The organism is Curtobacterium sp. MCPF17_003 (assembly GCF_003224385.1).
Lineage (GTDB): Bacteria > Actinomycetota > Actinomycetes > Actinomycetales > Microbacteriaceae > Curtobacterium > Curtobacterium flaccumfaciens.
On record NZ_QKLC01000004.1, the window covers coordinates 55,251 to 250,053 of the forward strand.

Consider the following 194,803-nt stretch of genomic DNA (forward strand, 5'->3'; position numbering starts at 1 on the left):
CGCCCTCCGGTGCGGCGACGTCACCGCGCGCGGCGCTGATCGGATCGTCGGACAACAGCGCCATGAGTGCGTCGAGGTCCGCTTCCGTGGCGTTCCGCAGCGTCACCTCGCCGGAACGCGTGGTCAGGCTGACGGGCAAGGCGAGGTCGCGGAGCACGACCCCACCCTGCCCGACCCCAACCGGGCCGTTCCTGCTCAGGGAACGGTGTGTCCGGCCGCGGTGAAGATCCGGTACCACTCCTCGCGCGACAGCTCGACGTCCGAGCCGGCGGCCGAGTCCCGCACGCGCTGCGGGTTCGTCGTGCCGAGGACGACCTGGAAGTGCGCGGGGTGGCGGGTGATCCACGCGACCGCGATGCCGGTCGGGGTGACCCCGTGTGCGGCGGCGACCTCCTCGAGCACGTCGTTCAGCTCGGCGTACTGCTCGCGGTCGCCCAGGAAGACGCCGTCGAAGAAGCCCTTCTGGAACGGCGACCAGGCCTGGAGCGTGATGTCGTTGATCCGCGAGTAGTTGAGGATGTCGTTGTCGCGGTCGACCGACTGGTCGAGGCCACCCATGTTCGCGGTGAGGCCCTGCGAGATGACGTTGGCGTGGGTGATGCTCAGCTGCACCTGGTTGAACGCGAGCGGCTGGCGGACGTGCTTCTTGAGCAGGTCGACCTGGCCGGGGGTGTGGTTCGAGACGCCGAAGTGGTGGACCTTGCCGGAGGCGTGCAGCTCGTCGAAGGCCTTCGCGACCTCTTCCGGCTCGACCAGGGCGTCGGGGCGGTGCAGCAGCAGGACGTCGACGTACTCGGTCTGCAGCGCCTCGAGCGACTCGTGCACGGACTCGAGGATGTGCTCGTAGGAGAAGTCGAAGTAGGCGCCCTTCGGCGTCGGTCGGATGCCGACCTTGGTCTGCAGCACGATCTCGGCACGTTCCGCGGGCGACAGCGTGACCGCCGCGCCGAACCGCTGCTCGCAGCCGTGCCATTCGCCGTACACCGCGGCGTGGTCGAACATGTTCACGCCCGCGTCGCGCGAGGCGCTGTAGAGCGAACGGATGTCCTCGTCGCTCATGTCGTTGATCCGCATCAGTCCGACGACGACGTCGGAGGCGGTGAGGTCTGTCTGTGGCAACTCCAGTGTCTTCACGCCCTCGATCCTGCCAGCCGGACCCCGGTGCAGGCAGGCCCTGCCAGTGCCACGTCGCTCAGTGGACGGAAAACCCGCCGTCGACCGCGATCGACTGCCCGGTGACGTAGGCCGACCCGGGTCCGGCGAGGAACACCGCCGCCGCGGCGAAGTCCGACGCGACCCCGTTCCGGCCGACCAGCGTCCGCGCGGCGAGGGCCGCCACCGTCGCCGGGTCGGACCCGAGTCGCTCGTTGAGCGGGGTGCGCACGAAACCGGGGACGAGGACGTTGGAGGTGACCCCCTGCGCGGACCAGGCCTCTGCCTGGGACCGGGCCAGTGCCTCCAGGCCGGCCTTGGAGACCCCGTACGCGCCGCTGGCGGCGAAGGGGCGGTGGGCCTGCTGCGAACTGATCGACACGATCCGCCCGTACCCACGGGCCGCCATGCCGGGTGCGAGCCGCTGCCCGAGCACGAACGGCGCGTCGAGGTTGACGGCCATCGTGGCGTCCCAGGTGGCTTCGTCGAGTTCCGGCATCGGCGGGCGCAGGTTGATCCCGGCGGAGTTCACCAGGACGTCGACGTCTCCGGCGGTGTCTGCGAGTGCGTGTGCTCCAGCGCGGGAGGACAGGTCCGCGACGATGCCGTCGGCCGAGCGGCCCGCCTGGCGGATGCCGGCGACGGTGGCGTCGATGGTCGCGGACGTCCGGGCGGCGACGAGGACGTGGGCACCCGCGTCGGCGAGTGCGGTGGCGATCGCTCGGCCGATGCCGGAGCTGCCTCCCGTCACGAGTGCGGTGCGGCCGTCGAGGCCGAAGAGCTGCTGCAGCGACATCCGGTCAGGCTACCGAGGCCCGTACGCTGGGCCGGTGCGTGACGACCTGCTGCCGATGCTCGCCTGCCCCGTGTGCACCGAGCCGCTCGGCCGTGTCGACGGCGGCCAGGTCGGCTGCCCGAACGGTCACCGGTTCGACGAGGCGAAGCAGGGCCACCTGACGCTCCTGCCCGCGAAGCGGCGCGCGCTCACCGCGGACACCCCGGAGATGGTGGACGCGCGGCTGCGGTTCCTGGGGCGCGGGCACTACGCGCCCGTCGAGCGGGCGCTCGCCGCGATCGTCGCGGACGCCACCGCGCCCGGCATCGTGCTGGACGTCGGTTCGGGCCCGGGGACCTACCTGGCGCATGCGCTGCGCGCGGCGGACGGGAGGTTCGGGGTCGCGCCGGACACGCTTGCACCTGTCGGCCGTCAGCCGACTCGACGACTGGGGGTCGCCTTGGACCTGTCGGCCGTCGCGATCCGGCGTGCGGCACGCGCCCACGAGCGCGCGGGGGCCGTCGTCGGGGACGTGACCGAGCGCCTCCCGGTCGTCGACGGCGCTGCCGCCGTCGTGCTCGACGTCTTCGCACCCCGCAACCAGAGCGAGTACGCCCGCGTGCTGCACCCGGACGGCGTACTCGCGGTGGTGACCCCGCGGACCGGGCACCTTGCGGAGCTCGCCGAGGCGACGATCAGCGTGGACCCGGAGAAGGAACGGCGGCTGCACGACTCCTTGACGCCGTCGTTCGTGCTGCGGTCCTCCGAAGACCTGACGTGGACGATGGAGCTGTCGGCGGAGGACGTCCACGACGTCGTGCACATGGGGCCGAGCCACCACCACGTCGCGGCGGACACTGTGTTCGAGCCGGCGACGGTGACGGCCGCGGTCACCGTGTCGACGTGGACGCCGACGCGCTGACCGCGACCGTCAGGACCGACTAGTCGCCAGCCGGGGCGACGTCGAGCTGCCAGACCACGCCGAAGCGGTCACGCAGCTGCCCGGCCAACGGAGCCCAGGCCGAGGGTTCCAGGGGCTGCCGGATCTCGGCGCCCTCGGACAGTGCGGCCCAGTACCGCTCGATCTCGGCCGTGTCGTCACCGTGCACGAACACGTAGAAGGCGTTCGATCCCTGGTCGTAGGGCTGCCCGGGCCAGACGTCGAAGGCCATGACGCGGAAGCCGGCGGCCGTGGAGACCTGACCGAACACGATCCGGTCCGCCCAGGCCGGATCGTCCAGGGCGCCCATCTGGCCGTAGGTGGCGGCGGTGACCTCGCCGCCGAAGACCGATGCGTAGAAGTCGAGCGCCGCGCGGGCGTCGCCGTCGAAGTTGAGGTGGGTTGTCGTTTCGATGCTCATGGGACGAGGATGTCGGTCAATGCGGTCAGATCGTGTCCGCTTCTCGAACGAAGATGGACGCCATGGCCGGACCCTCCGTACGGATGCTCGCGCTGCTCTCCCTGCTCCAGGTGCACCGCGACTGGCCGGGCGACGAGCTCGCCGGGCGGCTCGAGGTCAGTCCCCGCACCGTCCGCCGCGACGTGGATCGGCTGCGCGGCCTCGGGTACCGGGTCGAGGCGCTCCGTGGGCCGGCCGGGGGCTACCGGCTCGAGGCGGGCTCCGACCTGCCCCCGCTGCTCTTCGACGACGACCAGGCGGTCGCGATCGCCCTGGCACTCGCCGTGGCCCCGGCGTCGGGGGCGGACGTCGCCGAGTCGGCGGCCCGTGCCCTCGCGACCGTTCGGCAGGTGATGCCCGCGCGGCTACGGTCCCGCGTCGACGCGGTGCAGGCCGTGACCGCGACGAGCCGGACCACCACCGACCCGGACGTCCTGGTGGCGGTGAGCGAGGCCGTCCACCTGCAGGAGGTGTTCCGTTTCGGGTACGGCGACGACGAGACTCCGCACCGGGTGGAACCGCACGCCGTCGTCGCCCGGAACGGTCGCTGGTACCTGCTCGACCGGGACCTCGACCGCGACGACTGGCGGACGCACCGCATCGACCGGATCACGCCGCGGATGCGGACCCGTGTCCCGTTCACGCCGACCCCGATCCCCGGTGGCGATGCCGCCGCGTTCGTCTCTGCGCGGTTCAAGGGGTCGGTGGTCGACGACGTGTGGCCGTGCACCGGTTCGGTGACCACGACGGCGGGCGATGCGCGGCGGATCACGCCGTACCTGCCCGAGGACGCTGTGGTCGAGCAGCTCGAGGACGGCCGGGCCCGCGTCACCCTCGGATCGTGGTCGTGGGACGGGCTCGCTGGCGTGGTGTCAGGACTTGCGGTCGACTTCGTCGTCGCGGGTCCGGAGGAACTCGTCGAGGCCGTGGCAGACCTCGCTGACCGGTTGCGCGCGGCCGGCACGCGTAGCCCACCGTGATCAGTGGCGACCTGTCCAGAGCGCGTGGTCCAGCCAACCGGCGCCAACTCCCATCGACGCGCGATCGAGGTGTTCGTTGCTTGGGAAGGACTCGAGGAGAGCGGCCACGCGCTCGGCCCAGTCGTGGTCGGACGGGATCGACCTGAGCAGGTAGGCCATCACCGCCAAGGTGTTGTAGACACCGAACTGCTTCGGCGCATCGGTTCCCGAAAGATGTGCGAGGAGCGGTACCGCACCGGACCTCGGGCGTTTCGGGACCACGACCAACTTCCGGTTGAACAGACGCGCATGGTGTGCTGCGACGTTCCGGACGTAGTTGACCGAGGCGAGCCAGCTCAGCATCGTCTTCTTGGTCGGGACGCCGAACTCTCGGGCGATCCGGGTGGCGACGTCGTTCCGGAGACCGCCGTACAGCCGAGCCAGGTGTCCCAGCTCGAGGATTTCGGTGAGTGCCCAGATGGGCATCCGGTCGTCGTACTTGGTGCGGAAGTGGGCAACGAACGATTCATCCGAGGAAGCCTGCCGTTCGCGGACGCGCTGCAGCCAAGCAGTGTGCGGGCTGGAGCCATCGGATGCATCTGCTCGGTGTGCGGTGAACGCCTCGGTGAAGAGTGATCCGTCTTCGTGAGCGAAGGGGGCATGCTCTCCGAGGACGTGGCCGACCTGGGTCCGAACGGCCACCTCGATCCGCTCGACACCTTCGATCACCAGGAGCCGGAGACTCCGATCGAAGGCGATGAGTGCTTCGGCTGCGGCGAGTTCCGTCCCTGCTCGGTACCGGTCCTGGACCTCTACGTGCCGACGGCCGTCGTCGTCGATCTCGAACGAGGATTCACGGAAGGGATAGAGGTATCCGGTGAGGCGGTAGTAACCGACTTCGCGCAGCACCGAGCCCGCGACGCCCCGATCACCGATGCGGACTCCCTTGGAAGCCAGCTTCTCGATCTGCTCACCGATCGAGAGCCACGGCTTCACGTACTCCATGCGCCCCCCCCCCGAGACAAGAAAATCGGCCCGAGCCGTGAGGCGAGCGGGCCGATCGTGATGCCGAAACCCTACCAGGATCCGCGTCACGGGATCGAGCGCTCTCCACAGGCGTTAGGAGCGTGCATGCGTCCACCAGGGCGGCGTCAGGGATCCGTTAGGAGCGGACTGGAGGCGCGGCGCAGGACCCAGCATCGGTTCGGCACCACAAGTGGTGCCGGTCCGCGTCACCCGGCGCGGACACCGCAGACCTTCTGGAGTCCCTCGTGTTCGACGTGTTCGTCGTCGCCGGTGTCCTCGCCGTGTTCGGCGTGGTGGCACTGATCGCCAAGGGGGTGGAACGGCTGTGATCGGCATCACCATCGCGGCCGCCGTCCTCGGCATCGCCGCAGTCGTGTACCTCGTCTGGGCGCTCGTGCGTCCGGAGCGGTTCTAGTGGGCGCCGCGGACGTCTGGGCGGGCATCGCCCAGGTCGCCACCCTCGTCCTGCTGCTCGTCGTCGCGCACCGCCCGCTCGGTGACTGGATGGCGAAGGTCTTCACGCCCGTCCGGCACAACCGGGTCGAGCGCGGGGTCTACCGGCTGATCGGGGTCGACCCGGACGCCGAGCAGTCCTGGCCCGTGTACCTGCGCGGTGTGCTGCTGTTCAGCGTCGCCGGGCTCTTGCTCGTCTACCTGCTGCAGCGCATCCAGGTCATCCTGCCCGGCGACCTCGGGCTGCCCGCCGTCGGACCCTCGCTCGCGTTCAACACCGCGGCGTCGTTCGTCGCGAACACGAACTGGCAGTCGTACTCGCCCGAGGTCACCGTCGGCTACACGGTGCAGATGGCCGGCCTGGCGGTGCAGAACTTCCTGTCCGCGGCCGTCGGTCTCTCGGTCGCCGTGGCCCTGGTGCGCGGGTTCGCCCGTCGCAAGTCCGGCACGCTCGGCAACGTGTGGGTGGACATCGTCCGCGGTCTCGGCCGACTGCTCCTGCCCGGGGCGTTCGTCTTCGCGATCGTGCTCGTCGCCGGCGGGGTCGTCCAGTCGTGGGGAAGCGGTACCGACGTCACCACGCTCATCGGTGGCACGCAGCACATCCCCGACGGGTTCGTCGCCTCGCAGGAGGCGATCAAGGAACTCGGCACGAACGGTGGCGGCTACTTCAACGCCAACTCGGCGCACCCGTTCGAGAACCCGCAGGCGTGGACGAACCTCGTCGAGATCTTCCTGATGCTCGTCATCCCGTTCTCGCTGCCGCGCACGTTCGGGCGGCTGGTCGGCGACGACCGCCAGGGCTACGCGATCCTCGCCGTGATGGGCGCGATCTTCCTCGTGTCCCTGTCGGTCATGTCGATCGCCGAGCTCGGCGGCGGCGGTGTCGCCACACACGCCGCCGGGGCCGCGATGGAGGGCAAGGAGAGCCGCTTCGGCATCCTCGGTTCCACGCTCTTCTCGACCGCGACCACCTCGACGTCCACCGGTGCCGTCAACGCGATGCACGACAGCTACACCCCGATCGGCGGGATGATGGCGCTCGTCAACATGATGCTGGGCGAGGTCACCCCCGGCGGCGTCGGCTCCGGCCTGTACGGCATGCTCGTGCTCGCCGTCATCACGGTGTTCATCGGCGGCCTGCTCGTCGGTCGCACCCCGGAGTACCTCGGCAAGAAGATCCGCGCCAAGGAGATGACCTTCGCAGCGCTGTACATCCTCGTCACGCCGACGCTCGTGCTCCTGGCCACCGGGCTCTCGCTCGTGATCCCCGGGGTCCGCGAGCAGGTGCTCGGGACGTCGATCTTCAACCCCGGCAACCACGGGCTGACCGAGCTGCTCTACGCCTTCACCTCGGGTGCGAACAACAACGGCTCGGCCTTCGGCGGGCTCACCGCGAACACCACGTGGATGAACTCCTCGCTCGGAGTCGTGATGCTGCTCGGCCGCTTCGTGCCGATGGTGTTCGTCCTGGCGCTCGCCGGGTCCCTCGCCGCGCAGGACCGGGTGCCGGAGACCGCCGGCACGCTGCCCACCCACCGCCCGCTGTTCATCGGGCTGCTCGGCGGCGTCGCCGTCATCGTCACCGCACTCACCTACTTCCCGGTGCTCGCACTGGGTCCGCTCGCAGAAGGACTGTCATGACCACCCCCGTGACCACGGAGTCGGAACCGCGCACCGCCGTGGAACCGGCCACCCGCTCGTCCGCATTCGGACCCCGCCAACTGGTGGCGGGCCTCCCGGGCGCCCTGCGGAAACTCGATCCGCGACTCATGTGGCGGAACCCCGTCATGTTCATCGTCGAGGTCGGCGCAGCGCTGACGACGGCGGCCGCCGTCGTCGAGCCGTCCGCGTTCACGATCGCCATCGCCGTCTGGCTCTGGCTCACCGTCGTCTTCGCCAACCTGGCGGAGTCGGTGGCCGAGGGCCGCGGCAAGGCGCAGGCCGACACCCTGCGGAAGACCCGCTCGACCACGAGCGCCCGCCGGGTCCTCGGGTACGCGACGACCGACGCGGCCGCGACCGGCAACGAGACCGAGGAGGTCGCGTCCGTCGACCTGGCCAAGGGCGACGTGGTCGTGGTCGTCGCCGGCGAGGTCATCCCGGGCGACGGCGACGTCGTCGACGGCATCGCGTCGGTCGACGAGTCGGCCGTCACGGGTGAGTCCGCACCGGTCATCCGCGAGTCCGGCGGTGACCGCAGTGCCGTCACCGGCGGCACACGGGTGCTGTCGGACCGGATCGTGGTGCGCATCACCTCGACGCCGGGTGAGACCTTCATCGACCGGATGATCCGCCTGGTCGAGGGTGCGGCACGGCAGAAGACGCCGAACGAGATCGCGCTGAACATCCTGCTCGCCTCGTTGTCGATCGTCTTCGTGATCGTCTGCCTGACGATGCAGCCCATCGCGGGACTCGTCGGTGCGACGGTCAGCGTGCCGGTGCTCATCGCCCTGCTCGTCTGCCTCATCCCGACCACCATCGGAGCCTTGCTCTCCGCGATCGGCATCGCCGGCATGGACCGGCTCGTGCAGCACAACGTGCTGGCGATGTCGGGCCGCGCGGTCGAGGCCGCCGGCGACATCACGACGCTGCTGCTCGACAAGACCGGCACGATCACGTACGGCAACCGCCGGGCGTCCCGCGTGGTGCCGGTGCCGGGCGTGACGACAGCCGAACTGCTGGAGGCGGCGGCACTGTCGAGTGCCGCCGACAGCACGCCGGAAGGACGCTCGATCGTCGACCTGGCGCGTGCAGACGGAGCCGCCGTCGGTCTGCCCGACGGTGCCGTCGAGGTGCCGTTCACGGCGCAGACACGCATGTCCGGTCTCGACCTGTCGGATGGGTCGCAGATCCGGAAGGGCGCTGCCGCGGCAGTGCTCGCCTGGGCGGACACCACCGAAGCCAGTTTGGTGTCCGCCATCGACGCGACCGTCGCGGACATCTCCGACCAGGGCGGCACCCCGCTCGTCGTCGGGCGTCGCTCGTCGACCGGTGCGGTCACGCTGCTCGGTGTCGTGCACCTGAAGGACGTCGTGAAGGACGGCATGGCGTCGCGGTTCGCCGAGCTCCGGTCGATGGGCATCCGCACGGTGATGATCACGGGCGACAACCCCCGCACCGCGGCTGCCATCGCCCACGAGGCCGGCGTCGACGACTTCCTCGCCGAGGCCACCCCGGAGGACAAGCTCGCGTACATCAAGCGCGAGCAGGAGGGCGGCAACCTCGTCGCCATGACCGGTGACGGCACCAACGACGCCCCGGCCCTGGCGCAGGCGGACGTCGGCGTCGCGATGAACACCGGCACGACGGCGGCGAAGGAGGCTGGCAACATGGTCGACCTCGACTCCGACCCGACCAAGCTCATCGACGTCGTCCGCATCGGCAAGCAGCTGCTCATCACCCGCGGCGCCCTGACCACCTTCTCCATCGCCAACGACGTCGCGAAGTACTTCGCGATCATCCCGGCGATGTTCCAGCTCGCGTTCCCGGGGCTCGCGGCGCTCAACATCATGGCGCTGCACAGCCCCTCGTCCGCGATCCTGTCGGCGGTCGTCTTCAACGCGCTCGTCATCGTCGCGCTCATCCCGCTGTCCCTGCGTGGCGTCAAGTACCGCGCGGCCGCAGCGTCGTCGATCCTCGGCCGCAACCTGCTCGTCTACGGGCTGGGCGGCGTGGTCGTCCCCTTCATCGGCATCAAACTGATCGACCTCGTGGTCGGTCTCATCCCGGGGTTCTAGTCATGGCATCTGCACGTTCCACCTTCCGTTCCGCCGGTGTGGCCATCCGCCTCACCCTCGTCGCCACCGTCGTCCTCGGCGTCGGCTACCCGCTCGCCGTCTGGGGCGTCGGCCAGGCGGCGTTCCACGACCAGGCCAACGGCTCGATGGTCACGGACTCGTCCGGCGCCGTCGTCGGTTCCTCGTTGATCGGGCAGTCGTTCACGGGCAAGCAGGCCGATCGCTGGTTCCAGTCGCGGCCGTCCGCCGCCGGGGACGGCTACGACGCGGGAGCGTCCTCCGGCTCGAACCTCGGGCCGAACAACGCCGACCTGCTCAAGGCCGTCGAGGAGCGTCGTGCGGCGCTGGCGAAGGCCGACGGGGTCTCCGCCGCGCAGGTGCCCGCCGACGCCGTGACCGCTTCCGGTTCGGGGCTCGACCCGGACATCAGTCCGGCCTACGCGTCCCAGCAGGTGGCCCGTGTGGCCTCGGCGCGCGGCCTGTCAGCGGACACCGTGCGGCAGCTGGTGGCGTCGCACACCGAGTCCCGGCAGCTCGGGTTCCTCGGTGAGCCCGTGGTGAACGTGCTCGCGCTGAACCTGGCGCTGGCGAAGGCGTCCTGAGCGTGGGTGACCCCTCCGCAGAACACCGGTGCTCGCGCGTCGAACACCCGCAGACCGCGGTGCGACAGGTGAACACCGGTGTCTTGCGGAGACCGACCCCCGCACGCGAGAGGATGAGCACGTGAAGCGCGGGAAGCTGCGGGTCCTGCTCGGTGCGGCGCCCGGTGTCGGCAAGACCTACACGATGCTCGAAGAGGGGCGTCGGTTGCTCGACGAGGGTCGCGACGTGGTCGTCGCCGTCGTCGAGACGCACGAGCGCGCCGCCACCGCAGCACTGGTGAACGGGCTCGAGGTCGTGCCCCGCCGCACCGTCTCGCACCGGGGTGTCGACCTCGACGACCTCGACCTCGACGCCGTCATCGCCCGGGCACCCGAGGTCGCGCTGGTCGACGAACTCGCGCACACGAACGCCCCGGGGAGCCCGAACGAGAAGCGCTGGCAGGACGTCGAAGCGCTGCGGGACGCCGGCATCGACGTCATCTCGACCGTCAACGTGCAGCACATGCAGTCCCTCGGCGACGTGGTCCGCGAGATCACCGGCACCGTGCAGCGCGAGACCGTCCCCGACGCCGTGGTGCGTGCGGCCGACCAGATCGAGGTCGTCGACCTGGCCCCGGCAGCGCTGCGCGAACGGCTCTCCGACGGGCTCGTCTACCCGGCGGCCCGGATCGACGCCGCGCTGTCGAACTACTTCCGCCTCGGCAACCTCACCGCACTGCGCGAGATCGCCCTGCTCTGGCTCGCCGACGAGGTCGACGACGCGCTCAAGGCCTACCGCGCCGAGCACGGTATCGAGCACCGGTGGGAGACCCGGGAGCGCGTGCTCGTCGCCCTGACCGGTGGCCCCGAGGGCGAGACCCTGCTGCGCCGCGGCGCCCGCATCGCCGCCCGCAGCGCCGGTGGTGAACTCGCCGCCGTGCACGTGACGACGAACGACGGCCTGCGCGTCCGGCACCCCGGCGCGCTCGGCAAGCAGCGGACCCTGCTCGAGCAACTCGGTGGGACGTACCACCAGGTCGTCGGCGACGACGTGCCGAGCACGCTGGTGCGGTTCGCGCGGTCGATCGACGCCACCCAGATCGTGATCGGGGTCAGTCGCCGCAGTCGGCTCGCGGCCGCCATGACCGGTCCGGGGATCGGCAACACCGTGATCCGCGAGTCCGGCGACATCGACGTGCACGTCGTCACGCACGAGCGCGCCGGCGGCGGGATCACCCTGCCCAAGCTCGGCGGCAGCCTGTCCCGCGGCCGGGTGGTCGCCGCGTTCGTGCTGTCGGTCCTGGTCGGGCCGCTGCTCACCTGGGTGCTGTCGATCGGCAGCGACCCGGACGCCATCACGGTGGACGTGCTGGCGTACCAACTACTCGTCCTGGTCGTGGCGCTCGTGGGCGGGATGTGGCCGGCGGTGTTCACGGCCGTGCTGTCCGGGCTGAGCCTCGACTACTTCTTCGTGCAACCCCTCTACATGGTCACCGTCCAGCAGCCGTGGCACCTGTTCGCCCTGGTCATGTACGTGATCAGTGCGGTGCTGGTCAGCTTCGTGGTCGACCGGTCCGCTCGGCGGTCACGCGCTGCCCGTCGGGCCTCGGCCGAGTCCGGGCTCCTGATGGGCATCGCCGGCAGCGTGCTCCGCGGCGACGACGCCCTGCAGGCCCTGCTCGACCGCACACGAGAGGCCTTCGGCTTCGCCGGGGTCCGGATCCGCCAGGGCGACGAGGTGCCGGCGACCTCGGGCGAGTTCGGTGCGACGCCGGACGCGTCGACGACGCTGGCGTCCGGGGCCGTGCTCGAGTTCGCCGGTGCGCCCGACGACCCGACCCAGCGCCGGCTGCTGCGGGTCGTCGAGCAGCAGCTCGACGCCGCCGTCGAGCACCGCGAGCTGACGCGCACCGCCGTGGGCGCCGAGCGCATCGCCGCCGCCGACCGGGTCCGGAGCGCGCTGCTCGCGGCGGTCGGCCACGACGTGCGCCGCCCCATCGCAGCGGCCTCCGCCGCCGTGCAGACGCTGCGTGCGCCCGACATCGACCTGTCCGGGGCCGACCGGGAGGCGCTGCTCGCGACCGCCGACGAGAGCCTCGGTCAGCTGGCGGTGCTGTTGGCAGACCTGTTGGACGTCAGCCGCGTGCAGGCCGGTGTCCTCGCGGTCACCCCGGCGGCGATGGCGCTCGAGACGGTGGTCGCCCCCGCACTCGACGAGCTGGAGCTCGGCCCCGACGACGTCGACCTCGACCTGCCCGCGGACCTGCCACCGGTGCTCGCCGACCCGGTCCTGCTGCAGCGCGTCGTCGTGAACCTGCTCGCCAACGCGGCGCGGTACGCCCCGGACGGCACCCACGTGCGGATCGCTGCGAGCGCGTTCGCCGGCGGGGTGGAACTCCGCGTCGCCGACCACGGCCCCGGCATCCCCGAGGATCGCCGCGACGAGGTGTTCCAGCCGTTCCAGCGACTCGGCGACACCGACAACGAGACCGGCCTCGGGCTCGGCCTGGCCCTGGCGCGCGGGTTCACCGAGGGCATGGGCGGCACGATCGAGGTCGACGACACCCCTGGCGGCGGGCTCACCGTGGTGGTGCGGCTGCCGATCGCCGGACACGTGGGAGTGGAGATCCGATGAAGGTCCTGATCGCTGACGACGATGCGCAGCTCGTCCGCGCGCTCTCGGTGACGCTCTCGGCGCGCGGGTACGACGTCGTCACGGCTCGGGACGGGCGCGAGGCGATCGACGCCGTCATCACCGAGCGGCCCGACCTGGTGCTGCTCGACCTCGGCATGCCCCGGCTCGACGGCATCGGTGTGCTCGAGGGCGTCCGGGCCTGGTCGCAGGTGCCGGTCCTCGTGCTCTCCGGGCGCACCGACTCGTCCGACAAGGTCGACGCGCTCGACGCCGGTGCCGACGACTACGTGACGAAGCCGTTCCAGATGGACGAGCTCCTCGCCCGGCTGCGGGCACTCGGACGGCGACGGGTGGTGGCGTCGGAGGAGACCCCGACGATCGCGATCGGACCGCTGCTCGTGGACCTCGTCGCGAAGCAGGTCACCCCGGCCGAGGGTCCCGCGATCCGCCTGACCCCCACCGAGTGGCGCCTGCTCGAGGTCCTGGTCACGAACCCCGACCGCCTGATGACCCGCGAGATGCTGTTGACCGAGGTCTGGGGGCCGACGCATGGCAACGACTCCGGGTACCTGCGGCTGTACATGGCGCAGCTGCGGCGGAAGCTCGAGCCCGATCCCGCGCACCCGCGCTACCTGGTGACGGAGTCCGGCATGGGGTACCGCTTCGCCCCCGGAGCGTAGGGGACCGCCGCTGTCGGGGCGTGGACGAGATGCGGATCGGTGAACTCCGATGACGTCGTCGGTACCCGTCGTCGCGGTCTCGTCGGGACGCCTCGTCGTGGTCCCGTCGGTTCACGCCCGGGAGCTGAACGCCGCGAGCTCGGCCCGGGTCCGGGCGCCGTGCTTCCGGAGCAGGTTCGCCACGTGGTACTTCACGGTGTTGACGCTGATGCCGAGCCCCTCCGCGATCTCCCGGTTGCCCACTCCCGTCGCCACGAGCCGCAGCACGTCGCGCTCACGCGGGGTCAGGTCACCGTCGTCGACCGCGTCCACCTCGGTCGGCCGCGGGTCGAGCGGCAGCGAGATGTCGAGCACGGACCCCCAGCCGGGCGTGCTCGCGACCTGCACCCGCCCGTCGAGCGTGACGACCCGCTCCGCGATCGGCCGCATGGCGTCGTCGTGCACGTCGAGGGTGCCGGAGCCGTCGTCGCGGAGCTGCATGAGCAGGTTCCGGCCGTCGCAGTCCCACTGGATGCGCACCCGCTTCGCCGCACCGTCGTCGACCAGGGCGAGCACCGCAGTCCGGACGATCGCCCGGGCCGCGTGGGCGACGTCGCCCGGGAGCGCACGGCCGGTGGCCGGCGGCTCGACGAACTGCACGTCGAGGTCCCCGAAGCGCACGAGCGGCCGCAGGTCGGCGCGCAACCGCGAGAACGCGCCGGTGACGGGTTCGAGCAGGGTGCTCCGCTGCTGATCGGTCACGGTGCGCAGGTCGACGAGGGCGGCCGAGGCGATCTCGACGGCCTCGGCCCTGGCGGCCGCGTCGGTGACCCGCGACGACCGGAGCACCGCGAGGACGGACTCCAGGGTGAGGGCGTGCCGGTCCGCCTGTTCGGCGACCGTGCGGGCGTGCTCGGCGGCCGCGAGCCGGATGGCGGAGCCGCCCCGGGCCTCCAGGGTGTCCACCGATGCGTCCATGGACGTGACCGTACCCGTCCCACCCGAGCGGACGGGCCCACCCGATGGGATGGGGTCCCTGCCGGGGCGGGTAGCGGCGTGCCGAGGCGCGCGACGGAAGGATCGAGGGCATGGCAGCAACCACCGTCTCCGCAGCGCTCGACCTGGTCGTCCGCGAGGTCGGCAACCTGGCGGCCCGCCTCGACGATGCCCCGGCCCAGCGCGCACTCGACCTGATCGAGGGCGCCGACCGGGTGTTCGTCCACGGCGCCGGTCGCTCCGGACTCGCCCTCCGCATGACCGCGATGCGCCTCATGCACCTCGGCCTCGACGCGCACGTCGTCGGCGAGGTCACCACCCCGGCCATCCGTCCGGGTGACCTGCTCCTCGTCGCGAGCGGCTCCGGTACGACCACCGGCATCGTGCAGGCCGCGCGCACCGCGCACGAGGTCGGCGCATCCGTCGTGGCGCTCTCGACCACCGACGACTCCCCGCTCTCCGAGCTGGCGGACGTCACGATCGTGCTGCCCGCCGCGACGAAGACCGACCGCTCCGGCACCGCCTCGGCCCAGTACGCCGGTGGCCTCTTCGAACAGGCGGTCGCCCTGGTGGGCGACGCCGTGTTCCACGCCCTGTGGACCCGAGGCGGGCAGTCCGCCGACGACCTCTGGCCCCGTCACGCCAACCTCGAATGAAAGGCACACCCATGCAGCTCCAGTTCGCCATGGACACCCTGACCACCGAAGCCGCCCTCGAGCTCGCCGCCGCGGCCGCGCCGCACGTCGACGTCCTCGAGCTCGGCACGCCCCTGATCAAGAGCGCCGGCCTGTCCGCCGTCACCGCGATCAAGGAAGCACACCCCGACAAGATCGTGTTCGCCGACCTCAAGACCATGGACGCCGGTGAGCTCGAAGCCGACATCGCCTTCTCGGCCGGTGCCGACCTGGTCACCGTCCTCGGTGTCGCCGGCGACTCGACGATCGTCGGTGCCGTCAAGGCCGCGAAGAAGCACGGCAAGGGCATCGTCGTCGACCTGATCGGCGTCTCCGACAAGGCCGCCCGTGCCCGCGAGGTCGTCGCACTCGGCGCCGAGTTCGTCGAGGTCCACGCCGGGCTCGACGAGCAGGCGGAAGAGGGCTTCACGTTCGGGGCCCTGCTCGACGCCGGCAAGGAGTCGGGCGTCCCGTTCTCGATCGCGGGCGGCGTGAACGCGTCCTCGGTCGCCTCGGTGCAGGAGGCCGGCGCCCGCATCGCCGTTGCCGGCAGCGCGATCTACAGTGCGTCGGACGTCGGCGCAGCAGCCGCCGAGATCCGCGCCGCCATCAAGTAGCGGGTCACGGTCGCCCTTCCCGGGCGACATCGTGAGCAGGAACGGTCGGGTGTGCACGTCGCACCCGACCATTCCTGCTCACGAAGCGAACGACGCCGGCCCGGATGCGCCGTACGGTGGCCCCATGAACCGAGCGCTGCGCTGGACCACCTGGATCGTCGCCGTCGTCGTGCTGATCGCGGTGGTGTTCCTCGTCTGGGCGCACATCGTCATGCAGGGCACCCGCAGCGCCGCCCTGCAGGTCTGGCGCGACGACCGGATCGCGGTCCGTGACGCCGGTGACTCGGTGGTGATGGCCCCGACCGGCCAGGCCGACGGGGTCGGGATCGTCTTCATCCCCGGCGCGAAGGTGGATCCGTACGCCTACATGGCCACGTTCCGGCAGATGGTCGCCAACGGCACGACGGTGGTCATCACGAAGCCGACGCTGAACCTCGCGTTCTTCGACACGCGGCCCCTCGCGACGTTCGAGGCCCACGCACCCTCCGTCACCCGCTGGGCGGTCGGCGGGCACTCCCTCGGCGGGGTCCGCGCGTGCCAGCTCGCCCAGGACGCCGACGGCCTGCTGCTGCTCGGCAGCTACTGCGCGAACGACATCAGCCGCTCCTACATCGACGTGCTGAGCGTCTCCGGTTCGCGTGACGGTCTGTCGACCCCGGCCAAGGTCGACGCCGCGCGGGACAAGCTGCCGTCGACCGCCACCATGACCGAGATCCAGGGCTCGAACCACGCCGACTTCGGCGCCTACGGCGACCAGCCGGGCGACCGCACGGCGACCATCAGCCGTGCTGATGCCCGCCAGCAGATCTCGGACGCGATCGAGGCCTGGGTGCGCGACCTGCGCTGATCACGCGGGCGGACCGGCGGACGCACCACGGGCCTCCAGACGGTCTGCCTGGAGGCCCGTGGGACGTGACGTCAGTGGATCACGCCCGCCTCGTGGTCGCGTCCGGAACGGCGCCCGGTGAACCGGGCGACGAAGTACAGGACCACGCCGACGGCGAGCAGGATCGCGGCGTAGAGCCAGACCTGTCCGCTCTGCTGCGTGAGCAGCAGGATGCACGACAGCACCCCGAGCACCGGGACGAACGTCCAGACCCGGAAGTGGTCGTGCTCGACGTGGTCGCGGCGGAGCACCAGGACGGCGACGTTCGTGCTGATGAACACGAAGAGCAGCAGGAGCACGACGGTCTCGGCCAGCACGCCCACGTCGCCCACCAGGGTCAGGAGCATCGCGACGATCGTGGTGGCGACGATCGCGGTCCACGGGGTCTTCCGGTTCGGCAGGACCTTCGCGAGCACGGCGGGCAGGAGCCGCTGTTCGGCCATGCCGTAGGTCACGCGGCTCGACATGATCATCGTGAGCAGCGCGCCGTTCGCGACGGCGACCAGGGCGATGAGGCTGAAGACCCAGTCGGGGATCGGGACCCCGGTGGCGGAGACGACCGCGAGCAGGGGGCCGCTGGACTCGGACAACTCCGAGGCGGGGAGGGCGATGGAACTCGCGAGTGCGACGAGGACGTAGACGACGCCGGCCGTGGCGAGGGCGCCGAACAGGGCCTTCGGGTACACGCGGCGGGGTTCGCGGACCTCTTCCGCGATGTTCGCAGAGGTCTCGAAGCCGACGAACGAGTAGTAGGCGACGATCGCTGCGCTCAGGGTCGCGAGCGCCGGGTTCGCATCGGCAGGGAACTCCCCGATGCGCGAGACCTCACCGCCGCCACCGCCGAGCATCACCGCGACGACGACGATCACGATGACGAGGCCGGACACCTCGATGATCGTCATCACGACGTTGCTCTTGAGCGAGTCGGAGATGCCCCGGGCGTTCAGACACGCGATCAGGGCGAGGAAGACGATGGCGGTGGGGACCGGCGGCAAGTCGACGAAGGTGCCGAGGTAGTCGCCGGCGAAGGCGAGCGACAGTCCGGCGGCGCTCGTGACACCGGCCGCGAGCATGCTGAAGCCGACCAGGAACGAGACGATCGGCGACTTGTACGCGCGCTCGGCGAAGACCGCGGCGCCACCGGCCTTCGGGTACTTCGTGACGAGCTCTGCGTAGGAACCCGCGGTGAGCAGGGCCAGCAGCAGCGCGAGGACGAGCGGTGCCCAGAGCGCGCCGCCGACGTCCTTCGACAGGGTCCCCATCAGGGCGTAGATGCCGGCGCCGAGCACGTCGCCGAGGATGAAGAGGTACAGCAGCGGGCCGGTGATCGCCTGGCGGAGCTTCGACTGCGTACCGTCGTGGGGTGCGGCCGTGGTGTCGCTGGTCATGGTGGTGCCTTTCGTCCGGGTCAGCGTGCCGGTGCGTGTCTCCGAGCACTCACAGGTGGATCGTGGTCACCGTGCTCCTCCACACCGAGGTGCGGGTGAACACCCTCCACAGGGCGCAGCGCCTCCGGACGTGCCGACTGGAGCGGTCCTAGACTCGTCGGGAGCCACACGTCCACCACCAGTCCCCGGAGGACCGCAGATGACGACGCAGGACCAGCGCACGCCCGCGCGACTCAGTGACCAGCGCGCACTCCTGTTCGACCTCGACGGCGTGCTCACCCCGACCGCCGACGTCCACATGCGGGCCTGGAGCCGGCTGTTCACGCCGTACCTCGAAGCGCACGGAGTCGCGCCGTACACCGAGCAGGACTACTTCACCTACATCGACGGCAAACCCCGGTACGACGGCGTGCGTTCGCTGCTCGAGTCGCGCGGCATCGACCTGCCGCAGGGCACCCCCGACGACGCGCCCGACACCGACACGGTGTGCGGGCTCGGCAACCGGAAGAACGCCGAGTTCACCGCCGAGCTCGACGAGCACGGCGTTGAGCCCTACCCGGGTTCGCTGCGGTTCCTGACCGCCGCGATCGCCGCCGGCATGTCCGTCGCCGTCGTCTCGAGCTCGGCGAACGCCACCTCGGTGCTCCGGACCGCGGGCATCCTCGACCGGTTCCCGGTCGTCGTCGACGGGCTCGTCGCGCGCCAGGACGGCCTGACCGGCAAGCCCGCGCCCGACACCTACCTCGACGCCGCCACCCGGTTCGGACTCACCGCCGCCGAGTGCGTCGTGGTCGAGGACGCCACGAGCGGGGTCGAAGCCGGCCGCAACGGTTCGTTCGGTCTCGTCGTCGGGGTCGACCGTGGTGCCGGGGCGGATGCCCTGCGCGAGCACGGTGCCGACGTCGTCGTGTCCGACCTCGCCGAACTCATCGACGACCTGCCCGCACCGGCCGCCAGCACCGACTAGACACGCACCGGCCGGAGCCGTTCAGCGCCTGCCGGTCGCACCGACGCACCCACCTCCCTCCCTTCCCACGGAGCAGCATGAACCCCATCACCTCGGACCCCCTCGACCGCGTCCGCTACCCGATCGACGAGTGGGCACTCGTCGAGACCGAGTACACCCCCGACGAGCAGGGCGTCGCCGAGACGAACTTCGCCGTCGGCAACGGGTACCTCGGCCTGCGCGGCAACCTGGACGAAGGCCGTGGCGGCGTGCAGTACGGCACGTACATCAACGGGTTCCACGAGACCTGGCCGATCCGGCACGCGGAAGACGCCTTCGGCTTCGCGAAGACCGGGCAGACGATCATCAACGCGCCCGACGCCAAGGTCATCCGCCTCTACGTCGACGACGAGCCGCTCGTGCTGGCCGAGGCCGACATCCTCCGGCACACGCGCAGGCTGGAGTTCCGCGGCGGCTACCTCTTCCGTGAGACCGAGTGGTCGACGCCGTCCGGCAAGCGGGTGCTCATCCGGGCGCGTCGGCTCGTGTCGTTCACCGACCGGCACCTCGCCGTCATCGACTACGAGGTCACCGTGCTCGACGCGGACGCCTCGATCCTGCTGTCCAGTCAGATCCTCAACCGCCAGGACGTGCAGGACGAGTACCACGCCGGCATGCGGGCCGCGGCGAACGCCTTCGACCCCCGCAAGGCCGAGGCGTTCACCGAGCGGGTGCTCGTGCCGAAGCTCAAGCGCAGCACCGGCGGCCGTTCGGTCCTCGGGTACCAGGCGTCCAGCTCCGGCATGACGATCTGCGTCGGCGTCGAGCACCACATCGAGACCGAGAACAGCTGGGACGAGTCGTCGTCGATCGAGGACGACCTGGCGAAGCACGTCTACCGGGTGCAGGCCCGCGCGGGGCAGCCCATCCGGCTCGTGAAGCACGTGGTCTACCACACCTCTCGCGGGGTGCCCGTGCGCGAGCTCGCCGACCGCTGCGACCGCACGCTCGACCGCGCGCACGCCGAGAACGTCGACGAGACCTTCGCGAAGCAGCGCGAGTGGCTCGACGACTACTGGGCCCGCAGCGACGTCGAGATCGCCGGCCAGCCCGCGATCCAGCAGGCCGTCCGCTGGAACCTGTTCCAGCTCGCGCAGGCCACCGCCCGCACCGACGGCCACGGCATCGCCGCGAAGGGCGTCACCGGGTCCGGCTACGGCGGCCACTACTTCTGGGACATGGAGATCTACGTCCTGCCGTTCCTGTCGTACACGGCGCCGATCGTCGCCCGGAACGCCCTGCGCTTCCGCTACAACATGCTCGACGCGGCGCGGGCTCGGGCCCGCGAGCTGAACCAGCGCGGCGCCCTGTTCCCGTGGCGGACGATCAACGGCGAAGAGTCCAGCGCCTACTACGCCGCCGGCACCGCGCAGTACCACATCGACGCCGACATCTCGCATGCGCTCATGCAGTACGTGCGGGCCTCGGGCGACCGCGAGTTCCTGAAGCGCGGAGCCATCGACGTGCTCGTCGAGACCGCCCGGCTCTGGGCCGACCTCGGCTTCTGGCGCTCGAACGGCGACAAGAAGTTCCACATCGACGGCGTCACCGGGCCGGACGAGTACACGACCGTCGTCGACGACAACCTCTACACGAACGTGATGGCGCGGGCGAACCTGTGGTTCGCCGTCAACGCCTGTCGCGAGCTCGCTGCCGACGACGCCGAAGAGTACGACCGCATGGTGCGCCGGACCGGTCTGCAGCCCGACGAGCTCGTCGAGTGGGAGCACGCCGCCGAGTCGATGGAGATCCCCTTCGACCCGCACCGCGGCATCCACCCGCAGGACGCCCAGTTCCTCGACAAGGAACTCTGGGACCTCGAGAACACCCCGGAGTCCAAGCGCCCGCTGCTGCTCCACTACCACCCGCTGGTGATCTACCGGTTCCAGGTGCTCAAGCAGGCCGACGTCGTGCTCGCGCTGTTCCTGCAGGGGCACGAGTTCACGGCGGCCGAGAAACGTCGCGACTTCGACTACTACGACGCGCTCACCACCGGTGACTCCACGCTGTCCGCGGTCGTGCAGTCCATCATGGCGGCCGAGGTCGGGTACCACGACCTCGCCGACCAGTACTTCCAGACCGCGCTCTACGTCGACCTGGCGGACCTGCACGGCAACACCTCGGACGGCGTGCACATCGCGTCGACCGGTGGCATCTGGGGTGCGCTCGTCAACGGCTTCGGTGGCATGCGCGACCACGGAGGTCGGATGACCTTCAACCCGCGGCTGCCGAAGCACTGGGACCGTCTGTCCTACCGGCTGACGGTGCGCGGATCGCGGGTCCGGGTGGACCTGGAGCAGGAAGCCATGACGCTCACGGTCGAGACCGGTTCGGGCTTCACGGTGTGGGTGCACAACCAGCAGTGGGACATCGAGGCGGGGGAGCCCACCGTGGTGCCGCTGCCGCACCACGGGCCGCGGATGTCCGGGCACGCCCCGACCACGAGCGACATCCAGGGCACGCTGCGGGCCGACGGCTCGGTCATCACCGCCTCGATCCCGACGATCTCCCTGGAGCGCGACTTCGACCTCGACGACACGACGGCCTGACGAGCCGCGCGCTTCGCTGCGATCGCACTCCGCCCCGGATCCGCCTCGCGGTACCGGGGCGGAGTGCGCTCACGCGCGTTCCCGGCGCCTCCGAACGCGTCCAGTCGGCCCCGGGCACCGTGGTCTGCCGTGCCCCTCGGGTCGATGGCGTCTCCCCGGGCACGCTTCGTGCAACGAGAGGAGACATCATGGGCAACCGGTTCGAGGGCAAGGTCGCGATCGTCACGGGCGCGGGGTCCGGCATCGGTGAGGCGACCGCGCGGGCGTTCATCGACGAGGGCGCGTCGGTCGTGCTGACCGACAGCGTCGACGAGAAGGTGCGCGCGGTCGGGGACTCGCTGCCCACCCACCGGGTGGTGGCGCTGCACGCCGATGTAGCGAGCCCCGACGACTGGCAGACCGTCGTCGACGCGGCGATCGACCGGTTCGACCGGGTCGACGTCCTGGTGAACAACGCCGGGACCTTCAGCTCGGGCGACATCACCGACATCAGCACGGACGAGTGGCGCCGGGTCATCGAGACCGACCTGTCCGGTGTGTTCTACGGCACCCGCGCGGCGCTGCCGTTCCTCCGTGAGACGAAGGGCTCGATCGTCAACACGTCGTCGGTCTCCGGCGAGGATGCCGACTGGCGGATGAGCCCGTACAACGCGGCGAAGGGTGGCGTGACGAACTTCACCAAGGCCGCTGCACTCGACAACGGGCAGTTCGGCGTGCGCGTGAACGCCGTCGCTCCGGGACTCATCTGGACCGACCTGACCCAGGAGCAGGCGGAGGACGAGGCCCTGCAGTCGAAGTTCACCGAGCGCATCGCCCTCGGCCGCGGGGGTCGCTCTGCCGAGGTCGCCGAGGCGATCCTGTTCCTGGCAAGCGACGCGGCCTCGTTCATCACGGGTGCGGTCCTGCCCGTGGACGGCGGCACCATGGCGAGCAACGGGCAGCCGCCGCAGGCCTGAGCCACCCCGGCGTCGGCGGAGACTCGGCCCAGCGGACACTTCGGGCGGTCAGGGACGTCCGGATCGTCCGTGGGCGTGAGTCTCGGCTCGCTTCGAGTGCACGAGCGTCACAGGAGCTTCCGCAGGGTGTTCGTGTTGCGGGTCGTCGTCGTGCGCTTGAAGCGTGCGGCGCCGGCCCGCTTCGCGAACACGGTGTCGGTGCTCGAGCCCTTCGGGCAGGACCAGTAGACGACGCCGGCTCCGCGTGCGATCCGTTCGACCGAGTCATCGAGTTCGAGATCCTCGATCAAGGCGTCGAGCGCACCGTCGTCGGACCCGAACACGACGTAGTCGTGCCGTTCGTCGGCATGCTCGAAGGGAAAGTCGTCGACCACGGCCGCGAGGGCGTCGTGCCGGACGAGCACGATCCAGGCGTCGTACCCGAACCGGTCGCGCAGCCCCTGCTCGATCGACGTCTTCAGCGGCTCGGCGGGCGCGTCGGCGCTGAACACGACGTTGCCCGAGGCGAGCACGGTCCGGACATCGTCGAACCCGAGCTCCCGGAAGAGCTCCGCCAGGTCCGCGCTCCTGATCGTGATGCCGTTCACGTTGACCCCGCGCAGCAGCGCGACCCACCTGTCCATGTCCGGACGGTAGCGGTCCGCGGCGATCACGTCCACGTCCGGGCCACGCCCCAGCCGGAGCCCTGCGGCACGATGTCGACCACCAGCGACTCGCCGTCGAGGTCGCTGGTCGCCTGGAATCGCCATCCCACGGTCCGTTCCGGCGCGTGGGTGATGGCGGTGGGCAGTTCGGCCCGTGTGACGGTCAGTCGGGTCGGGGTGTCGCTCACCCGCCACCGCTGCCCTGCCCACACCAGGCGGGTCGGTGTGCCTCCGGACCACCACACCGTGGCAGCCGTGTCGGTGATCATCATCGGGTCTCCTCGTTCGAACGTGTGTTCGAATGGTAGGTGTCGACCTCCGACGTCGCAACCGACGGTTGTCGACCACGGCGGGTCGCGGACGAACCCTCGAACGACGCAGCAGCCGTCGTGTAGACGGGACCCATGACGAACGACGCACAGGGCCCCGACGCGCAGCACCAGGTTCCCGAGGGGGTGTCCGAGGCCACGGTCGAGGCGCTCGGCAGCCTGTCCGCCGCGGTCGAGGTCATCGAGCACGCGCGCGGCCTGCTCTACGGGTTCCACCGCCTGACCGGCACCGCTGATCTGAACCTCGGTGAGGCGGTCGAGCAGCTGCGGAAGGCCGGGCACACCGAACTCGCCGAGCGCATCGACACCGAGCTCGTGGGCCGCAACGTCATCGCGGGCCGCTGGACGTTCCAGATCGTCGAGGACTACGACGACGGCTACTACGCCCTCGCCAAGGAGCTCGAGCGCACCGCGCGCGACGAGCTCGTGCAGGGCCGCCGCCACCTGTTCGAGGCGGGCATGAAGGAAGACCGTCGCACCCAGGACCAGCGCCACCACGAGGCCACGCCGAGCGACCTGCCGGACTGACCACGGGCCTCCAGGCCGACGCGGCCGACGCGGCCGACGCGGCCGACGCGGCCGACGCGGCCGACGCGGCCGACGCGGCCGACGCGGCCGACGCGGCCGACGCGGCCGACGCGGCCGACGCGGCCGACGCGGCTGACGCCAGCCGGCGAAGACGCCGGCGTCCTGCGGAAGACGCCCCGGAAACGTCGAGACGCCGCCGGATTCGGCGGCGTCTCGATGACACGACGGCGTCTTGCGCCAGGCCCGAGCGAACCGGCCCAGCAAGGCCCGAACGAATGGCTCAGCCGACGCCGAGCAGCGCCTCCAGCGGCCCCCGCGCGAAGTACAGCAGGAAGCCCGCGGCGACGACGTAGAGCAGCCACGAGACCTCGCGGCCACGGCCGGACAGCAGCTTGATGAGCACCCAGCTGATGAAGCCGGCGCCGATGCCGTTCGCGATCGAGTAGGTCAGCGGCATGACGACGATCGTCAGGAAGGCCGGCAGGGCCGAGCCGAAGTCCGACCACGAGATGTCCGCGACCTGCGCGACCATGAGCGCCCCGACGACGACGAGCCCGGCGGCGGCGACCTCGAGCGGGACGACCTGGGTGAGCGGCGTGAGGAACATCGACGCCAGGAACAGCAGGCCGGTGACGACCGAGGCCATGCCCGTGCGGGCGCCCTCGCCGATGCCGGAGGCCGAGTCGATGAAGACGGTGTTCGACGACACCGACGCGCCACCACCGGCGATCGCGCCGACGCCCTCGACGACGAGCGCCGACTTCAGGCGGGGGAACGTGCCGTCCGGCTTCGCGACACCGGCGGCCTTGGCCAGACCGGTCATGGTGCCCATGGCGTCGAAGAAGTTCGTGAAGACGAGGGTGAAAACGAGCATCGACGCGGCGAGCGGGCCGATGCGGGTGAAGGCGCCGAAGACGTCGGCGTGACCGACGAGCGACAGGTCCGGCACGGCGAACAGTGCGCTCGGCAGGCCGGGGGCGTTGAGGTTCCAGCCGGTCTTCGAGTCGACCGAGGTCGGCACCTGGAAGATCGCCTGCAGGATGATCGCGATGATCGTGGTCGCGACGATGCCGATGAGCAGCGCACCCTTGACCCGGCGGGCCATGAGCGTGCCGATGATGATCAGGCCGATCAGGAAGACGATGGTCGGCAGGGCGCCGACGGAGCCGTCCTCGCCGAGCTGCAGCGGCGGCGACGCGAGCCCGGAGGACCGCACGAAGCCGGAGTCGACGAGCCCGATGAACGCGATGAACAGGCCGATGCCGACGGTGATGGCCGCCTTGAGCTGGGCCGGGACGGCGGTGAAGATCATCGTCCGGATGCCGGTCAACGCGAGGATCACGATGATCAGACCGTTGATGACGACCAGGCCCATCGCCTCGGCCCAGGTGACCTGCTGCACGACACTGACGGCGAGGAACGAGTTGATCCCGAGCCCTGCGGCGATGCCGAACGGCAGGTTCGCGATGATGCCCATCGCGATGGTCATGACGCCGGCGACGAGGCCGGTCGCCGCGGCCACCTGAGCGTTCTCGAGCCATCCGCCCGAGACGTCCTTGGCGGCCTGGTCGGCGCTGAACCCACCGAGGATGAGGGGGTTCAGGATCACGATGTACGCCATCGTCACGAACGAGACGAGGCCACCGCGGACCTCGCGGGGGATCGACGATCCGCGTTGCGTGATGGAGAAGAATCGATCGAGGCCGGTCGCGAAGCGGTTCCGGGGCGTGGTGTCGGTCTGCGGGGCGCTCACCACGAGAGTTTAAAGGACGCTGGGTTTCGGGCGTGTCACACCGGTCTCACAGGTTGTGACCGCCGGGAGGCCCGTTCCACGCGGATCGCGCACCTCGCGCTGGGCGTCTGCCCGCGTTCTCCGGCCATGGCTGGTGTTGGATGAGCGGGTGACGTCACCCATGGACCGCGCCCGTGTGGAGGCCGCCGTCCGCGAGCTGCTGCTCGCCATCGGCGAGGATCCCGACCGCCCGGAACTCACCCGCACCCCCGCCCGTGTCGCCGACTCGTACGCCGAGTTCTTCTCCGGGATCGGCACCGACGCGGTCGCCATCGCCCGGGACGGCACGGTGCACGCCGAGGACGGTGAGCGCGGTCGGCTCGTCATCGTCCGGGACGTGAAGTTCCGCTCCGTCTGCGAGCACCACCTGCTGCCGTTCCTCGGGGTCGCGCACCTGGCGTACGCGCCGGGCGACCGGCTCATCGGGCTCGGCACGCTGGCACGGGTGCTCGACGCGGTGGCCTCCCGCCCGCAGCTGCAGGAGCGGCTCGGCGAACAGGTCGCCGCGACCATCGCCGAGGGGCTCGGCGCCGAGGGCGTCCTGGTGGTCCTCGACGCGCAGCACCAGTGCGTCACGACACGTGGGGAGCGCCAGACCGGTTCGACGACCGTGACGGTGGCGGCGACCGGTTCGCTGGCCGACGCCGCGGGACGGGCCGAGGCGATCGCGCTCATCGGCGCGGGGCGTGCGACCGACGCCGGGCAGGATGCGAGTGCCGGGGCGGACGCATGACGGGCCTCCAGGCGGCCGGACCCGGCTGGGTCGTGCCGGACCTGCGCCACCCGGTCCGGACGTTCGGCCGCCGCACCATCGACTTCGACCACCGCATCGCCGTCATGGCGATCGTGAACCGCACGCCCGACTCGTTCCACGACCGCGGCGCCACCTTCGAGCTCGACCGGGCCGTCGCCGCCTCGGTGCGCGCCGCCGAGCAGGGTGCCGACTGGGTCGACATCGGCGGCGTGAAGTTCGCCCCCGGTCCGGAACTGCCCGCGTCCGACGAGATCGACCGCGTCGTGCCCGTCGTCGAGCAGCTCGCCCAGCAGTCCGACGTCGTCATCAGCGTCGACACCTTCCGTCCCGAGGTCGCCGCGGCGGCGATCGCAGCCGGGGCGAGGGTCGTCAACGACACCACCGGTCTGTCCGACCCGCGGATGGCCGCCGTGGTCGCCGACTCCGACGCCACCGTCGTCATCACGCACTCGCTCGCCGAACCCCGACGGCCCCTGCCAGCACCACCGCAGTACGGCGACATCGCGGGCGAGGTCGTCGCGTTCCTGCGCGAACGGGTCGACCGGGCGCTCGCCGCGGGCATCCCCGAGTCGCGGATCATCGTCGACCCCGGCCACGACCTGCACAAGAACACCGTGCACACCCTCGAGCTCACCCGTCGGCTGCCCGAGGTCGTCGCGCTCGGCTACCCGGTCCTCGCCGCGGTGTCCAACAAGGACTTCGTGGGGGAGTCGCTCGGCCGCCCCCGCGGTGAACGGCTCTCCGGATCGCTCGCCGTGGCGACCGTGAGCGCGATGCTCGGCGCCCGGATCGTCCGCATGCACGACGTCGCCGAGAGCGTCGACGCGATTCGCATGGTCGAGGCCACCCTCGGGTGGCGCACCCCGGTGGAATCGAGGCACAACACGTGAACGTCCTGCCCCCGTCGATCGCGGACCTGTCCGACGACGACCTGCTCGAGCGCTACACCGCCGACGCCGGGGCCCCCTGGCTCCGCGTGAACTTCGTCGCCACGCTGGACGGTTCGGCCTCGGCCGCCGGGGTGTCCGGGTCGCTCGGCGGCGACGACGACCTGCGGGTCTTCGACCTGCTCCGGCGGGTGGCCGACGTCGTGCTCGTCGCCGCCGGCACGGTCCGCGACGAGGGCTACGGGCCGATGGTCCTGCACGACGCCGACGTCGCCTGGCGGCGGGCCCACGGCAAGCCGGACCACCCCGTGTTCGCGATCGTCACCGGGTCGCTGTCGCTCGACCCGACGTCGCGGGTGTTCACCGAGGCGCCGGTGCGCCCGATCGTCCTGACGTCGGCGACGGCGGCTGCGTCGTCGAAGGCCCGGGCGCTCGCCGAGGTCGCGGACGTCGTGGCGTGCAGCGCGGACGACGACCCGGACTCGGTGGACGCCGGACGGATCCGTGGGCTGTTGGCGGGCCGTGGCCTCGGGACGATCCACTGCGAGGGCGGGCCGTCGTTCCTCGGGGCACTCATCGCCGCGGGCGCCGTCGACGAGCTGACCCTAACGATCGACCCGTCGCTCGAGGGCGGGGAGGGGCCGCGCATCGCCCGGGGGTCGTCGCCGGAACTCCGGCGGATGCGACCGGCCCACGTGCTGCTCGGCGCCGGCGGCGTGCTGCTCACCCGGTACGTCCGGGCGCGCTGACCCCGCTCGCGCTGACACCGCCTGCGCTGGCGCCGCGGGCGCGCTGACCCCGCTCGCGCGCGGACCGCGGGACGGTCGGGCCCGTGGGCTAGGGTCGGGCGCGTGATCGACATCGTGGCGTCCGGGGTCCTCTTCGACATGGACGGGACCCTCGTCGACTCGACCGCGGTGGTCGAGGCGACCTGGACCCGGTTCGGGAACGCGAACGGCATCGACCCCGACGAGATCCTCGCGTTCTCGCACGGGCGGCAGGCGATCGACACGCTGCGGCGCTTCCTGCCCGACCTGCCCCTCGCCGAGCAGCAGCGGATCGCGGCGGAGCTCGTCGCCGAGGAGACCGCGAGCACCGAGGGCATCCTCGAGATCCCCGGTGCCGTCGCCTTCGTCCAGCGACTCGTCGAGCTCGGTGTCCCGGTGGCGCTGGTCACCAGCGCCCCGCGCGACCTCGCCGCGGGTCGGATGGCGGCCGCCGGGTTCGCCGTGCCCGCGGCCTTCGTGCCCTCGGAGGACGTCGAGCACGGCAAGCCCCACCCCGACGGCTACCTGCGCGGTGCCGCTCTGCTCGGCGTCGACCCGGCCGACTGCGTGGCGTTCGAGGACGCCCCCGCCGGACTCGAGTCCGCCATCGCCTCCGGCGCGACCACGGTCGTCGTGGGTCCCCTCGATCACCCGGTGACGGCCGGCTTGCACCGGGTCCACGGGTACGACGGCCTGACCGTCGAGCGCGACGGCGACGCCTTCCGCATCCACGGCTGAGCGCGGCGCCCGTCCTGCCCGCCCGCGTCCGCCGGCCGGCCGGTCCGGACACCCCGCTCGGCCCGCGCCGAGTGGTCGGGAACCGTCGGCTGCGCCGCCGCCAGCCGACGCTTTGCGACCGCCCGGCGGACGTGAGCGGGGAGTTGCGACCGGCCGGATGGCGGCCTGGAGGCCCGTGGCGGGCCCGCACCGTGCCTCCAGGCCGACGGCGGGCGCGTCCACGACGCCTCGCCCGTCGGTCCGGACACCCCGCCCGGCCTGCGCCGAGTGGTCGGGAACCGTCGGCTGCGCCGCCGCCAGCCGACGGTTTGCGACCGCCCGGCGGACGTGAGCGGGGAGTTGCGACCACCCGACCGGACCCCGAGCCGCCCCTGCGCGCCTACCCAGCCGACGCCGACGACCCTCGGGTGTGCGGCCGGAACGACCGGGCCGCGGAAGGAGCGATCATGGCAACCCTCGACGGCAAGAAGGTCCTCGTCATCACGACGAACTACGGCGTGGAGCAGGATGAGATCGTCGTCCCCACCGAACAGCTGCGTGAGCGCGGTGCCTCGGTGACCGTGGCGGCGAAGGAGACCGGCACGATCCAGACGCTGGTCGGCGACAAGGACCCGGGGCAGACGCTCGAGCCGGACACCACCATCGCCGGTGTCGACGCGAAGGACTTCGATGCCCTCGTGATCCCCGGCGGCACGATCAACGCCGACACCCTGCGCCAGGAGTCCCGTGCAGCGACGCTCGTGCAGGCCTTCGCCGAGGCGAGCAAGCCGGTCGCGGCGATCTGCCACGGCCCGTGGACCCTCGTCGAGGCGGGCGTGCTGTCCGGCAAGACCGTCACGTCGTTCCCGTCGCTGCAGACCGACCTGCGCAACGCCGGAGCCGAGTGGGTCGACCAGGAGGTCCAGGTCGACGGCGGCTTCATCACCTCCCGCACCCCGGACGACCTGCCGGCGTTCGTCGACGCGATCGAGAGCGCCCTCACCGCCTGAGCACCGCGCCGCCGAGCGTCTCGACGCCGAGCCGGGTCTCGGCCTGCCGGACACGATGCGCCCCCGGACGCCGACGGTGTGTCCGCCGAGCCGAGTCTCGGCCGGCGCAGGACGCTCGTCCTGTCGCGGCGCGACCGCGTCAGGCGAGCGCCACGGGGCGGGCCGTGCGGAGCACCGCAGGTCCGAGGGTGAGTACACCGTCGGACTCCGGGTCGCACCGCACGCCGCCCCGGCCGCGCATCGCCCGGAACGCCCCGGGGGCCACCTCGTGGTCCATCCAGGCGCAGGGGTTCGCCGCACGGTAGCCACGGAACCGGACCGGCCCGCTACCGGCGTCCGGGGTCACGCTCTCCAACGAGAACGACTCGCCCCGCAGGGCCTCGACGTCGGCACCCCGCAGGAACACGTTCCGCCGGGTCGCAGCGGGGTCGACGGTGGCACCGATCGCCTGGCCGACGGCTTCGAGCCCCTCCAGCCCGATCAGGGTGACGGACGCGTGCACGTGCGCGCGGGCCGCGAAGTACCGGTCGCCGACGATGCCCAGCCCGGCCCGCAGCTCGATCCGGTCGCGTGATTCGTCCGGATCGTCCGCGCCCACCGGCCGTGCACCGTCGGCCGGGCGCCCCTCGTACCGGTGCCGCGGCGAGACGAGCAGCAGCGCGACCTCGACCTCGGTGCGGAACGGCAGGTCGTCGAGACCGGCCCGGTCGCCGAGACCGGCCACGTCGTCTGCGGGAGTCACGCGGCCAACGCTAGCCGGGCCTCCCGGCCCCGTACTGCTCCGTCCACCTGCGGTGACACGCCGTCGTGTTGCCGGGACGCCGTGTTCCCGGCGGAACGCCGCGGAATCGGGCGGCGTCTCGCGCGCGTGGCGGCGTCTCGACGAGACGCCGGCGTCGTTGCCCGCCCGGCCGTGCACTGCTCCGTCCGATTCCCGCCAGTCGGCGTCGGCGGCGCATGTCAGGCTGAGCCCATGACCAGCCCGGACTCCGACGCGCAGCCCGACGCGCTGCACGCCGAACGGCACCGCGCCGTCGCCTCGCGCGACGCGCGCTTCGACGGCCAGTTCGTCACCGCCGTGCACTCCACCGGCATCTACTGCCGGCCCAGCTGCCCGGCCCGCACGCCGAAGGCCTCGGGCGTCACCTTCTACCGCACGAGCGCCGCAGCGCACCTGGCCGGCTTCCGCGCCTGCAAGCGCTGCCTGCCCGAGGCGACCCCCGGCAGCCCCGAGTGGGACCTGCGCGAGGACGTCGCCGGCCGGGCGATGCGACTCGTCCTCGACGGTGTCGTCGAGCGCGACGGTGTCCCCGGGCTCGCCGCACGCGTGGGCTACTCGGAGCGGCAGCTCAACCGCATCATGACGGCCGAGCTGGGTGCCGGGCCGAAGGCGCTCAGCCGGGCGCACCGGGCGCAGACCGCGCGGACCCTCCTCACCTCGTCCGACCTGCCCGTGGCCGATGTCGCGTTCGCCGCGGGGTTCGCCAGCGTCCGACAGTTCAACGACACCGTGCGCGAGGTCTTCGCCGTCACCCCGACCGAACTCCGCGGACGCCGGTCCGGGCGAGGCGACGTCGCCACCGGCGGCTCCGGCGGCTCCGTCGGTGACGGCGCACTGCACGTCCACCTGCCGGCCCGGGCACCCTTCGACGCGCAGGGCCTGCTCGACTGGCACGCGCTGCACGCCCTGCCGGGCACGGAGCAGGTGGACGCCGACCCCGCCGGCCGGGTCACGTCGTACGGGCGGCTGGTCGACCTGCCAGGAGGCCCGGGCTGGTTCAGCGCATCGGCCGCCGTCCCCGACGTGGCCGGGCGGGGCACCGGGATCGACCTGCGCGTGCGGGTCTCCGACCTCTCCGACCTGCCGTCCCTCGTGGCGCGGGTCCGGGCGCTGTTCGACCTCGACGCCGACCCGGTCGCCGTCGACGCCGTCCTCGGAGCCGTGCCCGAGCTCGCCGGACCCGTCGCGCGGGTGCCCGGTCTCCGGCTCCCCGGCGCGGTGGACGCGCACGAGATCGTCTTCCGTACCCTGATCGGGCAGCAGGTCTCGGTGGCCGCGGCGCGCACCGCGCAGACCCGGCTCGTGGCCGCACTCGGAGCGACGGTGCCGGACGCCATCCGGCCCGGCGGGCTGCTGTTCCCGTCGGCGGTGGTGATCGCCGAACGCGGGCACGAGGTCCTGCGCGGGCCGGCCGCTCGCGTCGACACGATCCTGCGGGTGGCTGCTGCGCTCGCCGACGGGTCCCTGGTGGTGGACGGTGGGCAGTCCCTCGGTGACCTGCGCGACGGACTCCTCGCCGTGAAGGGCATCGGGCCGTGGACCGCCGACTACGTCGCGCTCCGGGTCCGGCACCACCCCGACATCTTCCTCCACAGCGATCTCGCGGTGCGGAACGGTGCACAGGAACTCGGGCTGCCCGGTACGGCGCGTGAGCTCTCCCTATGGTCGGAGCAGGTGGCCCCCTGGCGGAGCTACCTCACGATGCACTGCTGGCGACCGATCATCGACCGCGCGATGACCGCGACCGCCGGCGCCCGTGCAACCCGTGCCCCCGAGGACCCCCGGAAGGACGACCGATGACCGACGCAACCATCCAGACCCTGGACACCCCCGACGGGCCGTTCACCGTGCTCGAGGACGCCGAGGGCAGGGTCCTCGCCTCCGGGTGGACCGACTCCGTCGAGTGGATCCTCGCCCGCCTGGCCGACCGCCACCGCCCCGACCGAGTGCTCGACGGCGTGGTCGCCTCGGCCGAGGCCGTCGACGCCTTCTACTCGGGCGAGGTCGAGCACGCCATGCAGGTACCGGTCCGGCAGTTCGGCACCGAGCTCTTCACCGAGGGGTGGCGCCAGCTCCGCCGGATCCCCGCCGGCGGCACCCTGACCTACACCGGGTTCGCGGCGGCGATGGGCCGGCCCGACGCCGTGCGGGCGGCGGCGAGCGTGTGCGCCCGGAACGCCCCGGCGCTCTTCGTCCCGTGCCACCGCGTGCTGCGCTCGGACGGCACGCTCGGGGGCTTCGCGTGGGGGCTCGACGTCAAGCGGTCCCTGCTCGAACGAGAGTCGGTCGGCACCACGGCACTCGTCTGACTTGTACAAAACGCTCTAGAATGTACAGGTGAGCGAAGTGTCGATCTCCGAAGCCCGTGGCCGTCTGGCGTCGATCATCGACGACGCCCGACACGAACCCGTGTACCTGACCCGGCGCAACAAGCGCGTCGCCGCCGTGGTCGATGCGGCCGTCCTCGACCGGTTGCTCGAGGCGGCAGAGGACCTGGACGACCTGGTCGCCTACGACGAAGCCGTCGCCGAGAGCGCCCGCATCGGTGGCGAGAACGTCAGGTGGGACGACCTCAAGCGCGAACTCGGCCTCGGGTGACGTACTCGGTCGAGGTCATCCCGGCCGCGCAACGCGTCATCCGCAAGCTCCCGCTCGACGGGCGGCGGCGGATCGAGGGGCTCCTCGCCATCCTCGCCGAGCACCCCCGGCCGCCCGCCGCACGCAAGCTCGTGAACCGGCCCGGGTGGCGAGTCCGCTCGGGGGACTACCGACTGATCTACCGGATCGACGACGGCAAGCTCGTCGTGGTGGTCGTCGACGCCGGGCACCGGCGCGAGGTCTACCGGGATCGCTGAGCTGGCAGGCGGCAGGCGGCAGCCAGCAGTCGGCAGCGTGCAGCCGTCAGGCGATCGCGCCGCGCAGGCTGTCCACGTGCAGTTCGACGAGCGCCAGGACCCGCTCCGGCGCACGTGCCGTCGGGTCCCACGTGTGCTCGATCGCCAGCCCGTCGATCAGCGCGTGCAGCCGGTCCGCCTCGTCGGTCAGGTCGCGATCGGCGCCGAAGCTGCCGTCCTCACGCAGGATCTCCAGCGCCCGGGTGCACACCCGGCTGACCCCGTCGTTCAGGCGTCGGGCGCTCGCGGCCAGGTGTTCGTCGGTGCGCGCGAGCACGCCGAGCTGCACCTGAGCCAGGATCTCGGTCGTGCGCTCGGCGTCGAGCGGCAGCACCTGGGCGAGGACGTCCAGTGCGAGCGCCCGACCCGTCGAACGCAGGGCGGCGAGCCGAGCGGTGACCCGTTCCTCGATGATCATCAGGCAGTGCTCGCGCAGGGCGTCCTGCGTCGGGAACACACGGCGGAGTGATGCGGGAGCGATGCCGGCCTCGTCCGCGACGTTCCGCACCGACAGCGCGCTCAGGCCGTCCCGCTCCAGGATCCGCAGGCAGGCCGCGGCCACCAGGGATCCCCGTTCCTCGAGGTCGACACGGCGGGACACCGGGTCAGCCTACGGCCGGCTCGCTGCTCCGGCCGGGCCCGCGGCTGCGGAGGTGGCCCGGCGTGGCCAGATCGTGTAGCTGATCGCCCACAGCAGTTCGACGCCCAGCACCACCCCGAGCAGCGCGACCGTGCCCTGCAGTTCGTTCGTGCGCTCCGGGTCCCCGACGACGAGGACGAGTCCGCCGATGATCCCGCCGGCGATCAGCACGGCGAGCGCGGTCCGCAGCACGTCGCCCCAGCACCGGACCGTGTACCGCCGTCCGCTCAGGCGTTCCGGTGCCGGACCGCCGGCGAACCGGTGCGTGAACCGGACGTCCGCCCACGCGATCATCCGGTGCCCGTACGCGACCGAGAAGCCGATGTAGATCGCCGCGAGTCCGTGGTGCCACGACGCGGTCCCACCGCCGAGCAGGTCGACCGTGACGACCGCGAGCAGCACGACATCGATCACGGGCGCTGCGACGAGCATCGCCGCTCCCGACCGCGGCCGTCGCAGCAGGTACCGGGTGGTCAGGCCGCCGAGGATCGCGACCCAGAAGGCGATCTCGCAGGCGACGATGGCGATGAGTGTCATGGTTCCCCGTTGCAGCGGCGGTGAGTGTTGAGTACAGGTGTACTCAAACAGCATGACACGGCGACCACCACGGTGTCGAGCGTGCGGTTCTGCCCCTGGAAGCGGGGGGAGACACGGACTCGCACGCCTGCGACACTCGGAGGACCGGTAATCCGCACGGTGCCCTCCGAGGCCCGACGCATCGCCGTCGACAGCTCGCAAAGGACCCCATGCTCCCTCCAGTCGACCGAACGGTCGTCTCCTCCGACGGCACCACCATCGCCGTCTCCGAGGCAGGGGACGGGCCGGCGGTCGTCGTCGTGGGCGGTGCCTTCGACCACCGGGGGACCCCGTACCTCGACCGCGTGGTCGCCGAGCTCGGCTCGACGCACCGCGTGGTGACCTACGACCGCCGTGGCCGCGGTGCCAGCGGTGACTCCGCGACGTGGGCCATCGAGCGCGAGGTCGACGACCTGCGCGCCGTCGTCGAGAGCATCGGCGCACCGACCACCGCCGTCGGCATCTGCGTCGGCGCCGGTGTCGTCCTGCACGGGCTCGCCACCGGACTGCCCGTCGACGGCGCCGTCCTGTGGGAACCGCCGTACCGCGCCTCGGTCGACCCGCACGCCGACGACGTGGTGTTCGCCGACCTGCTCGACGAACACGTCGGTGCCGGCCGGCGGGCCCAGGCCGTCCGCGGCTTCCTGACCCAGGTGCTCGGGGTCCCGATGGGCCAGGTCACGGCACTGCGGCTCAAGGGGTCGCTCTGGCGCTCCCTGGTCGTCGACGCCCACGTGCTCAGCCGCGAGGTCCGGGTGCTGAACGGCCTCGCCGTGCCCGAGCGGGTCGCTGCCGCCGTGGGTGTGCCGGTGCTCGTCGGTGCCGGTGGCGACGGACTCGAGTGGATGCGTCGTGCGGCCCGCGCCCTCGTCGACGCGGTGCCCGGTTCGGAGTACGCCGAGGTGCCCGGGCAGGGACACGTCCCCGCCCCGGCGGCCCTCGGAGCCCTGATCGACCGCGTCCGGAGCCGGATCGCCTCGCCCAGCAGCTGACTGCGAGAGGATGAGCGGGTGAACGCACCCCGCCTCGGTCTCCTGCTCGACGTCGACGGACCCATCGCCAGCCCGGTCTCCCGCACCATCGCGATCCCGAGCATCGTCGCGGACCTCGTCGCGCTCGCCGCCGAGGGCATCCCGATCGTGTTCAACACCGGGCGCAGCGACGCGTTCATCCGCTCCGAGGTCGTCGGCCCGCTGCTCGCCGGTGGCCTCGCCGAGGGCGGGCGGGTCCATGCGGTCTGCGAGAAGGGCGCCGTGTGGTGCTCGATCGGTCCGCAGTACGACGGCGGCATGGGTGAACTGACGGTCGCCGAGGACCTCGCGCTGCCGCGGGACTACGCCGACGAGATGCGCGAGCTGGTCCGCGACGAGTACGCCGACCTGGTGTTCTTCGACGAGACGAAGCGCGCCATGGTGTCGATCGAGCAGCGCGTCGAGGTGCCGAACGCCACCTACCTGGCCCGCCAACCGGAGTTCGACGCGAAGGCCATGGCCGCGCTCGAGCGTCGCGGGCTCGGTGTCCGCCGACTCGACGACGTCCGACCCGACGCCGACGGTGCCGTGCAGTGGCGCATCGACCCCACGATCATCTCGACCGACGTCGAGTCCGACCGCAGCGGCAAGGACCTCGGGGCCGAGCGCTCGCTCGAGCTCCTCGGGCAGGACGGCGAGCTCCCGGTCACCTGGCGCACCGTGGGGGACTCCCGCAGCGACTACGCCATGGCGGACTGGCTGCACGCCCACGGCCACGAGGTCGCGCACGTCGACGTCCGTCCCGCCGACGGGGTGCCGGCCACGCCGTACCCGGTGCTCACCGCGCCCGACGGCGTGATCCACGACGAGGCCGGCGCCCGGTTCCTGGCGGACTGGCGCGCCGGCCGCTGACGCGACCGCGGCACTGGACGCACCCGTCAGCCGACCGAGCGGTGGCTGCCGGGCCGGTGCCGCGCCTCCTGGCCGTCGCCGGACCGGGCCACCGTCCGGGCGGACGCTTTGCGTGACACAGTGGTACACCAGTACCCTTCCGAGGTCCGCCGCCAGCCGATGACGGGATCCACCCCATGGCAACGAAGCTCCGCATCAAGTCGATCGAGGCCTCCCTGGCCGACTCCGAGGAGCAGGGCAGGTCCCTGAAACGCTCCCTGAAGACGTTCGACATCGCCGCGATGGGGATCGCGGTCGCCGTCGGCGCCGGCATCTTCTCGGTCGGCGCGAACGCCGCCGCGAACTTCGCAGGGCCCGGCGTCATCATCTCCTTCCTGCTCGCCGCCGTCACCTGCGGCCTGGCGATCATGTGCTACGCCGAGTTCGCGTCGACGATCCCCGTCGCCGGCTCCGCGTACACGTTCACGTACGCCACGATGGGTGAGCTGCTCGCCTGGATCGTGGGCTGGGACCTCATCCTCGAGACCCTCACCGCCAGTGCCGTCATCGCGAAGTACTGGGGCATCTACCTCAGCACCGCTTTCGACGTCTTCGGCATCACCCTGCCGAGCACGATCCAGCTCGGCCCGATCCCCTTCACCTGGGGTCCGGTGCTCATCGTCGGGATCTTCACGGTGCTCCTCGCCTTCGGCACCCGCCTGTCGTCGCGGGTGTCGGCGGTCATCACCGTCATCAAGGTCGCGATCGTCGTGTTCGTCATCGTCGCCGGCGCGTTCTTCGTCAAGGCCGCGAACTTCACGCCGTTCATCCCGCCGGCCGAGCCGGCCAAGGGTGCCGAGGGCAGCGTCTGGACCCAGTCGCTCGTGTCCTGGTTCACCGGTGCCGAGCCCGCCCAGTACGGGGTCTTCGGCCTGCTCGCCGCGGCGTCCCTGGTGTTCTTCGCCTTCATCGGCTTCGACGTCGTCGCCACCAGCGCGGAGGAGACCGAGAACCCGCAGAAGACCCTGCCCCGCGGCATCTTCATCGGCCTCGGCATCGTGACCCTGCTCTACGTCGGCGTCAGCATCGTCATCACCGGCATGGTCTCGTACCAGCGCCTGGCAGAGGAGAAAGCGCCGTCCCTGGCGTCGGCGTTCGACATCGTCGGGCTGCCGTGGGCCGCCGGCATCATCGCCATCGGGTCCCTGATCGGTCTGACCACCGTCGTCATGGTGCTGCTGCTCGGCCTGTCCCGCATCGTCTTCTCGATGAGTCGTGACGGCCTGCTGCCCCGCTGGTTCTCGAAGACCAACCCGAAAACGCAGACCCCGGTGCGCGTGCAGGTCGTCGCCGGTGTCGTCGTGGCGCTGCTGGCCGGGTTCACCGCGGTCGACAAGCTCGAGGGCATGATCAACATCGGCACGCTGTCCGCGTTCGTCCTGGTGTCGATCGGCATCGTCGTGCTGCGTCGTTCGCGGCCCGACGCCCCGCGGGCCTTCCGGGTGCCGTGGTCGCCGGTGCTGCCGATCATCTCGGCGGTGCTGTGCTTCTGGCTGATGCTGAACCTCGAGGTCGAGACCTGGCTCCGGTTCGTCGTCTGGCTGGCCATCGGCTTCGTCATCTACTTCGGCTACAGCCGTCGCCACAGCCGCGTCGGCCAGCGCATGCAGTAGGGCGGTTCCGCAAGACACCGGTGTTCGCACGTTGCACACCCGCACAACGCGGTTCGACGTGTGGACACCGGTGTTTTGCTGCCCGCCTGTCCGCCGCGCCGCCGCCGCGCCGCGCCGCCGCCGCGCGGCTCCGCGTCGCTACGCGCCGACGAGCAGGAGCACGCCGAACGCGAGCATCACGACGGCGACCAGCCCGTCGAACACCCGCCAGGTCACCGGCTTCTCGAACAGCGGCCGCAGCAGGCGTCCGCCGAACCCGAGCGCACCGAACCACAGGCAGCTCGCCGTGACGGCACCGATCGTCCAGAGCCACCGGTCGTCCGCACCCTGCTGGTTCGCCACCGACCCGAGGAACACCAGCGTGTCCAGGTAGACGTGCGGGTTCGCCCACGTGAAGACGAGCATGGTCAGCACCGCCGTCCGCATGGTCACCCCCTGGCCGGGAGGCGCGGTGCGCGTCCGCCCCGCCGCCACCGTCCCGCCGGTGGTCGCGCCGACCCCCGCGCTCGCGCCGGCGCCCACCACTCCGTCGTCGGCGGCCTCGTCGGCCACCCGCATCGCGTCCCCCGAGGGCCGCAGCGCACGCCGCGCCGCGAGCACCCCGTACGTGAGCAGGAATGCGGCACCCACGAACCGGACCACCAGGAGCGCCACGGGGAACCGTTCGACCACGGCGCCGACCCCGAGCACCCCGGCGACGATGAGCAGCGCATCCGAAACGGCGCACACCACGACGGCAGCGGCCACCACCCGGAGCCCGGCGCTCACGGCGAGGCGCAACAGGTAGGTGTTCTGCACACCGATCGCGACGATCAGTGCGAGGCCGGTGCCGAGGCCGGAGAGCAGGGGCAGGAGCGTGGTCACGGTCCGACGCTAGGGCCCGGCTCCGGTGTAGTACAGCTCACGTTCCTGCAGCGCCGTAAGCTCAACTGCATGACCCGGTTCCAGCGCGAGCACCTCGAGACGCTGCTCGCCGCCGTCGACCACGGCACGCTCGACGCGGCGGCCCGCGCGCTGGCGATCACCCCGTCGGCGGTCTCGCAGCGGATCAAGTCCATGGAGCAGCAGGTCGGCCGGGTCCTGCTCCAGCGCACCACCCCGGTGCGCCCGACCGCGGACGGCGCAGTGGTGCTCCGGCACGCACGGCAGGTCCGGCTGCTCGACGAGGAGACCTCCCGAGCGCTCGGCGGTGGATCATCGGTGGTGCCGTCGATCCCGCTGGCCGTGAACGCCGACTCGCTCGGCACCTGGTTCCTCGACGCCCTCGCCCTCGTCCGAGCCGACACCGAGGTGGTCTTCGACCTGCACCGCGAGGACCAGGACCGCACCGCCGAACTGCTCCGCGCCGGCACGGTGATGGGTGCCGTGACGGCCGAGGCGGATCCGGTGCAGGGCTGCTCGTCGGTGCCGCTCGGCATCGACCGGTACCGGGCGGTGGCGTCCCCGGCGTTCGTCGCCCGTTACCTCGGCGACACCGGCACCGAGCGGCGGATGCTCCGGCGGCTCGACGAGGTCCCGCTCGTCGACTACGACCGCGACGACGACCTGCAGCAGGGGTACCTGCGGCAGGTCCTCGGACACGCTCCCGGAGGCCCGCGCCACTTCGTCCCGACCTCTGCCGACTTCGCCCGTGCGGTCACGCTCGGGTTCGGGTGGGGGCTGCTGCCCGAGGCGCAGTGCCTCGAGGCGATCGACCGCGGTGTCCTGGTCGAGCTGGCCCCGGGCCGGCACGCGGACGTGGCGCTGTGGTGGCAGCGCTGGAACCTGGCGTCACCGCTCCTCGAACGGGTCACCGACGCCGTCCGTGCGACCGCCTCGTCGCGCCTGCACCCCGCGCGTCAGGTCTGACAGCGCGGACACCAGTACGTGTCGCGCAGGGTGAGTTCCGAGTCGCCGAGTTCGCCGTGCCGGATCGGGGTCCCGCACCGCAGACACGGTTTGCCGGCACGGCCGTAGACCCAGAACCGTCGCCCCGGACGGTCGACGCCGGTGGTGACGCGGGCACTGCGGTCGCGGTTCGCCAGGATCAGTCGGCTGGCGAGCGTGATCGTCCGCGCCGGGTCCGGCACCTGCCCGACCGGACGCGTCGGCAGCACACCGCGCAGGAAGCAGAGTTCGTTCCGGTACACGTTGCCGAGCCCGGCGAGCACCCGCTGGTCGAGCAGCGCCAGCCCGACCGGGCGCTCCGGGTCCTCGGTCAGGTTGGCGAGCGCCAGGTCGGCGTCCCAGTCGGGGCCGAGCAGGTCGGGCCCCAGGTGTCCGACGACCTCGGACTCCTGGTCGCGGGGGACGACCTCGAGCACCCCGAGCGCGAAGCCGACGGTGGAGACCCCCTCGGCGTCCAGGATCGCCCGGGCCTGGTGGGCCGGCCGTCGCCAGCGGTCACCGGGCGCGTAGACGTCCCACCGACCCTCCATCTTCAGGTGCGAGTGCACGGTCAGGTCGCCGATCCGGTGCAGCAGGTGCTTGCCGCGGGGGACGACCTCGTCGACGGTGCGGCCGACCAGGTCGAGCGTCGCGAACGCGGGGACCCGGAAGTCGCTCTTCGTCAGGACCTTGCCCGCCAGCGCCGTGTGCAGGCGGCGAGCCGCCCGGTAGACGGTGTCGCCTTCAGGCACGGGTCACCTCCGACGGGCGCCCGCAACTCGTCCGGACGGCACGGGGCACTTCCGGCACGTGGTCGCTGCGCTGCCGGGAGGCGCGGCTCGCCTCACACACGGAGCCGCAGCCCCTGCGGGGTCGCCGTGAACCCCGCGGCCCGGAGTGCGCCGCCGAGCGGCGTCTCGAGCACGAAGTCCCCGTCGACCCGTTCGACCGAGAGCTTGCGCAGCCCGGTCCGGACGATGCCGGCGATGGAGGCGGCCGCGGCAGCGAGGTCGGCGGCGTCGTCGGTGAAGGTCAGCACCGACTTGCCACCGCGCTCGACGTACACGGTGAGCTTGCCGTCGACGGTCGTCACGAGGGCGCCCGCCTTCCGCCCCGGCCGGTGGCCCCGAGTGGTCTTCGCGCCGCTCGCCGCACCGCTGCCGAGGGTGCTCTCGGCCCCGGCGGCATCGTCAGCCCCGACGCCTGGATCGGCGTCGCCCGTCGGCCACGGCAACGAGGCCCCGAACGGGTTCGCCGGGTCCGTCGCGGCGAGCGTGAGCGCCTCGCGCTTCCGGTCCGGATCGTCGCGCTCGTCGTCGCCGAGTTCGCGGGCGTAGGTGCGCAGCCGGTCGACGGTCGGGCCGGTGGCGAACTGAGCGGCACCGAGCCCCTCGACGAAGTACCCGCGACGAGCCCGGCCGGACTCCTCGAAGCGCGAGAGCACCCGGTACACCCCGGCGAAACCACCCCGGACGCCCTCGACCTGCACGGCACCGCGGGTGACGACGCCGTAGCGTTCGAGCAGCTGTTCGGCGGTCGCGGCCGCCCGCACGGTCGAGTCGGACTCGGCCAGCGGCAGCAAGGACCACCGGCCCCCGACCGACGGCGGCCCGGACTGTGTCGGCATCGTCGGACGCCGACGGCCGCGGTAGGCCCGAGCACGCGGAGCACTCGAGCTCTTCGCCTTGCCGCCGAGCATCGAGCGCAGCGGGGCGAACGTGTCGTTCGTGATCTGCCCCGCCCAGACCAGGTCCCACAGCGCGGTGGTGAGCGCCTGGTCGTCACTGCTGCCCACGGCCTGGCCCAACTGCCGGAAGAAGTACGCGCCACCGCCCGCCAAGGCCCCGAGCACGTCCCGCTGCAGCTCGGTCGTCTCGTCGCCGGAGGGCTCGGCGAGCGTCGTCGCCGCGGTGTCGGCCAGGTGCAGGCGAACCCAGCCGTCATTGCCCGGCAGGGTGCCACCGCCGGACCACAGGACCTCGCCGGTGGCGGTGAGTTCGTCGAGCATGCTCGTCGAGTAGTCGGTCACGCGCGACGGCAGCACCAGGGTCTCCCAGGCGCTGGCGGGCAGGGCGACCCCGGCGAGCTGGTCGATCACCCGCAGGACGCCGTCGACGCCGCGGAGCCCACCGCGGGTCCCGGGGGTCTGCACGTGCTGCCACGCGGGCAGGAACCGGGCGAGGGTGTCCGGCGAGACCGGTTCGACCTCGTGCCGCAGCGCTGCGAGGGACTTCGTGCGGATCCGGCGCAGGACCTCGGCGTCGCACCACTCGGCACCCTGGCGGTCGGGGCGGAACTCGCCCTCTACCACCCGGCGGTCGGCGACGAGTCGGCGCAGGGTGTCCTGCACGACGGCGATGCCCAGACCGAGTCGCCCGGCGGCTTCGTGCGCGGAGAACGGCCCGTGCGATCGGGCGTAGCGGCCGATCAGGTCACCGAGGGGGTCGGCCACGGGCTCGACGAACGCCGTGGGCACACCGATCGGCAGCGGGACCCCGAGGGCGTCCCGCAGACGGGCGGCGTCCTCGATCACGGCCCAGCGCGTCGCCCCGGCGTGCGAGAACGAGAGCACCCGGCGGTCACGCTCGAGGACCTGCAGCGTGCTGCGCAGTTCGGCGGTGGCCGCTGGACGGTCGGCGGTGTCGGCGAGCCAGCTCCGGTCGACCGCTTCGTCGAGGTCGAGCGCGCCGACGAGCCGCAGCACGTCCACGAGCCCCTCGGCGTCACGGGCACGGCGGTCCGGCGAGAGCCGCTGCAGGTCGCGCTCCACCGAGGCGATGACCGCCGGGTCGAGCAGCTCGCGCAGCTCCGCACGTCCGAGCAGCTCGCCGAGCAGCGTCGAGTCGAGCGACAGGGCCGCTGCCCGGCGTTCGGCGAGCGGGGTGTCGCCCTCGTACATGAAGGCCGCGACGTACCCGAACAGGATCGAGCGGGCGAACGGCGACGGCTGCTCGGTCTCCGTCTCGACCAGGCGGATCCGGCGTCCGGCGATGTCGTCGGCGATCCCGAGCAGCGCGGGCACGTCGTAGACGTCCTGCAGCACCTCGCGCACGGTCTCGAGCACGATCGGGAACGTCGGGTACTTCTGCGCGACCTCGAGCAGCTGCGAGGCCCGCTGCCGCTGCTGCCAGAGCGGCGACCGCTGCCCGGGGTTCCGTCGGGGCAGCAGCAGGGCGCGCGCCGCGCACTCGCGGAACCGCGCGGCGAACAGTGCCGAGCCGCCGACCTCGTCCGTGACCAGGGCTTCGAGGTCGTCGCGCTCGAACACGAACAGGTCGGCACCTGGCGGCTCGGCATCGGTCTCCGGGATGCGGACGACGATGCCGTCGTCGGCCGCCATCGCGTCACCGTCGATGCCGTGCCGTTCGCGCAGCCGTGCGGCGACGGCCAGGGCCCACGGCGCGTGCACCTGCATGCCGTAGGGCGAGTGCAGGATGAGCCGCCAGTCCCCGAGCTCGTCACGGAACCGCTCGATGACGAGCGTGGTGTCGTTCGGCACGTGACCGGTGGCCGCGCGCTGGTCGCGCAGGAAGGTCAGCAGGTTGGTGACGGCGCGCTCGTCCAGTCCACCGGCGGCGACGCGGGCGCGGGCGTCCTCGTCCGAGGCGCCCTCGACCTCGCGTACGAACGCACCGGTCGCCCGGCCGAGCTCGGCGGGCCGGCCGATGCCGTCGCCCTTCCAGAACGGCACGCGTCCGGGCTGCCCGAACGCCGGGCTCACGACGACGCGGTCGTGGGTGATCTCCTCGATCCGCCAGCTCGTCGCACCGAGGGCGAAGACGTCGCCCACGCGCGACTCGTAGACCATCTCCTCGTCGAGCTCGCCGACGCGGGACGCCTTCTCGCCGACCATGAAGACGCCGAACATGCCGCGGTCGGGGATCGTCCCGCCGCTCGTCACGGCGAGTCGCTGCGCACCGGGGCGCCCGGTCAGGGTGCCGTGCACGCGGTCCCAGACCAGCCGTGGCCGGAGTTCGGCGAACTCGTCGCTCGGGTACCGGCCCGTGACCAGGTCGAGCGTCGCCTCGAACGCCGATCGGGGCAGACCGCTGAACGGGGCGCTCCGCCGCACGAGCTCGAACCAGTGCTCGACGTCGAGGGTGTCGATCGCCCCGGCGGCCACGGTGTGCTGCGCCAGGACGTCGAGCGGGTTCGCCGGCACCGAGATCGACTCGATCTGGCCCGTGACCATCCGCTCGACCGTGACCGCGCTGTTGACCAGGTCGGCCCGGTGCTTCGGGAACAGGACGCCGCGGGAGATCTCACCCACCTGGTGGCCGGCGCGACCGACGCGCTGCAGGCCGCTCGCGACCGAGGGCGGCGCCTCGACCTGGACGACCAGGTCGACCTCGCCCATGTCGATGCCGAGCTCGAGTGAACTCGTCGCGACGACGCACCGCAGCCGACCGGACTTCAGGTCGTCCTCGATGATCGCGCGCTGGTCCTTCGACACCGAGCCGTGGTGTGCACGCGCGAGCACCGGGACGGATGCGTCCGAGCCACCGCCACCCGTCTGTCCGGACCCGCCGATCAGCTGCGCCGGCGGTCGCTTGGCGCCCTGGGGGGCGACGGCGTGCGCCGAGGTGCGGGCCGGTGACTGTGGTCGGCCCCGCGCCACGGGGAGGCCGTCGTCGTCCGGGGACGCCCCCGCCGGCACCAGCACGCCGTCGCCGGCGGCGGCGAGCACGCGTTCCTCGTGGATCTCGTTGAGCCGGGCCGTGAGTCGTTCGGCCAGCCGCCGCGAGTTCGCGAACACGATGGTCGAGCGGTGTTCCTCGATCAGGTCGACGACACGTTCTTCGACGTGCGGCCAGATCGATCCGTTCGTCGGTGACTCGGACGCGTCCGCACCGACCGGCGGTGCCCCGAGCTCGGTCATGTCGTCGACGGGGACGACGACCCGCAGGTCGAAGGTCTTCTGCGCGGGCGGCGCGATGATCGTCACCGGTGCACGACCGCCGAGGAACCGCGCGACCGCTTCCGGCGGGCGGACGGTCGCCGACAACCCGATGCGCTGCACGGGCTTGTCGAGCAGGTCGTCGAGGCGCTCGAGCGACACGGCCAGGTGCGCGCCGCGCTTGGTCGAGGCGACCGCGTGGACCTCGTCCACGATGACCGTGTCGACGTTGACCAGGGTCTCGCGCGCCTGAGAGGTGAGCATCAGGTAGAGCGACTCGGGCGTGGTGATGAGGATGTCCGGCGGCTGGCGCAGGAGCTTCTGGCGGTCGGACGACGGGGTGTCGCCGCTGCGCACCCCGACCGTGACGTCCGGCGGTTCGGTGCCGAGGCGCCGAGCGGTCTGGGTGATGCCGACGAGCGGGCTCCGCAGGTTGCGCTCGACGTCGACGCCGAGGGCCTTGAGCGGCGAGACGTAGAGCACCCGCGTGCGCTGCTTCGCCGGCGGACGGTCCGTCGCGCTGATGAGTCGGTCGATCGACCACAGGAACGACGCCAGGGTCTTGCCGGAGCCGGTCGGGGCGATCACGAGTGCGTGCTGCCCGGTCGAGATGGCGTCCCACGCCCCGGCCTGCGCCGGCGTCGGTGCGTCGAAGGCGCCGCGGAACCACTCGGTGGTCGCGGGGGAGAAGCGCTCGAAGACGTCCGTCATGGTCCGTCCCATCCTGCCCCCCACCACCGACAGCAGGCCGGGCGCGCGTACCCCTTGACGGAACGATAGTTAACGATCTATCGTGAACACATCGCGATACGACGAAGACGATCAGGTCAGACCGATCGCGAGCCGACTCAGCACGATGAAAGGACTCCTCATGCGCCCCTCGTATGACGACGACAGCAACACGTCCCCCCGCGACCAGCGCGGGTTCGGCCCGCGCGGCCCCCGCTTCGGCGGCGCGCGGCAGCACCACGGCGCCGGCTTCCCCGGCCGTGACCGCGGTGACCACGACCACGGCGGCCGCGGCTTCGGTGGCCGCGGGTTCGGCCCCGGCTTCGGTCCGGGCATGGGCTTCGGCCCCGGTTTCGGCGGGCCCGGTTTCGGCCGCGAACGCCGTCGCCGCGGTGACGTCCGCCTCGCGATCCTCGGTCTGCTGGCCGAGGGCCCGCAGAACGGGTACGCCGTGATCAAGACCATCGCCGAGCGCACCGGCGGCGCCTGGAAGCCGAGCCCCGGCTCGGTCTACCCGACGCTCCAGCAGCTCGTCGACGAAGACCTCGTGGTCTCGTCGGGCGACGGCCGCAAGACGCTCTTCGAGCTCACCGACGCCGGCAAGGCCGAGACCGAGGTCAAGGCCGACGAGATCGCTGCGGCACTCGACGGGGCCCCGGGTATCCCGGACGCCCAGCGCGAGTTCTTCGAGGCGCTCCGGAAGACCATGGGCGTCCTGCAGATGTACCGCAGCACCGCGACCGAGGAACAGGCCAAGGCCGCCACGGCCAAGGTGGACCAGCTCCGCAAGGACCTGCTCCAGATCCTCGCCGACTGACGGACGTCACCGCGTAACGGACAGGAGGCCCGGTGCCAGCTGGCACCGGGCCTCCGGTCCGTCGTCGTGCGCCTACCCGGCGTCGACGAAGGCCGCCACGTCGGCCAGTTCCGCCGTCGACACGGCGTGCGGCAGGCCCGCGTAGGTGCGGTCGGTCACGTCGGTGTGGGCTGCGGCCCACGCCTGCGTCCGGGCGGTGGCCTCGGGCGGGATCACCGGGTCGATGTCGCCGTGCCCGAGGAACACCCGCGGCCGCACGGCCGACACGGCCTCGTCCCGCGAGTCCGAGACGCCCGGCACGACGAACCCCGACAGCGACACCGCGAACGCGAACGCCGCGGGCCGGGCGCGCAGGAGCTGGAGCGCCATCGAGCCGCCCTGCGAGAACCCGAGCAGGCCGATCCGCGGGTGGTCGGCGGCGACGGAGTCGATCCAGTCGAGCACCTCGGCGGCGACGGCGTCGACCGCCTCCGGCGCTAGGGAGCCGGGCGTGCCGAGTGGGTACCAGCTGAAGCCGGGCCCCCACGCCGTCGGCGCCCGGAGCGACGCGACGGTCCACGCAGGCGGCAGCGCGGGGGCGAGCCCGAGCAGGTCGTGCTCGTTCGACCCCACCCCGTGCATCGCCACGAGCAGGGGTGTCCCCCGCCGGTCCGGGGCACTCCGTGTCCACTGCACCAGGTCCGCATCGATCATGTGGACAACGGTAACCATCCCCAACCCCCGCGCCTTCCGCCGAACTCGCCGCCGTGCCTGGTAGACACGGTGCATGTCCTCGCTGCGCACCCCCGATCCCGACTCCGGCTGGCTGTCCGACGAGGAGCTCGCGAACGTCCGCCGTCGTCTGCCGATCTGCTACGTCGAGGCGGTCCCCGTCCGCACCGACGGCCTCGGCGTCGTGACCGAGGTCGGCGTGCTGCTGCGTGTCTCCCCGAGCGGTTCGATCGCCCGCACCCTGGTGTCCGGTCGCGTGATGTTCGGCGAGTCGATCCGCACCGCACTGTTCCGCCACCTGGAGAAGGACCTCGGGCCGATGGCGTTCCCGCAGCTGCCCTCGAGCCCCACGCCGTTCACCGTGGCCGAGTACTTCCCGCTGCCCGGCGCCTCGGTGTACACCGACGAGCGGCAGCACGCGATCTCGCTGGCGTACGTCGTTCCCGTCACGGGGACGTGCGAACCCCGGCAGGACGCCCTCGAGCTCACGTGGATGAGCCCGATGGAAGCCGCGTCCGACGCCGTCGCCGACGAGATGGAAGGCGGCCGCGGCGCACTGCTCCGTGCCGGCCTGGCATCGGTCGGCGCCCTGCACTAACCCGACCGGGGTGTCCACGCCGTGCGCACGACGAAGCCCCCGGATCCGATCGGATCCGGGGGCTTCGCAGCGCGGTCGCGAACCGGCTTAGTGCTTGTCGTCCTTGAAGCTGTCGGCGACGCCGTGCGCGGCGTCCTTGACGTCGGTGACGCCCTGCTTCGCCGAGGCCTTGCCCTGGTCGGTCTGGCCTTCGGCCTTCAGCCGGTCGTTACCGGTCGCATTGCCGGTGGCTTCCTTGACCTTGCCTGACGCCTTCTCAGCGGCGTTCTTGATGTCATCGATGCCAGCCATAGGCACTCCTTCCAGAAGCGGACGTGTTCCCCGTCAGCCGCTTGCGCGGCATCCGAAAGTGAGACCGTACGCCCGTCGGAGTCCCTCACCCCCAGCCCCCGCCAAGGTTCGCCCGAGCCCCGACGCGGAACACCGGTGTTCACGGAACACACCCCGGGATGCGGGGGTTCGAAACGTGAACACCGGTGTCTTGCGGACTCAGACCGCGCAGGTCAGTGGCGGTCGGCAGCGCCGGCCGGACGGGAGGCGCGGCGCGAGCCACCACGACGGTTGCCGCCCGACTCGTTGCCGGACCGACCCGCGGCGTAGCCGCCCTCGGACGACCACACGGCCGACGAGCCGCCGCGCACGACGTCGCTGCTGCCCGAGCGACGGTTGCCGCCGCTGCGGCGACCACCGGTCGAACCGGCGGCCGCGGCACCGGAGCGCCCGGCACCCTCGGTCCGCGCGCCACGGGCCGGACGGCCCTGACGGCCCCCGGCCGAACCGGCGGACTCGCCAGCCGAGCCGGAGCGCGCGGGCTGCGCCGCGCCTCCAGACCGACCGCCGCGACCACGGCGACGACCGCCGCCGTCACCGGCGGACTCGGCCGAGCGCTGCTTGGGCTGACGCTGCTGGGTGGGCTGCTCCTCGGCGACGTGGCGGATCGGAGCGACCTCGCCGACGAGCGCGGTGACGGCCGGGGAGGTCGCCGTGACGTGCTGCGGGGTGACCTTGATCGCGGCAGCACGCATCATCTGCGCGACGTCGCGACGCTCGGCGGGCATCGTCACCGTGACGACGTCACCGGACGAACCGGCACGCGCCGTGCGGCCCGAGCGGTGCAGGTACGCCTTGTGCTCGGTGGGCGGGTCGACGTGCACGACGAGCTCGACGTTGTCGACGTGCACACCGCGGGCGGCGACGTCGGTGGCGACGAGCACCAGGGCCTCGCCGGAGGAGAACTTCGCGAGGTTGCGCTCACGGGCACCCTGCGACAGGTTGCCCTGCAGGTCGACGGCCGGGATCCCCTGGCTGCTGAGCTGCTTGGCCAGGCGCTTGGCGTGGTGCTTCGTGCGCATGAAGAGGATGCGGCGACCGTTGCCCGAGGCGAGGGCGCTCACGAGGTGCTTCTTCGCGTCGGCGTCGGCGACCTCGAACAGGTGGTGGGTCATCGCCTCGACGGGGCTGTTCGCCTCGTCGACGGAATGCATCACCGGGTTGTGCAGGAACTTCTTGACGAGCTTGTCCACGCCGTTGTCGAGCGTGGCGGAGAACAGCAGTCGCTGCCCGTTCTCGGGCGTCGCCTGCATGATCTTGGTCACGCCGGGCAGGAAGCCCATGTCGGCCATGTGGTCGGCCTCGTCGAGGACGGTGACCTCGATGTCGCCCAGGTTCACGTGGCCCTGCTGCATGAGGTCGGCGAGGCGACCCGGGCAGGCGACCACGACGTCGACGCCGCCGCGCAGGGCGTCGACCTGGCGACCCTGACCGACGCCACCGAAGATGGTCGTGGTGTTGAGGCCCATGGCCTTGGCGAGCGGGGCGAGGGCGACGTCGATCTGCGTCGCGAGCTCACGGGTCGGCGCGAGCACCAGGGCGCGGGGGCGGCCGGCGCGGCGCTTGCGGCCGCTGGCGGCGAGGCGGGCGACGAGCGGGATCGCGAAGGCGATGGTCTTGCCGGAGCCGGTGCGGCCGCGGCCGAGGACGTCCTTGCCCTGCAGGGAGTCCGGGAGGGTGTCCGCCTGGATGGGGAACGCCATGTCCTTGCCCTGGTCGGCGAGGACGGAGACCATCGGCGTGGGGACGCCGAGGTCGGAGAAACGGATGTCTTCGGTGGTCATGGTGACCTTTCGAGCCGGAGCAGTCCGGCTGTGGGCGCGCTCTGAGGCAGCGCGCGGGCGGGATGCGCGCCAACGGATGTGGCTGGCGCAGTCGCCGCAGCAGAGAAGCCTGGGCACCTTCGTGAGGTGCTCGATCATCGACCGGAGTCTGGAGACAGCTGGTCGGGAGTTCGGGGCGTCCGTACGACGCACGAGGCGATCGGCGCCTCGAGTACGACCAGCATAGCGTGCACATCCCCGGAACGGCGAGGGCAGGGTCGTTCGCCCGTGGCGTGCGAGGATTCCGGGGTGCGCACGCGATCCGTCCTGTTGACCACCGCGATGGCCCTGGTGGCCGTCCTCGGCACCGCCGGCTGCGCCGAGGCCGCCACGCCCAACGCGGCCGGGAGCTACCGCAACCTGCCGACCTCCGGCCGCGTGGACTACCAGCTCGGCGGCGGGTACGCCCCGCCCTCCGGCGTGACGATCGTCGAGCGCGACAGCACCGACCGCCCGGCGAAGGGCAAGTACAACATCTGCTACGTCAACGGGTTCCAGACGCAGCCCGAGGCCGCCAGCACGTGGAAGAAGTCGTACCCGTCGGCGATCCTCCGCGACCGTGCGGGAAAGCCGGTCTCGGACCCGGGTTGGCCGGACGAGATGCTCCTCGACACCCGGACCGCGGCCGAGCGTGCCCTGATCACGAAGGTGCTCGCGAAGACCGTCGCCCGCTGCGGTGACCGCGGGTTCGACGCGGTGGAGTTCGACAACCTCGACTCGTGGACCCGGAGCGGCAAGCGGCTCACCCGTGCCGGCAACCTGGCGCTCGCGAAGTCGCTCGTCGCCGAGGGACACCGGCACGGGCTGGCCGTCGGGCAGAAGAACACGCCGCAGCTCGGGGCGTCCGGGCGCGAGCAGACCGGGTTCGACTTCGTCGTCGCCGAGGAGTGCGTGCAGTACCGGGAGTGCTCCGCCTACACGAAGGCCTACGGCGGACGGGTCATCGACGTCGAGTACTCGGACATCCTCGAGGGCTCGTGGGCGTCGGTCTGCGGGCTGGAGAGCCGTCCGGCCATGACGATCCTGCGCGACCGCGACCTGGTGACCCCGGAGGACGACGCGTACGTGTACGAGCACTGCTGAGCGCTCGGAACGGTTCTTCCCAGAACGCCTGCGATGCCTGGTCGAATCGGGCGTACCGGGTCAGAACTTCCGACCGGGTACGCCCGGAACGACCGGGTACGCCCGGAACGACCGGGTACGCCCGGAACGACCGGGTACGCCAGGAAGCGCCAGCCAGCGCTACGCCGGCCAGGCCTCCCGCAACGCGGTGGCGGCCTGGTCGGCCGACAGCCCCGCCGAGCGTGCTGCGGCGGCCAGGGCGCGAGCGGCCTCGGCCACGGCTTCCGGTACCGCTGCCGGTCGCACCACCCGGGTGCCGGCGCCCCGCGCGGTGTGCACGAGCCCGGCCTCCTCGAGCAGCTGGTAGGCCTTCGCGACGGTGCCGGCGGCGAGTCCGAGCTCGTCCGCCAGCCCACGCACGCTCGGCAGTCGTTCGCCGTCCACCAGGTACCCGGCGGTGATCTGCGCGGCGATCTGCGATCGGACCTGCTCGAACGGCGGCACGCGGCCACCGACGTCGAGGGCGACGAGTCCTGTCATGCGTTCCACCCTAGAAGTCGTACTGCTCGCCGACGGGGATCGGGACCGGCACGGTGTTGCCCGGAGGTGCGAGCGGGCACGCCCACGCGGGGTCGTACGCGCACGACGGGTTGTAGGCGAAGTTGAAGTCGAGCACGAGCGACCCGAGGTCGTCGCCGCCCAGGTCCGAGCCCTTGATGGTGTCGAGCAGGTAGCGTCCGCCCCCGTAGGTGCCGCGGGCCTTGCCGGCGCTGGCGTCCTTGACCGGGACGAACACCCCGCCCGCGTAGCCGCCGTGCTTCCAGACGTCGAGCGTGCCGACACCGGGGACCCGCACGAGGCCGAGCCGGTCGAAGTGGACGACGCCGTCGGTGCCGGTCTCGAAGTCGAACTCGGCGGGCTCCGTGGCCTCGACGCGCACCTGGAACCGCCACGCGGGGTCGTAGTCCGGCACCGGCAGGGACTCGAAGTCGCGGGCGTCCTCGTCGAGCAGCGGCGATGCGGGGTGCTCCGCGAACATCGCGTCCCGGGTCTCACGCCAGAGGGCGTGCGCCGTCTGGGGGTCCGAGGTGGCGCGGACGCGGCGGTACAGGTCGAACGTCATCCGCCGCCAATCCGTCGTCGCGAGCGTGCTGCGCACGCGGTCGTCGGTCGTCGGCTCCTGGGGGCGCGTCTGGCTCACGTGGTCGAGGCTACGCCCGCTCCGCGGTGGACGGGAGGCCCGACCCACGTCACGTCACTCGCCGTCGGTCCGCCAGGTGGGTGCGAGGGCGCGCATCCGGAACGCCCGCCACTGCCAGATGACCCACATGCCGGGCCACAGGGCGAGCCCGAGGACGGCCGGTCGCATCCGGTAGGTCAGACGGTCGAGCAGCAGGGTGCGGCCACCCGGTGCGGGGACGACGGCCATCCGGTGCGACATCGTCATCCGCCCGAACAACCCGGACGTGCCGCCGCCGTTGTCGCGCTGCACGGGGACCCCCTGTACCTCGTACAGGTCGAGGTCGACGTGCGTGTCGCCGCTCGGCACCAGCCCGAAGGCGTCCGCGGTGATCGGGTGCGGGTGCCCGGGCTCCCAGCGCTCCGGGAACCCCCGGGGGTCGCGCGAGCGGTACGCCAGGAACGGCTTCGTCACCGCCACCATCACGGACGGGGACAGCAGGGCATCGCGCACGGCGTCGACCGGCGCATCGAGGACGATCCGGAGGCCGACGTGCATGGCGGTGACGCTACGCCCGCGGGCTGGACGGCGCGCCGTGGCCCACTGCGCGACGGCGCCCGGTCAGGCGAGACGACGCAGGCGAGACGACGCAGGCGAGACGACGCAGGCGAGACGACGCAGGCGAGACGACTCAGGCGTGCCGGGCCGACCGACGGCGGGACCCCTCGGCGCGGTCGTGCCGCCGGAGCCGCTCGGCCAGCGAGAGGCGGACCGCCGGCCACTCCGACGCGATCACCGAGAACACCACGGTGTCGCGCAGGGTGCCGTCGCGGCCGATCGCGTGGTTCCGGAGCACACCGTCCTGCTTGGCGCCGAGGCCCGCGATGGCCGCCCGGGACTGCAGGTTGTGCCAGTGCGTGCGGAACTCGACCGCGATGCACTGCCACGCCTCGAACGCGTGCGACAGCATGAGCAGCTTCGACTCGGTGTTGATCCCCGAACGCTGCGCGGACCTGGCCAGGAAGGTGCTGCCGATCTCGACACGGCGGTTGCCCGAGTCGATGTTCATGAAGGTCGTCGCACCCACCACCCGGCCGGTCGGGCGGTCCCGCACGGCGAAGGGCACCATGCGGCCGGCCTCGTGCTCGGCGAGCCGCCGGTCGATCTCGGCCTCGACCTGTGCCGGGGCGGGCACCGAGGTGTACCAGGTGCGCCACAGATCGCCGTCCGCGACCGCCGCCCGCAGGTCTTCCGCGTGCTCCTGCCCGAGGGGCTCGAGCGTCACACGGTCGCCGGTCAGGGTGGGCACGGGGGCGATCTCCATGACCATGCATCCTAGGGTCGCCGACCCTGGCGGAACCCGGTCGGACGCCGACCCTGTGGAGAGGGACAGCATCGCCCGGGCGGCTATCGTGACGGACGTGGCAGAACGCACCCAGGAGAAGTACCAGGTCCGGTTCGCGTGGGGTCCCGGAGGTGCGGCGCGGATCGCCCACGGCGCCCACTTGCTCGTCTGGGTCGACGCCCTGCCGGCGACCTCCGACGCCGCAGCACAGCGGCGCGCGCTGCGGAACGTGACCGCCCAGCTGCCGCAGGGTCCGGAGGTCGTGCTCGGCCACCTCGGCAACGCGGCGGTGGTCGCGGAACGGGTGACGGGCCTCCAGGCCGCACGCGGTGACCGGTGCGTCGTCGCGATCGTTGCCGCCGGGCTGCACCACACCGCAGCCCTCGACGACGCGGCCGAGGCGGCGGGTGAGTCCGTCGACGTCGCCGACGCACCCGACTTCGCCGTCGAGGACCTGCTCGCCGCCGGAGCCGTCGTCGACGCGCTCGCCGAGGTCGGCATCGACCACACCTCACCCGAGGCCGCCGCGGCCTGCGCGGCGTACACGGGGCTGCGCCGCGCAGTGCGGCACCTGGTCAGCGCGTCCGAGGGAGCCGCCGTCCTGAGCCGTGACGAGGTGCACGCGGCGCTCGCCGCGGGCGCCGACCTGACCGTCCTGCGGGAATCGGGGGAGCGCGCGTAGCGTTCGCCCCGTCACGGAACCAGCGAGCGAAGGAGCAACGCCATGAAGGCAGTCGTCGGCGACACGGTGATCGCGGAGGCCCCCGAAGAGGACCTCATCAAGATCGAGGGCAACTGGTACTTCCCGCCGTCGAGCGTGAAGACCGAGCTCTTCACCGAGAGCCCCACCCAGTACCACTGCCCGTGGAAGGGCGACACCCAGTACTTCACGGTGAACGTCGACGGACAGGCGCTGCAGGACCGCGCGTGGTCGTACCCGACGCCGATCCCGTCGTCGTTCGACCGCGTCGGCAAGGACTACTCGGGCTACGTCGCGTTCTGGAAGGACGTCCAGGTCGTCGACTGACGACCGCCCGTCCCTGACCGGCTGCGCCTCAGCCGGTCAGGGTGAGCACGACCAGTGCGACGTTGAGCGCCACGATGACCGCCGCGATCACCCACGCCACCACGCGGGTGGTCGCGGCGTTCACGTCGGTCCCCATCACGCTCCGTCGCGACGTGTAGACCACCAGGGGCACGATCGCGAAGGCGATCCCGAAGCTCAGCACCACCTGGCTGACGACGAGCAGCATCGTCGCGTCGGCGTTCAGCGCGAGCAGCACGATCGCGGGCACCAGGGTGATCGCGCGCCGGGCCACGAGCGGGATCCGCACGTGCAGCAGGCCCTTCATGATCTCCGCGCCGGCCATGCAGCCCACCGAGGTCGAGGCCAGGCCGGACGCGAGCAGGCCCACGGCGAAGAGCACTCCGACGACCGGGCCGACGTTCTCGGCGATGGCGCGCTGCGCACCAGGGATGGAGTCGGTGCCCTCGACGCCCGGCAGGGTGGCCGCGGCGAGGACGAGCATCGCGATGTTCACCCCGCCCGCGACGATCAGCGCGAGCCCGACGTCCCACCGGGTCGCGACGAGCACCCGGCGACGCTCCGGCCCGGCGGGGACGTCCCCGTGGCGGTCCCGGGCGAGCGCCGAGTGCAGGTACACCGCGTGCGGCATCACGGTCGCACCGAGCATCGAGGCCGCGAGCAGCACCGACCCGGCGCCCTCGAACCGCGGCACGAGCCCGGCGACCAGGTCGGCCGGTGCGACCCGGGCGAACAGCAGCCCGGCGCAGAAGCCCACCGTCAGGATCGCGAGCATCGCCGTCACCACGGTCTCGAACAGGCGCGTGCCCCGGCGGCTGTGCAGGGTCAGCAGGAGCATCGAGACGAGCCCGGTGATGATCCCGCCGACCACGAGCGGCAGGTCGAAGAGCAGGTAGAGCGCCAGCGCGCCGCCGATGACCTCGGCGATGTCGGTCGCGGCGGCGACGATCTCCGCCTGGCCCCAGAACAGCAGGCGCGGGGTGCGCCGCATCCGCAGGCCGAGGTGTTCGGGCAGTGACTTGCCCGTCACCACCCCGAGCTTGGCGGACAGGTACTGCACCACCACGGCGCTGGCGTTCGCGGCCACGAGCACCCAGAGCAGCAGGTACCCGTACTCGGCGCCGGCGGTCAGGTTGGCGGCGACGTTGCCCGGGTCGACGTAGGCGATGGCCGCGACGAAGGCCGGTCCGAGCAGGGTGAGCCCGGCTGCGCGACGACGCGGGGCACCGGATGGGTGCTCGTCGAGCCGGGGGCTGGCAGTGTCGGTCATGCACCGATACTGCCAGAGGATTTGGCGGTCCGAATCTTTATCTTCGTCGTGTCGTGGTGCTGGCCGGTCGACACGCGTGCGTGCGTGTGTCGGGTGGTCACGGCCCGTCGGTTGCGAGGCCGTTGGCGGACGGTTGGTGACCGCTCGGCGAAGGTGAGCGGGGTGTCCTGACCGCTCGCGGAAGGCGGACGGGAGGCCCGTGGCGGCGCCTCCACGCGCCTCCTGTGCGGTCGGGTGGTCGCGACTCGTCGCTTGCTTTGCGTCGGGTGGTCGCGACCTGTCGGTTGCGAGGCCGCCAGCAGACGGTTGGTGACCGCTCCGCGAAGGTGAGCGGGGTGTCCTGACCGCTCGCGTGTGGCGGACGGGAGGCCCGTGGCGGCGCCGCCACGCGCCTCCTGTGCGGTCGGGTGGTCGCGACTCGTCGCTTGCTACGCGTCGGATGGTCGCAACCTGACGGTTGCGACGCCGTCGGGCGACGGTTGGTGACCGCTCGGCGAAGGTGAGCGGGGTGTCGCGACCGCCCCCGGACCCCACACCGTCCGGATCACGCGACGGACGTGGTCGCCCAGTGCTCAGGTCGTGCTCACTCCGCGGCGCGGCGGGCGCGGTGCGCCCGGACCTTCGCCCGGTTGCCGCACCGCTGCATCGAGCACCAGCGCCGGGTCCCACCGCGCGACGAGTCGTAGAACACGAGGCCGCAGTCCTCGGCCGAGCACCGGCTCAGCCGCGTCGGCCGGCCGTCGGCCTCGACGTCGTCGAAGCCGACCTCGGTGAAGAGCGCGACGGCGTCGCGCGCGACGCTCGACAGGGCCTGCGCCAGGCGGACCCGGTTCGCTCCGGCGCGGCGTCGGCCACCCGGGAGGCTCGGGGGCACGTCCGGCAGGGCGGCGAACAGGTTGACGGTGTCGATGTCGTCGGGCGCGGGGCGCGTGCGGCCGGCTCCGGCACGCAGGCCCGCCGCCACGGCGGTGCGTTCCGCGGCGGTGCTCGCCGGCGCGGGGGCGGCGGCCACGGCGAGCCGGGCGATCGCGGCACGCAGGGCACGGGCGTCCTGCAGCTCGCGGGCACTGGCACCGACGTCGATCGGCTCGGTGTGCTCGCTGAGCCACTCGTCCAGGTCGGCCGGACTCGCGAGCAGTTCCCCGAGCTGCGACCGCGGTCGGCGTCCGGCGGGGTCGTCGGCGAAGCCACCCGTGTGCGCGAAGTCGAGAGCGATCCGTCCGGCGTCGAAGAACCAGGAGGAACCGGCGTCCGTGCGGATGTGCTGCCCCGTGTGCATCCGCCCAGGCTAACGGGTTACCGGCGCGCCTCCGTGCGTCGGGCCCCTCATGCGGTAGTCGACGCCATCGTGGCCGCGTCGTCGTCCGCGGTCCGGCGCCGCCACGTGATGACGTTCCGGGCATCGAACCGCCGGGAACAGCGGGCGCAGGCCAGGGGACGGGTGGGCGTGCGGTACCGGAAGTGCTCGTGCCCCGCGGGGCAGGTGCCGATCCAGGGGGCGAGCTCGCTGGCGATCGGCCCGTCGTGCAGCCGGGAGCCGGTGTACCCGATCGACGCGGCGGTGCGCTTCCACTTCGGTCCGTGTGCCGCCCGGGCGCCGGCGAGTGCGTGCGCGACCTCGTGCAGCAGGACCTGTTCGACGTCGTCGTCGGAGAACCGGGTGGCCAGGTGGCGGCTCACCGTGATCCGCTTCCGCGCGAAGTCGCACTGGCCGGCGCGGGTCTTGGCGTGGTCGAACCCGAACGCCCAGGTCCCGGCGCCGAGGTGTTCGGCGATGAGCGCCTCCGCGCGGACACGGACGGTCTCGAGCGCCGTCACTGCTCGGCGCGCGGGTCGGCCTGGCCCTTCTTCGCTGCCCGGGCCGCGATCCGGCCCCAGATGTCGTCGGCCTCGGTCCGGGCGGCGTCGGGTGCACCGAGCACGCGGCGGCGGATCGGCGGGACCTGCTTCACCGGCTCGGCGACACGGGTGGTGGGTTCGTCGTCCTCGGCGCGGCGGGCGGCGACTTCGCGGGCCGTCCGGGGCCGGTCGGACGGTTCCGCCGGGTTCGTGATCGATGCCCGCATGGCGGCCTCGACCGCGGTGCGCAAGGCGTCGGTGCGCTCGGACGGCGCCCCCGCCTGCCGGAAGGCCTGGTACGCCCGCGAGAGTGCGGCGCGGGCCTCGTCGAAGCGGTCGTTCTCGAACAGCGACCAGCCCTCGATCTCGGCCGCGGCGCCCTCGAGTTCCGGCCACTCTTCGGTCGCGGCGGTGTCGCGGGCCATGGCGGCCTCGGCGGCGGCGCGGTCGTGCCGCCCGAGGTCGTGCAGGACGTGCGCACGGCGGATCCGCGCAGCGACCTTGTCCTGGCGCTCCCCGGTGAACATCGCCAGGCGGAACACCTCTTCGGCGATGACGAGCGACTCGTCCAGACGACCGAGCAGGCGGAGGAGCTCGGCCCGTTCGGCGAGGGCGTCGGTGCTGCGGCTCTGGCCGAGGTCACGGAGCCGCTGGTGCACGGCGTCGACGTCGACCGCGGGTCGCAGGCTGATGGGCGCGAAGGTGCTGCCCGGGCTGACTCCGGCCGTCACGGGAGCCGCGTGGCGCGGTTCACGGGAACGGTCGGACGGGTCGGGCTGCTGGCGGTCGTCGGGCGGGAGGGACATCGGTTCGAGGGTAGCCGCGGTCTCCCGGGAGCGGTCGGTGCGACGCGCTCAGGTTGCGCGGGTGCCGCCGTCCGCGCCTGCCCCCGGGACGACGAACGGCCCGCCGTGCCGGAGCGCGACGGGCCGTTCGGAGTGGTCGATCAGGAGTTGGCGCCCACCGCGGCGGCAGCGGCCACGCCGACGTAGGTGACGAGCGTCGCGATCGTGGCGACGACGGCCAGGATGATCGCGAAGATGCCCCAGCCGCGACCACGCTTGGTCACCGCGGCGATGATGCCCTGCACGAGCGCCCAGAGCCCGAGGATCGCTGCGACGCCGGCGATCACCGCACCGACACCGATCTGCGAGATGACGGCCGGGTCGTTCATGAGCTGACGCTGCAGCTCCTGCTGGTCAGGGGTGGCACCACTGCTCGGCACGAGGTTGTTGATCGCGTCGCTGTTGGCGAGCGCCGATCCCATCACGTACCCGCCGATGACCCCGATGACGAGCGCGGCGAGTCCGAGGACGAACGCCACCACACCGAGGGTCTTCTTCTTGGGCTTCGGCTCGTCGTGGCTCTGCCAGGCCGGGGCACCGGAGTGCGCGGGCGCGGCGGCGTACGGCTGCTGGTCGTGGTGCTGGCCCTGGTCGTGGCGCTGCTGGTCGTTCCAGCTCGGCGTGCTCGACGGCTGGCCGTACTGCTGCTGGCCCTGCCCGTACTGCTCGCCGTACTGCGGGGTCGAGGTCGGCGCCGGGTCCACCCGCTCGCCGTACCGCGGGGCACCGGCGTCGGGCTGCTGCTGCGGGGCGTCGCCCCAGCGCGGCGCCTGGCCGTCGCCCGTCCGGTCCTGGTCGTTCCGGTCGTCGTTCGTCATCAGGGTTCCCATCGCTCGGTCGCGCACCTGCGCGGTCGTTCAGACCATCCTGACAGCCGGACCCGCCGAGTGCCCGAAGTCCGTCCCCGGCGACGCCCTCGGGCGGGCGTCAGCCCCCGAACACGCTCCGGTTCGGCTCGGGCGACGCGACCGCCGTCTGGTCGGTGACGATCGGCGCCCCGGCGATGAACGACCGGAGCTCCGCACCGTGCACGACCTTGGCCGGCATCGGGTCGGACGAGTACCGCCTGGGCATGTCCGCCGCCGGCAGGTCGGTCGGCGACCCGAGCAGCACGATGTTGCCGAACCGCCGGCCCTTGAGCATGCCGGTGTCCGCGACCGCGGCGACCGACGGCAGCACCGACTGCAGCGTCGACGCCTGCCCGCGGGCGAAGGCCAACCCGGCGCCGTCGGCCACGTTCACCGCGACGATGCCCGTCGGCGACAGGAACGCGGCGACCTCGCGGTAGAACTCGACGCTCGTCACGTGGGCGGGGATCTGCGAACCGCCGAAGACGTCCACCACCGCCAGGTCCACGGTGCCGCGAAGTCCGGCGGGCAGCTTGCCGAGGACCTCCCGGGCGTCGCCGTACCGCACCCGGATCGACGCGCCGCGGGGGAACGGCAGGGCCTCGCGCACGTGCTCGACCAGGTCGCGCTCGAGCTCGATCACCTGCTGCCGCGAACCCGGGCGGGTCACCGCGACGTACCGGGGCAGGGTGAGGGCGCCGGCGCCCAGGTGCAGTGCCGTGATCGGGCCGTCCGGCAGCAGGTCGATCGCGTGCCCGATCCGCCGGATGTACTCGAACGCCAGGTGCGTCGGGTCCTCGAGGTCCACGTGCGACTGCGGTGTGCCGTCCACCACCAGGGTGAAGGACCCCGGTCGGTGCCGGTCCGGCTCCACCACCGAGTACCCCGCACCGATCCGGAACCCGTCGAACGCATCAGCCATGCCGTCAATGGAACACCACCGCGATCACCACCCGCGCCCCCACCCGTGGTTGGTGTGCCAGCGGAGCGCCCGGAACGAGGCTGATCTCACCGGTCGCGGAACGCCGCCGGACCACCTCGAAAGGCACACCATGTCGGTCCAACTCCTCGCGAACGTGCTCATCGGCCTCGCCCTCGTCGGCTTCCTGGCGTACCGACAGGCGACCTGGCGGTCCCTCGACCCGGCGCGGATCTGGCGGGGCCCCCTCGTCATGGCGGTCGTCGGCGCGGTCGTCCTCGCACAGACCACGACGACCGTCACCACCACCGACGTCGTGTTCCTCGGCCTCGAGGCCCTGCTCACCGTCGGCGTCGGCCTCGCGATGGGGGCCATGACCCGGTTCCGCACCGTCACGACGCCGGACGACGAGGGGCGCACCCTGCAGTCCCGCACGGGCTGGCTCGGCGCCGGCCTCTGGATCGTCCTCATCGCCGCCCGCATCGGGCTCGACGTGCTCGGCGGCCACCTCGGTGCGCACTTGCTCACCTCGACCGGCACGGTCCTGCTCGTGCTCGCCCTGAACCGCGCCGCCCGCGCCCTGGTCGTCGACCAGCGCATCCCCCGGGGAGGCGCGGACACCGGCGGCGACCGTCGCCAGGGCGCCGGCCGCGGCATGATGGTGCGGTGAGCCTGCCGACCGACCCGGACCGGACCGATCCCGCCGGGGTCCGGTCCCGCTCGGTCGTCTCCTGGGGGCTCAACGCCGTCGGGATCGCCGTGGTCGCCTTCTGGTTCGTGCGGAACGGCCTCCTGCTCCACCACCCCGCGTGGGTCTGGGTCCTCGGGGCCGTGGCGCTCGCCGCCTGGGCCGTCCGCGAAGGGGCACGCACGCCCCGTGTGCTCGTCGCCGCAGCCGGCGTGATGATCGCCGCCGGATCCTGCACCGTGGTGCCGACCGACTCGCTCCTGGTCGTCCCGGTGATCGTCGGGCTCGTCGTCCTCGCCGCCGACCTCCGCCTGCCGGTCTGGACGGCTGCGGTCGCCGCGCTCGCCGCCGTCGTGGTGGTCGCCGTCACCGCGACGCTCGAGCAGACGTCGGTGCAGTTCGTCCTCGGGGTGAGCGGCGGGCTGCTGCTCGGCGTGCTCGTCGGCTTCGGTCGTCGGCAGGTCCGGATCACGACGGCGCAGGCTCGCGAGACCGAGCGGCAGCAGCAGCGCGCACGGCTCCTCGCCGACCGGTCGCGGGCGTCCCGGGACATCCACGACGTCCTCGCCCACTCGCTCGGCGGCCTGGTGCTGCAGCTCGACGCGGTCGAGGCCCTGCTCGAGGCCGGCCGCGTCGACGAGGCCACCCGCCGAGCCGGCGAGGCCCGCGCGCTGGCCGCGGACGGCCTGGCCGAGGCGCGGCGTGCGGTGCACGCGCTCCGTGACCAACCGCAGCCCGACCAGCCGGAGCGGACCCGTGCCTCCAGTCCGTCCGCCGACCACGCGTCGGGCCTGACGGCCCTGCTCGACGCGCACCGCTCGTTCGGCGGCGAGGTCGTCGTGCAGGGCGACGCGACCCTGGCGGTCCTCGATGACGACCACCGGGCCGCCGTGGTCCAGGTCGTCCGGGAGGCCCTCAGCAACGCCCGCAGGCACGCTCCCGGCCGCCCCGTGTCCCTGTCCGTGATCCGGGACGGCGAGGCCGTGGACGTCGTCGTGGCCAACCCGCTGCCGAGCGGTGGACAGGGGGTGCTCGGGATGCGCGAGCGGTTCGCGGAACTCGGCAGCGAGGCCACGGTGGAGGCCGAGCGTTCCGACGACGAGTTCGTCGTCGCCATGCACCTGCCCGTCGACGGTTCGGTCGATGCGGAGACCGCGGACGCTGCGGTCGTCGCCGAGGACGACCGCTCGTGACGATCCGGGTGCTCGTGGTCGACGACCAGGCCATCGTCCGCGACGGCCTGGTCACGGTGCTGTCACTCGTGCCCGACCTGCAGGTCGTCGGGCAGGCGACGGACGGTGCCGAGGCGATCGCCGCCGTCGACCGGCACGTACCCGACGTCGTCCTGATGGACCTGCGGATGCCGGGGGGTCGACGGGCCGACCGCCACCGAGCGGATCGTCGCCGAGCACCCCGGGGTGGCGGTCCTGGTGCTGACGACCTACGCCGACGACGACTCCATCGTCACCGCGCTGCGGGCGGGAGCACGCGGCTACCTGACGAAGGACGCCGGGCGGGCGGAGATCGCGACCGCGGTGCGCGCGGTGGCCGCCGGGCAGTCGACCTTCGACGCGACCGTGGGGGCGCGGCTGGTGGCGCGCCTCGCCGCTGGTGCCGCTGCCGCTGCGCCTGCGTTCCACGATGCCGGTCCGTCGCTCGGTGCCCGGTTCCCGGACCTCACCCCGCGCGAAGTGGACGTCCTCGAGCGCATCGCGGACGGCCGGACGAACCCCCAGATCGCCGCCGAGCTGTTCCTGACGGTGCCGACCGTGAAGTCGTACGTGAACCAGGTGTTCGCGAAGCTCGGGGTCCGGACCCGCGCCGAGGCCGTCGCCCGCGTCCTGCGCTGACCGTCAGCAGCACACCGTCGTTCCCGGGTGACGCACTGCGGACACGTGAATGCGTACGCATGGACAACCAGCGGACACCAAGACTCGTTGCGTACCGTTGGCGCCTGTCGTCACGACGCCAGAGCGTCGATGCGTGTGTGCCCCACACACCACGCGTCCGCCCGGACACCGTGACCACGACGTGCCCGTGAGCGCCCCCACCGCTCGAGCGTGCGCGTCGTCGGCGTGCTGCTGCGCGTCACCCCTCCGGCCACCCGCGCGCGCTGGCCGTCGAACGCACCGCACCCGATGACGAGTGCACCACTGCTGATCCGCCGCAGGAGACCTCCGTCATGACCGCCGACACCATGAGCGTGCCCACCGCTCGTTCCACCACCCCGGACGCCCGCCGGGCCGGCACCCGACCGACCCGGGTGATCCGGGCCTCCCGGCCGTCCCGCGCTTCCCGGCCGTCCCGTTCCTCCTTGCCGTTCCACGCCGACCGCGAGACGGCACCCACCTGGATGCGGGTCGTCGGCACGGCGCTGCTCGTCGGCGGCGCCGGCCTGTCCGCCGCCGTGCTCGGCTGGCCGGGGGACGCGCCGGAGGTCGCCCTGCTGGTGCCGGCCCTGCTCGCCGTCGCCCTCGGGTCGCTGCTCCTGCTCGCCCGTGCCGGGTTCACCGTCACCGAGCGGCACGTGACCCTGCACTTCCGTCCGCTCCCGCCGCGGCGCATCCCGCGCCGGCGGATCACCGACGTCCGCCTGGTCGAGGCGGACGCGGCCACCTACGGTGGCGTCGGCCTGCGGATCCGTCGCGGCGTGCGTGCGCTCATCCTCACCCCGGGGCTCGGGATCGAGCTCACGGACGACCGAGGCCGGGTCACGTTCGTCCGCACGCGTCGCCCGGAGGACGCGTTCCGTGCGCTGGCCGGACTGCCGGGCGGCCCGGGAGGCGCGGATCGCGTCGAGCGCGAGCGTCTGGGCTGAGCAGGGACCCGGCTGAGCAGGAACCCGGCTGAGCAGGGACCCGGCTGAGCAGGGACCCGGCTGAGCTGGGAATGGAAGCGGCGTGTGGCGGCTTATACACGCCACTGCCGAATCCGGTCAAGCCGGGACTGGACAGCGCGCCACGGAGCGAACTATGATGACAGTTCGCGCTCCCTGGCATCCGTGTCGTCATATTGCGGTCGACGCAGAGTCTTCAGAACCACCGAGTTCTGAGATGTACAGACTCATCTCGCCCTGGTGCAGCCGGACCCGTATATGGCGGCGGGTACCGCTCACGGAGATCATCCCACACGTGCACCGACGTTCCGCGTCAGGCACGCGTCGGCGTGGTCGCAGGGCTTGCATCTCAGGGTTCGCCGAGCGATCAATCCACTCACCTACACACTGCTCGTCAGTGTCGGCCCGACGGGGCCTACCGGAGGTCACACCCTTGGCTGCTGCGCCCAACGCATCCACCAACCCCAAGAACGGTCGCAACCACTCGCGACTCTCGTTCGCCAAGATCACGGACACCCTCACGGTTCCTGATCTGCTCGCACTCCAGACGGAGAGCTTCGACTGGCTCGTCGGCAACGACGTCTGGAAGGCCCGCCTCGCCGAAGGGCAGGAGCAGGGTCGTACCGACCTCGCGCTGCACTCGGGGCTCGAGGAGATCTTCGAGGAGATCTCCCCGATCGAGGACCTCGGCGAGACCATGCAGCTCTCGTTCACCGCGCCGGAGCTCGAAGACCCGAAGTACTCGATTGACGACTGCAAGGAGCGCGGCAAGACCTACGCCGCTCCGTTGTACGTCAACGCCGAGTTCATGAACCACATGACGGGTGAGATCAAGACGCAGACGGTCTTCATGGGCGACTTCCCGCTCATGACCGAACGCGGCACGTTCATCATCAACGGCACCGAGCGCGTCGTCGTGTCGCAGCTCGTCCGTTCGCCCGGCGTGTACTTCGAGCGCCAGCAGGAGAAGACCTCCGACAAGGACATCTACTCGGCGCGGATCATCCCGTCGCGTGGTGCCTGGCTCGAGTTCGAGATCGACAAGCGCGACCAGGTGGGCGTGCGCATCGACCGCAAGCGCAAGCAGTCCGTGACCGTCTTCCTCAAGGCCCTCGGCCTGACGAGCGAGGAGATCATGGACGAGTTCCAGGGCTTCGCGTCGATCGAGTCGACCCTCGAGAAGGACGCCGTCCTCACGAAGGAAGAGGCGCTCAAGGACATCTACCGCAAGCTCCGTCCGGGCGAGCAGGTCGCTGCCGAGGCCGCGCGTGCGCTCCTCGACAACTTCTACTTCAACCCGAAGCGCTACGACCTGGCGAAGGTCGGCCGCTACAAGGTCAACCGCAAGCTCGGCATGGACGCCCCGCTGTCCGACTCGGTGCTCACCGTCAAGGACATCGTCGCGACGATCAAGTACCTGGTGTCGCTGCACGCTGAGCGCACCACGATCGACGGCGTCCGTGACGGCGAGCCGGTGCAGCTGCGCCTCGACGTGGACGACATCGACCACTTCGGCAACCGTCGCATCCGCGCCGTCGGCGAGCTCATCCAGAACCAGGTCCGCACGGGTCTGTCCCGCATGGAGCGCGTCGTCCGCGAGCGCATGACCACGCAGGACATCGAGGCGATCACGCCCCAGACGCTCATCAACGTGCGTCCGGTCGTCGCCGCGATCAAGGAGTTCTTCGGAACGTCCCAGCTGTCGCAGTTCATGGACCAGAACAACCCGCTCGCGGGCCTGACGCACAAGCGTCGTCTCTCGGCCCTCGGCCCGGGTGGTCTGTCCCGTGAACGTGCCGGCGTCGAGGTCCGTGACGTCCACCCGTCGCACTACGGCCGCATGTGCCCGATCGAGACCCCGGAAGGCCCGAACATCGGCCTGATCGGTTCGCTCGCGTCGTTCGGTCGGATCAACTCCTTCGGCTTCATCGAGACCCCGTACCGTCGCGTCGTCAACGGCGAGGTCACGAAGACCATCGACTACCTCACCGCTTCGGAAGAGGACGACTTCGTCGTCGCGCAGGCCAACGCCCCGCTGACGAACGACTTCCACTTCGCCGACGACAAGGTGCTCGTCCGCAAGAAGGGTGGCGAGGTCGAACTCGTCGCCAAGGACGAGGTCGACTACATGGACGTCTCCCCGCGCCAGATGGTGTCGGTCGCGACGTCGCTCATCCCGTTCCTCGAGCACGACGACGCGAACCGCGCCCTCATGGGTGCGAACATGCAGCGTCAGGCCGTCCCGCTGCTCCGTTCCGAGTCGCCGCTCGTCGGCACCGGCATGGAGGGCTACACGGCCATCGACGCCGGCGACGTCGTCACCGCCGACAAGGCCGGTGTCGTCTCCGAGGTCTCGGCCGACGCCGTCACCCTGCAGCTCGACGAGGGCGGCACGCAGACCTACTACCTGCGCAAGTTCGACCGCTCCAACCAGGGCACGAGCTACAACCACCGCGTCATCGTCTCCGCAGGCGAGCGCGTGGAGCAGGGCGAGGTCATCGCCGACGGTCCCGCGACGGAGAACGGCGAGCTCGCGCTCGGCAAGAACCTCCTCGTCGCGTTCATGCCGTGGGAGGGCTACAACTACGAGGACGCGATGATCCTGTCGCAGAACCTCATCAAGGACGACACGCTCTCCTCGATCCACATCGAGGAGTACGAGGTCGACGCCCGCGACACCAAGCTCGGCAAGGAGGAGATCACCCGTGACCTCCCCAACGTCAGCCCGGACCTGCTGGCCGACCTCGACGAGCGTGGCATCATCCGCATCGGTGCCGAGGTCCGCCCCGGCGACATCCTCGTCGGCAAGGTCACGCCGAAGGGCGAGACCGAGCTGAGTGCCGAGGAGCGTCTGCTCCGTGCCATCTTCAACGAGAAGTCGCGCGAAGTCCGCGACACCTCGCTCAAGGTGCCCCACGGTGAAGAGGGCACGATCATCGGCGTCAAGGTGTTCGACGCGCAGGACGGCGACGACGAGCTCGGCTCGGGCGTCAACCAGCGCGTGGTCGTCTACATCGCCCAGAAGCGCAAGATCACCGCGGGTGACAAGCTCGCCGGTCGTCACGGCAACAAGGGCGTCATCTCGACCATCCTCCCGGTCGAGGACATGCCGTTCCTCGCCGACGGCACCCCCGTCGACATCGTCCTCAACCCGCTCGGCGTCCCCGGCCGCATGAACTTCGGCCAGGTGCTCGAGATCCACCTCGGGTGGCTCGCCAAGCAGGGCTGGAACGTCGAGGGCATCCAGGACTGGGCCGAGAACCTGCCGGAGGCAGCGCACAGCGCCGAGCCCGGCACCAAGGTCGCCACCCCGGTGTTCGACGGTGCGTACGAGCGTGAGATCGAGGGCCTCCTCGACTCGACCCTCCCGAACCGCGATGGCGAGCGCCTGATCGGCTCGTCCGGCAAGGCGCAGCTCTTCGACGGCCGCTCCGGCGAGCCGTTCCCGGAGCCCGTCTCGGTCGGCTACATGTACATCCTCAAGCTGCACCACCTGGTCGACGACAAGATCCACGCGCGTTCGACCGGTCCGTACTCGATGATCACGCAGCAGCCGCTGGGTGGTAAGGCGCAGTTCGGTGGACAGCGATTCGGTGAGATGGAGGTGTGGGCGCTCGAAGCGTACGGCGCCGCCTACGCCCTCCAGGAGCTCCTGACGATCAAGTCCGACGACATCCTCGGCCGCGTGAAGGTCTACGAGGCGATCGTCAAGGGCGAGAACATCCAGGAACCCGGCATCCCCGAGTCCTTCAAGGTCCTCATGAAGGAGATGCAGTCGCTCTGCCTGAACGTCGAGGTCCTCTCGGCCGACGGCCAGGCGGTCAGCCTGCGCGACAACGATGACGAGGTCTTCCGCGCTGCGGAGGAGCTGGGCATCAACATCTCCTCGCGGTTCGAGTCGTCCTCTGTCGACGACATCTGATCCCGCCCGTACATCGAAGCCTGAATCAGCAAGAGAGAAGAACATTGCTCGAAGCAACTTCCTTTGACGCCATTCGGATCGGCCTCGCGACCGCCGAGGACATCCGTCAGTGGTCGTACGGCGAGGTCAAGAAGCCGGAGACCATCAACTACCGCACCCTGAAGCCCGAGAAGGACGGTCTGTTCGGCGAGCAGATCTTCGGTCCTTCCCGCGACTGGGAGTGCGCCTGCGGCAAGTACAAGCGTGTCCGGTTCAAGGGCATCGTCTGCGAGCGCTGCGGCGTCGAGGTCACCAAGTCCTCGGTCCGTCGTGAGCGCATGGGCCACATCGAGCTCGCTGCCCCCGTCACGCACATCTGGTACTTCAAGGGCGTCCCGTCGCGCCTCGGGTACCTCCTCGACATGGCGCCGAAGGACCTCGAGAAGGTCATCTACTTCGCGGCGTACATGATCATCGACATCGATGAAGAGGGCCGTCACGCGGACATGCCGGGTCTCGAGAACGAGATGCGTCTCGAGATCAAGACCCTCGAGGGCCAGCGCGACTCGATCATCGCCGACCGCCTCAAGAAGCTCGAGGACGACCTCGCAGCCCTTGAGGAAGAGGGTGCGAAGGCCGACGTCAAGCGCCGCACCAAGGACACCGCCGAGAAGGAGATGTCCCAGGTCCGCAAGTCGTTCGACGAGGACATCACCCGTCTCGAGCGTGTGTGGGAGGACTTCCGCAACCTCAAGGTGGGCGACCTCAAGCCCGAGGACGCCGTCTTCCACGAGCTCCAGGACCGGTTCGGGATCTACTTCGACGCCTACATGGGCGCCGAGGCGATCAAGCTCCGGCTCGAGGCGTTCGACCTGGCCGCCGAGGCCGAGGCACTGCGTCTGCAGATCGCCGAGGGCAAGGGCCAGAAGAAGATCCGCGCGATCAAGCGTCTGCGCGTCGTCAGCTCCTTCCTCGCCACCGGCAACTCGCCGGCCGCGATGGTGCTCGGCGTCGTGCCGGTCATCCCGCCGGAGCTGCGCCCGATGGTGCAGCTCGACGGTGGCCGTTTCGCCACGTCGGACCTCAACGACCTCTACCGTCGTGTGATCAACCGCAACAACCGTCTCCGCCGCCTGCTCGACCTCGGTGCCCCCGAGATCATCGTGAACAACGAGAAGCGCATGCTGCAGGAAGCGGTCGACGCGCTGTTCGACAACGGTCGTCGTGGACGTCCGGTCACGGGTACCGGCAACCGCGCGCTGAAGTCCCTGAGCGACATGCTCAAGGGCAAGCAGGGTCGTTTCCGCCAGAACCTGCTCGGCAAGCGTGTCGACTACTCGGGCCGTTCGGTCATCATCGTCGGCCCGCAGCTGAAGCTGCACCAGTGCGGTCTGCCCAAGCAGATGGCGCTGGAGCTCTTCAAGCCGTTCGTCATCAAGCGCCTCATCGACCTGTCGCACGCGCAGAACATCAAGTCGGCCAAGCGCATGGTCGAGCGTTCGCGTCCGCAGGTGTGGGACGTGCTCGAGGAGATCATCCGCGAGCGCCCCGTCCTGCTGAACCGTGCGCCGACGCTGCACCGTCTGGGCATCCAGGCGTTCGAGCCGCAGCTCGTCGAGGGCAAGGCCATCCAGCTCCACCCGCTCGTGTGTGCTGCGTTCAACGCGGACTTCGACGGCGACCAGATGGCCGTGCACCTGCCGCTGTCGGTCGAGGCCCAGGCCGAGGCCCGCATCCTGATGCTCGCTTCGAACAACATCCTGAAGCCGTCCGACGGCCGCCCGGTGACCCTGCCCGCACAGGACATGATCATCGGTCTGCACCACCTCACGACCGTCCGCGAGGGCGCCGTGGGCGAGGGCCGTGCGTTCTCGTCGGTGGCCGAGGCGATCCTGGCGAACGACCAGCACACGCTGCACCTCAACGCGATGGTGAAGATCCGCATGACGGGTGTCCACTTCGCCGAGGGTGAAGCACCCGAGGGCTACGAGCAGGGCGACACCGTGCTGCTCGAGACGACCCTGGGCCGTGCGCTCTTCAACGAGACCCTGCCGGCGAACTACCCGTTCGTCCAGAAGGTCACGGACAAGGGCGTGCTCTCCGCGATCGTCAACGACCTCGCCGAGCGCTACTCCAAGACCGAGACGGCCGCTGCGCTGGACCGGATCAAGGACGCCGGCTTCTACTGGGGCACCCGCTCCGGTGTGACCGTCGCCCTGTCGGACGTCGTGACGCCTCCTCGCAAGAAGGAGATCATCGCGGGCTACGAGATCCAGGCCGCCAAGGTGCAGGGCGAGTTCGACAAGGGTCTGATCACCGACTCCGAGCGTCGCGCCGACCTGATCAAGATCTGGACCGAGGCCACGAACGAGATCGCGCAGGAGATGCGCGACAACTTCCCGGTCGACAACACCATCAACCGCATGGTGTCGTCCGGTGCTCGTGGTAACTGGCTCCAGGTCCGCAACATCGCCGGTATGCGTGGTCTGGTGAACAACCCGAAGGGCGAGATCATCGCCCGCCCGATCATCAACTCGTACCGCGAGGGCCTGACCGTGGCGGAGTACTTCATCGCCACCCACGGTGCTCGTAAGGGTCTTGCCGACACCGCGCTCCGTACCGCGGACTCCGGGTACCTCACCCGTCGTCTCGTGGACGTGTCGCAGGACGTCATCATCCGCGAGGACGACTGCGGCACGACGCGTGGCCTCGAGCTGCCGATCGCGACCGTGGACGCCGACGGCAAGCTCGTCCGCGACCCGCGCGTCGAGAACACCGTGTACTCCCGCACCCTGGCCACCGAGGCCGTGGACGCACAGGGCACGGTCGTGGCAGAGGCCGGTGAGGACGTCGGTGACGTGCTGATCGACAAGCTTCTCGCGGCCGGTGTCGAGAGCATCAAGGTGCGCTCGGTCCTGACCTGCGAGTCCGCCGTCGGTGTCTGCGCGAAGTGCTACGGCCGTTCGCTCGCCACGGGCAACCTCGTCGACATCGGCGAGGCGGTCGGCATCATCGCCGCCCAGTCCATCGGTGAGCCCGGTACCCAGCTGACGATGCGTACCTTCCACACGGGTGGTTCGGCCTCGGCCGACGACATCACCCAGGGTCTGCCGCGTGTCACGGAGCTCTTCGAGGCGCGTACCCCCAAGGGCGCGTCCCCGATCGCCGAGGCCCCCGGCCGCGTCGTGGTCGAGGACACGGACAAGGGTCGTCGGATCATCCTCACGCCGGACAACGGCGACGAGCCGTTCATCTACCCGGTGCTCAAGCGTGCGACGCTCCTCATCGAGGACAACCAGCACGTCGAGCTCGGCGAGCAGTTCATCGCCGGCACCGTCGACCCGAAGGAAGTCCTCCGGGTCAAGGGTGTCCGAGAGGTCCAGAAGCACCTGGTCAACGGTGTGCAGGACGTCTACGGCTCGCAGGGTGTGCCGATCCACGACAAGCACATCGAGGTCATCGTCCGCCAGATGCTCCGCAAGGTCACCGTCGTCGACCACGGCGACACCGACCTGCTGCCGGGTGAGCTCGTCGACCGGTCGCGCTACAACGCGCTGAACCGTGCGGCGCTGCAGGAGGGTCGCAAGACCGCCTCGGCTCGCCAGGAGGTCATGGGCATCACGAAGGCGTCCCTCGCGACCGAGTCGTGGCTGTCCGCCGCTTCCTTCCAGGAGACCACCCGCGTGCTCACGCAGGCGGCCATGGAGGGCAAGCAGGACCACCTCGTCGGCCTCAAGGAGAACGTCATCATCGGTAAGCTCATCCCCGCCGGGACGGGCCTCAGCCGGTACCGTGACGTGGACGTGAACGCGACCGAAGAGGCGAAGGCGGAGCGGTACCCCAACCGCATCTTCGCCGACGACTCGTCGTTCTCGGACGCCGACCTGAGCTTCGTCGACTTCGACAGCTTCTCGTCGGACGACTTCACGCCGGGCACGTACAACTGAGCCTGATGTGATTCCATGAAGGCCCCGTCTCCGCAAGGAGGCGGGGCCTTCGTCGTGTCGTCACCAGGTGACGGCCTGGAGGCGCGGTGCGGGGCCGCCACGGGCCTCCCGTCCGCCGTGGGGTCGCGGCTAGAGCGCGCGGCCCGCGCCGTTGTCGCGGCCGGAACCGCGACCGGTCTCGTCGACCAGCGAGAACAGGCTCAGCACGTTGCCGTCGGGGTCGCGGACGTCGAACCAGTCGACCGCCCCGTCGACGCACTCGACGGGGCCGATGTCGATGCCGAGCGCGCCGATGCGTGCGTGCTGCGCGGCGACGTCGTCGACGCCGAAGCGGACGCTGACCGGGTTCTCCTCGGCCTGTTCGTCGACGTAGAGCTGGATCCAGATGCCGCCGACCTCGTACTCGGCGACGCCGTCCTCGGGCTCGAGGTCCGGCTCGGTGCGCTCGAAGACCGCGCCGTACCAGAGGCAGGACGCCTCGATGTCGGTGACGGGCAACCCCACGGTCACGCTCGTGATGTCCATGACTCATCATGTGCCCGGGTGGGGGTGTGCGTCGAGAGGGATTCCGCGGTGCCGCGCTGTCCGACCCGCATGGCAGGGTGGGGTGATGGCAACGCTGCGCGAACGGATCCCCGCCCCGACCCAGCTCGAGCTGCCGTCACCCGTGAGCGGCGTCGTCTTCCGCCCGGGGTCGCGTGACGACCTGGTGGGCATGCACGCGGTCGCAGTCGCTGCCGCCGCACTCGACGATCCTCCTGCCCGTCCCTCCACAGCGGACCTCGACCGCTCGTTGTCCACCGAAGGCCTCATCGTCGATCAGTACACGGTCGTCGGCGTCGATGCTGATGGACGTGTGCAGGCCTACGGCATCGTCATCGACGTCCCTTCGCGGGTCACCGCGGCACGGGCGGTGCTCGGCGGTGCCGTCCACCCCCGGTACCGGAGCCGTGGTGTCGGGCGCCGGCTCCTCGCCTGGCAGGTCGGTCGAGCGCGGCAACGGCTCGCCGCGCTCGACATCGACCTTCCCGCGACCCTCGACGTCGGAGGCCGCTCCGGTGCTCCCGTCCTCGCCCTCGCCGAGCGGCTCGGGTTCCGGTCGGTCCGGCACTGGGTCGAGATGGAGCTCGTCTTCGCCGACCATGCCGTCGACGACCTCCCGATGCCCGCGTTCCCTGATGATCTGGTCCTCCGTCGAGCGGCCCCGGACGACATCGAGCCGATGCGAGCCGCCAAGAACGACGCCTTCCGCGACCACTGGGGCTCGCAGCCGATGGTCGCGTCCGACTGGCGGGGCTTCCTCACCGCACCGAAGAGTCGGCTCGACCTGTCCCGACTCGTGCTCGATCCCCTGGGCAACGTGCTCGCGTTCGCCGTCGTCGAGGTCGATCCGGACGGGTTCGCCGCACGCGGACGGGCGTTCGGCTCCGTGCACTGGGTGGGGGTCGTCCGTTCGGCGCGTGGTCGCGGCTTGGCGCCGCTCGTGCTCGGCGCTGCACTCGCGGCGATGCGAGCGGACGGGCTGTCGGCTGCGGTGCTGGACGTCGACACCGAGAACCCGAGCGGCGCGGCCCGGATCTACGAGCGCCTTGGATTCGCCCGGGGCGAGGTCCACGTCACGGCCGCGTTGTCCCTCTGACCGGGGCCGAACGGGTCGTGGACCCCAGTTCTGGGTGCAGCCAGACCCCCTCCGCCCCCTCTTTCTGGGACTGCGGTCGGCGAGGGCGCCAGAAGTAGCGTGGTCGGGCGCCACATCCCTGGTGGTGCATCACCCGACGACGTCTCGCCGTGCGCGAGTCCAAGGAGGCACGGGACTCATGGCGACCCTGTCCGAGATCCTCATCCTGAACGGCGCGCTTCCGATCGAGCACCTCGATGCGATGACGGGCGACGAGGACCTCGACGAGCGCGCGATCCGGGGCCTGGTCGACCAGGGCGTCGTGAGCGAGGCCCAGTTCATCACGGCGCGGGCCGCGTCGAACAACTCGCGCACCGTGCCGCTCAGCGACTACCCGGTCGACGGCACCGCCGTGTCGATCCTGCCGGCCGCACTCTGCCGTCGCCACGGCGTGCTCGGTGTCGGGTTCGAGGGCGACCTCCTCATCCTCGCGATGGTGAACCCCACGAACGTGCTCGCGATCGACGACGCCCGCACCGCCTCGGGCCGCACGATCAAGCCGCTGCAGGTCGAGGAGCGCGACCTCGTCGCTGCCCTCGACCGGTACCTGCGCGCCGACGACGAACTGAACGACCTCACGTCGTCGCTGGAAGAAGAAGCGTCGACGACCTCGAATGCGCAGGTCGACATCGCCGACGGTGCCCTCGACGACGTCCCGATCGTCCGCTTCGTGAACCTGCTCGTGTCGCAGGCCATCCAGGACCACGCATCCGACATCCACATCGAGCCGGGCGAGCACGAGGTCCGGATCCGGTACCGCATCGACGGCGTGCTGCACGAGATGGCGCCGGCGCCGAAGAACATCCAGAACGGTGTGATCAGCCGTCTGAAGATCATGAGCGACATCGACATCGCCGAACGTCGCAAGCCGCAGGACGGCCGCATGTCGGTGCGGCACGGCGGCCGGCAGATCGACCTCCGCGTCGCGACGCTGCCCACCGTGTGGGGCGAGAAGGTCGTCATGCGGATCCTCGACAACACGAACACCTCGCTGACCCTCAAGGACCTCAACCTCCTCGAGCAGAACTTCCAGGCGTACCAGCGGTCCTACTCGAAGCCGTACGGCATGATCCTGGTCACCGGTCCTACCGGTTCGGGCAAGTCGACGACGCTGTACACGACCCTCAACGCCGTGGCGAAGCCCGAGATCAACGTCATCACGGTGGAGGACCCGGTCGAGTACCGGATGGCCGGCATCAACCAGGTGCAGGTCAACCCGAAGGCCGGCCTGACGTTCGCGTCCGCGCTCCGCTCGATCCTCCGGTCCGACCCCGACGTCGTGCTGCTCGGCGAGATCCGCGACCACGAGACCGCCCAGATCGCGATCGAGGCGTCGCTCACCGGGCACCTCGTGCTCTCGACCCTGCACACCAACGACGCGCCGTCGGCCGTGACCCGCCTGACCGAGATGGACATCGAGCCGTTCCTGGTCGGATCCGCCCTCGACTCCGTCGTCGCCCAGCGACTCGCACGCCGGCTGTGCGACCGGTGCAAGGCGCCAGCCGTGTACGAGATCGAGCAGCTCCAGGCGCTCGGGTTCCTGGCCCCCGGCGACGAGATGCCCGCGTTCTTCGCCCCGGTCGGCTGCGCGGTGTGCTCCAACACGGGGTACCGCGGGCGCATCGCGCTGCATGAGGTCATGACCGTGACCGAGGAGATCGAGCGGCTCGCCGTCGGTCGCGCCTCGAGCGCGGAGATCAGTCGCGTCGCCCAGCAGCAGGGCATGCTCACGCTCCGCCAGGACGGCTTCGAGAAGGTCAAGCTCGGCATGACGAGCGTTGACGAGATCCTGCGCGTCGTCGCGTGACCGGGGAACAGGACGAGCAGATGACCGACTCCGTGTACGACATCACCATGCCCGGCGACGAACCCGTCGCCGGATGGCACCCCGGCACCCCCGGCGCCGAGGTCGGCTCCCGCCGTGCCGCGCGTCTGGCCGCGGCCGCTGCCGCCCCGCCCGAGCAGGTCTACGACCTGACGGACGACTCGGCGCAGTGGCCCGCGCCCACCGGCACGCCCGTGGCCAGCCCGGTCACCGGGTCCGTGGGTGGTCCGGTCGCCGCGCCCGTGGCGCAGTCCGCCACCGCTCCTGCGACGCCGCCCGCCGCGGTGCCGTCGTCGACCGCCACCTACGGGTACGCCGAGCCGACGACCCAGCAGCTGCCGGCCATGTCGTACAGCGGCGCCCACCACGCCGCACCGGTGGCACCGGCTCCGGTTCCCGCCCCCGCCGCTGCGTCGGCTGGTGACATCGACTTCGCCCGGCACGCGCGTGAGGTCGCCGACCCCGACCTCATCACGGCACTGGCGCAGGTCGTCTACCAGGGGGCCTCCGACCTGCACGTCACGGCCGACGCCCCGCCCACCGTCCGCGTTGACGGCTCGCTCCGGCCGGCCGTGCCCGGAGGCGCGTGGTCGCGTGGCAAGGTCATCGCGGCACTCAAGACGCTGCTGTCCGTCGAACAGGCCGGGCAGTTCGACCACGACCAGGAGCTCGACTTCGCGTACTCGCTGTCGCCGGAGTACCGCTTCCGTGTGAACTACTACCAGCAGCGCGGCAACTGGGGTGCGGCGTTCCGCATCATCCCCACCAGGATCAAGACGCTCAAGCAGCTCGGCATCCCCGCGCACGTCGGTGACTTCGCCGGCCTGCCCCGTGGCCTGGTCCTCGTCACCGGCCCGACCGGCTCGGGCAAGTCGACCACGCTCGCCGCGCTCATCGACCTGGTCAACGAGAGCCGTGCTGACCACATCGTGACGGTCGAGGACCCGATCGAGTTCATGCACGACCACAAGCGGTCGATCATCAACCAGCGCGAGGTCGGCGCCGACACCCGCTCTTTCGCCTCCGCGCTCAAGCACGTGCTGCGGCAGGACCCCGACGTCATCCTGATCGGTGAGCTCCGCGACCTCGAGACCATCTCCGTCGCGCTCACCGCTGCCGAGACCGGCCACCTGGTGTTCGCCACCCTGCACACGCAGAGCGCACCCGGCACGATCGACCGCGTCATCGACGTCTTCCCGCCGCACCAGCAGGGGCAGATCCGCACCCAGCTCGCGGCCACCCTGCAGGGTGTCGTCTGCCAGACCCTCGTCCCGAAGGCCAACGGCGTCGGCCGGGTCGTCGCCACCGAGATCATGACGATCACCCCGGCCATCGGCAACCTCATCCGCGAGGGCAAGACGTACCAGATCACCTCTGCCATGCAGGCCGGCCGTGACCTCGGCATGCACACCATGGACCAGAACCTCGCCGAACTGGTCAACGTCGGCACCATCTCGCGCAAGGCCGCGATGGAGAAGGTGCACGACGAAGAGGGCTTCGACCGGCTCGTCCAGCGCGTCGAGTCCCCGTCCGACTCCTCGGCCGCCGCGATCGCCGCCAGCGGCATCGACTTCGGCGACAAGTTCTCCGGAGGTTACTGATGTCACTCGCGTTCGACTACCGCGGGCGTGACGGCGCCGGCAAGCTCGTGAAGGGCCGCCTCGACGCCGCGTCCGAAGGGGCCGTCGTCCAGCGTCTCCGGGGGATGGGCGTCTCCCCGATCGCGATCACCGAGGCGAAGGCCGGCACCGGGCTGCAGACCGAGATCAAGATCCCCGGGTTCGAGAAGAGCGTCGGGCTCAAGGACCTCGCGATCATGTCGCGGCAGGCCTCGACGATGCTCACCTCGGGGCTCTCGCTCCTGCGGGCCCTCACGATCCTGTCCGACCAGACCGAGAACAAGAAGCTCAAGGACATCCTCGGCAAGGTCCGCGACGACGTGGAGCGCGGCGTCTCGTTCTCCGACGCCGTCGCGAAGTACCCGGTCGACTTCCCGCCGATCATGATCAACATGATCCGTGCGGGGGAGACCGGCGGGTTCCTCGACCAGGCCATGGACTCCATCGCGACGAACTTCGAGAAGGAGCACAAGCTCCGCTCGACGATCAAGTCGGCGATGACCTACCCGGTGGTCGTGCTGTGCATGTCACTCGCCGCCGTCGTGATCATGCTCATCTTCATCGTCCCGATCTTCCAGGACATGTTCTCGTCGCTCGGCGGTCAGCTGCCGTTGCCGACGCAGGTCCTGGTGACCCTGTCGCACGCGATGCGCTGGCTCGCACCGGTCCTCGCTGTCGCCGTGATCGTCGGCTGGCTGTGGTTCCGGGCGAACAAGAACACGGATCGCTTCCGGAGCTTCCGCGACCCGATCATGCTCCGCCTGCCGGTGTTCGGGGGACTGACCCGCAAGATCGTCATCGCGCGGTTCGCGCGGAACTTCTCGAACATGATCGGCGCTGGCGTCCCCATCCTGCAGGCCTTGTCCATCGTCGGCCAGGTATCGAACAACTTCGTGGTCCAGAAAGCACTCGAGCGCGTTGCGGAAGACGTCCGAAAAGGCGAATCAATTGCCGCGCCGTTGGCCCGGGAAAGCATTTTCCCGGCAATGGTCTCGCAAATGGTCGCCGTCGGCGAGGACGCCGGTTCGCTGGAGATCATGCTCGAGAAGATAGCGGTCTTCTACGACTCCGAAGTCGAGTCGACGACCGAGTCGCTGACTGCCCTGATCGAGCCGCTCCTCATTGCGTTCCTGGGCGTCGTCGTGGGTGGCATGATCATCGCGCTCTACCTGCCGATCTTCCAGATCACGTCGTTGGTGAAGTAAGGGCCGCCCCTCGTGCGGGGGTGGAACGCGAGGGGACGCCCCCGTTACTGGGGGCAATTCCGAGGGCTCGGACCCCCCGTTCTCGGGATTCCGCCTCGAATCGCCGCTGAATACTCTTGTCAGCGGCGGCGGAGCACTCCCCGGCACATTCTCCCATCGCATTCCCCCAAGAACGGAACCACCATGTACTTCGCTCTCATGGGCAAGCTCGACGCTCGCCGCAAGGGTCTCCTCGAGGACAAGGAGAAGGGCTTCACGCTCATCGAGCTCCTCGTCGTCGTCATCATCATCGGCATCCTCGCCGCCATCGCCATCCCGGTGTACCTGAACGTGCAGAACAACGCGAAGGACTCGGCCGTCAAGAGCGACCTCGCGAACGCGAAGACCGCGGTCATCGCCTACCAGACGGAAAGCGGCAAGCTCCCGGACGGCAGCACCACCGGACAGAAGCTGGTCGCCGACACCACCGAGCTCGGCAAGTACGGGCTGACGGTCAGCGACAACACCAAGGACCTGAAGTACGGCGCCACCCCCGTGAGCGGCGCCACGACGTTCTGCATCCAGGAGACGTCGGCCACGGGCAAGACCTTCCGCATCACCGAGTCGACCTCGGTCGTCGAGAAGGCCTGCGGCGCGGCGTAGTCCGCACCAGGAGGGCGACCTGTCGGTTGGCAGGTCGCCCTTCGTTTGCTCACATGACGAGGAGGAGGTGACCATGTTCCAGCGACTGCACGACCGGCTGTACCGGCACGACGCCGAAGCCGGCTTCTCCATCATCGAGGTCATGGTCGCCATGATGGTGTTCGCGGTCATGTCGATCGGGATCGCCTACGGCATCGCGAACAGCCTCCAGCTCACGCAGACCAATCGCGGTCGCGAGACCGCGGTCGCCCTCGCCTCGCAGGACATCGACACCCTCCGCCAGACCGCGGCCGCCTCCACCGGGGGGATCTTCCGCGTCCTCAGCAAGGCCGGTCCGGACAACACGAAGACCATCGGAGGCGTCGAGTACGCCATCGACCGGAAGGTCAGCTGGGTGCAGAGCGACGGCGCGACCGGCGCGTGCGGGACGTCGAACGGCAAGCTCGCCTACAAGAGCGTCGTCGAGACCGTGACCTGGCCGAACCCGCGGGGCGGTTCCAGCACCACATCGGTCTCGTCAGCGATCGCGCCGAGCGACGCGGTCACCGATCCCGGGTACGGCACCGTGATCATCTCGGTCACCACCGCTTCGGGAGCGCCCTACGAGGGTGTCGGGATCACGATCACCCCCGTCGGCGGCGGTGGCGGTGCAGCGCTGACGGCGGCGGTCCTCCCGACTGACGCACAGGGCTGCTCGTACGCGGTGAACGTGTCGCAGGGCGACTACGCGGTCTCTGCGAGCGTCACCGGCGGCATCGACACGAACCAGCAGCAGCCGTCCGTGCAATCGCCGATCTCGGTGACCGCCGGCGCGAGCTCGCCGGTCCCGTTCGTGTACGACCAGTCGAGCCAGCTGACCCTGCAGTACGCAGCCGGCTCCAAGGCGATGATCCCGACCAACATGCCCACGACGCTGTCGAGCACTGCCGGTGGGCTGGACGTCGTCAAGCCGTGGGACCTGGCCAGCACCTCGCTCAACGTCACCTCGAGTTCACGGCCGTCGTTGCCGGTGTTCCCGTTCGCCTCGGGCTACACGGTCTACGCCGGCCCGTACTCCAACAGCACCGGGAGTGCGACGAGCTGCCTCAGTCCCAACCCCTCGTCCTGGTCGACACCGAACGCCGCCAACGCGATCGGTGTGAGCCCGCCGTCGGTCGCCACTGCTCCCGGGAAGCCGTCGTCGGCCTCCGTGATGATGGGCGTCGCGACCGTGACCGGCGTGAAGGACCGCTACATCACTGCCGTCTCGTCGGCGAACCCGGCCGCCGGTGACCCCGGCTGCGCCGCCGGCATGACGATGAGGTTCCCGGTTTCGACCGGGGACACCGCGACCATCGCCCTGCCCTTCGGTACGTGGACGCTCTACTCCGGAACGACGTTCGGGTCGACGACGAAGAACGAGATCGCGTCGAAGGCCTCGAACGTGAAGCCCGTGACCAACGGCATGGTGAACCAGAAGACCGCGCTGGTGCTCATCAACTACGACAACACCCTGACCCTCGACCCTCGCGGGCAGACGTCGTGATGCGGGCCCTCCGACGCCTCCACCGCGAGCAGGCGGGGATCTCGCTGTCCGAACTGCTCGTCGCGGTCAGCGTGTCGATGATCATCCTCGTCGCGGTGGGCGGGTTCTTCACGGCCACCCTGCGCGCGGGGGTGACGAACACGTCCTCCGACCAGAACGCTCGGACGGCGTCGATCGCGATGAACTCCATCACGCGCTACGTGCACGCCGCGAGTCTGTTGCCGAAGTCGGACGGCACCTACGCCGCTGCGGTCACCCGGGCGGCCCCGACGCAGGTGGTGTTCTTCGCGTACATCAACCTCGACGGCAACAGCACTGACAAGCCCGTGCAGATCCGCTACTCACTGAACGACGCGAAACGCCTCGTCGTGGACCAGTGGGACGGCACGGCGACGAACGGCTTCTACTCCTTCCCGGCGACGACCCAGACCCCGGCGCGGAGCCTGGTGGTGGGTGGTCCGATCGCCTCGCCGACGAGCGACGGTGTCGCGCTGTTCTCGTACCTCGGAGCCGACGGCAAGACACTCGCGACCCAGCCGGACGGAACACTGGCGACCGCGCAGTTGGGCAACGTGCGAGCCGTCCGCGTGAACCTGGAACTCGGTTCCACCACCGCCGGTGCGAGCGGCAACACCCACGTGCAGAACACCCTGTACCTCTTCAACGTCGTCTACGGCACCAGCATCGGAGCGGGTTCATCATGATCCGTCGCATCAGCGCGGTCCTCGCGCGGGCCCAGCGCGACGAGCGCGGCATGGTCCTCGGCAACGTGCTCATCTTCGGCACCGTCATGATGCTGCTCGTCGCGACGATGATCGCCGTCTCCACCTCGGGGGCGGTCAAGGCCGCGTCGGACCGCAACTTCCAGAACGCGATGGCGGCCGCGTACGCGGGACTCGCCGACTACCAGTCGAAGCTCTCGAACGACAACGGCTACGCGCTCTACGGCAACGCGAACGCCCAGTTCAGCAAGTCGAGTGGGTCGACCTTCGTCAACGCCGACAAGAACATCGCGTTCACCAACTCCGGCTCGGACTGGGCACCGGTCGTCGGCTCGAGCGACCAGTGGTTCCGCTACGAGGTCGACAACTCCGACTACTCCGGCAAGGGCGTCCTGCGGGTCCGTGTCACCGGGAAGGCCGGGGGAAGTGTCCGGTCGCTCGTGGCCAACCTCAAGGGCGACGGCTTCATCAACTACCTCTACTTCACCAACTACGAGTCCTCGAACCCCGCGCTCACCGGGACCGATTGCACGACCGCCTACCAGTGGCAATCGGTCGCCGGGAAGTGCACGGCGGTGCAGTTCGCCGGCACCGACACCCTGAACGGGCCGATCCGGACCAACGACGTCTTCACCTCGGCGTGCTCGACGGTGTTCAACGGGTCGGTCGAACAGCACGACACGACCGTGCGCCCGTCGAGCGGCACCTGCGCGGGGACGTTCAACGGCGGTGCAGCGACCGCGGTCCCGTACCTCGGTCTGCCCGCGCTGAACACGAACATGTCGCAGGAGACGCGGACCGACCTCCCCACTACCGTTCCGCGGCCTGGCTGCATGTACACCGGACCGACCCGCGTGAAGTTCCTCGGGAACGGCAAGATGACCGTGTGGTCGCCGTGGTCCCGGGCCACGCAGATCAAGGTCAACAGCTCGAGCGGGGCGGTCCTCGCCGCGGACGACCCGGCGAAGGCCGCAGCGCTGTGCGGGGCGGTCTCGGATCTGCAGAGTTCCGCCGGAGCCACCATCCCGACCCTCCCCTCGAACCTGATGTACGTGCAGGACATCCCGTCCGCGTCGAACAACGTGAACGCCTGGGGTGCGGCCTTCCCGTCGAAGTACACGAACACGTACTGCACCACCACGGTCACCGTGCGGTCGAACGGTTCGGCGACGAACACGAGCAACCAGCCGTTCAGCAACGGGCAGGGGTTCCCGGCCGCAGGCGAGTGGATCAACGGAGGATCGTCGGGTTCCTCGTACCAGACGGGTTCGGCTTCCGACACGTACAGCTGCACGGCGGGAGACGTCTTCGTCAGCGGGGCGTTCAGCGGTGCGATGACGATCGCGGCATCCGGGACCGTGTGGGTCACCGACGACATCACCTACGTCAGCGCCACGAACGACGTGCTCGGGCTCGTCGGCCAGAACGCCGTCGAGATCTCCAACCCCGCCCGCTGCACCTCGTACCCGACGACCTACCAGTGGGGTGTCGGGTACGTGGCGGACACCTCGCGCTGCAACAGCTCGGGCGTGGGTCTGCTGAACCGGTCTCCGGGCGAATCGATCACCGTGTCGGCGGCGATCGCGAGCAACGCGGGGACGTTCTGGAACCAGAACTACGACATCGGCTCGAAGCTCGGCACCCTCAAGGTCATCGGTTCGATCGCGCAGAACTGGCGAGGGGCGGTCGCGACGACCGGCAACACCGGGTTCTCGAAGAACTACGTCTACGACCAGCGCCTGCTGACGACGGCACCCCCGAAGTTCCTGCAGCCGGTGTCGACCTCGTACGGGGTCACGACGCAGGTCGAGGTCCAGGCCGCGTACACCGCCGGCGGCTCGTGCGCGACCACGACCGGTGGTGCGTGCCGATGACCGGTCTCCAGGCGCTCGGGCCCGCACTCCCCGCACTCTCCGCCGTGTTCGGACTGCTCATCGGCTCGTTCCTCAACGTCGTGGTGCACCGCGTGCCGGCGGGCCAGTCCGTGGTCTCGCCACCGAGCGCTTGTCCGGCGTGCCGACACACGATCCGACGCCGCGACAACGTCCCGGTGCTCTCCTGGCTCGTCCTGCGCGGACGGTGCCGTGACTGTTCCGCGCCGATCTCCGCGCGGTACCCCGCCGTCGAACTCGTCACCGCGGTCCTGTTCGGGCTCACCGCCTTCGTGGTCGTGGGCCGCTCTCCTGCGGGGACGGCACAGGACACCGTGGCGCAGGTCGTGATCCTCGTCGCGTTGTTGTACCTGATGGCGATCAGCGTCGCACTCACCCTGATCGACATCGCCACCCACACGCTCCCGAACGCGATCGTCTACCCGTCCGGGATCGTCCTCACGGTGCTCCTCGTCGTCGCGAGTGCTGCCGACGGCGACTGGTCCGCTCTCGGTCGTGCGGCGATCGGTGCCCTCGGTTCCGGTGCCCTCTACCTCGGTCTCGCGCTGGCGGTCCCCGGCGGCATGGGCCTCGGCGACGTCAAACTGGCCGTGGTCCTCGGCCTCGTCCTCGCGTACCTCGGATGGGGACCCCTCGCAGTGGGTGCTTTCGGTGCGTTCCTGGTGGGCGGTACCGTCGCGATCGCGCTCCTCCTCGCCGGCCGTGCACGTTGGCGCGGCGGGCTGCCGTTCGGGCCGTCGATGCTGGTGGGGGCATGGCTCGGGATCGTCTTCGGGGACCTCCTCTGGACCGGGTACCTCCAGGTCCTCGGGGTCGCCTGAGCGACCACCACTCCACCTCCAACGAAAGCAGCATCATGGGCAAGAGCATCGTGGGCCTCGACATCGCGGGGTCGTCGATCCGCGCGGTCGAGGTCGTCGACGCCGACAAGGCACGACCGACGGTGGTGCGCTTCGCGGAGGTCCCCACTCCGCAGGACGCGGTGAGCCGTGGCGAGGTCCTCGAACCGAACACCGTCGCGGCCACCCTCCGCGAGCTGTGGTCGACGGGGCGGTTCCGCTCGAAGAACGTCGTTCTGGGGATGGGGAACCAACGGGTGCTCTCCCGAGACCTCACGGTGCCCCTCGCCCCGATGGCACAGATCCGCGAGAGCCTCCCGTTCCAGGTGCAGGAGATGCTCCCGGTGCCGGTCGGCGACGCCATCCTGGACTTCTACCCCGTGTCCGAGGGGGAGAGCGAGAACGGCCCCGTCGTCCACGGGCTCCTGATCGCAGCCATCAAGGACGCCGTGCTGGCGAACGTCAAGGCGGTGCAGCTCGCGGGACTCAACCCGATCGGGGTCGACATGATCCCGTTCGCGCTCACCCGTGTCCTGCTCGGGCGCCAGGGTGTCCCGGGAACCGCGGCGGTGGTGCAGCTCGGCGCGGACACCACCAGCGTGGTCATCGCGACTGACGGGATCCCGCAGTTCGTCCGGATCATCCCGATGGGGGGCAACGACATCTCCCGCGCGCTGGTCGGGACCCTCGACATCACCTTCGACGAGGCCGAGGCCGTGAAGCGCCACCTCGGGCTCGGCGGATCGGCACGGACTCCGGACGACGCCCGTGCCGTCGCGGTGATCACGGCCTCGGTCCACGAACTCACGACGAGCTTGCGGAACACGATCAACTACTTCGTCAACACCCGGCCGTCGGAACCCGTGACCCGGGTGGTGCTGACCGGTGGCGGGACCCGCCTGCAGGGCATGCGGGAGGCGCTGGCGGAGCAGACGCGCCTACCCGTCACGATGGGCGCCGCGTTCGACGGCGTCGGACTCGCACGGTCGATCCCGGCCGGCGACGTCGCCGACCACGTCGATGCGATCACGGTCGCCTTCGGGTTGGCAGTAGGGAGCAGAGCAGCATGACCGTCACAGAAGCGCGACCCGTCGACGCGGTCGGTGCGGCACGGCCGGAGCGTCCCCGACGGAGCGCTCGCGGCGCGCAGGTCTCGATCGCCGGTCGTGAACCCCGCGTCGACCTCCTGCCCTCCGAGGTCCACGTCGACCGTCGTGAGCGGGGCGTCGCGCGTCGTGCGTGGCTCGGTGTCCTCATCACGGCGGCCGCCGCGGCACTCGGCGTCGGCGCAGCGGCGGTCCACCAGCTGGACACCGCATCGTCACTGACCGCGGCGCAAGCCGAGACGGCGTCGTTGCTGCAGCAGCAGCAACGTTTCTCCGACGTCCGGCAGGTCGAACAGGACAGTCAGCTCCTGGAGGCGGCACGAACCGTCGGGGGGTCGACGGAGATCGACTGGAACGGCACGCTGTCCCAGCTCAAGAACGTGCTGCCGGCCGGCGTCGCCATCACCTCGATGACCATCGACTCCGCTGACGTCACCACGGCGTTCGCACAGTCGGCGGTCCCGCTCGAGAAGGCCCGTGTCGCATCGATGCAGCTGACCGTGTCGAGTCCGACCATCCCCTCGGTACCCGACTGGACGGCTCGTCTGTCGCAGCTCAAGGGCTACGCCGACTCGACCATCACGTCGGTCGCGTTGCAGGAGGACTCCGGCGGGTACACCGCGACGGTCCAGGTCCACCTCGGGGAACGGGCGTTCGACGGCAAGTACACCCAGGAGCAGTCGAAGTGAACCGCAACCGCCTCTCGTTCGTCGTCGCGCTCGTCGCGATCGGAGCCGTGCTCGCCGGGGCGTGGTTCCTCGGGGTGCAGCCGCAGCTCGCCCAGGCTGCGGACAACTCCTCGCAGCAGACGGACATCGACGCCACGAACGCCCGGAACCAGGCCGAGCTCGATCGGCTCCAGGAAGCGAGTGATGCACTCGCCGAGACGAAGACGAAACTGGACGCGCTCCGCGTCTCGGTGCCGTCGACGCCGTCGACGGAGGCTCTCCTCCGAGAACTGAACGGTGCAGCGACCACCGCTGGCGTCACGGTGACCTCGATCACCGTCGGAGACGCGAAGGCCTACGAGCCGGCGGCCGGACAAGCCTCCGACGAGCCGGCGGCTCCGGCGAGTGCCACGCCGAGCGCCGAGCCGACCCCGACGGCGCCGACTGCCCGGACCGACGCTGCGATCAACGGATCGAACTTCGTCGTCATCCCGGTGACCGTGGCGGTGCAGGGCTCGTACGACCAGGCGCTCGCCTTCACGAAGGCGGTGCAGTCCGGGCAGCGGTTGCTCCTGGTGACCGGCATCGCCTCGACGAGTTCCGACTCGGGAGCGAGCCCGATGGACGCGCAGGCATGGTCGCTCTCCGGATCGGTCTACGTCCTCGCCGAGTCGGACACCGCGGCGAAGGGCTGAACGACCCCCGGACCGGGGCCGGCCACGCCACGCCGACCCCGCTTCCGCGACACCCGTCGTTGTGATTACGATGCACCAGACGCCGTGATCGCGGCTGCTCATCCCCTCTCGAACGGTCGGCTCGAATCGGCCGTTCCTCGTCGTGCCCGGAGTCGCGCGTGTTGGTCGGAATCGTGGAATTCCTCGGTTGGTTCGGTGCCGTAACCGTTCTAACAGGTTACATCTTGTTCTCCACCGGCAAGATCCCGAACGGTCCGCTCTACCAGCTGCTCAACTTGGTCGGCGGCCTCGCGGTGGCGATCAACGTCGCCGCGCACCACGCCGTCCCCTCGATGATCGTCAACGGGATCTGGGCGATCGTCGCCGTCGTCGTCCTGGTGAGGATGGGCCGAGCGCGTCGCGCGGCGAAGCGCGACGGATCCGTGTCCTCCGAGCCGGCGGTCCTGCACGCTGAGCCGGCCGCGACCACCGGGGTCCTGCCGGTGATCGGCCCGGCGCTGCGCGACCACGAGCCGGAGGCCCCCGCCGAGGCGGACGCCGCCACGGGCCTCCACTCCGACGACCCGACGGACGCGACGGACGAGACGGACGCGACGAAGCCGGATGCGGCACCCGCCGCGGTGCCGGAGGCGCCCGCCCCCATGACCGAGACCGTCCCGATCATCACGGCGACGATCGCGCTCGCCCTGGTCGCCGCAGCGCACGAGCAGTCCGACCGGGCGGGCCGTCGCGAGCACGCGGACGACACTGGCCACGCCGAACCCGCTCGCTGACCAGCCGGTCGGCGATACGATCGGCGCATGTCCCGGTGGTTGATCGCGACGATGACGTCCGTCCTCTTCATCGCGCTCGTGATCGCCGTCACGGGCTTCGAAGCCCTGCTCGCCGACGTCGAGGTCATCTCGCAGCCCGACGCCACCCCGTACCTCGGGCCCGCGATGGTGGTCGGCGCCGCGGTGGTGGTCTTCCTCGCGACCGCGGCGGGTGCGCGTGACGGCAACCCCGGCGTGACGGCCCTGGTGGCCGCAGCGACGGTCTACCTGGTCATGCTCGGCGTCGGAGCCGTGGGCTACGCGCTCGTCCGCTCGGACGCGACGGAGCTCCTCGTCTTCCCCGCGGGGTACGCCCTCGGGCCGTTCGTGGTCGGGTCCGTCGTGGTGGCGCTCCTGTCGGTGCTCGGCGGGATCTCGATGGCCCGGCACCAGGCGCGGACCGGCACCGCGACCGACGGGGCTGGCACCCGGACGGAGTCCACCGTCGCGGGCGAGGACCACTCGGCGCGGTAGTCTCGCGGGGTACGCGGACACGCAACGGGGGAACGATGAGCGACGAGCAGACGGCGGATCCGGACCCGCACGGCTGGGGCTCGGTGCCGCCCGTCGCCACGATCCGCGGGACGCAGGACGCGCCGCTCGGCACCCCGCTGGACCCGCGGGGCGGCGCGCAGTTCGGCGCGCGGCGGGCGCGCCCTCGTCGGAAGCTCCGCCGTGGACAAGTCGCCGGGATCGTCGCCGGCGTCGTGGTGCTCTCGCTGCTCCTGGTCGGCGGCATCGCCGGCTCCCTGATCGGCTCGTCCACGCATTCCGCTGACCGCCCGGTGCGGGCGTTCCTCGACGACCTGACGGCCGGACGCGTGGCCGACGCCCTCGACGACGCGGGCATCGATCGCGAGAAGACCGACGTGCTCCTCGGCGAAGCCGCCTACGCGAAGGCATCGGACAAGGTCACCGGCTACCGGGTCGCCGCGACGCGGACGGAGGGCGACACCGCCACGGTCCGCGCGTACCTGCGCCAGGGCGGGCAGGACGTCGCCGCGACCTTCACGCTCGACAAGACCGGGACGGACTGGGGCGTGTTCCCGATCTGGGAGCTGCAGGCCCCCGAACTCGGCACGGTCGACGTCGCGGTGCGAGGGCCGTCCGGTGCTGCGGTCACCGTCGCCGGCAGCAACGTGAAGACCGCGAAGGACGGCACGGTGAGCCTCCGCGCGCTGCCCGGGACCTACGACGTCGCCTTCGACGGCGACAAGTGGACCACGGCCAGTGGGGGATCGGCCAGCGTCAGCGGGTTCGGGCGGTCGACCTCGAGCCCGGTGCAGATGACCACGACCCTGACCACCGCGGGGCAGCAGGCCGCCGAGCGAGCGGTGGACGACTGGGTGGACGGCTGCATCGCCTCCACCGACGCCGCCCCCGCCGGCTGCAGCTTCTACGCGTACGGGCAGAACCCGGCGTACACGTACTCGAACCAGAAGTGGACACTCGAGACGCGGCCGACGGTCCGGGTCGGCAACTGGACGACGAACGGCTGGTTGATCACGACGACGACGTTCGGACGGGCGAAGTACACGGCCGACATCTCGGGTGCGGCCGGCACCGGAACGGCGTCCGCGGGGCCGCTCAACGTGAACGCGAGCGGGTACGTCACCGGCTTCTCGAGCGACGGTGCCACGTTCCGCTCGGTGGTGGGCAACGGGTCCTCCGACACCGGCTCATGACGGTGTCGGTTCCCGGGGTGACCCGGATTGATTTCGTCCCGTTACGCGGGTAGTCTCTACCGGGTGTGCGCCCTCGGGCGCGCCCGAAAAGTCCGGCGAGCGGGATCGCCCAGCCGGACCACTCCGTCCCCCACTCGAACACCCGCCGTCCGGCGGTGATCAGCGCGGGACGAGGAAGCCGGCGGAACGCGCCGGCCAGAGAGCACGAGCGAAGAACCAGGAGAACAGTTGCCTACTATTCAGCAGCTGGTTCGCAAGGGTCGTACGCCGAAGGTCACCAAGACCAAGGCGCCCGCCCTGAAGGCGAACCCCCAGCAGCGTGGTGTGTGCACCCGCGTCTACACCACCACCCCCAAAAAGCCGAACTCGGCACTGCGCAAGGTCGCTCGTGTCAAGCTCTCGAACGGCACCGAGGTCACGGCCTACATCCCCGGTGAGGGCCACAACCTCCAGGAGCACTCGATGGTGCTCGTCCGTGGCGGTCGTGTGAAGGACCTCCCGGGTGTGCGGTACAAGATCATCCGTGGCGCCCTGGACACCCAGGCAGTCAAGAACCGTAAGCAGGCTCGTAGCCGCTACGGCGCGAAGAAGGGTTGAGTTAGATGCCTCGTAAGGGTCCCGCCCCCAAGCGTCCCGTCGTCGCCGACCCGGTCTACGGTGCGCCGATCGTCAGCCAGCTCGTCAACAAGATCCTGCTCGACGGCAAGAAGGGCCTCGCCGAGCGCATCGTCTACGGTGCACTCGAGGGCGTTTCCGCCAAGAACCAGCAGGACGCCGTCGTGACGCTGAAGAAGGCGCTCGACAACGTCCGTCCGACCCTCGAGGTCCGCAGCCGCCGCGTCGGTGGCTCGACCTACCAGGTCCCGGTCGAGGTCAAGCCGCACCGCGCGAACACCCTCGCGCTCCGTTGGCTCACCTCGTACGCCAAGGCCCGTCGCGAGAAGACGATGACCGAGCGTCTCATGAACGAGATCCTCGACGCGTCGAACGGTCTCGGTGCCGCGGTCAAGCGCCGCGAGGACACGCACAAGATGGCCGAGTCGAACAAGGCCTTCGCCCACTACCGCTGGTAGTCCCGGCTCTGCTGGCTGATCGGTCCGGGCGCCGACGGGCAAAACCCCCGGCGCCCGGCCGACCACCAATCTCCTACAACTCTTCCGGAGGAACCCTGTGGCACAGGACGTGCTCACCGACCTGAACAAGGTCCGCAACATCGGCATCATGGCGCACATCGATGCCGGCAAGACCACGACGACCGAGCGCATCCTGTTCTACACGGGCATCACGCACAAGATCGGTGAGGTCCACGACGGCGCTGCCACGATGGACTGGATGGCGCAGGAGCAGGAGCGCGGCATCACGATCACGTCGGCCGCGACGACCTGCTTCTGGGACAACAACCAGATCAACATCATCGACACCCCCGGTCACGTGGACTTCACGGTCGAGGTGGAGCGCTCGCTCCGCGTCCTCGACGGTGCGGTCGCCGTCTTCGACGGCAAGGAGGGCGTCGAGCCCCAGTCCGAGACCGTCTGGCGTCAGGCCGACAAGTACGACGTCCCGCGCATCTGCTTCGTCAACAAGATGGACAAGCTGGGCGCCGACTTCTACTACACCGTCGACACCATCGTGAACCGCCTCGGCGCGGAGCCCCTCGTGCTCCAGCTGCCGATCGGTTCCGAGAGCTCGTTCGAAGGTGTCGTCGACCTCGTCCAGATGCGTGCACTCACCTGGCGCGGCGACGCCAAGGGTGACGTCGCGATGGGCGCGAAGTACGAGATCGAAGAGATCCCGGCCGACCTGCAGGACCGTGCCGCCGAGTACCGCGAGAAGCTCATCGAGCGCGTGGCCGAGGCGGACGACGTCCTCATGGAGCGCTACCTCGAGGGCGACACCGACTTCTCGGTCGCCGAGATCAAGGCAGCCATCCGTGCCCTCACGGTGAGCAGCACGCTCTACCCGGTCCTCTGCGGTTCCGCGTTCAAGAACCGTGGTGTCCAGCCGATGCTCGACGCCGTCATCGACTACCTCCCGTCCCCGCTCGACGTGCCGCCGATGATCGGCCACGACGTCAAGGACGAGGAGAAGGAGATCATCCGCAAGCCCGACGCGTCCGAGCCGTTCTCGGCCCTCGCGTTCAAGGTCGCGGTGCACCCGTTCTTCGGTCGTCTGACCTACGTGCGCGTCTACTCCGGCTCGATCGAGTCCGGTGCCCAGGTCGTCAACTCGACCAAGGGCAAGAAGGAGCGCATCGGCAAGATCTTCCAGATGCACTCCAACAAGGAGAACCCGGTCGCCAACGTGACCGCTGGCCACATCTACGCGGTCATCGGCCTCAAGGACACCACCACCGGTGACACCCTGTGCGACCCGACCAACCAGGTCGTCCTCGAGTCGATGACGTTCCCGGAGCCGGTCATCGAGGTCGCCATCGAGCCGAACACGAAGGCTGACCAGGAGAAGCTCTCCACGGCCATCCAGAAGCTCGCCGAAGAGGACCCGACGTTCCGCGTCGAGCTCAACGCCGAGACCGGTCAGACGACGATCAAGGGCATGGGCGAGCTCCACCTCGACATCCTCGTCGACCGCATGAAGCGTGAGTTCCACGTCGAGGCGAGCGTCGGCAAGCCCCAGGTGGCCTACCGCGAGACGCTCACCAAGATCGTCGAGCGCTACGACTACACCCACAAGAAGCAGACCGGTGGTTCCGGCCAGTTCGCGAAGGTGCAGATCGCGCTCGAGCCGATGGAGGTCACGAGCGAGAAGGTCTACGAGTTCGTCAACGCGACCTCCGGTGGCCGTGTCCCGCGCGAGTACATCCCGTCGGTCGACGCCGGTATCCAGGACGCCATGCAGGTCGGCATCCTCGCGGGCTACCCGACGGTCGGCGTGAAGGCCATCCTCAAGGACGGCGCGGCGCACGACGTCGACTCGTCCGAGATGGCGTTCAAGATCGCCGGCTCGATCGCCTACAAGGAAGCGGCTCGCAAGGCCGGTCCGGCGATCCTCGAGCCGATCATGGCCGTCGAGGTCCGTACTCCTGAGGAGTACATGGGCGACGTCATCGGTGACCTGAACTCCCGTCGTGGCCAGATCGCCTCGATGGAGGACGCCTCGGGCGTCAAGGTGGTCCGCGCGAGCGTGCCGCTGTCCGAGATGTTCGGCTACGTCGGCGACCTGCGGTCGAAGACCTCTGGTCGTGCGGTCTACTCGATGACCTTCGAGACCTACAGCCAGGTCCCGGCCAAGGTCGCCGAGGAGATCATCGCGAAGAACGCGGGGGAGTAGCGCTCAGCGCTTCTCCACAGGCGGGGGCGCCCGGCGACGGGCCCCTCGCCACCAAGTAAAGTACAGACACACACCGCGCACCAACGGTTCCGAGCCCATCCAGGGCCGGCCGGGGGTGACGCTTCCGAGTCCTGAGGAGGACCCACAGTGGCCAAGGCCAAGTTCGAGCGCACCAAGCCGCACGTCAACATCGGAACCATCGGTCACGTCGACCACGGCAAGACCACGCTCACGGCGGCGATCACCAAGGTTCTGCACGACCAGTACCCGGACCTCAACGAGGCCCGCGACTTCGCGCAGATCGACAACGCTCCCGAGGAGCGCCAGCGCGGCATCACGATCAACATCTCGCACGTCGAGTACCAGACCGAGAAGCGTCACTACGCGCACGTCGACGCCCCCGGTCACGCCGACTACGTGAAGAACATGATCACGGGTGCGGCACAGATGGACGGCGCGATCCTCGTGGTCGCCGCCACCGACGGCCCGATGCCCCAGACGCGTGAGCACGTGCTGCTCGCCCGTCAGGTCGGCGTCCCCTACATCGTCGTCGCACTGAACAAGTCCGACATGGTGGACGACGAGGAGATCCTGGAGCTCGTCGAGCTCGAGGTCCGCGAGCTCCTCGGCTCGCAGCAGTTCGACGAGGACGCCCCCGTCGTGCAGGTCTCGGCGCTCAAGGCGCTCGAGGGCGACGAGAAGTGGGTCAAGTCGGTCCAGGACCTCATGGCCCAGGTCGACGAGCACGTGCCGGACCCGGTGCGCGCCACCGACCAGCCGTTCCTGATGCCGATCGAGGACGTCTTCACGATCACCGGTCGTGGCACGGTCGTCACCGGTCGCGTCGAGCGTGGCACGCTCAACCTGAACGAGGAGGTCGAGATCGTCGGCATCCGCGCGACGCAGAAGACCACCGTCACGGGCATCGAGATGTTCCGCAAGCTGCTCGACCAGGCGGTCGCCGGTGACAACACCGGTCTGCTCATCCGTGGCCTCAAGCGCGAGGACGTGGAGCGCGGCCAGGTCGTCGTGAAGCCGGGTTCGGTCACGCCGCACACCGAGTTCCAGGCGAACGCGTACATCCTGACCAAGGACGAGGGTGGGCGTCACAACCCGTTCTACGCGAACTACCGCCCGCAGTTCTACTTCCGCACCACGGACGTCACCGGCGTCATCACGCTGCCCGAGGGCACCGAGATGGTCATGCCCGGTGACACCGTCGCCATGACCGTCGAGCTGATCCAGCCGATCGCCATGGAAGAGGGCCTCCGTTTCGCCATCCGTGAGGGTGGTCGTACGGTCGGTGCCGGTACGGTCGAGAAGATCATCAAGTAACTCCGGTTCCTTGCGACAGCGGGGTCGGGCCTTCAGGGCCCGGCCCCGCTTCGTCGTCCCCGGCCGCTGACGGGCCGTACAGGGCGCCGGAGCGGAGGCCCGGGGCCGGGCCGGTGCCGCGCCTCCTGTCCGCCCCGTGACCCGTCACAGGCGTCACGGAGTTGGCTCGGCGTCGTGACACGCCTCCGCAGATCCGCGACCTCCGGTCGCGGCTACCACCGCGTCCGATCCGGGAGCGGCTTCTCGTACCGTGATCCCCAGGGCAACACGGTGACCGATCCGGACGAGCGCCGTCGGCTCGAGGAGTTCGTGATCCCGCCGGCGTGGGACGACGTCTGGATCTCGCCGTACCCCAACGGACACATCCTCGCCACCGGGACGGACGGCGCCGGTCGGCGGCAGTACATGTACCACCCGTCCTGGCGGGAGCGGATGGACCGCATCAAGTACGACCGCGCGCTGGCACTCGCCGAATCGCTGCCGGTGGCCCGCCGTGGCGTCACGCAGGACCTCCGTCGCCCCGAGCCGGACCGTCGCCGGGCACTGGCCGCAGCGTTCCGCATGCTCGACCAGGGGTCGCTCCGGGTGGGGTCCGAGCGGTACGCCACCGAGCACGGGAGCCGTGGTCTGTCGACGCTGCTCTGCGCGCACGCCCACGTCTCCGGCGACGACATCGAGCTCGACTTCCCCGGCAAGAGCGGGCAGGAGTGGTCGTCGTCGATCCACGACCACGACCTCGCGCGGGTCATCGCGGGCATGAAGCGGCGCGGACCGAACGCGCGGCTGCTGTCGTTCCGCGAGCGTCGCGGGGCGGAGTGGGAGCCGCTCTCCGCCGAGGACATCAACGCCTACGTCAAGGAACGTGCTGGCGACGAGTTCACCGCGAAGGACTTCCGGACCCTGCACGGCACGGTCGCGGCTGCGGTGGACCTGGCGAAGACCGGCCCGCAGTCGTCGCAGGCCAAGCGGAAGAAGGCCGTCTCGCACGCGGTCAAGGCCGCCAGCGAGGAGCTCGGCAACACCCCGACGGTGTGCCGACAGAGCTACATCGACCCCCGGTTGCTCGACGCGTACGACCACGGGGAGACCATCGATCCGAACCGCCTGGCGTCCGCCGAGGCCGAGGTCCGGGCGCTGCTCTACCGACAATGACCCGGGGGCCGTCCGGATGACGTAGCGTTGGTCGACGTGCCGGACCACCCCCACACGGCACGGAAGGACCCACAACAGTCGTGACCGACGAGTGCATCCACGGTTTCCCCACCGAGCTCTGCGACATCTGCGCACCCCGGCAGCGCGAAGCGTCGGAGACCCCAGCCACCCCGGCACCACGCCGGACCCGCATCACCACCAACCTGCGCGTCGACCCGCCAGCCTCCGGGCCCGGGACGTCGCTGCGGTCGCCGACGTCGCTCCGTTCGTCGTCCGCCGACCTGCCCGAGGCGCGTGAGTTCGCAGCGCTCCGCGCCCACCACGTCACCCACATCGACAACCTCGACGGCATCGTCGGCGCCGGTGCGATCCTGGCGTCCGACCAGGCGGAGCCCGTCGTCGACGTGAGCTCTGCCGACACCCGCGCCGCCCGCGCCGAGGCCGAGGCACCAGACGGCTCCTCGATCGCCGGCCACGTGCCGTTCACGCTGTCCCCCGACGCCACCCGCTGGGACGAACTCCGGACGGGCGCCGAGGGCGAGCGCTGGTCCGATGCCGCCCGTCGCACCCGGGCGATCGACTACGTCGTGCTCGTCGTGCCGGTCTCGGCGTTCGGGGCATCCGTGATCGTCGCCGACCAGGACGCCGACGCCGACGACGTCCGGTTCGCCGTCGGGCCCGACGCCGCCACGAACCTGATCCGTCGCACCGACTTCACGGACCCGGAGATGCACGGCCTCGAGCTGCTCGCCGGTCCGAGCGTGCCGTTCACGTCGGTCGCGGTCATCGGCGTGCCCAACGACAAGGCCCGGCAGACGGTCCGCGCCGTGCTCGCCGACCACGGTGGACACGCTCCGCGAGTGGCCGTCTTCCCGCCGTGGTTCGTGCCCCCGGTGACCGCTGAGTGACGGTCTCCTGACCCGTTTCGAGGCACCCTCCGGACCACGTCCGGAGGGTGCTCCGCGTTGCGGGGCCGAGCCGCGCCTCCAGGCCGTCCGATCCGCGTGGATCCGGGCAAGCGAGCCCGCGGGACACGCCCGGCGATTCGCGACACGCCCGGGTTGCACGTGGGCCGGGGCTATGCGAGACTTGTCCGGTTCCGAATTCCCCGTGGGTGCATGCCCACAGGATCACTGCTCTGGCAGTGCACAACCCCCTTGTTCAGCAGGGCTGGGTTGGGCCGCAGGCAGCAGAACACGACTCCCCGAGATGTGACGGACGCGGTGCACCACTGCTGCGCCCGGATCACGAGGCAGTCGATTGCCCACGCTGGACGGCCACGGTCGCCCGCGAGGTTGACAGGTGAACAGCGGTCATCCCCAGTGGATGCGGCCGGTTGGTTCAGGAAAACAGCACGGTCCGCAGGAATGCGGAACCGAGCGGCGTCAGGCGGCCAGAGGGTGCGCGGCGCAGAGAGGACAAGAGACACATGGCGGGACAGAAGATCCGCATCCGGCTCAAGTCGTATGACCACGAGGTCATCGACACGTCGGCCCGGAAGATCGTCGACACGGTGACCCGTGCCGGTGCAACCGTGGTCGGCCCGGTGCCGCTCCCCACCGAGAAGAACGTGATCGCAGTGATCCGTTCCCCTCACAAGTACAAGGACTCGCGCGAGCACTTCGAGAAGCGCACGCACAAGCGGGTCATCGACATCGTCGACCCGACGCCGAAGGCCGTGGACTCGCTCATGCGACTCGACCTGCCGGCAGACGTCAACATCGAGATCAAGCTGTAAGGGGGCTGACCAATGGCGAACTCAACCAAGACCGTCAAGGGCCTCCTCGGCAAGAAGCTCGGCATGACGCAGGTGTGGGACGAGAACAACAAGTTCATCCCCGTCACCGTGATCGAGGTCGGCCCGAACGTGGTCACCCAGATCCGCAACGCTGAGCGCGACGGCTACGAGGCGATCCAGATCGCCGCCGGCGCCATCGACCCGCGCAAGGTCAACAAGCCGGCCGCTGGCCACTTCGAGGCCGCTGGCGTGACCCCGCGTCGCACCCTCACCGAGATCCGTACCAACGACTCCGCTGAGTACACGCTCGGCCAGGAGCTCACCGTGGACGGCACGTTCACGGCGGGCCAGAAGGTCGACGTCGTCGGTACCTCCAAGGGCAAGGGCTTCGCCGGTGTCATGAAGCGCCACGGCTTCCACGGCGTCGGTGCCTCGCACGGTGCGCACCGCAACCACCGCAAGCCCGGCTCGATCGGTGCTTCCTCGACCCCGTCGCGCGTCTTCAAGGGCATGCGCATGGCCGGTCGTATGGGTGGCGACCGCGTGACCGTCCTCAACCTCACGGTGCACGCCGTCGACGCCGAGAAGGGTCTGCTGCTCGTCAAGGGCGCCGTCCCCGGTGCTCGTGGCCGCTCCGTCTTCGTCCGCACCGCCGTGAAGGGTAAGTGATCATGGCCACCACGACCGCAACCACGATCGACGTCCTCGACGCATCGGGTGCCAAGTCCGGCACCGTCGAGCTCCCCGCAGCTCTCTTCGACGTCGAGACCAACGTCCCGCTGATCCACCAGGTCGTCACCGCGCAGCTCGCAGCCGCGCGTCAGGGCACCCACAAGACCAAGAACCGCGGCGAAGTCCGCGGTGCCGGTCGCAAGCCGTTCAAGCAGAAGGGCACCGGCCGCGCCCGTCAGGGTTCCGTCCGTGCTCCGGAGCACACCGGCGGTGGCGTCGTCCACGGACCGACCCCGCGCGACTACTCGCAGCGCACCCCGAAGAAGATGATCGCCGCTGCTCTGCTCGGCTCGCTCTCGGACCGTGCACGCGGTGGCCGCATCTCCGCTGTGGAGGGCTTCGTCGCGGCTGAACTGCCGTCGACCAAGACCGCCCGCACGCTCCTCGAGAAGGTCGCGCCCGTCAAGAACGTGCTCGTCGTGCTCGAGACGGACGACGAGCTGACGCTCAAGTCGATCCGCAACCTGTCGAACGTCCACGCGCTCTCGTACGGCCAGCTCAACGCCTACGACGTGCTGCGTTCGGACGCCGTCGTCTTCAGCAAGAGCGCCCTCGACGCCTTCATCGCGTCGAAGACCGCGAAGGAGATCACCGCATGAGCGGCTTCAACAAGGACCCGCGCGACGTCATCATCTCGCCGGTCGTCTCGGAGAAGAGCTACGCGCTCATCGACCAGGGCAAGTACACGTTCATCGTGGACCCCCGCTCGAACAAGACCGAGATCAAGCTCGCCATCGAGAAGATCTTCGACGTCAAGGTCGCGAGCATCAACACGCTGAACCGCCCGGGCAAGACCCGTCGCACCAAGTTCGGTCTCGGCAAGCGCAAGGACACCAAGCGCGCCATCGTGACGCTCAAGTCCGGTTCGATCGACATCTTCACGGCTGTCGGCTGAGGACCAGAGGGATAAATCATGGCTATTCGTAACTACAAGCCGACGACCCCCGGTCGTCGCGGCTCGTCGGTCGCAGACTTCGCTGAGATCACCCGTTCGACTCCGGAGAAGTCCCTGCTTCGTCCGCTGCCGAAGACCGGTGGTCGCAACAGCTCCGGCCGCATCACCACGCGTCACATCGGTGGTGGCCACAAGCGCCAGTACCGCGTGATCGACTTCCGTCGCTCCGACAAGGACGGCGTCGACGCCAAGGTCGCTCACATCGAGTACGACCCCAACCGCACTGCGCGCATCGCGCTCCTGCACTACGTGGACGGCACGAAGCGGTACATCATCGCGCCGAACAAGCTCAAGCAGGGCGACGTCATCGAGCAGGGTCCCGGCGCCGACATCAAGCCCGGCAACAACCTGCCGCTGCGCAACATCCCCGTGGGTACGGTCGTGCACGCCATCGAGCTCCGCCCCGGTGGCGGCGCCAAGATGGCTCGCTCCGCCGGCGCCTCGGTGCGTCTCGTCGCCAAGGACGGCCCCTACGCGCAGCTCCGTCTGCCGTCGGGCGAGGTCCGCAACGTCGACGCACGCTGCCGCGCCACGATCGGCGAGGTCGGCAACGCCGAGCAGTCGAACATCAACTGGGGCAAGGCCGGCCGCATGCGCTGGAAGGGCGTCCGCCCGACCGTCCGTGGTGTCGCCATGAACCCGGTCGACCACCCGCACGGTGGTGGTGAGGGCAAGACCTCCGGTGGTCGTCACCCGGTCAGCCCCTGGGGTCAGTCCGAGGGCCGTACGCGCAAGCCGAACAAGCCGAGCGACAAGCTCATCGTCCGTCGCCGTAACGCCGGCAAGAAGCGCAAGTAGGAGTTCAGAAGATGCCACGCAGTCTGAAGAAGGGCCCCTTCGTCGACGAGCACCTGCTCCGCAAGGTCGTCACGCAGAACGAGGCCAACACCAAGAACGTGATCCGCACGTGGTCGCGTCGGTCGATGATCGTCCCGAACATGCTCGGGCACACCATCGCCGTCCACGACGGCCGCAAGCACATCCCGGTGTTCGTCACCGAGTCGATGGTCGGTCACAAGCTCGGCGAGTTCGCGCCGACCCGCACCTTCCGTGGTCACGTGAAGGACGACAAGAAGGGCCGTCGCCGCTGAGGCGGCGACGCAGAGGAGGAACGAAATGGTGGAGTCGATCGCACGCGTGCGACACATCCGCGTCACGCCTCAGAAGGCCCGTCGCGTCATCGAGCTGATCCGCGGCAAGCAGGCCCACGAGGCCCTCGCCATCCTGAAGTTCGCCCCCCAGGGCGCTTCGGAGCCCGTGTACAAGCTGGTCGCCTCGGCGATCGCGAACGCACGGGTCAAGGCGGACTCGACGAACAGCTTCCTCGACGAGCGCGACCTCTACGTGAGCCGCGTCTTCGTCGACGAGGGCACGACCCTGAAGCGGTTCCAGCCGCGCGCCCAGGGCCGCGCCTTCCGCATCAACAAGCGCACCAGCCACATCACGGTCGTCCTCGCGACGCCCGACGAGGCCGAGGTTGCCGCGACGAGCAAGAAGGCGAGCAAGTAATGGGCCAGAAGGTCAACCCGTACGGCTTCCGTCTCGGGATCACGACGGACCACGTCTCGCACTGGTTCACCGACAGCAAGAAGGCCGGTCAGCGCTACGCCGACTACGTGGCCGAGGACATCAAGGTGCGCGAGTACCTGAAGAAGACCCTCGACCGCGCCGGTGTCGCACGCATCGAGCTCGAGCGCACCCGTGACCGTGTCCGCGTGGACATCCACACGGCTCGTCCGGGCATCGTCATCGGCCGCCGCGGCGCCGAGGCGGAGCGCGTTCGCGGTGAGCTCGAGAAGCTCACCAAGAAGCAGATCCAGCTGAACATCCTCGAGGTCAAGAACCCCGAGACCGAGGCCCAGCTCGTCGCGCAGGGCATCGCCGAGCAGCTCTCCGCTCGTGTCGCGTTCCGTCGCGCCATGCGCAAGGGCCTGCAGGGTGCACAGCGCGCCGGCGCCAAGGGTGTCCGCATCCAGGTGTCGGGCCGTCTCGGCGGCGCCGAGATGTCGCGTTCGGAGTTCTACCGCGAAGGCCGTGTGCCGCTGCACACCCTCCGCGCGAACATCGACTACGGCTTCTACGAGGCCCGGACCACGTTCGGCCGCATCGGCGTGAAGGTCTGGATCTACAAGGGCGACATCACGAACAAGGAGCTCGCTCGCGAGCAGGCGAACCAGCGTTCGTCGCGCCCCGAGCGTCGTGGCGGCCCGCGCGGTGAGCGTGGCGACCGTGGCGGCGACCGTCGTGGCGGCGACCGCGGTGACCGTCGCCCGCAGCAGGCCCCGCAGGACGCGCCGGCCGGCGCAGGAGTTGAGGCGTAACCATGCTTATTCCCCGTCGAGTCAAGCACCGCAAGCAGCACCACCCGAAGCGTTCGGGTCAGGCCACCGGTGGTACCAAGGTCAGCTTCGGCGACTACGGCATCCAGGCCCTCACCCCGGCGTACGTGACCAACCGTCAGATCGAGTCCGCTCGTATCGCCATGACGCGTCACATCAAGCGTGGTGGCAAGGTCTGGATCAACATCTACCCGGACCGTCCGCTGACCAAGAAGCCCGCCGAGACCCGCATGGGTTCCGGTAAGGGTTCGCCCGAGTGGTGGGTCGCGAACGTGAAGCCGGGCCGGGTGCTCTTCGAGCTCTCCGGCGTCAGCGAGGAGATCGCCCGTGAGGCGTTGACTCGTGCAATCCACAAGCTGCCCCTCAAGGCACGCATCATCAAGCGCGAGGAGGGCGACGCATAATGGCGATCGGTTCCAAGGAGCTCCGTCCGACGGAGCTCGACACGTTCGAGAACGAGCGTCTCGCTGACGAGCTGAAGAAGGCCAAGGAGGAACTCTTCAACCTCCGCTTCCAGTCGGCCACCGGCCAGCTGGAGAGCCACGGTCGTCTCCGTGCCGTCAAGCGCGACATCGCCCGCATCTACACCGTCCTCCGCGAGCGCGAGCTCGGCATCCGTGCCACTCCCGCGCCCGTCGAGACCGCCCCCAAGGCCAAGAAGACGACGAAGAAGGCTGACAAGCCGGCCGAGTCGACCGAGGCCGAGACCGCCGAGGAGAAGTAATGGCGAACGAAGAGAAGAACTCCGCCGCCCTCACTCGCGGCTACCGCAAGACGCGTCGCGGCTACGTGACGAGCGACAAGATGGACAAGACCATCGTGGTCGAGGTCGAGGACCGCGTGAAGCACGCGCTCTACGGCAAGATCATCCGTCGCACGTCCAAGGTGAAGGCCCACGACGAGCTCGGCACCGCTGGTGTCGGCGACCTCGTCGTGATCAGCGAGACCCGTCCCCTCAGCGCGTCCAAGCGCTGGCGCCTGGTCGAGATCCTCGAGAAGGCCAAGTAGGCCTCGGCCTGCTTCGGAATAGGAGACAGCAGTGATTCAGCAGGAATCCCGCCTGAAGGTCGCCGACAACACGGGTGCCAAGGAGATCTTGACCATCCGCGTGCTCGGTGGCTCGGGTCGTCGCTACGCCGGCCTCGGTGACGTCATCGTCGCCACGGTGAAGGACGCCATCCCCGGCGGCAACGTGAAGAAGGGTGACGTCGTCAAGGCGGTCATCGTTCGCACCAAGAAGGAGACCCGTCGTCAGGACGGCTCCTACATCAAGTTCGACGAGAACGCGGCAGTGATCCTCAAGGCCGACGGCGACCCGCGCGGTACGCGCATCTTCGGTCCGGTCGGTCGCGAGCTCCGTGACAAGAAGTTCATGAAGATCATCTCGCTCGCGCCGGAGGTGCTGTAAGCCATGGCGAACATCAAGAAGGGTGACCTCGTCCAGGTCATCACGGGCGCGACGCAGGAGCGTGGCGGCGACCGTGGCAAGCAGGGCAAGGTCATCGAGGTCCTCAAGGACAAGAACCGCGTCGTCGTCGAGGGCGTGAACTTCGTCACGAAGCACGTCCGCGTCGGTCAGACGCAGCGTGGTTCGAAGACCGGTGGCATCGAGCAGCACGAAGCCTCGATCCACGTCTCGAACGTCGCACTCGTCGACCCGAAGACGAAGAAGCCGACGCGTGTCGGCTTCCGCACCGAAGAGGTGGAGAAGGACGGCGTCAAGAAGACCGTCCGTGTCCGCTACGCGAAGAAGTCTGGTGAGAAGCTCTGATGACTGACACGACTGCTGCGCCCGCTGGCAAGATCCAGCCGCGCCTCAAGCAGAAGTACCTGGCCGAGATCAAGTCGGCCCTCACCGAGCAGTTCGGTTACGCGAACGTCAACCAGGTCCCCGGCCTGGTCAAGGTCGTCGTGAACACCGGTGTCGGTGAGGCCGCTCGTGACTCCAAGATCATCGAGGGGGCCATCAAGGACCTCACGGCGATCACGGGTCAGAAGCCCCAGGTCAACATCGCCCGCAAGTCCATCGCACAGTTCAAGCTGCGCGAGGGTCAGGCCATCGGCGCGCACGTCACCCTCCGCGGTGACCGCGCGTGGGAGTTCCTCGACCGCCTGGTCACGCTCGCACTGCCCCGCATCCGCGACTTCCGCGGTCTCAGCGACAAGCAGTTCGACGGCAACGGCAACTACACGTTCGGTCTCACGGAGCAGTCCGTGTTCCACGAGATCGACCAGGACCGCATCGACCGTGTCCGCGGCTTCGACATCACTGTCGTGACCACCGCGAAGACGGACGACGAGGGACGCGCGCTGCTCCGCCAGCTCGGCTTCCCGTTCCGCTCCAACGAGCAGACGGTCTAAACTACTTCGGGCGGTGCGGGCCGGAGGATTCACGTCCTCCGGCCCGCACGCACGAACACACCGATCTCGGGGAACCGCCCCGGGATCACTCGATCGCTCAGGTCGGCATTCGTGGAACGGGTGTCGAAACCAGGCGAGAAATGGACGAACATCATGACGATGACCGATCCGGTCGCAGACATGCTGACCAGATTGCGGAACGCGAACTCCGCGCACCACGACGCAGTCGCGCTCCCGAGCTCCAAGCTCAAGAAGAACATCGCCGACATCCTCAAGCGTGAGGGCTACATCAGCGAGTGGAAGGTGGAGGATGCCCGAGTCGGGCAGACCCTCACCATCGACCTGAAGTACGGCCCCGAGCGCGAGCGTTCGATCGCCGGCATCAAGCGCGTCTCGAAGCCGGGCCTCCGGGTCTACGCGAAGTCGACGGAGATCCCCCAGGTCCTCGGTGGCCTCGGCGTGGCGATCCTCTCGACCTCCTCCGGCCTCCTGACCGACCGCGAAGCCGAGCAGAAGGGCGTGGGTGGGGAAGTCCTCGCCTACGTGTGGTGATCGACAATGTCACGAATCGGACGTCTCCCCATCGACATCCCCGCCGGCGTCACCGTCTCCGTTGACGGTCAGAACGTGGCGGTCAAGGGCCCGAAGGGCGAGCTCGCGCTCGTCATCGCCGAGCCCATCCAGGCCAAGGTCGAGGAGAACCAGGTCCTCGTCACCCGTCCGGACGACGAGCGCGAGTCGCGTTCGCTCCACGGACTGACCCGGACCCTCATCGCCAACAACATCATCGGCGTGACCCAGGGCTACACCAAGGGCCTCGAGGTCGTCGGCACCGGTTACCGTGTCGCGGCCAAGGGCTCGAACCTCGAGTTCGCGCTCGGGTACTCCCACTCGATCACGGTCGAGCCGCCGGCGGGCATCAGCTTCGCGGTGGAGGGCAACAACAAGGTCACCGTGGCCGGTATCGACAAGCAGGCTGTCGGCGAGGTCGCCGCGAACATCCGGAAGCTCCGGAAGCCCGAGCCCTACAAGGGCAAGGGTGTCCGTTACGCCGGCGAGAACGTGCGCCGCAAGGCCGGAAAGTCAGGTAAGTGATCATGGGACTCCTCAAGACACGAGGCAAGAGCAAGGCGGCCGCCAAGGCGCGTCGTCACAACCGTCTCCGCAAGAAGATCACTGGCACCGAGGCTCGTCCCCGTCTCGCCGTCACCCGCTCGTCGCGTCACGTGTTCGTGCAGGTCATCGACGACTCGAAGGGTCACACCCTCGCCAGCGCCTCGACGATGGAGGCAGACCTCCGCTCGTTCGACGGCGACAAGACCGCCAAGGCCCGTCGCGTCGGTGAGCTCCTCGCCGAGCGCGCGAAGTCGGCTGGCGTCGAGGCCGTGGTCTTCGACCGCGGTGGCAGCAAGTACGCCGGTCGCGTCGCCGCGATCGCCGATGGTGCCCGTGAAGGAGGGCTGAACCTGTGAGCGACAACGCGAACACCAACGAAGACGCCAAGACCGAGGCCGTCGAGGCCACGGAGACCACCGAGGCGAGCACGGAGGCCACGGCCACCGAGGCAACCGCCGAGGCGACCACCGAGGGCGCCAAGACCGGCAAGGAGGCGGAGGCACCTGCCGTCGCCGAGCGTCCGGTCGAGACCGCCGCGGGCTCCGCGTCCAACAACCGCGACTCCGCCGACAACCGTGGCCGTCGTGGTGGCGGTCGTGACCGTCAGCAGGGCCGCGACCGCAACAACCGCGGTGGCGACAGCCAGTTCCTCGAGCGCGTGGTGACCATCAACCGCGTCTCGAAGGTCGTCAAGGGTGGTCGTCGCTTCAGCTTCACGGCGCTCGTCGTCGTCGGTGACGGCAACGGCCTCGTGGGCGTCGGCTACGGCAAGGCCAAGGAGGTCCCCACGGCGATCTCCAAGGGTGTCGAAGAGGCGAAGAAGAACTTCTTCCGCGTCCCCCGCGTCGGTAACACGATCCCGCACCCGGTGCAGGGTGAAGCCGCCGCTGGCGTCGTCCTCCTGCGTCCGGCCGGCCCCGGTACCGGTGTCATCGCCGGTGGTCCGGTCCGCGCCGTGCTCGAGTGCGCCGGCATCCACGACGTCCTGAGCAAGTCGCTCGGCTCGTCGAACACCATCAACATCGTGCACGCGACCGTCGAGGCCCTGAAGCAGCTCGAGGAGCCCCGCGCCGTCGCGAGCCGTCGTGGCCTCGACGTCGAGCGGGTCGTCCCGGCCCGTCTGCTCCAGGCCGAGGCCGCAGCCCTGCGTGCCGCGACCGAGAAGGCAGGTGCGTGATGGCGATGCTGAAGATCACGCAGATCAAGTCCGTTATCAGCGAGAAGCAGTACCAGCGCGACACCCTGCGCAGCCTGGGCCTCAAGCGCATCGGCCGTTCGGTCGAGCGTGAGGACAACTCCCAGAACCGCGGGTACATCGCGACGGTGGCGCACCTCGTGAAGGTCGAGGAGGTCGACGCATGAGCGACGAGAAGAACGAGCGCGTGCAGGTGCTGAAGCTGCACCACCTCCGTCCCGCAGAGGGCGCCAAGAAGGACCGCACCCGTGTGGGTCGCGGTGAGGGCTCGAAGGGCAAGACCGCTGGGCGTGGTACCAAGGGCACGAAGGCCCGTTACCAGGTCCGGGTCGGCTTCGAGGGTGGGCAGATGCCGCTGCACATGCGCACCCCGAAGCTCCGCGGGTTCAAGAACCCGTTCCGGGTCGAGTACCAGGTCGTGAACCTGGACAAGATCTCGGAGCTCTACCCCGACGGTGGCGACGTCACCGTTGCGGGCCTGGTCGCCAAGGGCGCCGTCCGCAAGAACGAGAAGGTCAAGGTTCTCGGTCAGGGTGACATCACCGTGAAGATCACGGTCGCGGTCGACAAGGTCTCGGCGTCCGCCGCCGAGAAGATCGTGGCTGCTGGCGGCACCGTCTCCCAGTAACCCCCGTCGGCGGCCCGTGCGTTTGCGCACGGGCCGCCGTTACGGTTTCCTTGACAGTGGCCGGCATCCGCCAGCCGGGTCGGCCCTGCCGACCGAAACCGGTCCGGCCGCGATCGACGGCCCCGGTCCCACAAGTTCGGAGTCATCGTGTTCAGAGCGGTCGCGCGCATCATGCGCACCCCTGATCTTCGCAAGAAGATCGGCTTCACCCTCGCGATCATCGCGCTGTTCCGTCTCGGGTCGTACATCCCGGCACCGTTCGTCGACTACGCCGCCGTGCAGAGCTGTCTCGCCAGCGCGTCGTCCTCCGGCGGGCTCTACGACCTCATCAACCTCTTCTCCGGCGGCGCGCTGCTGAAGCTCTCGGTCTTCGCGCTCGGCATCATGCCGTACATCACGTCGTCGATCATCGTGCAGCTCCTGCGTGTGGTCATCCCGCACTTCGACACCCTCTACAAGGAGGGCCAGTCGGGCCAGGCGAAGCTGACGCAGTACACGCGCTACCTCACGATCGCGCTCGGTGTCCTGCAGTCCACGACGCTGATCACGGTCGCTCGCTCCGGCGCCCTGTTCGGCACGAACGCCTCCGCGTCCTGCACCTCGATCATCTCGAACGACAGCTGGTACGCCATCATGCTGATGGTCGTCACGCTGACCGCCGGCACCGGCCTCATCATGTGGATGGGCGAGCTCGTCACCGAGCGCGGCATCGGCAACGGCATGTCGCTCCTGATCTTCACGTCGATCGCGGCGCAGTTCCCGTCGGCGCTCTGGGCGATCGAGCAGTCGCAGTCGTTCGAGCTCTTCCTGTTCGTGATCCTGGTCGGACTCGTGATCATGATGGCCGTCGTGTTCGTCGAGCAGTCACAGCGGCGGATCCCCGTGCAGTACGCCAAGCGCATGGTCGGGCGGCGGACGTACGGCGGCAACAACACCTACATCCCGATCAAGGTGAACATGGCCGGCGTCGTGCCCGTCATCTTCGCCTCGTCGCTGCTGTACCTGCCGGCCCTGATCGCGCAGTTCAACCAGCCCTCGGACGGCTCCGAGCCGGCAGCCTGGGTGACCTGGATCCAGAACAACCTGACCTCGGGTGACAACTGGTTCTACATGGTCCTGTACTTCCTGCTCATCGTCGGGTTCACGTACTTCTACGTGGCGATCACCTTCAACCCCGAAGAGGTCGCCGACAACATGAAGAAGTACGGCGGGTTCATCCCCGGCATCCGTGCCGGTCGTCCGACCGCCGAGTACCTCGACTACGTCCTCACCCGGGTGACGCTGCCCGGCTCGCTCTACCTCGGTCTCATCGCGCTCATCCCGCTGGCAGCACTGGCGCTGTTCGGCGCGAACCAGAACTTCCCGTTCGGTGGCGCGAGCATCCTCATCATCGTGGGTGTCGGTCTCGAGACCGTGAAGCAGATCGACTCGCAGCTGCAGCAGCGTCACTACGAAGGGCTTCTCCGTTGAGCGCACGTCTCATCATCGTCGGACCTCCCGGAGCCGGGAAGGGCACCCAGGCCGGCCGCATCGCGGACTCCTTCGGGATCCCCGCGATCTCGACCGGGGACATCTTCCGCAAGAACGTGGCAGAGGGCACGCCCCTCGGCGTGCAGGCGAAGGCGATCATGGACGCCGGCGACTACGTGCCGGACTCCCTGACGAACGAGCTCGTGAAGTCCCGCCTGCGGGAGCCCGACGCCGAGCACGGGTTCCTGCTGGACGGGTACCCGCGCACGGTCGGTCAGGTCGAGTACCTCGACGCGCTGCTCGCCGAGCAGTGCACCGCGATCGACGCCGTCGTGCAGCTCGTCGCCGACCAGGACGAGCTCGTCGGGCGCCTGCTCAAGCGTGCCGAGGACCAGGGTCGCAGCGACGACAACGAGGAGACGATCCGTCGTCGTCAGCAGGTGTACGCCGAGCAGACGGCGCCCATCGTGGCGGCGTACGGCGAGCGTGGCCTGGTGGTCGACGTCGACGGCCTCGGAGCGATCGACGAGGTCGGCGACCGCATCCAGACGGCACTGGCGGGCCGCGGGCTCTCCGCGACCGTCTGACCAGCGTGGTGCGGTTCAAGAAGCCCTCGATCTACAAGACCCCGGACGAGCTCCGGGCGATGGTCCGGCCGGGCCTGCTGACCGCCGAGGCGCTCGACGCCGTCCGGGCAGCGATCCGCCCGGGCATCACGACCGGCGAACTCGACGCGATCGCCGAGCGCACCATCCGTGACGGCGGTGGGATCCCGAACTTCCAGCTCGTGCCCGGCTACCGCCACACGCTGTGCGTGTCGGTGAACGACGAGATCGTGCACGGGATCCCCGGAGAGCGCGTGCTCGCGCCCGGCGACATCGTGTCGGTGGACGCCGGCGCCGAGGTCGACGGCTGGAACGGTGACAGCGCGTTCACGACCGTCGTGCCCGGTGGCGACGCCACGGTCACCGCGGCCCGGCAGACGCTCTGCGACACGACCGAGCGGTCGCTCTGGCACGGCATCGCCGCGCTCGCCCACGCGAAGAACCTGCACGAGGTCGGCTCCGCTGTGGAAGACGCGATCGACGAGACCGGCGCGTGGGGCATCGTCGAGGACTACACCGGTCACGGCATCGGCCGGTCGATGCACGAGGACCCGCCGGTCTTCAACTACCGCGTCCGTGGCGCCGGCCCTGCCGTCAAGCCGGGGCTGGTGGTCGCCATCGAGCCCATGGTCACGGCCGGCACGATCGACAGCTCGACGGACGACGACGACTGGACGGTCCGGACGCTCGACGGCTCCGACGCCGCGCACTGGGAGCACAGTGTCGCGGTGCACGCGGCTGGGATCTGGGTGCTCACGGCCGCCGACGGCGGCGCTCGGGGCCTGGCCCCGCTGGGTGTGACGCCCGTCCCGATCCCGTAGGACGGGCCTCCGGTCCGGATCCCGTGCCCACGCTCGGCGGATCTGCACGATGCGACGGCCGGGAGGCCCGGCTGGCGTCCGCCGTGTCGCCCACGTCGGGTGGACCCATCCGATCAGTGCCCGACGGACGCCGTGGCGTCGTGTCAGTTGCCGACGGAGCAGGTCTCCTCGGAGGCGCTCTGCCCGGTGATCGACGAGGGCAGCGGCGTCGCCGACGCGGTCGGCGTCCGAGTGGCGGTGGCGCTCGGCGCCGCCGATGGCACGTCGGCGGACGACGAAGTCCCTGACGAACCCGAGGTGCCGGACGGACCCGAGGTCCCGGACGACCCGGTGCTGCTCGACGTCCCGCCGCTGGACGGCGACTCCTCGGACGCGCGACCGGTGCTCGAGTCGCTCAGCGAGGACCGGACGTCGTTCTGCAGCGCCACGTTCAGGGTGTGGGCCGTCTCCTGGTCGACGATCACCCGGGCATCGTCGGCGGGGTCGTCGGCCACCGGGTACTGCACGAAGAGCATGTTGGCCGTGCTCATCCCGCGCAGCGCCGAGGCGAGCTTGACCAGGGTGCCGGTCTGGGCCAGGCCGTCGGACAGCGTCATGTTGGACAGGGCGGCGCCGGCCAGCTTGTAGAGCGTGATCGGGTTCGAGAGCGTGCCGTCCGAGGTGACCTTGCGGAGGAGCGCCGACAGGAACACCTGCTGCGAGCTGATGCGGGCGAGGTCGCTGCCGTCGCCGACCCCGTGGCGGGTGCGCAGGAAGGCGAGTGCGTCCGAGCCCTCGAGGGAGTGCGAGCCCGTCGTGAGGTGCAGGCCGGTGAAGGTGTCGTCGATCGGCTCGGCAACGCACACGTCCACGCCGCCGAGGGCGTTCGACATCTCGATCACGCCGTCGAAGGTGATGAGCCCGGCGTAGGGGATGCTCAGGCCGGTCAGGTTCTCGACCGTGTCCACGACGCAGGAGACACCGCCGTTGCCGAGCGCGGTGTTGAACATCGCCGAGGTGGACGCGGGGTAGGTCGTGCCGGTCGCGGGGTTGGTGCAGGCCGGGATCGGGACCATCAGGTCACGGGGGAAGCTGACCGCGGTGAGCTGCTGGTGGTCCGCCGAGATGTGGATGAGCATCGTGACGTCGTTGCGGGCGCCCTCGACGTCCTCGTCGGAGTCGAACTGGCCGACCCGCGTGTCGCTGCCGATGAGCAGGATGTTCGCTCCGCCCTTGATCGCCGAGATGTCCGCGGTCTTGGCGGTGTTCTGGTCGTCGGTGCTGAGTGCGACCGTCTGCGGCGCGGCGGCGAGCTGCGCGCCTGCGATCGCGGCGACGCTCGTGCCGCTGACGAGCAGGACGGCGACGGCGGCCGCGACGACGGTGACGAGCGTGCCCCAACCCCGACGACGGGCCTGCTTGCCGTGGCTGGCGAAGGGGCGTCGGGTGGCGTCGGGCACGTGTTCTCCGTTCGGTGGTCCGGCGCGAGCTGCTGGTGCGGCGGACGTGGCTGCGGAGCAAAACTACGGTTCGCGCGCAAGTGCGCGCCCGGAGCGCGCCGTCAAACCACTGTGGAACGCTCAGGCACGGCTCCGGAAGCCCCAGACGTGGGGTGTTCCGCGTCCCCACTTGGCAATTGCGGGTTTACCACATAAGATCGATCTTTGGTGTGTCATGCCCTCTCGGGTGTGGCGACCGACCCGCAGACCGGTTCGGGGATCACACCAGTTCCACAACCAAGCGACAGTGAGGCTATGGCCAAGAAAGACGGCGTCATCGAGATCGAAGGCTCGGTGCTCGAAGCTCTGCCCAACGCGATGTTCCGCGTTGAGCTGACGAACGGACACAAGGTCCTCGCGCACATCTCCGGGAAGATGCGCCAGCACTACATCCGCATCCTCCCCGAGGACCGCGTGATCGTGGAGCTGAGCCCGTACGACCTGACCCGCGGCCGGATCGTCTACCGCTACAAGTGATCCGCGAGCTGGAAAGGAACGGCACGGCAATCCTGCCGAGCACGAAGCCAGCGAGCACGAGGAAAGAACCATGAAGGTCAACCCCAGCGTCAAGCCCATCTGCGAACACTGCCGCGTGATTCGCCGCAAGGGCCGCGTCATGGTGATCTGCAAGAGCAACCCGCGTCACAAGCAGCGCCAGGGCTAGTCCCGGGCGCGTGACCGGCGCCGACGGTGTCCATCGGACACCAGGCTGCTCGAGCACGACCCACAACTGAAGATCGACAACGCAGTACCAGAACCCGGTCGCACGACGGCCGGGGGACACCTCGGGGCGGAGGCCCGAGCACCGGTACTGCGCCACACCTCCATCGACAACAGGAGCAGCCATCACATGGCACGTCTAGCAGGCGTCGACATCCCGCGCGAGAAGCGCGTGGAGATCGCACTCACGTACATCTACGGCGTCGGCCGTACCCGCGCCGTCCAGGCACTGACGGAGACCGGTATCTCCGGTGACATCCGCGTCAAGGACCTGACCGACGACCAGCTCGTCGCCCTCCGTGACTTCATCGAGGGCAACTTCAAGGTCGAGGGTGACCTCCGCCGTGAGGTCGCCGCCGACATCCGCCGCAAGGTCGAGATCGGCAGCTACGAGGGTCTCCGCCACCGTCGTGGTCTCCCGGTGCGCGGTCAGCGCACCAAGACCAACGCTCGTACCCGCAAGGGACCGAAGCGCACCGTGGCAGGCAAGAAGAAGGCTCGATAGGAGACCCCGATGGCTACCCCCAAGACTGCCGCGCGCAAGCCGCGCCGCAAGGAGAAGAAGAACGTCGCTGTGGGCCAGGCCCACATCAAGAGCACGTTCAACAACACGATCGTCAGCATCACCGACCCGTCGGGTGCCGTCCTCAGCTGGGCGTCCTCGGGTGCCGTGGGCTTCAAGGGTTCGCGCAAGTCGACGCCGTTCGCGGCGCAGCTCGCCGCCGAGTCCGCTGCGCGTCAGGCGCAGGAGCACGGCGTCAAGAAGGTCGACGTCTTCGTGAAGGGCCCGGGTTCGGGTCGCGAGACCGCGATCCGCTCGCTCCAGGCCGCTGGCCTCGAGGTCGGCTCGATCAACGACGTCACGCCGCAGGCGCACAACGGGTGCCGCCCGCCCAAGCGCCGTCGCGTCTGACGCGAGGAGCAACCGGCCGCGCCCTGCTCGTCCCCTGACCGGATCCGTTCCGGCGAGCGCGGGCAGGGCCCGCGGCCATTCCTGGTCGTTCGATCGCGCACGTGTGTGCGCGTGATCACAACTCAACAGACCCGTCGGGGCCCATGCGGCCCCGTCGTACCGCCAAGTGTCATATAGCGGACACTTCGCCGAAAGGAATCCCACAGTGCTCATTGCACAGCGCCCCACCCTGACCGAGGAGCCGATCTCCGAGCACCGCTCGCGCTTCGTCATCGAGCCGCTCGAGCCGGGCTTCGGTTACACCCTCGGCAACTCGCTGCGCCGCACGCTCCTCTCCTCGATCCCCGGCGCGGCTGTCACCAGCATCCGCATCGACGGCGTCCTCCACGAGTTCAGCACCGTTCCCGGTGTCAAGGAAGACGTCACCGAGATCATCCTCAACATCAAGAGCCTGGTCGTCTCCAGCGAGCACGACGAGCCCATCACGGCGTACCTGCGCAAGCAGGGTGCCGGTCAGGTCACCGCAGCGGACATCTCCGCTCCGGCCGGCGTCGAGATCCACAACCCGGAACTCGTCATCGCGACCCTGAACGACACCGCGCGCTTCGAGCTCGAGCTCACGATCGAGCGTGGCCGTGGCTACGTCTCGGCGACGCAGAACCGTTCCGAGTTCAGCGAAGCCGGTCAGATCCCGATCGACTCGATCTACTCGCCGGTCCTCAAGGTCACCTACCGCGTCGAGGCGACGCGTGCCGGTGAGCGCACGGACTTCGACCGCCTGGTCGTCGACGTCGAGGCGAAGCCGGCCATCACGCCGCGCGACGCCATCGCGTCGGCCGGCCGCACGCTGGTCGAGCTGTTCGGGCTCGCTCGCGAGCTCAACACGGCGGCCGAGGGCATCGAGATCGGCCCCGCGCCGGTCGACGCCGTGCTCTCGAACGAACTGCAGACCCCGATCGAGGACCTCGACCTGTCGGTCCGCAGCTACAACTGCCTGAAGCGGGAGGGCATCAACACGGTGTCCGAGCTCGTCGCCCTGTCGGAGACGCAGCTCATGAACATCCGCAACTTCGGTCAGAAGTCGGTGGACGAGGTCAAGGACAAGCTCACCGAGCTCGGCCTGTCCCTCAAGGACACCGTCCCCGGATTCGACGGCGCCCACTTCTACAGCGGGTACGACGAGGACGAGTCCAACAACTGACCTCGCGCTCACGCGCAAGCGCGCTGACACCGCGCGCACCACTTTCACCACTGGAGAACTGACATGCCGAAGCCCACCAAGGGCCCCCGCCTCGGTGGCGGTCCCGCCCACGAGCGCCTGCTCCTGAGCAACCTCGCCAACGCCCTCTTCACGCACGGTCGCATCACGACCACCGAGACGAAGGCCAAGCGCCTCCGCCCGGTCGCCGAGCGTCTCATCACGTTCGCGAAGCGGGGCGACCTGCACGCGCGTCGTCGTGTGATCAGCATCCTGCGCGACAAGTCCGTCGTGCACACGCTGTTCACCGAGATCGCCCCCCAGGTCGAGGACCGCCAGGGCGGTTACACCCGCATCACGAAGCTCGGCTTCCGCAAGGGCGACAACGCTCCGCTGGCGTCGATCGAGCTCGTCCTCGAGCCCGTCTCGAGCACGCCCGCTCCGGTCAAGCGCAACTCGGCTCCGGCCGCTGCTGCCGCCCCGGTCGACGAGCCGGCCGCTGACGAGACCGCCGAGGAGGCCCCGGTCGAGGAGACCGAGACCACCGAGGAGTCCGCCCCGGTCGAGACCGAGTCCGAGACCGAGGCTGCTGCCGAGGTCGAGGCCGACGCCGCCGAGAAGTCGGACGACGCCGACACCAAGTAGTCCGGTGCCCTCCGGGGCGCCGCACCACCACGAGGAAGCCCTCGCGACCCAGGTCGCGGGGGCTTCCTCGCGTGCACGGACTCCACGGCACGAGCGACGCGCCGCGTAGGGTGGCCGACCGGTACGACAGGGAAGGAAGTCATGGCGTTCCAGCACGTTGCGGGTCTGGGGACACGGGTCTGGCGGTGGAGCCGGACCTCGGGCACGCAGCCGCGCCTGCTGCACGCCGGCAAGGCCGCCGCCGCTGCGGTGATCGCCTGGCTCGTGGCGCAGCACATCCCGGGCGTCGCGGCCGAGTACCCGTACTACGCGCCACTCGGCGCCGTCGTCGCGATGCAGACCACGGTGTTCGCGGGCATCCGGAGCGGTGTGCAGACCCTGGTCGGGATCGCCCTCGGCATCCTCATCGCCGCGTTCACGATGTGGGTCGGCGATCCCGGCTTCCTCGCGATCGCGCTCGCGGTCGGCGTCGGGGTGCTGGTCGGCGGGTTCCGCGTGCTGGGGGAGGGGAGCTCGTGGGTGTCGACCGCGGCGCTCTTCGTGCTGCTCGTCGGCGGCGCGCACGCCGAGGGCTACTCGCTCGGGTACCTCGTGCAGATGGCCGTGGGTGTCGTCGTCGGGCTGCTGGTCAACTTCCTGGTGTTCCCGCCGCTGCACTTCTGGGACGCCGAACACCGCATCGACGCGGTGAACGGTGTGCTGGCGGACCACCTCGACGGGCTGGCAGCCGTGCTCGAGGAGGGCAAGCGCGACGAGAAGGCGTGGGACCACCAGCAGGACCGCCTGGACCGCGCGATCGCGGACGTCCGGTCGCGGGTGGCGATCGCGCACGAGAGCCGCCGGCTCAACCCCCGTGGGGCACTGCGTGGGTCGCGAGCGCGGCTCCAGAAGGACGGCGGACGCTTCCGGGCACTGGAGCGCGTCGCCTGGTACACGACCGACCTCACCGAGCTCGTGGCGCGCTCCGGTCCGGTCTCCGAGGGTGTCGGGCGTCCGGACCCCGCGTTCGCCACCCCCATCGCCGAAGCGCTGCGGAAGATCGCCAGCACGATCCGCGGTGACTCCCCGGAGGACCAGGCCGAAGCGGCCATCGCACGACTCGAGACCGCGCTCGACGAATCGCGTGAGAACCCCTCCCACGTCGCGGTCACCTCGGCCGCGCTCGTCGCCCTGCGCGGGATCGTCGAGTCCGAGCGGCGCGCCACCGACGACCTCGACACCCGGACCGGTCCGTCGGCGTTCGGCCGTCCGCGCGGCTGAAGGGGTGCGGGCGGTCGCCGTCCGGCGGACCGAGCGCGGGCCGGGAGGCACGGATCACCCCCGCTACGGTGGTCACGTGGACGAGACGGTCGGCTTCCAGGACCCCGACAGCACGGGTGACGTGCGGCTGCGACTGGACATCGCCTACGACGGGGCGGCGTTCTCCGGGTGGGCTCGGCAGCCCGGGCTCCGGACGGTGCAGGGCGCGCTCGAGAGCGCACTCGCCACCGTCTTCACCCGCTGGGGCGAACCGCCGTTGCTCACCGTCGCCGGACGCACCGACGCCGGGGTGCACGCCACGGGGCAGGTCGCACACCTGGACCTGTCGGCGGAGCAGTGGGCAGCGCTCACCGCCAAGCGCGGGACGGGTCGCTCACCGCTCGACGGGCTGGTCAAGCGGGTCAACGGCATCGCAGCACCCGAGGGGGACGTCGTCGTCACCGGTGCCTCGGTGGCGCCCGCCGGGTTCGACGCCCGGTTCTCCCCGCTCTGGCGCCGGTACGAGTACCGGATCGCGGACGCCGACGCCCCGCGCGATCCACGTCGGCGCGGGCACACGGTCTGGCACGCGGCGCGGCTCGACCCGGCAGCGATGGAGCGCGGTGCGCTGACGTTGCTCGGGCTGCACGACTTCGCGACGTTCTGCAAGCCGCGCGAGGGGGCGACGACCATCCGGACGTTGCAGCAGTTCCGCTGGGACCGCGAGCCGGACGGCGTGCTGGTGGCGCGCCTCCAGGCCGACGCCTTCTGCCACTCCATGGTCCGGGCGATGGTCGGCGCGACCATCGCCGTCGGCGAGGGCCGCTTCGGCCCGGACCGCCTCGAGGAACTCCGCGTCGCCGAGGAACGCACGAGCGCCTTCAAGACGGCGCCGGCGAAGGGACTGACCCTGACCGAGGTGGGGTACCCGGCGGACGCGGAGCTCGCGGAGCGGGCGGAGCAGACCCGGGCCCGACGGTCGGTGGACGGTAGCGTCGAGGGATGAGCCCGCGCGAACCCCGTTCCGTCGTGTCCGTCGCCCCCGGAGTCGTCTTCGTCGAGGGTCCGGTGTCCAACTGGGTGGTGCTGGCGGAGGAGGACGGCGTCGCGCTGATCGACGCCGGGTACCCGGCCGACACCGACCTCGTGCTCGACACCGTGCGCGCCGCCGGACACGACCCCGCCGATCTCCGTCGCGTCTACGTGACGCACGGACACGTCGACCACGTCGGCGGCATCCCCGGGATCCTCGAGCGGTACCCCGACGTCGAGGTGCTCGCCCACGCCGACGAGCTCGCCAACGTGCGCGGACCGGAGCGGCAGCAGGTCACCCCGGCGGAGATCGGCGGCCGGCTCGCCAGCCCCCGTGTGCTCGCCTGGCTGGTGCGGGCGATCCGATCCGACGCCCTGCGGCCCACCACCGTGCCGTCCGCTCGCGCGTTCACCGGTGCGGACTTCGCGGGTCGGGCGATCTCGCCGTTCCCGGCCGTCGGCCACACCGACGGCTCGACCGCCTACCTGCTGCCCGCGGCGGACGCGATCGTCACCGGCGACGCCGTCGTCAGTCGGCACGACACCCAGCCGGGGTCGTGGGCCCCGCGCCCGCGGATGATCACACCGTTCTTCACCGCCGACCAGGACCGCGCGCTCGAGTCCGCACGGGCGCTGCCGTTCCCGGCTCTCGTGCTGCCGGGACACGGACCGGCCGTCCGACGTGTGGGTGGGACGTGGCTGCCGTTCGGCTGATGCCGCGCGATCGGCTGTGCCGCAGAACGCGATCGGCTGATGCCGCGCGATCGGCTGATGTTGCCGAACGCAATCATTTACCTCGACGCAACCTGAATGTCCCCGCAGGTCGGTAGCGTGCGGTCATGGCCAACACCCTCGGGCGCACTCTGCTGTGCGCCACGGCGGCCGCGACGCTCCTCGCGGCTCCACTCGTCACCGTCACCGCAGCGACCGCGAACCCCGAGGGGACCGACCTCGTCATCGAGGAGGCCTACCTGAAGGCGGGGAGCAAGGGCGCGTTCTACAACGAGAAGTTCGTCGAGATCGGCAACCCGACCGACGCCGCCGTGTCGCTCGACGGGTGGTCGTTGCAGTACCGGTCGGCCACGGGCACCGGCACGTTCTCGGCCAGTGCGCTCCAGGGCACCGTGCCGGCGAAGGGCACCTTCCTGGTGTCGATGGCGGGCAACGGCGGGGCCACCCCCGCCGGCGAGGACCTGCCCGCCGCCGACGACACCGCGACGCTCAACCCATCGGGTACCACCGGCACGCTCGTGCTGTCCGACGCCACCGCACCCCTGGCACTCGCCGCCGGACCCGTCGCCACCGGCACCGACGGCGTGGTCGACCTGCTCGGCTACGGCGCCTCGAACACGTTCGAGTCGGCCGTGCGCACCGTGACCGGGGACAACTCCGTGCCGAACGGCCTGGTCCGCCAGGGCACCACGGACACCGACGTCAACGGTGCGGACTTCTCGGTGACGACGACGCTCACCCCGCGGAACGCCGCGGGCGAGACGACGGCACCGACCGAGCCCACGGAACCGACCGACCCGGGTGACGGCGGGACCCCGACGCCCGGCACCCCCGCCGAGACGGTGACCATCGCCCAGCTGCAGGGCACCACGGACACCTCGCCGTACGTCGGCAAGAACGTCACGACGGACGGCGTCGTCACCGCGGTCTACGGCACCGGCGGCTTCAACGGCTACACGATCCAGACCCCGGGCACCGGCGGCGCGATCGACCTCGCCGCCCACACCGCGTCCGACGCCGTGTTCGTCTTCTCGTCCGCCACCGCCGGGCTGGTGCACGAGGGCGACCACGTGCGGGTCACCGGCGCCGTCTCCGAGTACTTCGGCCTGACCGAGCTCACGGTGTCCGGGGCCTCGTCGGTGCAGCAGCTGACCGACCCCGTCGCGGCACCGCAGCCGGCCGCGGTCGCGTTCCCGTCGTCCGACGCCCAGCGCGAGTCGCTCGAGAGCATGCTCGTCGCTCCCCAGGGGGCGTACACCGTCGCGGACAACTACACGACGAACCAGTACGGCGAGGTCGTGCTCGCCAGCGGCACGAAGCGCCTGGTCCAGCCGACCGAGGTCGGCCGACCGGGCAGCGCCGAGGCGAAGGCCGTCGAGGCCGACAACGCCGCGCGCAAGGTCACGCTCGACGACGGTGCGAGCACCAACTTCCTGACCCAGGCGAACCAGGGCATCCCCGTGTCGTGGCTCACCCAGGGCCCGGTCACCGTCGGGGCCGCAGCCACCTTCACCGAGCCGGTCGTCCTCGACTACCGCAACAACGGGTGGAAGTTCCAGCCGACCGCGCCGATCACGGGTGCGACCCCGGCCGCCGAGCTGCCGGCGTCGTTCTCGAAGGTGCGCCAGCCGGCACCGCAGGACGTCGGTGGTGACCTGAAGCTCGCCGGCTTCAACGTGCTCAACTACTTCCCGACCACGGGCGACGAGCTCACCGGCTGCAAGTACTACACGGACCGTGCCGGAGACCCCGTCACGGTGAACTCGGGCTGCGATGCCCGCGGTGCCGCCGAGGAGGAGGACTTCCTGCGCCAGCAGGTCAAGATCGTCAAGGCGATCAACGGCCTGGACGCCGACGTCGTCTCGCTCGAGGAGATCGAGAACTCCGTCCGCTTCGGTCAGGACCGCGACGCCGCCGTGGCCACCCTGGTCGACGCGCTCAACGCCGCCACCGGCCAGGACACCTGGGCCTACGCGAAGTCCCCGGCCGTCGTGCCCGCGAGCGAAGACGTCATCCGCCTCGCCATCATCTACAAGAAGGACCGCGTCGAGCCCGTCGGCGAGTCGACGATCCTGCTCCACGACGCGTTCACGAACGCCCGCCAGCCCGTCGCGGACGCGTTCCGCCCGGTCGGCGGCACCGCGGACGACGACTTCCTGGTGATCGCGAACCACTTCAAGTCGAAGGGCTCCGGCACCGGCGAGAACGCCGATCAGGGCGACGGACAGGGGGCGTCGAACGCCGACCGCGTCGAGCAGGCGAAGGCCCTCGTGACGTTCTCCACCGACATGCAGGAGCAGTACGGCACCGACAAGGTGTTCATGCTCGGCGACTTCAACGCGTACAGCAAGGAGGACCCGGTGGTGGTCCTCGACGAGGCCGGCTACACCGACCTCGGCCCGGCGCTCGACAGTACCGAGTACTCGTACGTGTTCTCCGGCCTGAGCGGTTCGCTCGACCACGTGTTCGCGTCGAAGGCCGCGCTCGAGACGGTCACGGGCGTGGACATCTGGAACATCAACTCGGTCGAGTCGGTGGGCCTGGAGTACAGCCGCTACAACTACAACGCGACGAACCTGTACAACGACGACGTGTACCGGGCGAGCGACCACGACCCGATCCTGGTCGGGTTCGACCTGGACGCCGCGGGCACCGACCCGGGCACGGACCCGACGCCGGTTCCGACCCCGACGCCGGTGCCGAACCCGACGCCGGCCCCGGTGCCGCCGGTCGACGGGAGCACGCCGCCGGTTGCCCCGGTTGCTCCGGTGGCGCCGTCGGTGTCGCTGTTGACGGAGGCGAGCCGTGGTGGGGTGTCGGCTCCGTCGTCGGCTCGTGCGGGGGAGACGATCACGGTGACGGTCGGCACCGCGTCGGCCGGTGACACGGTGAACGTGTGGCTGTTCTCGACCCCGACGCTGATCGGGACCGCGGTGGTGGCTGCGGACGGGACGGTGCGGGTGACGATCCCGGCGGGCACCGCGGCTGGGGTGCACCGGTTGGTGGTGACGGCTGCGGACGGGTCGTTGATCGGGTGGACCCCGATCACGATCACCACGGATGGGCAGCTCGCGTTCACGGGTGCTGCGGGCCTCGGTGCCGGTGCGGTGGTGGCGTTCCTGCTGCTCGCGGCGGGTGCGGGTGTGCTGGTCGTGCGTCGCCGACGTCGGGCTGTGGCTGCGGAGTAGTCCCCACGCCCCACGGGGGTGGGTGGTGTGCAGGAACGGTCGGGTCCGCAGTGGGGACCCGACCGTTCCTGCACACCATGGGCGGTGGGGCCGGCCCCAGGGCGGACGGGAGGCACGGTGCGGGCCGCCACGCGCCTCCAGGCCGACAGCGGGGCGCGTTTGACCGACGTACCCCGCGTCGGCTAAGCTCTCACCTTGGTCTGTGCGCCCCGCGCGCGGACAGTCAGATGAGCCCTCCAACAGAGGTGTTCCCCGTGCTTCTGCCCGTGGAACTCCCGACCGGAGTGGGATTCACGGACTCCTCACCTCGACACGAAAGCAGCACTCCTGTGACTCGCACGTTCTCACCGAAGCCGGCAGACGTCCAGCACGACTGGATCGTCATCGACGCCACCGACGTCGTCCTCGGCCGTCTCGCCACCCACGCCGCGGCGCTCCTGCGCGGCAAGCACAAGGCCACCTTCGCCCAGCACATGGACATGGGTGACTTCGTCATCATCGTGAACGCCGACAAGGTCGCCCTGACCGGTTCGAAGCTCGCGAAGAAGGTCTACTACCGTCACTCGGGCTACCCGGGCGGCCTGACGGCGACCTCCTACCCGGAGATGCTCGAGAAGCACCCCACCCGCGCCGTCGAGAAGGCGATCCGCGGCATGCTGCCGAAGAACACCCTCGGCCGCGAGCAGCTCAAGAAGCTGAAGGTCTACGCCGGCGCGGAGCACCCGCACGCCGCGCAGCAGCCCAAGCCGTACATCTTCGACCAGGTCGCACAGTAGTTCCGGCCACGACGACTTCAAGGACACAGAAAACTCATGGCTCAGATCGCTGATTCCCTCGACCAGACCCCGGAGAGCTTCACCACGGAGAGCGCACCCGCCGCTGCCGAGGCCGCTCCCCGTCAGATCCTCAACGTCTCCGGCGGTGCCGTCGGGCGCCGCAAGGAGGCCATCGCGCGCGTCCGGCTCGTCCCGGGCTCCGGCACGTTCGTCGTGAACGGCCGCACGCTCGAGGACTACTTCCCGAACAAGCTGCACCAGCAGCTCATCAACGACCCCTTCAAGGTGCTCGAGCTCCTCGGCTCGTACGACGTCGTCGCCCGCATCACCGGTGGTGGCCCCTCGGGTCAGGCCGGCGCGCTCCGCCTCGCCATCGCCCGCACCCTGAACGAGATCGACCGCGAGAACAACCGCGCGACCCTCAAGAAGGCCGGCTTCCTCACCCGTGACGCCCGCGTCATCGAGCGCAAGAAGGCCGGTCTCAAGAAGGCCCGCAAGGCGTCGCAGTTCTCGAAGCGCTAGTCGTCACCGGCTGAAGATCGCCATGCCGCGTCTGTTCGGTACCGACGGGGTTCGTGGTCTCGCCAACGGCGAGCTGACGGCCGCGCTCGCACTGGGTCTTGCCCAGGCGAGCGCGGCCGTCCTCACACACGGACACCACGCCGACGCCCGCCGGGCGTCGGGTCGACCGCGCCCGCGCGCGGTCCTCGCGCGCGACCCGCGCGTCTCCGGCGAGTTCCTCGGTGCCGCCGTCGCGGCCGGGCTCGCCTCGGCCGGCGTCGACGTGCTCGACGCCGGGGTCATCCCCACCCCCGCCGCGGCGTTCCTCGTCGCGGACATCGACGCCGACTTCGGCGTGATGATCTCCGCATCGCACAACCCCGCTCCCGACAACGGGATCAAGTTCTTCGCCACGGGTGGCCGCAAGCTTCCGGACGAGGTCGAGGACCGCATCGAAGCGGCCATGCACGACCACTCCGCACCCACCCCCACCGGCATCGACGTCGGGCGCATCTCGCGGTTCGCCGACGCCGAGGACCGCTACGTGGTGCACCTGCTCGGCACGTTGCCGCACCGGCTCGACGGCATCCACGTGGTGCTCGACTGCGCCAACGGTGCCGCCGCCGGCGTCTCGCCCGAGGTGTTCGTCAACGCGGGTGCCCGCGTGACGCTCATCGGCGCCGACCCCGACGGCTGGAACATCAACGACGGCGTCGGTTCGACCCACATCGACAACCTCGCCCGCGCGGTGCTCGAGCACGGCGCCGACGTCGGCATCGCACACGACGGCGACGCGGACCGTTGCCTGGCGGTCGACGCCGCGGGCAACGCGATCGACGGTGACCAGATCATGGCGATCCTCGCGCTGTCCCTGCAGGAGCGCGGACGACTGAAGGACGACACCCTCGTCGCGACGGTCATGTCGAACCTCGGGCTGAAGCGCGCCATGGCCGACGCGGGCATCACCGTGATCGAGGCCGGCGTGGGCGACCGTTACGTGCTCGAGAAGATGACCGAGGGCGACTACTCCATCGGTGGCGAGCAGTCCGGCCACATCATCTTCAACGAGTTCGCCACCACGGGCGACGGCATCCTGACCGGGCTGCACCTGGTGGCCGAGATGGCACGGACGGGGAAGTCGCTGCAGGAGCTCGCCTCGTGCATGACCGTGTTCCCGCAGGTGCTGCTCAACGTCCGGGGCGTCGATCGCCACGGGCTCGCCGACCAGGGCGTGCAGGACGCCATCGCCGCCGCCACCGAGGCGCTCGGGGACAGCGGCCGTGTGCTGCTCCGTCCGTCGGGCACCGAGCCGGTTGTGCGCGTCATGGTCGAGGCTGCCTCGCAGGACGATGCCCAGCGCATCGCCGAGGAGCTCGCCGCGGTCGTGCAGGACCGCCTGGCGCTCGACGTCGCGTAGGGGCGTTCGCCGCTCACGGAACCAGGTTCCGGACACAGCACCGTGTTCTTCCCTGGTGTGGTGTCCGGAACCTGGTTCCGTGTCGCCCCAGCTCAGATCTTGCGGAGCAGGACCGAGTTCACCTTGTGGTTCGCGCCCTTCTTCAGCACCAGGGTGGCGCGGGAGCGCGTGGGCAGCACGTTCTCGATCAGGTTCGGCTCGTTGATCGCCCGCCAGACCTCGGTCGCCGTCCGCACCGCGTCCTCACGCGACAGCGAGGCGAACCGGTGGAAGAACGAGTCGGGGCTCGAGAACGCCTCTTCCTGCAGGGCGAGGAACCGGTCGATGTACCAGGACTCGATGTCCTTCGTCTTCGCGTCCACGTAGATCGTGAAGTCGAACAAGTCGGACAGTGCGAGCCGCCCGTGCACCGGGGGCGCCAGCACGTTGAGACCCTCGACGATGAGCACGTCGGGCTGCCGGACGACGATCTCGGCATCGGGCACGATGTCGTAGACCAGGTGCGAGTAGTACGGCGCGCGGACCTCGGTCGCCCCGCTCTTCACCTGGCTCACGAAGCGCAGCAGGGAGCGGCGGTCGTACGACTCCGGGAAGCCCTTGCGGTCCATGATCCCGCGGCGCTCCAGCTCGGCGTTCGGGTACAGGAAGCCGTCGGTCGTCACGAGCTCGACCCGAGGGGTGTCCGGCCAGCGCTTCGTCAGCTCGCGCAGCAGACGGGCGACGGTGGACTTGCCGACCGCGACGGAACCGGCGACGCCGATGACGAACGGCGTGCGTCCGGCGCGCTCCCCGAGGAACCGGCTCGTCTCGGCGTGCAGGTTCCGCGCACCGGCGGCGTAGAGCGTGAGCAGGCGGGACAGGGGCAGGTAGACCTCCTGCACCTCCTGCATGTCCAACCGGTCGCCGAGACCGCGCAGCTGCACGATCTCGGTCTCGGTGAGCGACAGGTGCTCCTTCGGGGCGAGCTGGGACCACTCGTCACGCGGGATCTCCACGAACGGGGTCGGGTGCGCGACGGCGGTCTCCGAGAACGGCATGGGATCGAGCGTACAGACGGGAGGCCCGGGGCACGTGAGCCGGTCGGCTCACGTGCCCCGGGCCTCCCGGCCAGTGCTCGGTGCGCGCCCGCAGGACGCGACGCGTCAGGCGGGCAGGGCCGCCTCGATGGCGGCGACGACCTCGGGGGCGTCCGGCTTGGTGGTGGGGCGGAAGCGCGTGACGGTGCCGTCGGGCGCGACGAGGAACTTCTCGAAGTTCCAGGCGACCCGGCCGGCCTTGCCGTCGGCGTCCGGGGTCTCCTTGAGGGCCTGGTAGAGCGGGTGCGCGCTCTTGCCGTTGACCTTGACCTTCTCGGACATCGGGAACGTCACACCCCACGTGGTGGAGCAGTACTCGTCGATCGCCTCGGACGAGCCGAGCTCCTGCAGGAACTGGTTGCTCGGGAAGCCCAGCACCGTGAACCCGCGGGGGCCGTACTGCTTCTGCAGGGACTCGAGCTGCTCGTACTGCGGAGCGAGGCCGCACCGGGAGGCGACGTTCACGACCAGTACGGCTTTGTCGGCGTAGGCGCCGAACGTGGTGTCCTCGCCGTGCAGTGTGGTGATGGCGATGTCGTCGAAGCGTCCCATGGCCGAAACGTTATCCCCACCCCTGGGACTTCGCAGGGTCGGCGTCCAGGCAGACCGTAGGATCGGTTCCATGTGTGGAATCGTCGGCTACGTCGGCAGCAACAGCAGCCAGGACGTCCTCCTCGGTGGCCTCCGTCGCCTCGAGTACCGCGGCTACGACTCGGCGGGCATCGCCGTCGTCGACCCAGCAGGGGACCTCGTGTCGGCCAAGAAGGCCGGCAAGCTCCAGGCCCTGGTCGACGAGCTCGAGTCGTCGCCGATCCCGGACGGCACGACCGGCATCGGGCACACCCGCTGGGCGACCCACGGTGGCCCGACCGACGGCAACGCCCACCCGCACCTGGCCGACGGCGACAAGCTCGCCCTCATCCACAACGGCATCATCGAGAACTTCTCCGAGCTCCGCGCCGATCTGCAGGCCGAGGGCATCGAGTTCCGCAGCGAGACCGACTCCGAGGTCGCCGCTCACCTGGTCGGACGCGCCTTCCGCGAGACCGGTGACCTGACCGCAGCGATGCAGCGGGCCGTGCAGCGGCTCGAGGGGGCCTTCACGCTCCTCGTCGTGCACGCCGACCAGCCCGGCGTCGTCGTCGGTGCCCGTCGCAACTCGCCCCTGGTGGTCGGGCTCGGCGACGGTGAGAACTTCATGGGCTCGGACGTCGCCGCGTTCGTCGCCTACACGCAGCGCGCACTGTCGATCGGGCAGGACGAGATCGCCACGATCCGCCCCGACGGCGTCGACGTCATCCACTTCGACGGCACCCCGGCCACGCCGACCGAGTTCGAGGTCAACTGGGACGCCTCCGCCGCCGACAAGGGCGGCTGGAGCTCGTTCATGGCGAAGGAGATCAGCGAGGAGCCCGAGGCCGTCGCGAAGACGATCCTCGGCCGCGTCCACGACGGCGCCGTCACGCTGACCGACCTCGACCCGATCGCCGACCGCCTGGCGACGGTCGAGCGCGTCATCGTGATCGCCTGCGGCACCGCCGCCTACGCCGGCATCCTGGGCAAGTACGCCATCGAGCAGTGGGCCCGTGTGCCGGTCGAGGTCGAGCTCGCCCACGAGTTCCGCTACCGCGACCCGGTGTTGAACGAGCGCACCCTGGTCGTCTCGATCAGCCAGTCCGGCGAGACCATGGACACGCTCATGGCCGTCAAGTACGCCCGCGAGCAGGGCGCGCAGGTCCTGTCGATCTGCAACACCCAGGGCGCCACGATCCCGCGTGAGTCCGACGCCGTGATCTACACGCACGCCGGGCCCGAGGTCGCCGTCGCGTCGACCAAGGCCTTCATCGCCCAGGGCGTCGCGCTCTACCTGCTCGGGCTACACCTGGCGACGCTGCGCGGCACGCTCACCGCCGAGCAGATCGCCGAGCAGGTGGCCGAGCTCGAGGGGCTCGCGCCGAAGCTGCAGCAGACCATCGAGGACGCCGCCGGCATCAAGGACCTGGCCCGCTGGATGGCGGACACCCGGAGCGTGCTGTTCCTCGGCCGCCACGTCGGCTACCCGATCGCGCTCGAGGGTGCCCTCAAGCTCAAGGAGCTCGCGTACATCCACGCCGAGGGCTTCGCCGCCGGGGAGCTCAAGCACGGCCCGATCGCCCTGATCGAGCCGGGCCAGATCGTCTTCGTCATCGTGCCGTCGCCGCGCGACCCCCGATCGCTGCACCCGAAGGTCGTCTCGAACATCCAGGAGATCCGCGCCCGCGGTGCCCGGGTGATCGCCATCGCTGAAGAAGGCGACGCCGCGGTGCTGCCCTTCGCCGACGAGGTCCTGCGGATCCCCCTCGCGACCCCGCTGTTCGAGCCGCTGCTCGCCGTGGCACCGCTGCACATGTTCGGGATGGAGCTCGCCGCCGCCAAGGGCCTCGACGTGGACCAGCCACGCAACCTCGCGAAGTCGGTCACCGTCGAGTAGTCGCGACGGTGATCATCGGGATCGGGGTCGACGTGGTCGACCTGGAGCGGTTCGAACGGGTGCTGGAGCGCACACCGGCGATGCGGGCGCGGCTGTTCACGCCGTCCGAGCAGATCCGTGACGGCGAGCCCCGGCCGATCGCGTCCCTCGCCGCACGGTTCGCGGCGAAGGAAGCCCTGATCAAGGCCTTCGGGTCGAGTGCCGGGCTGAGCTGGCAGGACCTCGAGGTCGTGTCCGACGACCAGCGGAACCCGTCGCTCACCCTGCACCAGGGCGCCCGGCAGGTGGCGGACGCGCGTGGCGTGACGAGCGTGCACCTGTCGCTCTCGCATGATGGAGGGATCGCGACCGCGTTCGTGGTCCTGGAAGGAACAGACGTGGTCCTGGAAGGAACGATCCAGTGAGTGCGTTCACCGGCATCACGCTCGATCGCGGAGCCCTGATCGAGAACTACGCGACCATCGCCGACCGGGTCGCCCCGGCCGGGGTCATCGCGGTGGTCAAGGCGAACGCCTACGGCCACGGGGCCCTCGACGCCGCGCAGGCCTTCGTCGACGCCGGGGCCGAGTGGCTCGGGGTCGCCGACATCGACGAGGCCGTCGCGCTCCGTCAGGGCGGCATCGACGAGGGGGTGCGGATCCTCGCGTGGCTGCACGCCCCCGACGAGGACTTCCGCCGCGCCGCCCAGTTCGACGTCACGCCCGCGGTGTCGAGCGTCGAGCAGCTCTCCGCAGCAGCCGACTCCGACGTCCGCGCCGTGCACCTGTGCGTCGACACCGGCCTGAGCCGCAACGGTGCGGTCGAGTCCGAGTGGGCCGAGCTCTTCGCGACCGCCGGCGCCCTGGCCCGAGCCGGCAACCGCACCCGGGTCGAGGGGCTCATGTCCCACCTGTCGAACGCGTCGCGCACCGACGACCTCGACCAGGACGCCGCACTGCAGCGGGCGCTGGACGGCCTGGCCGCGAACGGCATCGTGCCGGACGTGGTGCACCTCGCCGCGAGTGCCGCGAGCATCGCCGTACCGGAGACCCGCCACGACCTGTCCCGCGTCGGACTCGCCCTGTACGGACTGAGCCCCTTCGACGGTCGCACCTCGGCCGACCTGGGGCTGCGCCCGGCGATGCGGGTCACCGCCGCCGTGCTCCGCACCGTGCCGGTCGCTGCGGGCGACGGCGTCTCCTACGGCTACACCTGGCGCGCCGAGACGGACACCCGTCTCGCCGTGATCGGCCTGGGCTACGCGGACGGCTTCGACCGCGACTTCGGCAACCGGGTCTCGGTGCGGATCGGCGACCGGACGTTCCCGGTGGTCGGACGCGTCGCGATGAACGCCATGCACGTCGACATCGGCGACGCCGACGTCCAGGTCGGCGACGAGGCGGTGCTGTGGGGCGACCCCGCGAACGGCGACCCCGCCGTCGAGGACTGGGCCGACGCCATCGGCACGATCAACTACGAGGTGGTCGCCCGGATCGGCCGCAGCGTGGAACGGAGGACGACGTGAGCTCCGCACCGCTGCGTCAGGCGCGCATCGACCTCGACGCCTACCGTGCCAACCTCGACCGTGTCCGCGAGTGGATGGACCCGGTCGCCGTGATGGCGATCATGAAGGCCGACGCGTACGGGCACGGCCTCGAGCCGATCGCGCTCGCCGCCGTCGACGCCGGGATCCGCTGGATCGGTGTGCTGACGGTGTCCGCCGCCCTGCGCCTGCGCGCGATCGGCGTCGGCGAGGACGTCCACCTGTTCACCTGGCAGCACGACCCCGACCTGGACTTCCGTGACGCCATCGACTCGGCCGTCGACCTCGGCGTCTCGAACGTCGCCGAGCTGCGGCGCATCATCGACGCCGTCGACCAGCGACCGGCCCGGGTGCACCTCGGCGTCGACTCCGGCCTGCACCGCGACGGCGCGACCCCGGCGGACTGGCCGACGCTCGTCGAGCTCGCCCGGGACGCCCAGCGGAACGGCCGCATCGAGGTCGTCGCCGCGTACACGCACCTGGCCGAGGCGTCCGACCACGAGGACAGCGCCGCGGTCGCCGTGTTCGACGCCGCGATCGAGATCGCCGAGGACCTGGGGCTCGACGTCCCGATGGAGCACGTCGCCGCGTCGCTCGCGGGGCTGGAGCGCAAGGAGTTCCGGAAGGACATGGTCCGGATGGGTGCGAACCTGTTCGGCATCCCCGGAGCCGACGGCGTCTCGGCGGCCGACCTCGGCCTCGAGCCGGTGATGACCCTGACCGCGTCGGTCGCGAAGACGAAGCGCGTCCCCGTCGACACCGGCGTCTCCTACGACTACACGTACCGCACCGCGACCGAGACGACCCTGGCCCTCGTGCCCGTCGGGTACGCCGACGGGGTCCCGCGTCTGGCGCAGGGCCGCATCCAGGTCGCGATCGGCGGCAAGCGCTACCCGATCGCCGGCCGCGTCGCGATGGACCAGTTCCTGGTGGACGTCGGCGAGGACGACGTGCAGACCGGTGACACCGTCGTGCTGTTCGGCACCGGCGAGCACGACGAGATGACCGTGCTCGAGTGGGGCGCGGCGCTCGAGACCATCGGCGAGGAGATCGTCTGCCGGATCGGCAGCCGTGTGCCCCGGTCCTATGAGGGCCACGACATCGAGGGACGGGTCGGGGAGTACCTGCGGGGCGAGCGGCCGTGACCGAGTCGGCGCACGTCCTGCTCGACACCACCGTCGACGGCACCGAGGCGATGGGGGAGCTCGGCGCCCGGTTGGCCGCGGTGCTGCACGCGGGGGACCTCGTCGTGCTGACCGGACCGCTCGGTGCCGGCAAGACGACCCTGACGCGCGGGCTCGGGGCTGCACTCGGCGCGCGCGGCCAGGTGTCCAGCCCGACCTTCGTCCTCGCCCGGACGCACCCGACGACCGCTGGCCCGGACCTGGTGCACGTCGACGCCTACCGCCTGTCCGACCCGGTCGAGCTCGACGACCTCGACCTCGACTGGGACGCCGCCATCGTCGTCGTCGAGTGGGGTCGCGGCATGGTCGACGGCATCAGCGACAGCGTGCTCGACGTCGAGATCACGCGTACCACCGGTGCCGACGACGCAGCCGCTCACGACACGGACCCGGACGACGTGCCCGACGAGCCCCGCCGTGTCGTCGTGACCGCCATCGGCCCGCGTTGGGAAGGCGCGGCCCTCTGACCCTGCAGCCCGTCGACGCGGGCGACGTGGAGGCGCTCCGTGCGTTCCTCGTCGGGGCGGACCTGACCCTCGCTGGCCTCGACGAGCCGACGGTGCGGCCGTTCTCGCGTCGCTCCGGTCCGTTGTCCGTTCTGACAGTCGCTCGGCTTCACGCCCGCCGACCGACAGGCACTGGCTGCCGTGCTGCCGGACACGCACCAGGTCCGCCTGTTCCGTCGGACCGGGCAGTTGGACCACGAGGTCGCATGGGCCCGGGAGCAGACTTCCGGCTGACCATCCCGCCGCCGCCCAGGGACCCTCGAGAAGATGAGGTGTGCAGACGCTCATCGTGACCGCCCACCCCGACCCCGAGTCGCTCACGCACCACGTCGCGCATCGGCTGCGCGACGCGCTGCCGTCGGGTTCCGCAGAACTCGCCGACCTCGCCGACGAAGGGTTCGACCCACGGTTCACGCTGGCTGACCGGCAGACGTACCGGACCGGGGCGGTCGCCCCGCCCGACATCGTGGCCGAGCAGCAGCGGATCGACCGTGCAACCGACCTGGTGCTCGTGTTCCCGGTCTGGTGGTGGTCGATGCCGGCGCTGCTCAAGGGGTGGGTGGACCGGGTGTTCGTGAACGGGTGGGCGTTCGACGTCGAGGCCGAGGGCGCGATGCGCCGGAACCTCGGACGGTTGACCGTCCACCTGGTCCCGATCGCGGGTGACGACGCCGGCGTGTACGAGCGGCACGGGTACGGCGAGGCCCTCCGAACGCAGGTCGTGCACGGGATCGTCGACTTCTGCGGGGCTCGGCGTGGCGTCACCGCGTTCGTGCACGACTCGGAGTCCGACGACGCCTCGGCGCGTGGGCGAGCGGTCACCGCCGCCGTGGACGCCGTCCGTCGTGCGGTCGTCGACCGGCACGGGCAGTGACCGATACCCTCGCAGCAGGTCTGGTCAGCGCGAACGGGGGAGCGATGCGCATCGTCTTCGACAACGGGGGCTTCAGCGATCTCGAGGTCAGCACCGTCGACCGCGACGGCGCCGAGCTGGTGTTCCGGTCGTCCGCGGGTGTGGTCGCGGCACGCCACCCCTTCACGGCGGTCGCCCGCTTGGCAGTGAGGGCGACCGATCCGGAGCAAGGTCCGTCGGTGACGGGTGTCACGACGACGGGTACCGACGACGTGTCTTCGCCGATGACGGTGCGCGCGGCACCGACCGGCAACCCGCAGGTCGATGCCGCCCGGCTGGATCGACCCGCCGCTTACGCGCCGTGGACACCGCAGGAGGATGCCGGGTTGGAGGCGATGCTCGCAGCCGGGATGTCGGTACCTGACGTCGCCGTCGTCCTGCGTCGTCAGGACGGCGCGATCCGTTCACGCTTGCGTCACCTCCAGGATGCATCCGAGGCCTCGACGACGGGCACGGTCCGGTTCGAGTAGCCCGACCGCCGGTCCGGCCCGTCGCAGCCGCCTACGATGGACGGGTGCTGCTCGCGATCGACACCTCCGCCGGGACCTCCGTCGCCGTCGTCGACCCGGCCACCGGCGTGGCCCTCGCGACCCGCGACACCGAGGACAGCCGCCGGCATGCCGAGGTGATCGGCCCGTTCCTCGCCGAGACCCTCGCCGACGCCGGCATCAGCGGAGCCGACGTCACCGGCGTCGTCGCCGGCATGGGCCCCGGCCCCTTCACCGGCCTGCGAGTCGGCATCGCCGCCGCCCGCACCTTCGCCGCAGCCCGCGGCGTCCCCGTCCTGCCCCTCGTCAGCCACGACGCCGTGGCCCTCGACCAGCGCGACTCGGGCATCGACGGGCCGTTCGTCGTCCTCACGGACGCCCGACGCCGCGAGGTCTACTGGAGCGCCTACGACGCCGACGGCGTCCGCGTGGCCGGCCCCGGACTCGCCAAGCCCGCCGATCTCGACGACGCGATCCGTGCCTCCCGGCCCGAAGCGGTGGGCTGGGGCCGCCTGACGGTCGCGTCCATCCCGGCCTGGAGGCTCGGCTCGCTCGCCGCGGACCGGCTCGCGTCCGGTGCGGCGTTCGACCAGGACACGCCCCTGTACCTGCGCGATCCCGACGTCACGGTGCCGGGTGCGCCGAAGCGGGTGAAGCAGTGACCCTGCCGGACGGGCTCCGCCTGCGGCGAGCACACCCGCAGGACCTCGACGACATCATGTGGCTCGAGCACGTCTCGTTCCCGACGGACGCCTGGTCGGCGTCCCAGATGTCGGGCGAGCTGTACTCACCGCACGGGTACTACGTCGTGATCGAGACGGTCGACGACGCCTCCGCGCCGCAGGTCGTCGGGTACGCCGGGCTCTCGTCGCTCGCGGGCAACCCGGTGGCCGACGTGCAGACCATCGCCGTCGCCGCGGACCAGCGCGGCAAGGGGCTCGGGCGGGTCCTGTTCACGGAGCTGCTCGACGAGGCCCGGCGCCGCGGTGTGCGCGAGGTGTTCCTCGAGGTGCGCGCGGACAACCCCGTGGCGCAGGCGATGTACACGGCGTTCGGGTTCGAGCACATCGCGACCCGGCCGCGCTACTACCAACCGGACGGCGTCGACGCGTGGGTGATGCGGGCGGAACTGCCCGGCCCGGACGCCGAGCGGTCGTCGGACGTCGGACCCATCGGACAGGAGGCCCTCGGTGAGCGCGACTGAACCACTGGTGCTCGGCATCGAGACGAGCTGCGACGAGACCGGCGTCGGCATCGTGCGGGGGAGCACCCTGCTGGCGAACGTGATCGCCTCGAGCATGGACGAGCACGCGCGGTACGGCGGGGTCGTGCCCGAGGTCGCCGCACGGGCCCACCTGGAGGCGATGACACCGACGCTGCACGAGGCGCTCGACCGCGCCGGCGTCACCCTCGACGAACTCGACGCGGTCGCGGTCACCGCCGGGCCGGGCCTGGCGGGGGCGCTCATGGTCGGGGTGGGCGCTGCGAAGGCGCTCGCCGTGGCCACCGGCAAGCCCCTGTACGGCGTGAACCACCTGGTCGGGCACGTCGGCGCCGACGTGCTGCGTGAGGACGGCAGCGAGATCGAGCTGCCGACGATCGCGCTGCTGGTCTCCGGTGGCCACACGTCGCTGCTGCTGGTGCGGGACCTGGTCGGCGACGTCGAACTGCTCGGCGAGACGATCGACGACGCGGCGGGCGAGGCGTTCGACAAGGTCGCGCGGCTGCTCGGGCTGCCCTACCCCGGCGGCCCCCAGATCGACCGAGCCGCGGCCGATGGTGACCCGGCGGCGATCCGGTTCCCCCGGGGACTGACGCTGCCGAAGGACATGGCCGCGCACCGGTACGACTTCTCGTTCTCGGGGCTCAAGACCGCTGTCGCACGGTGGGGCGAGCGCTGCCGCGACGAGGGCCGCGAGGTGCCGGTGGCCGACGTCGCCGCGAGCTTCCGCGAGGCCGTGGTCGACGTCCTGCTGACCAAGGCCCTGAACGCGTGCCGCGACACCGGCGTCGACCGCCTGCTGCTCGGTGGAGGGGTCGTCGCGAACGCCCGACTGCGCCAGGTCGCCGAGGAGCGTTGCGCGGCGGCGGGCGTGCGGCTGCGGATCCCGCCGTTCGACCTGTGCACCGACAACGGCGCGATGATCGCCGCCGTCGGAGCCCGTCTGGTCGCCGAGGGGCGCGCGCCGAGCGCCCTCGGCATCGCCGCGGACTCGACCCTGCCTGTGACGACCGTCCAGGTCTGACCAGTTCTGCCCCGGTCCTTCTTCGGGAGCCTGTGGGAGGATTCAACCTGGCGTCGGAGAGACCGGACGCCGAGAGGGGTGGACGGTGTCCGATCAGAACGAGTGGCCGAAGCCGGGCGAGACGCCGAACGGACCAGTGAACGGACAGCCCGACGGCACGCCCGCCCCGGACGCCCCGCAGGCTCCTGACGCACCGCAGGCCCCGTCGGCCCCGGAAGCGCCCCAGCACCCGTACGGCCAGCAGCAGGACCCGTACGCGGCGCCGCAGCAGCCGCAGAACCCGTACGGCGCTCCGCAGCAGCAGAACCCGTACGCGGCGCCGCAGCAGTCGAACCCGTACGGTCAGCCGCAGCAGCAGGACCCGTACGCGGCACCGCAGTCCCAGTCGAACCCGTACGCACAGCAGCAGAACCCGTACGCGGCTCAGCAGCAGCAGAATGCCTACGGCGCCCCGCAGAACCCGTACGGTCAGCAGCAGAACCCGTACGGTCAGCAGCAGCCCTACGCGTCGAACCCGTACACCTACCAGCCCTACGCGCAGCGCCCGAAGACGAACGTCCTGTCGATCCTGTCGATCGTCTTCGCGTTCGGCGGCATCATCATCTGGCCGATCATCATTCTGACGAGCCCGGCCGGCGCGATCATGGGCCACATCGCCCTCGGCAAGATCAAGCAGAGCGGTGAGGGCGGCCGTGGCCTCGCGCTCGCCGGCATCATCGGTGGCTGGATCCTGACGGGCCTGTTCATCCTGATCGTCGCCCTGGTGTGGATCTCGATCGCGAACGCGTCGGACTACTCGGACTACTCCGACTACAGCTCGAGCTCCGGCGCCTTCGTCAACTGACGCTGACGGAGCACCGCGCGGCCCCCGGCCGTCAGCCGACCGTGTCGGTGAGCCGCTCGCACAGGATCGCCGTGTGGCGTCCCTCCAGGCGGGTGAGCACGAGCGTGACCCGACCCGACCCGCGCAACCGCAGCCGCTTGCGGAACTGGGCGGGGTCGACGTCGACGCCGCGCTTCTTGATCTCGACGGTGCCGATGCTGTCGGCGGCGAGCCGCGCAGCCAGTCGCTTGACGTCGAGCGGCATCGTGTCGAGCACCCGGAAGCCCTGCGCGAAGGGGGTCGTGACGGCGCGGTCGGACGTGACGTAGGCGATGCCGTCGGACAGCATGTGCCCGTCGAGGCTGCGTGCCAGGTCGCCGATCAGCCGTGCGCGGATCACGGCGCCGTCGGGCTCGTACAGGTGGGCGCCGAGCGGTCCGACCTCGGCGTCATCGGCGTCGGCCGCTCCGGTCATCTCGGCGATGCCGTGTGCGCCGATGACGGTGGCAGCGCGGCGGATCCCGGGGCGGGCGAGGGGGCCGAACCACAGGGCGAGCTCCACGACCTCGCGGTCGACGGAGGTCCACTGCGCCTCGGCGGTGTCCGGGATCAGGTCGCGGTCGATGCCCGGACCGAGCTTCACGCCGGTCGGCGTCGTCGTCGCCGCGGCGAACACGGTGTCGAGCGAGGGCGACCAGTCGTCCGGGTCGGCGAGCCGGCGGGTGTCCGAGTGGCCGGAGGTGCGTCGTGCGGGGTCCATCCACACGCCGTCCACCGAGGACAGGTCGAAGGACGCGGCATCACCGAGTTCCACCCGCGCGTTCGGCCAGACCGCCAGGTTGTGGGTCGCGACGGCCGCGGTCACCTCGTCGCGATCGACGGCGGTGACGTCGAGGTCGAGCGCCGCCATCGCCATGGCGTCCCCGCCGATGCCGCAGCCGAGGTCGGCGACACGGGTCAGCCCGGCCGCGGCGAAGCGTCCCGCGTGCTGGGCCGCGACCTGCAGCCGGGTGGCCTGCTCGAGCCCGGCCTCGGTGAAGAGCATGCGGGACGCGAAGTCGCCGAACTTGCCGCGGGCCTTCAGCCGCAGCTTCGCCTGGGTGAGGACGGCCGCGACGAGCCGGGGATCGTGGCCCTCGGCGCGCAGCCGGGACACCACGCGGACGATCTCGCCGCCGTCGGAGACCCCGGGGGTACGGTCGAGCAGGGCCATCCCGTCGGAGGTCAGCAGTGCGGTGAGTTCGGCGGCGTCCATGCGTCGATCCTCGCAGGTGCTGCGTGTTCTCCGGATCTGCTGGCACTCGGATTGACCGAGTGCCAGAGGCCCCCTAGAGTTGGCGTTGGCACTCTCCTGTGCGAAGTGCCAACCCGGTTTTCATCTGTACCGAGTCCGTACCGAGAAAGAAGAGGTCACCGTGGCCGTCAGCATCAAGCCGCTCGAGGATCGCATCGTCATCCGCCAGGTCGAGGCGGAGCAGACCACCGCTTCCGGTCTGGTCATCCCCGACACCGCGAAGGAGAAGCCCCAGGAGGGCGAGGTCGTCGCCGTGGGTCCGGGTCGCATCGACGACAACGGCAACCGCGTCCCGCTCGACGTCGCCGTGGGTGACAAGGTCATCTACTCCAAGTACGGCGGAACCGAGGTCAAGTACTCGGGCGAGGACCTGCTGGTCCTGTCGGCCCGCGATGTCCTCGCGGTCATCGTTCACTGAGTCGAGTACTCGACACGTCACGCCCCGTCCGGCCTTCGGGCCGACGGGGCGTGACGTGTTTCCGGGGCCCGTCACCCGGGCATTCCGGTCCTGATCAGCCCGCCTGGAGGCCCGGCGCGCGTCCCACGGGTCGGCGGTCGTTCCTAGGATGGTTCCGTGAGTGAACCGAGTCCCGCGCGACCTGTCCGCAGCGAGGCATCCGTCGGCGTGGTGCAGGCCATCGTGGCGTACGGGCTCTGGGGTCTGATGCCCCTGCTGTTCGCGGCCATGGCCCCCGCGGCGGCGTTCGAGATCGTGTCGTGGCGGATCGTCTTCGGCCTGGTGTTCTGCGCGGTCGCGATCGCCGTCACCCGGTCGTGGCTCCGCACCCGCACCCTGATGGCCCAGCGCCGCGTGATGCTCGTGATGGGGCTCGCCGCCGTCCTGATCCTGGTCAACTGGACCGTCTACGTCCTCGCGACGACCACCGGCCACACCGTCGAGGCCGCGCTCGGCTACTTCATCAACCCGCTCGTCACGATCGCGCTCGGCGTCGTGGTCCTGCGTGAACGCCTGCGTCCGGCGCAGTGGACCGCCGTCGGGCTGAGCGTCGTCGCCGTCGTCGTCATCGCCATCGGGTACGGGCAGATGCCGTGGATCTCGCTGGCCCTGGCGTTCTCGTTCGGGCTGTACGGCCTGGTGAAGAAGCGCGTCGGCGGCACCGTGGACGCCCTGAGCGGCCTGACACTCGAGACCGTGTGGCTGCTGCCGATCGCAGTCGTGGCGCTGGTGGTGCTCGGGGCGACCGGGCTCGGCGGCGGGGTGACGTTCACGAGCGAGGGCTGGGGACACGTGGTCATCACCGTGCTGACCGGGCCGGCGACCGCGGTGCCGCTGCTGCTCTTCGCGTCGTCGGCCCGTCGGGTGAGCCTGTCGACCCTCGGCCTGACCCAGTACCTGGCGCCCGTGATGCAGCTGCTCGTCGGAGTGCTGGTGCAGCACGAGGAGATGTCAGCGGGCCGCTGGTTCGGCTTCGGCATCGTGTGGCTCGCGCTCGTGGTGCTGACGGCGGACTCGTTCGCCGCCGCACGGGCGTCTCGTCGCCGGGCGCTCGCACCCGCCGCGGCCGAGCCGGTCTGACCCGGGCCCCCACGGGCCTCCAGGCCGCCCGTCGCTCCGTCCTGCGAAGGCGACACATCCTGCCGGTCGTCCCCGACACCGAAGCGAAAGCGACAGTCCCCCGCGGAGGTTCCGCGGGGGACTGTCGCTTTCGCGAGCGGTGCTGGGCTGTGCCCTACTTCTTCACCGCACCCTGGATGGCGCTCTGGTAGACGGGCTTGTTGTCGCCGTCGAACTTGTAGATGCCGATGTAGGCGCTCGACGGGTCGTTGTTGTCGTCGAACGGGCCGATGCCGGACGGGCCGGTGTAGTGGATGTCCTCGCCGTCGTCCAGGAGGGTCTTGCACTCCTTGAACGTGGTGCACTCGGTGCCGCCGTCAGCACCGGACACGGCAGCCATGTTCGCCTGGATCGTGCCGGAGTCGGTGCCCTTGCCCTTCACCGCGGCGAGGGCGGCGAGGACGGTGGCGTCGTACGACTCCGCCGCGTACGAGTAGTCGGCGAGCGTCTTGCCCGACGAGTCCTTGTAGAAGGCGGCGAGCTGCTTCTTGAAGTCGTCCTTCGGCGAGGCGCCGGGGATGGTGCCCTGGGCGCCGCTGAGGGTGCCCTTGTCGAAGTCCTTCGAGTAGTCCGCCGTGTTGCCGTCGGACATGTAGATCTTCGCTTCGTTCCCCTGGGAGACGAGCTCCGGGATGATCGACTTCGTCTCGTCGAAGGCGAGGACGACGATCGCGTCGGGCTTCGCGGCCAGGGCAGCGGTCACCTCGGACGAGAACGTGGTCTGGCCGGGCGGGAACTCCTGGCCCTCGCCCTTGCCGCCGTAGACGACCTGGCCACCGGAGGCCTCGACGGCCGACTGCACCGAGTTGCGGAGGCCGGTGCCGTAGGTGTCGTTGAAGACCAGGAAGGCGACCTTCGCGTTGCCGTCACCGGTCACGAGCTGACCGAGCGCGGAACCCTGCACCGAGTCCGGCGGTGCGGTCCGGTAGTAGTACGACGAGTAGCCGGAGAGGTCGGACGCGGTGTTCGCGGGCGAGATCTCGACGATGCAGTTGCTCGTCAGCTGGTCGATGACGTTCAACGTGACGGACGAGGACTCGGCGCCGATCGCGACCGGGACCTTCGCGTTGACGAGCTTCGTCGCGGCGGAGCTCGACACGGTCATGTCGTTGCTGTCACCGGAGTCGGTCGCCGGGTCGATCGTGACGTCCTTGTCGAGGACGCCGCCCGCGGCGTTGATGTCCTTGACGGCCAGGCCGACACCGGACTCGGCCGGCGGGTTGAGGTAGGCCAGCGAACCGGTCAGGGGCAGGATCGTGCCGATCTTCAGCGCGTCCGTGCCGGGGGTGTCCGGGGCCTTGCAGCTGGCGGCGGGATCCTTCTTCGCATCGCTCGACGCCGAGCTCGAGGGGGAAGCACTGCCGGTGGTGGAACACGCGGCGAGGAGGACGGCTGCTGCGCCCGCCAACGCCAGTGCCGCGGTGGCACGGGTGGTTCTGATCATCCGTGGAGCCCTTTCTCTGCGCGGAGGCTGTGCCGCTTCGGGTGAATGCGACGCCTCCACTGGATGTCGAGAAACGTAGGGTCCATGTGTTTCGCCCGTGTGACGGGGCGGTACGCAAAGGTGTTTCGTTACCGAGCCGTGACGTTCCTGTGCGCGGGGACAGGGATCGGCACGTTCGTGACGGTGCCGGGGTGGCGACCCGACCTGCGCCAGGCGGATGGTCCGGCAGGGCGTCCGGGAGGCCCGGCGTACGTTCCGCCCCATGAGCGACTTCCAGCCCACCAAAGCCATCGTCACCGGCTCCGAATCCGGGATCGGCCGTGCGACCGCCGTCGCGCTCGCCGAAGCCGGCATGGACGTCGGCATCACCTACCTGTCCGAGCCCGACCGGGCCGAGGAGACCGCGGAAGAGGTCCGGAAGACCGGCCGCCAGGCCTTCGTCGAGCAGATCGACGTCTCGGACCTCGCCGGCGCGGCGGCCGTCATCGACCGCCTGGTCTCCCAGCTGGGCGGCGTCGACGTCTTCGTGGCCGACGCCGGCACCGGCGACAACGCGCCGTTCCTCGAGATGACCCTCGACCAGTGGCGCCACACCGTCTCGACCGACCTCGACGGGGCCTTCGTCACGATGCAGGCCGCGGCGAAGCACATGGCGCAGGCGGGCACCGGCGGCCGGATCATCGGCATCACGAGCGTGCACGAGCACCAGCCCCGCTACGGCTCGAGCGCCTACGACGCCGCGAAGCACGGGCTCGGCGGCCTGCTGAAGACCATGGCGATCGAGCTCGCCGAGCACGGCATCACCGTGAACGCCGTCGCCCCCGGTGAGATCGCCACCCGGATGACCGGCGCCGAGGACGAGGACCCGCACACCATCGACCGCCCCGGTGTACCGCTCGGCCGTCCGGGCAACGCGTGGGAGATCGCGGCAGCCGTGGCGTTCCTGGCCTCACGCGCGTCGTCCTACATCACGGGGGTGTCCCTGCCGGTGGACGGCGGGATGCTGCAGATGGGCCCGCACGGCGGCTCGCACATCACGTCGAACGACTGGCGTTCGGCGTAGGAGCTCGGCCGGCGGTCCGGTCAGCAGGCCGGCCGGCGGTCCGGTCAGGAGGCCGGCCGGCGGTCCGGCCAGGAGGCCGGCCGGCGGGCCGGTCAGCTCGGCTGGTCGGCTTCGTCGTCGAGTTCGGCCTGGGACCGCAGGACGCAGAACTCGTTGCCCTCCGGGTCGGCGAAGACCACCCATCCGCCGTCCGGGTGGCGCAGGTCGGCGAGCTCCACGGCACCGATGCCGCGGAGCCGCTCGACCTCCTCGTCGCGGGTGCGGTCGGTGGGGCGCAGGTCGAAGTGGATCCGGTTCTTCACGGTCTTCGCCTCGGGCACCTGGATGAAGAGCACCGTGTGCGACCGGTCGGGCGCCATGATCTCGCACTCCTCGTGCCCGGGGGCGTTCGGGTCGTCGGGCAGGTCGACGTACCCGAGCACCTGCTTCCACCACTCGGACTGGGCGTAGGCGTCGCGGGAGTCGATCGTGGTGTGTGAGACGGCGCTGACCATGCGGTGACACTACCGCCGCGGAACGCAGCACTGCGGGGGGCGCGGGGTCAAGACGCCGTCGTGTTACTTCGACGCCGCGGTGCTCGCGAAACACCGCTGAATTCGGCGGCGTTTCGGGGACTCGGCGGCGTCCAACCCACATGACGGCGTCTTGCGCTCTCCGCCGGCCGCTGCTCACGAGTCCGGCTGGCGACGTGCGCTGATCGGCGCTGCACGGAACAGAGGGAGCCCAGCAGCCGACAGCACCGCAGCCGGTGCTCGTGCATCCGCGGCCTCCCGCATCGTCCACCGCGCGAACCCGTGCACCTCCGGCAGTCGACGGAGGGTGTCCTCACGGGTCTTCTCGTCCCAGAGGGCTCGGGGGACGTCGTACTTCAGGCGACCGTCGAACTCCCCGATCACGCCGGCGTCGGGCCACCAGAAGTCCGTTCTGAACCTGCCGCGCGGCGTCTCGAACTCGTGCTGCAACTCCGGGGCAGGAATCCCGAGGAGATGGGCGGTGACGCGGCTGATCGACTCCCCCGGGGATTCGGCCAGCGCGAAGGCGATCGCCGCAGCGGCCTGTCGGCATCCACGCACGCGTCCGAGGGCGTCGAATGCGCCGGTGAGTCCTTCGCGACGGAGCATGTCGAACCGGAGCACGTGGTGGAGGACGACGACGGCGTGGGTGAACGACTGCCGACGTGCGATGTCGAGGACCGTCCGCTCGAGGGACGTCGTCGGGATCCCGTCGACCACGACGCGCTCGCCGTTCCGGATCCGCCCGGTGTGACGGACGACGCCCCGACCGGTGTGCGTCTTGTCGAGCCGGACGTCGATCACGTGCAACCTCCAGTCGGCAGCGTCGAAGTCGGGCAACCCCCAGAGCGCCGCGGCCGAGGTCCCCGAGACGACGCACTCGGACTCCAGGGACCCGTACCGTGCGCGGACGAACAGGCGCCGGCGTTCCAGGAGTGAGAGCGCCTCCCACTCCGGGCGCTCGACGGCGGCGCCGTGGAACAGGCGCACCGGTTCGTGCAGGGCCGACGGGACACGGACCAGGACGGTCTGGGCGAGCGCGTTCATGCCCGAAGCTTGGAACGCGGCCACGGCGCGAGGCGACTCGCACGTCGGACCGGTGGAGAGCCTCCAGGCCGTTTCCGGCTGTGGAGGAGTCGCAAGACGCCGTCGTCTCCGAACCACGCCTGGAAAGCGTTGAGACGCCGCCGAATTCGGCGGCGTCTCAACGACACGACGGCGTCTTGCGGACCAGAATCGGCCCGGACCAGAACTCAGCTGCGGTAGTTCGGCGCCTCGACGACCATCTGGACGTCGTGCGGGTGGGACTCCTTGAGCCCCGCCGCCGTGATGCGGACGAACTTGCCACGGGCCTTCAGCTCGGGGATCGTGCGACCGCCGACGTAGAACATCGACTGCCGCAGCCCTCCGGTGAGCTGGTAGACGACGTTGCCGACCGAACCGCGGTAGGGCACCTGGCCCTCGATGCCCTCGGGGATGAGCTTGTCGTCGTTCGGCACGTCCGCCTGGAAGTAGCGGTCCTTCGAGTACGAGGTCTTCTTGCCACGGGTCTGCAGGGCACCGAGGGACCCCATGCCGCGGTAGGCCTTGAACTGCTTGCCGTTCACGAACACCAGGTCACCGGGGGACTCATCGGTGCCGGCCAGCAGCGAGCCGAGCATGACGGTGTCGGCACCGGCCACCAGGGCCTTGGCGATGTCGCCCGAGTACTGCAGGCCACCGTCGGCGATGATCGGCACACCGGCTTCGCGTGCGGCGAGGGAGGCCTCGTACACGGCGGTCACCTGCGGCACACCCACTCCGGCGACGACGCGCGTGGTGCAGATGGAGCCCGGGCCGACACCGACCTTGACGGCGTCCACACCGGCGTCGATGAGCGCCTGGGCGCCCGCGCGGGTGGCGACGTTGCCGCCGATGACGTCGATCGCGTCGAACGTCGGGTCGGCCTTCAGGCGACGGACCATGTCGAGCACGCCTTCGCTCTCGCCGTTGGCGGTGTCGACGACGAGCACGTCGACGCCGGCGTCACGCAGGGCCTCGGCGCGCTGCCAGGCGTCGCCGAAGAAGCCGATCGCGGCACCGACGCGGAGCCGGCCCTCGTCGTCCTTCGTGGCGTCCGGGTACTGCTCGCTCTTGTCGAAGTCCTTGACGGTGATGAGGCCGCGGAGCTTGCCCTCGGCGTCGACCAGCGGCAGCTTCTCGATCTTGTGCTGCGCGAAGATGGCGATCGCCTCTTCGGGGTCGATGCCCTCCATCGCGGTGATCAGCGGGGCCTTCGTCATGACGTCGCGCACGTACGTGGTGGCCTGCTCGAACGAGGCCACGAAGCGCATGTCGCGGTTCGTGATGATGCCGACGAGGGTGCCGTCCTGCTCGACGACCGGGAGGCCGGAGACGCGGAACTGGCCGCAGAGCGCGTCGACCTCGGCCACGGTGGCGTCCGGGGTCGTGGTCACCGGGTTGGTGATCATGCCCGACTCGGAGCGCTTGACCTTGTCGACGTAGGCCGCCTGGTCTTCGATGGACAGGTTGCGGTGCAGGATCCCGATGCCGCCCTGGCGCGCCATGGCGATGGCCATGCGGGCTTCGGTGACGGTGTCCATCGCGGCGGAGAGCAGCGGGACGTTGACGGAGATCCGCTTGGTGAGCCGGGACGCCGTGGACGCCTCGCTCGGGATGACGTCGGTGTGCCCGGGCAGCAGCATGACGTCGTCGTACGTGAGTCCGATGAATCCGAACGGATCCGGCTGGTCCATGGGTCCCCTTCGTGGGCGAGTGAAGTGTCGAGACACCGGGAACACGACGACGGGTTCCGGATAGGACATGGTAACGCGAGCGGCTGTCGCCGCATTCCGCCTGGAGGCACGGATCGCGCCCGCCTCGGAGCGTTCCTCCACAACGTCACAGTTCGGGTACGAATCACACAGGGAACGTGTTGGAAACACGGGTGTCACAAAATCCCCATAGGTTCCTCGTCATCCGAACGAGAGGCTCTTCCGTGGGATCCATCACTCCTCCGGGACGGGCGCAGCCGCGCCTGTTCCGCCTCCGCCACGCACGACGACGACCGGTCCTGGCGGCCGTGCTCGTCGCCGCGTTCCTGGCGACCTTCCTGATCGACTGGGCGGTCACCCTGCCGGCCTTCAGTGCCACCTCGGCACCGGCCACCAGCCAGGCGTGCACCGTCAGCCCCGACAACGGGTGCATCCAGGGCACGATCACCGACTCCGAGCGTGAACCGGCCGAGGGCGTCGACGTCGACGTGACCGGCCCGAGCGGCTTCGACGAGACGGCCACGACGAACGCCGACGGCCGCTGGTCGGTCAGCGTCGACACGGCCGGCGAGTACACGGTGAGCGTCGACCAGGGCACCCTGCCGAAGGGGCAGTACCTGACGAACGCCGCCGACGCCGAGCGCAAGGTGCAGGCCACCCTGAACGCCAACGTCGGGCAGATCTTCCAGCTGTCCGACCAGAAGGGCGCCACGACCTCGGCGGACTCGTCGGGCGTGAGCATCCAGCGGGCCTGGCAGCAGTTCGCCTCGGGGCTCCGGCTCGGGCTGCTCATCGCCCTGGCGTCCATCGGGCTCTCGCTCATCTACGGCACGACGGGGCTGTCGAGCTTCTCGCACGGTGAGCAGGTCACCCTCGGCGGCCTGCTGGCGTACGTGTTCGCCAACCAGCTCGGCTGGAACATCTGGGTCACCGGCATCGTCGTCACGCTGTTGTGCGCCGCGACCGGGTACCTGCAGGACGCCGCGATCTGGCGGCCACTCCGGCGACGGCGCATCAGCCTGACGCAGCTCATGATCGTGACGATCGGTCTGTCGATCGCCGCCCAGTACGCGTTCCAGTACTTCTTCGGTGCCTCGACGGTGCGCATCCAGCAGGGCAACCCGGAGACCGTGCGGTTCGCGGGCGTCACCCTGACGGTGCAGTCCTACGTCGCCATGGGGATCGCGCTCGTGGTCCTCGTCGCGACCGGGCTCTTCCTGGCGAAGACGCGCTTCGGCCGGGCGACCCGCGCCGTGTCGGACAACCCGGCGCTCGCCGCGGCCTCCGGCATCGACGTCGACCGGGTGATCCGCTTCGTGTGGACGCTCGCCGCCGGCCTCGCGGGGCTCTCCGGCGTGATGCTCGGACTCGTCCTGAACGGCGTGAACTGGCAGACCGGGCTCCAGCTGCTCCTGCTCATGTTCGCCTCGGTCACGCTCGGTGGCCTCGGCACCGCGTACGGCGCCCTGGTCGGCTCGATGATCATCGGCGTCGTCGTGGAGCTCACGAACCTGGTGCTCCCCGGTGACTTCAAGTACGCCACCGCCCTCGTCATCCTCATCCTCATCCTGCTGTTCCGGCCGCAGGGCATCTTCGGCCGCGCCGAGCGGATCGGCTAAGGGAGCACGCGCATGGACTACATCCTCAACCTGCTGTCCTCGCTCACCCAGGAGGCACTCGCCCCGACGACGGCGGCGTTCGCCCTGGCCGCGATCGGCCTGAACGTGCACTTCGGGCTCACCGGCCTCGTGAACATGGGCCAGGCGGCGTTCCTGCTGCTCGGTGCCTACGGCTTCGCGATCTCGATCACGAACGGACTGCCGTTCGTGATGGCGGTCCTCATCGCCCTGCTCGTCGCGATCGTGTTCGCGATCATCCTCGGCATCCCGACCCTTCGGTTGCGCGGCGACTACCTGGCGATCGTCACGATCTCCGGCGCCGAGATCATCCGCATGGTGGGCCGCTCGAGCCTGCTCACCTCGACCACGGGCGGCTCGAACGGCATCACCGGGTCGAGCTACCGCGACCCGTTCACCGCCCTCAGCCCGCTGCCCGACGGCACCACCACGATCCTGTGGTTCACGTACGCGAACAACGGCGTCAACGGTTGGTGGATCCGCATCGCCGCGTGGGCCATGGTCGCCCTGTTCACCCTGGTGCTCTTCCTGCTGATGCGCAGCCCGTGGGGCCGCGTGGTGAAGGCCATCCGCGAGGACGAGGACGCGGTCCGCTCGCTCGGCAAGAACGTCTACTCGTACAAGATGCAGGCGCTCGTGTTCGGTGGGGCGCTCGGTGCGATCGCGGGCATCATCTACGTGCTGCCGAGTTCGGTGCAACCAGACGCCATGGGCCGCTCGATGACGTTCTTCATCTGGACGGCGCTCATCCTCGGTGGTGCGGCGACGGTGTTCGGACCGGTGCTCGGAGCCGTGCTCTTCTTCGTCGTCCGGCTCTTCATCCGCACGCTGGCCGGCGACTTCATCCCCGACTCGATCATGAACGCGCAGCAGGCGGAGCAGTTCTCGTACGTGCTCGTCGGCGTCGCGCTCATGCTGCTCATCGTGTTCCGTCCACAGGGGTTGCTCGGCAACAAGAAGGAGCTGACGTTCAGTGTCTGAGACCTACGGCCACCCCAAGGCCGACCCGATCCTCACCGTCGACGACGTCACCCGCCGCTTCGGGGGCATGACCGCCGTGGACGTCGACCACCTCGAGGTCCAGCGTGGTTCCATCACGGCCCTCATCGGCCCGAACGGCGCCGGCAAGACGACGTTCTTCAACCTGCTCACCGGGTTCGACAAGCCGAGCCCGGGTGCGAAGACGCAGTTCGACGGCGCCACGCTGCAGAAGACGAGCGCGACGCACATCGCGAACAAGGGCATGGTCCGCACCTTCCAGCTGACCAAGGCGCTGTCCCGGCTCACCGTGATGCAGAACATGCTCCTCGGTGCCCGCGACCAGCCCGGCGAGAACTTCTTCGCCGCCCTGGTCAAGCCGGTGTGGGCGAAGCGGGAGCGCGAGATCACGGCCAAGGCCGAGGACCTCCTCGCCCGGTTCAAGCTCGACACGAAGGCGGACGACTACGCCGGTTCGCTGTCCGGCGGGCAGCGCAAGCTGCTCGAGATGGCGCGGGCGCTGATGTCCGACCCGACGATGATCATGCTCGACGAGCCGATGGCCGGCGTGAACCCCGCGCTCACCCAGTCGCTCCTCGGGCACATCCAGTCCCTGCGCGACGACGGCATGACCGTGCTGTTCGTCGAGCACGACATGCACATGGTCCGGCACATCTCGGACTGGGTGGTCGTGATGGCCGAGGGCAAGGTCGTCGCCGAGGGCCCGGCGGACACGGTGATGGACGACCAGGCCGTGATCGACGCCTACCTCGGTGCGCACCACGACACCGACCTGGGTGACGACTCGCTCCTCACCGAGGAGACCTTCGAGGAACTGGCGGAGGAAGTCGCCGAAGAGGACGCAGCAGAGGAGACGACCCGATGACGGACGCAACGGACCCCACGAACGCGAGCAGTGCCTCCAGTCCGTCCCCGGCGGCCACGCTGGAACGCGAGCCGGTGCTCAGCGCGAAGAACCTCGTCGCCGGCTACCTGCCGGGCGTGAACATCCTGAACGGCTGCGACCTGGACTGCTACCCGGGCGAGCTCATCGGCATCATCGGGCCGAACGGTGCGGGCAAGTCGACGCTCCTCAAGGCGCTGTTCGGGCTCGTGTCCATCCGCGAGGGTTCGGTGACCCTGCAGGGTGACGACATCACGAACCTCAAGGCGAACAAGCTCGTGCAGGCCGGTGTCGGCTTCGTGCCGCAGACGAACAACGTGTTCCCCTCGCTGTCGATCGAGGAGAACCTGCAGATGGGGCTGTACCTGCGGCCCCGGAAGTTCGCCGAACGGCTCGAGGTCATCTACGACCTGTTCCCGGTCCTCGCTCAGCGGCGGAACCAGCGGGCCGGATCGCTCTCGGGTGGTGAGCGGCAGTCCGTCGCGATGGCCCGTGCGCTGATGATGGACCCGAAGGTGCTGCTGCTCGACGAGCCGAGCGCCGGACTCTCCCCCGTGCGCCAGGACGAGACGTTCCTGCGGACCCGCCGGATCAACAAGGCCGGTGTGTCGATCATCATGGTGGAGCAGAACGCGCGACGCTGTCTGCAGATCTGCGATCGTGGGTACGTGCTCGACCAGGGGAAGAACGCGTACTCGGGCACCGGGAAGGAACTCGCTGACGACCCCAAGGTCATCGAGCTCTACCTGGGGACGCTCGCCAAGGACGTCGACGCACAGCGCTAGCGCTGTCGTCGGCTACGGGTACCGCTGTGGGGGTGGTATCCGTGACGGGTGGGGCCGTGCGTGGTCGCTTCGCGCCGCACGGCCCCGCTCCTGTACCCGGCCCGGAGGCGCGGCTCGCGTCCGGTCGCATGACTGTGGTCGCATGACGCCGTCGTGTTCTGTTGACGCCGCGGTCCCGTCGAGACGCCTCGGAATCCTGCGGCGTCTCGTTCGTAGGGCGGTGTCCTGCGCTGACGACGGCGTCTTCCGTTGATGACGGCGTCCTCCGTCGCACCCCGGCCCGGAGGCGCGGCTCGCCCCGCGCGGGTCGGTATCGTTCCGCGGGTGCGCACCTCCGGACCCCTCGTGCTCGACGCCCTCGTCTGGCTCGTGTTCATCGCGCTCTTCGTCGGCGCGGCGTTGTTCGTCAAGGTCGCGGCCGTGCTGCTCGTCGTGCTCGTGGTGCTCGCGCTCCTGCTCGGCTTCGTGCTGCGGGCGCTCCGGAAGCGCCGACGGGCGCCGCGGCGTCCGCGCTGACGACTCCGCCCGCACCGTCCGGCCCGTGCACGCCGCAGAGCCCGCCCGGTAGGCTGTCCGAGTGAGCGAAGTCGAGATCGGTGCAGGCAAGCGCGGACGTCGGGCGTACGCGTTCGACGACATCGCGGTGGTCCCCTCCAGGCGGACGCGTGACCCGCGCGACGTCAGTGTGCAGTGGTCGATCGACGCGTTCACGTTCGCGTCGCCGATCCTGTCGGCGCCGATGGACTCCGTGTCCTCGCCGGCGACGGTCATCCAGATGGGCAAGCTCGGCATCCTCGGTGTGCTCGACCTCGAGGGCCTGTGGACCCGCTACGAGGACCCGACCCCGTACTACGACGAGATCAAGTCGCTCACCGACGGCAACGTCACGAAGCGCATGCAGGAGATCTACTCGGAGCCGATCAAGGCCGAGCTGATCACCGCACGCCTGGCTGAGATCCGCGCAGCCGGTGTGCCGGTCGCCGGTTCGCTCAGCCCGCAGCGCACCCAGGAGTTCTCGAAGACGGTCGTCGACGCCGGTGTCGACCTGTTCGTCATCCGCGGCACCACGGTCTCGGCCGAGCACGTCTCCCAGACCGAGGAACCCCTCAACCTCAAGAAGTTCATCTACGAGCTCGACGTCCCGGTGATCGTGGGCGGTGCCTCGACGTACACGTCGGCGCTGCACCTCATGCGCACCGGTGCCGCGGGCGTGCTCGTCGGCTTCGGTGGCGGCGCAGCGTCGACCACCCGTGCCGCGCTCGGCATCCACGCCCCGATGGCCACCGCCGTCGCGGACGTCGCCGGTGCCCGTCGCGACTACCTCGACGAGTCGGGCGGCCGCTACGTGCACGTCATCGCCGACGGCGGGCTCGACACCGCGGGCGACATCGTCAAGGCCATCGCCGTGGGCGCCGACGCGGTCATGCTCGGCACCGCACTTGCCCGTGCGACCGAGGCCCCGGGTGGTGGCTACCACTGGGGTGCCGAGGCGCACCACCCCGAGCTGCCCCGCGGCCGCCGGGTCGAGGTGGGCACGATCGCCCCGCTCGAGAACGTCCTGAACGGCCCGACGCCGACCCACGACGGCCGCGCGAACCTCGTCGGTGCCCTGCGCCGCTCGATGGCGACGACCGGATACTCCGACGCCAAGGAGTTCCAGCGAGTAGAAGTGGTCGTGGCGCCGTACCACCAGTGACGGTGGCACTCGGGCACGACCCCGGGTGACGCCACGGCGCCGACCGTGACCCGGAGGCGACGATGGCCAAGTCCAGCACGACGAAGCAGACCAGCACGGCCGGACGTCCACGTGACGTCGCGCCCGGCGTGGGGTTCGACCCCGCGGCGAAGCTCGGACCGGACGAACGTGCGGCGGCGATCGAGACGCTGAAGACCAAGGAGCTCGACGTCCTGGTCGTCGGCGGCGGCATCGTCGGTGCGGGCAGTGCGCTCGACGCCGTGACCCGCGGCCTGAGCGTCGGCATCGTCGAGGCCCGCGACTGGGGCTCGGGGACGTCGAGCCGCTCGTCCAAGCTCGTGCACGGTGGCATCCGCTACCTCGAGCAGCTCAACTTCGCACTCGTCCGCGAGGCCCTCATCGAACGCGGCCTGCTGCTCCAGCGCATCGCCCCGCACCTGGTGAAGCCCGTGCGCTTCCTCTACCCGCTCAACCACCGGGTGTGGGAGCGGTTCTACATCGGCATCGGCATGGCGATGTACGACGTGTTCAGCTGGTCCGGCGGCCGTCCGCCCGGCGTCCCGCACCACCGGCACCTCAGCCGGAAGCAGGTGCTCAGGAACATGCCCGGGCTCAAGAAGGACGCCTTCGTCGGCGGCATGACGTACTACGACGCCCAGGTCGACGACGCGCGCTACGTGGCGTCGCTCGTGCGCACCGCGGCCTCGTACGGTGCCGAGGCAGCGAGTCGCGTCCGCATCGAGGGGTTCATCAAGGTCGGAGAGCGCGTGGTCGGCGCGCAGGCCCACGACATCCAGACCGGCGAACGGTTCGAGATCCGCGCGAAGCAGGTCGTCAACGCCACCGGTGTCTGGACCGACGACACCCAGGCGATGATCGGCACCCGCGGCCAGTTCAAGGTGCGGGCGTCGAAGGGCGTCCACCTCGTGATCCCCCGAGACCGGTTCCAGTCGAACACGGGCATGATCCTGCGCACCGAGAAGAGCGTGCTGTTCGTCATCCCGTGGGGCCGGCACTGGCTCGTCGGCACGACCGACACCGACTGGTACCTCGACAAGGCGCATCCGGCAGCGACCGCGGCGGACATCGACTACATCCTCGAGCACGTCAACAAGGTGCTCGCCGTCCCGCTGACCCGCGAGGACGTCGAGGGCGTCTACGCCGGACTCCGGCCGCTGCTGGCGGGGGAGTCCGACCAGACCTCGCAGCTCAGCCGGGAGCACGTCGTCGCCCACACCGTCCCGGGCCTCGTCGTGGTTGCCGGCGGCAAGTGGACCACCTACCGGGTGATGGGCAAGGACGCCATCGACGAGGCCGTCGCGGCCATGGACGGCAGGATCCCGGAGTCGACGACCGAGGACATCCCACTCCTCGGTGCCGAGGGCTACCCTGCCGCGTGGAACCGACGCGCCCGCACCGCACGGAGCTTCAACGTGCACAAGGTCCGCATCGAGCACCTGCTCAACCGGTACGGCACCCTCGCGACCGAGGTGCTGCAGCTCGTCGAGCAGGACCCCGCGCTCGCCGAACCGCTGCCGGGGGCCGACGACTACATCGGCGCCGAGGTCGTCTACGCCGCCTCGCACGAGGGCGCCCTGCACCTGGAGGACGTCCTCGCCCGTCGCACCCGCATCTCCATCGAGGCCTGGGACCGCGGCGATTCGGCAGCGCCCGTCGCCGCGAAGCTCATGGCGGACGTGCTCGGGTGGGACCAGGAGACGACCGAGCACGAGGTCGCGAACTACCTGAAGCGCGTCGCCGCCGAACGGGAGTCGCAGCTGCAGCCCGACGACGAGAGCGCGGACCGTGTGCGGCTCGAGGCCCCGGACATCGCGTTCGGCTTCGACGAGGACGACGTGGTCGTGGGCGGGGGCCGCTCGGACGGTGCCGAGGGCGCGAAGGCGTCCGACGAGCAGGTCGTCGGCGAGAAGACGAGCGAGCCGGAGTAGCGAGGCCAGAAGACGCCGTCGTGTCACCGAGACGCCGCCGGATCCGGCGGCGTCTCGGTGTCGACGCGGCGTCTCGACAAGACGACGGCGTCTTTCGGGGTCCACCCGCGCCTCCAGACCGGAAGGACGGAAGGACGGACTGGAGGCCCGTGGTTCGTCCGTCAGCCGGCGTGCGCCCGCAGGGCGGCGCGGCGTACGTGCACCGACTGGCCCACCACGAGCACCACCGGGATCGCGATCAGCGCGACGAGGCTCGTCACGTACAGCACGCCCGACCAGATCGTGTGGTCACCGCCGCCGACCCCGTAGGCGTCCGCGACGTCCATGCCGAGGGCGAGCGCCGCGACGAACGACATCGGCGTCCCCACCACGACGACGGCGAGCAGCACCGCCGCGATGACGTGCGCCGGCGCCCGGGTGACCAGCAGCAGCACCGACAGCCCCGCGGCGAACAGGACGCCGACGACGGCGATCCCGACGACGGTCGCGACGTCCGCCCCGACCGGGAAGCCCTGCTGCGTGAGCTCGGTGTGGATCTCGGCCAGGGTCGCACCGGGGACCGCGGCGAGCGGGTCCAGCACCAGTGCGTTCACCGCCAGCAGTGCCGCGTACAGCGCGACGACCAGCACCCCGACGACGGCGACGACGATCCGTGTTCTCCCCATCCACAGAACAGTAGTGCGCGGAATGCGCGGGACCACCGGGTGGTTAGCATGGGGGTACTCGAAGAGGGAGCCATCATGGTCGACGTCCATCGCGTCAAACTCCCCGGAGTCGGCGTGCTGCACAGCTTCTACACCGACGACGGTGGCAAGTGCGGTGTCATCACGCACCGGTCGGGGCACTCCGACCTCATCTCGTTCGCCGACGTCTCCGACGGCGCGGACAAGTCCGAGAAGGTCTCGCTGCGTCTCAGCGAGGACGAAGCGCACACGCTCGCCGAACTGCTCGGCGGCACCCGGATCACCGAGGGCCTCGACAAGCTCGACGAGATCCCTGGCCTCTCCATCGACTGGTTCTCCGTCGACTACGACGACGCCATCGCGGGCAAGCCCCTCGGCGACCTGCACGACTCGGGCTTCATCGGCCTGACCGTCGTCGCCGTGGTGCGTGGCGACAGCGCCAACCCGGCGCCCTCGTCGGACTTCGTCGTGTTCCCCGGAGACACGATCGTCGTCGCCGGTTCCCCCGAGAAGGTCGCCAAGGCGTTCTCCTTCTACCGCAGCGGAGAGCTTGCGGCCGCCTCGGCCGAGGCCCCGCGGAAGAGCTAGCGCATGCACCTGGGTGGTGAGCTGCTCACCATCGGTGTGCTCTTCGTCATCGCCTACGTCCTGGGCCGGCTCGGCAAGACCATCGGTCTGCCGGCCATCCCGATCTACATGGTGGTCGGACTCGTCGCGAGTCCGAACACGCCGTGGTTCGGGCTGAGCGTCGAGTCCCACACGATCGAGCTCATCGCGACGTTCGGGCTCATCCTGCTGCTGTTCAACCTCGGGCTCGAGTTCGACCAAGAGGAGTTCTACGGCAACGCCGGCAAGCTCCTGGTGTCGGGCGGCACCTACGTCGTCATCAACATGGGCGTCGGGTTCGCCTTCGGGTTCTCGCTCGGCTGGGGCACCCGTGAAGCCCTGATCATCGCGGGCATGACGGCGACGTCCTCGAGCGCCATCGTGACGAAGCTCCTCATCGAGCTCCGGCGCCTGGCGAACGACGAGACCCCGATGATCCTCGGCGTCACCGTGATCGAGGACGTCTTCATCGCCGTCTACCTGGCGATCGTCTCCGTGGTGCTGTCCGGCGACACCAACGTCTGGGCCGTCGTCGGCAAGCTGGCACTCGCGTTCGGGTTCCTCATCGTGATGTTCACGCTCGCGCGCTTCGCGGGCAAGTGGGTCTCGAAGATCTTCGCCACTCGTGACGACGAGCTGTTCACGGTGCTGTTCTTCGGACTCGCGGTCATGTTCGGCGGCATCGGCGACCTGCTCGGCGTGACCGACGCCATCGGTGCCTTCGTCATCGGCCTGCTCTGCGGAGCGACCCGGTACCGCGACCGCATCGAACAGCTCGCCCTGCCGATGCGCGACGTCTTCGCCGCGTTCTTCTTCGTCAACTTCGGGCTCGGCCTCGACCTGTCGACCTTCGGCGAGGTGCTCTGGCCCGTCCTCGGCGCCATCGGCATGACGGTCGTGCTCAACGCGGTCGCCGGCCAGATCGTCGCGCGGATGAACGGCTTCAACGTCCAGCAGGGCATCAACACCGCCGTCATCCTGGTGAACCGTGGCGAGTTCGCGCTGATCCTCGCGACGCTGTCGGCTGCCGCCGGGCTGGAGGCGCGGATCACCGCCTTCGCGGGCCTCTACGTCCTCTGCATGGCCGTCCTCGGGCCGCTGCTCGCGGTGAACTCGGACCGGATCGGCCGCCTCGTGGTGCGCCCGGGTCGGCTCATCCGCCTGCGCGGACGCCTGGGCGGCCGACGTGCCGTCGCCGCAGCAGCCGCCGCCGAGAGCGCCGAAGCGGCCGAGGCCGAGGCGGACGCCACCGCCGCGGCACGGAAGGCCGAGCGGGACCGCCAGTTCGCCGAGGAGTTCGCGCTCGTCGAGGCTGCTGGCAGGGACGAGCGAGACAATGAGGGGTCCGAGCCGACGTCCGCCCCCGTGACGTCGCCGGTCGAGATCCCCGCCGAGCGCCCCGAGCGCCCGGTCCGACAGCGCGATCCGGAGTACTGATACAGATGTGGGCCGTTGCCCGACGACCGAGGTGGATCGCGCTGCTGTTGCTGGCGCTCGTGCTGGCGGCGGTGTTCGCCGGGCTGGGCAAGTGGCAGCTCGAGCGGTCGATCGCCAACGGCAAACCCCTGCCGGCGACCACCGAGACCCGCCGCACGCTCGAGGCGGTCACCACCCCCGAGCGCCCCGTCAGCGAGAGCCTCGCCGGGCAGAGGGTCACCGTCACCGGGACCTTCGTCGCCGACGACACCACCGTCCTGACCGGCCGCACCGGGGGTGGGAAGTACCAGACCGTCGGGCACCTGGTGGACTCGGACGGTGGGGCGAGCCTCCCGGTCGTCATCGGGTGGTCCGACCAGCGGTCGGCCGCCGTCGCCGGGGGCGAGCGCCTGGCGGACGGGCAGACGCTCACGATCCAGGGTCGCTACTACCCGGCCGAGTCGCCTGACCAGGACGCCTACAAGAAGGGCGAGTACTCCGCCGTCGCGCCCGCCCGGTTCGTGAACACCTGGCAGGCCTTCGACGACCGCATGTACCTCGGGTACGTCGTCGCCGACGGCGCCACCGCGAAGGCCGCCGACCTCGGCACCATCGCCGACCGTGCACCGTCGCGCGAGGTCCAGTTCGACTGGCTCAACCTGTTCTACGCGATCGAGTGGGTCGTGTTCGCCGGCTTCGCCGTGTTCCTCTGGTACCGGTTCGTGAAGGACGCCTGGGAGCGCGAGCAGGAAGAGGAGCGCGAGGCAGCGCTCGCCACCGAAGCCGACGCGCTCCGACGGTAGGATTGCAGGCATGGCCCTGACCGTCCGAACCCGTGACATCCCCAAGATCCCGGGGGCGGTGAAGTGGTACCGCGTCTCGGCGTACATCACCGGTGTGCTGCTGCTCGCCCTGGTGGTCGAGGTCATCATCAAGTACACGCCGCTGCAGCTCGAGATGCAGCTCGGCAACGGTCCGTTCTTCGTGCCCAACGGCACGGCGGGCGAGACCCCGGGCACGTTCAACCTGTCGATCGCGATCCTCATCGCCCACGGCTGGCTGTACGTGCTCTACCTGTTCACTGACTTCCGTCTGTGGAGCATCATGCGCTGGAGGCCGTCGCGCTTCCTGCTCATCGCCCTCGGGGGCATCATCCCGTTCATGTCCTTCGTGGTCGAACACCGCATGCAGCAGCAGGCCATGGACACCTACCACGAGCTGATCGCTGCCCAGCAGCGTGAGAAGGAGGCCGCTCGGTGAGCGAGACCGAACAGCGTCCCGTCCTCGTCGTCGACTTCGGGGCCCAGTACGCGCAGCTCATCGCGCGTCGGGTCCGTGAAGCGAACGTCTACAGCGAGATCGTGCCGCACTCCATCACCGCGGACGAGATCCGCGCCAAGGACCCGGCGGCCATCGTGCTGTCCGGTGGTCCGTCGTCCGTGTACGAAGAAGGCGCGCCGTCCCTCGACGGTGACATCCTCGACCTCGGCGTCCCCGTGCTCGGCATCTGCTACGGCTTCCAGGCCATGGCGACCGCCCTCGGTGGCGAGGTCGCGAACACCGGTCTGCGCGAGTACGGCGCCACCGACGTGACGCTCGCCCCCGGCACCAGCACCCTGCTCGGCGACCAGCCGGCGGACCAGGTGACGTGGATGTCGCACGGCGACTCCGTGGCCAAGGCCCCGGCAGGCTTCGAGGTGCTCGCCTCGAGCGCATCGACGCCCGTCGCGGCGTTCGCGTCCGACGAGCGCAAGCTCTACGGCGTGCAGTGGCACCCCGAGGTCAAGCACTCCGTGTACGGCCAGGCCGTGCTCGAGAACTTCCTGCACCGTGCCGCGGGCCTGCCCGGCGACTGGAACTCCAGCAACGTCATCGAGGAGCAGGTCGCCCGCATCCGCGAGCAGGTCGGCTCCGCACGGGTCATCGCCGGGCTCTCCGGTGGTGTCGACTCCGCCGTCGCCGCAGCCCTGGTGCACAAGGCCGTCGGCGACCAGCTCACCTGCGTCTTCGTCGACCACGGGCTCCTGCGTGCCGACGAGCGCAAGCAGGTGGAAGAGGACTACGTCGCCTCCACCGGTGTCCGGCTCATCACGATCGACGCCGAGCAGCAGTTCCTCGACGCCCTCGCCGGCGTGAGCGACCCCGAGCAGAAGCGCAAGATCATCGGGCGCGAGTTCATCCGCACGTTCGAGGGCGCGGCCGAGGCACTCGTGCTGGAGGCGCAGGCTTCCGACTCTGATGCCGAGGTCAAGTTCCTCGTGCAGGGGACCCTGTACCCGGACGTCGTCGAGTCCGGCGGCGGAGCGGGCACCGCGAACATCAAGTCGCACCACAACGTCGGCGGCCTGCCCGAGGACATGACGTTCGAGCTCGTCGAGCCCCTGCGCACCCTGTTCAAGGACGAGGTCCGTGCGGTCGGCCGCGAGCTCGGGCTGCCCGAGGTCATCGTCGGTCGCCAGCCGTTCCCCGGCCCGGGCCTGGGCATCCGCATCGTCGGCGAGGTCACGAAGGAGCGGCTCGAACTGCTCCGCGCGGCCGACAAGATCGCTCGCGAAGAGCTCACCGCGGCCGGCCTCGACCAGGAGATCTGGCAGTGCCCGGTCGTGCTGCTCGCCGACGTCCGCTCCGTGGGCGTGCAGGGCGACGGCCGGACCTACGGGCACCCGATCGTGCTCCGTCCGGTCTCGTCCGAGGACGCCATGACCGCCGACTGGACGCGTCTGCCGTACGACACCCTCGCGAAGATCTCGAACCGCATCACGAACGAGGTGCCCGACGTCAACCGGGTCGTGCTCGACGTCACGTCGAAGCCGCCGGGGACGATCGAGTGGGAGTAGGGCTCCCCAGAGCAACGGAAGGCCCGGGACGCGTCAGGCGTGCCGGGCCTTCCGTGCGTCCGGGGGCGGCGTCGCCGGGGTCGTGGGCGTGGGCGCTGTTGGGGCCGTTGAGTGGTCACAACACCCCGCGGGCCCGATGCCGAGCGGTCAGGAACTGTCGGCTGGCCCCGGCCCCGGCGACACTTCGTGACCACTCGGCGGGCGTTGGCGGGGTGTTGTGACCAATGGGCCACCCCCGCCGCCGCTCCCGCCAGCACCGCCGGCCCGGGAACGACGAAGGGCCCCGGCAGCGCCGGGGCCCTTCGCGTGTGCGGTGGTACTAGTTGCGCGAGCTGCTCGCGATGATGGCGAGGATGCGCAGGATCTCGAGGTACAGCCAGACGATCGTCATGATCAGGCCGAACGCAGCGGTCCAGGCGTAGATCCGGGGAGCGCCACGACGGACACCGGTCTGGATCTGGTCGAAGTCGAGGATCAGCGAGTACGCCGCCATGACCACGACGAGGATGCCGATGATCACACCGAGCGGGATGCCGAAGATCGTGATGCCGAGTGCGCCGAACGCGGTGTTCGTCACGCCGGTCCACATCAGGACCAGGTTGATGAGCGAGAACACCATGTACCCGACCATCGCGACGAGGAAGAAGCGCGTGGCCTTCGGTGTGGCGCGGACCTTGCCCGATGCGAACAGCGCGAGCGTCACGGCGAAGACACCGAGCGTCCCGAACACCGCCTGGGTGACGATGCCACCCCACATCGAGTTGTACGCGCCGGAGATGCCACCCACGAACAGACCCTGGGCGAAGGAGTACGCCAGGACGAGGCCCGGGGAGGGCTTCTTCTTGAACATGTTCACGAGCGCCAGGACGAACCCGACGACGGCGCCGATGATCCAGACGATCGGGGGCAGGTTCCAACCGGCCACGGCGCCGACGACGAGCACGCCGAACGCGAGCAGCGTCTTGACGATGGTGTCTTCGTACGACATGCGGTCGGTGTCCACCGGGGACGCAGTCGGGCGGTCGTACATGTACTGCAGCTGCTCGGGGGTCATGCCGCCCTGGGCCTGCTGCGGGGTCTGTCCCCAGCCGGCCTGCTGCTGACCAGCACCGCGCCCGCCCCAGGTGTTTGCCCCCTGTGCGTTGAAGGCGGGGGACTGGTCGAAACCGGGCTTGAAGGCCATGGTGTCCTCTTCCTAGGAGATTCGAGTCCTCTCAGCCTAGGGGCGCTCGGTCGCGGAAGGCTGAGGATTCGCGGCGAGCGGACGCGGACCCATCGGGCCCCGACGGGGGAAGCCTAGGGTCGCCCGCTGCACGCGCGCCCCGAGGACGTCGAGAGTCCGCCGTCGAGCCCGTCGAGCCCGTCGAGCCCGCCCGCCCGGACGGCAGCGCCGGGTACAGCCACGTGACGAGCGCGACCGAGATCGTCATGAGCAGGAACCACGCCACGATCTTCGTCGGCGCCACCGGCTGCCACACCGCGAGCTGTGCCGGGTAGCTCCACGCCCCGGCCCAGGTCGCGACGTTCTCGGCTGCCCAGATGAACACCGCGACGAGGCCCATCGCGACGAGCACGGGCATCCGCAGTGTCGCCCGGTGGATCCGGACGTGCATGGTCGTGCGGGCGAAGAGCAGCAGCACGAGCGTGAGGAGCAGGTACCGGGCGTCGGCGACGAAGTGGTGGCCGAAGAAGTTCAGGTAGATCCCGCACGCCACGACCGCCAGCAGCCACTGCCGCGGGTACCGGTCGAACCGCAGGTCGAACAGCCGGTACACCCTGACCATGTACGACCCGACGGCGCCGTACATGAAGCCCGAGAACAGCGGCACCCCGGCGACGACGAACAGCCCTCCGGGTTCGTAGGTCCACGAGCCCATGTGGGTCTTGAACACCTCCATCGCGGTGCCGACGACGTGGAACAGCAGCACGACGCGGAGTTCGCGGACGGTCTCGAGCCCGAACACGAGCATGCCGACCTGCAGCAGCACGGCCGCGATCGTCAGCACGTCGTTCCGCATCGCCGCCGGCACGGTCAGGTGCACCACGGCCATGGTCGTGAGCAGCAGCGCCCCGAACGCGCACGCCCAGGCCTGCTTCGCGCCGAACACCAGGAACTCGGTGACGAACACACGGACGGGCCGGTGCGGTTGGTGCCCGGCGTCGAGCAGACGGCGTGCGGCCCGGTCGATCCGGGCCTCGACGGCGGTGGAGAGCGAACGGACGGTCATGCGGTGATGCTCCGCGTCGTCGCTGGGAACAGCGGCGCTCGGAGCGACGGGTGTGTCCCCAGACACAGGCGCCCGCTGGTCACCCGCGGCAAGTAGGGTCGCGCCATGACCCTCGTGATCGCCCACCGCGGTGCGTCCGGCTACCGTCCCGAGCACTCGCGGAGCGCGTACGACCTCGCGATCGAACTCGGCGCCGACGCGATCGAACCGGACCTGGTGCCCACGAAGGACGGCGTGCTGGTGCTCCGGCACGAGAACGAGGTCTCGGGCACCACGGACGTCGCCGACCACCCCGAGTTCCGGCACCTGCGCACGACGAAGACCGTCGACGGCCAGACCCTGACCGGCTGGTTCACCGAGGACTTCACGTGGGCCGAGCTGCAGACGCTCCGCACCCGCGAGCGCCTGCCGGTGCTCCGCCCGGGATCCGCCGAGCACGACGGTGTGCAGCCGATCCTGCGGCTCGTCGACCTGCTCGCCGTCCTCGATGCCGCACCCCGCCCGGTCGGGCTCGTCGCCGAGGTCAAGCACGCCGCGTACTTCGCCCGCGCCGGGTTCCCGATGGGTGAACTCGTCGACGCCGCGCTCGGCGAGGCCGGGTGGCGGCGGGACGAGCGGCTCACGGTGGAGAGCTTCGAGAAGGGCGTGCTGCGCGACCTGCGCGAGCGGGGGACCGGTGGTCGACTCGTGTACCTCCAGGAGGCCCGTGGCAGCGCCGCGGACGAGGTCGCGTCCCACGGATCGCTCGCCCCCACCTACGCCGCCGAGCGCTCCGAGGACGCGCTCGCGTCGTTCGCGACCGAGTTCCACGGCATCAGCGTCGACCTCGGCACCCTGATGGCCGGCGTCGACAGCGTCGCGCTCGACGACCCGACGCCGGTGCGCAGCGCGATCGTCGACCGCGCCCACGCCGCGGGGCTCGCGGTGTACACGTGGACCCTCCGGCCGGAGAACCGGTTCCTGCCGTCGCCGTTGCGTCGTGGTGGCGACGTCGCGGCGTTCGGCGACTGGGAGCGGTGGTTCACGTCCGTGATCCGCACCGGACTCGACGGGGTGTTCGCCGACCACCCTGACCTGGCGGTGCTCGCCCGGTCCGCTGTCGGGGGTCCCGCCTAGACTGTCCCGGACATGACGATCGTGCTCGACCCCTTCGAATCGACGCCCGAGCCGGGCGCCGGTGCCCGCGCGTACGAAGACCCGTTCACCGCGGGTCTGAACCCCCAGCAGAAGGAAGCCGTCGAGTACCGCGGCGAGTCCCTGCTGATCGTGGCCGGTGCCGGTTCCGGCAAGACGAGCGTGCTCACCCGCCGCATCGCGCTGCTGCTCGCCAACCGCGAAGCCTGGCCGTCGCAGATCCTGGCGATCACGTTCACGAACAAGGCCGCGGCCGAGATGCGCGAGCGCGTCCGGGCCCTGGTCGGTGGCGAGGCCGAGGGGATGTGGATCTCCACGTTCCACTCGGCGTGCGTGCGCATCCTGCGGCGCGAAGCCGAGCGGTTCGGGTTCCCGCAGTCGTTCACGATCTACGACTCCGCCGACTCCAAGGCGCTGCTGAAGCGGATCATCAAGGAGCTCGAGGCCGACTCCCTCGGGCTGACCGTCGGCGCCGCGGCGTCGAAGATCTCGAAGCTCAAGAACGAGCTGCAGGACATCGACACCTACGCGCGCAACATCAACGTGAACGACCCGCAAGAGGTCATGTTCACCGAGGTGTTCCGGCGCTACACGAACGAACTCCGCCGGGCGAACGCGTTCGACTTCGACGACCTCATCGGCCAGACGGTGTTCCTGTTCCGGGCCTTCCCGGACGTCGCTGCCCTGTACCAGCGCCGCTTCCGGTACATCCTGGTCGACGAGTACCAGGACACGAACCACGCCCAGTACGCCCTGATCCGTGAGCTCACCCGCCCGGTGCCGGTCGAGCAGGTCGACAAGCTCGAGGACTCCGGCCAGCACGTCGCCCGGATGCGGGAGACCGACGGGTCGATCGCCCCCGCGTCCCTGACGGTGGTCGGCGACTCCGACCAGTCGATCTACGCGTTCCGCGGGGCGGACATCCGCAACATCGTCGAGTTCGAGCGGGACTTCCCGAACTCCAAGACGATCCTGCTCGAGCAGAACTACCGCTCGACGCAGAACATCCTCGACGCGGCGAACGCCGTCATCGCGAACAACTTCGACCGCCAGGCGAAGAGCCTGTTCACCGACGTCGGTGCCGGCGAGAAGATCGTCGGCTTCACCGGGTACACCGGCCACGACGAGGCGCAGTTCGTCGCCGACGAGATCCAGCGCCTGCGTGAAGACGGCATGGACTACCGCGACATGGCGGTGTTCTACCGGACCAACTCGCAGACCCGTGCGCTCGAGGAGATCTTCATCCGTGCGGCGATCCCGTACCGGGTGCTCGGCGGCACGAAGTTCTACGAGCGCGCCGAGATCAAGGACGCCATGGCGTACCTGATCACCGTCGCCAACCCGGCCGACCCGATGGCCCTGCGCCGCATCCTCAACGTGCCCAAGCGCGGCATCGGCTCGGTCACCGAGACCACGCTGCAGCGCTACGCCGACGAGCACGAGACCACGATGCGCGACGCCCTGCGGCACGCGGGCGAGCTCGGGTTCGGGCCGAAGGTGCGGAACGCCATCACCGAGTTCGCGGCGCTGCTCGACTCCGTGTCCGAGAAGGCCCCGACGCAGCCGGTGGTCGACACCCTGACGCAGCTGCTCGACGGCTCCGGGCTGCTCGACAACCTGCGGAAGTCGCCCGACGCGCAGGACGCAGCCCGTGCCGACAACATCGACGAGCTCGTGGCCGTGACGCGTGAGTTCCAGAAGAACAACCCCGAGGGCACGCTGTCGGACTTCCTGACCGAGGTCTCGCTGGTCGCCGCGGCGGACGAGCTCGACGACTCTTCGGGAACGGTGTCGCTGATGACGCTGCACACCGCGAAGGGCTTGGAGTACGACGCGGTGTTCCTGACCGGCGTCGAGGAAGACCTGCTTCCGCACCGGATGTCCGCCAACGAACCCGGCGGGCCGTCGGAAGAGCGCCGGCTGTTCTACGTGGGCATCACCCGCGCCAAGAAGGTCCTGTTCCTGTCCCTCGCGATGACCCGCGCCCAGTTCGGCGACGTGAACGTGGCGATGCCCTCGCGCTTCCTGCAGGAGATCCCCGAGGGGCTCATCGAGTGGAAGCAGTCCCCGGGCATGGCGAACAGCCGTGGTGGCACGCAGCCCCGCGCCCTGAACGCCAAGCGCGACGGCGGCTTCGGCGGCGGCGGCGGTGGCGGTGGCTACCGCGGTGGTGGCGGCTGGGGCGGCGGCTCGTACGACCGCGCAGCGGCGGCCTCGAAGACCCGCCCGAAGACCGAGTGGGCGAACCGGGTGTCCGGGCAGGTGCGCGACAACGGCGACATGGAACTCGTCGCCGGCGACCGCATCAAGCACGTCGACTTCGGTGAGGGCACGGTGTCCGCGGTGACGGGTCAGGGTGCCAAGCGCATCGCCGAGATCGCGTTCGACTCAGCGGGCCGCAAGAAGCTCCTCATCAAGATCGCCCCGATCGAGAAGCTGTAGGAGCTCTCACCGGTCCACACCGAACCGGCAGCCGCGGCCGGTCCGGAGTTCACGGAACGGAGCCGGGCGTTCCCCTGTGATCGGCAGCACCCCGGCCGTCGCGGATGATGACCGCGACGCCCGCTGCGGCCCGCACACCCCGGTCATCCTCACGACGCACGCCCTCGTCTCGCCGGGCGGGGATGCCTGGCCCGTCCGGCAGACGAGCGTCTGACACGCACGGCCGGACAGGCACCCCTCGTTCGGGTGGCACGATCACGGTTTGTGAGGTTAGCCTTACCTAACGTGACACCTCCCATCGAACTCCTGACCACCGCCACCGCCGAGCGCTACCGCTCCGCCGTGACGTCCACGGTGGACCGCCTGGCCGACCGCTTCGCCGCCGCCGACCGTCCGACGACCGACACCGCTCCCGAGGTCCTCCGGGCCCGGGTGCAGGACGTCGACCTCGACGCCGAACCCCTCGGGACGGACCGTGCACTCGCCGAACTCGACGAGCTGTTCGTCCGCGAGGCCGTCTGGTTCCACGACCCGGCGTACCTCGCGCACCTGAACTGCCCGGTCGCGCTGCCCGCGGTCGCCGCCGAGTCGGTCCTGGCCGCCGTGAACCCGTCGGTCGACACCTGGGACCAGTCCCGGATCGGCACCGAGATCGAGCGGCACGTCGTCGCCTGGCTCGCCGGTCGGATCGGGTTCGCCGCGGGGGACGGCGTCTTCACCTCGGGCGGCTCGCAGTCGAACCTGCAGGCCCTGCTGCTGGCGCGCGAGGCCCTCGGCACCAGCGGCACCGTGTTCACGACCGCGGAGACCCACTTCAGCATCGCGAAGTCGGCGCGGCTGCTCGGGCTCGAGGCCGTGGTCGCCGTCGCCACCGACCACGCCGGCCGGATGGTGCCGGCCGCCCTCGCCGAGGCGATCGCCGCCGCCCGCGCAGCCGGGCAGACGCCGATGGCCGTCGTCGCCACCGCCGGCACCACCGACCGCGGGGTGATCGACCCGCTCGAGCCGATCGCGGACGTCTGTGACCTCGAGGGAGTCTGGCTGCACGTCGACGCCGCGTACGGCTGCGGGCTGCTCGTGTCCCCGACCCGCCGGCACCTGCTCGACGGCGTCGAACGGGCCCGGAGCGTGACCGCCGACCTGCACAAGTCGTTCTTCCAGCCGGTGTCGTCGAGCGCCCTGCTCGTGCAGCGCCCGGAGGACCTGCGCCGCACCGCCTGGTACGCCGACTACCTGAACCCCGAGGACGCCGCCGAGCCGAACCAGGTCGACAAGTCCCTGCAGACGACCCGCCGGTTCGACGCCCTGAAGCTCTGGGCCACCCTGCGGGCGACCGGTGCCGACGCGATCGGTGCCGCGTTCGACGCCGTCATCGACCTCGCCGTGACCACCCACCGGATCGTCGAGGAGCACCCCGACCTGGTGCTCGTCGCGCCGACGCAGCTCAGCACGGTGCTGTTCCGCTGGCAGCCCGCCGGCATGACGGACGAGGCCGCCGACGCGCTGGTCGCCCCGATCCGCTCGGCCCTGCTCGCCGAGGGCCGGGTGCTCGTCGCCAAGACGGTCATCGACGGCCGGCCGTGCAACAAGCTCACGCTGCTCAACCCCGAGACCACCCCGGAGCAGATGCGCGCGTCGCTGGAGCACGTCGTCGCGACGGCCGCCCGGGTGCGCGCCGCCGCCACCACGACCGAGGGAGCGACCCGATGACCGCCGACCGCACCGCCGCCGACCGCACCACGGACCGCGCAACCGCCGCCGACCGCACCGCCGTGCACGACGTCGTCGGCATCGGCATCGGCCCGTTCAACCTCGGCCTCGCCTGCCTGACCGACCCGATCGCCGACCTCGACGCGGTGTTCCTCGACGGCGCCGACGGCTTCGCCTGGCACCACGGCATGATGCTGGACGACGCCACGATCCAGGTGCCGTTCCTCGCCGACCTGGTGACGATGGCCGACCCGACCTCGCCGTTCTCGTTCCTCGCCTGGCTCAAGGACACCGGGCGCCTGTACCCGTTCTACATCCGCGAGGACTTTCACCCCCTGCGCAGTGAGTACGACGCCTACTGCCGCTGGGTCGCCGACCGCCTCGACACCCTGCGGTGGGGCCGCCGGGTGACCGCCGTCGAGCACGACCCGGTCACCGACACGTTCGCGGTGCACGCCGAGACCGATCAGGGTCCCGAGACGTACCGCGCACACCACGTCGTCGTGGGCATCGGCACCGAGCCGTCCGTCCCCGCCCCGCTGCGCGGGATCGGCGGACCGGCCGTCCACTCCGCCGAGTTCCTGCCGAACCGCGACGCACTGCGCGACGCCGGGTCGATCGCCGTCGTCGGCAGCGGGCAGTCCGCCGCCGAGGTCTACCGCGAACTGCTCGAGGACATCCGGCAGGACGGCTACCGCCTCGACTGGATCACGCGTTCGCCCCGGTTCTTCCCGATGGAGGACACCAAGCTCACCCTCGAGATGACGAGCCCGGAGTACACGGACCACTTCCACGGGCTGCCCGAAGCCGTCCGCGACCGCCTCGGGCGCGAGCAGCGTGGCCTGTACAAGGGCATCAGCGCCGACCTGGTCGACGACCTGTACGACCAGCTCTACCGGATCAGTGCGCGCGGGCCGGTCCCGACGACGCTCCGGACCGAGACGAGCGTCGTCGACGCCGCCTGGCTCGCCGACCGCGGCGCGTACCGGCTGACGCTCCGGCACGAGCAGCTCGACCAGACGTACGAGCACGAGGTCGAGCAGCTGGTGCTGGCCACCGGGTACACCCCGCGGGTCCCGCGGTTCCTCGACCCGGTCGAGCACCTCGTCGCCCGCGACTCCCGCGGTCGCCTGGCCGTCGCCCGCGACCACCACGTCGACACCCTGGGCGGACGCATCTGGGTGCAGAACGCCGAGGAGCACACGCACGGCCTGACCGCGCCCGACCTCGGCATGGGTGCGTGGCGGAACGCGTCGATCATCCGGTCCGTCACGGGTCGCCCCGTGTACGGCCTGGAGGCCCGGATCGCCTTCCAGGAGTTCGGCCTGCCCGCCTCGGAGCCGTCCACCGCCCGCCCCGGCGCCGCGGAGCGCGCGCCGGCCCGGCCCGCGTCCGAGCGTGCGGAGGTGTCCGCATGAGCGCCGTCGTCGACAGCACCGGTGTGACGGGCAGCGATGGCACGGGCACTGCGACGGTCGACGCGCACGGGGCGACCGCGTCCGGGGGAGCCGAGTCGGGCCTCCTGACCGTCGAACCCGTGGACCCGGAACGGGACGCCGCCGTCGTGCAGTCGTGGCTCACCCACCCGGCGTCGTCGTGGTGGGAGATGGGCGACCTCGACGTGGACGGCGTGCGCGCCTACCTGGCCGGAGTGCAGGCGGACCCCGCGCAGGCAGCGTGGCTCGGCCGCCGGAACGGCGAACCGTGCTTCCTGGCGGAGACCTACGACCCCTCCGCCGTCCTGCTCACCGACGTGTGGGCGGCCGAACCCGGCGACGTCGGCATGCACCTGCTCGTCGCGCCGGTGCCCGTCGAGGGTCGTGTCCACGGCCTGACCAGCGCGGTGATGCGTGCCGTCGTCGAGCACTGCCGGGACGCCCTCGGCGCGCGCCGGGTCGTCGTCGAACCGGACGTGCGGAACACCGCCGTCCAGGCGAAGAACGCCGAGGTCGGGTTCCGCGCGCTGCGCCAGGTGGACGTCGACGGCAAACGGGCCCTGCTGTCGGTGCTCGACACCGACCGGATCGGCGAGACCGACGACGACGGGCCGGCCGCACACCTGCGACCCGAGCACCTGGAACCCGCCGAACGGCACCTCGTCGCGAAGGCGATCGCGGAGTTCACCCACGAACGGCTGATCGCACCCGTGCCCGACGGGGACGGGTGGCGGCTCGACGCGGGGGAGTCGACCTACCGGTTCCGCGCACGGCAGCACGTGCTCGAGCACTGGTCGGTGGACGAGGCCTCGCTGACGCGGACCCGTGCGGGGGTGCCGGCGCCGCTCAGCGCGCAGGAGCTCGTGCTCGAACTGCGCGCGGTGCTCGGGATCCCCGACGAACTGCTCGGCACGTACCTGGAGGAGATCGCGTCGACGCTGGCGAGTGCCGCGGCGAAGCACCGGCGGGGCGGTCCGTCGGCTGCGCAGTCGGCGCGGGCGCGGTCCGGGGGATCCGTCGACGCCGCTGTTGCCTCCTTCCAGGACGTCGAGTCGGCGATGACCGAGGGACACCCGGCGTTCGTCGCCGCCAACGGCCGGATCGGGTTCGGGCTCGACGAGTACCGGGCGTTCGCGCCGGAGTCCGGCGGCCGGTTCCGGTACCGGTGGCTCGCCGCTCGACGCGAGCACACGCACCTGGCGCTCGCCGCGGACCGGACCGAGCAGGCGCACTGGGAGTCAGAGCTGTCGCCGGCTGTCGTGGCCGGGTTCCGTGCCACGCTGGAGCGTCGCGGGCTCGACCCCGACGACTACGTGTGGCTTCCCGTGCACCCGTGGCAGTGGCAGCACCGGATCGCCGTGACCTTCGCACCCGACCTGGGCCGACAGGACCTGGTCGACCTGGGCGAGGGACCCGACGAGTACCAGCCGCAGCAGTCCATCCGCACCGCGTTCAACCGCACCGAGCCGGCACGGTCGTACGTGAAGACGGCGCTCGCCGTGCAGAACATGGGGTTCCTGCGGGGGATGTCCCCCGCGTACATGCGGAACACCCCGGCCGTGAACGACTGGGTCGAGTCGATCGTCTCCGCCGACCCCACGCTCGCCGCTGCCGGGTTCTCGGTGCTCCGGGAGCACGCCGCCATCGGCTACACGGGAGACGCCTACCACCGGGTCGACGTGTCCTCGCCGCAGCGCAAGATGCTCGCGGCGCTGTGGCGGGAGAGCCCGCTGCCGCGGGTGACGGACGGCGAGCGACTGCTGACGATGGCGGCGCTGCTGCACCGGGACGCCTCGGGGAACGCCGTGGTCTCGGCGCTGATCGAGGCCTCCGGTCTGCCCGCCGACGTCTGGGTCCGGCGCTGGCTCGACGCCTACCTGCTGCCCGTCGTGCACTGCCTGACCGTGCACGACCTGGTGTTCATGCCGCACGGCGAGAACCTGGTGCTCGTCGTGCGCGACGGCGTCGTGGTCCGCGCCGTGATGAAGGACATCGGTGAAGAGGCCGCGGTGCTCGGGCGGCACGACGACCGCCCGGTACCCGCCGACATCGACCGGATCGTGCACCCGGTGCCCGACGACGAGGCCGCGCTCGCGGTGTTCACCGACGTGTTCGACGGGGTGCTGCGGTTCGTCGCCGCGATCCTCGACGACGACGAGGTGCTGCCGGAGTCCCGCTTCTGGCAGGTCGTGGGGGAGTGCGTCGACGCCCACGCCGACGCGCACCCGGACCGCCGTCGTCCCCTGGACCTGCGGGTGCCGACGTTCGAGCACTCGTGCCTGAACCGGTTGCAGCTGCGGAACACCCTGTCGATGGTGGACCTGGCGGACCAGTCGGCGTCGCTCATCCGGGCGGGGGTGATGGCGAACCCGATCGGGCGGTAGGGGGCGGGGCCTCGGAGCCGCGCCGGCTACGGCTGCAGGCGGGTGGCCGACCAGGCACCCTCGGCGAGTGCGTACTGCAGTCGTCGGTGCATCCGGTCACGGCTGCCGTGCCAGAACTCCACGATGTCGGGCTCGAGACGCCAGGCAACCCACCGTGCCGGACGGGGGACGTCGTCGCCGGAGTCGTCGAGCAGGTCGTTCGCGTCGTCGATCAGGTCCTGCAGGGTCCGCGGCTCGAGCACGGCCGACTGGTCCGCGATGGCCGTCGCCGCGCGTGACTTCGGGGAGCGGTCCGCGAACAGGGCGTCGGACTCGGCGTCCGACAGTCGCACGACGTGGCCCTCGAACCGGAGCTGCTGCATCGTCTCGCGCCAGTACGCCTGCAGGGCCGCGTGCGGGTTCTCGGCGAGCTGCCGGCCCTTCGGGCTGTCCTCCGACGTCCCGAAGACCAGTCCGTCCGCCTCGATGCGCTTCACGTCGACCGTGCGAGCGGACACGCGGCCGTCGGCCCCGGCCGTGGCGAGGGTCATCGACAACGGCTCGGAGACCTGTCGGTCCTTCGCCGCGGACAGCCACTCGCGAGCGAGGTCGAGCGGAGACGCCGGCGGGCTGTCGAACTCGGGCAGGTGCAGGGAGTCGTCACCGGAGAGCGGGGCAGAGGACATGCACCCACCCAACCGTGCGCCGGCGGTCGGCGCTCAGGGAGTCCGGCGGTGACGCACCGAACGGGTCACGTGACGTGTCGCCCCGCGGTCCGCCGCATCGCCCGCAGCAGCAGCGGACCCGGCAGTCGCAGCAGCGCCCTCGGCACCAGCGCCCGCACCCCGGCCACCACCCGGACGGTGCGCCGGAAGCGCCGTTCCTCCCGCGGCCCCCACGCGAAGCCGTACGCCGTGCGCACCCGTTCCGGCAGCATCCCCACGGTCACGACGCGGACGAGGGGCATCGCCGCCCGCACCCACAGCGGCGCGAACCGCGGGTGCAGCAGGTCACGGACGACCCCGCGGGCGTCGTCGGTGACCTCGAGCCCCTCCAGCGTCCGCTGCCAGTACCGGTCGAACGCCGCCACCGAGGTCGGCCAACGCTCCTGCGGCACCCGCAGCGCGGTCGCGATCGGGGCGTAGGCGGCGAGGACCTGCTCGGCGCGGGCCGCGGAGACGCGTGTGCCGAACAGCTCGTGCGCCCGCCGGGCGGAGTCGAACAGGGTCGCGGCCACCCAGAGCTGCCGGTCGACGTCGTCGGCGCCGGCGACGGGCCGGTGCGCACGGTTGACGAAGCCGGCAGCGGTCGCCGAGTCGGTCTCCGTGCCGATGACGACGGCGTAGACGAACATCAGGGTGTGGGCGAGCCGCTGCTGGGGTCGCCGGGCGAAGTCCGAGTGCCGTCGGACACCGGCCGCGACGACCGGGTCGGCGATCTGCAGCAGGATGGCGCGGCCGCCCGCGGCCACGGGTGTGCTGTCGGCGAGGAACCGACGCAGGTGACGGTCGTGGACGCGCCCAGCAGGCGGACGGGAGGCACGGCGCGGGTCGTGCGTCGCGCCTCCAGGCCCTGGGGTGCTCACGCTGCACCCCGTCGGCGTCGCGCCCACAGGACGGGCCGCAGGTCCACGGCGATCGCCGCGAGGAGCGCGACTGCGCCGACGACCAGGGCGACGAGTGCGTACGAGGCGTCGGCCGGTGCACCGGTCAGGGCGAGGAGCGTCACGACGAGCCAGATCGCGGGGAGCGGCCAGAGGCGGGTCGGCGATCCGGTGACGACCGCACCGACGACGCCGACGACGAGGAGCGGGACCCAGCGACCACCGGGCTCCGAGCGGGCGGCGAGGTGTGCCGCGGCGGCGATCAGGAGCATCACCGCCACCGCCAGCAGCCGCGCTGCCGAGGGCATGCTGCGGACGCTGGCACGGACTCGTCGGGACACGGCCCGATGCTACCGAGCCGTGTCCCGGGGGGCCTGATCAGCTCAGAGCGGCTTCGTGCCGAGGTCGTTGCCGAGGTCGGCGCGGTCCTCGTCCTGCTCGTTCTCGTGCTCCCACAGGTCGGGCGAGCCCTCGCGCGGGGAGCCACCGGTCGGACCGTCGTCGGAGCCGTCACCGGGTTGCGGCTCCACGGTCTCGCCGGCGACCGCGTCGTTCGTGACCGTCTGCAGGGACTCCTCGGCCTCGTCCGCCTCGTACGGGCCGACGTGCTCACGGTCGATGTCGTCGTCGCGACGCTGCTGGGACTCGAAGTCGTCGACGGGGCTGATGCCGGGGTCGCTCATGGTGGTTCCTTTCCGTTGCGGGCCTCCTGCCTACCCGTCGGCGCTTGGCGGCCGTCCGGTTTCGTGTCGTGTTCACCCGGACGTCACCTGCCGGTCACACCGCCACGGCAGCATCGCCGATGCTCGGGGGAGTGGAGCGCGGTCGCCGACGGGTGGTCGAGCGACCGCGCCTTCCCCGCCCGGGTCGTCGGGGTCGGTGCGCTGGCCGCCTGCGCTTTCGTCCCTGGTCCGTTCAGACGCGTTCGAGCAGGTCGCGTTGCTCGACGTCGGCGAGTGCGAGGGTGCGGTAGCCGGCGGACTCGAAGAACACCGTGATGCGGTCCTCTTCCGTGCTCATCACCACGCCCGTGCCCCACTCCGCGTGCTCGACGCGCGCATCCGGCGGCCACGCTTCGTCGTTCGCACCGTCGGCGACGTGTGCAGAGGCGTCGCGGGCCGTGCCGGACGAGCAGGTGTCGCAGTTCCCGCACGGCTCCGGCAGCTCGTCGCCGAAGTAGCCGAGCAGGAACTGCCGGCGGCACCCGGTCGTCTCGGCGAGCTGGCGCATCATCGCGATGCGGGATTCCTCGACCCGTTCCCGTTCGGCGGCACGGTCGGCTGTGGCACGGGCAGCACGGTCGGCGTCCTGCGGGCCGTCCGGCACCCGGGAGACACCGTCGACGTCGTCGCGCAGGGCACCGGCGTCGAGCAGGGCGTTGAGTGCTCGACCGGCGGTGCGGGACGACAGACCAGAGGCCTCCACCAGTGCGGAGCGGGCGATCGAGCCGGTCGCCGGGACGGCATCGAACACGGCCCGGACCGAGGCCGGCCGCGGCGAGCCGGACGCGAAGAACGTGCGCAGGCCGAAGTCCTCGGCGCGGTAGTGCAGGGTGGCGCCCGCCGGTTCGGCATCCCGCCCGGCCCGTCCGATCTCCTGGTAGTAGGCGTCGATCGACTCGGGGACGTCGGCGTGCACGACGTACCGGACGTCGGGCTTGTCGATGCCCATGCCGAAGGCACTCGTCGCGACCACCACGTCGACGCCGCCGTCCAGGAACCCGGTGTGCACGGCCTCGCGCTCCGCCACCCGCATGCCGGCGTGGTACGGCTGCGCACGGCGACCGCGGGCGGCGAGGGCGTCGGCGTACTCCGTGGTCGCGGCGCGGGTGGCGACGTAGACGACCGTGGGCCCGTCGAGCTCGGCGACCTGGTCGACCACGGCCTGGCGCTTCTCGGCGTCCTCGGCGTGCCGGACCACCTCGAGCCGGATGCCGGGACGGTCGAACCCGGAGGCGAGCACGAACGGGTCGCGCATGCCGAGCCGCTCGACGATGTCGTCCCGCACCGGAGCGGAGCCCGTCGCGGTCAGGGCGAGCAGCGGCGGGCGGCCCAGGCGCTCCGCGACCTCGCCGAGCGCCAGGTAGTCCGGTCGGAAGTCGTGGCCCCAGGACGAGATGCAGTGCGCCTCGTCGACGGCGACCAGCGCGACCCCGGCATCGCGGAGGCGCTCGAGCACGTCGTCCTTCACCAGCTGCTCGGGGGCGAGGAACACGTACCCGACCTCGCCCGCGGCGACGGCGTCCCACGCATCGGCGACGTCCCGTGCCTTCTTCGTGGCGTTCAGGGCGACGGCGCGAGGGGCGTCGGGATGGTGCTCGAGCCCGACCACCTGGTCCTCCTGCAGCGCCACGAGCGGGGAGACGACCACGACGAGGCCGTCCAGCCCGAGACCGGCGACCTGGTAGATCGCGGACTTCCCCGATCCGGTGGGCATGACCGCCAGGGCGTCGCGGCGGTCGAGCACCGCGTCGATGACGGACTCCTGGTCGGGGCGGAGCGTCCAGCCGAAGACCTCGGTGGCACGGGTACGGAGTTCGGGTTGCACCGATCCACAGTGCCGAGCGGGACCTCGGGCCGGTCCCAGCGCTGCGCGCAGCGGCTCGTGCGGGTCGAGGCCGACCCGGGCCTGGTTCCCGTGCACCGGCCGTCCACCGAGCAGCGCTAGGCTGCGTGGCGGCCGTTGTCTCGACATCGAGCGACCCTCGATGTGGAGAGCGCGACCGGGAAACCGATGCCGATCGCACGAACCGTGCGGGAAGAAGAACAGCGTGGATCTTTTCGAGTATCAGGCCAGGGACCTCTTCGAGTCCTACGGCGTCCCCGTGTTGCAGGGGATCATCGCCGACACCCCCGAGCAGGCGAAGGCGGCGGCCGAGAAGATCGGTGGCGTCGTGGTCGTCAAGGCGCAGGTGAAGGTCGGCGGTCGCGGCAAGGCCGGCGGCGTGAAGGTCGCGAAGACCCCGGACGAGGCGTTCGAGCACGCGCAGGCGATCCTCGGCCTCGACATCAAGGGCCACACCGTCCAGCGCGTCATGGTCGCCCAGGGTGCCGACATCGCCGAGGAGTTCTACTTCTCCGTGCTGCTCGACCGGGCCAACCGCTCCTACCTCTCGCTGACCAGCGTCGAGGGCGGCATGGAGATCGAGCAGCTCGCCGTCGAGAAGCCCGAGGCGCTCGCCCGGGTCGAGGTCGACCCGCTGACGGGCATCGACAAGGCCGCCGCGCTCGAGATCGCCGCGCAGGCGAACTTCCCGGAGTCGCTCCGCGATCAGGTCGCCGACGTCTTCGTGAAGCTCTACGACGTCTACAAGGGCGAGGACGCGACCCTCGTCGAGGTGAACCCCCTCGTCCGCACCGGCGACGGCCAGATCCTGGCACTCGACGGCAAGGTGTCGCTCGACGAGAACGCCGACTTCCGGCACGAGGGCCACAAGCAGCTCGAGGACACCGCCAGCGAGGACCCGCTCGAGGCCAAGGCGAAGGCCCACGGGCTGAACTACGTCAAGCTCGACGGCCAGGTCGGCGTCATCGGCAACGGCGCGGGGCTCGTGATGTCGACCCTCGACGTCGTCGCCTACGCCGGTGAGCGCCACGGCGGCGTGAAGCCCGCCAACTTCCTCGACATCGGCGGCGGCGCCTCGGCCGAGGTCATGGCCAACGGCCTCGACGTCATCCTCGGCGACCCGCAGGTGAAGAGCGTGTTCGTGAACGTCTTCGGCGGCATCACCGCCTGCGACGCCGTCGCGAACGGCATCGTCGCCGCGCTCGGTATCCTCGGCGACGCGGCCACCAAGCCGCTCGTCGTGCGACTCGACGGCAACAACGTGGAAGAGGGTCGCCGGATCCTGGCGGAGGCAGCGCACCCGCTCGTCACCGTCGCCGCGACCATGGACGATGCGGCCGAGAAGGCCGCCGAACTCGCCGCCGCAGCGGCCTGAAGGGACTGACCATGTCGATCTTCCTCAACAAGGACTCCAAGGTCATCGTCCAGGGCATCACCGGTGGCGAGGGCACGAAGCACACCGCCCTGATGCTCAAGGCCGGCACGAACGTCGTCGGCGGTGTGAACGCCCGCAAGGCCGGCACCACCGTCACCCACGGCGACGTGTCGCTGCCGGTCTTCGGCTCGGTGCGCGAGGCCATCGACACCACCGGTGCCGACGTCTCGATCGTCTTCGTCCCGCCGGCGTTCGCGAAGGACGCCGTGACAGAGGCCATCGACGCCGAGATCCCGCTCGTCGTCGTCATCACCGAGGGCATCCCCGTGCAGGACTCGGCCGAGTTCTGGGCGCGCGCCAAGGCGAAGGGCGGCACGACCCGGATCATCGGGCCGAACTGCCCCGGCATCATCACCCCGGGGGAGTCCCTCGTCGGCATCACCCCGGCGACGATCACCGGCAAGGGCCCGATCGGGCTCGTCTCGAAGTCCGGCACCCTGACCTACCAGATGATGTACGAGCTCCGTGACCTGGGCTTCTCGACCGCCATCGGCATCGGCGGCGACCCGGTCATCGGCACCACGCACATCGACGCGCTCGCCGCGTTCGAGGCCGACCCCAGCACCTCGGCCATCGTGATGATCGGCGAGATCGGTGGCGACGCGGAAGAGCGCGCCGCCGAGTTCATCAAGGCGCACGTCACCAAGCCGGTCGTCGGCTACGTCGCGGGCTTCACCGCTCCCGAGGGCAAGACGATGGGCCACGCCGGCGCGATCGTGTCCGGTTCGGCCGGCACCGCCGAGGCGAAGAAGCAGGCGCTCGAGGCCGCCGGCGTCAAGGTCGGCAAGACGCCGTCCGAGACCGCCGCGCTGCTGCGCGAGGTCGTCGCCGCTCGCTAGTGACCAGCGCCCGGCAGACGGTCGGGAGGAAGCCGGGAGGCTCGGTGCGGGTTCCGCGCCGAGCCTCCCGTCGTTCCGGCTGCGGCTCACGTATCCTCGCTGCGATGAACCGCCTGGGAACCGCTCTGCTCGCCGCGATCGAGGCGATCGTGACGGTCGGCGTCGGCATCGGGATCGCCCTCGTGCCCCTGACACTGCTCTGGGGGTTCGAGTACGGCCTGCAGGTCGACTGGGACGTGTTCTGGAAGGCCACCGGCAGCGTGTGGCTCGTCGGGCACGGCGTCGACGTCTCGTTCCTGCTCGGGTCCGCACTCGCCGAGAGCACCGGGGTCAGCGGCGCCGCTGACCCCATCCACGTGACCCTCGCGGCCCTCGGGTTCGCGGTCGTGACGGCCTGGCTCGGCGCCCGCGCCGGACGTCGGTTCGCCGAGACGGAGCACCGCACCACCGGGCTGCTGGTCGGGACCGCCGCCGTCGCGCTCCTCGGTCTGGCCGTCGCGCTGTCGTCGACCTCCGCCGCCACCCGCCCCACGCTCTGGCAGGCCGTGGTGCTGCCGGCGCTCTGGTTCGGGATCCCCGCACTCGCCGCCTCCGAGGTCTGCCGTCGTCGCCGTGACCTGCCCGCCGACGCCGGCACCCAGCGCGTCATCGACCTGGTGGACCGCATCCCCGCCGTGTGGCGGTCCGTCGCCGGGTTCGGCCTGCGCGCCGGGACCGCCGCGACCGCCGTGGTCGTCGGGGTGGCCGCGGTGCTGGTCGGTCTGCTGCTCTTCACCTCGTTCGCCGAGGTCATCACCCTGTACGAGCAGTCGCACGCCGGGGTCATCGGCGGCGTCGCGCTCACCGTCGGGCAGCTCGCGTTCCTGCCGGACTTCGTCGGGTGGGCGACCTCGTGGCTGATCGGCCCCGGGTTCGCCATCGGCACCGGGTCGAGCGTGTCCCCGATCGCCACGACCCTGGGCCCCATCCCCGGTCTGCCGGTCTTCGGCGCGTTGCCGACCTCCGGTCACACCTTCGGGCTCGTCTGGATCCTCGTGCCGGTCATCGCGGGGTTCGCGATCGGCGGCTCGATGCGACCGCGGTTGGTGCGGGCGCTGGGTGCCGCCGACTCCGCGCTGCACCGTGCACTCGGTGGTGTCGTCGCAGGACTCGTGGCCGGTGTGCTCACGGGGCTGATCGCCTGGGTGTCGTCCGGTTCGTTCGGCCCCGGGCGCCTGGCCGACGTCGGCCCGGACGCCCTGGCGGTCGGTGGGTTCGCCGCACTCGAGGTCGGCCTGCCGGCGATCATCGCCCTCGCCGCGGGCAGTGACCTGGTCCGGCTGCCGGAGAGCGGATGGACGCGGGAGCGCTGGACCGAGGCCGACGATCCCGACGATGACCGCGACACGGCGCGCGCCGGGGTCGACCTCGGCGAGGGTTCCCTGCTCGCCGCGCTCGACCAGGCCGGTGCCGGGCGCACCACCGACGTGCACCGCTTCGTGGTCGAGGAGTCCCACGACGGGTCGACCGGTGCACGGCCCCGCGCGACGACCGAACGCCCGACCGGGCCGGTCAGCAGCGAGCCCGTCCGCAGCGCGTCGATCGGCAGCGAGCCGGCCGAGACGGCACCCGCACAGCCCGCCTCCGCACCCGCACCCGCACCCACGCCCGACGCACCGCGCGACCACGACACCGACCACGACGTCGAGCTCCCCGACTGGGCGAAGACCGATGCGGTGGCCGCTGACCGCCTGACCGCCGAGCCCGAACCGGAGCGCCGCAGTGCCGGGCGAGCAGCCCTGGGTGGCCTCCGCGACCGCCTGGCCGGTGCGGCCGAAGGTGTCCGAGGACGAGCCGGTGCACTCCGCGACCGCGTGACCGGCTCCGATGCCGAGCCCCAGCGCCCCGGCTCCGAGCGGCCCGCAGCGCCCGCCCCGGCAGCTGCACCCACCCCGGTACCGACCGACGCCCAGCCCGCGTTCCCGTGGAGCACCGAGGAGTTCGTCGCCGGCCGGGATGACGTGGACGAGACGGCGGAGGCGGACCGCGTGGACGTCGCGCCGGACACGCGTGCGCCCGCCTCGAGGCCGGCGGAGCAGTCCCGCCCGACGAAGTGGGACGTCACCGACCAGATCCCCGAGGACGAGCTGCCCTGGTGGCGGCAGCCGAAGGGCGACCGGTAACAGCGCCCGTCGACGCCGCGGCTCCCGGTAGGGTTGGTGCCGTGCTCGAACTGGTCGTCCTGATCTCCGGTACCGGGTCGAACCTCCGAGCCCTGCTCGAAGCGACCTTCGACGCCGAGTACCCCGCCCGTGTCGTCGCCATCGGTGCCGACCGTGACGCCGAGGGCCTCGGCCTGGGCGAGGAGTTCTCGATCCCGACCTTCACGGTGCCGTTCACCCGCTACGACTCGCGCGCCGAGTGGGGCCAGGCCCTGGCGGAGCAGATCCGCCCGTGGTCGCCCGACCTGCTCGTGCTCTCCGGCCTGATGCGCCTGCTGCCCCCGGCCGTGGTGTCCGAGTTCGCCCCGGGGATCATCAACACCCACCCGGCGTACCTGCCGGAGTTCCCCGGTGCCCACGGCGTACGGGATGCCCTGGCCGCCGGGGTCACCGAGACCGGCGCGAGCGTCATCGCGGTCGACGACGGCGTCGACACGGGGCCGATCCTCGCGCAGGAGCGCATCCCGGTGCTGCCGGGTGACACGGAGTCGACGCTGCACGACCGCATCAAGCCGGTCGAGCGCCGCCTGCTCATCCAGACCATCCTCGACATCGCCAACGGCACCACCGACCTGAAGGGCACCCCGAGCGCATGAGCGTGCACGCAGCCGACCCCAGCCTCTACCGCGACCGTGACGTGGTCCCGGTCCGCCGTGCACTGATCTCGGTGAGCGACAAGTCCGGCCTGCTCGAGCTCGCCGGCGCCCTGGCCGACTCCGGGGTCGAGATCGTGTCGACCGGCTCCACCGCGCAGACCATCCGTGACGCCGGCTACGCCGTCACCGACGTCGCGAGCGTCACCGGGTTCCCCGAGTCGCTCGACGGCCGGGTGAAGACCCTGCACCCGTCGGTGCACGCCGGCCTGCTCGCCGACCTGCGGCTCGAGTCGCACGAGCAGCAGCTCGCCGACCTCGACATCGCGCCGTTCGAGCTCGTCGTCGTGAACCTCTACCCGTTCGTCGAGACCGTGGCGTCGGGTGCCGACACCGCGACCGTGGTCGAGAACGTCGACATCGGCGGCCCCGCGATGGTCCGCGCCTCGGCGAAGAACCACCCGAACGTGGCGATCGTCGTGTCCCCGGCGTCCTACCCCGAGGTCGTCGAGGCCGTGCGGGCCGGCGGCACGACGCTCGAGCTCCGGAAGCGCCTCGCCGCCCAGGCCTTCGCGCACACCGCCGCCTACGACACCGCGGTGGCGTCCTACTTCGCGAGCGACGTCGTCACCGCCGCTGCGGCCCCGACGACCGCCGGCGACATCCGGACCCCCGGTGCGTTCGACGAGCACCTGGCGGCCGAGGCCGAGCTGTCGGCGACCCTGCGCTACGGCGAGAACGCCCACCAGGCCGCGGCGCTCTACACGACGTCGGACGGCACCGGCATCGCGCAGGCGACGCAGCTGCACGGCAAGGAGATGTCGTACAACAACTACGTCGACGCCGACGCAGCGGTCCGTGCGGCCTTCGACTTCGACGAGCCCGCCGTCGCGATCATCAAGCACGCCAACCCGTGCGGCATCGCGATCGCCCCGGCCGACTCCGCCGACCCGATCGCCTCGGCCCACGCCGCCGCGCACGCCTGCGACCCGCTCTCGGCGTTCGGCGGGGTCATCGCCGCGAACCGCCCGGTCACCGTGGCCATGGCCGAGACCGTGAAGGACATCTTCACCGAGGTCGTCGTCGCCCCCGGGTTCGACCCCGAGGCGCTCGAGATCCTGTCGCGCAAGAAGAACATCCGCCTGCTCACGCTGCCGGCCGACTTCGCGCTCGCCGACCGCGAGGTCAAGCAGATCTCCGGCGGGTTCCTGGTGCAGGACGCCGACCGCTTCACGGGCTTCGACCAGGCCACCTGGACCCTCGTCGCCGGCGAGCCCGCCGACGAGCAGACCCTCGCCGACCTGGCCTTCGCGTGGCGGGCGAGCCGTTCGGTGAAGTCGAACGCCATCCTGCTGGCGAACCAGGGCGCGAGTGTCGGTGTCGGGATGGGCCAGGTCAACCGGGTCGACTCCTGCCACCTCGCGGTGAACCGTGCCGGTGACCGCGCGACCGGCAGTGTCGCGGCGTCGGACGCGTTCTTCCCGTTCGCCGATGGCCTGCAGGTGCTGCTCGACGCCGGTGTCCGCGCGGTGGCGCAGCCCGGTGGCAGCGTCCGCGACGACGAGGTCATCGCCGCGGCGAAGGCCGCCGGCGTCACGATGTACTTCACGAGCGAGCGCCACTTCTTCCACTGATGTGAACAATCGGTGGCGAACCATTGCGCGCCATGAGTCACTGTGAATAGTCTGTAAGGCTCCGCGGCAGGCAGCCGACGATCCCTCGGGACCGGCGGCACCGCGGACACAACGGTGACGAAGACGACGACTGGAGTGACGATGGACAACATGACCGGAACCGTGGCGACGGCCGCCCGTGCAGGTCTCGTGTCCGTCGTGGGGACCACTCCCGCACGGCGATCCCTGATCGCACCGCGGCCCCGCGCCGCGGCCGCCGTCTAGTCGGGCCGTTCCCACGGCCCCGCGGCGCAGCAGCACCGGCGTCCGCGAACCACCCGCCTGAACCCGGGGGACGACTGTCCCTCGGTGCCTCCGGCCCGACCGACGTCATGCGAGTGACGGCGGAGACGCGACCACGCGCCCGGCCGATGATCACCACGCAACGCCACACCGAGCCTCCAGGCCGAAGCCGTGCGACGCGAGCAAGCAAGCAGCAAGCAAGCAAGCAGCAGCGAGCAAGCACCGCGCAGCGCGACCCGGGGACCCGGCAGACGCATGAGGACGCAACGCATGTCCAAGTCGCCCACCACGGCGCGCCCGTCCACCTTCCGCGCGATCGCGCGGATCTACCCCTACGTGAAGCCCTACCAGGGGCGCCTCATCGGCGGCATGGCCGCAGCGATGGGAGCCTCCCTGGTGGCGCTCGCAATCCCCTACGTGCTGCAGTGGCTCGTCGACGGTCCGCTGTCGTCGCGCGACTCGGCGCAGATCTGGCCCGCCGGGCTCGGGGTGCTCGCCCTCGGTGTGCTCGAGGCGTTCTTCATCGCCTCGCGCCGCCGGCTGGTGATGCGCCCCTCGACCCGCATCGAGACCAGCATGCGCAACTCGCTCTACGCGAAGCTGCAGGACCTGCCGGTCGCGTTCCACGACCGCTGGGAGTCCGGGCAGCTGCTGTCCCGTTCCGTGTCGGACCTGTCGCTGATCCGGCGTTGGCTGGCCTTCGGGGTCGTCCTGCTCGTCGTGAACATCGTGACGATCGTCGTCGGCTTCGTCGTGCTGTTCACCTTCGGCTGGATCCTCGGGCTGATCTTCCTGATCGCCTCGATCCCGCTGTGGATCAACGGCCTGCTGTTCGAGCGCCGGTACTCCGCCGTCGCACGCCGCAGCCAGGACCAGGTCGGAGACCTCGCCACGAGCGTCGAGCAGTCGGTGCACGGCATCCGCGTGCTCAAGGCGTTCGGTCGCGGCGGCGCGAAGCTCGAGGAGTTCAGCGAGCAGGCCGAGGCGCTGCGCGGCACCGAGATCAAGAAGGCGAAGGCCATCGCGGGCATCTGGCTCTGGCTGCTGCTCGTGCCGGACGTCGCGTTCGCCCTGTGCCTGCTCGCCGGCATCTGGCTGGCGTCGCAGGGGCAGCTCAGCGTCGGCCAGCTGTTCGCGTTCTTCGCGACGGCGACGGTGCTGCGGTTCCCGATCGAGTCGATCGGCTTCCTGCTCTCGATGACGTTCGACACCCGCACGGCGGTCGACCGCTTCTTCGAGGTCATGGACTCCGAGAACACCATCACGGACCCGGAGCACCCGAAGACGATCGCCCAGCCGCACGGCGCCCTGTCGTTCAACGGCGTGCACTTCCGGTACCAGGACTCCGCACCGCAGTACCCGGACCTGATCAACGGCGTCGAACTGCAGCTGCAGCCGGGCGAGACCATGGCGCTCGTCGGGCTCACCGGCTGCGGCAAGACGACGCTGCTCTCGCTCGTGCCGCGTCTGTACGACGTGACGGGCGGCTCGGTGACGATCGACGGGGTCGACATCCGCGACCTCACCCGCGAGGAACTGCGCCGGCACGTCGGCGTCGCCTTCGAGGACGCCACCCTGTTCTCGTCGACCGTGCGTGAGAACGTGCTCCTCGGGCGACCGGACGTGCAGGGTGCCGAGGCCGAGGCGCTCATGCGCGAGGCGCTCGACATCGCGCAGGCGTCCTTCGTGGACGACCTGCCCGACGGCGTCGACACCCGGGTCGGTGAAGAGGGGCTGTCGCTGTCCGGTGGCCAGCGCCAGCGCCTGGCACTCGCCCGCGCGATCGCCGCCCGGCCGTCGGTGCTCGTGCTCGACGACCCGCTGTCGGCGCTCGACGTCGACACCGAGGCGCGGGTCGAGGCGGGCCTGCGCCGTGTGCTCGCCGACACCACGTCGCTCATCGTGGCGCACCGTCCGTCGACGGTGACGCTGGCCGACCGGGTCGCCCTGATGGAGAACGGCGTCGTCACGGCCGTCGGGACCCACCACGAGCTGATGGCCACCAACGAGCACTACCGCTACGTCATCTCGTCGCTCGACGACGACGACGCGACCGCACGACAGGAGGCGATGGCATGAGCCAGCAGACCGACCAGAACCTGCCGGGAGGCACGGCGTCCGTCCCGCAGGAAGCTCCGGACGAGCAGGCTGCCGCCCCCGTCACCGCCTCGATCACCACCATGGGCGTGCGCGGCGAGGAGCGTGAGGACTTCACGAAGGCCGAGAGCAAGCGCCTGCGGCGCCGGTCCCTCGCCCTGCTCGGGTCCCTCGCCGCACCGCTGAAGCTCCGGCTGGTGCTGCTCGGCATCGTGGTCGTGGTCTCGACCGCCGGCACCGTCGCGGGTCCGGCGCTCATCGCGTGGGGCATCGACAACGCCCTGCCCGCGGTGATGGACCAGAACGACTGGGTGCCGGCGTTCGGCGTCGTCGCGACGTACATCGTCGTGGCCGTCCTCGGTGCGGTGCTGACGGCCTGGTACACGGTGCTCGCGGCACGGATCAGCCAGGCGATCCTGTTCGACCTGCGCAAGCGGGTGTTCCTGCACACGCAGCGGCTCTCGCTCGAGTTCCACGAGACCTACACGTCGGGCCGGATCATCTCGCGCCAGACGAGTGACCTCGACTCGATCCGCGAGCTGCTCGACTCCGGGCTGAACCAGCTGATCCAGGGCGTGCTGTACATGGTGTTCACCGCCGTGGCCCTGGTGCTGCTCGACCCGACGTCCGGGCTCGTGCTCGCGGTGTCGCTCGTGCCGCTCTGGTTCCTGATCCGCTGGTTCCAGACGAACTCGCAGACGCTGTTCCGCGCCACCCGCGTCACCTCGGCGCGCGTGATCGTGCACTTCGTCGAGACGATGACGGGCATCCGAGCGGTGCAGGCGTTCCGCAAGGAGTCCCGCAACCGTGACGAGTACGGCGGCTTCGTCGAGGACTACCGGGTGGCGAACACGAAGGTGTTCAACCTGTTCGGCACGTTCGACCCGGTGCTCGTGCTCATCGGCAACGCGACGCTGGCCGCGGTCGTCATCGTCGGTGGTTTCCGGATCGTCGGCGGGACGCTCGAGGTCGGTGCGCTGCTCGCGGTCGCGCTGTACGCCAAGCGCTTCTTCGACCCGGCGCAGGAACTCGCGATGTTCTACAACGGGTACCAGTCGGCCTCGGCGGCGATGGAGAAGATCTCCGGCGTCCTCGAGGAACGGCCGAGCGTGCCGGACCCCGTGAAACCCACCCGTCTGGCGGACGCCACCGGGAAGATGGACTTCGACGAGGTCGTCTTCGCCTACAACAAGGGCAAGGTCGTGCTGCCGGAGTTCGACCTGCACATCCCGTCGGGGCAGACCATCGCCCTCGTCGGGTCCACCGGTGCCGGCAAGTCGACGCTCGCCAAGCTCATGGCGCGCTTCTACGACCCGACGCAGGGCTCGGTCAAGCTCGACGGTGTGGACCTGCGCGACCTCGACACGAAGGACATGCGCCGCGCGATCGTCATGGTCACGCAAGAGGCGTACCTGTTCTCCGGCACCGTCGCGGACAACATCGCGCTCGGCAAGCCCGGTGCGTCTCGCGAGGAGATCGAGGCGAGCGCCAAGGCCGTCGGCGCGCACGAGTTCATCATGGCGCTGCCCGACGGGTACGACACCGACGTGAACAAGCGCGGTGGCCGTGTCTCGGCGGGCCAGCGGCAGCTGCTCTCGTTCGCGCGGGCGTTCATCGCGGACCCGAAGGTGCTCATCCTCGACGAGGCCACGGCGTCGCTCGACATCCCCTCGGAGCGACTGGTGCAAGAGGGCCTGGAGACCCTGCTCGCCGACCGCACCGCGGTGATCATCGCGCACCGCCTGTCCACCGTCGCGATCGCCCACCGGGTGCTCGTGATGGAACACGGCCGGATCGTCGAGGACGGCACCCCCGCCGACCTCATCGCCGGCACCGGACGGTTCGCCCAGCTGCACGCGGCCTGGCGCGACTCGCTCGTCTAGGCCCCGATCGGGCTGCACCACGTGGTTGGCTTGCTCCATGAGCAACGACAGCGTGGTGCAGCCCGGCGGCGTCGCCCTGCACGACCCCTTCTACGGTGCCCCCTTCACCGAGGCCGTCCGACGGTTCTGGCGGAAGTACACCGTGTTCACCGGACGGGCATCGCGCGCCGAGTTCTGGTGGTGGTGGCTGACGTCGTTCGCGATCGGACTCGTGCTGCAGCTCGTGCCGCAGGTGTTCACGCCGGACTCCCCGGCGCTCGAGAACCCCGTCGGCTCGTACCTGTTCATGCTGTGGGTGCTCGCGACGCTCATCGGGTCGCTCGCGCTCGGCGCCCGACGGCTGCACGACGCGAACCTGTCCGGCTTCTGGCAGTTCCTGCACGTGCTGCCGGGCCTCGGCTCGCTCATCGTGTACGTGCTGTGCCTGCTGCCCGCGAACCCGAAGGGTGCGCGCTTCGACCGCTGAGGCCGACCTGCGTGGCGCGAGGTCAGAACGGGTCGTCCGCGTCCGTGCTGGGTGACCAGCGCGCACGACGCATGTCGAGCCTCCAGGCCGACGTCCCCTGCACGAGCGGCGTCCCCTCGACGCGGTAGTGCTCGAGTGCCCGGGCCTCGTGGTGGAGCGGCGGGTGCCCGCCCGCGCGCACCACGCGCCACCACGGCAGGTCGGCGCCCTCGTGCGCCATCACCTTGCCGACGGCACGCGACGCCCGCGACCCGAGGGCTGCGGCGACGTCGCCGTACGTCATGACGTGACCCGGCGGGATCATCCGCACCACCTCGGCGACGGCGGCGCCGAAGTCGACGGTGGCATCGTCGGACGGCACGGCGTCGGATGCCACGTCGTCGGAGGGCACGGCGTCGGAGAGCGCTAGAGCGTCAGGACCGCGAAGTGGTCGCCGTACTGGGTCTCGCGCACGACCTCGAAGCCCACGGCGCGGAAGAACGCCTCGGGGCTGTCGTCACCGCCCGGCTCGTACACGACCGTCAGCCGCTCGAACCCGCGGCTGCGTGCCTCGTCCGCCAGGCCGTGCACGGCGAAGCGACCGACGCCCCGGCCCTGTGCGCTCGCCGCCACGTTGACGCGCCAGATGCAGCTGCGCAGCTCTTCCTGCGCGTTGTCGGCGTCGAACGAACCGATGATCAGTCCGAGGACCTCGTCGTCGTCGAGGACGACACGGGTCCACGCGGAGCTCGGCTTGACGTCGGACTCGGCGACCCCGTAGGTGGTCGGCTGCACGAACTGTTCCTGGCCCGGCTTGAGCGTCAGGGAGTTGGCCGCGGCAGCGGTCTTCGCGGAGAGTTCTTCCAGGCGCAGGTCGGACATGCGGCCAGGCTAACGGTGCAGACCGTGCGGAAGCCAGAGACGACGGCAGACCGAGACCGCACCGTTGCCGCGGTATGGTCGCGGCATGGCAGAGCATCGACGCGGAGCGAACCTCCCGTCGATCGGCGGGTTCAACCGCACCGTGGTCCTCGACGCCGTCCGCCGCTCACCCGACGGCCTGAGCCGCGTCGAACTCGCAGCCCGCACCGGACTGAGCGCGCAGACCGTGTCGAACGTCACCCGGTTCCTGATCGAGGCCGGCATGATCGTCGAGTCCGGCACCGTCGTGTCCGGTCGCGGCAAGCCCCGCACGATCCTGCGGCTCGAACCGGGCAGCCGGTACGCGGTCGGCGTGCACGTCGACCCGGCCGTCGTCACCTACGTGCTGCTCGACCTCGCCGGCACCGTCGTCGCCGCGTCCACCACCTCGACCCCCACGGCCGACGACCCGTCCGAGGTGGTGCGCACCATCGCCTCGGCCGTCGACGGGCTCGTCGCCGACGCCGGGGTGGCCGTCGACAGCGTGCTCGGAGTCGGGATCGCGAGTCCCGGACCCATCGACGTCGAGGCGGGCATCGTGGTCGACCCGCCGTTCCTGCCCCGGTGGCGGGACGTGCCGCTGCGCGATGCGCTCGCCGAGGCCACCGGGTACCCGGTCCTGCTCGAGAAGGACGTCACGGCTGCCGCGGTCGGCGAGATGTTCCTGGCGGGGGAATCCTCGGCCCGGAACTTCGCGTTCGTGTACTTCGGCACCGGGTTCGGCGTCGGGCTCGTCGTCGACCACGAACCCGTGCGCGGGGTGGGGTCCAACGCGGGCGACGCCGGGCACATCATGGTCGACCAGGGGTCGCTCGCGGGCACCCCGGACGGCTCGGGCACGCGCGGCGAGGTCGGTGCAGCCGTCGCGCCGGACCGGCTGGTGCGGATCGCCCGGTCGCGGGGGCTCGGGTTGTCGGGCGGCGGCGCGGTCGCCGATGCCGATGCAGACGCCGCCGATGTCGACGCTGTGAACGCCGCGTGGGACGAACTCGCCGTGGCGATCGCGGACGGGGACGACACCGCCGTCACGCTCGCGGCCGATGCCGGCACCGTCATGGGCAACGCCGTCGTCCTCATCGTGAACCTGCTCGACATCGACCGCGTGGTGTTCGGCGGCCCGTTCTGGTCGCGCATCGCGAGTGCTGCTCTGCCGGCCGCGCGGACCGCCATCGTCGGGTCGCCGTTGCTCGTGCCGAAGCACGCCGTGCAGGTGGTGGAGAGCGACCGCGGTGCCGACGTCGCCGCCGTGGGTGCCGCCTGCCTGGTGCTCGACGCCGCGCTCTCGCCACGGGCCAGCACCCTGCTAATCCGGCGCTGAGTCCGCACGCCGCGTCGTACCCGCCTCGGCCCGCTACGCTGCCGATCGACGATCCGCCCCGAGGCGGGGAACGGTGGGGGACGCATGACGAACACGACGCAGGCCACGGACGCGGCGAATGCGACCGACGCGATGGACCCGCGGTGGGCCCGGGTGCGCCCGCTCGTCTTCCGGACCATCATCGGCGCGGTCGTCGCCGCGGGACTCATCGGGATCATCGCGGTACTGATCGGCGACTTCGGACGGGTCGCGGTGCAGCTGCTCCTGACCGTCGTGGTGGTGGTCGTCTTCGCGCTGCTGTCCTGGTACGACGCCGACGTCTCGTCCAGGCGGTCGGGGACCTTCGCCTTCGTGAGCATCGTCACGTCGATGTACCTGCTCGTCGCCGGGCTGGTCAAGGTGTGGATCGTGCCGAGCAGCCCGTTGGCCGACGACGACGGGATCTGGCTCGTCCTGGAGCGTTTCTGGCACTGGATGTGGCTCGTCGGCGTGGCCCGGGTGGCACTGCTGCACGTGCACCTGCTGCTCGTCATCCATCGCCGCTACCCGACCCCAGCGCTGCAGGTCGTGGCCAAGGCCACCGTCGGCGTGATCGCCCTGCTCGCACTGCTGCTCTCGATCCCGTTGCTCGCGCCGGACGTCGACTACGCGCGGGGCTACTGGCGGCTCGTCTGGGTGGTGGTGATCCTCGACCTGCTCGGGACCGTCGTGGTGCCGCTCAGCAACGCACTGTTCCGTCCGCGGGCCGCGGTGCCGTCGGCGACGTGGTCGGTGCCCGACCCGCAGCCGGCATGGAGCGCGACGCCGACGCCCGACGCTCCCGTGCCCGCGGCTCCGCTGCTCGCCGCGCCCGTCCCGCCCGCGTCGCCACCGACGCCGACGCCGGCCCCCGACACGGTCGTCGCGTCCGACGGTCGTCGCTACGCGACCCGTCCCGCAGCCTCCCGTGCGCTGGCGTGGCCCCGCTACGTCGACGGCACGCCCCTGCCCGCGCTGCCCGACGGGACGCCGGACTTCTCGGAGGTCACGGAGCGCTGACACGGCCTTCCGCCCACTCCGTGTGCAGGAACGGTCGGGTCAGCAGCGGGGACCCGACCGTTTCTGCACGCCATGGGCGGTGGGGCCGGCCCCAGGGCGGACGGGAGGCACGGTGCGGGGCCGCTCCACGCCTCCCGGCCGACAGCGGGGCGGGGTCAGTGCGCCGAACCGTGCATGGTCTGGGTGTCGTCCTGACCGGGGATGGCGTCCTTCGTGGTCCAGCCGTACCAGCGGCCGTCGATCTCGGTGACCGCGCGACCGTCGCCGCAGGTGACCAGGCCCTTGCTCGGGATCTCCTCGGGCAGGAAGTCGGCGGTCATCGCCGTGCCGCCGTACGACTCATCGAGCGCGGTGCAGTCGTCCACGTCGACGCCGTCCTTCGACGCGAACCCGATGACGTACCCGGGCTGGGAGACGTGGAGGCGGACATCGATGTCCTTCGCGTCCTCCGGCACCCACTTCGGCATGAAGAACGCCAGGTCCTCGGACTCCCCGGAACGTGGGGCGTCGGAGTACGCGTCGAAGTGCTTCTGCGGGGTCTTGTTCGGCACGATGTCCTGGATCGCGCTGCAGCCGGCGGTCAGCAGCAGGGCGGACACCGCGGCGGTGGAGGCGAGGGCGATCCGGAGGGTGCGGCGGGCGGTGGTGGGGCGCGTGTCGGTGCTCATGGATCCAGTCTCGCGACGGTCGCGGCGCTGAAACATCACGTGCGCACCCGGAAGCGGCCGGGGGTTACCCCCACCCGCTTGCTCAGGTCGCTTCGGTAAGCAGGTTCGGTGCACCAGACGCAGCAGCCACCGGTCGGAGTCCCCTGGCACCAGGCGACGTTCCCCGCCTCGTTCTCGCGGTTCTGGCGGGGGTACCTCGTGTTCCGGGGTCGTGCCGCTCGCGCCGAGTTCTGGTGGTGGGCGCTCTGGTGGGCGATCATCTCCGCTGCGATCAACATCGTGTACGGCGTCGGACTCTTCATGACGCCGCCGACCGTGCCGAGCCCGGACGAGACGCGCGTCCTCGACCAGGCGATGCAGTCCTTCAACCCGTTCCCGGTCTGGTGGTTCCTGCTCACGTCGATGCCGGTCTTCGCCAAGGCCGCTTTGGGCGTCTTCGTGGTCGTCGGGCTCGCGGCGCTGCTGCCCTGGATCGCCATCGCGGTGCGGCGGCTCCACGACACGAACCGATCCGGTTGGTGGGTCCTGCTGTACCTCGTGCCCGCCGGCAACATCGCGCTCGCCGTGTTCCTCGCGCTGCCCTCGGAGCCACCCGCGGCACCGCAGCAGTCCGGGCCACCCGTGGGCGATCGGCCCGCGCACCCGGTCGTGACGCCGCAGTAGCGTCGGGGCATGCAGCAGGAGATCCTCCGGTACACCGCGTTCGCCGCCGAGCCGGGCGGTGGCAACCCAGCCGGGCTCGTGCTCGACGCGGCCGGACTGACCGACGACCAGATGCTCGCGATCGCCCGGCAGGTCGGGTACCCCGAGACCGCCTTCGTCGTCGGTGCGACGGTGACCGGGCCACGCGTCCGCTACTTCTCGCCGAGCGCCGAGGTCCCGTTCTGCGGGCACGCCACCGTTGCACTGGCCGTCGCGCTGGCGGAACGCGAGGGGCCGGGCGGCCGGGTGTTCACGACCCTGGCCGGCGAGGTCGCCCTCGATGCGACCGTCGGTTCGGACGGCGCGGTGCAGGTCGCGATGACCAGTGTCGAGCCGGCGACGCGGGACATCGAGCCGGCCCTGCTGGCTCGACTGTTCGACATGCTCGGACTCGAGGCCGCGGACATCGCTGCGGGGTTCCCGGTGCTGGAGTCCTTCGCCGGAAACTGGAACCCGGTCCTCGTGCTGCACGACCGCGAGCTGTTCCACCAGTTCCGGTTCGCGCCGGGGCCCCTCGCCGAGCTCAAGCGCGAGGCCGGCTGGGCGGGGACCGTCACGGTGCTGTACCGCACCGGCGACCGGGAGTACGAGGCGCGCAACCTGTTCCCCGCCGGGCGCATCACCGAGGACCCGGCGACGGGATCGGCCGCGGCGTCGACCGGGGCGTACCTGCGGCAGATCGGTGCAGCGCAGCCGGGCGACCGCGTCACGATCCGGCAGGGGCGGCACGTCGGGCGTCCGAGTCTGCTGCTCGTGGACGTGCCCGAGGCCGGCGGGATCACGGTGACGGGGAGCGCGACCCCGATCTCCTGACAGACGTTCCTTCCCAGAACGCACGCGATGGGAAGCGGAATCGGGCGTACCTGGTCGAAACTTCCGACCCGGTACGCCCGATTCGACCCGGTACGCCCGATTCCGCCCGGCACGCCCGATTCCGCCCCAGAAACTCCTTGACACGGTTAAGTCAATACGGTGGACTAATACTGCGCGCGGGCGATGGTGCCCGCGGACATCACCCGTGCAAAGGAGCACCGATGAAACGCACCCGCATCATCGCCGGACTCGCAGCTGTGGCCGTGGCCGCAGTCGGTCTGGCTGGCTGCTCGAGCTCGGGGTCCGCCTCGAGCGACACGATCAAGATCGCGTACCAGAAGTTCGGCGCCTTCCAGCAGCTCGACGCCCAGATGAAGGTCGTCAAGAAGCAGTACGAGAAGGACAACCCCGGCAAGAAGGTCACCCTCGTGCCCATCCAGGCGCAGGGCAACGACTACTACACGAAGCTCGCGCTCATGAACAAGGCGCCGGCCACCGCCCCGGACGTCATGTACGAGGACACGTTCCTCGTCAAGGCCGATGCCGAGGCGGGCTACCTGCTGCCACTCGACGAGTACACGGACAAGTGGGACGAGTGGGACCAGTTCTTCGACAACGCCAAGCAGGCCGGGCAGGGTGACGACGGCAAGATCTACGGCGTCCCGATGGGCACCGACACCCGAGCCCTCTGGTACAACAAGGACATCTTCGAGAAGGCCGGGCTCGAGGTCCCGTGGAAGCCGAAGACCTGGGACGACGTGCTCGCAGCGGCGAAGACCATCAAGGACAAGCAGCCCGACGTCATCCCGTTCAACATCTACTCGGGCAAGGCGCAGGGCGAGGCCTCGACCATGCAGGGCTTCGAGATGCTCCTGTACGGCGCCGACGGCTCCGGCAACACCCTGTACAAGGACAAGAAGTGGGTCACCGGCTCGAAGCAGTTCGAGGACTCGCTCAAGTTCGTGAAGGACGTCTACCAGGGCGGCCTCGGCCCGACACCGCAGCAGGCGCTCGACACGAACGTCGGCACGACCATCGCCCAGACGTGGTTGCCGAAGGGCAAGCTCGCGATCGACCTGGACGGTTCGTGGCAGTCCGGCACGTGGCTGAAGTCCGGCACCGCGCCGTGGCCCGAGTGGAACGACGTGATGGGCCAGGCACCCATGCCGACCCAGAACGGGCAGGCTCCCGGCTACAACTCGATGTCCGGCGGCTGGACCCTGGCGGTCGGCGCGAAGTCGAAGAACCCGCAGGCGGCGTTCGACTTCATCACGAGCTTCCTCGACAAGGACGGTTCGCTGAAGTACGACACCGAGAACAGTCAGATCGCCGTCCGCAAGGACGTCGCGGACGACCCGGCCTACACGGCGGCGAACCCGACGTTCAAGTTCTTCTCGGGGTTGGTGGAGAACACCAACTTCCGCCCGGCGACGAGTGACTACTCGCAGGTGTCCAATGCGATCCAGGTCGCGATGGAAGCGGTCATGACCGGTCAGCAGTCGCCGAAGGACGCGGCTGCCGCCTACGACAAGGCCGTCACGCAGGTGGTCGGCAAGGAGAACACCGTCTCCGCTGGTTGACGGACGTCACCCATTGACGGCCTGGAGGCGCGGGGCGGTCCCGCACCGCGCCTCCCGTCCGCCCTTCCCCACCTTCGGAACCCCTCCGCACCCGGAAGGCACCCATCGTGTCCAGCACCCCCCTCGCGCCGACGCTGTCGGCGCCCGGTGCGCCGAAGCGCACCGATCCACCCGTGCCGCGGAAGCGGCGACCACTGCGGAACGTCGGACGAGCGGTTCCGCTCATCCCCGCCCTGGTCCTCCTCGTCATCTTCCTGCTCGGCCCCGTCATCTCGTCGTTCTACGGGTCGTTCACCAACTCCGCACTGACCGGCGCCAGCGCGGCCGACCAGCAGTTCGTCGGGTTCCAGAACTACGTCGAGCTGTTCCAGGACCCGGACTTCCCGAAGTCCGTCATCCTGACCGTCGTCTTCCTGCTGGCCTCGGCCGTGGTGGGACAGAACGTGCTCGGCCTCGGGTTGGCCCTGCTGATGCGCTCGGCCAACAAGGCCGTCCGGGCGATCGTCGGCACCTTCGTGGTCGCCGCGTGGGTCCTGCCGGAGATCGTGGCGTCCTTCGCGGCGTACGCGTTCTTCAACGACGAGGGGACGCTCAACACGTTCCTGGCGTCGATCGGGGTCACCGGCGCGAACTGGCTCTACACGTACCCGATGCTCGCCGTGATCCTGGCGAACATCTGGCGTGGCACCGCGTTCTCGATGCTCGTCTACTCGGCCGCCGTGCAGGAGGTCCCGGAGGAGATCACCGAGTCCGCCGAGGTCGACGGAGCCACCGGCTGGCAGCGGCTCGTCTACATCACGCTCCCGGTGATCCGTCGGAGCATCTCGACGAACCTCATGCTCACGACGCTGCAGACCCTGTCGGTCTTCACGCTGATCTTCGTGATGACCGGCGGCGGTCCGGGCACGAACTCGTCGACCCTGCCGATCCTGGCGTACCAGGAGGCGTTCAAGTTCTCGCAGCTCGGCTTCGGGACCGCGATCGCGACCATCCTGCTCGTGGTGGGGGCGGTCTTCTCGATCATCTACATCCGGGCACTCAAGCCGGAGGTGGACTGATGGCCATGACAGCCCCGTCCCTCGACCAGACCACGACCCGCTCGGTGACCGCACCGGGGTCGATGCACATGACGTCGCCGCGCGGCCGCACGATGCGGTGGGTGTCGAACACCGTGCTGCTCGTCATCGCGGTGTGCTTCGCGGTGCCGCTGCTCTGGCTCGTGCTCGCCTCGTTCGACACCCAGGCGTCGCTGTCGGTGAAGCTGCCCTCGCAGTTCACCCTCGACAACTTCGCGAAGGTGCTCACCCCCGAGCTGTCGTTCATCCCGCTCGCGAACAGCCTGCTGCTCTCCGGCGGCACCGCGGTCGTCACCGTGGTGTTCGCGCTGCTCGCCGCGTACCCGCTGTCCCGGTACAAGATGCGCGTCAACAAGCCGTTCCTGTACAGCATCCTGTTCGGCACCGGTCTGCCGATCACCGCGATGATGGTGCCCGTCTACGCGCTGTTCGTGTCGCTCAACCTGATCGACAACGTGTGGGGCTGCATCTTCTTCCTCGCCGCCACGTCGCTGCCGATGGCGATCTGGATGGCGAAGAACTTCATGGACTCGGTGCCGATCTCGCTGGAAGAAGCGGCGTGGACCGACGGCGCCTCGATGCTCACCACCCTGACCCGCATCGTGATCCCGCTCATGCGTCCGGGCATCGCGGTCGTCTTCATCTTCGTGTTCATCCAGGCGTGGGGGAACTTCTTCGTCCCCTTCGTGCTGCTGCTCTCGCCCGAGAAGGTGCCCGCCGCGGTGAGCATCTTCAACTTCTTCGGGCAGAACGGGGCGGTGGCGTACGGCCAGCTCGCCGCGTTCTCGATCGTCTACTCCGTGCCCGTCATCGCCCTCTACGTGATCGTGTCCCGAGGCCTCGGCGGCGGCAACGCCCTCGCCGGCGGCATCAAGGGCTGACGCCGGCCCCCACCCCCGCAAGACACCGGTGTCCGCACGTCGAACACCCGCGAACCGCGGTCCGATCCGCGAACACCGGTGTCCCGCGAACCAGAAAGGAAGCACATGCACCAGGACGAACCGCTCGTCGAGGCCCGGATCGCCCGCCTCGTGCGCGACCGTGTCGACCCCGCCGTCCTCCGTCGCTCGGCGCCGGTGACGATCGAGGCGTGGGAGGTGCCGGGTGAACCGGTGCCGTTCGACGCCGCCGTGGGCGAGACGTACACACCGTTTGCGGTGGGGTCGCACTGGGGCGGACGCCCGTGGGGCACGACGTGGTTCCGGGTGACCGGTAGTGTACCGGCGGACTTCGGCACCGCGCCGGGGACCACCGCCGAGCTCCTCGTCGACCTGGGGTTCACCAAGCGGCAGCCCGGGTTCCAGGCCGAGGGACTCGCGTTCCGCGCCGACGGCTCCACGATCAAGGCGATCGAGCCGCGGAACGACACCGTGCCGCTCGAGGTCGGCCCGGGGGAGTCCTTCGAACTCTGGATCGAGGCGGGGGCGAACCCGGACATCGGCGGCGACTCGTTCCAGGGTGCGACCCCGCTCGGCTCGCGCTCCACCGCCGGCGACGACCCGATCTACCGTCTGAAGGCCCTCGAGGTCGTCGAGCGCGACGACACCGTGTGGGAACTGCAGCAGGACCTCTGGGTGCTGCGCGGGCTGATGGCGGAGCTCCCCACCGACGGCACCCGCGGCGCCGACATCCTGCGGGCACTCGAACGCGCCGCCGACGCGCTGGACCCGGACGACGTCGCCGGCACCGCCGCGGACGCCCGTCAGGTCCTGGCACCGGTGCTCGCCGTCCCCGCCAGCCCCGCCGCCCACCGCGCGATCGCCGTCGGGCACGCCCACATCGACTCCGCCTGGCTGTGGCCCGTGCGCGAGACGAAGCGCAAGTGCGCGCGGACGTTCTCGAACGTGCTCGACCTGATGGACCGCGACCCCGACTTCACCTTCGCCTGCTCGTCCGCGCAGCAGTACGCCTGGATCCGCGACGAGTACCCCTCCATCTGGACCCGCATCAAGCAGCGGGTCGCCGAGGGCCGGTGGATCCCGGTCGGCGGCATGTGGGTCGAGTCGGACACCAACCTGCCCGGCGGTGAGGCCCTGGCCCGCCAGTTCGTCGCCGGCAAGCGCTTCTTCCTGGAGGAGTTCGGCATCGACACCCCGGAGGCCTGGCTCCCCGACTCGTTCGGCTACTCGGGCGCCCTGCCGCAGATCGTCCGCGCCGCAGGGTCGAAGTGGTTCGTCACCCAGAAGCCGTCGTGGAACGAGACGAACGTCATCCCGCACACCTCGTTCCACTGGGAGGGCATCGACGGCTCGCGCGTCCTGACGCACCTGCCCCCGGCCGACACCTACAACTCCGACGTCTCGCCCGCCGACCTGCGCCGCGGTGAACGGAACAACAAGGAACGCGGCACCGCGAACACCTCGATGCTCCTGTACGGCTTCGGGGACGGCGGCGGCGGTCCCACCCGCGAGATGGTCGGCGCCGCACACCGGCAGCACGACCTCGACGGGTCGCCACACGTCACGCTCGGCACGCCGGCGCAGGTGTTCGAGCAGCTCGAGGCCGAGCTGCCGACGCCGGGGGTCTGGTCGGGGGAGATGTACCTCGAGTTCCACCGCGGCACCTACACGTCGCAGATCCGCACGAAGCAGGGCAACCGCCGCTCCGAGCACCTGCTGCGCGAAGCCGAGCTCTGGGCAGCGACGGCGGCGGTCCGGCTCGGCAGCGAGTACCCGTACGCGGAACTCGAGGACGCCTGGCACACCGTCCTGCTGCAGCAGTTCCACGACATCCTGCCCGGGTCCTCGATCGCGTGGGTGTACGAGAACGCCGAGGAGCAGTACGCCCGGGTCGCCGAGGTGCTCGAGGGGCTGATCGGCAGCGCGACGACGGCGCTCGCCGGCAGCGCGACGACGGCGCGCGCCGGCACCGACGACGCCGCGTCGGTCGTTCGCTTCAACGCCTCGCCGGTCGCGGCCGGGGACGTGACCGCCCTGGGAGGTTCGGTCGTCCACGCGCCGCGCCCCGTGCCTCCCGTCCGGAGCGGCGACCGCTTCGTCTTCGACACCGGCGTGGTCACCGCGACCATCGACGCTGCCGGCCACGTCGTCTCGTTCGTCGACCACGCCACCGGACGCGACGCGATCGCGCCCGGCGCTGCGGCCGCGGAGTACACGGTGTTCCGCGACACCCCGAACCAGTGGGAGGCGTGGGACATCGACCGCGCGTACCAGCGCAACGGCACGGTGCTGTCGGCCTCGTCCGTCTCGGTCGACGGCTCGTCGCTCGTGGTGGAACGGTCCTTCGGATCGTCGACGCTCACCACGCGCTACTCCGCCGTGCAGGGCGAACCGGAGCTGACCGTCGAGACCGAGGTCGACTGGCACGAGCACCAGAAGCTGCTGAAACTCGCGTTCCCGATCGACGTGCTCGCGTCGTCGGCCTCGAGCGAGATCCAGTTCGGGCACATCGACCGGCCGACGCACCAGAACACCTCGTGGGACCACGCCCGGTTCGAGACCTCGGCACACCGCTGGGTGCACGTCGCGGAGCCCGGGTTCGGCGTCGCGGTGGCGAACGACTCGACCTACGGCCACGACATCACGCGCGAGACCCGGCCGGACGGCGGGATCACCACGCTCGTGCGGGAGTCGCTGCTGCGCGGGCCGACGTTCCCGGACCCGAACGCCGACCAGGGGCACCACGTGTTCCGGACGGTGCTGCGGATCGGGGACTCGGTGCTCGACGCCGCCGACTCCGGGTACCGGCTGAACCTGCCGGTGCGGAGCGTCCCCGGGTCGGCCGAGGTCGCGCCCATCGTCACGGTGTCGTCGCCGCAGGTGTTCGTCGAGGCCGTCAAGCTCGCCGAGGACCGCTCCGGGGACGTCGTCGTGCGACTGTACGAGGGGCTCGGGGGCCGGGCGACGGACGTCGGGGTCTCCTTCGGGTTCGACGTCGAGTCGGTGTCGCAGGTCGACCTGCTCGAGCGCCCGCTGGAGCGCTCGTGGTCGGCCGGGGAGCCGGTCGTGCTGACCCTGCGTCCGTTCGAGATCGTGACGCTGCGCGTGCGTCGGGCCTGAGGCAGCGGGCCCGGCGTTCGGTCGGGGAGAGACCGCGGCGCCGGACGGGACACGGGTGCGTTCCGTCCGGCGCCGTGTTGCGTGCGGGCTGTCTCTTATACACATCT

Annotated in this window: 193 protein-coding genes and 1 pseudogene (1 of these 194 running past the window's edge); 145 read left to right on the forward strand and 49 right to left on the reverse strand. The window is 70.5% G+C overall.

Annotated elements, in window-relative coordinates:
* The 3 genes in view from DEJ30_RS18645 to DEJ30_RS05590 are tightly spaced (at most 58 nt apart) and all read right to left on the reverse strand, a layout consistent with a single transcriptional unit that may run on beyond the window.
* On the reverse strand, nt 1-157 hold the 5' portion of the coding sequence (locus DEJ30_RS18645; RefSeq protein WP_375231871.1) for a hypothetical protein. Its footprint begins 26 nt before the window's first position; only the first 157 of its 183 coding nucleotides appear in the window; its start codon is at nt 155-157; the stop codon falls past the left edge of the window.
* Nucleotides 158-195: 38 nt separating this feature from the next.
* On the reverse strand, nt 196-1,134 hold the full coding sequence (locus DEJ30_RS05585) for an aldo/keto reductase family oxidoreductase (RefSeq protein WP_110859430.1): 939 nt from the start codon (nt 1,132-1,134) through the stop codon (nt 196-198).
* 58 nt (nt 1,135-1,192) lie between these two features.
* Entirely contained in the window at nt 1,193-1,948 is a 756-nt protein-coding gene (locus DEJ30_RS05590) for an SDR family NAD(P)-dependent oxidoreductase (RefSeq protein WP_110859431.1), read from the reverse strand.
* A gap of 34 nt (nt 1,949-1,982) precedes the next feature.
* Here DEJ30_RS05590 and DEJ30_RS05595 point away from each other — a divergent pair, with 34 nt between their 5' ends.
* A complete protein-coding gene (locus DEJ30_RS05595) occupies nt 1,983-2,849 on the forward strand; it encodes a putative RNA methyltransferase (RefSeq protein WP_110859432.1) in 867 nt (288 codons plus the stop codon).
* Nucleotides 2,850-2,868: 19 nt separating this feature from the next.
* Here DEJ30_RS05595 and DEJ30_RS05600 read toward each other — a convergent pair whose 3' ends face one another.
* Nucleotides 2,869-3,288, reverse strand: coding sequence for a VOC family protein (locus tag DEJ30_RS05600; RefSeq protein ID WP_110859433.1), 420 nt, complete (start codon nt 3,286-3,288; stop codon nt 2,869-2,871).
* A gap of 62 nt (nt 3,289-3,350) precedes the next feature.
* Between DEJ30_RS05600 and DEJ30_RS05605 the strand changes: the two genes are divergently transcribed.
* Entirely contained in the window at nt 3,351-4,307 is a 957-nt protein-coding gene (locus DEJ30_RS05605) for a YafY family protein (protein WP_110859434.1), read from the forward strand.
* Here DEJ30_RS05605 and DEJ30_RS05610 read toward each other — a convergent pair whose 3' ends face one another.
* Nucleotides 4,308-5,291, reverse strand: a complete 984-nt coding sequence (locus DEJ30_RS05610) for an Abi family protein (protein ID WP_110859435.1) — start codon at nt 5,289-5,291, stop codon at nt 4,308-4,310.
* A 346-nt stretch (nt 5,292-5,637) separates the two neighbouring features.
* Here DEJ30_RS05610 and DEJ30_RS05615 point away from each other — a divergent pair, with 346 nt between their 5' ends.
* From DEJ30_RS05615 to DEJ30_RS05640, 6 genes are all read left to right on the forward strand, one after another.
* Nucleotides 5,638-5,727, forward strand: a complete 90-nt coding sequence (locus tag DEJ30_RS05615; protein ID WP_017887940.1) for a potassium-transporting ATPase subunit F — start codon at nt 5,638-5,640, stop codon at nt 5,725-5,727.
* Nucleotides 5,727-7,409 (forward strand): potassium-transporting ATPase subunit KdpA, encoded by a 1,683-nt coding sequence (kdpA, locus tag DEJ30_RS05620; RefSeq protein ID WP_110859436.1) that lies wholly within the window; start codon nt 5,727-5,729, stop codon nt 7,407-7,409. Before DEJ30_RS05615 ends, kdpA begins: the two co-directional genes overlap by 1 nt.
* Complete coding sequence (kdpB, locus tag DEJ30_RS05625; RefSeq protein WP_110859437.1) at nt 7,406-9,505, forward strand: potassium-transporting ATPase subunit KdpB; 2,100 nt, start codon at nt 7,406-7,408, stop codon at nt 9,503-9,505. Before kdpA ends, kdpB begins: the two co-directional genes overlap by 4 nt.
* 2 nt (nt 9,506-9,507) lie before the next feature.
* On the forward strand, nt 9,508-10,107 hold the full coding sequence (kdpC, locus tag DEJ30_RS05630) for a K(+)-transporting ATPase subunit C (protein WP_110859438.1): 600 nt from the start codon (nt 9,508-9,510) through the stop codon (nt 10,105-10,107).
* A gap of 121 nt (nt 10,108-10,228) precedes the next feature.
* A complete protein-coding gene (locus tag DEJ30_RS05635) occupies nt 10,229-12,721 on the forward strand; it encodes an ATP-binding protein (protein WP_110859439.1) in 2,493 nt (830 codons plus the stop codon).
* Nucleotides 12,718-13,401, forward strand: coding sequence for a response regulator (locus DEJ30_RS05640; protein ID WP_027466795.1), 684 nt, complete (start codon nt 12,718-12,720; stop codon nt 13,399-13,401). The genes DEJ30_RS05635 and DEJ30_RS05640 overlap by 4 nt, the downstream gene beginning before the upstream one ends.
* A 111-nt stretch (nt 13,402-13,512) precedes the next feature.
* Here the strand turns inward: DEJ30_RS05640 and DEJ30_RS05645 are convergent, their stop codons facing one another.
* The gene (locus tag DEJ30_RS05645) at nt 13,513-14,358 is read right to left on the reverse strand and encodes a LuxR C-terminal-related transcriptional regulator (protein WP_071406217.1); all 846 of its coding nucleotides are present in this window, start codon (nt 14,356-14,358) and stop codon (nt 13,513-13,515) included.
* Nucleotides 14,359-14,468: 110 nt separating this feature from the next.
* Here DEJ30_RS05645 and hxlB point away from each other — a divergent pair, with 110 nt between their 5' ends.
* The 3 genes from hxlB to DEJ30_RS05660 all read left to right on the forward strand — a co-directional run bounded on the left by hxlB (nt 14,469) and on the right by DEJ30_RS05660 (nt 16,514).
* Nucleotides 14,469-15,032: a 6-phospho-3-hexuloisomerase gene (gene hxlB, locus DEJ30_RS05650; RefSeq protein ID WP_110859440.1), complete on the forward strand. Its 564-nt coding sequence runs from the start codon at nt 14,469-14,471 to the stop codon at nt 15,030-15,032.
* Nucleotides 15,033-15,043: 11 nt separating this feature from the next.
* Complete coding sequence (gene hxlA / locus DEJ30_RS05655) at nt 15,044-15,667, forward strand: 3-hexulose-6-phosphate synthase (protein ID WP_110859441.1); 624 nt, start codon at nt 15,044-15,046, stop codon at nt 15,665-15,667.
* Nucleotides 15,668-15,791: 124 nt separating this feature from the next.
* Complete coding sequence (locus tag DEJ30_RS05660; RefSeq protein WP_110859442.1) at nt 15,792-16,514, forward strand: alpha/beta hydrolase; 723 nt, start codon at nt 15,792-15,794, stop codon at nt 16,512-16,514.
* 71 nt (nt 16,515-16,585) lie between these two features.
* On the opposite strand, the gene DEJ30_RS05665 is transcribed toward DEJ30_RS05660, so the two are convergent.
* Nucleotides 16,586-17,941 (reverse strand): APC family permease, encoded by a 1,356-nt coding sequence (locus tag DEJ30_RS05665; protein WP_110859443.1) that lies wholly within the window; start codon nt 17,939-17,941, stop codon nt 16,586-16,588.
* 199 nt (nt 17,942-18,140) lie between these two features.
* On the opposite strand from DEJ30_RS05665, the gene DEJ30_RS05670 reads away from it, so the two are divergent.
* The 3 genes from DEJ30_RS05670 (at nt 18,141) to DEJ30_RS05680 (ending at nt 22,452) form a co-directional block, all read left to right on the forward strand.
* Nucleotides 18,141-18,908: an HAD family phosphatase gene (locus DEJ30_RS05670; RefSeq protein WP_110859444.1), complete on the forward strand. Its 768-nt coding sequence runs from the start codon at nt 18,141-18,143 to the stop codon at nt 18,906-18,908.
* Nucleotides 18,909-18,985: 77 nt separating this feature from the next.
* Entirely contained in the window at nt 18,986-21,496 is a 2,511-nt protein-coding gene (locus DEJ30_RS05675) for a glycoside hydrolase family 65 protein (RefSeq protein WP_110859445.1), read from the forward strand.
* 188 nt (nt 21,497-21,684) lie between these two features.
* Complete coding sequence (locus DEJ30_RS05680) at nt 21,685-22,452, forward strand: SDR family NAD(P)-dependent oxidoreductase (RefSeq protein ID WP_110859446.1); 768 nt, start codon at nt 21,685-21,687, stop codon at nt 22,450-22,452.
* Between the two features lie 107 nt (nt 22,453-22,559).
* Here DEJ30_RS05680 and DEJ30_RS05685 read toward each other — a convergent pair whose 3' ends face one another.
* Both DEJ30_RS05685 and DEJ30_RS05690 read right to left on the reverse strand, forming a co-directional pair.
* Nucleotides 22,560-23,075: a DUF1697 domain-containing protein gene (locus DEJ30_RS05685; protein WP_110859560.1), complete on the reverse strand. Its 516-nt coding sequence runs from the start codon at nt 23,073-23,075 to the stop codon at nt 22,560-22,562.
* Nucleotides 23,076-23,101: 26 nt separating this feature from the next.
* A complete protein-coding gene (locus DEJ30_RS05690) occupies nt 23,102-23,368 on the reverse strand; it encodes a hypothetical protein (protein ID WP_110859447.1) in 267 nt (88 codons plus the stop codon).
* Between the two features lie 132 nt (nt 23,369-23,500).
* Between DEJ30_RS05690 and DEJ30_RS05695 the strand changes: the two genes are divergently transcribed.
* Entirely contained in the window at nt 23,501-23,953 is a 453-nt protein-coding gene (locus tag DEJ30_RS05695) for a hypothetical protein (protein ID WP_017887957.1), read from the forward strand.
* A 280-nt stretch (nt 23,954-24,233) separates the two neighbouring features.
* Here DEJ30_RS05695 and DEJ30_RS05705 read toward each other — a convergent pair whose 3' ends face one another.
* Nucleotides 24,234-25,709 (reverse strand): NCS2 family permease, encoded by a 1,476-nt coding sequence (locus DEJ30_RS05705; RefSeq protein ID WP_110859448.1) that lies wholly within the window; start codon nt 25,707-25,709, stop codon nt 24,234-24,236.
* A 157-nt stretch (nt 25,710-25,866) separates the two neighbouring features.
* Between DEJ30_RS05705 and folE the strand changes: the two genes are divergently transcribed.
* From folE to DEJ30_RS05730, 5 genes are all read left to right on the forward strand, one after another.
* The gene (gene folE / locus DEJ30_RS05710) at nt 25,867-26,478 is read left to right on the forward strand and encodes a GTP cyclohydrolase I (RefSeq protein WP_110859449.1); all 612 of its coding nucleotides are present in this window, start codon (nt 25,867-25,869) and stop codon (nt 26,476-26,478) included.
* Entirely contained in the window at nt 26,475-27,389 is a 915-nt protein-coding gene (folP, locus tag DEJ30_RS05715; RefSeq protein WP_110859450.1) for a dihydropteroate synthase, read from the forward strand. Before folE ends, folP begins: the two co-directional genes overlap by 4 nt.
* Entirely contained in the window at nt 27,386-28,135 is a 750-nt protein-coding gene (locus DEJ30_RS05720; RefSeq protein ID WP_258369839.1) for a pyrimidine reductase family protein, read from the forward strand. Before folP ends, DEJ30_RS05720 begins: the two co-directional genes overlap by 4 nt.
* Before the next feature lie 102 nt (nt 28,136-28,237).
* Nucleotides 28,238-28,891 (forward strand): HAD-IA family hydrolase, encoded by a 654-nt coding sequence (locus tag DEJ30_RS05725; protein ID WP_110859451.1) that lies wholly within the window; start codon nt 28,238-28,240, stop codon nt 28,889-28,891.
* Nucleotides 28,892-29,337: 446 nt separating this feature from the next.
* A complete protein-coding gene (locus DEJ30_RS05730) occupies nt 29,338-29,880 on the forward strand; it encodes a type 1 glutamine amidotransferase domain-containing protein (RefSeq protein WP_027466778.1) in 543 nt (180 codons plus the stop codon).
* A 139-nt stretch (nt 29,881-30,019) separates the two neighbouring features.
* On the opposite strand, the gene DEJ30_RS05735 is transcribed toward DEJ30_RS05730, so the two are convergent.
* A complete protein-coding gene (locus DEJ30_RS05735; RefSeq protein ID WP_258369840.1) occupies nt 30,020-30,622 on the reverse strand; it encodes a molybdenum cofactor biosysynthesis protein in 603 nt (200 codons plus the stop codon).
* 231 nt (nt 30,623-30,853) lie between these two features.
* Between DEJ30_RS05735 and DEJ30_RS05740 the strand changes: the two genes are divergently transcribed.
* Genes DEJ30_RS05740 through DEJ30_RS05755 form a run of 4 tightly spaced genes read left to right on the forward strand, consistent with a single transcriptional unit; the run spans nt 30,854 to nt 33,516 of the window.
* The gene (locus DEJ30_RS05740; protein ID WP_110859452.1) at nt 30,854-32,461 is read left to right on the forward strand and encodes an AlkA N-terminal domain-containing protein; all 1,608 of its coding nucleotides are present in this window, start codon (nt 30,854-30,856) and stop codon (nt 32,459-32,461) included.
* On the forward strand, nt 32,458-32,970 hold the full coding sequence (locus DEJ30_RS05745; protein ID WP_110859453.1) for a methylated-DNA--[protein]-cysteine S-methyltransferase: 513 nt from the start codon (nt 32,458-32,460) through the stop codon (nt 32,968-32,970). Before DEJ30_RS05740 ends, DEJ30_RS05745 begins: the two co-directional genes overlap by 4 nt.
* Before the next feature lie 28 nt (nt 32,971-32,998).
* Complete coding sequence (locus DEJ30_RS05750; RefSeq protein ID WP_258369841.1) at nt 32,999-33,259, forward strand: type II toxin-antitoxin system Phd/YefM family antitoxin; 261 nt, start codon at nt 32,999-33,001, stop codon at nt 33,257-33,259.
* Nucleotides 33,256-33,516 carry a type II toxin-antitoxin system RelE/ParE family toxin gene (locus DEJ30_RS05755; protein ID WP_017885834.1) on the forward strand — a complete coding sequence of 87 codons (261 nt, stop codon included), beginning with the start codon at nt 33,256-33,258 and terminating at the stop codon, nt 33,514-33,516. The genes DEJ30_RS05750 and DEJ30_RS05755 overlap by 4 nt, the downstream gene beginning before the upstream one ends.
* Nucleotides 33,517-33,562: 46 nt before the next feature.
* Here DEJ30_RS05755 and DEJ30_RS05760 read toward each other — a convergent pair whose 3' ends face one another.
* Nucleotides 33,563-34,156, reverse strand: coding sequence for a TetR/AcrR family transcriptional regulator (locus tag DEJ30_RS05760; protein WP_110859455.1), 594 nt, complete (start codon nt 34,154-34,156; stop codon nt 33,563-33,565).
* A gap of 9 nt (nt 34,157-34,165) precedes the next feature.
* On the reverse strand, nt 34,166-34,732 hold the full coding sequence (locus DEJ30_RS05765; protein WP_110859456.1) for a hypothetical protein: 567 nt from the start codon (nt 34,730-34,732) through the stop codon (nt 34,166-34,168).
* A gap of 209 nt (nt 34,733-34,941) precedes the next feature.
* Here DEJ30_RS05765 and DEJ30_RS05770 point away from each other — a divergent pair, with 209 nt between their 5' ends.
* The 3 genes from DEJ30_RS05770 to DEJ30_RS05780 all read left to right on the forward strand — a co-directional run bounded on the left by DEJ30_RS05770 (nt 34,942) and on the right by DEJ30_RS05780 (nt 38,306).
* Nucleotides 34,942-35,763, forward strand: a complete 822-nt coding sequence (locus DEJ30_RS05770) for an alpha/beta fold hydrolase (RefSeq protein ID WP_110859457.1) — start codon at nt 34,942-34,944, stop codon at nt 35,761-35,763.
* A gap of 18 nt (nt 35,764-35,781) precedes the next feature.
* Nucleotides 35,782-36,654 (forward strand): hypothetical protein, encoded by an 873-nt coding sequence (locus tag DEJ30_RS05775; protein ID WP_110859458.1) that lies wholly within the window; start codon nt 35,782-35,784, stop codon nt 36,652-36,654.
* A gap of 176 nt (nt 36,655-36,830) precedes the next feature.
* A complete protein-coding gene (locus DEJ30_RS05780) occupies nt 36,831-38,306 on the forward strand; it encodes an APC family permease (protein WP_110859459.1) in 1,476 nt (491 codons plus the stop codon).
* Between the two features lie 138 nt (nt 38,307-38,444).
* Here the strand turns inward: DEJ30_RS05780 and DEJ30_RS05785 are convergent, their stop codons facing one another.
* Nucleotides 38,445-39,170 carry a LysE/ArgO family amino acid transporter gene (locus DEJ30_RS05785; RefSeq protein WP_110859460.1) on the reverse strand — a complete coding sequence of 242 codons (726 nt, stop codon included), beginning with the start codon at nt 39,168-39,170 and terminating at the stop codon, nt 38,445-38,447.
* Nucleotides 39,171-39,239: 69 nt separating this feature from the next.
* On the opposite strand from DEJ30_RS05785, the gene DEJ30_RS05790 reads away from it, so the two are divergent.
* Nucleotides 39,240-40,154, forward strand: coding sequence for a LysR family transcriptional regulator ArgP (locus tag DEJ30_RS05790; RefSeq protein ID WP_110859461.1), 915 nt, complete (start codon nt 39,240-39,242; stop codon nt 40,152-40,154).
* Here DEJ30_RS05790 and DEJ30_RS05795 read toward each other — a convergent pair.
* Together DEJ30_RS05795 and DEJ30_RS05800 are read right to left on the reverse strand one after the other, a co-directional pair.
* The gene (locus tag DEJ30_RS05795; protein WP_110859462.1) at nt 40,145-40,924 is read right to left on the reverse strand and encodes an Fpg/Nei family DNA glycosylase; all 780 of its coding nucleotides are present in this window, start codon (nt 40,922-40,924) and stop codon (nt 40,145-40,147) included. The genes DEJ30_RS05790 and DEJ30_RS05795 overlap by 10 nt on opposite strands.
* A gap of 92 nt (nt 40,925-41,016) precedes the next feature.
* Nucleotides 41,017-45,780, reverse strand: coding sequence for a DEAD/DEAH box helicase (locus tag DEJ30_RS05800; protein ID WP_110859463.1), 4,764 nt, complete (start codon nt 45,778-45,780; stop codon nt 41,017-41,019).
* A gap of 160 nt (nt 45,781-45,940) precedes the next feature.
* Between DEJ30_RS05800 and DEJ30_RS05805 the strand changes: the two genes are divergently transcribed.
* A complete protein-coding gene (locus tag DEJ30_RS05805) occupies nt 45,941-46,615 on the forward strand; it encodes a PadR family transcriptional regulator (RefSeq protein ID WP_110859464.1) in 675 nt (224 codons plus the stop codon).
* A gap of 72 nt (nt 46,616-46,687) precedes the next feature.
* Here the strand turns inward: DEJ30_RS05805 and DEJ30_RS05810 are convergent, their stop codons facing one another.
* Nucleotides 46,688-47,308, reverse strand: a complete 621-nt coding sequence (locus DEJ30_RS05810) for an alpha/beta hydrolase (protein WP_110859465.1) — start codon at nt 47,306-47,308, stop codon at nt 46,688-46,690.
* 73 nt (nt 47,309-47,381) lie between these two features.
* Between DEJ30_RS05810 and DEJ30_RS05815 the strand changes: the two genes are divergently transcribed.
* Nucleotides 47,382-47,924: an NUDIX hydrolase family protein gene (locus DEJ30_RS05815; RefSeq protein WP_110859466.1), complete on the forward strand. Its 543-nt coding sequence runs from the start codon at nt 47,382-47,384 to the stop codon at nt 47,922-47,924.
* Nucleotides 47,925-48,011: 87 nt separating this feature from the next.
* Here the strand turns inward: DEJ30_RS05815 and DEJ30_RS05820 are convergent, their stop codons facing one another.
* Both DEJ30_RS05820 and DEJ30_RS05825 read right to left on the reverse strand, forming a co-directional pair.
* A complete protein-coding gene (locus DEJ30_RS05820; protein WP_110859467.1) occupies nt 48,012-48,215 on the reverse strand; it encodes a CsbD family protein in 204 nt (67 codons plus the stop codon).
* 212 nt (nt 48,216-48,427) lie between these two features.
* The gene (locus tag DEJ30_RS05825) at nt 48,428-50,038 is read right to left on the reverse strand and encodes a DEAD/DEAH box helicase (protein WP_110859468.1); all 1,611 of its coding nucleotides are present in this window, start codon (nt 50,036-50,038) and stop codon (nt 48,428-48,430) included.
* A gap of 288 nt (nt 50,039-50,326) precedes the next feature.
* On the opposite strand from DEJ30_RS05825, the gene DEJ30_RS05830 reads away from it, so the two are divergent.
* Nucleotides 50,327-51,160 (forward strand): endo alpha-1,4 polygalactosaminidase, encoded by an 834-nt coding sequence (locus DEJ30_RS05830; protein ID WP_110859469.1) that lies wholly within the window; start codon nt 50,327-50,329, stop codon nt 51,158-51,160.
* Nucleotides 51,161-51,319: 159 nt separating this feature from the next.
* Here the strand turns inward: DEJ30_RS05830 and DEJ30_RS05835 are convergent, their stop codons facing one another.
* From DEJ30_RS05835 to DEJ30_RS05850, 4 genes are all read right to left on the reverse strand, one after another.
* On the reverse strand, nt 51,320-51,679 hold the full coding sequence (locus tag DEJ30_RS05835; protein WP_258369842.1) for a GntR family transcriptional regulator: 360 nt from the start codon (nt 51,677-51,679) through the stop codon (nt 51,320-51,322).
* Between the two features lie 10 nt (nt 51,680-51,689).
* A complete protein-coding gene (locus tag DEJ30_RS05840) occupies nt 51,690-52,262 on the reverse strand; it encodes a DUF1684 domain-containing protein (RefSeq protein WP_110859563.1) in 573 nt (190 codons plus the stop codon).
* A 132-nt stretch (nt 52,263-52,394) separates the two neighbouring features.
* Nucleotides 52,395-52,877: a hypothetical protein gene (locus tag DEJ30_RS05845; RefSeq protein WP_110859471.1), complete on the reverse strand. Its 483-nt coding sequence runs from the start codon at nt 52,875-52,877 to the stop codon at nt 52,395-52,397.
* Nucleotides 52,878-53,010: 133 nt separating this feature from the next.
* Nucleotides 53,011-53,649 (reverse strand): GNAT family N-acetyltransferase, encoded by a 639-nt coding sequence (locus DEJ30_RS05850; protein ID WP_027466757.1) that lies wholly within the window; start codon nt 53,647-53,649, stop codon nt 53,011-53,013.
* Nucleotides 53,650-53,740: 91 nt separating this feature from the next.
* Here DEJ30_RS05850 and DEJ30_RS05855 point away from each other — a divergent pair, with 91 nt between their 5' ends.
* Both DEJ30_RS05855 and DEJ30_RS05860 read left to right on the forward strand, forming a co-directional pair.
* Nucleotides 53,741-54,346, forward strand: a complete 606-nt coding sequence (locus DEJ30_RS05855; protein WP_258369843.1) for a hypothetical protein — start codon at nt 53,741-53,743, stop codon at nt 54,344-54,346.
* 42 nt (nt 54,347-54,388) lie between these two features.
* A complete protein-coding gene (locus DEJ30_RS05860; RefSeq protein WP_110859472.1) occupies nt 54,389-54,691 on the forward strand; it encodes a DUF427 domain-containing protein in 303 nt (100 codons plus the stop codon).
* 28 nt (nt 54,692-54,719) lie between these two features.
* On the opposite strand, the gene DEJ30_RS05865 is transcribed toward DEJ30_RS05860, so the two are convergent.
* From DEJ30_RS05865 to DEJ30_RS05890, 6 genes are all read right to left on the reverse strand, one after another.
* A complete protein-coding gene (locus DEJ30_RS05865; protein WP_110859473.1) occupies nt 54,720-55,979 on the reverse strand; it encodes an Nramp family divalent metal transporter in 1,260 nt (419 codons plus the stop codon).
* A 583-nt stretch (nt 55,980-56,562) separates the two neighbouring features.
* Nucleotides 56,563-57,258 (reverse strand): CGNR zinc finger domain-containing protein, encoded by a 696-nt coding sequence (locus DEJ30_RS05870; protein ID WP_110859474.1) that lies wholly within the window; start codon nt 57,256-57,258, stop codon nt 56,563-56,565.
* A 47-nt stretch (nt 57,259-57,305) separates the two neighbouring features.
* Complete coding sequence (locus tag DEJ30_RS05875) at nt 57,306-57,797, reverse strand: SprT-like domain-containing protein (protein WP_110859475.1); 492 nt, start codon at nt 57,795-57,797, stop codon at nt 57,306-57,308.
* Nucleotides 57,794-58,624 (reverse strand): hypothetical protein, encoded by an 831-nt coding sequence (locus DEJ30_RS05880; RefSeq protein ID WP_110859476.1) that lies wholly within the window; start codon nt 58,622-58,624, stop codon nt 57,794-57,796. The genes DEJ30_RS05875 and DEJ30_RS05880 overlap by 4 nt, the downstream gene beginning before the upstream one ends.
* Before the next feature lie 140 nt (nt 58,625-58,764).
* Nucleotides 58,765-59,481, reverse strand: coding sequence for a DUF308 domain-containing protein (locus DEJ30_RS05885; protein WP_146238508.1), 717 nt, complete (start codon nt 59,479-59,481; stop codon nt 58,765-58,767).
* A 109-nt stretch (nt 59,482-59,590) separates the two neighbouring features.
* Nucleotides 59,591-60,433 (reverse strand): spermidine synthase, encoded by an 843-nt coding sequence (locus DEJ30_RS05890; RefSeq protein ID WP_110859478.1) that lies wholly within the window; start codon nt 60,431-60,433, stop codon nt 59,591-59,593.
* 130 nt (nt 60,434-60,563) lie between these two features.
* On the opposite strand from DEJ30_RS05890, the gene DEJ30_RS05895 reads away from it, so the two are divergent.
* From DEJ30_RS05895 to rpoC, 7 genes and pseudogenes are all read left to right on the forward strand, one after another.
* Complete coding sequence (locus tag DEJ30_RS05895) at nt 60,564-61,100, forward strand: hypothetical protein (protein WP_110859479.1); 537 nt, start codon at nt 60,564-60,566, stop codon at nt 61,098-61,100.
* Nucleotides 61,097-62,311: a sensor histidine kinase gene (locus DEJ30_RS05900; RefSeq protein WP_110859480.1), complete on the forward strand. Its 1,215-nt coding sequence runs from the start codon at nt 61,097-61,099 to the stop codon at nt 62,309-62,311. The genes DEJ30_RS05895 and DEJ30_RS05900 overlap by 4 nt, the downstream gene beginning before the upstream one ends.
* 68 nt (nt 62,312-62,379) lie before the next feature.
* Nucleotides 62,380-62,424 (forward strand): annotated as a pseudogene (locus DEJ30_RS18600) (hypothetical protein); the annotation flags it as partial.
* A 112-nt stretch (nt 62,425-62,536) separates the two neighbouring features.
* Nucleotides 62,537-62,968 (forward strand): response regulator transcription factor, encoded by a 432-nt coding sequence (locus tag DEJ30_RS05905; RefSeq protein ID WP_309146758.1) that lies wholly within the window; start codon nt 62,537-62,539, stop codon nt 62,966-62,968.
* Nucleotides 62,969-63,300: 332 nt separating this feature from the next.
* Nucleotides 63,301-63,936 carry a hypothetical protein gene (locus tag DEJ30_RS05915; RefSeq protein ID WP_111090909.1) on the forward strand — a complete coding sequence of 212 codons (636 nt, stop codon included), beginning with the start codon at nt 63,301-63,303 and terminating at the stop codon, nt 63,934-63,936.
* 451 nt (nt 63,937-64,387) lie between these two features.
* Nucleotides 64,388-67,876, forward strand: coding sequence for a DNA-directed RNA polymerase subunit beta (gene rpoB, locus DEJ30_RS05920; protein WP_110859483.1), 3,489 nt, complete (start codon nt 64,388-64,390; stop codon nt 67,874-67,876).
* Between the two features lie 44 nt (nt 67,877-67,920).
* Entirely contained in the window at nt 67,921-71,802 is a 3,882-nt protein-coding gene (rpoC, locus tag DEJ30_RS05925; protein WP_110859484.1) for a DNA-directed RNA polymerase subunit beta', read from the forward strand.
* A 129-nt stretch (nt 71,803-71,931) separates the two neighbouring features.
* Here rpoC and DEJ30_RS05930 read toward each other — a convergent pair whose 3' ends face one another.
* Nucleotides 71,932-72,327, reverse strand: coding sequence for a VOC family protein (locus DEJ30_RS05930; protein WP_017885546.1), 396 nt, complete (start codon nt 72,325-72,327; stop codon nt 71,932-71,934).
* 85 nt (nt 72,328-72,412) lie between these two features.
* On the opposite strand from DEJ30_RS05930, the gene DEJ30_RS05935 reads away from it, so the two are divergent.
* The 44 genes from DEJ30_RS05935 (at nt 72,413) to map (ending at nt 108,450) form a co-directional block, all read left to right on the forward strand.
* Nucleotides 72,413-73,441 (forward strand): GNAT family N-acetyltransferase, encoded by a 1,029-nt coding sequence (locus DEJ30_RS05935; protein ID WP_110859485.1) that lies wholly within the window; start codon nt 72,413-72,415, stop codon nt 73,439-73,441.
* Nucleotides 73,442-73,619: 178 nt separating this feature from the next.
* Complete coding sequence (locus DEJ30_RS05940) at nt 73,620-75,287, forward strand: GspE/PulE family protein (RefSeq protein ID WP_110859486.1); 1,668 nt, start codon at nt 73,620-73,622, stop codon at nt 75,285-75,287.
* The gene (locus DEJ30_RS05945; protein WP_309146759.1) at nt 75,284-76,906 is read left to right on the forward strand and encodes a type IV pilus twitching motility protein PilT; all 1,623 of its coding nucleotides are present in this window, start codon (nt 75,284-75,286) and stop codon (nt 76,904-76,906) included. Before DEJ30_RS05940 ends, DEJ30_RS05945 begins: the two co-directional genes overlap by 4 nt.
* Entirely contained in the window at nt 76,906-78,129 is a 1,224-nt protein-coding gene (locus DEJ30_RS05950) for a type II secretion system F family protein (protein ID WP_110859487.1), read from the forward strand. Before DEJ30_RS05945 ends, DEJ30_RS05950 begins: the two co-directional genes overlap by 1 nt.
* 183 nt (nt 78,130-78,312) lie before the next feature.
* Nucleotides 78,313-78,771: a prepilin-type N-terminal cleavage/methylation domain-containing protein gene (locus tag DEJ30_RS18605; protein WP_309146760.1), complete on the forward strand. Its 459-nt coding sequence runs from the start codon at nt 78,313-78,315 to the stop codon at nt 78,769-78,771.
* Between the two features lie 73 nt (nt 78,772-78,844).
* Nucleotides 78,845-80,296, forward strand: a complete 1,452-nt coding sequence (locus tag DEJ30_RS05960; protein ID WP_146238509.1) for a prepilin-type N-terminal cleavage/methylation domain-containing protein — start codon at nt 78,845-78,847, stop codon at nt 80,294-80,296.
* A complete protein-coding gene (locus tag DEJ30_RS05965) occupies nt 80,296-81,000 on the forward strand; it encodes a PilW family protein (protein WP_027466743.1) in 705 nt (234 codons plus the stop codon). Before DEJ30_RS05960 ends, DEJ30_RS05965 begins: the two co-directional genes overlap by 1 nt.
* On the forward strand, nt 80,997-82,892 hold the full coding sequence (locus DEJ30_RS05970) for a hypothetical protein (protein ID WP_110859489.1): 1,896 nt from the start codon (nt 80,997-80,999) through the stop codon (nt 82,890-82,892). Before DEJ30_RS05965 ends, DEJ30_RS05970 begins: the two co-directional genes overlap by 4 nt.
* Nucleotides 82,889-83,731: an A24 family peptidase gene (locus DEJ30_RS05975; protein WP_110859566.1), complete on the forward strand. Its 843-nt coding sequence runs from the start codon at nt 82,889-82,891 to the stop codon at nt 83,729-83,731. The genes DEJ30_RS05970 and DEJ30_RS05975 overlap by 4 nt, the downstream gene beginning before the upstream one ends.
* Before the next feature lie 35 nt (nt 83,732-83,766).
* Nucleotides 83,767-84,819, forward strand: a complete 1,053-nt coding sequence (pilM, locus tag DEJ30_RS05980) for a type IV pilus assembly protein PilM (protein WP_110859490.1) — start codon at nt 83,767-83,769, stop codon at nt 84,817-84,819.
* Entirely contained in the window at nt 84,816-85,544 is a 729-nt protein-coding gene (locus DEJ30_RS05985) for a hypothetical protein (protein ID WP_110859491.1), read from the forward strand. Before pilM ends, DEJ30_RS05985 begins: the two co-directional genes overlap by 4 nt.
* Nucleotides 85,541-86,218, forward strand: coding sequence for a type 4a pilus biogenesis protein PilO (locus DEJ30_RS05990; RefSeq protein ID WP_110859492.1), 678 nt, complete (start codon nt 85,541-85,543; stop codon nt 86,216-86,218). Before DEJ30_RS05985 ends, DEJ30_RS05990 begins: the two co-directional genes overlap by 4 nt.
* Before the next feature lie 224 nt (nt 86,219-86,442).
* Nucleotides 86,443-86,991 (forward strand): hypothetical protein, encoded by a 549-nt coding sequence (locus DEJ30_RS05995; RefSeq protein WP_110859493.1) that lies wholly within the window; start codon nt 86,443-86,445, stop codon nt 86,989-86,991.
* A gap of 27 nt (nt 86,992-87,018) precedes the next feature.
* Nucleotides 87,019-87,504 (forward strand): DUF6121 family protein, encoded by a 486-nt coding sequence (locus DEJ30_RS06000; RefSeq protein WP_110859494.1) that lies wholly within the window; start codon nt 87,019-87,021, stop codon nt 87,502-87,504.
* Nucleotides 87,505-87,539: 35 nt separating this feature from the next.
* The gene (locus DEJ30_RS06005; protein WP_110859495.1) at nt 87,540-88,715 is read left to right on the forward strand and encodes a hypothetical protein; all 1,176 of its coding nucleotides are present in this window, start codon (nt 87,540-87,542) and stop codon (nt 88,713-88,715) included.
* A 228-nt stretch (nt 88,716-88,943) separates the two neighbouring features.
* Nucleotides 88,944-89,312, forward strand: a complete 369-nt coding sequence (rpsL, locus tag DEJ30_RS06010; protein ID WP_017885540.1) for a 30S ribosomal protein S12 — start codon at nt 88,944-88,946, stop codon at nt 89,310-89,312.
* A gap of 5 nt (nt 89,313-89,317) precedes the next feature.
* Entirely contained in the window at nt 89,318-89,788 is a 471-nt protein-coding gene (gene rpsG, locus DEJ30_RS06015) for a 30S ribosomal protein S7 (RefSeq protein ID WP_017885539.1), read from the forward strand.
* A 97-nt stretch (nt 89,789-89,885) separates the two neighbouring features.
* Entirely contained in the window at nt 89,886-92,003 is a 2,118-nt protein-coding gene (fusA, locus tag DEJ30_RS06020; protein ID WP_110859496.1) for an elongation factor G, read from the forward strand.
* A gap of 147 nt (nt 92,004-92,150) precedes the next feature.
* Nucleotides 92,151-93,338, forward strand: coding sequence for an elongation factor Tu (tuf, locus tag DEJ30_RS06025; RefSeq protein ID WP_110859497.1), 1,188 nt, complete (start codon nt 92,151-92,153; stop codon nt 93,336-93,338).
* 174 nt (nt 93,339-93,512) lie between these two features.
* Nucleotides 93,513-94,490, forward strand: a complete 978-nt coding sequence (locus tag DEJ30_RS06030) for a DNA topoisomerase IB (RefSeq protein ID WP_110859498.1) — start codon at nt 93,513-93,515, stop codon at nt 94,488-94,490.
* A gap of 80 nt (nt 94,491-94,570) precedes the next feature.
* On the forward strand, nt 94,571-95,398 hold the full coding sequence (locus DEJ30_RS06035; protein WP_110859499.1) for a DarT ssDNA thymidine ADP-ribosyltransferase family protein: 828 nt from the start codon (nt 94,571-94,573) through the stop codon (nt 95,396-95,398).
* A gap of 521 nt (nt 95,399-95,919) precedes the next feature.
* Nucleotides 95,920-96,228: a 30S ribosomal protein S10 gene (gene rpsJ, locus DEJ30_RS06040; RefSeq protein ID WP_017885534.1), complete on the forward strand. Its 309-nt coding sequence runs from the start codon at nt 95,920-95,922 to the stop codon at nt 96,226-96,228.
* 12 nt (nt 96,229-96,240) lie between these two features.
* Nucleotides 96,241-96,897, forward strand: coding sequence for a 50S ribosomal protein L3 (gene rplC, locus DEJ30_RS06045; protein WP_027466731.1), 657 nt, complete (start codon nt 96,241-96,243; stop codon nt 96,895-96,897).
* Nucleotides 96,898-96,899: 2 nt separating this feature from the next.
* A complete protein-coding gene (gene rplD, locus DEJ30_RS06050; RefSeq protein ID WP_027466730.1) occupies nt 96,900-97,559 on the forward strand; it encodes a 50S ribosomal protein L4 in 660 nt (219 codons plus the stop codon).
* Nucleotides 97,556-97,855 (forward strand): 50S ribosomal protein L23, encoded by a 300-nt coding sequence (gene rplW / locus DEJ30_RS06055; RefSeq protein ID WP_027466729.1) that lies wholly within the window; start codon nt 97,556-97,558, stop codon nt 97,853-97,855. Before rplD ends, rplW begins: the two co-directional genes overlap by 4 nt.
* A gap of 18 nt (nt 97,856-97,873) precedes the next feature.
* Nucleotides 97,874-98,713 carry a 50S ribosomal protein L2 gene (gene rplB / locus DEJ30_RS06060; protein ID WP_027466728.1) on the forward strand — a complete coding sequence of 280 codons (840 nt, stop codon included), beginning with the start codon at nt 97,874-97,876 and terminating at the stop codon, nt 98,711-98,713.
* An 11-nt stretch (nt 98,714-98,724) separates the two neighbouring features.
* Nucleotides 98,725-99,006, forward strand: a complete 282-nt coding sequence (rpsS, locus tag DEJ30_RS06065; RefSeq protein WP_017885529.1) for a 30S ribosomal protein S19 — start codon at nt 98,725-98,727, stop codon at nt 99,004-99,006.
* Nucleotides 99,007-99,031: 25 nt separating this feature from the next.
* Nucleotides 99,032-99,424 carry a 50S ribosomal protein L22 gene (gene rplV, locus DEJ30_RS06070; RefSeq protein ID WP_035809257.1) on the forward strand — a complete coding sequence of 131 codons (393 nt, stop codon included), beginning with the start codon at nt 99,032-99,034 and terminating at the stop codon, nt 99,422-99,424.
* Nucleotides 99,424-100,236, forward strand: a complete 813-nt coding sequence (gene rpsC / locus DEJ30_RS06075) for a 30S ribosomal protein S3 (protein ID WP_017885527.1) — start codon at nt 99,424-99,426, stop codon at nt 100,234-100,236. Before rplV ends, rpsC begins: the two co-directional genes overlap by 1 nt.
* A gap of 2 nt (nt 100,237-100,238) precedes the next feature.
* On the forward strand, nt 100,239-100,658 hold the full coding sequence (gene rplP, locus DEJ30_RS06080) for a 50S ribosomal protein L16 (RefSeq protein WP_017885526.1): 420 nt from the start codon (nt 100,239-100,241) through the stop codon (nt 100,656-100,658).
* A complete protein-coding gene (gene rpmC / locus DEJ30_RS06085) occupies nt 100,658-100,978 on the forward strand; it encodes a 50S ribosomal protein L29 (RefSeq protein ID WP_017885525.1) in 321 nt (106 codons plus the stop codon). Before rplP ends, rpmC begins: the two co-directional genes overlap by 1 nt.
* Nucleotides 100,978-101,262: a 30S ribosomal protein S17 gene (gene rpsQ / locus DEJ30_RS06090; protein WP_017885524.1), complete on the forward strand. Its 285-nt coding sequence runs from the start codon at nt 100,978-100,980 to the stop codon at nt 101,260-101,262. Before rpmC ends, rpsQ begins: the two co-directional genes overlap by 1 nt.
* 31 nt (nt 101,263-101,293) lie before the next feature.
* Nucleotides 101,294-101,662: a 50S ribosomal protein L14 gene (gene rplN, locus DEJ30_RS06095; RefSeq protein ID WP_017885523.1), complete on the forward strand. Its 369-nt coding sequence runs from the start codon at nt 101,294-101,296 to the stop codon at nt 101,660-101,662.
* A 3-nt stretch (nt 101,663-101,665) separates the two neighbouring features.
* Nucleotides 101,666-102,025 (forward strand): 50S ribosomal protein L24, encoded by a 360-nt coding sequence (gene rplX, locus DEJ30_RS06100; RefSeq protein ID WP_017885522.1) that lies wholly within the window; start codon nt 101,666-101,668, stop codon nt 102,023-102,025.
* Nucleotides 102,025-102,615, forward strand: coding sequence for a 50S ribosomal protein L5 (rplE, locus tag DEJ30_RS06105; protein WP_110859500.1), 591 nt, complete (start codon nt 102,025-102,027; stop codon nt 102,613-102,615). Before rplX ends, rplE begins: the two co-directional genes overlap by 1 nt.
* A gap of 153 nt (nt 102,616-102,768) precedes the next feature.
* Entirely contained in the window at nt 102,769-103,167 is a 399-nt protein-coding gene (gene rpsH, locus DEJ30_RS06110) for a 30S ribosomal protein S8 (RefSeq protein ID WP_017885519.1), read from the forward strand.
* Between the two features lie 6 nt (nt 103,168-103,173).
* Complete coding sequence (gene rplF / locus DEJ30_RS06115) at nt 103,174-103,710, forward strand: 50S ribosomal protein L6 (RefSeq protein WP_017885518.1); 537 nt, start codon at nt 103,174-103,176, stop codon at nt 103,708-103,710.
* Nucleotides 103,711-103,712: 2 nt separating this feature from the next.
* Nucleotides 103,713-104,087 (forward strand): 50S ribosomal protein L18, encoded by a 375-nt coding sequence (gene rplR / locus DEJ30_RS06120; RefSeq protein WP_027466725.1) that lies wholly within the window; start codon nt 103,713-103,715, stop codon nt 104,085-104,087.
* Nucleotides 104,084-104,908 (forward strand): 30S ribosomal protein S5, encoded by an 825-nt coding sequence (gene rpsE, locus DEJ30_RS06125; protein ID WP_110859501.1) that lies wholly within the window; start codon nt 104,084-104,086, stop codon nt 104,906-104,908. Before rplR ends, rpsE begins: the two co-directional genes overlap by 4 nt.
* Nucleotides 104,908-105,093, forward strand: a complete 186-nt coding sequence (gene rpmD, locus DEJ30_RS06130) for a 50S ribosomal protein L30 (RefSeq protein ID WP_017885515.1) — start codon at nt 104,908-104,910, stop codon at nt 105,091-105,093. The genes rpsE and rpmD overlap by 1 nt, the downstream gene beginning before the upstream one ends.
* A complete protein-coding gene (gene rplO, locus DEJ30_RS06135; protein WP_017885514.1) occupies nt 105,090-105,554 on the forward strand; it encodes a 50S ribosomal protein L15 in 465 nt (154 codons plus the stop codon). Before rpmD ends, rplO begins: the two co-directional genes overlap by 4 nt.
* A gap of 147 nt (nt 105,555-105,701) precedes the next feature.
* Nucleotides 105,702-107,024 (forward strand): preprotein translocase subunit SecY, encoded by a 1,323-nt coding sequence (secY, locus tag DEJ30_RS06140; RefSeq protein WP_027466722.1) that lies wholly within the window; start codon nt 105,702-105,704, stop codon nt 107,022-107,024.
* Nucleotides 107,021-107,611 carry an adenylate kinase gene (locus DEJ30_RS06145; RefSeq protein ID WP_110859502.1) on the forward strand — a complete coding sequence of 197 codons (591 nt, stop codon included), beginning with the start codon at nt 107,021-107,023 and terminating at the stop codon, nt 107,609-107,611. Before secY ends, DEJ30_RS06145 begins: the two co-directional genes overlap by 4 nt.
* Before the next feature lie 59 nt (nt 107,612-107,670).
* On the forward strand, nt 107,671-108,450 hold the full coding sequence (gene map, locus DEJ30_RS06150; protein ID WP_250895737.1) for a type I methionyl aminopeptidase: 780 nt from the start codon (nt 107,671-107,673) through the stop codon (nt 108,448-108,450).
* Between the two features lie 143 nt (nt 108,451-108,593).
* Here the strand turns inward: map and DEJ30_RS06155 are convergent, their stop codons facing one another.
* Nucleotides 108,594-109,889 (reverse strand): LCP family protein, encoded by a 1,296-nt coding sequence (locus DEJ30_RS06155; protein WP_110859504.1) that lies wholly within the window; start codon nt 109,887-109,889, stop codon nt 108,594-108,596.
* Between the two features lie 294 nt (nt 109,890-110,183).
* Here DEJ30_RS06155 and infA point away from each other — a divergent pair, with 294 nt between their 5' ends.
* From infA to glmM, 13 genes are all read left to right on the forward strand, one after another.
* Nucleotides 110,184-110,405, forward strand: coding sequence for a translation initiation factor IF-1 (gene infA / locus DEJ30_RS06160; RefSeq protein ID WP_017885509.1), 222 nt, complete (start codon nt 110,184-110,186; stop codon nt 110,403-110,405).
* Nucleotides 110,406-110,475: 70 nt separating this feature from the next.
* Nucleotides 110,476-110,592 carry a 50S ribosomal protein L36 gene (rpmJ, locus tag DEJ30_RS06165; protein WP_022903266.1) on the forward strand — a complete coding sequence of 39 codons (117 nt, stop codon included), beginning with the start codon at nt 110,476-110,478 and terminating at the stop codon, nt 110,590-110,592.
* Between the two features lie 186 nt (nt 110,593-110,778).
* Entirely contained in the window at nt 110,779-111,153 is a 375-nt protein-coding gene (rpsM, locus tag DEJ30_RS06170) for a 30S ribosomal protein S13 (RefSeq protein WP_017885508.1), read from the forward strand.
* Nucleotides 111,154-111,162: 9 nt separating this feature from the next.
* Complete coding sequence (gene rpsK / locus DEJ30_RS06175; RefSeq protein WP_017885507.1) at nt 111,163-111,561, forward strand: 30S ribosomal protein S11; 399 nt, start codon at nt 111,163-111,165, stop codon at nt 111,559-111,561.
* Between the two features lie 205 nt (nt 111,562-111,766).
* Nucleotides 111,767-112,762: a DNA-directed RNA polymerase subunit alpha gene (locus DEJ30_RS06180; RefSeq protein ID WP_017885506.1), complete on the forward strand. Its 996-nt coding sequence runs from the start codon at nt 111,767-111,769 to the stop codon at nt 112,760-112,762.
* A 63-nt stretch (nt 112,763-112,825) separates the two neighbouring features.
* Nucleotides 112,826-113,404 carry a 50S ribosomal protein L17 gene (gene rplQ, locus DEJ30_RS06185; RefSeq protein ID WP_110859505.1) on the forward strand — a complete coding sequence of 193 codons (579 nt, stop codon included), beginning with the start codon at nt 112,826-112,828 and terminating at the stop codon, nt 113,402-113,404.
* A 141-nt stretch (nt 113,405-113,545) separates the two neighbouring features.
* Entirely contained in the window at nt 113,546-114,664 is a 1,119-nt protein-coding gene (locus tag DEJ30_RS06190) for an aromatic acid exporter family protein (protein WP_110859506.1), read from the forward strand.
* A gap of 76 nt (nt 114,665-114,740) precedes the next feature.
* Complete coding sequence (gene truA, locus DEJ30_RS06195) at nt 114,741-115,649, forward strand: tRNA pseudouridine(38-40) synthase TruA (protein WP_110859507.1); 909 nt, start codon at nt 114,741-114,743, stop codon at nt 115,647-115,649.
* Entirely contained in the window at nt 115,646-116,389 is a 744-nt protein-coding gene (locus tag DEJ30_RS06200; RefSeq protein WP_110859508.1) for an MBL fold metallo-hydrolase, read from the forward strand. Before truA ends, DEJ30_RS06200 begins: the two co-directional genes overlap by 4 nt.
* Before the next feature lie 125 nt (nt 116,390-116,514).
* Nucleotides 116,515-119,595, forward strand: coding sequence for an ExeM/NucH family extracellular endonuclease (locus DEJ30_RS06205; protein ID WP_181420019.1), 3,081 nt, complete (start codon nt 116,515-116,517; stop codon nt 119,593-119,595).
* A 329-nt stretch (nt 119,596-119,924) separates the two neighbouring features.
* On the forward strand, nt 119,925-120,371 hold the full coding sequence (gene rplM / locus DEJ30_RS06210; protein ID WP_027466717.1) for a 50S ribosomal protein L13: 447 nt from the start codon (nt 119,925-119,927) through the stop codon (nt 120,369-120,371).
* 36 nt (nt 120,372-120,407) lie between these two features.
* Nucleotides 120,408-120,893, forward strand: a complete 486-nt coding sequence (gene rpsI / locus DEJ30_RS06215; RefSeq protein ID WP_027466716.1) for a 30S ribosomal protein S9 — start codon at nt 120,408-120,410, stop codon at nt 120,891-120,893.
* A 22-nt stretch (nt 120,894-120,915) separates the two neighbouring features.
* On the forward strand, nt 120,916-122,289 hold the full coding sequence (gene glmM, locus DEJ30_RS06220; RefSeq protein ID WP_110859509.1) for a phosphoglucosamine mutase: 1,374 nt from the start codon (nt 120,916-120,918) through the stop codon (nt 122,287-122,289).
* 92 nt (nt 122,290-122,381) lie between these two features.
* On the opposite strand, the gene coaA is transcribed toward glmM, so the two are convergent.
* Nucleotides 122,382-123,326, reverse strand: a complete 945-nt coding sequence (gene coaA / locus DEJ30_RS06225) for a type I pantothenate kinase (protein WP_110859510.1) — start codon at nt 123,324-123,326, stop codon at nt 122,382-122,384.
* 105 nt (nt 123,327-123,431) lie between these two features.
* Nucleotides 123,432-123,917 carry a glutathione peroxidase gene (locus DEJ30_RS06230; protein ID WP_110859511.1) on the reverse strand — a complete coding sequence of 162 codons (486 nt, stop codon included), beginning with the start codon at nt 123,915-123,917 and terminating at the stop codon, nt 123,432-123,434.
* A gap of 70 nt (nt 123,918-123,987) precedes the next feature.
* Here DEJ30_RS06230 and glmS point away from each other — a divergent pair, with 70 nt between their 5' ends.
* From glmS to DEJ30_RS06290, 11 genes are all read left to right on the forward strand, one after another.
* Nucleotides 123,988-125,835, forward strand: a complete 1,848-nt coding sequence (glmS, locus tag DEJ30_RS06235) for a glutamine--fructose-6-phosphate transaminase (isomerizing) (RefSeq protein WP_110859512.1) — start codon at nt 123,988-123,990, stop codon at nt 125,833-125,835.
* An 8-nt stretch (nt 125,836-125,843) separates the two neighbouring features.
* Nucleotides 125,844-126,239: a holo-ACP synthase gene (locus DEJ30_RS06240; protein WP_110859513.1), complete on the forward strand. Its 396-nt coding sequence runs from the start codon at nt 125,844-125,846 to the stop codon at nt 126,237-126,239.
* Nucleotides 126,236-127,339, forward strand: a complete 1,104-nt coding sequence (gene alr, locus DEJ30_RS06245; RefSeq protein WP_110859514.1) for an alanine racemase — start codon at nt 126,236-126,238, stop codon at nt 127,337-127,339. The genes DEJ30_RS06240 and alr (DEJ30_RS06245) overlap by 4 nt, the downstream gene beginning before the upstream one ends.
* A complete protein-coding gene (alr, locus tag DEJ30_RS06250) occupies nt 127,336-128,502 on the forward strand; it encodes an alanine racemase (RefSeq protein ID WP_181420020.1) in 1,167 nt (388 codons plus the stop codon). The genes alr (DEJ30_RS06245) and alr (DEJ30_RS06250) overlap by 4 nt, the downstream gene beginning before the upstream one ends.
* Entirely contained in the window at nt 128,499-129,008 is a 510-nt protein-coding gene (gene tsaE / locus DEJ30_RS06255) for a tRNA (adenosine(37)-N6)-threonylcarbamoyltransferase complex ATPase subunit type 1 TsaE (protein WP_220032931.1), read from the forward strand. The genes alr (DEJ30_RS06250) and tsaE overlap by 4 nt, the downstream gene beginning before the upstream one ends.
* A gap of 313 nt (nt 129,009-129,321) precedes the next feature.
* Entirely contained in the window at nt 129,322-129,921 is a 600-nt protein-coding gene (locus DEJ30_RS06265) for an NAD(P)H-dependent oxidoreductase (RefSeq protein WP_110859516.1), read from the forward strand.
* A 44-nt stretch (nt 129,922-129,965) separates the two neighbouring features.
* Entirely contained in the window at nt 129,966-130,430 is a 465-nt protein-coding gene (locus tag DEJ30_RS06270) for a hypothetical protein (RefSeq protein WP_110859517.1), read from the forward strand.
* A gap of 44 nt (nt 130,431-130,474) precedes the next feature.
* A complete protein-coding gene (gene tsaB, locus DEJ30_RS06275) occupies nt 130,475-131,110 on the forward strand; it encodes a tRNA (adenosine(37)-N6)-threonylcarbamoyltransferase complex dimerization subunit type 1 TsaB (protein WP_110859518.1) in 636 nt (211 codons plus the stop codon).
* Complete coding sequence (gene rimI, locus DEJ30_RS06280) at nt 131,107-131,652, forward strand: ribosomal protein S18-alanine N-acetyltransferase (RefSeq protein WP_181420021.1); 546 nt, start codon at nt 131,107-131,109, stop codon at nt 131,650-131,652. Before tsaB ends, rimI begins: the two co-directional genes overlap by 4 nt.
* Nucleotides 131,639-132,694, forward strand: coding sequence for a tRNA (adenosine(37)-N6)-threonylcarbamoyltransferase complex transferase subunit TsaD (gene tsaD / locus DEJ30_RS06285; protein WP_110859519.1), 1,056 nt, complete (start codon nt 131,639-131,641; stop codon nt 132,692-132,694). The genes rimI and tsaD overlap by 14 nt, the downstream gene beginning before the upstream one ends.
* Before the next feature lie 85 nt (nt 132,695-132,779).
* The gene (locus tag DEJ30_RS06290) at nt 132,780-133,538 is read left to right on the forward strand and encodes a DUF4190 domain-containing protein (protein WP_146238510.1); all 759 of its coding nucleotides are present in this window, start codon (nt 132,780-132,782) and stop codon (nt 133,536-133,538) included.
* A 31-nt stretch (nt 133,539-133,569) separates the two neighbouring features.
* Here DEJ30_RS06290 and DEJ30_RS06295 read toward each other — a convergent pair whose 3' ends face one another.
* On the reverse strand, nt 133,570-134,772 hold the full coding sequence (locus DEJ30_RS06295) for a class I SAM-dependent methyltransferase (RefSeq protein WP_110859521.1): 1,203 nt from the start codon (nt 134,770-134,772) through the stop codon (nt 133,570-133,572).
* A 160-nt stretch (nt 134,773-134,932) separates the two neighbouring features.
* Between DEJ30_RS06295 and groES the strand changes: the two genes are divergently transcribed.
* Complete coding sequence (gene groES, locus DEJ30_RS06300; RefSeq protein ID WP_017885484.1) at nt 134,933-135,229, forward strand: co-chaperone GroES; 297 nt, start codon at nt 134,933-134,935, stop codon at nt 135,227-135,229.
* Between the two features lie 156 nt (nt 135,230-135,385).
* Nucleotides 135,386-136,348, forward strand: a complete 963-nt coding sequence (rarD, locus tag DEJ30_RS06305; RefSeq protein WP_181420022.1) for an EamA family transporter RarD — start codon at nt 135,386-135,388, stop codon at nt 136,346-136,348.
* 154 nt (nt 136,349-136,502) lie between these two features.
* On the opposite strand, the gene DEJ30_RS06310 is transcribed toward rarD, so the two are convergent.
* Entirely contained in the window at nt 136,503-137,831 is a 1,329-nt protein-coding gene (locus DEJ30_RS06310) for an ABC transporter substrate-binding protein (RefSeq protein WP_110859523.1), read from the reverse strand.
* A gap of 262 nt (nt 137,832-138,093) precedes the next feature.
* On the opposite strand from DEJ30_RS06310, the gene DEJ30_RS06315 reads away from it, so the two are divergent.
* Nucleotides 138,094-138,894 (forward strand): SDR family oxidoreductase, encoded by an 801-nt coding sequence (locus DEJ30_RS06315; protein WP_110859524.1) that lies wholly within the window; start codon nt 138,094-138,096, stop codon nt 138,892-138,894.
* Between the two features lie 92 nt (nt 138,895-138,986).
* Here DEJ30_RS06315 and DEJ30_RS06320 read toward each other — a convergent pair whose 3' ends face one another.
* The 3 genes from DEJ30_RS06320 to guaB all read right to left on the reverse strand — a co-directional run bounded on the left by DEJ30_RS06320 (nt 138,987) and on the right by guaB (nt 142,162).
* Nucleotides 138,987-139,388: a VOC family protein gene (locus DEJ30_RS06320; protein ID WP_110859525.1), complete on the reverse strand. Its 402-nt coding sequence runs from the start codon at nt 139,386-139,388 to the stop codon at nt 138,987-138,989.
* 174 nt (nt 139,389-139,562) lie between these two features.
* Entirely contained in the window at nt 139,563-140,477 is a 915-nt protein-coding gene (locus DEJ30_RS06325) for a hypothetical protein (RefSeq protein ID WP_220032932.1), read from the reverse strand.
* A gap of 182 nt (nt 140,478-140,659) precedes the next feature.
* Nucleotides 140,660-142,162: an IMP dehydrogenase gene (guaB, locus tag DEJ30_RS06330; protein WP_110859527.1), complete on the reverse strand. Its 1,503-nt coding sequence runs from the start codon at nt 142,160-142,162 to the stop codon at nt 140,660-140,662.
* Nucleotides 142,163-142,488: 326 nt separating this feature from the next.
* Between guaB and DEJ30_RS06335 the strand changes: the two genes are divergently transcribed.
* From DEJ30_RS06335 to DEJ30_RS06365, 7 genes are all read left to right on the forward strand, one after another.
* Entirely contained in the window at nt 142,489-143,799 is a 1,311-nt protein-coding gene (locus DEJ30_RS06335; protein WP_110859528.1) for a branched-chain amino acid ABC transporter permease, read from the forward strand.
* Nucleotides 143,800-143,811: 12 nt separating this feature from the next.
* A complete protein-coding gene (locus DEJ30_RS06340) occupies nt 143,812-144,798 on the forward strand; it encodes a branched-chain amino acid ABC transporter permease (RefSeq protein WP_027466698.1) in 987 nt (328 codons plus the stop codon).
* Nucleotides 144,791-145,681, forward strand: a complete 891-nt coding sequence (locus tag DEJ30_RS06345) for an ABC transporter ATP-binding protein (protein ID WP_110859529.1) — start codon at nt 144,791-144,793, stop codon at nt 145,679-145,681. The genes DEJ30_RS06340 and DEJ30_RS06345 overlap by 8 nt, the downstream gene beginning before the upstream one ends.
* Nucleotides 145,678-146,484: an ABC transporter ATP-binding protein gene (locus tag DEJ30_RS06350; RefSeq protein ID WP_027466696.1), complete on the forward strand. Its 807-nt coding sequence runs from the start codon at nt 145,678-145,680 to the stop codon at nt 146,482-146,484. Before DEJ30_RS06345 ends, DEJ30_RS06350 begins: the two co-directional genes overlap by 4 nt.
* A 324-nt stretch (nt 146,485-146,808) precedes the next feature.
* A complete protein-coding gene (locus tag DEJ30_RS06355; protein WP_110859530.1) occupies nt 146,809-147,000 on the forward strand; it encodes a hypothetical protein in 192 nt (63 codons plus the stop codon).
* Between the two features lie 61 nt (nt 147,001-147,061).
* Complete coding sequence (locus tag DEJ30_RS06360) at nt 147,062-148,180, forward strand: GuaB3 family IMP dehydrogenase-related protein (protein ID WP_027466694.1); 1,119 nt, start codon at nt 147,062-147,064, stop codon at nt 148,178-148,180.
* Between the two features lie 62 nt (nt 148,181-148,242).
* Nucleotides 148,243-150,129: a glycerol-3-phosphate dehydrogenase/oxidase gene (locus DEJ30_RS06365; protein WP_110859531.1), complete on the forward strand. Its 1,887-nt coding sequence runs from the start codon at nt 148,243-148,245 to the stop codon at nt 150,127-150,129.
* Between the two features lie 161 nt (nt 150,130-150,290).
* Here DEJ30_RS06365 and DEJ30_RS06370 read toward each other — a convergent pair whose 3' ends face one another.
* Nucleotides 150,291-150,794, reverse strand: a complete 504-nt coding sequence (locus tag DEJ30_RS06370) for a hypothetical protein (RefSeq protein WP_110859532.1) — start codon at nt 150,792-150,794, stop codon at nt 150,291-150,293.
* 75 nt (nt 150,795-150,869) lie between these two features.
* Here DEJ30_RS06370 and DEJ30_RS06375 point away from each other — a divergent pair, with 75 nt between their 5' ends.
* The 5 genes from DEJ30_RS06375 to guaA are packed head-to-tail and all read left to right on the forward strand — an operon-like array spanning nt 150,870 to nt 155,671.
* Nucleotides 150,870-151,400, forward strand: coding sequence for a cation:proton antiporter regulatory subunit (locus DEJ30_RS06375; protein ID WP_017885470.1), 531 nt, complete (start codon nt 150,870-150,872; stop codon nt 151,398-151,400).
* 3 nt (nt 151,401-151,403) lie between these two features.
* On the forward strand, nt 151,404-152,855 hold the full coding sequence (locus tag DEJ30_RS06380; protein ID WP_027466692.1) for a cation:proton antiporter: 1,452 nt from the start codon (nt 151,404-151,406) through the stop codon (nt 152,853-152,855).
* A 5-nt stretch (nt 152,856-152,860) separates the two neighbouring features.
* Nucleotides 152,861-153,637, forward strand: a complete 777-nt coding sequence (locus DEJ30_RS06385) for an SURF1 family cytochrome oxidase biogenesis protein (RefSeq protein WP_110859533.1) — start codon at nt 152,861-152,863, stop codon at nt 153,635-153,637.
* A gap of 10 nt (nt 153,638-153,647) precedes the next feature.
* Entirely contained in the window at nt 153,648-154,094 is a 447-nt protein-coding gene (locus DEJ30_RS06390) for a DUF3817 domain-containing protein (RefSeq protein WP_027466691.1), read from the forward strand.
* Nucleotides 154,091-155,671 carry a glutamine-hydrolyzing GMP synthase gene (guaA, locus tag DEJ30_RS06395; protein ID WP_027466690.1) on the forward strand — a complete coding sequence of 527 codons (1,581 nt, stop codon included), beginning with the start codon at nt 154,091-154,093 and terminating at the stop codon, nt 155,669-155,671. The genes DEJ30_RS06390 and guaA overlap by 4 nt, the downstream gene beginning before the upstream one ends.
* Nucleotides 155,672-155,990: 319 nt before the next feature.
* Here guaA and DEJ30_RS06400 read toward each other — a convergent pair whose 3' ends face one another.
* Together DEJ30_RS06400 and DEJ30_RS06405 are read right to left on the reverse strand one after the other, a co-directional pair.
* Nucleotides 155,991-156,854 (reverse strand): Bax inhibitor-1/YccA family protein, encoded by an 864-nt coding sequence (locus DEJ30_RS06400; RefSeq protein WP_110859534.1) that lies wholly within the window; start codon nt 156,852-156,854, stop codon nt 155,991-155,993.
* A 31-nt stretch (nt 156,855-156,885) separates the two neighbouring features.
* The gene (locus tag DEJ30_RS06405; protein WP_110859535.1) at nt 156,886-157,899 is read right to left on the reverse strand and encodes a DUF817 domain-containing protein; all 1,014 of its coding nucleotides are present in this window, start codon (nt 157,897-157,899) and stop codon (nt 156,886-156,888) included.
* 105 nt (nt 157,900-158,004) lie between these two features.
* Here DEJ30_RS06405 and DEJ30_RS06410 point away from each other — a divergent pair, with 105 nt between their 5' ends.
* The 6 genes from DEJ30_RS06410 (at nt 158,005) to DEJ30_RS06430 (ending at nt 167,005) form a co-directional block, all read left to right on the forward strand.
* A complete protein-coding gene (locus DEJ30_RS06410; RefSeq protein WP_110859536.1) occupies nt 158,005-159,015 on the forward strand; it encodes a glycerophosphodiester phosphodiesterase family protein in 1,011 nt (336 codons plus the stop codon).
* Between the two features lie 12 nt (nt 159,016-159,027).
* Complete coding sequence (locus tag DEJ30_RS06415; RefSeq protein WP_027466686.1) at nt 159,028-161,475, forward strand: ATP-dependent helicase; 2,448 nt, start codon at nt 159,028-159,030, stop codon at nt 161,473-161,475.
* A 76-nt stretch (nt 161,476-161,551) separates the two neighbouring features.
* Nucleotides 161,552-161,689, forward strand: a complete 138-nt coding sequence (locus DEJ30_RS18080) for a hypothetical protein (protein ID WP_181420023.1) — start codon at nt 161,552-161,554, stop codon at nt 161,687-161,689.
* A 71-nt stretch (nt 161,690-161,760) separates the two neighbouring features.
* Nucleotides 161,761-163,185 carry a pyridoxal-dependent decarboxylase gene (locus tag DEJ30_RS06420; RefSeq protein ID WP_110859537.1) on the forward strand — a complete coding sequence of 475 codons (1,425 nt, stop codon included), beginning with the start codon at nt 161,761-161,763 and terminating at the stop codon, nt 163,183-163,185.
* The gene (locus tag DEJ30_RS06425; RefSeq protein ID WP_110859538.1) at nt 163,182-164,603 is read left to right on the forward strand and encodes a lysine N(6)-hydroxylase/L-ornithine N(5)-oxygenase family protein; all 1,422 of its coding nucleotides are present in this window, start codon (nt 163,182-163,184) and stop codon (nt 164,601-164,603) included. Before DEJ30_RS06420 ends, DEJ30_RS06425 begins: the two co-directional genes overlap by 4 nt.
* The gene (locus DEJ30_RS06430) at nt 164,600-167,005 is read left to right on the forward strand and encodes a GNAT family N-acetyltransferase (protein WP_258369847.1); all 2,406 of its coding nucleotides are present in this window, start codon (nt 164,600-164,602) and stop codon (nt 167,003-167,005) included. The genes DEJ30_RS06425 and DEJ30_RS06430 overlap by 4 nt, the downstream gene beginning before the upstream one ends.
* Nucleotides 167,006-167,031: 26 nt before the next feature.
* Here the strand turns inward: DEJ30_RS06430 and DEJ30_RS06435 are convergent, their stop codons facing one another.
* The 5 genes from DEJ30_RS06435 to DEJ30_RS06450 form a co-directional block, all read right to left on the reverse strand.
* Complete coding sequence (locus tag DEJ30_RS06435) at nt 167,032-167,670, reverse strand: pyridoxal 5'-phosphate synthase (protein WP_110859539.1); 639 nt, start codon at nt 167,668-167,670, stop codon at nt 167,032-167,034.
* A 65-nt stretch (nt 167,671-167,735) separates the two neighbouring features.
* The gene (locus DEJ30_RS06440) at nt 167,736-168,569 is read right to left on the reverse strand and encodes an oxygenase MpaB family protein (protein WP_181420024.1); all 834 of its coding nucleotides are present in this window, start codon (nt 168,567-168,569) and stop codon (nt 167,736-167,738) included.
* Entirely contained in the window at nt 168,566-168,928 is a 363-nt protein-coding gene (locus DEJ30_RS18085; RefSeq protein ID WP_181420025.1) for a hypothetical protein, read from the reverse strand. The genes DEJ30_RS06440 and DEJ30_RS18085 overlap by 4 nt, the downstream gene beginning before the upstream one ends.
* 42 nt (nt 168,929-168,970) lie before the next feature.
* Nucleotides 168,971-169,270, reverse strand: a complete 300-nt coding sequence (locus tag DEJ30_RS06445; RefSeq protein WP_110859541.1) for a hypothetical protein — start codon at nt 169,268-169,270, stop codon at nt 168,971-168,973.
* Nucleotides 169,271-169,502: 232 nt separating this feature from the next.
* The gene (locus tag DEJ30_RS06450) at nt 169,503-171,134 is read right to left on the reverse strand and encodes a RecQ family ATP-dependent DNA helicase (RefSeq protein WP_110859570.1); all 1,632 of its coding nucleotides are present in this window, start codon (nt 171,132-171,134) and stop codon (nt 169,503-169,505) included.
* Nucleotides 171,135-171,357: 223 nt separating this feature from the next.
* Between DEJ30_RS06450 and sucC the strand changes: the two genes are divergently transcribed.
* The 8 genes from sucC to DEJ30_RS06490 all read left to right on the forward strand — a co-directional run bounded on the left by sucC (nt 171,358) and on the right by DEJ30_RS06490 (nt 182,582).
* Nucleotides 171,358-172,527 (forward strand): ADP-forming succinate--CoA ligase subunit beta, encoded by a 1,170-nt coding sequence (gene sucC, locus DEJ30_RS06455; protein WP_110859542.1) that lies wholly within the window; start codon nt 171,358-171,360, stop codon nt 172,525-172,527.
* 11 nt (nt 172,528-172,538) lie between these two features.
* Nucleotides 172,539-173,426 (forward strand): succinate--CoA ligase subunit alpha, encoded by an 888-nt coding sequence (gene sucD / locus DEJ30_RS06460; RefSeq protein ID WP_110859543.1) that lies wholly within the window; start codon nt 172,539-172,541, stop codon nt 173,424-173,426.
* A gap of 104 nt (nt 173,427-173,530) precedes the next feature.
* On the forward strand, nt 173,531-175,588 hold the full coding sequence (locus DEJ30_RS06465) for a DUF6350 family protein (protein ID WP_110859544.1): 2,058 nt from the start codon (nt 173,531-173,533) through the stop codon (nt 175,586-175,588).
* Between the two features lie 41 nt (nt 175,589-175,629).
* Entirely contained in the window at nt 175,630-176,223 is a 594-nt protein-coding gene (gene purN, locus DEJ30_RS06470) for a phosphoribosylglycinamide formyltransferase (RefSeq protein WP_071404669.1), read from the forward strand.
* Entirely contained in the window at nt 176,220-177,854 is a 1,635-nt protein-coding gene (gene purH / locus DEJ30_RS06475; RefSeq protein WP_110859545.1) for a bifunctional phosphoribosylaminoimidazolecarboxamide formyltransferase/IMP cyclohydrolase, read from the forward strand. Before purN ends, purH begins: the two co-directional genes overlap by 4 nt.
* A 552-nt stretch (nt 177,855-178,406) precedes the next feature.
* Nucleotides 178,407-180,215 (forward strand): ABC transporter ATP-binding protein, encoded by a 1,809-nt coding sequence (locus DEJ30_RS06480; protein ID WP_110859546.1) that lies wholly within the window; start codon nt 178,407-178,409, stop codon nt 180,213-180,215.
* 101 nt (nt 180,216-180,316) lie between these two features.
* The gene (locus tag DEJ30_RS06485; protein ID WP_110859571.1) at nt 180,317-182,116 is read left to right on the forward strand and encodes an ABC transporter ATP-binding protein; all 1,800 of its coding nucleotides are present in this window, start codon (nt 180,317-180,319) and stop codon (nt 182,114-182,116) included.
* A gap of 37 nt (nt 182,117-182,153) precedes the next feature.
* On the forward strand, nt 182,154-182,582 hold the full coding sequence (locus DEJ30_RS06490; RefSeq protein ID WP_110859547.1) for a DUF805 domain-containing protein: 429 nt from the start codon (nt 182,154-182,156) through the stop codon (nt 182,580-182,582).
* A gap of 22 nt (nt 182,583-182,604) precedes the next feature.
* Here DEJ30_RS06490 and DEJ30_RS06495 read toward each other — a convergent pair whose 3' ends face one another.
* Nucleotides 182,605-182,958 (reverse strand): MGMT family protein, encoded by a 354-nt coding sequence (locus DEJ30_RS06495; RefSeq protein WP_258369848.1) that lies wholly within the window; start codon nt 182,956-182,958, stop codon nt 182,605-182,607.
* A gap of 29 nt (nt 182,959-182,987) precedes the next feature.
* Complete coding sequence (locus DEJ30_RS06500) at nt 182,988-183,443, reverse strand: GNAT family N-acetyltransferase (protein WP_027466669.1); 456 nt, start codon at nt 183,441-183,443, stop codon at nt 182,988-182,990.
* Between the two features lie 85 nt (nt 183,444-183,528).
* Here DEJ30_RS06500 and DEJ30_RS06505 point away from each other — a divergent pair, with 85 nt between their 5' ends.
* Together DEJ30_RS06505 and DEJ30_RS06510 are read left to right on the forward strand one after the other, a co-directional pair.
* A complete protein-coding gene (locus DEJ30_RS06505) occupies nt 183,529-184,800 on the forward strand; it encodes an ROK family transcriptional regulator (protein WP_110859548.1) in 1,272 nt (423 codons plus the stop codon).
* Between the two features lie 84 nt (nt 184,801-184,884).
* Nucleotides 184,885-185,838 carry a hypothetical protein gene (locus DEJ30_RS06510; protein WP_110859549.1) on the forward strand — a complete coding sequence of 318 codons (954 nt, stop codon included), beginning with the start codon at nt 184,885-184,887 and terminating at the stop codon, nt 185,836-185,838.
* Nucleotides 185,839-185,993: 155 nt separating this feature from the next.
* Here DEJ30_RS06510 and DEJ30_RS06515 read toward each other — a convergent pair whose 3' ends face one another.
* Nucleotides 185,994-186,506 (reverse strand): hypothetical protein, encoded by a 513-nt coding sequence (locus DEJ30_RS06515; protein WP_110859550.1) that lies wholly within the window; start codon nt 186,504-186,506, stop codon nt 185,994-185,996.
* A gap of 108 nt (nt 186,507-186,614) precedes the next feature.
* Here DEJ30_RS06515 and DEJ30_RS06520 point away from each other — a divergent pair, with 108 nt between their 5' ends.
* The 6 genes from DEJ30_RS06520 to DEJ30_RS06545 all read left to right on the forward strand — a co-directional run bounded on the left by DEJ30_RS06520 (nt 186,615) and on the right by DEJ30_RS06545 (nt 194,696).
* On the forward strand, nt 186,615-187,169 hold the full coding sequence (locus DEJ30_RS06520; RefSeq protein ID WP_110859551.1) for a DUF805 domain-containing protein: 555 nt from the start codon (nt 186,615-186,617) through the stop codon (nt 187,167-187,169).
* Between the two features lie 9 nt (nt 187,170-187,178).
* Nucleotides 187,179-188,021 carry a PhzF family phenazine biosynthesis protein gene (locus DEJ30_RS06525; protein WP_110859552.1) on the forward strand — a complete coding sequence of 281 codons (843 nt, stop codon included), beginning with the start codon at nt 187,179-187,181 and terminating at the stop codon, nt 188,019-188,021.
* A gap of 221 nt (nt 188,022-188,242) precedes the next feature.
* The gene (locus DEJ30_RS06530; RefSeq protein WP_110859553.1) at nt 188,243-189,601 is read left to right on the forward strand and encodes an extracellular solute-binding protein; all 1,359 of its coding nucleotides are present in this window, start codon (nt 188,243-188,245) and stop codon (nt 189,599-189,601) included.
* A gap of 107 nt (nt 189,602-189,708) precedes the next feature.
* The gene (locus tag DEJ30_RS06535) at nt 189,709-190,659 is read left to right on the forward strand and encodes a carbohydrate ABC transporter permease (RefSeq protein ID WP_110859554.1); all 951 of its coding nucleotides are present in this window, start codon (nt 189,709-189,711) and stop codon (nt 190,657-190,659) included.
* 5 nt (nt 190,660-190,664) lie between these two features.
* Nucleotides 190,665-191,558: a carbohydrate ABC transporter permease gene (locus tag DEJ30_RS06540; protein WP_371836703.1), complete on the forward strand. Its 894-nt coding sequence runs from the start codon at nt 190,665-190,667 to the stop codon at nt 191,556-191,558.
* 105 nt (nt 191,559-191,663) lie between these two features.
* Nucleotides 191,664-194,696: a glycoside hydrolase family 38 C-terminal domain-containing protein gene (locus DEJ30_RS06545; RefSeq protein ID WP_110859555.1), complete on the forward strand. Its 3,033-nt coding sequence runs from the start codon at nt 191,664-191,666 to the stop codon at nt 194,694-194,696.
* Nucleotides 194,697-194,803: the final 107 nt, after the last annotated feature.

Excerpts from the sequence above, each read along its gene's own strand:
- glmS (WP_110859512.1), top strand. The coding sequence starts at position 123,988 with ATGTGTGGAATCGTCGGCTACGTCGGCAGCAACAGCAGCCAGGACGTC.
- DEJ30_RS05665 (WP_110859443.1), bottom strand. The coding sequence starts at position 17,941 with ATGACCAGCGACACCACGGCCGCACCCCACGACGGTACGCAGTCGAAG.
- DEJ30_RS06445 (WP_110859541.1), bottom strand. The coding sequence starts at position 169,270 with ATGAGCGACCCCGGCATCAGCCCCGTCGACGACTTCGAGTCCCAGCAG.
- DEJ30_RS06340 (WP_027466698.1), top strand. The coding sequence starts at position 143,812 with ATGGACTACATCCTCAACCTGCTGTCCTCGCTCACCCAGGAGGCACTC.
- DEJ30_RS06385 (WP_110859533.1), top strand. The coding sequence starts at position 152,861 with ATGTGGGCCGTTGCCCGACGACCGAGGTGGATCGCGCTGCTGTTGCTG.
- DEJ30_RS05600 (WP_110859433.1), bottom strand. The coding sequence starts at position 3,288 with ATGAGCATCGAAACGACAACCCACCTCAACTTCGACGGCGACGCCCGC.
- DEJ30_RS06465 (WP_110859544.1), top strand. The coding sequence starts at position 173,531 with ATGAACCGCCTGGGAACCGCTCTGCTCGCCGCGATCGAGGCGATCGTG.
- DEJ30_RS05745 (WP_110859453.1), top strand. The coding sequence starts at position 32,458 with ATGACCGACGCAACCATCCAGACCCTGGACACCCCCGACGGGCCGTTC.
- rpsC (WP_017885527.1), top strand. The coding sequence starts at position 99,424 with ATGGGCCAGAAGGTCAACCCGTACGGCTTCCGTCTCGGGATCACGACG.
- DEJ30_RS05730 (WP_027466778.1), top strand. The coding sequence starts at position 29,338 with ATGGCAACCCTCGACGGCAAGAAGGTCCTCGTCATCACGACGAACTAC.
- DEJ30_RS06350 (WP_027466696.1), top strand. The coding sequence starts at position 145,678 with ATGACGGACGCAACGGACCCCACGAACGCGAGCAGTGCCTCCAGTCCG.
- rpsS (WP_017885529.1), top strand. The coding sequence starts at position 98,725 with ATGCCACGCAGTCTGAAGAAGGGCCCCTTCGTCGACGAGCACCTGCTC.
- DEJ30_RS05850 (WP_027466757.1), bottom strand. The coding sequence starts at position 53,649 with ATGGTCATGGAGATCGCCCCCGTGCCCACCCTGACCGGCGACCGTGTG.
- purH (WP_110859545.1), top strand. The coding sequence starts at position 176,220 with ATGAGCGTGCACGCAGCCGACCCCAGCCTCTACCGCGACCGTGACGTG.
- DEJ30_RS05640 (WP_027466795.1), top strand. The coding sequence starts at position 12,718 with ATGAAGGTCCTGATCGCTGACGACGATGCGCAGCTCGTCCGCGCGCTC.
- rplE (WP_110859500.1), top strand. The coding sequence starts at position 102,025 with ATGACTGACACGACTGCTGCGCCCGCTGGCAAGATCCAGCCGCGCCTC.
- DEJ30_RS05965 (WP_027466743.1), top strand. The coding sequence starts at position 80,296 with ATGCGGGCCCTCCGACGCCTCCACCGCGAGCAGGCGGGGATCTCGCTG.
- rplF (WP_017885518.1), top strand. The coding sequence starts at position 103,174 with ATGTCACGAATCGGACGTCTCCCCATCGACATCCCCGCCGGCGTCACC.
- kdpC (WP_110859438.1), top strand. The coding sequence starts at position 9,508 with ATGGCATCTGCACGTTCCACCTTCCGTTCCGCCGGTGTGGCCATCCGC.
- DEJ30_RS06500 (WP_027466669.1), bottom strand. The coding sequence starts at position 183,443 with ATGTCCGACCTGCGCCTGGAAGAACTCTCCGCGAAGACCGCTGCCGCG.
- folP (WP_110859450.1), top strand. The coding sequence starts at position 26,475 with ATGACGGGCCTCCAGGCGGCCGGACCCGGCTGGGTCGTGCCGGACCTG.
- rplQ (WP_110859505.1), top strand. The coding sequence starts at position 112,826 with ATGCCGAAGCCCACCAAGGGCCCCCGCCTCGGTGGCGGTCCCGCCCAC.
- rpsQ (WP_017885524.1), top strand. The coding sequence starts at position 100,978 with ATGGCGAACGAAGAGAAGAACTCCGCCGCCCTCACTCGCGGCTACCGC.
- DEJ30_RS05840 (WP_110859563.1), bottom strand. The coding sequence starts at position 52,262 with ATGACGTTCGACCTGTACCGCCGCGTCCGCGCCACCTCGGACCCCCAG.
- DEJ30_RS05825 (WP_110859468.1), bottom strand. The coding sequence starts at position 50,038 with ATGACCACCGAAGACATCCGTTTCTCCGACCTCGGCGTCCCCACGCCG.
- pilM (WP_110859490.1), top strand. The coding sequence starts at position 83,767 with ATGGGCAAGAGCATCGTGGGCCTCGACATCGCGGGGTCGTCGATCCGC.
- DEJ30_RS06295 (WP_110859521.1), bottom strand. The coding sequence starts at position 134,772 with ATGGACGCCGCCGAACTCACCGCACTGCTGACCTCCGACGGGATGGCC.
- rplV (WP_035809257.1), top strand. The coding sequence starts at position 99,032 with ATGGTGGAGTCGATCGCACGCGTGCGACACATCCGCGTCACGCCTCAG.
- DEJ30_RS05610 (WP_110859435.1), bottom strand. The coding sequence starts at position 5,291 with ATGGAGTACGTGAAGCCGTGGCTCTCGATCGGTGAGCAGATCGAGAAG.
- guaB (WP_110859527.1), bottom strand. The coding sequence starts at position 142,162 with ATGGACCAGCCGGATCCGTTCGGATTCATCGGACTCACGTACGACGAC.
- DEJ30_RS05675 (WP_110859445.1), top strand. The coding sequence starts at position 18,986 with ATGAACCCCATCACCTCGGACCCCCTCGACCGCGTCCGCTACCCGATC.
- DEJ30_RS06230 (WP_110859511.1), bottom strand. The coding sequence starts at position 123,917 with ATGGGACGCTTCGACGACATCGCCATCACCACACTGCACGGCGAGGAC.
- DEJ30_RS05805 (WP_110859464.1), top strand. The coding sequence starts at position 45,941 with ATGCGCCCCTCGTATGACGACGACAGCAACACGTCCCCCCGCGACCAG.
- DEJ30_RS05885 (WP_146238508.1), bottom strand. The coding sequence starts at position 59,481 with ATGACGAACGACGACCGGAACGACCAGGACCGGACGGGCGACGGCCAG.
- DEJ30_RS05975 (WP_110859566.1), top strand. The coding sequence starts at position 82,889 with ATGACCGGTCTCCAGGCGCTCGGGCCCGCACTCCCCGCACTCTCCGCC.
- DEJ30_RS05845 (WP_110859471.1), bottom strand. The coding sequence starts at position 52,877 with ATGCACGTCGGCCTCCGGATCGTCCTCGATGCGCCGGTCGACGCCGTG.
- DEJ30_RS06430 (WP_258369847.1), top strand. The coding sequence starts at position 164,600 with ATGAGCGCCGTCGTCGACAGCACCGGTGTGACGGGCAGCGATGGCACG.
- rpsI (WP_027466716.1), top strand. The coding sequence starts at position 120,408 with ATGGCTCAGATCGCTGATTCCCTCGACCAGACCCCGGAGAGCTTCACC.
- DEJ30_RS05740 (WP_110859452.1), top strand. The coding sequence starts at position 30,854 with ATGACCAGCCCGGACTCCGACGCGCAGCCCGACGCGCTGCACGCCGAA.
- DEJ30_RS05940 (WP_110859486.1), top strand. The coding sequence starts at position 73,620 with ATGGCGACCCTGTCCGAGATCCTCATCCTGAACGGCGCGCTTCCGATC.
- DEJ30_RS06525 (WP_110859552.1), top strand. The coding sequence starts at position 187,179 with ATGCAGCAGGAGATCCTCCGGTACACCGCGTTCGCCGCCGAGCCGGGC.
- DEJ30_RS05690 (WP_110859447.1), bottom strand. The coding sequence starts at position 23,368 with ATGATGATCACCGACACGGCTGCCACGGTGTGGTGGTCCGGAGGCACA.
- rpsK (WP_017885507.1), top strand. The coding sequence starts at position 111,163 with ATGGCTACCCCCAAGACTGCCGCGCGCAAGCCGCGCCGCAAGGAGAAG.
- DEJ30_RS05660 (WP_110859442.1), top strand. The coding sequence starts at position 15,792 with ATGAACCGAGCGCTGCGCTGGACCACCTGGATCGTCGCCGTCGTCGTG.
- rpmC (WP_017885525.1), top strand. The coding sequence starts at position 100,658 with ATGGCGATCGGTTCCAAGGAGCTCCGTCCGACGGAGCTCGACACGTTC.
- coaA (WP_110859510.1), bottom strand. The coding sequence starts at position 123,326 with ATGCCGTTCTCGGAGACCGCCGTCGCGCACCCGACCCCGTTCGTGGAG.
- DEJ30_RS06425 (WP_110859538.1), top strand. The coding sequence starts at position 163,182 with ATGACCGCCGACCGCACCGCCGCCGACCGCACCACGGACCGCGCAACC.
- hxlA (WP_110859441.1), top strand. The coding sequence starts at position 15,044 with ATGCAGCTCCAGTTCGCCATGGACACCCTGACCACCGAAGCCGCCCTC.
- DEJ30_RS05810 (WP_110859465.1), bottom strand. The coding sequence starts at position 47,308 with ATGATCGATGCGGACCTGGTGCAGTGGACACGGAGTGCCCCGGACCGG.
- DEJ30_RS05950 (WP_110859487.1), top strand. The coding sequence starts at position 76,906 with ATGTCACTCGCGTTCGACTACCGCGGGCGTGACGGCGCCGGCAAGCTC.
- kdpB (WP_110859437.1), top strand. The coding sequence starts at position 7,406 with ATGACCACCCCCGTGACCACGGAGTCGGAACCGCGCACCGCCGTGGAA.
- glmM (WP_110859509.1), top strand. The coding sequence starts at position 120,916 with ATGCCGCGTCTGTTCGGTACCGACGGGGTTCGTGGTCTCGCCAACGGC.
- DEJ30_RS06200 (WP_110859508.1), top strand. The coding sequence starts at position 115,646 with ATGAGCCCGCGCGAACCCCGTTCCGTCGTGTCCGTCGCCCCCGGAGTC.
- rpsM (WP_017885508.1), top strand. The coding sequence starts at position 110,779 with ATGGCACGTCTAGCAGGCGTCGACATCCCGCGCGAGAAGCGCGTGGAG.
- rplX (WP_017885522.1), top strand. The coding sequence starts at position 101,666 with ATGGCGAACATCAAGAAGGGTGACCTCGTCCAGGTCATCACGGGCGCG.
- DEJ30_RS05645 (WP_071406217.1), bottom strand. The coding sequence starts at position 14,358 with ATGGACGCATCGGTGGACACCCTGGAGGCCCGGGGCGGCTCCGCCATC.
- DEJ30_RS05930 (WP_017885546.1), bottom strand. The coding sequence starts at position 72,327 with ATGGACATCACGAGCGTGACCGTGGGGTTGCCCGTCACCGACATCGAG.
- rpmD (WP_017885515.1), top strand. The coding sequence starts at position 104,908 with ATGGCGATGCTGAAGATCACGCAGATCAAGTCCGTTATCAGCGAGAAG.
- DEJ30_RS06390 (WP_027466691.1), top strand. The coding sequence starts at position 153,648 with ATGGCCCTGACCGTCCGAACCCGTGACATCCCCAAGATCCCGGGGGCG.
- DEJ30_RS06490 (WP_110859547.1), top strand. The coding sequence starts at position 182,154 with ATGAGCAACGACAGCGTGGTGCAGCCCGGCGGCGTCGCCCTGCACGAC.
- DEJ30_RS05685 (WP_110859560.1), bottom strand. The coding sequence starts at position 23,075 with ATGGACAGGTGGGTCGCGCTGCTGCGCGGGGTCAACGTGAACGGCATC.
- DEJ30_RS05985 (WP_110859491.1), top strand. The coding sequence starts at position 84,816 with ATGACCGTCACAGAAGCGCGACCCGTCGACGCGGTCGGTGCGGCACGG.
- DEJ30_RS05820 (WP_110859467.1), bottom strand. The coding sequence starts at position 48,215 with ATGGCTGGCATCGATGACATCAAGAACGCCGCTGAGAAGGCGTCAGGC.
- rplO (WP_017885514.1), top strand. The coding sequence starts at position 105,090 with ATGAGCGACGAGAAGAACGAGCGCGTGCAGGTGCTGAAGCTGCACCAC.
- rplP (WP_017885526.1), top strand. The coding sequence starts at position 100,239 with ATGCTTATTCCCCGTCGAGTCAAGCACCGCAAGCAGCACCACCCGAAG.
- DEJ30_RS06530 (WP_110859553.1), top strand. The coding sequence starts at position 188,243 with ATGAAACGCACCCGCATCATCGCCGGACTCGCAGCTGTGGCCGTGGCC.
- DEJ30_RS06435 (WP_110859539.1), bottom strand. The coding sequence starts at position 167,670 with ATGTCCTCTGCCCCGCTCTCCGGTGACGACTCCCTGCACCTGCCCGAG.
- rplD (WP_027466730.1), top strand. The coding sequence starts at position 96,900 with ATGGCCACCACGACCGCAACCACGATCGACGTCCTCGACGCATCGGGT.
- DEJ30_RS06410 (WP_110859536.1), top strand. The coding sequence starts at position 158,005 with ATGACCCTCGTGATCGCCCACCGCGGTGCGTCCGGCTACCGTCCCGAG.
- DEJ30_RS05800 (WP_110859463.1), bottom strand. The coding sequence starts at position 45,780 with ATGACGGACGTCTTCGAGCGCTTCTCCCCCGCGACCACCGAGTGGTTC.
- rpmJ (WP_022903266.1), top strand. The coding sequence starts at position 110,476 with ATGAAGGTCAACCCCAGCGTCAAGCCCATCTGCGAACACTGCCGCGTG.
- DEJ30_RS05890 (WP_110859478.1), bottom strand. The coding sequence starts at position 60,433 with ATGGCTGATGCGTTCGACGGGTTCCGGATCGGTGCGGGGTACTCGGTG.
- DEJ30_RS05790 (WP_110859461.1), top strand. The coding sequence starts at position 39,240 with ATGACCCGGTTCCAGCGCGAGCACCTCGAGACGCTGCTCGCCGCCGTC.
- DEJ30_RS06365 (WP_110859531.1), top strand. The coding sequence starts at position 148,243 with ATGGCCAAGTCCAGCACGACGAAGCAGACCAGCACGGCCGGACGTCCA.
- DEJ30_RS06480 (WP_110859546.1), top strand. The coding sequence starts at position 178,407 with ATGTCCAAGTCGCCCACCACGGCGCGCCCGTCCACCTTCCGCGCGATC.
- DEJ30_RS05915 (WP_111090909.1), top strand. The coding sequence starts at position 63,301 with ATGACCGCCGACACCATGAGCGTGCCCACCGCTCGTTCCACCACCCCG.
- DEJ30_RS05960 (WP_146238509.1), top strand. The coding sequence starts at position 78,845 with ATGTTCCAGCGACTGCACGACCGGCTGTACCGGCACGACGCCGAAGCC.
- DEJ30_RS06310 (WP_110859523.1), bottom strand. The coding sequence starts at position 137,831 with ATGATCAGAACCACCCGTGCCACCGCGGCACTGGCGTTGGCGGGCGCA.
- DEJ30_RS05780 (WP_110859459.1), top strand. The coding sequence starts at position 36,831 with ATGGCAACGAAGCTCCGCATCAAGTCGATCGAGGCCTCCCTGGCCGAC.
- folE (WP_110859449.1), top strand. The coding sequence starts at position 25,867 with ATGGACCGCGCCCGTGTGGAGGCCGCCGTCCGCGAGCTGCTGCTCGCC.
- DEJ30_RS06370 (WP_110859532.1), bottom strand. The coding sequence starts at position 150,794 with ATGGGGAGAACACGGATCGTCGTCGCCGTCGTCGGGGTGCTGGTCGTC.
- DEJ30_RS06505 (WP_110859548.1), top strand. The coding sequence starts at position 183,529 with ATGGCAGAGCATCGACGCGGAGCGAACCTCCCGTCGATCGGCGGGTTC.
- DEJ30_RS18605 (WP_309146760.1), top strand. The coding sequence starts at position 78,313 with ATGTACTTCGCTCTCATGGGCAAGCTCGACGCTCGCCGCAAGGGTCTC.
- DEJ30_RS06545 (WP_110859555.1), top strand. The coding sequence starts at position 191,664 with ATGCACCAGGACGAACCGCTCGTCGAGGCCCGGATCGCCCGCCTCGTG.
- rplR (WP_027466725.1), top strand. The coding sequence starts at position 103,713 with ATGGGACTCCTCAAGACACGAGGCAAGAGCAAGGCGGCCGCCAAGGCG.
- DEJ30_RS05695 (WP_017887957.1), top strand. The coding sequence starts at position 23,501 with ATGACGAACGACGCACAGGGCCCCGACGCGCAGCACCAGGTTCCCGAG.
- infA (WP_017885509.1), top strand. The coding sequence starts at position 110,184 with ATGGCCAAGAAAGACGGCGTCATCGAGATCGAAGGCTCGGTGCTCGAA.
- DEJ30_RS06000 (WP_110859494.1), top strand. The coding sequence starts at position 87,019 with ATGTCCCGGTGGTTGATCGCGACGATGACGTCCGTCCTCTTCATCGCG.
- DEJ30_RS06400 (WP_110859534.1), bottom strand. The coding sequence starts at position 156,854 with ATGGCCTTCAAGCCCGGTTTCGACCAGTCCCCCGCCTTCAACGCACAG.
- DEJ30_RS05870 (WP_110859474.1), bottom strand. The coding sequence starts at position 57,258 with ATGCACACGGGGCAGCACATCCGCACGGACGCCGGTTCCTCCTGGTTC.
- DEJ30_RS05590 (WP_110859431.1), bottom strand. The coding sequence starts at position 1,948 with ATGTCGCTGCAGCAGCTCTTCGGCCTCGACGGCCGCACCGCACTCGTG.
- DEJ30_RS05605 (WP_110859434.1), top strand. The coding sequence starts at position 3,351 with ATGGCCGGACCCTCCGTACGGATGCTCGCGCTGCTCTCCCTGCTCCAG.
- DEJ30_RS05865 (WP_110859473.1), bottom strand. The coding sequence starts at position 55,979 with ATGACCGACACTGCCAGCCCCCGGCTCGACGAGCACCCATCCGGTGCC.
- rplB (WP_027466728.1), top strand. The coding sequence starts at position 97,874 with ATGGCTATTCGTAACTACAAGCCGACGACCCCCGGTCGTCGCGGCTCG.
- rplW (WP_027466729.1), top strand. The coding sequence starts at position 97,556 with ATGAGCGGCTTCAACAAGGACCCGCGCGACGTCATCATCTCGCCGGTC.
- DEJ30_RS06190 (WP_110859506.1), top strand. The coding sequence starts at position 113,546 with ATGGCGTTCCAGCACGTTGCGGGTCTGGGGACACGGGTCTGGCGGTGG.
- DEJ30_RS05835 (WP_258369842.1), bottom strand. The coding sequence starts at position 51,679 with ATGACAGGACTCGTCGCCCTCGACGTCGGTGGCCGCGTGCCGCCGTTC.
- rpsH (WP_017885519.1), top strand. The coding sequence starts at position 102,769 with ATGACGATGACCGATCCGGTCGCAGACATGCTGACCAGATTGCGGAAC.
- DEJ30_RS05895 (WP_110859479.1), top strand. The coding sequence starts at position 60,564 with ATGTCGGTCCAACTCCTCGCGAACGTGCTCATCGGCCTCGCCCTCGTC.
- DEJ30_RS06380 (WP_027466692.1), top strand. The coding sequence starts at position 151,404 with ATGCACCTGGGTGGTGAGCTGCTCACCATCGGTGTGCTCTTCGTCATC.
- DEJ30_RS05770 (WP_110859457.1), top strand. The coding sequence starts at position 34,942 with ATGCTCCCTCCAGTCGACCGAACGGTCGTCTCCTCCGACGGCACCACC.
- DEJ30_RS06485 (WP_110859571.1), top strand. The coding sequence starts at position 180,317 with ATGGGCGTGCGCGGCGAGGAGCGTGAGGACTTCACGAAGGCCGAGAGC.
- rplC (WP_027466731.1), top strand. The coding sequence starts at position 96,241 with ATGGCGAACTCAACCAAGACCGTCAAGGGCCTCCTCGGCAAGAAGCTC.
- DEJ30_RS05880 (WP_110859476.1), bottom strand. The coding sequence starts at position 58,624 with ATGTCCCTCCCGCCCGACGACCGCCAGCAGCCCGACCCGTCCGACCGT.
- DEJ30_RS05670 (WP_110859444.1), top strand. The coding sequence starts at position 18,141 with ATGACGACGCAGGACCAGCGCACGCCCGCGCGACTCAGTGACCAGCGC.
- DEJ30_RS06515 (WP_110859550.1), bottom strand. The coding sequence starts at position 186,506 with ATGAGCACCGACACGCGCCCCACCACCGCCCGCCGCACCCTCCGGATC.
- DEJ30_RS06005 (WP_110859495.1), top strand. The coding sequence starts at position 87,540 with ATGAGCGACGAGCAGACGGCGGATCCGGACCCGCACGGCTGGGGCTCG.
- DEJ30_RS05680 (WP_110859446.1), top strand. The coding sequence starts at position 21,685 with ATGGGCAACCGGTTCGAGGGCAAGGTCGCGATCGTCACGGGCGCGGGG.
- DEJ30_RS05860 (WP_110859472.1), top strand. The coding sequence starts at position 54,389 with ATGAAGGCAGTCGTCGGCGACACGGTGATCGCGGAGGCCCCCGAAGAG.
- DEJ30_RS05970 (WP_110859489.1), top strand. The coding sequence starts at position 80,997 with ATGATCCGTCGCATCAGCGCGGTCCTCGCGCGGGCCCAGCGCGACGAG.
- rpsG (WP_017885539.1), top strand. The coding sequence starts at position 89,318 with ATGCCTCGTAAGGGTCCCGCCCCCAAGCGTCCCGTCGTCGCCGACCCG.
- DEJ30_RS06205 (WP_181420019.1), top strand. The coding sequence starts at position 116,515 with ATGGCCAACACCCTCGGGCGCACTCTGCTGTGCGCCACGGCGGCCGCG.
- DEJ30_RS06540 (WP_371836703.1), top strand. The coding sequence starts at position 190,665 with ATGACAGCCCCGTCCCTCGACCAGACCACGACCCGCTCGGTGACCGCA.
- DEJ30_RS06510 (WP_110859549.1), top strand. The coding sequence starts at position 184,885 with ATGACGAACACGACGCAGGCCACGGACGCGGCGAATGCGACCGACGCG.
- DEJ30_RS06375 (WP_017885470.1), top strand. The coding sequence starts at position 150,870 with ATGGTCGACGTCCATCGCGTCAAACTCCCCGGAGTCGGCGTGCTGCAC.
- DEJ30_RS06415 (WP_027466686.1), top strand. The coding sequence starts at position 159,028 with ATGACGATCGTGCTCGACCCCTTCGAATCGACGCCCGAGCCGGGCGCC.
- DEJ30_RS06315 (WP_110859524.1), top strand. The coding sequence starts at position 138,094 with ATGAGCGACTTCCAGCCCACCAAAGCCATCGTCACCGGCTCCGAATCC.
- DEJ30_RS05815 (WP_110859466.1), top strand. The coding sequence starts at position 47,382 with ATGTCCTCGCTGCGCACCCCCGATCCCGACTCCGGCTGGCTGTCCGAC.
- map (WP_250895737.1), top strand. The coding sequence starts at position 107,671 with ATGGTCCGGCCGGGCCTGCTGACCGCCGAGGCGCTCGACGCCGTCCGG.
- DEJ30_RS06320 (WP_110859525.1), bottom strand. The coding sequence starts at position 139,388 with ATGGTCAGCGCCGTCTCACACACCACGATCGACTCCCGCGACGCCTAC.
- rpsJ (WP_017885534.1), top strand. The coding sequence starts at position 95,920 with ATGGCGGGACAGAAGATCCGCATCCGGCTCAAGTCGTATGACCACGAG.
- DEJ30_RS06270 (WP_110859517.1), top strand. The coding sequence starts at position 129,966 with ATGCGCATCGTCTTCGACAACGGGGGCTTCAGCGATCTCGAGGTCAGC.
- hxlB (WP_110859440.1), top strand. The coding sequence starts at position 14,469 with ATGGCAGCAACCACCGTCTCCGCAGCGCTCGACCTGGTCGTCCGCGAG.
- DEJ30_RS06405 (WP_110859535.1), bottom strand. The coding sequence starts at position 157,899 with ATGACCGTCCGTTCGCTCTCCACCGCCGTCGAGGCCCGGATCGACCGG.
- DEJ30_RS05935 (WP_110859485.1), top strand. The coding sequence starts at position 72,413 with ATGGCAACGCTGCGCGAACGGATCCCCGCCCCGACCCAGCTCGAGCTG.
- DEJ30_RS05765 (WP_110859456.1), bottom strand. The coding sequence starts at position 34,732 with ATGACACTCATCGCCATCGTCGCCTGCGAGATCGCCTTCTGGGTCGCG.
- sucD (WP_110859543.1), top strand. The coding sequence starts at position 172,539 with ATGTCGATCTTCCTCAACAAGGACTCCAAGGTCATCGTCCAGGGCATC.